This is a genomic window from Pelorhabdus rhamnosifermentans (assembly GCF_018835585.1).
GTDB classification, from domain to species: Bacteria; Bacillota; Negativicutes; order UMGS1260; family UMGS1260; genus Pelorhabdus; species Pelorhabdus rhamnosifermentans.
Genome location: NZ_JAHGVE010000001.1, coordinates 288,358 through 519,043 on the forward strand (window position 1 = coordinate 288,358; position 230,686 = coordinate 519,043).

The 230,686-nt window shown below is 40.4% G+C and carries 194 protein-coding genes, 1 other RNA gene, 3 pseudogenes, 3 riboswitches and 1 other annotated feature (1 of these 202 cut by a window edge); of the genes and pseudogenes, 169 read left to right on the forward strand and 29 right to left on the reverse strand.

The window, feature by feature from the left end; all coding sequences use genetic code 11:
* The 58 genes from Ga0466249_RS01435 to rnr form a co-directional block, all read left to right on the forward strand.
* Positions 1–432: the 3' portion of a YitT family protein gene (locus Ga0466249_RS01435; protein WP_215827653.1), read on the forward strand. Its footprint begins 414 nt before the window's first position; the window shows 432 of its 846 coding nt (coding positions 415–846); its start codon lies off the left edge, out of view; the stop codon is at positions 430–432.
* Positions 433–501: 69 nt separating this feature from the next.
* Positions 502–1,239 (forward strand): site-2 protease family protein, encoded by a 738-nt coding sequence (locus Ga0466249_RS01440; RefSeq protein ID WP_215827654.1) that lies wholly within the window; start codon positions 502–504, stop codon positions 1,237–1,239.
* Positions 1,240–1,341: 102 nt separating this feature from the next.
* A complete protein-coding gene (ftsE, locus tag Ga0466249_RS01445; protein ID WP_215827655.1) occupies positions 1,342–2,028 on the forward strand; it encodes a cell division ATP-binding protein FtsE in 687 nt (228 codons plus the stop codon).
* A complete protein-coding gene (gene ftsX, locus Ga0466249_RS01450) occupies positions 2,018–2,905 on the forward strand; it encodes a permease-like cell division protein FtsX (RefSeq protein ID WP_215827656.1) in 888 nt (295 codons plus the stop codon). Before ftsE ends, ftsX begins: the two co-directional genes overlap by 11 nt.
* A 15-nt stretch (positions 2,906–2,920) precedes the next feature.
* Positions 2,921–4,024: a murein hydrolase activator EnvC family protein gene (locus Ga0466249_RS01455; RefSeq protein ID WP_215827657.1), complete on the forward strand. Its 1,104-nt coding sequence runs from the start codon at positions 2,921–2,923 to the stop codon at positions 4,022–4,024.
* A 105-nt stretch (positions 4,025–4,129) separates the two neighbouring features.
* On the forward strand, positions 4,130–5,281 hold the full coding sequence (locus Ga0466249_RS01460) for a S41 family peptidase (protein WP_215827658.1): 1,152 nt from the start codon (positions 4,130–4,132) through the stop codon (positions 5,279–5,281).
* Positions 5,282–5,306: 25 nt separating this feature from the next.
* Positions 5,307–5,621: a cupin domain-containing protein gene (locus Ga0466249_RS01465; protein ID WP_215827659.1), complete on the forward strand. Its 315-nt coding sequence runs from the start codon at positions 5,307–5,309 to the stop codon at positions 5,619–5,621.
* Positions 5,622–6,011: 390 nt separating this feature from the next.
* Complete coding sequence (gene uvrB / locus Ga0466249_RS01470) at positions 6,012–8,099, forward strand: excinuclease ABC subunit UvrB (protein ID WP_215827660.1); 2,088 nt, start codon at positions 6,012–6,014, stop codon at positions 8,097–8,099.
* A gap of 50 nt (positions 8,100–8,149) precedes the next feature.
* Complete coding sequence (gene uvrA / locus Ga0466249_RS01475; protein WP_215827661.1) at positions 8,150–10,978, forward strand: excinuclease ABC subunit UvrA; 2,829 nt, start codon at positions 8,150–8,152, stop codon at positions 10,976–10,978.
* 307 nt (positions 10,979–11,285) lie between these two features.
* Positions 11,286–13,082: an excinuclease ABC subunit UvrC gene (gene uvrC, locus Ga0466249_RS01480; protein WP_215827662.1), complete on the forward strand. Its 1,797-nt coding sequence runs from the start codon at positions 11,286–11,288 to the stop codon at positions 13,080–13,082.
* 97 nt (positions 13,083–13,179) lie between these two features.
* Entirely contained in the window at positions 13,180–14,610 is a 1,431-nt protein-coding gene (locus Ga0466249_RS01485) for a sigma-54 interaction domain-containing protein (RefSeq protein WP_215827663.1), read from the forward strand.
* Positions 14,611–14,883: 273 nt separating this feature from the next.
* On the forward strand, positions 14,884–16,293 hold the full coding sequence (locus Ga0466249_RS01490; protein WP_215827664.1) for a hypothetical protein: 1,410 nt from the start codon (positions 14,884–14,886) through the stop codon (positions 16,291–16,293).
* A 75-nt stretch (positions 16,294–16,368) separates the two neighbouring features.
* The gene (locus Ga0466249_RS01495; RefSeq protein ID WP_215827665.1) at positions 16,369–17,835 is read left to right on the forward strand and encodes a 4-hydroxyphenylacetate 3-hydroxylase family protein; all 1,467 of its coding nucleotides are present in this window, start codon (positions 16,369–16,371) and stop codon (positions 17,833–17,835) included.
* Positions 17,836–17,882: 47 nt separating this feature from the next.
* Positions 17,883–18,167: a NifU family protein gene (locus Ga0466249_RS01500; RefSeq protein WP_215827666.1), complete on the forward strand. Its 285-nt coding sequence runs from the start codon at positions 17,883–17,885 to the stop codon at positions 18,165–18,167.
* Position 18,168: 1 nt separating this feature from the next.
* Positions 18,169–18,486 carry a hypothetical protein gene (locus Ga0466249_RS01505; RefSeq protein WP_215827667.1) on the forward strand — a complete coding sequence of 106 codons (318 nt, stop codon included), beginning with the start codon at positions 18,169–18,171 and terminating at the stop codon, positions 18,484–18,486.
* Positions 18,458–19,756, forward strand: coding sequence for an acetyl-CoA hydrolase/transferase family protein (locus Ga0466249_RS01510; RefSeq protein ID WP_215827668.1), 1,299 nt, complete (start codon positions 18,458–18,460; stop codon positions 19,754–19,756). The genes Ga0466249_RS01505 and Ga0466249_RS01510 overlap by 29 nt, the downstream gene beginning before the upstream one ends.
* 16 nt (positions 19,757–19,772) lie before the next feature.
* Entirely contained in the window at positions 19,773–20,105 is a 333-nt protein-coding gene (locus Ga0466249_RS01515; RefSeq protein WP_215827669.1) for a CC/Se motif family (seleno)protein, read from the forward strand.
* 279 nt (positions 20,106–20,384) lie between these two features.
* The gene (locus Ga0466249_RS01520) at positions 20,385–22,409 is read left to right on the forward strand and encodes a methyl-accepting chemotaxis protein (RefSeq protein ID WP_215827670.1); all 2,025 of its coding nucleotides are present in this window, start codon (positions 20,385–20,387) and stop codon (positions 22,407–22,409) included.
* Between the two features lie 198 nt (positions 22,410–22,607).
* Complete coding sequence (locus tag Ga0466249_RS01525) at positions 22,608–23,165, forward strand: LemA family protein (protein ID WP_215827671.1); 558 nt, start codon at positions 22,608–22,610, stop codon at positions 23,163–23,165.
* Positions 23,166–23,179: 14 nt separating this feature from the next.
* Complete coding sequence (locus Ga0466249_RS01530; RefSeq protein WP_215827672.1) at positions 23,180–23,941, forward strand: TPM domain-containing protein; 762 nt, start codon at positions 23,180–23,182, stop codon at positions 23,939–23,941.
* Positions 23,942–24,012: 71 nt separating this feature from the next.
* Entirely contained in the window at positions 24,013–24,174 is a 162-nt protein-coding gene (gene rd / locus Ga0466249_RS01535; protein WP_215827673.1) for a rubredoxin, read from the forward strand.
* 94 nt (positions 24,175–24,268) lie between these two features.
* On the forward strand, positions 24,269–25,090 hold the full coding sequence (locus Ga0466249_RS01540) for a Cof-type HAD-IIB family hydrolase (protein WP_215827674.1): 822 nt from the start codon (positions 24,269–24,271) through the stop codon (positions 25,088–25,090).
* Positions 25,091–25,139: 49 nt separating this feature from the next.
* Positions 25,140–25,877: a PHP domain-containing protein gene (locus Ga0466249_RS01545; protein ID WP_215827675.1), complete on the forward strand. Its 738-nt coding sequence runs from the start codon at positions 25,140–25,142 to the stop codon at positions 25,875–25,877.
* 20 nt (positions 25,878–25,897) lie between these two features.
* A complete protein-coding gene (rapZ, locus tag Ga0466249_RS01550) occupies positions 25,898–26,776 on the forward strand; it encodes an RNase adapter RapZ (RefSeq protein ID WP_215827676.1) in 879 nt (292 codons plus the stop codon).
* Positions 26,777–26,779: 3 nt separating this feature from the next.
* Positions 26,780–28,138, forward strand: a complete 1,359-nt coding sequence (gene mgfK, locus Ga0466249_RS01555; RefSeq protein WP_215827677.1) for a gluconeogenesis morphogenetic factor MgfK — start codon at positions 26,780–26,782, stop codon at positions 28,136–28,138.
* Between the two features lie 12 nt (positions 28,139–28,150).
* A complete protein-coding gene (gene whiA, locus Ga0466249_RS01560) occupies positions 28,151–29,101 on the forward strand; it encodes a DNA-binding protein WhiA (protein WP_215827678.1) in 951 nt (316 codons plus the stop codon).
* Positions 29,102–29,866 carry a polysaccharide deacetylase family protein gene (locus Ga0466249_RS01565; protein WP_215827679.1) on the forward strand — a complete coding sequence of 255 codons (765 nt, stop codon included), beginning with the start codon at positions 29,102–29,104 and terminating at the stop codon, positions 29,864–29,866.
* A gap of 208 nt (positions 29,867–30,074) precedes the next feature.
* Positions 30,075–30,551, forward strand: coding sequence for a NanQ anomerase/TabA/YiaL family protein (locus tag Ga0466249_RS01570; protein ID WP_215827680.1), 477 nt, complete (start codon positions 30,075–30,077; stop codon positions 30,549–30,551).
* A 179-nt stretch (positions 30,552–30,730) separates the two neighbouring features.
* Positions 30,731–31,861 (forward strand): copper amine oxidase, encoded by a 1,131-nt coding sequence (locus tag Ga0466249_RS01575; protein WP_215827681.1) that lies wholly within the window; start codon positions 30,731–30,733, stop codon positions 31,859–31,861.
* Between the two features lie 96 nt (positions 31,862–31,957).
* Positions 31,958–32,098: a six-cysteine ranthipeptide SCIFF gene (gene scfA, locus Ga0466249_RS01580; RefSeq protein WP_215827682.1), complete on the forward strand. Its 141-nt coding sequence runs from the start codon at positions 31,958–31,960 to the stop codon at positions 32,096–32,098.
* Between the two features lie 71 nt (positions 32,099–32,169).
* Entirely contained in the window at positions 32,170–33,528 is a 1,359-nt protein-coding gene (gene scfB, locus Ga0466249_RS01585; RefSeq protein ID WP_215827683.1) for a thioether cross-link-forming SCIFF peptide maturase, read from the forward strand.
* Positions 33,529–33,674: 146 nt separating this feature from the next.
* Complete coding sequence (gene rpoN, locus Ga0466249_RS01590) at positions 33,675–35,054, forward strand: RNA polymerase factor sigma-54 (RefSeq protein ID WP_215827684.1); 1,380 nt, start codon at positions 33,675–33,677, stop codon at positions 35,052–35,054.
* Between the two features lie 163 nt (positions 35,055–35,217).
* Complete coding sequence (locus tag Ga0466249_RS01595) at positions 35,218–36,249, forward strand: sugar-binding transcriptional regulator (protein ID WP_312889680.1); 1,032 nt, start codon at positions 35,218–35,220, stop codon at positions 36,247–36,249.
* A 13-nt stretch (positions 36,250–36,262) separates the two neighbouring features.
* Positions 36,263–37,276: a type I glyceraldehyde-3-phosphate dehydrogenase gene (gene gap / locus Ga0466249_RS01600; RefSeq protein WP_215827685.1), complete on the forward strand. Its 1,014-nt coding sequence runs from the start codon at positions 36,263–36,265 to the stop codon at positions 37,274–37,276.
* Positions 37,277–37,357: 81 nt separating this feature from the next.
* A complete protein-coding gene (tpiA, locus tag Ga0466249_RS01605; RefSeq protein WP_215827686.1) occupies positions 37,358–39,286 on the forward strand; it encodes a triose-phosphate isomerase in 1,929 nt (642 codons plus the stop codon).
* 33 nt (positions 39,287–39,319) lie between these two features.
* A complete protein-coding gene (gpmI, locus tag Ga0466249_RS01610; protein WP_215827687.1) occupies positions 39,320–40,861 on the forward strand; it encodes a 2,3-bisphosphoglycerate-independent phosphoglycerate mutase in 1,542 nt (513 codons plus the stop codon).
* A 30-nt stretch (positions 40,862–40,891) separates the two neighbouring features.
* Positions 40,892–42,178, forward strand: coding sequence for a phosphopyruvate hydratase (gene eno, locus Ga0466249_RS01615; RefSeq protein ID WP_215827688.1), 1,287 nt, complete (start codon positions 40,892–40,894; stop codon positions 42,176–42,178).
* Positions 42,179–42,289: 111 nt separating this feature from the next.
* Positions 42,290–42,529: a preprotein translocase subunit SecG gene (secG, locus tag Ga0466249_RS01620; protein ID WP_446686539.1), complete on the forward strand. Its 240-nt coding sequence runs from the start codon at positions 42,290–42,292 to the stop codon at positions 42,527–42,529.
* Between the two features lie 62 nt (positions 42,530–42,591).
* Positions 42,592–44,592: a sodium-translocating pyrophosphatase gene (locus Ga0466249_RS01625; protein ID WP_215827690.1), complete on the forward strand. Its 2,001-nt coding sequence runs from the start codon at positions 42,592–42,594 to the stop codon at positions 44,590–44,592.
* 248 nt (positions 44,593–44,840) lie between these two features.
* Entirely contained in the window at positions 44,841–45,476 is a 636-nt protein-coding gene (locus tag Ga0466249_RS01630; protein ID WP_215827691.1) for a bifunctional 2-keto-4-hydroxyglutarate aldolase/2-keto-3-deoxy-6-phosphogluconate aldolase, read from the forward strand.
* Positions 45,477–45,521: 45 nt separating this feature from the next.
* Complete coding sequence (locus tag Ga0466249_RS01635; RefSeq protein WP_215827692.1) at positions 45,522–46,538, forward strand: LacI family DNA-binding transcriptional regulator; 1,017 nt, start codon at positions 45,522–45,524, stop codon at positions 46,536–46,538.
* Between the two features lie 49 nt (positions 46,539–46,587).
* A complete protein-coding gene (locus Ga0466249_RS01640; RefSeq protein ID WP_215827693.1) occupies positions 46,588–47,538 on the forward strand; it encodes a sugar kinase in 951 nt (316 codons plus the stop codon).
* Between the two features lie 102 nt (positions 47,539–47,640).
* Positions 47,641–48,615 (forward strand): 2-keto-3-deoxygluconate transporter, encoded by a 975-nt coding sequence (kdgT, locus tag Ga0466249_RS01645; protein ID WP_215827694.1) that lies wholly within the window; start codon positions 47,641–47,643, stop codon positions 48,613–48,615.
* Between the two features lie 103 nt (positions 48,616–48,718).
* Positions 48,719–49,546 (forward strand): 5-dehydro-4-deoxy-D-glucuronate isomerase, encoded by an 828-nt coding sequence (gene kduI / locus Ga0466249_RS01650; RefSeq protein WP_215827695.1) that lies wholly within the window; start codon positions 48,719–48,721, stop codon positions 49,544–49,546.
* Between the two features lie 54 nt (positions 49,547–49,600).
* Positions 49,601–50,356, forward strand: a complete 756-nt coding sequence (gene kduD / locus Ga0466249_RS01655) for a 2-dehydro-3-deoxy-D-gluconate 5-dehydrogenase KduD (RefSeq protein WP_215827696.1) — start codon at positions 49,601–49,603, stop codon at positions 50,354–50,356.
* Between the two features lie 309 nt (positions 50,357–50,665).
* Positions 50,666–51,949: an ROK family transcriptional regulator gene (locus tag Ga0466249_RS01660; RefSeq protein ID WP_215827697.1), complete on the forward strand. Its 1,284-nt coding sequence runs from the start codon at positions 50,666–50,668 to the stop codon at positions 51,947–51,949.
* 79 nt (positions 51,950–52,028) lie between these two features.
* Positions 52,029–52,526, forward strand: coding sequence for a TRAP transporter small permease (locus Ga0466249_RS01665; protein ID WP_215827698.1), 498 nt, complete (start codon positions 52,029–52,031; stop codon positions 52,524–52,526).
* Between the two features lies 1 nt (position 52,527).
* The gene (locus tag Ga0466249_RS01670) at positions 52,528–53,817 is read left to right on the forward strand and encodes a TRAP transporter large permease (protein WP_215827986.1); all 1,290 of its coding nucleotides are present in this window, start codon (positions 52,528–52,530) and stop codon (positions 53,815–53,817) included.
* A 113-nt stretch (positions 53,818–53,930) separates the two neighbouring features.
* Complete coding sequence (locus Ga0466249_RS01675; RefSeq protein ID WP_215827699.1) at positions 53,931–54,932, forward strand: TRAP transporter substrate-binding protein; 1,002 nt, start codon at positions 53,931–53,933, stop codon at positions 54,930–54,932.
* 249 nt (positions 54,933–55,181) lie between these two features.
* Entirely contained in the window at positions 55,182–55,688 is a 507-nt protein-coding gene (locus Ga0466249_RS01680; RefSeq protein WP_215827700.1) for a hypothetical protein, read from the forward strand.
* 249 nt (positions 55,689–55,937) lie between these two features.
* Positions 55,938–57,179, forward strand: coding sequence for an ROK family protein (locus tag Ga0466249_RS01685; RefSeq protein ID WP_215827701.1), 1,242 nt, complete (start codon positions 55,938–55,940; stop codon positions 57,177–57,179).
* Positions 57,180–57,425: 246 nt separating this feature from the next.
* Entirely contained in the window at positions 57,426–58,532 is a 1,107-nt protein-coding gene (locus Ga0466249_RS01690; RefSeq protein WP_215827702.1) for an aldose epimerase family protein, read from the forward strand.
* 106 nt (positions 58,533–58,638) lie between these two features.
* Positions 58,639–59,463 (forward strand): 5-deoxy-glucuronate isomerase, encoded by an 825-nt coding sequence (gene iolB / locus Ga0466249_RS01695; RefSeq protein WP_215827703.1) that lies wholly within the window; start codon positions 58,639–58,641, stop codon positions 59,461–59,463.
* A 40-nt stretch (positions 59,464–59,503) separates the two neighbouring features.
* Positions 59,504–61,030 (forward strand): tagaturonate reductase, encoded by a 1,527-nt coding sequence (locus Ga0466249_RS01700; RefSeq protein ID WP_215827704.1) that lies wholly within the window; start codon positions 59,504–59,506, stop codon positions 61,028–61,030.
* An 18-nt stretch (positions 61,031–61,048) separates the two neighbouring features.
* Positions 61,049–62,536 carry a UxaA family hydrolase gene (locus Ga0466249_RS01705; RefSeq protein ID WP_215827705.1) on the forward strand — a complete coding sequence of 496 codons (1,488 nt, stop codon included), beginning with the start codon at positions 61,049–61,051 and terminating at the stop codon, positions 62,534–62,536.
* Between the two features lie 163 nt (positions 62,537–62,699).
* On the forward strand, positions 62,700–63,443 hold the full coding sequence (locus Ga0466249_RS01710; protein ID WP_312889681.1) for an alpha/beta hydrolase: 744 nt from the start codon (positions 62,700–62,702) through the stop codon (positions 63,441–63,443).
* Positions 63,444–63,467: 24 nt separating this feature from the next.
* On the forward strand, positions 63,468–63,866 hold the full coding sequence (locus Ga0466249_RS01715; protein WP_215827706.1) for a PaaI family thioesterase: 399 nt from the start codon (positions 63,468–63,470) through the stop codon (positions 63,864–63,866).
* Positions 63,866–66,211, forward strand: a complete 2,346-nt coding sequence (rnr, locus tag Ga0466249_RS01720; RefSeq protein WP_246588322.1) for a ribonuclease R — start codon at positions 63,866–63,868, stop codon at positions 66,209–66,211. Before Ga0466249_RS01715 ends, rnr begins: the two co-directional genes overlap by 1 nt.
* 159 nt (positions 66,212–66,370) lie before the next feature.
* Here rnr and Ga0466249_RS01725 read toward each other — a convergent pair whose 3' ends face one another.
* Complete coding sequence (locus tag Ga0466249_RS01725) at positions 66,371–67,153, reverse strand: DeoR/GlpR family DNA-binding transcription regulator (protein WP_215827707.1); 783 nt, start codon at positions 67,151–67,153, stop codon at positions 66,371–66,373.
* A gap of 361 nt (positions 67,154–67,514) precedes the next feature.
* Here Ga0466249_RS01725 and mtnK point away from each other — a divergent pair, with 361 nt between their 5' ends.
* The 4 genes from mtnK to Ga0466249_RS01745 all read left to right on the forward strand — a co-directional run bounded on the left by mtnK (position 67,515) and on the right by Ga0466249_RS01745 (position 71,892).
* On the forward strand, positions 67,515–68,720 hold the full coding sequence (gene mtnK, locus Ga0466249_RS01730; RefSeq protein ID WP_215827708.1) for an S-methyl-5-thioribose kinase: 1,206 nt from the start codon (positions 67,515–67,517) through the stop codon (positions 68,718–68,720).
* A 21-nt stretch (positions 68,721–68,741) separates the two neighbouring features.
* Entirely contained in the window at positions 68,742–69,791 is a 1,050-nt protein-coding gene (mtnA, locus tag Ga0466249_RS01735; protein WP_215827709.1) for an S-methyl-5-thioribose-1-phosphate isomerase, read from the forward strand.
* Positions 69,792–69,883: 92 nt separating this feature from the next.
* On the forward strand, positions 69,884–71,224 hold the full coding sequence (locus tag Ga0466249_RS01740) for a PTS galactitol transporter subunit IIC (RefSeq protein ID WP_215827710.1): 1,341 nt from the start codon (positions 69,884–69,886) through the stop codon (positions 71,222–71,224).
* A gap of 14 nt (positions 71,225–71,238) precedes the next feature.
* On the forward strand, positions 71,239–71,892 hold the full coding sequence (locus tag Ga0466249_RS01745; protein ID WP_215827711.1) for a class II aldolase/adducin family protein: 654 nt from the start codon (positions 71,239–71,241) through the stop codon (positions 71,890–71,892).
* A 230-nt stretch (positions 71,893–72,122) separates the two neighbouring features.
* On the opposite strand, the gene Ga0466249_RS01750 is transcribed toward Ga0466249_RS01745, so the two are convergent.
* A complete protein-coding gene (locus Ga0466249_RS01750; RefSeq protein WP_215827712.1) occupies positions 72,123–72,437 on the reverse strand; it encodes a helix-turn-helix domain-containing protein in 315 nt (104 codons plus the stop codon).
* A gap of 127 nt (positions 72,438–72,564) precedes the next feature.
* Between Ga0466249_RS01750 and Ga0466249_RS01755 the strand changes: the two genes are divergently transcribed.
* The 14 genes from Ga0466249_RS01755 (at position 72,565) to Ga0466249_RS01820 (ending at position 85,366) form a co-directional block, all read left to right on the forward strand.
* Positions 72,565–72,780, forward strand: a complete 216-nt coding sequence (locus tag Ga0466249_RS01755; protein WP_215827713.1) for a helix-turn-helix domain-containing protein — start codon at positions 72,565–72,567, stop codon at positions 72,778–72,780.
* A gap of 224 nt (positions 72,781–73,004) precedes the next feature.
* The gene (gene ald, locus Ga0466249_RS01760) at positions 73,005–74,117 is read left to right on the forward strand and encodes an alanine dehydrogenase (protein ID WP_215827714.1); all 1,113 of its coding nucleotides are present in this window, start codon (positions 73,005–73,007) and stop codon (positions 74,115–74,117) included.
* A gap of 124 nt (positions 74,118–74,241) precedes the next feature.
* Positions 74,242–75,567, forward strand: coding sequence for an APC family permease (locus Ga0466249_RS01765; protein WP_215827715.1), 1,326 nt, complete (start codon positions 74,242–74,244; stop codon positions 75,565–75,567).
* Positions 75,568–75,707: 140 nt separating this feature from the next.
* The gene (locus Ga0466249_RS01770; protein ID WP_215827716.1) at positions 75,708–76,748 is read left to right on the forward strand and encodes a hypothetical protein; all 1,041 of its coding nucleotides are present in this window, start codon (positions 75,708–75,710) and stop codon (positions 76,746–76,748) included.
* A 126-nt stretch (positions 76,749–76,874) separates the two neighbouring features.
* Positions 76,875–77,345 (forward strand): SsrA-binding protein SmpB, encoded by a 471-nt coding sequence (gene smpB, locus Ga0466249_RS01775; RefSeq protein WP_215827717.1) that lies wholly within the window; start codon positions 76,875–76,877, stop codon positions 77,343–77,345.
* A 99-nt stretch (positions 77,346–77,444) separates the two neighbouring features.
* Positions 77,445–77,791, forward strand: a transfer-messenger RNA (tmRNA) gene (gene ssrA, locus Ga0466249_RS01780).
* Positions 77,792–78,093: 302 nt separating this feature from the next.
* Positions 78,094–78,561 (forward strand): hypothetical protein, encoded by a 468-nt coding sequence (locus Ga0466249_RS01785; RefSeq protein WP_215827718.1) that lies wholly within the window; start codon positions 78,094–78,096, stop codon positions 78,559–78,561.
* Positions 78,562–78,583: 22 nt separating this feature from the next.
* Positions 78,584–79,195, forward strand: a complete 612-nt coding sequence (locus Ga0466249_RS01790) for a TIR domain-containing protein (protein ID WP_215827719.1) — start codon at positions 78,584–78,586, stop codon at positions 79,193–79,195.
* A gap of 351 nt (positions 79,196–79,546) precedes the next feature.
* Complete coding sequence (locus Ga0466249_RS27680) at positions 79,547–79,933, forward strand: transposase (protein ID WP_215827989.1); 387 nt, start codon at positions 79,547–79,549, stop codon at positions 79,931–79,933.
* Positions 79,934–80,287: 354 nt separating this feature from the next.
* Positions 80,288–81,106 (forward strand): hypothetical protein, encoded by an 819-nt coding sequence (locus Ga0466249_RS01800; protein WP_215827720.1) that lies wholly within the window; start codon positions 80,288–80,290, stop codon positions 81,104–81,106.
* Between the two features lie 245 nt (positions 81,107–81,351).
* Entirely contained in the window at positions 81,352–81,780 is a 429-nt protein-coding gene (locus tag Ga0466249_RS01805; RefSeq protein ID WP_215827721.1) for an RNA polymerase sigma factor, read from the forward strand.
* A gap of 96 nt (positions 81,781–81,876) precedes the next feature.
* A complete protein-coding gene (locus Ga0466249_RS01810) occupies positions 81,877–83,022 on the forward strand; it encodes a LamG domain-containing protein (protein ID WP_215827722.1) in 1,146 nt (381 codons plus the stop codon).
* Between the two features lie 592 nt (positions 83,023–83,614).
* On the forward strand, positions 83,615–84,265 hold the full coding sequence (locus tag Ga0466249_RS01815; protein ID WP_215827723.1) for a hypothetical protein: 651 nt from the start codon (positions 83,615–83,617) through the stop codon (positions 84,263–84,265).
* Positions 84,266–84,274: 9 nt separating this feature from the next.
* On the forward strand, positions 84,275–85,366 hold the full coding sequence (locus Ga0466249_RS01820) for an LptF/LptG family permease (protein WP_215827724.1): 1,092 nt from the start codon (positions 84,275–84,277) through the stop codon (positions 85,364–85,366).
* 326 nt (positions 85,367–85,692) lie between these two features.
* Here the strand turns inward: Ga0466249_RS01820 and Ga0466249_RS26955 are convergent, their stop codons facing one another.
* A complete protein-coding gene (locus Ga0466249_RS26955; RefSeq protein ID WP_281422554.1) occupies positions 85,693–85,815 on the reverse strand; it encodes a hypothetical protein in 123 nt (40 codons plus the stop codon).
* Positions 85,816–86,737: 922 nt separating this feature from the next.
* Here Ga0466249_RS26955 and Ga0466249_RS01825 point away from each other — a divergent pair.
* Positions 86,738–87,742: a glycosyltransferase family 4 protein gene (locus Ga0466249_RS01825; RefSeq protein WP_215827725.1), complete on the forward strand. Its 1,005-nt coding sequence runs from the start codon at positions 86,738–86,740 to the stop codon at positions 87,740–87,742.
* Positions 87,743–87,754: 12 nt separating this feature from the next.
* Here Ga0466249_RS01825 and Ga0466249_RS01830 read toward each other — a convergent pair whose 3' ends face one another.
* The gene (locus Ga0466249_RS01830; protein ID WP_215827726.1) at positions 87,755–88,693 is read right to left on the reverse strand and encodes a glycoside hydrolase family 130 protein; all 939 of its coding nucleotides are present in this window, start codon (positions 88,691–88,693) and stop codon (positions 87,755–87,757) included.
* A 1,330-nt stretch (positions 88,694–90,023) separates the two neighbouring features.
* Between Ga0466249_RS01830 and Ga0466249_RS01835 the strand changes: the two genes are divergently transcribed.
* The 3 genes from Ga0466249_RS01835 to Ga0466249_RS01845 all read left to right on the forward strand — a co-directional run bounded on the left by Ga0466249_RS01835 (position 90,024) and on the right by Ga0466249_RS01845 (position 101,718).
* Positions 90,024–91,019, forward strand: coding sequence for a SagB/ThcOx family dehydrogenase (locus tag Ga0466249_RS01835; RefSeq protein WP_215827727.1), 996 nt, complete (start codon positions 90,024–90,026; stop codon positions 91,017–91,019).
* 47 nt (positions 91,020–91,066) lie between these two features.
* A complete protein-coding gene (locus tag Ga0466249_RS01840; protein WP_215827728.1) occupies positions 91,067–100,162 on the forward strand; it encodes a non-ribosomal peptide synthetase in 9,096 nt (3,031 codons plus the stop codon).
* Positions 100,163–100,428: 266 nt separating this feature from the next.
* Positions 100,429–101,718, forward strand: coding sequence for a U32 family peptidase (locus Ga0466249_RS01845; protein ID WP_215827729.1), 1,290 nt, complete (start codon positions 100,429–100,431; stop codon positions 101,716–101,718).
* A 487-nt stretch (positions 101,719–102,205) separates the two neighbouring features.
* Here the strand turns inward: Ga0466249_RS01845 and Ga0466249_RS01850 are convergent.
* The 6 genes and pseudogenes from Ga0466249_RS01850 to Ga0466249_RS01875 all read right to left on the reverse strand — a co-directional run.
* Positions 102,206–102,544, reverse strand: a pseudogene (locus Ga0466249_RS01850) (transposase); the annotation flags it as partial.
* A 393-nt stretch (positions 102,545–102,937) separates the two neighbouring features.
* On the reverse strand, positions 102,938–103,120 hold the full coding sequence (locus tag Ga0466249_RS27685; protein WP_215827990.1) for a 3-dehydroquinate synthase family protein: 183 nt from the start codon (positions 103,118–103,120) through the stop codon (positions 102,938–102,940).
* Between the two features lie 44 nt (positions 103,121–103,164).
* On the reverse strand, positions 103,165–103,860 hold the full coding sequence (locus tag Ga0466249_RS01860; protein WP_246588323.1) for a 4'-phosphopantetheinyl transferase family protein: 696 nt from the start codon (positions 103,858–103,860) through the stop codon (positions 103,165–103,167).
* A 475-nt stretch (positions 103,861–104,335) separates the two neighbouring features.
* A complete protein-coding gene (locus Ga0466249_RS01865) occupies positions 104,336–105,835 on the reverse strand; it encodes an MDR family MFS transporter (RefSeq protein ID WP_215827731.1) in 1,500 nt (499 codons plus the stop codon).
* 177 nt (positions 105,836–106,012) lie between these two features.
* On the reverse strand, positions 106,013–106,723 hold the full coding sequence (locus Ga0466249_RS01870) for a thioesterase II family protein (protein WP_215827732.1): 711 nt from the start codon (positions 106,721–106,723) through the stop codon (positions 106,013–106,015).
* A 496-nt stretch (positions 106,724–107,219) separates the two neighbouring features.
* Positions 107,220–107,660, reverse strand: coding sequence for a MarR family transcriptional regulator (locus tag Ga0466249_RS01875; protein WP_215827733.1), 441 nt, complete (start codon positions 107,658–107,660; stop codon positions 107,220–107,222).
* Positions 107,661–107,831: 171 nt separating this feature from the next.
* Here Ga0466249_RS01875 and Ga0466249_RS01880 point away from each other — a divergent pair, with 171 nt between their 5' ends.
* The 5 genes from Ga0466249_RS01880 (at position 107,832) to Ga0466249_RS26410 (ending at position 112,080) form a co-directional block, all read left to right on the forward strand.
* Positions 107,832–108,299 carry a hypothetical protein gene (locus Ga0466249_RS01880; protein WP_215827734.1) on the forward strand — a complete coding sequence of 156 codons (468 nt, stop codon included), beginning with the start codon at positions 107,832–107,834 and terminating at the stop codon, positions 108,297–108,299.
* 590 nt (positions 108,300–108,889) lie between these two features.
* Complete coding sequence (locus tag Ga0466249_RS01885) at positions 108,890–109,063, forward strand: hypothetical protein (protein ID WP_215827735.1); 174 nt, start codon at positions 108,890–108,892, stop codon at positions 109,061–109,063.
* Between the two features lie 89 nt (positions 109,064–109,152).
* Positions 109,153–109,470, forward strand: a complete 318-nt coding sequence (locus Ga0466249_RS01890; RefSeq protein ID WP_215827736.1) for an EamA family transporter — start codon at positions 109,153–109,155, stop codon at positions 109,468–109,470.
* 197 nt (positions 109,471–109,667) lie between these two features.
* Positions 109,668–110,669 carry a 3-deoxy-7-phosphoheptulonate synthase gene (gene aroF / locus Ga0466249_RS01895; RefSeq protein WP_312889691.1) on the forward strand — a complete coding sequence of 334 codons (1,002 nt, stop codon included), beginning with the start codon at positions 109,668–109,670 and terminating at the stop codon, positions 110,667–110,669.
* Positions 110,670–110,964: 295 nt separating this feature from the next.
* Complete coding sequence (locus Ga0466249_RS26410; protein ID WP_312889682.1) at positions 110,965–112,080, forward strand: chorismate synthase; 1,116 nt, start codon at positions 110,965–110,967, stop codon at positions 112,078–112,080.
* A gap of 267 nt (positions 112,081–112,347) precedes the next feature.
* Here Ga0466249_RS26410 and Ga0466249_RS01910 read toward each other — a convergent pair whose 3' ends face one another.
* Complete coding sequence (locus Ga0466249_RS01910) at positions 112,348–112,530, reverse strand: hypothetical protein (RefSeq protein WP_215827738.1); 183 nt, start codon at positions 112,528–112,530, stop codon at positions 112,348–112,350.
* Positions 112,531–112,707: 177 nt separating this feature from the next.
* Positions 112,708–113,055 carry a hypothetical protein gene (locus Ga0466249_RS01915; protein ID WP_215827739.1) on the reverse strand — a complete coding sequence of 116 codons (348 nt, stop codon included), beginning with the start codon at positions 113,053–113,055 and terminating at the stop codon, positions 112,708–112,710.
* Positions 113,056–113,241: 186 nt separating this feature from the next.
* Between Ga0466249_RS01915 and Ga0466249_RS01920 the strand changes: the two genes are divergently transcribed.
* The 5 genes from Ga0466249_RS01920 (at position 113,242) to Ga0466249_RS01940 (ending at position 118,892) form a co-directional block, all read left to right on the forward strand.
* Positions 113,242–113,913, forward strand: a complete 672-nt coding sequence (locus tag Ga0466249_RS01920; protein WP_215827740.1) for a FadR/GntR family transcriptional regulator — start codon at positions 113,242–113,244, stop codon at positions 113,911–113,913.
* Positions 113,914–114,000: 87 nt separating this feature from the next.
* Positions 114,001–115,248, forward strand: a complete 1,248-nt coding sequence (locus Ga0466249_RS01925; protein ID WP_215827741.1) for an enolase C-terminal domain-like protein — start codon at positions 114,001–114,003, stop codon at positions 115,246–115,248.
* 352 nt (positions 115,249–115,600) lie between these two features.
* Positions 115,601–116,941 carry an MFS transporter gene (locus Ga0466249_RS01930; protein ID WP_215827742.1) on the forward strand — a complete coding sequence of 447 codons (1,341 nt, stop codon included), beginning with the start codon at positions 115,601–115,603 and terminating at the stop codon, positions 116,939–116,941.
* A gap of 138 nt (positions 116,942–117,079) precedes the next feature.
* The gene (locus Ga0466249_RS01935) at positions 117,080–118,111 is read left to right on the forward strand and encodes an alcohol dehydrogenase catalytic domain-containing protein (RefSeq protein WP_215827743.1); all 1,032 of its coding nucleotides are present in this window, start codon (positions 117,080–117,082) and stop codon (positions 118,109–118,111) included.
* 16 nt (positions 118,112–118,127) lie between these two features.
* A complete protein-coding gene (locus Ga0466249_RS01940; protein ID WP_246588326.1) occupies positions 118,128–118,892 on the forward strand; it encodes an SDR family oxidoreductase in 765 nt (254 codons plus the stop codon).
* A gap of 1,039 nt (positions 118,893–119,931) precedes the next feature.
* Here the strand turns inward: Ga0466249_RS01940 and Ga0466249_RS01945 are convergent.
* The 4 genes from Ga0466249_RS01945 to Ga0466249_RS01960 form a co-directional block, all read right to left on the reverse strand.
* Positions 119,932–120,351, reverse strand: a complete 420-nt coding sequence (locus Ga0466249_RS01945) for a cupin domain-containing protein (protein WP_215827744.1) — start codon at positions 120,349–120,351, stop codon at positions 119,932–119,934.
* 67 nt (positions 120,352–120,418) lie between these two features.
* Positions 120,419–120,862, reverse strand: coding sequence for a MarR family winged helix-turn-helix transcriptional regulator (locus Ga0466249_RS01950; protein WP_246588327.1), 444 nt, complete (start codon positions 120,860–120,862; stop codon positions 120,419–120,421).
* Between the two features lie 330 nt (positions 120,863–121,192).
* A complete protein-coding gene (locus tag Ga0466249_RS01955) occupies positions 121,193–122,524 on the reverse strand; it encodes an MATE family efflux transporter (RefSeq protein ID WP_215827746.1) in 1,332 nt (443 codons plus the stop codon).
* A gap of 80 nt (positions 122,525–122,604) precedes the next feature.
* Positions 122,605–123,471: an AraC family transcriptional regulator gene (locus Ga0466249_RS01960; RefSeq protein WP_215827747.1), complete on the reverse strand. Its 867-nt coding sequence runs from the start codon at positions 123,469–123,471 to the stop codon at positions 122,605–122,607.
* Positions 123,472–123,608: 137 nt separating this feature from the next.
* Here Ga0466249_RS01960 and Ga0466249_RS01965 point away from each other — a divergent pair, with 137 nt between their 5' ends.
* The 3 genes from Ga0466249_RS01965 to Ga0466249_RS01975 all read left to right on the forward strand — a co-directional run bounded on the left by Ga0466249_RS01965 (position 123,609) and on the right by Ga0466249_RS01975 (position 126,352).
* Positions 123,609–124,070: a MarR family winged helix-turn-helix transcriptional regulator gene (locus tag Ga0466249_RS01965; RefSeq protein ID WP_312889683.1), complete on the forward strand. Its 462-nt coding sequence runs from the start codon at positions 123,609–123,611 to the stop codon at positions 124,068–124,070.
* A gap of 124 nt (positions 124,071–124,194) precedes the next feature.
* Positions 124,195–125,433, forward strand: coding sequence for an LL-diaminopimelate aminotransferase (locus Ga0466249_RS01970; protein ID WP_215827748.1), 1,239 nt, complete (start codon positions 124,195–124,197; stop codon positions 125,431–125,433).
* Between the two features lie 43 nt (positions 125,434–125,476).
* On the forward strand, positions 125,477–126,352 hold the full coding sequence (locus tag Ga0466249_RS01975) for a DMT family transporter (RefSeq protein WP_215827749.1): 876 nt from the start codon (positions 125,477–125,479) through the stop codon (positions 126,350–126,352).
* A gap of 236 nt (positions 126,353–126,588) precedes the next feature.
* Here the strand turns inward: Ga0466249_RS01975 and Ga0466249_RS01980 are convergent, their stop codons facing one another.
* Positions 126,589–127,449, reverse strand: a complete 861-nt coding sequence (locus Ga0466249_RS01980) for an AraC family transcriptional regulator (RefSeq protein ID WP_215827750.1) — start codon at positions 127,447–127,449, stop codon at positions 126,589–126,591.
* Positions 127,450–127,788: 339 nt separating this feature from the next.
* Between Ga0466249_RS01980 and Ga0466249_RS01985 the strand changes: the two genes are divergently transcribed.
* From Ga0466249_RS01985 to Ga0466249_RS02040, 12 genes are all read left to right on the forward strand, one after another.
* On the forward strand, positions 127,789–128,604 hold the full coding sequence (locus Ga0466249_RS01985) for a nitroreductase family protein (RefSeq protein WP_215827751.1): 816 nt from the start codon (positions 127,789–127,791) through the stop codon (positions 128,602–128,604).
* 458 nt (positions 128,605–129,062) lie between these two features.
* Positions 129,063–130,997, forward strand: coding sequence for a BglG family transcription antiterminator (locus Ga0466249_RS01990; RefSeq protein ID WP_215827752.1), 1,935 nt, complete (start codon positions 129,063–129,065; stop codon positions 130,995–130,997).
* 35 nt (positions 130,998–131,032) lie between these two features.
* A complete protein-coding gene (locus Ga0466249_RS01995) occupies positions 131,033–132,166 on the forward strand; it encodes an amidohydrolase/deacetylase family metallohydrolase (RefSeq protein ID WP_215827753.1) in 1,134 nt (377 codons plus the stop codon).
* Positions 132,157–132,522, forward strand: a complete 366-nt coding sequence (locus Ga0466249_RS02000; RefSeq protein ID WP_215827754.1) for a hypothetical protein — start codon at positions 132,157–132,159, stop codon at positions 132,520–132,522. The genes Ga0466249_RS01995 and Ga0466249_RS02000 overlap by 10 nt, the downstream gene beginning before the upstream one ends.
* A 13-nt stretch (positions 132,523–132,535) precedes the next feature.
* Positions 132,536–132,898 carry an SFCGS family glycine-rich protein gene (locus Ga0466249_RS02005; protein ID WP_215827755.1) on the forward strand — a complete coding sequence of 121 codons (363 nt, stop codon included), beginning with the start codon at positions 132,536–132,538 and terminating at the stop codon, positions 132,896–132,898.
* Between the two features lie 9 nt (positions 132,899–132,907).
* Positions 132,908–133,249 carry a DUF4312 family protein gene (locus tag Ga0466249_RS02010; protein ID WP_215827756.1) on the forward strand — a complete coding sequence of 114 codons (342 nt, stop codon included), beginning with the start codon at positions 132,908–132,910 and terminating at the stop codon, positions 133,247–133,249.
* A 22-nt stretch (positions 133,250–133,271) separates the two neighbouring features.
* Entirely contained in the window at positions 133,272–134,057 is a 786-nt protein-coding gene (locus tag Ga0466249_RS02015; RefSeq protein ID WP_215827757.1) for a DUF4311 domain-containing protein, read from the forward strand.
* A 1-nt stretch (position 134,058) separates the two neighbouring features.
* The gene (locus Ga0466249_RS02020) at positions 134,059–134,721 is read left to right on the forward strand and encodes a DUF4310 family protein (RefSeq protein WP_215827758.1); all 663 of its coding nucleotides are present in this window, start codon (positions 134,059–134,061) and stop codon (positions 134,719–134,721) included.
* Between the two features lie 82 nt (positions 134,722–134,803).
* A complete protein-coding gene (locus Ga0466249_RS02025) occupies positions 134,804–135,907 on the forward strand; it encodes a DgaE family pyridoxal phosphate-dependent ammonia lyase (protein WP_215827759.1) in 1,104 nt (367 codons plus the stop codon).
* A gap of 13 nt (positions 135,908–135,920) precedes the next feature.
* Positions 135,921–136,637, forward strand: a complete 717-nt coding sequence (locus Ga0466249_RS02030) for a KDGP aldolase (RefSeq protein WP_215827760.1) — start codon at positions 135,921–135,923, stop codon at positions 136,635–136,637.
* A 104-nt stretch (positions 136,638–136,741) separates the two neighbouring features.
* Entirely contained in the window at positions 136,742–137,065 is a 324-nt protein-coding gene (locus tag Ga0466249_RS02035; protein WP_312889692.1) for an HAD hydrolase family protein, read from the forward strand.
* A gap of 32 nt (positions 137,066–137,097) precedes the next feature.
* Positions 137,098–137,358 (forward strand): HPr family phosphocarrier protein, encoded by a 261-nt coding sequence (locus tag Ga0466249_RS02040; RefSeq protein WP_215827761.1) that lies wholly within the window; start codon positions 137,098–137,100, stop codon positions 137,356–137,358.
* A 293-nt stretch (positions 137,359–137,651) separates the two neighbouring features.
* Here the strand turns inward: Ga0466249_RS02040 and Ga0466249_RS02045 are convergent, their stop codons facing one another.
* Both Ga0466249_RS02045 and Ga0466249_RS27690 read right to left on the reverse strand, forming a co-directional pair.
* Positions 137,652–139,034, reverse strand: a complete 1,383-nt coding sequence (locus Ga0466249_RS02045) for a pyruvate kinase alpha/beta domain-containing protein (RefSeq protein ID WP_312889684.1) — start codon at positions 139,032–139,034, stop codon at positions 137,652–137,654.
* A 69-nt stretch (positions 139,035–139,103) separates the two neighbouring features.
* Positions 139,104–139,316, reverse strand: a pseudogene (locus tag Ga0466249_RS27690) (FadR/GntR family transcriptional regulator); the annotation flags it as partial.
* Positions 139,317–139,561: 245 nt separating this feature from the next.
* Between Ga0466249_RS27690 and pckA the strand changes: the two are divergent.
* Positions 139,562–141,154: a phosphoenolpyruvate carboxykinase (ATP) gene (pckA, locus tag Ga0466249_RS02050; RefSeq protein ID WP_312889685.1), complete on the forward strand. Its 1,593-nt coding sequence runs from the start codon at positions 139,562–139,564 to the stop codon at positions 141,152–141,154.
* A 54-nt stretch (positions 141,155–141,208) separates the two neighbouring features.
* On the forward strand, positions 141,209–142,558 hold the full coding sequence (locus Ga0466249_RS02055; RefSeq protein WP_215827764.1) for a pyruvate carboxylase subunit B: 1,350 nt from the start codon (positions 141,209–141,211) through the stop codon (positions 142,556–142,558).
* 118 nt (positions 142,559–142,676) lie between these two features.
* Here Ga0466249_RS02055 and Ga0466249_RS02060 read toward each other — a convergent pair whose 3' ends face one another.
* Together Ga0466249_RS02060 and Ga0466249_RS02065 are read right to left on the reverse strand one after the other, a co-directional pair.
* Positions 142,677–143,882, reverse strand: a complete 1,206-nt coding sequence (locus Ga0466249_RS02060; RefSeq protein ID WP_215827765.1) for a multidrug effflux MFS transporter — start codon at positions 143,880–143,882, stop codon at positions 142,677–142,679.
* A 63-nt stretch (positions 143,883–143,945) separates the two neighbouring features.
* Positions 143,946–144,536, reverse strand: coding sequence for a TetR/AcrR family transcriptional regulator (locus Ga0466249_RS02065; RefSeq protein ID WP_215827766.1), 591 nt, complete (start codon positions 144,534–144,536; stop codon positions 143,946–143,948).
* A gap of 185 nt (positions 144,537–144,721) precedes the next feature.
* Here Ga0466249_RS02065 and Ga0466249_RS02070 point away from each other — a divergent pair, with 185 nt between their 5' ends.
* From Ga0466249_RS02070 to Ga0466249_RS02095, 6 genes and pseudogenes are all read left to right on the forward strand, one after another.
* Complete coding sequence (locus Ga0466249_RS02070; RefSeq protein ID WP_215827767.1) at positions 144,722–144,949, forward strand: hypothetical protein; 228 nt, start codon at positions 144,722–144,724, stop codon at positions 144,947–144,949.
* Positions 144,946–145,617, forward strand: a complete 672-nt coding sequence (locus Ga0466249_RS02075) for a hypothetical protein (RefSeq protein ID WP_215827768.1) — start codon at positions 144,946–144,948, stop codon at positions 145,615–145,617. Before Ga0466249_RS02070 ends, Ga0466249_RS02075 begins: the two co-directional genes overlap by 4 nt.
* A 265-nt stretch (positions 145,618–145,882) precedes the next feature.
* A pseudogene (msrB, locus tag Ga0466249_RS02080) lies at positions 145,883–146,293 on the forward strand (peptide-methionine (R)-S-oxide reductase MsrB); the annotation flags it as partial.
* Positions 146,294–146,438: 145 nt separating this feature from the next.
* On the forward strand, positions 146,439–147,038 hold the full coding sequence (locus Ga0466249_RS02085) for a TetR/AcrR family transcriptional regulator (protein WP_215827769.1): 600 nt from the start codon (positions 146,439–146,441) through the stop codon (positions 147,036–147,038).
* Between the two features lie 123 nt (positions 147,039–147,161).
* A complete protein-coding gene (locus Ga0466249_RS02090) occupies positions 147,162–148,217 on the forward strand; it encodes an HlyD family secretion protein (RefSeq protein ID WP_215827770.1) in 1,056 nt (351 codons plus the stop codon).
* Entirely contained in the window at positions 148,214–149,785 is a 1,572-nt protein-coding gene (locus tag Ga0466249_RS02095; protein WP_215827771.1) for a DHA2 family efflux MFS transporter permease subunit, read from the forward strand. Before Ga0466249_RS02090 ends, Ga0466249_RS02095 begins: the two co-directional genes overlap by 4 nt.
* Positions 149,786–149,995: 210 nt before the next feature.
* On the opposite strand, the gene Ga0466249_RS02100 is transcribed toward Ga0466249_RS02095, so the two are convergent.
* Positions 149,996–150,628 carry a YukJ family protein gene (locus Ga0466249_RS02100; RefSeq protein WP_215827772.1) on the reverse strand — a complete coding sequence of 211 codons (633 nt, stop codon included), beginning with the start codon at positions 150,626–150,628 and terminating at the stop codon, positions 149,996–149,998.
* 581 nt (positions 150,629–151,209) lie between these two features.
* Here Ga0466249_RS02100 and Ga0466249_RS02105 point away from each other — a divergent pair.
* The 3 genes from Ga0466249_RS02105 (at position 151,210) to Ga0466249_RS02115 (ending at position 155,798) form a co-directional block, all read left to right on the forward strand.
* Complete coding sequence (locus Ga0466249_RS02105) at positions 151,210–153,243, forward strand: methyl-accepting chemotaxis protein (RefSeq protein ID WP_246588330.1); 2,034 nt, start codon at positions 151,210–151,212, stop codon at positions 153,241–153,243.
* 106 nt (positions 153,244–153,349) lie between these two features.
* Positions 153,350–154,708, forward strand: a complete 1,359-nt coding sequence (locus Ga0466249_RS02110; RefSeq protein ID WP_215827773.1) for a PTS galactitol transporter subunit IIC — start codon at positions 153,350–153,352, stop codon at positions 154,706–154,708.
* A gap of 382 nt (positions 154,709–155,090) precedes the next feature.
* Positions 155,091–155,798: a Bax inhibitor-1/YccA family protein gene (locus Ga0466249_RS02115; protein WP_215827774.1), complete on the forward strand. Its 708-nt coding sequence runs from the start codon at positions 155,091–155,093 to the stop codon at positions 155,796–155,798.
* An 82-nt stretch (positions 155,799–155,880) separates the two neighbouring features.
* Here Ga0466249_RS02115 and Ga0466249_RS26960 read toward each other — a convergent pair whose 3' ends face one another.
* Complete coding sequence (locus tag Ga0466249_RS26960) at positions 155,881–156,009, reverse strand: hypothetical protein (protein WP_281422556.1); 129 nt, start codon at positions 156,007–156,009, stop codon at positions 155,881–155,883.
* 637 nt (positions 156,010–156,646) lie between these two features.
* Between Ga0466249_RS26960 and Ga0466249_RS02120 the strand changes: the two genes are divergently transcribed.
* The 15 genes from Ga0466249_RS02120 to Ga0466249_RS02200 all read left to right on the forward strand — a co-directional run bounded on the left by Ga0466249_RS02120 (position 156,647) and on the right by Ga0466249_RS02200 (position 172,656).
* Positions 156,647–157,816 (forward strand): iron-containing alcohol dehydrogenase, encoded by a 1,170-nt coding sequence (locus tag Ga0466249_RS02120; protein ID WP_215827775.1) that lies wholly within the window; start codon positions 156,647–156,649, stop codon positions 157,814–157,816.
* Positions 157,817–157,881: 65 nt separating this feature from the next.
* Positions 157,882–158,721, forward strand: coding sequence for a sulfide/dihydroorotate dehydrogenase-like FAD/NAD-binding protein (locus tag Ga0466249_RS02125; protein WP_215827776.1), 840 nt, complete (start codon positions 157,882–157,884; stop codon positions 158,719–158,721).
* On the forward strand, positions 158,706–160,103 hold the full coding sequence (gltA, locus tag Ga0466249_RS02130; RefSeq protein WP_215827777.1) for an NADPH-dependent glutamate synthase: 1,398 nt from the start codon (positions 158,706–158,708) through the stop codon (positions 160,101–160,103). The genes Ga0466249_RS02125 and gltA overlap by 16 nt, the downstream gene beginning before the upstream one ends.
* A 276-nt stretch (positions 160,104–160,379) precedes the next feature.
* Positions 160,380–160,469: riboswitch (cyclic di-GMP riboswitch) on the forward strand.
* 75 nt (positions 160,470–160,544) lie between these two features.
* Positions 160,545–160,922 carry a response regulator transcription factor gene (locus Ga0466249_RS02135; RefSeq protein ID WP_215827778.1) on the forward strand — a complete coding sequence of 126 codons (378 nt, stop codon included), beginning with the start codon at positions 160,545–160,547 and terminating at the stop codon, positions 160,920–160,922.
* Positions 160,909–161,559, forward strand: coding sequence for a chemotaxis protein CheC (locus Ga0466249_RS02140; protein WP_215827779.1), 651 nt, complete (start codon positions 160,909–160,911; stop codon positions 161,557–161,559). The genes Ga0466249_RS02135 and Ga0466249_RS02140 overlap by 14 nt, the downstream gene beginning before the upstream one ends.
* Positions 161,543–162,505 carry a GGDEF domain-containing protein gene (locus tag Ga0466249_RS02145; RefSeq protein ID WP_215827780.1) on the forward strand — a complete coding sequence of 321 codons (963 nt, stop codon included), beginning with the start codon at positions 161,543–161,545 and terminating at the stop codon, positions 162,503–162,505. Before Ga0466249_RS02140 ends, Ga0466249_RS02145 begins: the two co-directional genes overlap by 17 nt.
* 341 nt (positions 162,506–162,846) lie before the next feature.
* Positions 162,847–163,515, forward strand: a complete 669-nt coding sequence (locus tag Ga0466249_RS02150) for a phosphatase PAP2 family protein (RefSeq protein WP_215827781.1) — start codon at positions 162,847–162,849, stop codon at positions 163,513–163,515.
* A gap of 14 nt (positions 163,516–163,529) precedes the next feature.
* On the forward strand, positions 163,530–163,964 hold the full coding sequence (locus Ga0466249_RS02155) for a GtrA family protein (protein ID WP_246588385.1): 435 nt from the start codon (positions 163,530–163,532) through the stop codon (positions 163,962–163,964).
* Positions 163,933–164,697 carry a polyprenol monophosphomannose synthase gene (locus Ga0466249_RS02160; RefSeq protein WP_215827783.1) on the forward strand — a complete coding sequence of 255 codons (765 nt, stop codon included), beginning with the start codon at positions 163,933–163,935 and terminating at the stop codon, positions 164,695–164,697. Before Ga0466249_RS02155 ends, Ga0466249_RS02160 begins: the two co-directional genes overlap by 32 nt.
* Positions 164,698–164,727: 30 nt before the next feature.
* Positions 164,728–166,263: an ArnT family glycosyltransferase gene (locus Ga0466249_RS02165; RefSeq protein WP_215827784.1), complete on the forward strand. Its 1,536-nt coding sequence runs from the start codon at positions 164,728–164,730 to the stop codon at positions 166,261–166,263.
* Positions 166,264–166,287: 24 nt separating this feature from the next.
* The gene (locus tag Ga0466249_RS02170; RefSeq protein ID WP_215827785.1) at positions 166,288–166,923 is read left to right on the forward strand and encodes a phosphatase PAP2 family protein; all 636 of its coding nucleotides are present in this window, start codon (positions 166,288–166,290) and stop codon (positions 166,921–166,923) included.
* Positions 166,924–167,198: 275 nt separating this feature from the next.
* Positions 167,199–168,425 carry an acyltransferase family protein gene (locus Ga0466249_RS02175; protein ID WP_215827786.1) on the forward strand — a complete coding sequence of 409 codons (1,227 nt, stop codon included), beginning with the start codon at positions 167,199–167,201 and terminating at the stop codon, positions 168,423–168,425.
* 265 nt (positions 168,426–168,690) lie between these two features.
* Positions 168,691–169,731 carry a mechanosensitive ion channel family protein gene (locus Ga0466249_RS02185; protein WP_246588332.1) on the forward strand — a complete coding sequence of 347 codons (1,041 nt, stop codon included), beginning with the start codon at positions 168,691–168,693 and terminating at the stop codon, positions 169,729–169,731.
* 864 nt (positions 169,732–170,595) lie between these two features.
* Positions 170,596–170,862: a hypothetical protein gene (locus Ga0466249_RS02195; protein ID WP_215827787.1), complete on the forward strand. Its 267-nt coding sequence runs from the start codon at positions 170,596–170,598 to the stop codon at positions 170,860–170,862.
* Between the two features lie 399 nt (positions 170,863–171,261).
* Positions 171,262–172,656: an MATE family efflux transporter gene (locus Ga0466249_RS02200; RefSeq protein WP_215827788.1), complete on the forward strand. Its 1,395-nt coding sequence runs from the start codon at positions 171,262–171,264 to the stop codon at positions 172,654–172,656.
* Positions 172,657–172,781: 125 nt separating this feature from the next.
* Here Ga0466249_RS02200 and Ga0466249_RS02205 read toward each other — a convergent pair whose 3' ends face one another.
* Complete coding sequence (locus Ga0466249_RS02205; protein WP_215827789.1) at positions 172,782–173,270, reverse strand: spore coat protein; 489 nt, start codon at positions 173,268–173,270, stop codon at positions 172,782–172,784.
* 289 nt (positions 173,271–173,559) lie between these two features.
* Positions 173,560–173,804: a binding site (T-box leader), on the forward strand.
* Between the two features lie 169 nt (positions 173,805–173,973).
* Between Ga0466249_RS02205 and Ga0466249_RS02210 the strand changes: the two genes are divergently transcribed.
* Positions 173,974–175,665 carry a carbon starvation CstA family protein gene (locus Ga0466249_RS02210; protein WP_215827790.1) on the forward strand — a complete coding sequence of 564 codons (1,692 nt, stop codon included), beginning with the start codon at positions 173,974–173,976 and terminating at the stop codon, positions 175,663–175,665.
* 47 nt (positions 175,666–175,712) lie between these two features.
* Here the strand turns inward: Ga0466249_RS02210 and Ga0466249_RS02215 are convergent, their stop codons facing one another.
* Positions 175,713–176,993: a purple acid phosphatase family protein gene (locus tag Ga0466249_RS02215; protein WP_215827791.1), complete on the reverse strand. Its 1,281-nt coding sequence runs from the start codon at positions 176,991–176,993 to the stop codon at positions 175,713–175,715.
* A gap of 533 nt (positions 176,994–177,526) precedes the next feature.
* Positions 177,527–177,702, forward strand: a riboswitch (M-box (ykoK) riboswitch).
* 78 nt (positions 177,703–177,780) lie between these two features.
* Positions 177,781–177,954: riboswitch (M-box (ykoK) riboswitch) on the forward strand.
* Between the two features lie 198 nt (positions 177,955–178,152).
* Here Ga0466249_RS02215 and Ga0466249_RS02220 point away from each other — a divergent pair.
* From Ga0466249_RS02220 to Ga0466249_RS02230, 3 genes are read left to right on the forward strand one after another with little or no spacing between them, the layout of a single operon-like run.
* Positions 178,153–179,466, forward strand: coding sequence for an Nramp family divalent metal transporter (locus Ga0466249_RS02220; protein WP_215827792.1), 1,314 nt, complete (start codon positions 178,153–178,155; stop codon positions 179,464–179,466).
* A 43-nt stretch (positions 179,467–179,509) separates the two neighbouring features.
* Complete coding sequence (locus Ga0466249_RS02225) at positions 179,510–179,734, forward strand: hypothetical protein (RefSeq protein ID WP_215827793.1); 225 nt, start codon at positions 179,510–179,512, stop codon at positions 179,732–179,734.
* 4 nt (positions 179,735–179,738) lie between these two features.
* A complete protein-coding gene (locus Ga0466249_RS02230) occupies positions 179,739–179,936 on the forward strand; it encodes a hypothetical protein (RefSeq protein ID WP_215827794.1) in 198 nt (65 codons plus the stop codon).
* A gap of 163 nt (positions 179,937–180,099) precedes the next feature.
* Here the strand turns inward: Ga0466249_RS02230 and Ga0466249_RS02235 are convergent, their stop codons facing one another.
* Both Ga0466249_RS02235 and Ga0466249_RS02240 read right to left on the reverse strand, forming a co-directional pair.
* On the reverse strand, positions 180,100–181,518 hold the full coding sequence (locus Ga0466249_RS02235) for a sensor histidine kinase (protein WP_215827795.1): 1,419 nt from the start codon (positions 181,516–181,518) through the stop codon (positions 180,100–180,102).
* Positions 181,502–182,194, reverse strand: coding sequence for a response regulator transcription factor (locus Ga0466249_RS02240; protein ID WP_215827796.1), 693 nt, complete (start codon positions 182,192–182,194; stop codon positions 181,502–181,504). Before Ga0466249_RS02240 ends, Ga0466249_RS02235 begins: the two co-directional genes overlap by 17 nt.
* 177 nt (positions 182,195–182,371) lie before the next feature.
* Between Ga0466249_RS02240 and Ga0466249_RS02245 the strand changes: the two genes are divergently transcribed.
* The 20 genes from Ga0466249_RS02245 (at position 182,372) to Ga0466249_RS02340 (ending at position 209,640) form a co-directional block, all read left to right on the forward strand.
* Complete coding sequence (locus Ga0466249_RS02245; protein WP_215827797.1) at positions 182,372–182,746, forward strand: hypothetical protein; 375 nt, start codon at positions 182,372–182,374, stop codon at positions 182,744–182,746.
* A gap of 203 nt (positions 182,747–182,949) precedes the next feature.
* A complete protein-coding gene (locus tag Ga0466249_RS02250; protein ID WP_215827798.1) occupies positions 182,950–183,249 on the forward strand; it encodes a phosphatase PAP2 family protein in 300 nt (99 codons plus the stop codon).
* Positions 183,246–183,545 (forward strand): phosphatase PAP2 family protein, encoded by a 300-nt coding sequence (locus tag Ga0466249_RS26965; protein ID WP_215827998.1) that lies wholly within the window; start codon positions 183,246–183,248, stop codon positions 183,543–183,545. Before Ga0466249_RS02250 ends, Ga0466249_RS26965 begins: the two co-directional genes overlap by 4 nt.
* Before the next feature lie 208 nt (positions 183,546–183,753).
* Positions 183,754–185,295, forward strand: coding sequence for an ArnT family glycosyltransferase (locus Ga0466249_RS02260; protein WP_312889686.1), 1,542 nt, complete (start codon positions 183,754–183,756; stop codon positions 185,293–185,295).
* Between the two features lie 39 nt (positions 185,296–185,334).
* On the forward strand, positions 185,335–186,465 hold the full coding sequence (locus Ga0466249_RS26415; protein WP_246588334.1) for a phosphatase PAP2 family protein: 1,131 nt from the start codon (positions 185,335–185,337) through the stop codon (positions 186,463–186,465).
* Between the two features lie 203 nt (positions 186,466–186,668).
* The gene (locus tag Ga0466249_RS02270) at positions 186,669–187,337 is read left to right on the forward strand and encodes a helix-turn-helix transcriptional regulator (RefSeq protein ID WP_215827799.1); all 669 of its coding nucleotides are present in this window, start codon (positions 186,669–186,671) and stop codon (positions 187,335–187,337) included.
* A 351-nt stretch (positions 187,338–187,688) separates the two neighbouring features.
* Positions 187,689–188,078, forward strand: a complete 390-nt coding sequence (locus Ga0466249_RS02275) for a RidA family protein (protein ID WP_215827800.1) — start codon at positions 187,689–187,691, stop codon at positions 188,076–188,078.
* 11 nt (positions 188,079–188,089) lie between these two features.
* Positions 188,090–189,298 (forward strand): threonine ammonia-lyase, encoded by a 1,209-nt coding sequence (ilvA, locus tag Ga0466249_RS02280; protein WP_215827801.1) that lies wholly within the window; start codon positions 188,090–188,092, stop codon positions 189,296–189,298.
* Positions 189,299–189,320: 22 nt separating this feature from the next.
* Positions 189,321–190,721 (forward strand): amino acid permease, encoded by a 1,401-nt coding sequence (locus tag Ga0466249_RS02285; protein ID WP_215827802.1) that lies wholly within the window; start codon positions 189,321–189,323, stop codon positions 190,719–190,721.
* Between the two features lie 58 nt (positions 190,722–190,779).
* A complete protein-coding gene (gene nifJ / locus Ga0466249_RS02290) occupies positions 190,780–194,283 on the forward strand; it encodes a pyruvate:ferredoxin (flavodoxin) oxidoreductase (protein ID WP_215828001.1) in 3,504 nt (1,167 codons plus the stop codon).
* 356 nt (positions 194,284–194,639) lie between these two features.
* On the forward strand, positions 194,640–196,538 hold the full coding sequence (locus Ga0466249_RS02295; RefSeq protein WP_215827803.1) for a sigma 54-interacting transcriptional regulator: 1,899 nt from the start codon (positions 194,640–194,642) through the stop codon (positions 196,536–196,538).
* Positions 196,539–196,696: 158 nt separating this feature from the next.
* A complete protein-coding gene (locus Ga0466249_RS02300) occupies positions 196,697–198,010 on the forward strand; it encodes a four-carbon acid sugar kinase family protein (protein ID WP_215827804.1) in 1,314 nt (437 codons plus the stop codon).
* Positions 198,011–198,035: 25 nt separating this feature from the next.
* A complete protein-coding gene (pdxA, locus tag Ga0466249_RS02305) occupies positions 198,036–199,034 on the forward strand; it encodes a 4-hydroxythreonine-4-phosphate dehydrogenase PdxA (RefSeq protein ID WP_215827805.1) in 999 nt (332 codons plus the stop codon).
* 63 nt (positions 199,035–199,097) lie between these two features.
* Positions 199,098–199,973: a 4-hydroxy-tetrahydrodipicolinate synthase gene (dapA, locus tag Ga0466249_RS02310; RefSeq protein ID WP_215827806.1), complete on the forward strand. Its 876-nt coding sequence runs from the start codon at positions 199,098–199,100 to the stop codon at positions 199,971–199,973.
* A gap of 135 nt (positions 199,974–200,108) precedes the next feature.
* A complete protein-coding gene (locus tag Ga0466249_RS02315; protein ID WP_215827807.1) occupies positions 200,109–201,092 on the forward strand; it encodes a hydroxyacid dehydrogenase in 984 nt (327 codons plus the stop codon).
* 50 nt (positions 201,093–201,142) lie between these two features.
* Entirely contained in the window at positions 201,143–202,303 is a 1,161-nt protein-coding gene (locus Ga0466249_RS02320) for an iron-containing alcohol dehydrogenase (protein WP_215827808.1), read from the forward strand.
* A 195-nt stretch (positions 202,304–202,498) separates the two neighbouring features.
* Entirely contained in the window at positions 202,499–203,848 is a 1,350-nt protein-coding gene (locus Ga0466249_RS02325; RefSeq protein ID WP_215827809.1) for an MFS transporter, read from the forward strand.
* Between the two features lie 64 nt (positions 203,849–203,912).
* Positions 203,913–205,874: a methyl-accepting chemotaxis protein gene (locus Ga0466249_RS02330; RefSeq protein ID WP_215827810.1), complete on the forward strand. Its 1,962-nt coding sequence runs from the start codon at positions 203,913–203,915 to the stop codon at positions 205,872–205,874.
* Positions 205,875–206,479: 605 nt separating this feature from the next.
* Positions 206,480–208,384 (forward strand): acyl-CoA dehydrogenase family protein, encoded by a 1,905-nt coding sequence (locus Ga0466249_RS28035; protein ID WP_215827811.1) that lies wholly within the window; start codon positions 206,480–206,482, stop codon positions 208,382–208,384.
* A gap of 56 nt (positions 208,385–208,440) precedes the next feature.
* Entirely contained in the window at positions 208,441–209,640 is a 1,200-nt protein-coding gene (locus tag Ga0466249_RS02340; RefSeq protein ID WP_215827812.1) for an FprA family A-type flavoprotein, read from the forward strand.
* A 148-nt stretch (positions 209,641–209,788) separates the two neighbouring features.
* Here Ga0466249_RS02340 and Ga0466249_RS02345 read toward each other — a convergent pair whose 3' ends face one another.
* Together Ga0466249_RS02345 and Ga0466249_RS02350 are read right to left on the reverse strand one after the other, a co-directional pair.
* Positions 209,789–210,448, reverse strand: coding sequence for a 3-oxoacid CoA-transferase subunit B (locus Ga0466249_RS02345; protein WP_215827813.1), 660 nt, complete (start codon positions 210,446–210,448; stop codon positions 209,789–209,791).
* A 32-nt stretch (positions 210,449–210,480) separates the two neighbouring features.
* Positions 210,481–211,197, reverse strand: coding sequence for a CoA transferase subunit A (locus tag Ga0466249_RS02350; protein ID WP_215827814.1), 717 nt, complete (start codon positions 211,195–211,197; stop codon positions 210,481–210,483).
* A 547-nt stretch (positions 211,198–211,744) separates the two neighbouring features.
* Between Ga0466249_RS02350 and Ga0466249_RS27695 the strand changes: the two genes are divergently transcribed.
* The 14 genes from Ga0466249_RS27695 to Ga0466249_RS02420 all read left to right on the forward strand — a co-directional run bounded on the left by Ga0466249_RS27695 (position 211,745) and on the right by Ga0466249_RS02420 (position 230,606).
* Complete coding sequence (locus tag Ga0466249_RS27695) at positions 211,745–211,957, forward strand: helix-turn-helix domain-containing protein (RefSeq protein ID WP_376769286.1); 213 nt, start codon at positions 211,745–211,747, stop codon at positions 211,955–211,957.
* Complete coding sequence (locus Ga0466249_RS26435; protein ID WP_246588335.1) at positions 211,947–213,293, forward strand: sensor histidine kinase; 1,347 nt, start codon at positions 211,947–211,949, stop codon at positions 213,291–213,293. The genes Ga0466249_RS27695 and Ga0466249_RS26435 overlap by 11 nt, the downstream gene beginning before the upstream one ends.
* Before the next feature lie 322 nt (positions 213,294–213,615).
* Complete coding sequence (locus Ga0466249_RS02365; RefSeq protein WP_215827816.1) at positions 213,616–216,675, forward strand: ATP-binding protein; 3,060 nt, start codon at positions 213,616–213,618, stop codon at positions 216,673–216,675.
* A gap of 179 nt (positions 216,676–216,854) precedes the next feature.
* On the forward strand, positions 216,855–218,915 hold the full coding sequence (hutU, locus tag Ga0466249_RS02370) for a urocanate hydratase (protein WP_215827817.1): 2,061 nt from the start codon (positions 216,855–216,857) through the stop codon (positions 218,913–218,915).
* A gap of 4 nt (positions 218,916–218,919) precedes the next feature.
* Positions 218,920–220,185: an imidazolonepropionase gene (gene hutI, locus Ga0466249_RS02375; RefSeq protein ID WP_215827818.1), complete on the forward strand. Its 1,266-nt coding sequence runs from the start codon at positions 218,920–218,922 to the stop codon at positions 220,183–220,185.
* Positions 220,186–220,230: 45 nt separating this feature from the next.
* The gene (locus Ga0466249_RS02380) at positions 220,231–221,562 is read left to right on the forward strand and encodes an amidohydrolase family protein (RefSeq protein ID WP_215827819.1); all 1,332 of its coding nucleotides are present in this window, start codon (positions 220,231–220,233) and stop codon (positions 221,560–221,562) included.
* Positions 221,563–221,581: 19 nt separating this feature from the next.
* Positions 221,582–222,199 (forward strand): HutD/Ves family protein, encoded by a 618-nt coding sequence (locus Ga0466249_RS02385; RefSeq protein WP_215827820.1) that lies wholly within the window; start codon positions 221,582–221,584, stop codon positions 222,197–222,199.
* Between the two features lie 50 nt (positions 222,200–222,249).
* Positions 222,250–223,140 (forward strand): glutamate formimidoyltransferase, encoded by an 891-nt coding sequence (gene ftcD / locus Ga0466249_RS02390; protein ID WP_215827821.1) that lies wholly within the window; start codon positions 222,250–222,252, stop codon positions 223,138–223,140.
* A 38-nt stretch (positions 223,141–223,178) separates the two neighbouring features.
* Positions 223,179–223,802: a cyclodeaminase/cyclohydrolase family protein gene (locus tag Ga0466249_RS02395; protein WP_215827822.1), complete on the forward strand. Its 624-nt coding sequence runs from the start codon at positions 223,179–223,181 to the stop codon at positions 223,800–223,802.
* 76 nt (positions 223,803–223,878) lie between these two features.
* On the forward strand, positions 223,879–225,315 hold the full coding sequence (locus Ga0466249_RS02400) for an amino acid permease (protein WP_215827823.1): 1,437 nt from the start codon (positions 223,879–223,881) through the stop codon (positions 225,313–225,315).
* A 37-nt stretch (positions 225,316–225,352) separates the two neighbouring features.
* Positions 225,353–226,882, forward strand: coding sequence for a histidine ammonia-lyase (gene hutH / locus Ga0466249_RS02405; protein ID WP_215827824.1), 1,530 nt, complete (start codon positions 225,353–225,355; stop codon positions 226,880–226,882).
* Between the two features lie 155 nt (positions 226,883–227,037).
* Positions 227,038–228,420: a purine-cytosine permease family protein gene (locus Ga0466249_RS02410; protein WP_215827825.1), complete on the forward strand. Its 1,383-nt coding sequence runs from the start codon at positions 227,038–227,040 to the stop codon at positions 228,418–228,420.
* Between the two features lie 456 nt (positions 228,421–228,876).
* On the forward strand, positions 228,877–229,644 hold the full coding sequence (locus Ga0466249_RS02415; protein WP_215827826.1) for a DeoR/GlpR family DNA-binding transcription regulator: 768 nt from the start codon (positions 228,877–228,879) through the stop codon (positions 229,642–229,644).
* Positions 229,645–229,844: 200 nt separating this feature from the next.
* Positions 229,845–230,606 (forward strand): phosphatase, encoded by a 762-nt coding sequence (locus Ga0466249_RS02420; protein WP_215827827.1) that lies wholly within the window; start codon positions 229,845–229,847, stop codon positions 230,604–230,606.
* Positions 230,607–230,686: the final 80 nt, after the last annotated feature.

Genomic DNA, 230,686 nt, shown 5'->3' on the forward strand with positions numbered 1-230,686 from the left:
AATAAACTTACAGGCATTAGCGTAGGTCAGGCACTACTTGGTGTAGATTTCTTTGTCATTACCCTGGCGGGTTTTGCTTTCGGCAAAAGTGAGCTATCTCTTTATGCGTTGATTACGCTTGTTGTGGCTACGCAGATTCTAGACCTTGTTCAGGAAGGACGCAGTTCGGCGCGGGCCTTTATTATTATGACATCTTGCCCGGACGCTGTGGGAACCGCCATTATGGATGAATTGGGTCGTGGTGTTACCTATCTTAGTGGACGCGGTGGGTATACGGGTGAAGTCCGTGAAGTTGTTTTTTGTGTCGTCAGTCCCACGGAAGTGTCACGGATGAAGGAACTTGTACATCGTCTGGATGAAGGTGCTTTCGTGATTGTCGCTAATGCTCATGATGTGCTTGGCGAAGGTTTTGGTTCCATCCAAAAGCTTTAGATAATTTTATCACTCAAAAAGGCTCATTCCGCATATAGATGGAATGAGCCTTTTTGGGGAGGGATGACCATGGGGGCGCTGAAGGTGGTTAGTTTTGGCAGTCGCCTTGTTCGTCGCGTTTGTATTGCGGCCATGGGACTGTCTGTTATGCTTAACATAGGCTCTACTATTCTGACTAGCGCCGTGTCGATGACATTGTCGCTTATCATTTATGCTGCTGCTTTTGGTTTCCAGTTTGCTCTGGGGTTTATTGCTCTCTTGTTTATTCACGAAGCCGGGCATCTAGTGGCATCGCGGGCTGTAGGCATATCTGCTAAAGGGCCATGGTTTATTCCCTTTGTGGGCGCAGTTATTCGGCTGTGTGATGTGCCTTTCAATGCCAAAATGGAAGCCAATATTGCTGTGGCGGGCCCGGCGGCAGGAACGCTTTCGGCGCTCATTTGTCTGGCCTGTTATTTGTGGACGGATAGTACACTTATGCTTGTTCTTTGCTACACAGGATGTTTACTCAATTTGCTTAATCTGATTCCCTGTGCGCCTCTTGACGGCGAAAAGATTGTTGGCGCCGTGCATCCGAAACTTTGGTGGAGCGGTTGTATCATACTGGCCCTGTTATTTTTTTTTACATACAATCTTTTTATTTTGATTATTTTTTTCTTTTCTCTCATTCGACTGTGGCAGGACAAGGAGCCTGTCAACTATTATAAATTAGGCATGTATCAAAAAATGACTGTAGCCTGTTGGTATTTTGGTCTTTTAATTGTTCTTGGTGTAACAACTTATTATGTCTGGAATATATTAAAATAAGTCGGAGTAAGTCAGTTGGGAAGGTTTTTTGTATTGCTTGTCGAATAGAAAGCAAAATATGATTGTTTGTCAAGGGATTGGCTTAAAAGGAGTGCGGATGGTTTGATCACCATGTCAAATGTTTCGAAAGTGTATAGTAATGGCGCGGTTGCGTTGCATGATGTTACGATTAATATCGCCACAGGCGATTTTGTCTTTTTTGTGGGACCGAGTGGTGCGGGTAAATCGACTTTTGTTAAATTATTGTTTCGTGAAGAACTGCCTACAACTGGGCAGATTTTTGTCAATGGTCGTGATATTACACAAATGGATCTTGGCGAAGTGCCTTATCTCAGGCGTAGTCTGGGAACGGTATTTCAGGATTTTCGGCTGCTGTTAAATAAAACGGTCTATGAAAATGTGGCTTTCGCTATGCAAGTTATTGAAGCACCTCATCGGGAGATTCAGAAACGGGTGAGTCATGTCCTGGATCTTGTGGGACTGCGTCACAGGGCGCGGCATTATCCGACGGAATTATCTGGCGGCGAACAACAGCGTGTTGCTATTGCCCGGGCGATTGTGAATCAACCGGCTATTGTGATTGCTGACGAGCCAACAGGAAATTTAGATCCTGAAACTTCCTGGGAGATTATGAAGATTTTTGAAAAAATCAATCAACAGGGGACAACGATTATTATGGCGACACATGACCAGTATGTTGTGGATGCTATGAAAAAACGCGTTGTTGCCATGGAAAAGGGCCGCATTGTGCGTGATGAAGAGAAAGGGGCCTACGGCTATGAAGATTAGAACAGGCGAATACTTTGTGACGGAAGCCGTAAAGTCTTTGCGTCATAACGGCCTGATGAGTATTGCTTCTATTACTACAGTCGCTTTGTCCCTGTTAATTCTGGGTACTTTTTTAATGATGGTATTGAATTTAAATCATTTGGCATCAGAGCTAGAATCCAAAGTGGAAATTTCCGTTTATTTAAAGGATAGTTTAGATGATCGTGCTATGCGGGAAGTGGGAACACGCATTACACAGTTAACGGGTGTGACGGAAGTTACCTTTGTCAGCAAGGATGAAGCACTTGTCAAGTTTAAGCAGCGGTTGGGTGAGCAACAAAGTTTGCTTTCAGCCCTTGGGGACAGCAACCCTTTACCAAATGCTTTTGAAGTGAAGGTGGATCAGCCTGCACAGGTTAAGCCTGTTGCGCAGGCTATTAGTCAGCTAAATGGGGTAGAAAATGCCAGGTTTGGCCAGGAAGTAGTGGAGAAGCTGTTTCAATTGACGCAGATGATTCGCATTTTTGGGCTTATTCTCATCATTTTTTTAGCTTTTGCAGCCCTGTTTATTATTTCCAATACCATTCGAATTACTGTTTTTGCGCGACGTCGTGAAATTGGCATTATGAAATATGTGGGTGCCACCGATTGGTTCATTCGCTGGCCTTTTTTGCTTGAAGGCATTATATTGGGATTTGGCGGGGCTTTGATTGCTGTATTATTCTTAGCTCAGTCTTATAATATGCTGACTGACAAGGTTGTTCAATCTATGGCTTTTCTGCCACTTATTCCACGGTATCCCTTTATTACGGAGATTAGCTTGTTTTTGCTTGTGGCGGGAACGGTCATTGGTGCATTGGGCAGTACCATTTCACTGCGCAGGTTTTTAAAGGTGTAAATGAGGGGGAATTGGATGGGAACGATGAAAAAAGGATTTGTCCTATTTATGGCGGGACTTTTGCTGATTTTTATGATCATACCTGCATTTGCTGAACAGGATTTGCAGCAGCAGATGACTGAAAAACAAAGCCAAGCCGCTGTTGCACAGCAGCAAGTCGATTCTGTGACAGGAACTTTACAAAAGACGCAAATGGAGCTGGATGTAGCTCAGAATGAATATCAGCTTGTGGACAATCAATTGAAGGCGACGCAACAGCAAATTGCTGCTAATAAAGTCATTTTAGCCAATGCGGAAAAAATGTTAAGTGCGCGCACGAAGGTTTTGAATATTCGCATGCGTGATGTTTATAAAAATGGTCAAATTAGTTATATTGATGTTTTGTTTGGCGCAAGCGATTTTAGTGATTTTACTACGCGCCTTGATTTATTGCAGCGCGTAGTAAAACAAGATATTGATCTTGTGGCTGAGGTCAAAGCGGAACGCCAGCTTATTATAGATAAAAAAGGTGAGCTTGAACGCGATGAAGCCGCCATTACGCCTTTGCAGAAGGCGGCGCAGCAGAAAAAGCAAATTCTTGAATCAAAAAAGGCGGCACAACAAGCGACGCTAAATGCGGCAGTCAATCAACGCGATATGGCCCAGCGGGCTTATGAGGAACTCTTGGCTACTTCTCAACAGATTGAGCAGATGATTCGCAGCGGTAACCGCGGTATTGGCGGCGGTGGTGGTAGCGGTGTATTTATCTGGCCCGTGGGTGGGCCCATTACTTCACCCTTTGGCTGGCGCGATCATCCTGTGCTTGGTGGTGAGCGGTTCCATAGCGGCATTGATATTGGGGCGGGCTATGGTGAGACTGTTGTTGCAGCAGATACGGGTGTTGTGACTTATGCCGGTTGGATGGATGGCTATGGTAAAACGATCATGATTGATCATGGTGGCGGGATTGTCACTCTATACGGTCATAGCAGCGAGCTGTTAGTCAGTGAGGGACAACGTGTGGCCAAAGGACAGGCTATTATGCTTGTGGGGATGACAGGTTATGCCACAGGTCCTCATTGTCATTTTGAAGTGCGGTTAAATGGTAGTCCTGTGAACCCAATGAATTACTTGCCTTAAGCGGTGACAAGCAAGAGAGCATAGTTTTGTTTATATATGCATATAGTTAACAAGAAAAGTTGGCGTGTTACGCGCCACAGGCTGAGGAATGTTAGGTGGTGTGTTATGAGTCGGCGTAAAATTATTGGTTCAGCCATCTTGTTGGTGCTACTTACTTTTAGTGCCACAACCATGGGATTCTTTTATCTGCTTAAGGTACATACAGGGGATGTTTTGTCAACAGTGCAGTTTTTTCGGGCTGTACAGATTGTAAAATCCAAATATGTCGAAGATGTGCCTGTAGATCAGTTGATGGCGGGTGCCATTAAGGGGATGGTTAGTTCTTTGGGGGATCCCCACTCCGTTTATATGGATGCCAAGATGTTTAAGGATTTCATGATTGAGACAGAGGGATCTTTTGGTGGTATTGGCATTGTTGTTGGCGTGAAGGATAAAATGCTGACTGTTGTATCGCCTATTGAAGGAACGCCGGGCGATCAGGCCGGGATTCAAAGCGGCGATCAGATTGTGAAAATCGATGGTCAGTTGACGAAGGAACTGGCTCTTGATGAGGCTGTGAATAAAATCCGGGGACCTGAAGGTTCTAGTGTGGTACTCTCCATTAAGCGAGGCAATGAGGAAATCAAAGATTATACTTTAGTAAGGTCCAATATTCAAATCAAAACAGTGACAGGCAAGCTGCTTCCAAATCATGTGGGATATATTCGGATTGCCATGTTCAATGAAAATACAGGCAATGACTTTTTGAAGCAGTATCAAGAATTGGAAAACCAAGGGATGCAGGCAGTTGTGCTTGATTTGCGTGATAATCCAGGCGGGCTTCTTGAAGAATGTGTCAAGGTAGCCAATAAATTTGTTCCCAAGGGACCTATCGTATCTGTTGTGACACGCGATGGTACGCGAGAAGTCCATTCATCTACCTTAGAGGCTGTAAAATATCCCGTAGCCGTTCTTGTCAATGGCGGGAGTGCCAGCGCTTCGGAGATTGTAGCCGGAGCTATTCAGGATACACAGGCAGGTACACTGATTGGGACGAAGACCTATGGTAAGGGTTCAGTTCAGACGCTCATGCGTCTTGATGGCAGTACAGCCATCAAACTGACGATTGCTAAGTATTTGACTCCGAATGATCGTTCCATTAATGGGATTGGTATTGATCCCGATATTGTGCTTGAGATGCCGCCGTTAACCCCAGGCTCTCAGGATATTCAATTGCAAAAAGCCCTCGAAGTCGTGCAGGGAAAAATGCAGCAGTAGGGCTAGAGATGAGGAGACTTTTACAATGATGGAAAATCCCGGTTTTAAACAACTTGATGACTTGACTTCCCGCAAAATTATCGTGAGTGGTGAGGACTTGATGCTTGCGGAAGTTCACTTCAAAAAAGGTGGAATTGGCGCACTCCATAAGCACACCGATCATGAACAGGCCGGTTATATTGCCAAAGGCAGCTTTGAATTGACTCTTGGCAGTGAGAAGAAAGTTGTCAGGCAAGGGGACTGTTATTATGCGCCGAAAAATGTTTTGCATGGCGTTGTCGCTCTAGAGGATTCCATTATTATTGACTCTTTTACACCGATTCGGAAAGATTTCTTATAATAGGTTGGATATGTAGTGGTAAAAAATAGCAGGGAATGCTTAATTTCAGGGCATTTTCTGCTATTTTTGTCTGTATAGACCTTGACTTCCGCTTATAGTAATACGATTTCTGTGCCTGCTGGGTGTATAAAATGTTGCCTGGCGGTTCTGCTTAGTTGACAGTAGTTGAGACGGCATAGGATTTTTCTATGCCTGCCTGGTCATAAATGGATTCTGCTGACTTCTTCTATCTATTTGTTTTTGCCAGGCAGGTATGATAGTATTTTGATGATATCTTATTCAGCTTTTCGTGTTTCATTAAGCTGTTTTATTCATTCATTTATGTTATAATGATTATCTATAAAGATAAATTATTTTCATTTATTATAGATTTCTAAGGGGGTCGTGACGATGGGGACTGTTCCGAAGCTGAATACTGTATTTCATGAAGGAGGCATTCCTTTTGAAGTGCATGCTCCCTATGATGCGGCAGGCGATCAGCCAGCTGCGATTGAGCAATTAGTTCAGGGGATTGAGCAAAATATGAAAGGTCAAGTGTTGCTTGGAGCCACAGGAACAGGTAAGACGTTTACAATTGCGAAAGTCATTGAAAAGGTGCAAAAACCGACACTTGTGATTGCCCATAATAAGACACTAGCGGCGCAGCTTGCTAGTGAATTCAAAGAATTTTTCCCCAACAATGCTGTGGAGTATTTTGTGAGCTATTACGACTATTATCAACCTGAGGCTTATATCGCTCAGACAGATACGTACATTGCGAAAGATGCATCAATTAACGATGAAATTGATAAATTGCGACATTCAGCGACAAGTTCTTTATTTGAACGACGTGATGTGATTATTGTGGCGAGTGTGTCTTGTATTTACGGCTTGGGTTCGCCTGATGAGTATCACGGTCTGGTGCTGTCGCTCAGAGAGGGACAAGTGAAGGATCGTGATGAAATTTTACGCAAGCTAGTAGAAATTCAGTATGAACGCAATGATATTAATTTTGTGCGCGGCAAGTTTCGGGTGCGTGGCGATGTTATTGAAGTTTTCCCTGCTGGCTATGGAGAACGAGCCGTACGGATTGAGTTGTTTGGCGATGAAGTAGAACGGATTGTTGAGCTTGATACCCTAACAGGTGAAATACTCGCCAAGCGCAAGCATATTGCGATTTATCCTGCTTCACACTATGTTACCTCGCGTGAGAATCTGACACGGGCCGTCGGCGATATTGAAGCGGAGCTTGCCGATTGTCTGATGAAACTTCGGGCCGAAGGCAAATTGCTTGAAGCGCAGCGCTTGGAGCAGCGCACGCATTATGATTTGGAAATGATGGCTGAAATGGGTTATTGTTCAGGCATTGAAAATTACTCGCGTCATTTAACAGGCCGTGCGCCAGGCGATTCCCCTTATACACTGATTGATTATTTTCCGGAAGATTTTTTGATGGTTGTTGATGAGTCCCATGTGACACTTCCCCAGGTTAAGGCCATGTATGCCGGTGATCGTTCGCGGAAGGATTCGCTTATTGGCAATGGTTTTCGCCTTCCATCAGCTTATGATAATCGACCACTGAAATTTGATGAATTTGAAGAACGTATTCATCAAATTATTTATGTATCAGCCACGCCGTCGGAATATGAAGTGCGTGATTCAGAGCAGATTGTGCAGCAAATTATTCGTCCAACAGGCTTGGTTGATCCTGAAGTGGAGGTACGGCCCATTGAAGGACAGCTCGATGATTTGCTTGGTGAAGTCAAGGTGCGCGCGGCTCGGAATGAGCGAGTTCTTGTTACGACACTGACTAAGAAGATGGCGGAAGACTTGACGGAATTCTTAAAGGAAACAGGGATTAAAGTACGGTATTTGCATTCGGATATTGCGACAATTGAGCGGGGCGAGATTATCCGAGATCTTCGCGCGGGTGTGTTTGATGTTCTTGTGGGCATTAATTTGTTACGTGAAGGGTTGGATTTGCCTGAAGTCTCGCTTGTCGCGATCCTTGACGCGGATAAGGAAGGTTTTTTACGGTCGGAGACGTCGATGATTCAGACGATTGGCCGGGCGGCACGCAATGCTCATGGACGGGTCATTATGTATGCCAATCATCAAACAGGTTCAATGAAACGGGCCATTGATGAAACAACACGGCGGCGGAATATTCAACTAGCTCATAACAAAAAGTATGGTATTACTCCGCAGACAATTGTGAAAAAGGTTCGTGACTTAATTCAAACAACGAAGGTAGCTGAGGCGGAAACACCTTATGAGCCGGATGTGCTGAGCAACCTGAGTAAGCGCGAAATGCAGGATCTTACGGCCAGTTTGGAAAAAGAGATGAAAGCGGCTGCCAAGGCGCTGGAATTTGAGCGAGCAGGCGAATTGCGCGATGAAATTAAGAAACTCAAGAAGATGCTCAATGAGAGCGAGACTAAAGCAAAGACGGCTGGTAAAGCAAAGAGAGCCAGGCAAACGCGCATAAAATCGAATTGATTTTTTTGGACAAAGGCCAGTGGACAATGATGGAAGAGAGGAACAAGTGAGTGAAGGAACAGATTTTTGTTAAGGGTGCCAGACAGCACAATCTAAAAAATATTGATATTGCGATTCCCCGTGATAAGCTTGTGGTGATTACAGGGCTGAGTGGTTCAGGCAAGTCATCGCTTGCTTTTGATACGATTTATGCGGAAGGACAGCGTCGTTATGTGGAGTCACTTTCTGCTTATGCCCGGCAGTTTTTAGGGCAAATGGACAAGCCTGATGTGGATTATATTGAGGGGTTGTCACCAGCCATTTCTATTGATCAAAAAACAACGAGCCGTAATCCCCGTTCGACAGTGGGGACGGTAACAGAGATCTATGATTATTTACGGCTCTTGTTTGCCCGGGCGGGTGTGCCGTATTGTCCGCATTGCGGTAAGCCCATTCGTCAGCAAACGGTGGAGCAAATGGTGGATCAACTTAGGACTCTTGGCGATGGGGTGCGTCTGACTGTTTTGGCGCCTGTGATTCGCGGCAAGAAAGGCGAGCATGTGAAGGTGCTGGCCCAGATTCGCAAAGATGGCTACGTACGGGTTCGCGTCGATGGCCAGACACTCGATGTGGCGGAAGACATTTCGCTGGAAAAGAATAAAAAGCATACGATTGAGGTTGTCGTAGATCGTGTGATTGTGCGCCAAGGCAGTGAATCCCGTTTGGCAGAATCATTAGAAACGGCGCTGAAAGTAGGCAACGGTGTGGTTCTTGTCAATGCGGGCGGCAAGGAAGATCTGACATTTAGCCAGAATTTTGCTTGCGTGGATTGCGGTATCAGTCTACCCGAAATTGCACCGCGCATGTTTTCTTTTAACAGTCCCTATGGTGCCTGTCCGGCTTGCACTGGTCTGGGCTATAATATGGAGCTTGATCCAAGCAGCATTATTCCCGATGGCAGTAAGACGCTGGGTGACGGAGCCATTGCGGCTGTCAGCAAGAATCGAAATTCTTATTTTATGTGTCAGCTTGAGGCGCTTGTCACTCAGCACGGTCATTCTTTTGATGAGCCGTGGGATAGTCTGCCTGAAAAACTGCAACAGCTTATTTTGCAGGGCTCTGATGAAAAATTGACTTTCCAATATGAAAATATGTATGGTGAGACGCGCACCTATCAGGTACCTTTTGAAGGAACTCTCCCGCTGTTAAGCAGACGGTATCGTGAATCGACTTCTGATATGATGCGGGAGGAAATTGAGGAATTTATGAGTGTGAAGCCTTGTCCAAAATGTCATGGTGCAAGGCTGAAACCGGAATCACTGGCTATTCGTATTGGTTCGAAGAATATCTATGAAGTGACGCAGCTCAATATTGCTGACAGTCAACAATTTTTTTCTGCCGTCGAGCTTACTGAGCGACAGCAGCTGATTGCCAGGCAGATTCTGAAAGAAATTGATGCGAGACTGGGATTTTTAAATAATGTTGGTCTTGATTATATTACGCTGGATCGTGCAGCAGGTACTTTGAGCGGCGGCGAGGCGCAGCGTATTCGTCTGGCAACCCAGATTGGTTCCGGTCTCGTGGGGGTTCTCTATATTCTCGATGAACCCAGCATTGGATTACATCAGCGTGATAACAATCGCTTGCTTGACACGCTCAAGCACTTACGTGATTTAGGCAATACGCTGCTTGTTGTTGAGCATGACGAAGATACCATGTATGCAGCGGACCATATTATTGATATTGGCCCTCTTGCTGGGGTGCACGGGGGCAAGGTCGTGGCCCAGGGAACGGTAGAAGATATTAAAAATTGTCCGGAATCCATTACAGGTCAGTATTTAAGCGGAAAGAAGAGCATTCCTGTACCAGCCAAACGGCGTAAGCCCAATGGAAAATGGATTGAAGTGGTGGGGGCCAGGGAAAATAACTTAAAAAACATTACGGCTCGGTTTCCTTTAGGCGTGTTTACGGCTGTAACGGGGGTGTCTGGCTCAGGTAAAAGTACGCTTGTCAATGAAATTCTTTATAAAGGATTGGCGCAAAAGGTGTATGGCAGCCGTGCTAAGCCTGGGGCTCATAAAACGCTTGTTGGTGCCGAAAATATTGATAAAATTATTGAAATCGACCAGTCGCCCATCGGTCGTACACCGCGTTCGAATCCGGCTACCTATACAGGGCTGTTTGACGGTATACGCGAGGTATTCAGCCAGACGCCTGACAGCCGTATCAGAGGTTATAAACCCGGCCGATTTAGTTTTAATGTCAAAGGCGGCCGCTGCGAGGCCTGTCATGGTGACGGCATTATTAAAATTGAGATGCATTTTCTGCCTGATGTTTATGTGCCTTGTGAAGTATGTAAAGGAGCCCGTTATAATAGAGAAACTTTAGAAGTACGCTATAAAGGCAAAAGTATCGCGCAAGTGCTTGATATGATTGTGGATGAAGCGGTAGATTTCTTTCAGAATATCCCGAAACTGCATCGAAAATTGCAAATTCTCAAGGATGTAGGCTTAGGTTATATCAAATTGGGTCAACCTGCGACGACATTATCAGGCGGTGAGGCGCAGCGCGTAAAGCTGTCCACTGAGCTTGCCAAGCGTAGTACAGGCAAGACGATTTATATTTTAGACGAACCGACGACAGGGCTGCATACAGCCGATATTCATCGTTTACTTGAGGTATTGCAGCGCCTTGTTGATGGCGGCGACACAGTCATTGTTATTGAACATAATTTGGATGTCATTAAGACAGCCGATTATATTCTGGACTTGGGTCCAGAAGGCGGCGTACGCGGCGGTACCTTAGTAGCGCAGGGAACACCGGAACAAATCGTTCGTGAAAGGACTTCCTATACGGGGCAATATTTAGCACCCCTCCTTGAACGGGGAACGAGCAAGTAAAATTGAATGAATAAACTGCCCACTTTGTTAAACAGAGTGGGCAGTTTGCAAGGAAACGGGCAATAAAAAAAGGCGACCGTTGGTGCGGTCGCTGTTAAGCACTACGTGCTTGAACAAATAGGCATTTATTGTTAGAGTTTCCTCTTATTATTGGATTATTGGAAAAATTTATATTTAAATGATACTTGGTCCTAATATCAACTATTATAAAACACGGTCCTTGTTTTTACAATAACTTTTTGAACATTTTGGTTATATTGTGTAACTTTACTACAAGCTGAATGAGGAGAATCTGGAGGTGTTGGCTGTGACAGAAGAGGTGGCGGAAAAACTTGTCCTGTTACCGGATCGGCCGGGCTGTTATTTGATGAAGGACAGTCAAGGGAAAATTATTTATGTGGGTAAGGCTATTAATCTAAAAAATCGTGTGCGTTCTTATTTTCAATCCAGCGTCAACCATTCTCCTAAAGTAAATGCCCTTGTGTCTCATATTGCGGATTTGGAAATCATTATTACAAATTCCGAGATTGAGGCACTTATTTTAGAGTGTAATTTAATTAAAAAGCATTGTCCTAAATACAATATTAGTTTGCGTGATGATAAAACCTTTCCCTATATTAAAGTGACAACGACAGAACAATATCCGAGAATTTATGCGACGCGTAAGGTGTTAAAGGATGGTGCACGTTATTTTGGTCCCTATACAAATGCCGGGGCCATGCATGAAACGATTCACTTGTTAAAACGGCTCTTTTCGCTGCGTTCTTGCCGGAAATTGGATGCCAAGCGTCCTTGTCTGCAATATCATATGAAGCGTTGTTTGGCGCCTTGTGCAGGATTCATTACGCCTACAGACTATGGCGCTATGATTGCTGCGGTGTGCTTGTTTTTGGAGGGACGCAGTGATACAGTGGTGAAAATGCTGCAGAAGAATATGGAAGAAGCGGCTGAAAGGCTGGAGTTTGAGCAAGCTGCGCGTTTTCGTGATCAGCTGGCCGCTGTCGAAAAAGTCAGGGAAAAACAGAATATAGTCACAGGGTCTGGTGATCACGATGTCGTGGGGCTAGCCCGTTCAATTGTTGGGACATGTGCGCAGGTCTTTTTTGTGCGTAGTGGCAAATTGATCGGTCGGGATCACTTTTTGATTGCTGGCAGTGAGGAAGAAGCGGACGGTGAAGTTCTTGCCGCTTTTTTAAAGCAGTATTATAGTCGGGCGACATTTATTCCACGGGAGATCTTGCTTCCTTATGAGCTGAGTGAACGAGCGGTGTTTTCCCAGTGGCTTACAGAGACGAAAGGCAGCAAGGTGGAGCTTGAAGTACCTCAACGCGGTACCAAGCGAGATCTTGTGAAGCTTGCTGAAGGCAATGCTTCGCTTGTTTTGGAGCAGCAGGCACAGAAGATATCACTGGCTGAGGAGCAAACAACAGGCGCTGTTCGCGATTTAGGCCGTTATCTGGGACTCACTACTGAGCCGGATCGCATCGAATGTTTTGATATTTCCCATACACAAGGGGCTGAAACAGTGGCTTCCATGGTGGTATTTCAGGGGGGAGTGCCGAAAAAGGATGATTACCGCCGCTACAAGCTTCTGACAGTAGAAGGGAAGCCTGATGATTTTAAGTCCATGCAGGAAGTAGTGGGGCGCCGTTACGGAAAGGACGATTTGCCGCGCCCGGATCTGATTATTATTGATGGCGGAAAGGGGCAGCTAAATAGTGCTTTGCCTGTGATTCGTCAGTGCGGACTTAGCACTGTCCCTGTCGTGGGACTTGCCAAGGAGTTCGAATATATTTACCGTGAGGGCGAGTCGGAGCCAGTCATTCTGCCGCGGCATGGACAGGCTCTCTATCTCGTTCAGCGGATTCGTGATGAGGCCCATCGTTTTGCTATTACTTATCATCGTAAACTCCGGGCCAAACGCAATTTAGTGTCCATTTTAGATCATGTTCAAGGCATTGGACCTAAGCGGCGCCAAGCTTTATGGGACCACTTCGGCACGCTTGCAAAAATAAAAGCGGCTTCTCTTGATGAACTTACGGCAGTTGCGGGTATGAATGAAAAAACAGCACAAGCCGTGTATTTATTTTTTCGTCGTACATGAGAAAAAAAGAAGAACACAAAATAAAAGGAAATTTTCTGATTTAAGTCGAATTTTCCGTTTTAAAGAGATATTATGTCGCAATTTGTGAGGGGTGCTATTGAATAAAAAAATTCGGGATAATGAGTGCAATGTGAGTGGTACGGAACAGCAAGGACAGTTGGAAGAGTTTGAAGCCATTATTAATTCTTCCTATGATGGAATTTTTATTACGGATGGGCAGGGCAAGGTGCTCCATATTAACCATGCCTACGAGCGTATTACCGGAATCAAGGCGGAAGAAATTATTGGTCAGACTATGACTCATTTAGTAGCGCGTAAATTCTATGATCAATCGGTTACAGTTTTAGTTATTGAGCAGAGAAAGCGGATTACAATTAATCAAACCGTCCGGGGTACTCATCAAATTCTTGTGACAGGAAACCCGATTTTTGATAAACAGGGGAATTTGTATCGTGTTGTGACGAATGTGCGGGATATTACGGAACTTGTTAATCTCAGGGATCAATTAAGGGAAAAGGAAGAGCAGACTCTGAAATATAAAGCTGAATTATCGCATTTGCGTGCCTTACAGGTAGAAGAGAAGGAGCTTGTTTTTCGTAGCTCAGCCATGGCTAGAGCCGTAGAATTGGCCACGAAAATTGCTGAAGTGGATTCGACAGTGCTGATTACAGGCGAATCAGGTACAGGCAAGGAGCTCATTGCCAAGCTGATTCATAAACGGGGCAAGGGTCTTGATAAACCTTTTATTAAGGTGAATTGTGCGGCCATTCCTGAGACCTTAATCGAATCGGAACTTTTTGGCTATGAAGGCGGGGCATTTACCGGTGCCAGGCGGGAAGGTAAACCGGGTTTGTTTGAACTGGCTCATGGGGGAACGCTTTTTTTAGATGAAGTAGGGGATTTGCCCCTCGCGGTTCAAGTCAAACTGCTTCGGGTATTGCAGGAAAAAGAAGTGGTTCGAGTGGGAAGCGGTAAAGCCATTAAGGTCGATGTGCGGATTATTTCGGCTACTCATCGCGATATTGGAAAAATGGTAAAAAATGACCAGTTTCGCGAGGATTTATATTATCGTCTCATGGTTATTCCGCTTCAATTAACTTCTTTGCGTGACCGGAAGGAAGATATTCCTGTTCTGATTCCCTTTTTCTTGGACAAGTTTAATGCGCATTTTGGTTTTCATAAAGTCATGGCACCTCAAACGGTCGCTAAACTAGTCAAGTATGCTTGGCCGGGTAATGTGCGCGAATTGGAAAATCTGATTGAACGTCTCATGGTAACGGCACCAGGTGATGAATTGACGGAGGATTTGCTGCCAACAGGTATCTCTGAACGCATTTCATTACCTAAAAGTGGTACGAAGTTAAAAGAAGCAGTAGAACAAACGGAAATTTATTTGTTGTCAGAGGCCTTTAAAAAATGTGGTTCATGGGCAGAAGCCGCAGAAATGCTAGGTATTGATCGAGCGACAGTATTTCGTAAGGTAACGAAGTATGGATTAAAAACAAAAAAAGTCGCAAAATTAAAATAGTCGCAATATTGCGACTGCATGAGTAATGCCAGGTGTAGAAAGCAATTTATCGAATAATCAGAAAAACAAGTCGCATTCTTGCGATAAACGTTTTGTGAATAGGCAGTCGAAAGCTAATGTTTCGGCTGCTTTTCTATATTTATCAGATTGGCATGAAAATTGCAAATAATATAATTGATTGATGAATCGCAAGTGAGATTAAGAATGGATGGAGGGATAAAATCGTTTCTAGGGTAAGTTCAGTAAAAATTTAGGACGAAGGGATTGATCTATTTGAGCTGGTTAGGACCGATTTATAAACGTAATCATGGAGAAAAACAGCCATTTATTCCACTAGGACCTTTTCAACTGCGTTTACCATTTATTCATTACCGTTTCGAATTACCTGATTATATTCAAGGTTTATTGATGTGTGCTGTTTGTCTTGGTATTATTCCAGTCTTACAAGAGTATCTTGGCATGCCTTTTGAAGTGGCCATTACGATTGTTATTATGAACGGTTTCTTGTATCTGTGGCATTCTCATCTTGGCGATCCCGTTGTCCCTGGTTGGATTACGCCAGCCATACCGCTATTGTTGCTGTGGCTTAAGGCTGTTCCGGAAGGTGTACCACGCATGCATTCCTTGATTGCCTTCGAAATGGAACTGGGGATTTTTGCTCTTTTCCTTGGTGTAACCGGTTTGGCCAAAAAATTTGTAGATATTGTGCCAGACGCTTTAAAAGCCGGTATTTTAATTGGAGCAGGTATTGCTGCTGTACGACTAGTATTTGATACGGGTAAAAACTTTGATCAGTATCCCTGGACAATTACAATTGCTGTCGGGATTGGTTTTTACATTTTATTTTCGAATCACTTTAAAGTATTGCGCGTTAAAAGTAAAGTGCTTAAAACAATTTCCGACTTAGGGCTAATGCCATCGATTGCGTTGGCCATTGTCATTGCACCACTTCTCGGAGAATTACCTTGGCCAGATATTAAATGGGGATTTACTATTCCCCAATTCTACACCGTTATTACCGAATGGAGTCCCTTTGCTGAGCGAATCGGTTGGCCGCCTCTACACTATTATATTTCGGCTATGCCGCTGGTAGCCGCTATATATGTTGTATTATTTGGCGAGCTTATTCAGGCGGAAGCTTTAATTGATGAAGCACGTGAATTCCGTCATGGTGATGAAAATGTTCACTATGATGCGAATCGAAATAATATGATTTGTGGTCTGCGTAATATATTTATGTCTTGTTTTGGTCCTGATCTGTCGATGTGCGGCCCACTTTGGGCAGCGATGCAGGTTGTGACTTGTGAACGCTATAAACATGGACGGGAAGCGATGGACAGTTTATTTGGTGGTGTAGCTTCTTTCCGCTTGGGAACTTTTACTGGATATTTTCTGGCACCGATTGTCTCTTTAGTGAAACCGATATTGCCTATTGCACTTTCTTTAACGATGTTGGTGCAAGGCTATGTAGCTGTTCGGGTTGGTATTTTAAAAGCCCGTACGTTTAATGACCTTGGTGTGGCTGGCATTGTGGCAGCTGTATTGATTGCACGAGGTGCCGGATACGCTTTCGCAGTAGGCATTGTTCTCTGTGTATTAATTTATGGCAAAGAATTTTTCCGGGATTGGCATAAATACGATAAGGAAAAAGATCCTGTATTTAATAGCCGAATTTCAGATTAACAATTTCTACGAAGGGTTTAACAGAGAATTTTTAAAAGAGTTCTCTGATTATAAAAATATTAGGAGGGTACTACCATGACTTTGAAAACACCTGAACAGTATGAAGAAAGTTTACGGGCACTGAATCTGAAGGTTTATTTGCAAGGAGAGCTTGTTGAAAATCCAGTCGATCATCCCATTATTCGTCCTTCCATGAATTCTGTAAAAGCCACTTATGAATTAGCGCAAGATCCGAAATATGCTGATTTGATGACAGCCACTTCTCATTTGACAGGCGAAAAGGTGAACCGTTTCTGTCATCTTCATCAGAGTTCCGCTGACTTGGTGAAAAAAGTAAAAATGCAGCGCTTGTTAGGTCAAAAAACCGCAGCCTGTTTCCAGCGTTGTGTCGGTATGGATGCTATTAATGCTGTGGACAGTGTAACATTTGAAATGGATGAAAAATTAGGTACGAAGTATCATGAAAATTTTGAAAAATTTCTGCGCAAGATGCAACAGGAAGACTGGACTGTTGACGGAGCTATGACAGATCCGAAAGGCGATCGTTACCTAGCGCCAAGCAAGCAGGCTGATCCAGATTTGTTTGTTCATATTGTGGAAAGACGGAAAGATGGTATTGTTGTTTGCGGTGCTAAAGCTCATCAAACAGGCGCTATTAATTCTCACTGGATTTTAGTGATGCCGACCATTTCCATGGGAAAAGATGATGCGGATTATGCTGTCAGCTTCTGTGCTCCTGCGGATGAAGAAGGTATCTACTATATTTATGGACGGCAATCGTGTGATACGCGTAAACTCGAGGGTGGCAGCATTGATGTAGGCAATAAGAAATTCGGCGGTCATGAAGCCTTGATGGTCTTCGATCATGTCTTTATTCCCTGGGAAAATGTCTTTATGGCAGGCGAGACAGAATTTAGCGGCCTCCTTGTGGAACGGTTTGCAGGTTATCATCGTCAAAGCTATGGTGGATGTAAAGTCGGAGTGGGTGATGTTCTGATCGGTGCTACGGCTCTTGCTGCCGATTACAATGGTGCAGCGCGGGCATCGCATGTGAAAGATAAAATTATCGAAATGCAGCATTTAAATGAGACTCTTTATGCCTGTGGCATTGCATGTTCGGCTGAGGGACACAAAACAGCGTCAGGAACTTATCTCATTGATTTACTCCTTGCCAATGTATGTAAGCAGAATGTTACGCGTTTTCCTTATGAGATTGCTCGTTTAGCGGAAGATATTGCAGGCGGATTAATGGTAACGATGCCTTCTGAGAAAGATCTGCGTCATCCAGTCATCGGCAAAGTGGTTGAAAAATACTTTAAAGGTGTGGCATCAATTCCGACAGAATGGCGGATGCGCATCTTGCGGCTCATTGAAAACATTACACTCGGCACAGCAGCCGTGGGTTATCGGACGGAATCCATGCATGGTGCAGGATCGCCACAGGCCCAACGGATTATGATAGCACGGCAGGGGAATATTGAAGCCAAGAAAGAATTAGCTAAGGCCATTGCCGGTATTCCAGATCAGGGCGCAGCTAAATAAGACAGCTTTGTGAAAATAAGTAGAATTGAAGATAGGCGGGAAATTCTATGAATAGTATCGAGCAAATTATTGAACAGAAAATTCGGCCAATCCTTCAGAGTCATGAAGGCGACATAGATTATTTAGATACGACGGAAGACGGGTTTGTCAGGGTGAGATTAACCGGAGCATGTTCTACATGCTCCGGTGCTAGGCAAACATTAAAGGAAGTTGTCGAACAGGTTATTCAAGCGGAGCGTCCGGAGATTAAAGGCGTTGTCCCTGTTTTTGAAGTGAGTGAAGACTTGATTCAGCAAGCTTTGCATATTTTGCGCAAGGGGCAGCCGTCGTAGTATGAAGAGAATTGTGGGAATCCAGTTTTGTGGCGGGTGCAACCCGCGTATTAATCGAGAAAAAATTGCTTATGAAGTGCGCGACAAATTGAGAGAACAAGGCTACGAGATTGTATGGAATCGAAAGGATTGCGATTTTGTAGTTTTTATCAGTGGCTGTACAGTGAGTTGCGCTGAACAACAGAGCTGCAGTAAACCATCTGTCCGGGTTGCTGCAGCGACTGTTGATTTTAAGGAAGAACGTGAAGATAAAATTGCAGTGGAAATTTTAATGAAGGTGGCGAGTTATTTTGGACAATTGGAGAAGCCTTTATGCTGAAAAATTGGCGACACCTGAGCAAGCGCTGAAACATGTGAAATCAGGTGATCGCGTGCTGCTGGGGCACGCCGTGGGTGAGCCGCCAACTCTTGTGGACGCTTTAGTTGCGCGTGCGCCGGAATTGGAAAATGTGGAGGTTGTCCATATGGTAGCCATGGGACCGGCGAAATATGCTCAGGTGGGTATGGAAAAAAGTTTTCGCCATAATGGATTTTTTATTGGCGCGACCACTCGCAAAGCTGTACAAGAACATCGGGCTGATTTTACACCTTGCTTTTTTTCGGAAATTCCCCGTCTGTTTCAAACAACGGTACCGATAGATGTACTTCTAATGCAAGTGACTCCACCTGATGAGGAAGGCTTTTGCAGCTATGGCGTATCGTCAGATTATACCAAGCCGGCAGCAGAAGTGGCTAAATTGGTCATTGCTCAGATGAATGATCAAATGCCTTTTACAGGTGGTCCGAAGATTCATTTAAAGGATATTGATATGATCGTGGAGCACAGCGAACCCATTGTGGAGCTGAAACCACCTAAAATAGGCGATGTTGAGCGGGCGATTGGGGAAAATGTCGCCTCACTAGTTGAGGATGGCTCGACACTTCAATTAGGGATTGGTGCCATTCCTGATGCGGTACTGTTATTCTTAAAAGACAAAAAGGACCTAGGGATTCATTCTGAAATGTTTTCTGATGGCGTAGTGGACTTGGCTTTGGCTGGTGTCGTGACAAATAAGAAAAAAAAGCTGCATCAAGGCAAATTCACTATTTCGTTCTTGATGGGAACGAAGAAGCTTTATGATTTTGTGGATCATAATCCAGATGTAGAAGTTTATCCGGTCGATTATGTGAATGATCCTTTTATCATTGGTCAGTATGATAAGATGGTGTGCATTAATTCGGCTCTCCAGGTTAATTTGATGGGGGAAGTCAATGCCGAAATGATAGGCAATTGTCAATTTAGCGGTGTGGGCGGTCAGGTTGATTTTGTTCGCGGTGCCTCGCGGTCGAAAGGCGGCAAATCGATTATTGCTCTTCCGGCGACGGCGGCGCATGGCACGATTTCACGGATTGTCTGTGAACTTGATAGAGGCGCGGCCGTTACAACGAGTCGTAATGATGTGCATTATGTTGTCACAGAATATGGAATCGCTGATTTACGCGGTAAAACGCTTCGTGACAGAGCGGAGGCTCTTATCGCCATTAGTCATCCTGATTTCAGAGAAAAATTGCGTGCTCAGGCAATTGAACTTGGATCATTAAGCCGTTAAGACGACGGGAGGTTCTATGTTTGACATAAAGGATGATGCGGCAAAATATATTCAACAGCATGGTGGTGCCATTATCATTAGCTTTACGCTAGAACCAGCTATTGGCGGGTGTCCTTGCGCGGGGAAAAGTGTTACAGGTTCTTATATACCAAATATTGCAGTGGGTATTCCCGCGATGGAAGATACGGCTGGCTATGAGGTTGTGCAAGTTGATGAGATTCGAATTTTTTATCACCAGCGGCTAACAATTAAGCAAGGATTTAAAGCTATCGAAATTAAATTGAGATCCCTTTTATTGGTGAAATGGCTGGAAATCACAGGTGCAACAGCCCTTAGTGATCATAGTTGATTTTGCAAATAGAAGATTAACCCCCAAAAAGAGTTGCTTTTAAGTAACCTGCTGATTGCAAACAGGTGTAGCAGTTCTTAGTGATCCTGCTCGATCTTGTAAATAAGAGAGATTCAGAAATTTTTAGTAAAGAACTTAAAACGTCAGAAGGGGCAGATTGAAATTCTTCGATTTTCCCCTTCTAATTATATGCAGTATTTCAATTCTAAAAATTGTTTTTTAGTAGTTAAATTCTTGCTGATTGTCTAGATTATACACAAGTGGGGGGAGGGGGCAAATTTGCTAAAAACTATTTCGTATAAAGCGAAAATGTTATTTTATATTATGCCTGTTGTTATAGTGGGGCTGCTTGCTGTTGGAGTTGCAGCTTATTTAGGGGTAAATCGCCTAATTAATGATGAATTAAGTAAAAGTATGCTGGTCACAACGGGTGAAACGGCGAATACTATTACAACTTGGCTTAAGGGGAACATGCTTGAACCGCAAACAATTGCGGCGACTCCGACAGTTCAGACTATCAATACAGATTTTGCGGCCGTTGATGCACTTAATATTGAGCGCCATAAGTATTTGCATAGTGCGTACCCGGAAATATTTCAGGATATTTATGCGGCAAATCGAGCGGGTGATTATCATACGGTATTGCAAAATGGAAATCAATTTTCATTTTTTCTTGGTAATATCAAGTCACGTGATTATTTTCAGTCGATTATGAAGGGGGGGCCAACACAAATAACGGCTCCTCTTATCTCTAAAACAACGGGCAAACCGACAATATTTATCGTTTCACCTATTAAAGATAATAATCAAGTGCCACAAGGTTTAGTAGGAGCGGGAATTTCTCTTCAGTATGTACAAAAAATTACCGAGCGCTTGAAATATGGTCAAACAGGCTATGGAATTATGATTGCTAAGGATGGTACCTACATTCAACATCCGAAGCAAGAATTGATTATGAATAAGAAGATTATCGAGATAGAAGATCCTTCGACACAGGAATTAGGGAAAAGAATGATGGCAGGACAAGCGGGGATTTATCAGTATACATTTGAAGGTGACAAAAAAATTGCATTTTATCAACCTATTCCGATTACCGGTTGGTCCGTCGCTACGGTTGTTTCTGAAAAAGAGTTTTTTGCACCCGCCAATGTCATGATCCACTTTTTGGTCATTGCTCTTGTTATTGTACTGCTGCTTGTTAGTGCAGTTATTTGGTTTGTTGCCAAGAAATTAACAAAGCCATTGGAGGAACTTGTTCATTATGCACGAGAAATTGCGCAAGGTAATTTAGCTGTCAAGGCACTTTCTATTGATTCACAAGATGAAATTGGACAACTTTCTGATGCTTTTAATCATATGACGACTAATCTGCAAAATTTAGTTGGAGAAATAGCTCAGGTAACGGAGCAAGTTGCGGCTTCTTCTGAAGAATTGACTGCTAGTGCGGAACAATCTTCTCATGCAGCTGCCTTAGTGGCATCGTCTATTAATGAGGTTGCCCAGGGGGCAGAGACGCAGAGTAATGTAACGAATTCGGTTTCTACAGAAATCGAACGAATGTCAACAGAGCTTCAGCAAGCGGCGGGAAATGCCAATCATGTCGCATCCATGTCAAATAAAACGGCTGATGCCGCTCAAGATGGCAGTAAGGCAGTGAAAATGGCCATGACTCAGATGGGGAGTATTGACAAGACTGTGACCAATTCGGCACAAGTGGTTATGAAGCTTGGTGAACGTTCGAAAGAGATCGGTAAAATTGTTGATACCATATCGAACATCGCGAGTCAAACGAATCTTTTGGCGCTCAATGCAGCGATTGAAGCAGCAAGGGCTGGAGAACAGGGGCGTGGGTTCTCTGTTGTCGCCGAGGAAGTGCGCAAACTTGCGGAACAGTCGGAGGAAGCGGCAAAGAAAATTGCTGATTTAATTGGCGAAATTCAAGTGGATACGGATAAGGCTGTTGTTGCTATGGAGGAAGGAACAAAGGAAGTCAAAATAGGCTCGGATGTAGTGAACAATGCTGACTTAGCCTTTAATCAGATTGCTAAATTAATTGAGGAAATGTCGGATCAAGTAAAAAAAATATCGGCTAATATGCAAAATGTGGCCGGTGGCAGCCAAAAAATTGTCACGTCAATTCGACAGCTTAATGATATAACCAAGGAAACAGCAGCACAAACGCAGACTGTTTCAGCGGCTACGGAAGAACAATCGGCATCAATGGAAGAGATTGCTGGCTCAAGCAATGCCTTGGCCAAGATGGCTGAAAAACTTCAAAGTGCCGTACGGCAATTTCAATTGTGATACATAACCTTTTCTAACTGAGGCATACTTGATGTAGTAAATCTTAGGCATAAAGAAACGATAGTGATGAACCCATCACTATCGTTTCTTTATTATTGCATTTTCTTTGATTTTTTAGCGAAACGTAGTAAAATAGAGTGTACCTGGATCCTTCAGGTAATTTATGAAAAATGCAAGTTTGAGGAGGATTTTTGATCGATGCAAAACAAATCAGTATGGATTATACTGGGTGTCATTGTCTTGTTGCTTTTAGGGATAATGACCAGTTACAACGGATTGGTGAATCTGAATGAAAACGTGAATGGCAAGTGGAGTCAAATTGATAATCAGTTGCAACGTCGCAGTGATCTGATCCCCAATTTAGTCAATACGGTCAAAGGTTATGCGGGACATGAACAGGCAGCTATTCAGGCTGTTGCTGATGCCCGGGCCAAATTAGGCGGCGCTCAGGGACCGGCTGCAAAGGCACAGGCCGATGGTGAAATGTCGAGCGCTTTGAGTCGATTACTCGTTGTTGCCGAAAATTATCCGAATTTAAAAGCAGATAAAAACTTTCGGCAGTTAATGGATGAATTGAGTGGTACAGAAAATCGTATTGCTGTGGCAAGAAAAGATTATAATGATTCTGTGCAAATTTATAATACAAAAATTCATACCTTGCCAAACAGTCTGTTTTCCGGCATGATGGGTTTTTCACAGAAAGAATATTTTAAAGCCGATGAAGATGCTAAAGCTGTACCGAAAGTTCAATTTTAAGTGAGGCGATAGTCTTGAAAAAATGGCTAATCTGCCTAGTATTTCTGCTAAGTCTCGTTGGCACGGCTGTGGGGTTTGCGGCGCAGATTCCTTCGGCTCCGACATCAAGTATTTATGTACAGGACTACGCTGGTGTCCTCAGTAATGACAGTAAGGCTAAAATTAATGATATGGGTGCCAAACTAGCGGCCCAGACGAAAGCGCAAGTCGTTGTTGTTACAGTAAAGTCCCTGAATGGACAATCTATTGATGAATTCGGTCTGGAAATTTTACGGCAGTGGGGAATTGGTGATAAGACGCTGAATAATGGTGTGCTTATGCTTGTTGCTGTAAATGACAGACAGTCGCGGATTGAAGTTGGTTATGGTTTAGAAGGGCCACTTCCTGATGGTAAAACGGGTCGAATTCAAGATGAATCGATGATCCCCTATTTTAAAAATGGCCAATATGAGCAGGGAATTTTAAATGGTTATGTAGCTTTGCTGGGGGAAGTAGCCAAGGAATACAATGTTCCAGTTCCTCACGCTGAAGTCAAGGCAGCGCGCAGTCAGACGCAAAATGCAGACTCTGTCACAGCTTTGCCTTGGTGGGTAAAGATTCTTCTCTTTGGGGGTCTCATTCTCTTAGTTGTATCTGATTGGATGTTTTTTGGCGGGTTTCTTACGGGACTGATTTTATCGTTGCTTTTTCGGCGCGGAGGCGGCGGGGGTGGCGGTAATGGTGGTGGTTTTGGCGGCGGCAGCGGCGGTGGCGGTGGCTCAAATCGAAACTGGTAATTAGATGAAAGCTATGATAAACTAATAATGGTTTTCGCGCTATAAATACAAAAAAAAGGAGTGTTGAATGAATGGCAAAGTATGTATGTACCGTTTGTGGTTATGAATATGATGAAGCAGCTGGCGATCCTGATAACGGAATTGCTCCAGGAACAACTTTTGACAACCTGCCTGAGGATTGGGTTTGTCCACTCTGTGGTGTTGGCAAAGACCAGTTTGAGAAACAAGACTAACTTTAATAAATAACACCGTTTATTAAGCAACGAGCCTTGCAGTGGAATGCTGTGAGGCTTGTTTTATAAAGAACGTGATATGAGGAGGATTAGCATGAAAAAAAACATTCGCCTAATTGCAATTGATTTAGATGATACATTGCTTGATAATAATATTCAAGTTTCACCACGGGCCATTGCCGCCATTCGGGCTGCTGTAAAGCGTGGCATCACAGTCACCCTTGCTACAGGACGCATGTTTGCTTCTGCTGTTATTTTTGCAAAACAAATTGGCTTGGATGTTCCACTTATTACCTATAATGGCGGTCTTATCCGATCTTCTTTGACTGGTGAAACTTTTCTTCATCGACCTGTACCTGCAGATGTAGCCGGGGAAATTTTAAGACTTTTTTATCATCACCGTTGGTACATCCAGTCTTATGTAGAAGATAAGCTTTATGTGGATGAGCTTGACGATTATGCTTTGACATATGCTCGTATGTCGAAGATAACGCCTGTAGCCATCGGTAAAAAAATGTATACGATGAAAGCGGCACCGACAAAATTACTCGGTATGACAGAGGAGAAAAATGTGAAGCCCCTTATTCATCAACTGATGCAGCTTTTTCCTGGCCAGCTTTATGCTACAAGCTCCAAACCGGGTTATGTGGAGATGATGCATCCGTCTGTGAATAAAGGGCAGGCTTTGGCGCTTTTGGCTAATAAACTAGGCATTTTGCAAGCAGAAGTGATGGCTGTTGGTGATTCCCTAAATGATGTCGATATGCTGGAATTTGCCGGTTTTGGCGTAGCCATGGGGAATGCGGTACCTGAGGTAAAAGCCGTGGCTCAGGCTGTGACACTCCGTAATAATGAGGATGGTGTGGCTGAGGCAATTGAGAAATATGTATTAGGTGGCAATTCTTTGCATTTTTAACTTTCCTGCCCTATAATTGTAATGAAAACAGCTAAGGAAGGTGATCTTTGTGAAGTTTATTGCCGACTTACATGTTCATACCGTAGCTAGCGGGCATGCCTATAGTACGGTGCTGGAAATTGCGCAAGCAACTGCTGCAAAAAACGAGCTTAAAATGATTGCGTTAACGGATCATGGCACAAAGATGCCAGGGGGACCTCATTCCTATCATTTTGCTAATTTGGTGGCGATTCCTGAGCGCGTGAGTGGTATTCGCATTCTTAAAGGTATTGAGGCTAATCTGATCGATTTGAAAGGAACTCTTGATTTAGAGAAACAGTATTTGGAAAGACTGGATGTCGTTGCAGCAGGTCTCCATGCTTTTTGCTGTCCTGTTGGATCGTCGAAGGACAATACGACGATGATTGTCAATGCCATCAAGAGTGGTTCGGTCGATATTATTGTTCATCCAGGAAATCCGGAATTTTTAATTGATGAGGCAGCTGTGGTAGAAGCAGCAACAAAATTTGATGTCGCCCTTGAAATTAATAATTGCTCCCTCACTGCAGCTCGGCTGGGGAGTGAGGCCCATTGCCATCATATTATTCAATTGGCCAAGGTTGCCAAAACAAAATTGATTGTCGGTTCTGATAGTCATTTTGCCGAGACGGTCGGGGATTTTGGAGCGGCGGCGGAAATTTTATCCGACCATGGTATCCCGGAAGAACAGGTGCTGAATACGTCGATTGAACGGTTATTGTCTCATTTGAACAGGCGAAAGAATCGTAATCATCTTGTTACTTTTTAATTTTTAAAGGTGGTGACTGCATGGAAAACATTCGTTTAGTCATTATTACTGGCATGTCTGGTGCTGGTAAAACGCAAGTAAGCCGGACGCTTGAGGATTTAGGTTATTTCTGTGTTGACAATTTGCCGCCCATGTTGATTGCAAAATTCTTTGAATTATGTATGCAACCAGGAAACACAGTCCATAAAGTTGCTTTAGTTGTTGATACGCGGGGTGGTGAGTTTTTTGGCTCACTTGTGGAAACATTAGAAGAGATGGAACTGCATGGTCATCTGTATGAGGTCCTTTATTTAGAAGCCTCTGATGAGACTCTTATTAGACGTTATAAAGAGTCTCGCCGCAGACATCCGCTCGCTCAAAATGGTCGTGTAAGCGAGGGAATATTACAAGAACGTAAGATGCTTGAGAAGATTCGTGGTCGTGCCACTCATATTCTTGATACATCGGACTTTACAACCAATCAGCTTCGGGATAAGGTAACAGCTCTTTTTGCGGGGGATCAGGAATATGAGCGGATGAATATTGCTGTTGTGTCTTTTGGTTTTAAATATGGCATACCTATTGATGCCGACATGGTCTTTGATGTACGCTTTTTACCGAATCCCTTTTATGTGGAATCATTGCGTAAGCACAGTGGTCAAGAGCCTGATGTAGGTGAATACATTTGGAAATGGCCGATTACGCAGCAGTTTATGGAAAAACTTGGCGGACTGATTGATTTTCTTGTTCCAAACTATATTAAAGAGGGAAAAAGTCAGTTGATTATTGCTATTGGCTGCACAGGTGGAATGCATCGTTCCGTCTTTGTAGCTCAGCGTATTTATGAAGCACTTCGTAAGAAGGGGTATAAGGTTAATATAGAACATAGAGACATGAAGCATAATGTAATTGAGGTGTAGTCGATGCATTATTTGAAATGGCTGTATCCAGGCATGAAATTTAAACGATGGCTGCTATTGTTTTCCATAGGTGTTATTGCAGCTAGTCTTGGTTTGGCCATTGTGTTTAATTATAAATATATTGGGGTTGTGGAAGAAACCATTTTTCGCTTGGTCTATTTGACAACAGGGAAATATGAATATACAGCAACGTTTATTGCGGGTATGAGTGTTGTCATGCTGGGATTTTTAGTTATGGCCTTTGCAACACGGCAGATTATTCGTTCGGTTGTTGCTGTCTTGTTTCCTGAAGGGTCGGAAAAGCTTGTTGAATTAATTTTTGAAAAGCGGAAATTAAATCGGGGTCCCTGCGTAACAGTAATCGGTGGTGGTACGGGACTGTCTGTATTGCTAAGGGGTATTAAAAGTGTGACAAGCAATATTACGGCCATTGTCACTGTCGCCGATGATGGTGGATCTTCAGGCCGGATTCGTCAAGATCTGGGGATGATTCCGCCAGGGGATTTGCGCAGCTGCATGGTCGCACTCGCCGATACGGAGCCTTTGATGGAAAAACTGTTTCAGCATCGGTTTGGGGGCATTGGTAATTTGGCGGGACATAGTTTTGGCAACTTGTATATTGCCGCTATGACCGAAATTTTGGGTGATGTTGAACTGGCATTGAAAGAATCCAGCAAAGTCCTTGCTGTTCGAGGTCAAGTACTGCCGTCTTCTATTGAAACAATTCGACTTGTTGCTACCATGGAAGATGGCACTGTTGTGGAAGGGGAATCTCAGATTCCTTTAGCACAAAAGAAGATTGCCAAGGTAGCTATTGAGCCGAAAGACGTGCGTCCTGTTGCGGCGGCATTAGACGCCATTACGGATGCAGACGCAGTGATTTTAGGACCAGGCAGTTTGTATACAAGTATTTTGCCAAATCTTTTAATTCCAGGTATGGCTGATGCGCTGCGTAATAGCGAGGCTGTGATTATTTACGTTTGTAATGTTATGACGCAGCCTGGCGAAACAGATGACTTTACGGCTTATGATCATGTAAAGGCCGTTTTGGATCATGTAGGCCCCTGTATTGATTATGTTGTAGTAAATAGTCAAAAAGTAGCGGAAGAACTGCAAAGTGTCTATGGACAGCAAGGAGCTTCACCTGTTGCAGTTGATATTGCGGCCATTGAGTCGCTAGGTGTGAAGGTCGTTCCTGCTAATATTATTAGTGAAACGAATTTTGTTCGTCATGATCCTGTTAAGTTATCACGGACTATTATGTCCATGGTTTATAAGCTCAAAGCGAATTCAGAGCGTATGAAGCTTCTTGATTATTACTTGATTGGCGAACATCTGAAAGAATTAAAGGATGAAAAATAGTCGGGTGAGAGTATGTCAGTTCCTATATCCTACGCAAATAGTGTAAAAAATGAGCTGGCTCGCGTTGTTAGCAGCAAAAGTTGCTGCCAAACGGCGGAACTGGCTTCTTTGATGCGCATGGGTGGCAATATGGTCATTGGTGGCAATCGGAATTTGGGGATCAACTTTACGACGGAAAACGCCGCTGTGGCGCGTAAGGTTCTCGTTGTTATGAAACAGCGGTTTCAACTGCAAACACAAGTCGTTGTGACGCGCAGTCGCCGACTTAAAAAGAATAATTCTTATCTCGTCAAAGTCATTCCGACATCTGAAGTGACTGAGTTATTAACACAATTGGGTCTTATGCGTGAAGGAGAGATTTATTCGGGTCAGGACAAGGCCTTTTTCCGTAAAGCTTGTTGTCGCAAAGCTTATTTGCGTGGAGCTTTTTTAGGCGGTGGTTCTGTCAACAGGCCTGAAGGAGATTATCATTTAGAGTTGGTTTCGAGTAGTGAAGAATATGGAAAAACACTTGTCGGATTGATGAAGTATTTCAATTTTCCCGCGCGTATGACAGACAGGAAAGCGGATTATATTGTTTATCTGAAAGATGGTGACGCTATTGAGGCTTTTCTGCGTCTTATTGGTGCGAGCGAATCAGTGAAACTATTTAAAAATGTGCGACGTGTCAAAGAAATGCGCAACAGAGTGAATCGTTTGGTCAATTGTGAAACAGCCAATTTGCAAAAAACCGTGGATGCTTCTTTTCGTCAAGTGGAAAATATCAAATTGATTGCCAAAGCCCAAGGGCTGGCGAGTCTTCCAGGTACTTTACGTGAGGCCGCAGAAGTTAGACTTAACTATCCTGAAGCAACGCTGCAGGAACTTGTAGAGAAGTTAGGCGGTACGGTAGGTAAGTCAGGTATGAATCATCGCCTGCGCAAATTGGAACAAATCGCGCAGGCTTTGACAGGGGGAAAATAAATGTTTAATAAGCGAACAGGCTGGATCGTCCTGTTACTTTGTTGTATCGCATTACTGATCTTCTTATGGGGTCGGACCAAAATGCAAGGTGTGCCTATTTTGGCATATCATGAAGTTGTTGCTGATGGCGAAATGTATAGCATTGATCCGAAGCAGTTTGAAGCGCAACTGAACTATTTAAAACAAGAAGGCTATCATAGCGTATCCCTTCATGATGTTTTCGAAGCGAGGGAAGGGCGCGGTACTTTGCCTGACAAGCCCATTGTGTTGACGTTTGATGACGGCTATGAAGATAATTATACTCAGGCACTGCCTCTTATGGAAAAGTATGGTTTTTCCGGTACGGTGTTTATTATTTCCAGCAAGCCAGGTGAGGAAGAGTATCTATCATGGGATGAAATTCGAACCATGCAAGACCGTCATACCGAGATAGGCTCTCATACAGTCAGTCATCTTGCTTTGGATGAAGTGCCTCGCGCGGAAAAACAACAGGAAATTGTTGATTCAAAACGAGTCATTGAAGAAAAAATTGGTCGGCCTGTTGAATTTTTGGCCTATCCTTTCGGGGCTTACGATAAGGACTGTTTTGAGTTTTTAAGAAATGCGGGTTATCGTGGCGCGTGCGCGGGTGTACCTGGTTATAATCTGCCGGATGATAAAAATCCCTATCGCCTAAAACGCGTGAATATTCCTCGTCCACATTTTGGTCTCATGGAATTTAAATTGCGTATCTTAAAGTCCTTGCTATTTAGCCCATTTACCTAAGAATCGGATGCAGCGTCTGTTTACGATCGGCAATTTTAGTGTTTTAGCAATTTCTCATTGTCTTGGTTTTTAGGAAGTAATGTTATTCATAGTAGTTGTACTTGCTGAGTAAAGAGGAGGCTAGCTTCTAGCTGAAAAAATTGTTGAAAGGAGGTGTGATTTTAAGTTTGGTGTCTTAGAGCATTGTAAAAAAAATAGGGGTGATTTTATGATTTTTGGGTCTATTGAGAATTTTGATAAAGAAAAGTCAGTTTATGCTTCTGCAATTACTATGGGACTGGATTATCTTAGCAAGACAGATTTTATTGCGATGCCTATTGGAAGATATGATTTAAGTGAGGGTATATTTGCACTTGTTCAGGAATATCAAACAGAATCCAAAGCCAAGCGTCGGCCAGAATCGCATGTGGACTATCTGGATGTTCAGTATATTGTTCAGGGTGAGGAAATTATTAGTTATGCCTACCTTACTGAGGATTGCCGGGTGGAGGAAAATCAGTTGCCTAAAAATGATATGATTTTTTATAGTAAAAAAATAGCTGATGAAGTTGACCTAAATCTGTCAGCAGGAATGTTTGCTGTATTATTCCCTTGGGATGTTCATCGCCCTTGTGTTACGAAGAAAGTTGATTCGAAAGTAAAGAAAGTGGTATTAAAAATTCCTGTGAGCGCTGTCCTAAGATAAATAAAACGAATCATAGTTCTTATATGAGAAAAAGACTTATAAAACAGTGAAACACGTGTTTTATAAGTCTTTTTCTATGAGTGCTTTATTTGCGTGCTATTTGTAAAAATCATCCTTATGGGTCAGGCGTTTACACTCATACGGCCCTTTGTTATAATAAGTGGATGAGGGGGAGAAACATGAACAAACTTTGTTTATTGTTAAGTAGTTTCTTATTATTGAGCCAAAGCGTGATTGGGGCTGCTCAACAGGAGGTTTTACCTCGCGTTGATTTTGCCGAAACACCGGAATGGTCTTTGACAGGAACTCAGTTTGGTGGAAAACTGCTGCTTTCTGATAGTCCCGAAACAGTCAATGCTGATGGCATTATGTATGAAGATACAGTGAGTGGCGATGTGCGGCTCTTTTTCCATCATGTAAATGGAACAAAAGAGCCGAAAAAGATTCTTGTTTTATTAGAGAATACAGGAAAATCAGAAGCCGATATTTTTGTCTATCATTATGGTTTTGCAGGTCCTGGTGGTGATTATGGTACTGTTGGCAAGACGGCCCAGCAAGATTATCTTGCGAATGGCCGCAGTGCTTATGATGTGACGGTTCCAGCTGGGCAAAAGGACTATCTATGGAATACACAAAAGTCGATGACAGTTCGGCCTGGTGAACTTGTGAATGGCATCTTTGATTTTAAGACCAGTCAGCCTGTTAAGTTGAAGGTAGTCATGGTTCCTAAAGATTATAATGAGCAGACACTGCGCAATCTAAAGGTGCTTGATAATGACGTTACTTCCCTTAGAGGTACTTTTGAAGGGCGTGACAAACTATTGTTGCCTGATGATGTTTATAATCCCTCAACAGATGGTGTTGTTGCCATTACGCTGGCTGACAATGAACTTGATCATTATGCTATTGGCACCGATATGACAACAGGAAAGCCTGTTATGAATTATGGTAACTATGGCATCATGTACCGTATTTTTATTCCTTCCCTTGAGGGTAATCAAAAATTCAAAGGCTATCTTAATCCCAGGGGCGGCGAGTATGGTGGGGCTTTAGGAATCAAATATGATCACAAAATACTTGATCCACTGCTGACACCACCTGACACGGTGATGTTTGGCGCCAATACTACTACAGCTGTGTCGCCTATTGGTTCTTATGATTCGGGTAAATCGCTGTGGTTTACTTTTTCACCACCCGGTGCATCTAATCTTCCGGTAAGATTGTTGTTTATACCAGATCCACTGCCTGACAAGGGACCTGGTATTATTACGAAAAGCCTGCAAGCTCCGTTAAATAAGACCAAGGCATAGGGAAGGGAGTCCTTCCCCATCCTTGTGATTGCGCTTGTTTCAAATGGGGTTCTATGATAAACTTAAAAGAAAACATTGATTCGAGGAGTGATACTCGTGGCGAAACATATTACAACTGTGAATACGGCATCATTGAAAAAAACCTTACATACAGGTGGCTGTGGTGAATGTCAGGCATCCTGTCAATCAGCCTGTAAAACATCTTGCACTGTAGGCAATCAAGTTTGCCAAAAGTAATTTTTTTAGCAAACAGCCCCTGCTTGTTTTAGGCAAAGGGGCTGCATTTTTTTTATGAGAGGAATTGAAGCATGCATAAGGGAATTCATAAGTTTTATTTATTAGGATTATATATTGTACTAGATATTAATAGTGGTCTTGTCCATGTGGTGGATAAATTAGTCTATGATATTTTGGATATTTTTAAAGGTCACAATGATCAAGAGGTTATTGAACAGCTTGGGAGTACTTATTCTGTCGAAGCACTTACGGAAGCTATGGCTGAGTTAAGGGAATTGGAGCAGGCAGAACAGCTCTTTACACCGGAAATTTCGGCTCCCATGGTTTTCCGTGAGAAACCTGTTGTAAAATCTCTGTGCCTTCACGTGGCTCATGACTGTAATTTGCGTTGCGGCTATTGCTTTGCTGGAACAGGTGATTTTGGCCATGATCGTACGTTAATGAGCTTTGAAGTAGGGAAAAAGGCCGTGGACTATATTATCGAGCACAGTGGCAGTCGTCGTCATTGTGAAATAGATTTTTTTGGCGGCGAGCCACTCATGAATTTGCCTGTAGTGAAGCAGATTGTGACTTATGTTCGTCAGAAGGAACAGGAGACAGGTAAAATATTCAAATTAACCTTAACGACAAATGCTGTTCTGCTTGATGACGAAACGATTGACTATTTGAATGATAATAACATTGCCCTTGTTTTAAGTTTAGATGGACGTCAAACGACGCATGACGGTATGCGGCCTTTCCCCAATGGTCAAGGCAGTTTTTCGACGGTGCAGCCTAAAATGGCTAAGTTTATTTTTTCGCGTAATAATGAAAACTATTATGTGCGCGGTACCTATACAGCAAAAAATCTTGATTTTGCTAATGATGTTTTAGCTATGGCTGATATGGGGTTTAAGGAACTTTCTGTAGAGCCTGTTATTGAGAAAGAAGCCGATTATCGTTTGACAGAAGAACATTTGCCCCGAATATTTGCCGAATATGACAAACTGACTGCTGCTTATTTGGAAAGAAAGCAGTCAGGCAATGGTTTTGAGTTTTTCCATTTTAACTTAGATTTGAATCATGGACCGTGTGTTGCCAAAAGATTAAGCGGCTGCGGTGCTGGACATGAATATTTTGCTGTTTCGCCGCAAGGCGAACTTTATCCCTGTCATCAGTTCGTGGGTCGGGAAGAATATAAGCTCGGCGATGTGTTTACGGGGGTAACGAACTCGGAACTTCCAATTAAATTTCGCGAGACGCATGTTTTGAACAAAGAGAAATGTCCTGATTGCTGGGCAAGGTTTTATTGCAGCGGTGGTTGTCATGCCAACGCAGATTTAATGAATCACGATATTAAAAAACCTTATGAACTGGGCTGCTCTTTGCAAAAAAAACGTTTGGAATGTGCCATTATGGTACAAGCTAAGCGTTCACTTGAAAAATTTTGATGTTGGCATAGTTTTTTTCTTCACCGTTTTACTTGATTTTCGCTATAGTAATACGATTTCTATGTCGCTGTATTATTTATGAATAAAGCGCTTGCAGTTTTTATTAATTAAGGGGATTTTTATGTCGGCAACAAGGAGGGATATGCATGCATATGGACTATGGTCTAAAGCTGGAACTCACTCAAAAGTTGATTATGACGCCGGAACTTCGTCAAGCTATTGCTATTTTACAACTTTCTTCTTTTGATTTATGTGAACTTGTTGAGCAAGAATTGCAAGAAAACCCTGTACTGGAAATTGAAGATCCTCCGAGCGAAGATCTTTCTGATACAAGTACTGAACAGACTGCTGAAGATTCTTCACAGGATTCTTATGAGTGGATGGAATATTTCCAAGATGATACGCCTAAAGGCAGTATTCAAGACGCAGCTTCCGGACCTCATGAAAATGTCGGTATTTATACGAAGACGCTTCATGAACATTTGGAACTTCAATTGAATTTGATGGCTTTGAATCAAAGGGAACGGGAGCTTGGAAGTTATCTTATTGGCTGTATTGACGATAATGGTTATTTAATTTGTAAACTTGAGGAGGTTGGGGCGCGACTCAAGCGTCCTTATGATGAGGTTGAAAGGATGCTTTATGTTTTGCAAACTTTTGATCCCGTCGGTGTGGCCAGTCGTGATTTAAAAGAATGCTTGATGCTGCAGCTGGATTATCGGCAGGTTGCCGATAACTTAGTAAATCAGATTATTATGTCTTTCCTGGATGAAGTGGCGGCAGGAAGATGCAAAGTTATTGCAGACAAACTGCATACGACGCCTGCTGAGGTGCAAGCTGCCATTGATATTATTAAAACACTTGATCCTAAACCAGGCCGGGCGTTTGCTGCTGCTGGCGATCCTGGTTATATTGTGCCTGATATTACAGTGGAGGAAGTCAATGGAACCTTCGTCATTCTAGTGAATGATACGTCTGTACCCCGACTAACCATTAGTTCTTATTATAAAAAAGTCATTCGTGATACTGATTTGGAAGCAAAAAAATTTATTGAAGGCCGTTTGAATGCGGCTGCTTGGCTGATTAAAAGTATTGAACAGCGTCGTCGTACCTTGTATCGCGTTATGGAGCAGCTCATTCACTTTCAATATGACTTTTTTAAGCAGGGGCCCAAATATTTGCGTCCTTTAACAATGAAAAAAGTGGCTGACGCCATTGAAATGCATGAATCAACGGTGAGTCGGGCCATTGCTAACAAATATGTGACAACGCCTCATGGACTGTTTGCACTGCGGACCTTTTTTTCGGCCAGCATTCATAGTTCGTCAGGACCGGATGTGGCAGCCAGTCAGGCAAAAGATGAGCTCAAGGCACTCGTCGCAAGTGAAAATCCCCAAAAACCTTTGAGTGATCAGCTTTTGTCGGATCTTTTGAGTAAAAAGGGGATGATTCTTTCTCGTCGTACCGTTACGAAATATCGCGAAGAATTAGGAATTGCTTCTTCAAGTAAACGAAAACGCTATTAATTTTTTTAATTTTAAAATTTTTATTTTTCAAGCAGGATTTTTTATGCAATTGGGGAATAATAATATCAAAGGGACGCGAAACAGTCCTAAGGGACAAAAAGCGTCCATGATATCATTATAGGCAATCTTATTTATTATCCTAGCCAATTTAAGGAGCAGTTATGTGAAAAATATCATTCAGCTTCATCGAAAAATTGCACCTGAATTAATCGCTGTTATGGAAGAAAGGTATCATATTTTGCGGCATATTCAGTATGCTCAGCCCATCGGCAGACGTGCTTTGGCTAGCACGCTTAACATGGGTGAACGTATTGTTCGTGCTCAAGTGGACTTTCTTAAAAATGCCGGACTATTGGAATTTACCTCAATTGGTATGAATGTGACAGACGAAGGAGAGCAGCTTATTGCGGATTTAGCCGATTATGTCCGGATGCTTCATGGTCTTACAGTACTCGAAGAAGAGTTAGTCAGTGAACTGAGATTAGAGAAGGTCATTATTATTCCCGGCGATTCTGAAGGAGATTCGACGGTGCTGCGTGAACTCGGTCGAGCCGCCGCTATGCTTATTGGACAATTTGCCGAAGATGGCAAGGTCCTTGCTGTTTGTGGTGGAACAACCATGTCTATGATTGCCGAATCGGTGAATTGCAGTCGCCCTCATTCCATTGTTGTACCAGCCAGAGGCGGTTTGGGTGAACGCGTAGAACTTCAGGCGAATAGTATTGCCGCTGTCATGGCTGAAAAACTGGGCGGGTCCTATCGTTTGCTGCATATTCCAGATGGCATTAATGAGGAAGCTTTGCAAGTGATTTTACAGAGCGATCCCCAGGCCAAGGAAATTCGTGAACTAATTAAACATACGAGTGTGCTTATTCATAGTATTGGTCAGGCGCAAGCCATGGCCAGGCGTCGTAATATGGAACAAACTGTTGTCCAGGATATTTTAAACAAGGGTGCTGTGGGTGAAGCACTTGGACATTATTGTACGCTAGAAGGCAAGATTGTTTATGCAACAAGCAGTGTAGGGTTACACCTGGGTGACTTGGCAAATATTCATTCCGTTATTGCCGTTGCCGGTGGTGCTAGTAAAGCTGAGGCAATTATTGCTGTGGCGCGGGCTAGCCAAACTGGTATTCTTGTAACAGACGAGACAGCCGCCAAGGCCATGCAGAATATTATAAAAAGAAATAATTAGGAGGAATTGTATTATGGCGACTAGAGTAGCTATCAATGGGTTTGGACGTATTGGACGTCTTGCATTTAGGCAAATGTTTGGGGCAGAAGGATATGAAGTTGTTGCAATCAATGACCTAACAAGTCCTAAAATGCTGGCACACTTATTGAAATATGATTCGGCTCAGGGCAGATATGCTTTAGGTGATAAAGTATTTGCAGGTGAAGATTCCATCACTGTTGATGGAACAGAGATCAAAATCTATGCACAGGCTAAACCAGAAGATTTACCTTGGGGCAAACTGGGTGTAGACGTTGTTCTTGAATGCACAGGTTTCTTCACTTCTAAAGAAAAAGCTTCAGCACATATTAAAGCAGGCGCTAAAAAAGTTGTTATATCCGCACCGGCAGGAAACGATCTTCCTACAATTGTTTATAATGTAAACCACAAAGTGTTAAAAGCTAGCGATACAGTTATTTCCGCTGCTTCATGTACTACAAACTGCTTGGCTCCTATGGCTAACACTCTGAATAAGCTAGCTCCTATTCAGAGTGGCATCATGTCGACAATTCACGCTTATACAGGTGATCAGATGACTCTTGACGGCCCGCAAAGAAAAGGTGATTTGAGAAGATCGCGTGCTGCAGCAGTGAATATCGTTCCTAACTCTACGGGTGCTGCGAAAGCGATTGGTCTAGTTATTCCTGAATTGCAAGGCAAATTAATCGGTTCAGCACAGCGTGTTCCAGTTCCAACAGGTTCTACTACGATTTTAATAGCCGTTGTTAAAGGTTCTGTTACAAAAGAACAAATCAATGCAGCGATGAAAGCAGCAGCTGATGAATCTTTCGGCTATACTGAAGAAGAATTGGTATCTAGTGATATTATTGGCATCAGATACGGTTCTTTATTCGATGCTACGCAAACATTGGTAGCTCCGATGGATAACGGTTTGACTCAGGTACAAGTGGTTTCCTGGTATGACAATGAAAATAGTTACACAAGTCAAATGGTTCGTACAATTAAGTATCTTGCCGAACTCGCATAAGTTTTAAATCTGTCATAACTTAAAAATAGCTGGAGAGGGTCACATTACCGATAGTGTGACCCTTTTTAGGAGGTATAGAAAGTGAATAAGAAAAGCATTAGAGATATTGATTTGGCGGGAAAAAAGGTTTTTGTCCGGGTGGATTATAACGTTCCCATGGATAAAGAACAAAATATTACGGATGATACGCGAATTCGTGCCACTCTTCCGACGCTAAACTATCTGTTAAAACAAGGTGCTGCGATTATTTTAGCAGCGCATCTTGGACGTCCGAAAGGCAGTGTGGTTGCTGAGTTTAGTTTGAAACCCGTTGCTGCGGCACTTGCCAAATTGATTGACAAGAAAGTTCAGTTTGCAGCGGATTGTGTTGGCAGGGAAGCCGAAAAAGCATCCAAGGGTCTTCAATCAGGTGAGATATTGATGCTTGAAAACTTGCGGTTCCACAAAGCCGAAGAAAAAAATGATGCCGATTTTTCCAAACAATTGGCATCACTGGCTGATGTGGCTGTCAATGATGCTTTTGGTGTGTCGCATCGGGCCCATGCTTCTGTTGAGGGAATTTCTCAGTATATTCCGGTTGTTGCCGGTCTATTGATGGAGAAGGAAATTGCTTTTTTAGGTCAGGCCGTGACAAATCCGGCTCATCCTTTTGTAGCTATTATTGGTGGAGCCAAAGTATCGGATAAAATTGGTGTTATTGCCAACTTATTGACGAAGGTGGATACCTTAATTATTGGTGGTGGTATGGCCAATACCTTCTTGGCTGCCCAAGGCTATGGGATAGGAAAATCTCTTATTGAAACAGAAAAAATTGCATTAGCCAAGGAATTAATTGTTAAGGCCAAGGCCAGTCATGTGAATCTTTTATTGCCTACAGATGTTGTCGTAGCGGAGGCTTTTGCTGCTGATGCACCTCATAAAACAGTAGCAGTTGACAAGATTGATGAAAACGGCATGGCTCTCGATATTGGCTGCCAAACACAGCAAGCTTTTGCTCAGGCCCTCAAGGGTGCTAAGACAGTTGTCTGGAATGGCCCCATGGGTGTTTTTGAAATGGATGCTTTCGCTGTCGGTACGGAAGCGGTGGCGAAGGCTGTAGCTGATTCAGGTGCTGTCAGTATTGTTGGTGGCGGGGATTCAATTGCTGCACTGGAAAAGACGGGACTATCCGGACAGATTAGTCATATCTCCACAGGCGGCGGCGCTTCTTTAGAATATCTGGAAGGCAAGGTATTGCCAGGTATTGCCGCAATTGCCGAAGTACGGCATCCTTTGATTGCCGGCAACTGGAAGATGCATCAAACTGTGAACGAAGCCTTGGCTTTGGCACAGGATGTTGTCAAATTGACAGCCGGTGTTTCGCAGGCTGATGTGGTTATTGCCCCCACATTTACTGCTCTCTATGCCGTGCGCAGCGTTTTGTGCAATTCTAAGGTGAAACTTGCAGCACAAACGATGCATTATGAACAAAAAGGTGCTTTTACTGGTGAAATTTCCCCGGAAATGGTGAAAGATGTCGGTTGTGAATATGTCATTATTGGTCACTCTGAACGTCGACAGTATTTCGCTGAAACGGATGAGACAGTCAATAAAAAGCTTATTGCTGCTTTTAATTATCAGCTCACTCCAATTTTATGTGTCGGTGAAAGTTTAGAACAAAAAGAGGCGGGTCAAACAAATAGCTTTGTTGGCGGTCAGGTTGCAGCGGCCCTTGTGGGGCTGACTGCGGAGCAAGTGGCTAGTATGGTTATTGCTTATGAACCTATCTGGGCCATTGGTACAGGCCGCACAGCCTCAGCCGAAGATGCTAATGCCGTTTGTTCTCTCGTCCGTATCACCGTAGCCAAATTATTCGGTGACGAGATAGCCCAAAAAGTTCGCATCTTATATGGCGGCAGCGTTAAGGCCGGCAATATTGCAGAATTAATGGCTAAGAGTGATATTGACGGTGCCTTAGTTGGCGGAGCGGCTTTAGATGCTGAAGGATTCAGCAAAATAGTGCAGTACTAATTATTTTGGTTGTGATTTAAGGGAGCGATTGCTATGAGTAAGTTACAAACGCCCATTGCCTTAGTTATTTTGGATGGCTGGGGTGTTGGAAAATCCGATGATCCCTATAATGCTATCGTTAAGGGATATACGCCGAATATGACGGAATTTGCGAAAAATTATCCCACGACAACGTTGCGCTGTTCAGGCGAAGCCGTTGGATTGCCTGAAGGACAAATGGGCAATTCTGAAGTGGGCCATTTGAATATTGGCTCCGGGCGGGTGATTTATCAAGAATTAACACGCATTACGAAATCCATCAAGGACGGCGACTTTTTCAAAAATCCCGTATTTCTGAAGGTGATGGAACAAACACGCAAAAATAGCGGAGCTCTCCATCTCATGGGACTGTTGTCTGACGGTGGTGTCCATAGTCATTTAAGTCATTTGCTGGCTTTAATTGATCTAGCTAAGCAGCAAGGTTTAACGAAAGTTTATATTCATGCCTTCCTTGACGGACGGGATGTCCCGCCTTCTAGTGCGGCAGAGTTCTTGACGACACTTGAAGAACATTTGGCCAAGGTTGGTATTGGCAGTATTGCAACGATTGCTGGACGTTATTATGCTATGGATCGCGATAAGCGCTGGGAAAGGACGCAAGCAGCCTATGATGCTATTGTCAGCCGGAAAGGTTTTACAGAAAAAACTGCTTCTGAAGCGCTTCAGGCGGCTTATGATCGCGGTGAAACAGATGAATTTGTTAAGCCGACTGTCATTGCGTGTCCGTCATGCGGGGTAAAGGAAAATGATGGCATACTATTCTTTAATTTCCGTCCTGATCGTGCTCGGCAACTGACTGAAGTATTTACTCAGCCCGATTTTGCGGGCTTCGAGCGTACGACAGGATATGTGCCTGTTCATTTTGCCAGTATGACACAGTATGATGGACATTTTGCCATTCCTGTGGCTTATCCGCCGCAAGAAATTAATGAGACTTTAGGTCAGGTCTTTAGTCAGGCTGGACTTTGTCAGCTTCGTATTGCTGAAACAGAAAAGTATGCCCATGTGACTTATTTTTTTAATGGCGGCGAAGAAACACCCTACGCAGGCGAAGAACGGATTCTTGTTCCGTCACCTAAGGTGGCGACTTATGATCTCAAACCAGCCATGAGTGCTGTGAAAGTGACAGATAAGGTTGTCGCTGCCATTGAATCAGGTAAGTATGATCTTGTGATTCTTAATTATGCCAATGGCGATATGGTGGGTCACACAGGCGTGATGGCTGCTGCTGTTGAAGCAGTAGGTGTAGTAGATACTTGTGTGGGACGACTGGTGGATGCTATGAAAAAGTGTGGTGGCGTGACGCTGATTACAGCGGATCACGGGAATGCTGAGTTTATGTATGATCCTGTTAATCAAGTACCCTTTACGGCCCATACGACAAATGTTGTTCCATTTATTATGGTTTCAGAGCAGCATAAAGCGGTCAAACTAAATGAAGGCCGCTTATGTGATATTGCGCCGACTATTTTACAATTAGCGCAAGTGAAGCAACCACCTGTTATGACAGGAAAGAGCCTGCTAGTGAATAAATAAAAATAGCGAAATTCAAGGAGGATTTTCACAATGAACACAATTATTACTGATGTTTTTGCTCGCGAAATTATGGATTCCCGTGGTAACCCTACAGTGGAAGTGGATGTTTATTTAGAAGACGGCACACTTGGCCGCGCCTCTGTTCCATCGGGTGCTTCCACAGGTGCTTATGAAGCCGTTGAATTACGCGATAATGATGATAAACGTTACTTAGGAAAAGGTGTGCAAAAGGCTGTTGATAATGTCAATGATGTTATTGCTCCCGAAATTATTGGCATGGATGCCATTGATCAAGTAGGGATTGATCAGGCCATGATTGAACTCGATGGTACGCCGAATAAAGCGACACTTGGTGCTAATGCTATTTTAGGTGTTTCTCTGGCTGTAGCCAAAGCAGCTGCTGATGCTTTGGACTTGCCGCTTTATCAGTATCTTGGCGGATTTAATGCCAAAGAATTGCCTGTACCGATGATGAATATTTTAAATGGCGGAAAACATGCTGATAATAATGTCGATATTCAGGAATTTATGATCATGCCAGTAGGTGCCCCAACCTTTACGGAAGGATTACGTTGGAATGCGGAAATTTATCATACTCTTAAAAAGGTTCTCAAAGGCAAGGGATTAAACACGGCCATTGGTGATGAAGGTGGATTTGCTCCTGATCTTTCTTCTAATGAAGAAGCTTTGTCTGCCATTGTCACTGCTATTGAACAAGCTGGTTACAAACCAGGCAAGGATATTATGCTTGCCATTGATACGGCTGCATCAGAGATTTTTAAAGATGGAAAATATCATTTAGCTGGTGAAGGCATTGTGAAAACATCGGCTGAAATGGTTGCCTTCTATGAAAGTCTTGTTGAAAAATATCCGATCATTTCCATTGAAGATGGTTTGAGTGAAGATGACTGGGAAGGTTGGAAGCTTCTTACTGATAAATTAGGCAGTAAAGTGCAGATTGTTGGCGACGACTTATTCGTAACCAATACGCAGCGTCTGTCTCAAGGTATTGAAAAAGGGGTTGCCAATTCCGTTTTGATTAAAGTGAACCAAATTGGTACTTTGACAGAAACCTTTGATACCATTGAAATGGCTAAACGAGCTGGTTATTCTTGCGTCATTTCACATCGCAGCGGTGAAACAGAAGATGCGACAATTGCTGACATTGCCGTAGCTGTTAATGCCGGTCAGATTAAAACAGGTGCTCCTACTCGTACGGATCGTGTCGCGAAGTTTAATCAACTTATTCGTATTGAAGAAGAATTGAGTACGCTTTCGAAGTATAAAGGACTCCATGTTTTCTATAATTTAAAGTAGATGTAAAAAATGATCTTATTGTCGCAGGGACCTTGTCAAGCTGAATTGCATGACAGGGTCCCTTGTCAATATGAATAGATTTATGCTAAAATAAATAAGATAAAGTAGGAGGTGTATGTCTTGTTTACAGCACTGATGTTTTTGGAAGGTCTTATTTGTGTGGCGTTGATTGCGGCAGTTGTCATGCAGTCGAGTAAAAGTGCCGGAATGGGCGGTTCTGTCGGCGGTGGTGCCGATGCAATTTTTGGTGGTAAGAAAAAAGGGCTCGATGAACTTTTGTCAAGAGCCACCATGATTCTTGGCGGTGTGTTTGCTGTCGTGACCATGATTTTAGTAAAGCTTTCGCAATAAATCCGACGGTTCGCATGAGGTTGATGGTGGACAGGTGATCCGATTAAAGGAGGATGTTTAGCATGGAACTGATTTATATTGCGCCAGTTGCCGGGCTTGTGGCCTTACTTTTTGCGGGCTATTTAGCCTCCAGTGTGCTGAAAGAGAGCCCTGGAAATGAAAAAATGCAAAGTTTGTCACAGGCGATTTTTGAAGGAGCCATGGCTTTTTTGAATCGCCAATATAAAACATTAATTCCCTTTACTGTGCTTATTTTTATCGTTCTTTTCGTCTTCACAGGTTATCAACTGGCTGTCTCGTTCTTAGTCGGGGCCATTTGCTCAGCCATTGCTGGTTATATTGGTATGAGCTCTACAACAAAAGCGAATGCTCGGACTACTGAAGCGGCACGGACCAGCTTGAACAAAGCGCTGGGCGTGTCGTTTCGTGCAGGTGCGGTTATGGGCATGTCTGTTGTTGGTCTCGGTTTGCTCGGTGTATCTGTTTTGTATATCATTTTTCGCGACCCCGCAATTATTAATAGTTTTGCTTTTGGCGCGAGTGCCATTGCATTTTTTGCCCGTGTTGGCGGCGGTATTTTTACGAAAGCAGCTGATGTGGGAGCCGATCTTGTCGGGAAGGTCGAAGCAGGTATTCCTGAAGATGATCCCCGCAATCCTGCTGTCATTGCCGATAATGTTGGGGACAATGTAGGCGATACGGCTGGCATGGGGGCTGATTTATTCGAGTCTTACGCGGCTACTACGATTGCCACCATGCTTATTGGCAACAGCCTCTTTGGTATCAATGGCGTGCTTTTCCCGCTGCTCCTTGGGGCTATTGGCATTGTTGCGTCTCTTGTCAGTATTTTTTTAGTACGGACAGGGGAAAATGGCGATCCGCAGGCGGCGCTTAACCGCGGTTTGTGGGGAACCAATATTATTACAGCAATATTGGCTTTCTTTTTGGCCACAAATACTTTTGGTGCAAAGGGGCTGGGTATTTTTGCAGCCATTGTCAGTGGCTTAGTTGTGAACATTCTCGTGGGGATGATTACTGAATACTATACCTCTCACGCCAAGGCACCGACAAGAAAGATTGCTGAAGCATCCGAAACGGGGGCAGCAACGAATATTATTGCCGGTTTGGCTACGGGATTACATAGTACGGCTCTCCCCATGATTGTCTTTTGTATTGCCACAGCTGTTGCTTTTAATCAAGCAGGCATTTATGGTATTGCTATCGCGGCCATGGGCATGTTGTGCACGGCAGGTACGGTTGTGGCTGTAGACAGTTTTGGACCTGTTGCTGATAATGCCGGTGGTATTGCTGAAATGGCAGAACTCGATCCGCAGGTGCGTGAAATTACAGATAAATTAGATGCCGTAGGTAATACAACGGCAGCCATTGCCAAGGGGTTTGCCATTGGTTCGGCAGCGCTTACGGCTTTAGCTCTCTTTACTGCCTTTGGTGAAGAAGTGGCTAAGAATCCCCAGCTCAGTTCGTTACTGAGTGGTGGTCACTTAGTTGTCAATCTTACGGAGCCAGGGGTTATTATTGGTATTTTCCTTGGAGCTACCTTGCCCTTTCTTGTTTGTGCTTTCACCATGGAAGCAGTCGGAAAAGCTGCTTTTGAGATGATTGGTGAAGTGCGGCGGCAATTTCGTGAGATTCCTGGGATTATGGAAGGAACAGGACGTCCCGATTATGCTCGTTGTGTTGATATTTCTACAAAGGCGGCCATTCGGGAAATGATTATTCCTGGTCTTCTGGCTGTAGGGACGCCTATTTTAGTTGGGTTTGTTCTTGGGGCCAAATCACTGGCTGGTTTCTTGGCTGGTGTGACGGCATCCGGCGTTTTACTAGCCATCTTCATGGCCAATGCTGGTGGGGCTTGGGATAACGCTAAAAAATATATTGAATCAGGTCATCTGGGTGGCAAGGGAACACCGACGCATGCTGCAGCGGTTATTGGCGATACAGTAGGCGATCCCTTTAAGGATACTTGTGGTCCCGCCATGAATCCCTTGATTAAAGTAGCGGGAACGATTTCGCTGATTATTGCACCGCTCTTGTTTTTTTAAATTATCTATTGAGACCTCCTACTTATTGACTATCAAAATAGCCAGCTTGGGTGATGAACCCAGGCTGGCTTCCTTTTTGTAAAGTAAAAGAAAAATATTATATCAAGCAGGAATATTCTGCGAAATGACGAAATCATTATTTATGAAACCGGTTTACTAAACCGAATTACTAAATCGGTTCGTAAATAGGTTAAGGAATAGCAAAACAATTAAATTGGAAGGAAGTAGATGTTAAAGTGACACCGAAAATGAAAGTAATCAATCAAATTCTCGATGTTGGCGTTGTGGCTGTTGTTCGAGCCGAAAGTTCGGAGCAGGCCCTAAAGATTTCTGATGCCTGCTTGAAAGGTGGCGTCACTGCCATTGAAATGACGTTTACTGTTCCTGGAGCAGTAGAGGTTATTAAAGATTTAGTTAAAACTTATCAAAATGGTGAAATGATTATTGGTGCTGGTACGGTACTTGATGCTGAAACAGCTCGTGCAGCAATTTTAGCTGGAGCGCAATTTATTGTTAGTCCTTCGCTGAATTTTGATACGATTAAATTGTGTAACAGATATCAAATTCCTGTAATGCCTGGTACAGCCACTGTGAAAGATATTGTAGAAGCTATGGAAGCAGGCGTTGATATTGTCAAAGCTTTTCCCGGGGAATCACTCGGTACGAAATTTATTAAAGCAGTCAAAGGACCTTTGCCTCAGGCTAATATTATGCCGACAGGCGGTGTAAGTCTTGAAAATGCTGCTGAATGGATTCAGGCAGGCTGTGTCGCCGTTGGTGTTGGCGGAAGTTTGACAGCAGGTGCTAAAACAGGTGATTATCAGTCCATTACGGATAAGGCGAAAAAATTTGTTGAAGTCGTTCGTACGGCGCGGGGCAAATAATTTTACGAGTGTGCTGAATGTAGGAGATAAGTGAGGATTACCAGTATGGGGCAGGTAAAAGGCCGCGTTACAATAGACGATGTAGCGAAGCAGGCGGGCGTATCAAAAACAACAATTTCACGTTATTTAAATAAAAAATTTGAATGTATGTCAGAAAAATCAAAAAATAGAATTGCTGCAGTGATTGAAGAATTGCAATACAGACCGAATAATTTGGCACGAAGCTTAAAATCGAGTAAAAGTCGGCTTATTGGGCTGATTGTTGCCGATATTAGTAGTCCCTTTTCTTCTATTGTTGCACAAGGTATTAGTGATTCCTGCAAACGGTATGGCTATGACGTCTTGATGGCCCATACAGATAATGATGCCGAAAAAGAGCAAAAATATATTTTATCCATGCTTGATCAGCGTGTAGACGGACTGATTATTAATTCGACTTGTAAGATTACTGAGTTCCTTCAAGATATAGCGACTCGTTACGTCCCGATTGTGTTAGCAGATCGGCCTACTTTTCCTACCTGTTTTGACACAGTAAGATCGGCAGACTATGCCGCTGTAATGGAAGCCGTTCAGTACCTTGTTGATAAAGGCTATCAAAGGGTTGGCTTTTTTAGCGAGCCGATCAATAGCAATGGTACGCGGTTATTGCGTCACAAGGCTTATGAAAAGGCTTGCAGCGAGATCTTGCATATGGAGCCCCAAGAATATGTTATTCATATCCATGAAAAGCATCGCGTTGAAATTTTAGTCGAAGATTTTATAGCAAAAAATTCCGGCGCAAAAAAAGCTATTTTTACTGTTAATGGTGTCGCTCTTGTCAGTGTTTTAAATGCCATCAAAAATCTGCAGCTTACAATTCCGGGCGATGTGGGTATTTGTAGTTTTGATAACTGGGATTGGACAGGGCTTATGGGTCCTGGAATTACAGCTATTTCACAACCTTCTTATCAGGTTGGCGTTGAATGCGTTAAAAGATTGATGTTTCGAATTCACCGCAATAAGACTGCACCACCGAAGATGATTGAATTGCCGACGAAGCTTATTATTCGTGGTTCAACCTAAGAAAAAGGGGTGTATAAATGCACCATCATAGAAACAAGGAGGAAGGATTATGTGTGAAGTTTTGACCATTGGTGAGCCTATGGCGTTATTTGTGGCTGATCAAGAAGGTCCGCTTGAGACAGTGGATCATTTTACGAAATATGTTTCAGGATCGGAAGTGAATTTTTCCGTTGGCATGTCGCGCCTGGGACATCAAGTGGCTTATATTACGAAAATGGGGCAAGATCCGTTTGGAAAATATATTAACCACTTTCTTCAGGGCAATCATATTGATACACGTTATTTTACCTTTGATAATGCCCATACAACAGGATTTCAGTTAAAAGAAAAAGTTCATACAGGCGATCCGGAAGTCGTATCTTTTCGGAAAAATTCTGCGGCAGCCAATATGGAACTTAAAGATTTAGAGGCTATTTCTTGGCAGAGTGTGAAACATTTGCATGTCACAGGAATACCGCCTGCTTTGTCTCAGTCCTGTCGAGATGTTACGTATAAATTAATTGCTATGGCGCGGGAGCATGGTGTAACTATTTCTTTTGATCCCAATTTACGTCCCAAACAATGGGAAAGTCGGGAGAAAATGATCGAAGTCATTAACGATCTGGCTTGCCGCTGTGATTTGGTTTTGCCTGGTATTAATGAAGGCAGGGTGCTTTTAGGCAGTGACGATCCTAATGTGATTGCGGATTATTATTTAAAAGCCGGTGTTCAAACGGTTATCGTTAAGTTGGGAGCCAAGGGCGCTTTTGTTAAGACACAACAAGAATCCTTTGTCAGTGCACCCTTCAAAGTGGAAAAAGTCGTTGATACAGTAGGTGCTGGAGATGGTTTTGCTGTAGGTGTTGTTAGTGCGCTTAGAGAAGGCCTTTCGCTCGCTGATGCAGTCGTGCGAGGAAATGCTATCGGTGCTTTGGCTGTCATGTCACCTGGCGATAATGATGGACTTCCAAATAAAGAACAGTTATCCGTTTATCTGAAAAAGGCCCAGAAAAAGAACTAATATTTCATTTTTACTTGTACGTAATTATTGCAATATTTTAAATAATGAATAGTGACCGATAAATCAGAAACCAAAAAATGACAATAAGAGAGGACTTTTATTATGAAAATCAAACAAGCTATTGACAAGATTCCTGGCGGATTAATGTTAGTACCGCTATTTTTAGGAGCCCTTTGCCATACGTTTTCTCCTGGTGCCGGTAAGTATTTTGGTTCCTTTACGAATGGGCTAATTACAGGTACTGTGCCTATTTTGGCAGTCTGGTTTTTTTGCATGGGTGCTTCCATTGACATTAAAGCGACCGGTGTTGTTTTAAGAAAATCAGGGACCATTGTTGTGACGAAAATTATTGTTGCCTGGATTGTTGCTTTTGTTTGTGTAAGGTTATTGCCCTTTGAAGGTATCCAAACAGGGTTTTTCGCAGGATTATCTACTATTGCTATTGTAACTTCGATGGATATGACAAATGGCGGTCTGTATGCTTCGATTATGCAGCAGTATGGTACAAAAGAAGAGGCCGGGGCTTTTGTACTGACATCGATTGAATCAGGGCCTCTTGTAACCATGATGATTCTAGGTAGCTCTGGTGTAGCTTCATTTGAGCCACAACTATTTGTCGGTGCAGTGATGCCTTTTGTGATTGGCTTTGCTTTAGGTAATTTAGATCATGAATTACGTGATCTTTTTGGTAGAGCGACCCAAACGATGATTCCATTTTTTGCTTTTGCATTAGGCAATACCATTGATTTAGGTGTTATTTTGAAGACGGGTTTACTGGGCATTTTGCTCGGTGTCGGCGTCATTATCATTACCGGGATTCCTTTGATGCTAGCCGATAAATTTATTGGCGGTGGACATGGTGGTGCGGGGCTAGCTGCCTCAAGTACGGCTGGTGCTGCTGTGACCAATCCGATGATTATTGCCGGTATGAGCCCTGCTTTTGCAGCGGTTGCTCCGGCTGCTACAGCTCTCGTTGCCACATCCGTAATTGTAACTTCTATCTTGGTACCGATCTTGACTGCTTGGTGGTGCAACTATATTAAAAGTAAAAATTCTGCCACTGTTTCAGGGCTTTAAAATGTTTATTCTGTTCAATTACGATACTAGGGGCCGCGTTCTACTCACGCGGTCCTAGTTAAATAAAATTCAATCCCTTATAGGGACAGGAGGCAATATTATTATGGAAGTTAGACATCCAGTTCATCCCGAGGACGCAAAACGGTATACAACAGAAGAATTACGTAATCGTTTTTTAATTCAGGGATTATTTCAGCCCAATAAGGTCACGATGGTGTATAGTCATGTAGACCGTATGATTGCAGGTGGTATTATTCCTGTTAAAGAAACGGAACTTAAAGTGGAAGAAGGCATGGGTGTCGATTATTTCCTGGAAAGAAGAGAATTGGGAGTTATCAATATCGGTAATGCTGGTAAGGTTATCGTGGATGGAAAAGAATATGCACTAAACTCTACAGATGGCTTGTATGTTGGTAAAGGGGCGAAAAAAATTGTATTTTGTAGTGTCGACGCCAGCAAACCGGCTAAATTCTATTTGAACAGTGCGCCGGCTCATATGACTTATCCCACAGTCAAGATTGAACGCAAAGACATTACGCCAAGGCATTTGGGTTCTATAGAGTCGTCAAACGACCGGAACATTTATCAATATATTGTGCCAGGCGGTGTAGCAAGCTGTCAGTTAGTCATGGGTATGACGGCACTTGAACCAGGAAACATGTGGAATTCCATGCCTTGCCACACACATGAGCGTCGGGCAGAAATTTACCTATATTTCAACCTTCCGGAAGATTCGATTGTTTTCCATTACATGGGTGAACCTACAGAAACGCGCCATATCGTTATGAAAAATGAAGAAGCCGTTATTTCACCAAGCTGGTCGATTCATTCTGGCGTAGGTACGCACAATTACACATTTATCTGGGGTATGGCAGGCGAAAATCAAACTTTTGATGACATGGATGCTGTTGCCATGACAGATATGAAGTAAGTAGTGATTATTTTAAAATCAAATAATGTGTGTGAATAGGAGCGTGTTGCTATTATGAATAGTTTTGATTTAACAGGAAAAGTAGCTATTGTGACAGGTGCAGGCACTGGTTTGGGACAAGGTATGGCTATTGCTTTAGCTGAAGCAGGTGCCGATATTGTCGGTGTTGCCAGGAGAAATCAACTGGAAACAGAACAATTAGTTGAAAAAACGGGCCGCAAATTTCTTGGAATTACAGCCGATCTGCTGAGCACTGAACCGATTCAGGGAATTGTAGATCAGACTGTGGCCACCTTTGGTCATGTCGATATTCTTGTCAATAATTCCGGCATTATTCGGCGTAATGACGCTATCGATTTTACAGAAAAAGATTGGGACGACGTCATGAATATCAATATTAAGACAGTCTTTTTCTTCTGCCAGGCTGTTGCACGGCAATTTTTGAAACAAAAAACAGGCGGTAAAATTATTAATATTGCTTCCATGCTTTCCTTCCAAGGAGGTATTCGCGTTCCATCTTATACGGCGAGTAAAGGTGGCGTTATGGGTATTACGCGTTTATTAGCGAATGAATGGGCCAAACACAATATTAATATCAATGCTATTGCACCAGGCTACATGGCGACAGATAATACGGCCGCGCTTCGTGCCGATGAAAAACGCAATGCTGAAATTCTGGACAGAATTCCAGCTGCACGCTGGGGACTTCCCAGTGATTTAGGTGGGCCTGTAGTCTTTTTGGCTTCTTCGGCATCAGACTATGTTAATGGCTACACCGTTGCTGTTGATGGTGGCTGGTTAGCCCGATAAGAAGTGGCTTGAATAGTAGTTTGATTATTAGCGTAAAGCAATCACAAAATTGCTTTACGCTAGTTTTGTTTTATGGGGGTAGTTGTCATTGCCTGATTATACAAAGTAAAAAAAATAAAAAATTCTAAAAATAAGCAGGATTTTTTGCAAAAATATATAATTATCTGAATAAGAAAGTTAATTAAATGAATTAAGTTAGTTTTTTAGGATTGTCGATAATGAATAGGAGGTGCTCATAATCACAGATGTTTGCGCATCACCACTATGAGGCAACTTAGCGAAAAAAATCTAATTAAGGGGTAAGCAAAGATGAGTAATCCCGGTAATAGTAAGTATGTGAAAAAATTAAATCGCATGAGAATATTGAATATGATTAAAGATTATGAACCTATTTCCCGGCAGCAATTGTCCGAACAAACGGGATTGACACCTTCGGCCATTACGGGGATTATTCGGGAGCTTATTGAGATGAATTTTGTCAAAGAAGTTGGACTGGGTGAATCTCATGGTGGTCGTAAACCAGTGAAGCTAAAGTTTAATTGTAAGGCAGGCTATGTTATCGGTCTAGAAATTACACAGCATGAAACCGTTTTTGCTATTGCCGATCTGAAAAATCAGCCCAAAGATATTCAGTCTGTAGCGATAAATATGGCGACTCCTCAAGAGGGAATCCCCCTACTTATAGCTGAAATCAAGAAACTGATCGAGCAGCAGGAACATAGTAAAAAATTTTTTATGGCTATTGGTATTGCTTTTCCGGGTTTGTTACATCTTCACAATGGTCTTGTCAAGCGAGCTGTTAATTTAGGGCCGGCGTGGAATGAATACCCGATAAAAGAAGCCCTGGAAAGTGCTTTGGGGCTGCCTGTTGTGATTGAAAACAATGCGAAGGCGGCTGCTCTTGCTGAGAAATGGTTTGGCTGTGGTACGGCTTATAGCAATTTGGCCTATATTAATATGGGTGAAGGAATTAGTACAGGTATTCTCATCAATGATTCGATACTAGCTGGGTCTCATGGTTATGCCGGACAAATTGGACATATGGTTTTAGATTCCAATGGTCCTTTATGCAACTGTGGTCATCGGGGTTGTTTGGAGGCTATCTGTGCTTGTCCGGCATTAATTCGCAAGGTTAAGACAGAAATATCGTTTATTGATAAAGAAGATCCGCTCGTGAAAATTTGGGAAGATAAGCAGGATATTCGTCTTGCTGATATTGTTCTAGCGGCTAAGGTGCCAGGAAGTTATGCTGAGTCTTTGTTTCGTCAAGTAGGGAAAAATATGGGATTAGTTTTGGCTAACTTAATTAATCTTTATAATCCGGAAGCGATTTTTATTGGTGGGAAAATGGCTGTTGCCGGTGATTTATTTATTGATGTTATTCGAGACATTGTCAGTACTCATGCTTTTCCGGAAATCGCGAATTTCACTGTCATTTCGATTTCGGCGCTTGGAGCGAATACGGGGGCCATTGGGGCCTGCGCATTAGTTCTTAAGCAACTATTACAATCGTCAGAATCGGCTATCTTGGATGATCCCGAACGAATTTTACGAAAAAAGGGATTCTTTTGGAGTCGTTCGCAGATTATTTGACAGAAAACTTTGTTGTGGCATTGTGACAGAGCTGAATCAACTGTTAAAGTGAAAATTGAAAAAGGAAAGGGAGATTTTTATGAAGAGTGAGGAAGTGGAAGACTTTCATGGTCCGATTGGCTTTTTGGCCCGCAGCGCTGAGTTTATGATGGTGCTGCTTACGGTAGCAATGGTTTGTTTAGTGTCCTATCAGGTATTCCAAAGATACGTGCTCAAATATACTCCGCCTTGGTCAGAAGAACTCTCAGTTTATTTAATGATTTGGTTTGGGATGATTGGTATTGCTGTGGGTGTTCGACGTGATTCACATATGGCGCTGCATTACTTTGCCGACCTATTTCCTGCAATTTTTCAAAAGCCCTTAGAAATATTTAAGTATGTTCTTATTTTGCTTTATACAGGTGCTTTACTTCGTGAAGGAATTGCCATGGTAGAGCTGACAATGTCACAAACATCTCCTGCCATGCATGCGCCTGTTGGCTATGTTTATGCATCATTACCCTTTAGTTTTTGTTTGATTCTGGTGTTTGCTGCAGAACGACTGATCAAAGCTCTCAGGAAGGGGCGGGGTGAATAATATGGATCTCGGGGTTTGGCTATTGCTAGGTTCTTTTATTACGTTGATGATTCTTCGGATACCCATTGCCTATAGCTTAGGCATCTCTTCGGTGATTACTTGTCTTTATTCGGATATTCCGCTGACACCACTGGCTCAACGGATGGTAGCATCGTTAGATTCTTTCCCATTAATGACGATTCCCTTCTTTATTTTAGCCGGACTTATTATGTCGCAAGGGGGCATTGCCCGACGAATTGTTGATTTTGCTAGCGTCTTGGTCGGCCGTATGCGCGGCGGGCTGGCTATGGTCAACATTGTTGCCAGTATGTTTTTTGGTGGTACAACGGGTTCCTCTGTTGCTGATGTAGCGTCTGTCGGACCTGTGCTGATTCCAATGATGGAAAGCAAGGGTTATGGAAAAGATTTTGCTGTATCTGTTACAGTTTGTGCTTCAACGACAGGCATTATTTTGCCGCCTAGTCATAACGCCATTATTTTTGCCGTAGCTGCTGGTGGAACTGTATCCATTGGTGCGATGTTTTTGGCTGGTTATATTCCTGGTCTGCTTGTTGCCCTGGGACTTATGACAGTCAGTTATTTTCTGGCATTAAAACGGGGCTATGCGAAAGAAAATCCCAAAAGCCTTAAAGAAACGTGGAATGCCTTGAAGGATGGTTTCTTAAGTTTAACTGTGGCTGTGATTATTGTCGGTGGCATTGTTTCCGGAATTTTTACGGCTACTGAATCCGGTGCTATTGCCTGTGTATATGCTTTGATTCTTACGACCTGTTACTATAAGGAACTGCAATGGTCCGAAATTCCTGGAATTTTACAAAAAGTCGCTGTTACTTGCGGCATGGTATTTTTTCTTGTGGCTACATCCTCGGCTTTTGGCTGGATTATGGCTTATCAGCATATTCCGCAAGCCATTGCTGCTGGTATTGCATCGATTACGAAAGACCCCTTTTACGTTATTCTCATTGTAAACCTCTTTATTTTAATTATTGGCTTTTTTATGGATATGGCTGCTTCAATTTTGATTTTGACACCTATTTTTATGCCGATTGCAGTAGGCATTGGTATGGATCCTGTTCATTTCGGCATTATGTTGTTGCTCAATCTTTCGATTGGTTTGGTTCACCCGCCTGTAGGGACAGCTTTATTTGTCGGTTGTGCCATTGCCAAGTGTTCGCTAGAAAGTACTGTAAAAGCGATCTTGATGTTTATTCCGGTTTTAATCGTTGTTCTTCTGCTTGTGACTTACGTTCCGGCTGTCACGATGACACTGCCGAAAATGTTTATGCCTTGATGAAATGTTTGTTAGCATAAGAACAGCGTAACATAGGCACTAGAAGGGAGGGGCATTTGTTTCAGAAACTTGTCTGGGTAGTCAAGTAAGTAGCAATTAAAAGGAGGATTCATATGAAAAGCTTGAAATGGATGGCAGTAGGTTTGTTAGGGGTATTTGCGGCAACAACGTTCCTCGCGGGTTGTGGCGGTTCGGCACAGGCCCCAACGGAAAAAAAGGAGATTATATTAAAGGCTGCTGATGTTCAGCCGGAAGATTATCCAACTGTTATGGGCTTAAAGAAGATGGCTCAATTGCTTGATGAAAGAACGCAAGGCCGTATAAAAATGCAGGTTTATGCGGGTGGACAATTAGGCGGTGAAAAAGAAACGATTGAAATGACACAAATGGGTACAGTTGCCATTAGCCGTGTCAGTTCTTCACCACTTGCTAGCTTCTCACCACAAATGGGCGCTCTTTCCATGCCGTTTCTCTTCCGTGATGCTGCGCATTTCTGGAAGGTTCTTGATGGAGATATTGGCAAAGGCATGTTGAAAGAACTGGAAAAAAGTAATTTAATTGGTTTAGCTTACTATGATTCGGGTGCACGCAGTTTTTACACCAAAAATAAACCAATTAATTCACCGGCAGACGGGCAAGGACAAAAAATTCGTGTACAACAAAGTAAAATTTTCATTGATACAGTCAACGCTTTAGGGGCTTCAGCTACAGCCATGGGTTATGGTGAAGTATATAGTGGACTTCAAACAGGTATTATTGATGGTGCTGAAAACAATCCGCCAAGCTTATGGTCAGCGAAACATTATGAAGTTTGTAAGTATTTTGCTCTTGATGAACATGCCATGGTTCCAGAAACAGTGATTATGAGCAAAAAAGTTTGGGATACACTGTCACCAGAGGATCAAAAAATTGTTATGCAGGCTGCTATTGATTCTGGTGTATACCAAAGACAAGTTTGGGCGGATTATACGACGAAATCGCTCAATGACTTAAAAGACAAAGGTGTTATTATTTCTACTCCTGATAAAGCTGCTTTCCGTAAAGCTGTTGAACCGATGTATGCCAATTATCCTGAATATAAGGATATCATTGCTAAAATTCAAGCAGTTCAGTAAAAAACAAACATACTTAATTTAATTAAAAAATCAAATGATGAATGATGAGTTATCATTTTTTAGGGCGAAGCTGTGCAGAATAGTTTCGCCCTAAACTATGGGAAAAAACAATCTGAATAAAGTAACTCATCAGAACTTAACATCAAATTACTTAAAAAGTTAAAGATTTATCTTAATATATTAAATTTATCGGAATTTAATATCTATTTATACTAGAGTAAGCAGTGTAGTAAAACAAGTGATTGGGGAATGTTACAGAAGACGGCGTTTACAGATGGAAATATAACTCGTAAATATACGGATTTATATCAAAATACGGTGTTTGCTAAATATTTGTATGCAACAGCCAAATATGATATGGATGATAAATGGGTTTTCAGGGGCTTAGTTGTTCACAATGGTGCAGCTACCGTTGCAGCAGGAAATAAAAATGCTTTTTATCTCTCCGCTCAATATGGTAATAAAAGTTTGCTTCATGCAGGGGATAATAATATACAACTCACTTATTACGGCAGTGGCTTGTACGGGTTTAATCGGTTTCTTAATCCCGATTATCCTAACAGTTTAGGTAAACTGCAAACAACAGATGCTGTGTTGGATGTTATGGCATTTAGAAGTATTTGCTTAACGTATAATTATGCGTTTAATCCTACTTTGTCCAGCTATTTGACTTATGAGAAAGTAAACGATAGAAGTCATAATCTTTCCGGCTATGGATTTACTCTCTATAGATTGGGTATGGTAGCTAAGTTCTAAAATCGCCTATAGATCAGTCCAAAATACCGCTGTATATGTGCAGTTCAGTTGTGCTCGCTATACAGTGGTATTTTATCTTTGGTCAGTGTAAATTTGAATTATGAAGCGCTTTCAATTAAAATATATAGTAAGTCCAAATATCATGGTAACTGAGCTATCTTAAGAAGAATCCGATGATTTCCAGTAGCGAATTTTAATGAATTGAATCCGTTTTATAATAAAGACTTTGATCTAAGGGGAATTGAATGAATGCGTCATATCGGTAATAGCAAATATGTTAAAAAACTAAATCGAATGAAAATATTAAATATTATCAAAGAACGCGAACCCGTTTCTCGTCAGCAATTAGCCGAACAGACGGGATTAACACCAGCAGCTATTACAGGGATCATTCGTGAACTTATGGCTACTCATTTTGTCAAAGAACTGGGATTAGGTCAATCTAATGGCGGACGTAAACCGATCAAGCTGCATTTTAATCATCAGGCAGGCTATGTGATCGGTCTGGAACTGACACAGCATGAAACAGTAATAGCTATTGCCGATTTGAAAAATCGTCCTCAGGACATTGCGTCCGTTACACTTGACTTGACTTATCCTGAGTCAGGGGTTCCTTCGCTTATTCATGAAATAAAAAAGGTCATTCATAAAGAAGAAAATAGCACTAAAAAATTTATGGCTGTAGGAATTGCTTTTCCAGGCATTTTGCATAGGCATGGGAATTTGGTTAAGCGGGCAGTTAATTTAGGCCCAAAATGGAGTGGCTTTCCGCTTAAGCAAGAATTGGAAATGGCCTTAAGTGTGCCTGTGTCTATGGAAAATAATGCTAAAGCAGCGGCTTTGGCCGAAAAGTGGTTCGGTGGGGGAGTTGCTTATGATAATCTGGCTTATATCAATATGGGCGAAGGCATTAGTACCGGCATTATTCTCAATAACGCTATTTTGCAGGGGGCGCATGGTTATGCCGGACAAATCGGCCATATGGTGCTTGATTCCAACGGAACCATGTGTAAGTGCGGCAATCGTGGCTGCCTGGAAACTATTTGTGCCTGTCCGGCTTTACTGCGTAAAGCCAGGGCGGAATTGCCGCTGATTGATGACCAGGACCCGCTGGCGAAAATTTGGCAGGAAAAACAAACGATTTCTTTTTCTGACATTGTACATACGGCTGCGATAGAAAATAGCTATAGTGCGAAGCTGTTGGATCAAGTCGGGCGAACCATGGGGCTGGTTCTGGCTAACATGATTAATCTTTATGATCCCGAAGCCATTTTTATTGGCGGAAAAATGGCTTCGGCCGGCCCCTTATTTATTGATGTTATCCGAGAAACGGTTCAAAGCCATGCTTTTCCGGAAATGGCCAGTTCATCAAAAATTTTATTGTCTTCTCTTGGGGCTCATACGGGTGCTATTGGTGCTTGTGCTTTAGTTCTCAAAGAACTTTTACAAACAACCGAATCGGTTATTTTTGAAGATATCAAGCCGATTTAATAAACAATGTGTAAATTATGGCCGAAAATACGACGATTCAGACTGAAAATGGAACGGATCAACTTTAATTTTGTTGTTGCTCGCTGTTTTTGAAAAAAGTCTTATCAGTAAGCAGGAATTGTTTAGATAAGAGCGAATCATTTACAAAAGTAAGTTAATTAAGTTAAAAAACAAACGAAAATTCTGTTACTATTTTCGCTGGTTTAGACGGAAAAGGGGATTCGGGTAGAAGAGGGGGGCATTTTCATGATGATAACCGGCTCAGCTGTACAAGCGAAAGAACAGTATGGGACTATTTTGGATGAAGCATACCAAGGCTTCATTAATGGTAAAAAGGTAGAACTTTTTACTTTGCGCAACAAACAGGGGATGTTGGCTAAAATTACGAATTATGCGGGGAAGCTTGTTCAATTATTGGTTCCAGATAAACATGGAAAACTGGGTGATGTTGTGCTTGGTTATGATTCGCTTAAGCAAGCCATGCATGGGCAAGTATCGATGGGATGTACCATTGGCCGATTTGCGAACCGTATTGCCCGCGGGCAGTTTGTTTTAAATGGTGAGTCTTATCAATTGACTATCAATAATGGTCAGAATCATTTGCATGGCGGCACAAAAGGATCGCGTTTTGTGGTGTTTGATGCCAAACAGCTTGACGAACAAACATTAGAACTTACTTATTATTTTAAAGAGGGTGAAGAAGGTTATCCCGGGAACTGTTCTTTTAAAACGGTCTATACATTGACGAATGAGAATGAACTTAAAATTCACTATGATGCCGTTACAGATAGCCCCACGATTGTAAATTTTACGAATCACACTTTTTGGAATTTGGCTGGTGAAGGAAAGGATACCATTCTGGATCATGAACTTACAATGAATGCCGAACACTTTACTCCTGTCGATGATACATTGATTCCGACGGGTGAGATACGATCTGTAAAAAATACGCCTTTTGATTTTACTCAGCCCCAGAAAATCGGTCGGAGAATCGCTGAAAAGGATGAGCAGCTCCAATACGGACAGGGTTATGATTTAAATTGGGTACTGAATAAAAAATCTATGGAAGAATTAAGTTTGGCCGCACGTGTCTATGAGGCCGAATCCGGTCGTGTTATGGAAATTTACACAACAGAACCGGGGCTACAATTTTATTCAGGAAATGGTTTGACAGGAAAATTACCACTTGATATCGGCAAGAATGGCAAACCTTATGGTTTCCGTAGTGCTTTTGCTTTAGAAACCCAGCATTTTCCCGATTCTCCGAATCAGCCAAACTTTCCATCTACCCTGTTGAATCCCGGACAATGGTTTTCTTCGACAACGATTCATAAGTTTTCTGTACAGAATTAAATCATCTAAAAGTATAAGTCATGTATACTTAATTAATTAAATGAATTAAGTTTAAGGAGTGGATTTTAAAATCTGCTACTCAATAAACAACAAGGAGTGAATCAGCATGGATTACTTTAAACCCTTTGAGGCTAAAACAGGTTATAAACAAATTTTTAAGGCTGGAGAACAAACGGAATTTACGGGACTCTCTGTACTGACCTTGGGAGCGAGGGAAAGTTATCAAGGAACAAACGGCAAGGAAGAATTGGCACTTGTCATTTTATCAGGAACTTGTCAGGTAAAAGTCAATGGTCAAATTTTTGAAAATCTAGGTAGTCGGGCAAATGTTTTTGCGGGTAAGTCCACAACTGTCTATGTTCCCATCGATAGTAACTGGGAAGTCAAAGAAGTTGCGGGGGGGCCGCTTGAGGTAGCTGTGGGCTTAGTTCCGGCAGAGAAAAAATTCGAACCTTTTGTTGTTCGTCCAGAAGAAGTAGTGGAAGCCCATCGGGGCGTACTCAATTGGCAACGTGATGTTCATGATATTTTGACGGATAATGCGAAAGGACGGGTGCACCGGATTCTTGTTGGTGAGACCTTCTCCTGCTCTGGTCAATGGTCCAGTTATCCTTCCCATAAACATGATACGTATAATCCGCCTTTCGAAGCAAAGATGGATGAAGTTTACTTATTTAAGGTTAGCCCTGTAGAAGGGTTTGGTATTCAAGTGATGTACACGGATGATCTTTCTATGCGTGAGGCTCATATTATTAAGGACGGTGATGCAGTCGCTTTGCCGCGGGGCTATCATCCAGTCGCATCCGCACCAGGGTTTAGAGTGTATTACTTATGGATTATGGCTGGCGATTATGGTCGCGTATTGGTTCCTCATGATGATCCAAAATTAAATTGGATTTCTAATATTGCGCCGATGTTAAAGACCCGTTAGGTTCTATATTCAACTAAATTGATCAGACGAGGGGATAGAAATGGTTAAATTGAATCACGCTTTAATCAGCAGCACGTTCGCTTTTCCTAGTGATGTGAAGGTGGCATCGTCTGCAGCCAAATTACCTGAAAAGGCTTTGCAATTTGGTGAGGGGAATTTTCTCCGGGCTTTTGTTGATTGGATGTTTCATCAATTAAATACACAAGGCTTATTTCAAGGTAGTGTTGTTCTTGTTCAGCCGATAAAAGAAGGTCTTACGGAAAAGATTAATGCGCAGGATGGTCTTTATACATTATTCCTTCGCGGTCTAAAAGACGGCAAAGCTTTTGAACAAAAAGAAGTGATTCAGTCTGTGAGTCGTTGTTTGAATCCTTATGATGATTGGAAAGCGGTGCTGAGCTGTGCCGAAAGTTCAACTTTGGAATTCGTTGTGTCTAATACGACAGAGGCAGGCATTGTTTTTCGTGAACAGGATCGCCTGACTGATTGTCCGCCTGTTTCTTATCCAGGAAAACTTACGGCTCTTTTGTATCAACGCTTTACCTTCTTTAAAGGCGATAAAAAGAAGGGGCTTGTCATTATTCCTTGTGAACTCATTGATCGCAATGGAGATAACTTAAAGAAAGCTGTTTTTCAGTTCGCTGATTTATGGAATTTACCGGGTGAATTTAAAACATGGCTGCAAGAATCGAATCAATTTCTCAATACGTTAGTTGATCGTGTGGTTACAGGTTATCCTCGCGATGACATCAAAGAAATTACGAAGCATCTGGGCTATGAAGACGATCTTGTTGATACAGGAGAAATCTTTCATCTGTGGGTCATTGAGGGACCGAAGGAACTTGCTGAGCGACTTCCCTTTACCAAAATTGGTTTAAATGTTATTTGGACGAATGACATGACGCCTTACCGGACCCGCAAGGTGAGAATTCTGAATGGGGCTCATACGGCATCCATCCCAGCTGCTTTTCTCTATGGGTTGGAAACAGTGGGAGAACTGATGGATCACAAAATTCTGGGACGCTATATTCGCCAGCTTATTTATGAAGAAATTATTCCATCCATTGATTTGGATAAAGCCATGCTGAAAGAATTTGCCGATGCGGTTGTAGAACGGTTTCAAAATCCCTATATTCATCACTATTTATTAAGTATTTTATTAAATTCTTCGTCAAAATTCAGGGCGCGTGTCTTGCCTTCTATTCTTGAATATAGCAAATTGAATCATCAATTGCCTGACAAGTTAACTTTTTCTTTTGCTGCTTTGATTGCCGTTTATAAAGACGGTGTGATTGACGGTTCGGCTATGAAGGCCAAACGTCATGCCGGTGAATTTATCATGAAAGATGATTTGGCCGCTTTACAATTCTTTGCGAATACGTGGTCTCATTTTGACGGCACAGCGGCTGCAGCCAAAAAAGTGGCGCAAACAGTATTGGCTAGTGAAACCCTGTGGGGACAGAATTTAACGACTGTGCCTGGGCTGGTGGATAAGGTTGGCGATTATCTCTATCAAATTACAGCGCAGGGCATGCAGGCTACGGTAAACCAGCTTGTTCATGACTAGTCCAGGAGGAGAACTGTTTTGGCACCACTACAAATTCATTCCAAAGATAATGTTGCTGTTCTCTTAGAACCGGTGCAGCAAGGAGAAAAAATTCAGATTGGTTCGTTTCAACTGATTGCTGCCGAAGCGATTGCTCCCGGGCATAAAATTGCCCTGACTTCGATTCCTACGGGCCAGCTGATTACGAAATACGGTTTTTCAATTGGCCATGCTACGGCAGATATTCCGGCAGGTGCCTGGGTTCATGTTCATAATATGAAGACGAATTTAGGTGAGCTGTTAGAATATCACTATGAACCAGTGAAGCAAGTGATTCAGCCTGTAGACGATAGGATGACTTTTCAAGGCTATCGACGTCCAGATGGCAAAGTCGGTGTGAGAAATGAAATTTGGATTGTTCCTACAGTAAGTTGTGTCAATCGCAATATTCAGCTTATTGCCCAACAAAGCGAAAAACTCATTCAAGGCAAAGCCCAGGTCGACGGAGTTTTTGCTATAACTCATCCTTATGGTTGCTCACAGCTTGGTGAAGATCATCAACATACGCAGCGCATCCTTGCTGATTTAGTGAATCATCCCAATGCCGGCGGCGTTCTTGTCGTGGGACTTGGCTGTGAAAATAACCATATGGAAGCATTTAAAAAGGTTCTAGGCGACTACGATTTTGAGCGGGTGAAATTTTTAGTTGCACAAGATGTTGCTGACGAGGTTGAAATAGGTTGTCGTCTTGTGGAAGAACTGGCAAGTTACGCGGATCAAATTCAGCGTGAAGAATGTTCGGTGAACGAACTTGTTATCGGCTTAAAATGCGGTGGGTCTGATGGCTTTTCCGGTATAACGGCCAATCCCTTAGTAGGGTCCCTTTCCGATAAGCTGATTCGTCTAGGCGGCAGTTCGGTGTTGACAGAAGTTCCCGAGATGTTTGGTGCTGAAACAATTCTGATGAATCGAGCCGTTGATAAAGAAACATTTGATAAAATTGTGCAGCTGATTAATGATTTCAAAGCGTATTTCATGGCCTATAATCAACCAATTTATGAGAATCCTTCGCCAGGCAATAAAAAGGGCGGCATTAGTACACTAGAAGATAAATCATTGGGTTGTACGCAAAAGGGCGGCACGAGCTTGGTTAAAGATGTGCTTTCCTATGGCGATCGCGTCAAGGTAAAAGGACTCAACTTGCTCAGTTCGCCTGGCAATGATATGGTTGCTGCCACAGCTCTAGCTGCTGCTGGCTGTCACATGATCCTGTTTACAACGGGGCGTGGAACCCCCCTTGGAACGGTTATTCCAACAGTGAAGATAGCGACAAATAACGGTATTTTTACGCGGAAAAATAACTGGTTTGATTTCGACGCCAGTCCACTCCTGTCTGGCCAATCGATGGCTGAGCTGACGGATGAGTTTTTCAAGCAAATCGTAAAAATTGCCTCAGGTCAACGGACTAAATCAGAAATTCTCGGTTTCCGGGACATTGCTATTTTTAAAAATGGCGTCACATTATAAAGAAGTAAAACTCCCACTGATTAAAGTGGGAGTTTTACTTCTTTTAAAGGTCCTTGAATTGCGCTGTTCTGCCTGTATCAACAACAGGGGAATTATGGTACAATAAAGCTATCATCCTCTGGATAAAATACGGATAAAATATGCGTAAAGTGTGGGGTTATCTTTGCTGAAAATATTGCCTGGCGCTGAACCTTTTCTATTACCTGGCAGTAGAAAAGGCGCGCTGCTCATTCATGGATTTACTGGCTCTCCTTCAGAAATGAGACTGCTTGGTGAGCATTTACATAGAGAAAATTATACGGTTTTGGCACCTCGGCTGGCAGGGCATGGGACAACACCTGAAGATATGGCCTGTACTTCCTGGCGGCATTGGTATGGCTCGGTCCTTGATGCCTATCATTTGCTAGCGGCCCAATGCGATGAAATTGTTGCGATTGGCTTATCTATGGGGGGATTGCTTGCACTGGAACTTGCTGTAAATGAATCGGTTCAGAAAGTCATTAGTCTAAGTGCACCCATTTATATTGCCGAAAAAAGGTTGCAGTGGTTGCCTGTAGCCTCGCTATTTGCCGACTTTGTACCCCGACGTCGTAAGCCAATGTCTGATGTGGCTGCTTGCTATTCTGTCTGTTATCAGCGTACACCGCTCAAAAGCTTAAAAAGCCTGCTCAAATTAATTGGGCATGTTCGGGGCGAACTCGATAAAGTCAGTCAGCCCTTGCTAATTATACAGTCGCGTGTTGAAAAAACCGTTGTGCCGAAGAGTGCCCAATTTATTTATGATCATGTGTTAGGTGAACAAAAAAAGTTAGTCTGGCTGAAAAAATCCGGACATATTGTGACACTGGATATGGAGCGGGAAACGGTTTTTAAAGAAATTGATCAATTTTTGACTGAAACGGATTAAAAGAGGCCAAGGAGGGAAAAACTCATGAGTGACGAGAATGATTGGTGCTTTGCCTGTGGCTCTCAAAATCCCTTGGGACTGCATCTGAAATTTCAAGAGATCAATGATACGTATCAGACCCAGTTTACTGGTAAGAAAGAACACCAAGGTTATGCTGGTATTTTGCATGGCGGTATTATTAGTACGCTTCTTGATGAAGTAACGGCTGGCTATCTTTATGCTAAGGGGCTGCACGCTTTAACAGCAAGGCTGGAAGTTCGCTATCGGCATCCCACACCGATTGATCAGCCGCTCACGGTTAGTGGGCGTATTCATAAGGTGAAAGGCAAGGTGTATGAACTTTTCGGAAAAATTCAATTGGCAGACGGGACAGTAACAGCCGAAGGCAAAACGACTGCCATTGTGCTAAAGGATGATAAATAATGGCAATGAAAGAACAAATACTCGAATTTATGAATCATGCGGCCTATAAACCTTTGCTTGCTGAAGATTTGGTGGAACAGCTTGGTTGTAGCGGTGCAGTGATTGATGATTTCTGGCAGGCTCTAGAAGAATTGGAGCAAGATGCCCAAGTTATTAAGACGCGATTTGATAAATATGGTGTTCCCGCTCGCATGAATTTGATGGTGGGACGGCTTGAAATGACCCGTAAGGGAGCAGGATTCGTTATTAGTGAGATTCCCGGTAACCCTGACGCTCATATTGCTCATCATGCGTTAAATGGAGCCATGAATAATGACCGTGTTGTGGCGCGCATTGAAAGCAGTAAAGCTATCGGACGTGCCCAAGAAGGCGAAATTATTCGCATTGTAAAACGGGCCAATCATGCCATTGTGGGAACTTTTCAGGCCCAAAAACATTATGGCTTTGTCACACCTGATGATAAGCGGATTGGTTACGATATTTTTATTCCTAAAGCGGATTTTAATGGAGCTGAAAGCGATCAAAAAGTAGTTGTCACGATGACCAAATGGCCAGGCAAGGGCCGGAATGCCGAGGGCATGATTAGTGAAATTCTTGGCTTTACAGGAGATACAGGCATTGAAATTCTGTCTGCTATCAAAAATCATAATTTGCCTGTCGATTTTCCGGCTGAAGTGAAGGCTGCCGCAGATGCGGTGCCTGATGCCATTACGGAGCAAGATTTTGCTGGAAGGCGTGATTTGCGTGAGCGTATGATGGTGACGATCGATGGGGAAGATGCCAAGGATCTAGATGATGCTGTAAGTGTGGAAAAGTTAGCTGACGGCTGCTATCAGCTTGGTGTGCATATTGCTGATGTGAGCTACTATGTGACGGAGGACAGTATTTTAGATCGTGAAGCCCTCGAACGGGGGACAAGTGTTTATTTAGTAGACAGAGTGCTTCCCATGTTGCCCAGGCGTTTGTCGAACGGTATTTGCAGTCTCAATGCCGGAGTAGATCGTTTGGCTATGACGTGTGAAATGAAACTGAGTCCTGATGGACAAGTCTTGTCATATGAAATTTTTCCTAGTGTCATTCATGTAACGCGGCGTTTGACTTATACAATTGTCCGCAAAATTTTGGCTGAACAGGACGAAGCATTGAGTCAGGAGTATGCCGATTTAGTGTCGCATTTACACGACATGGAGCGGTTATGTAAAATTTTGCGGGGTCGTCGCATGCGGCGCGGGGCGATTGATTTTGATTTCCCGGAAATCAAGGTAAAACTGGATGAAGCAGGCCATCCAGTGGAAATCGTAAAACGGGTGCGGACGATTGCTGAGTCTGTTGTCGAAGAATTCATGCTTGTTGCCAATGAAACGGTTGCCGAACATATGGAACGGAATAAATTGCCCTTTATTTATCGCGTCCATGAAGAGCCGGAACAGGATAAAATTGCTAAGCTCAATGTTTTGCTGCATAACTTTGGACAAACCATTGCTACGGCTGGCGATGTAAAACCGTTGCAGCTGCAGCAGGTTTTGACGAAAATTGCCGGTCAACCGGAAGAACGCATTATTAGTACGGTTATGCTGCGTTCTTTAAAGCAAGCTCGTTATGAAGCGGAAAATCTCGGTCATTTTGGTTTAGCTGCGAAATATTATACACATTTTACTTCGCCTATTCGTCGCTATCCGGACTTGATTGTACACCGCCTGTTGCGTGAAACCCTGCCAACGAATAAGATTTCCAAGGCGCGGCGGGAACAACTGGATGAATTGTTGCCTGACTGGGCTCATCATTGTTCACTCAAAGAAAGAGCGGCAGCTGATGCCGAGCGCGAAACGGTGGATTTGAAGAAAGTCGAGTATATGGCGCAATTTGTTGGGGAAGAGTTTAAGGGCATTATCAGCGGTGTTACGGCTTTCGGCTTGTTCGTTGAGCTTGAAACAGGTATTGAAGGCTTAGTTCATGTTTCTTCTATGGATGATGACTACTATCAGTATTATGAAGAACGTTATATGTTGCTTGGCGAGCGGACGCGTAAGCAGTATCGCCTAGGTGACGAAGTGGAAATTAAGTTACTTAAGGTGAATCCTCAGGAACGGAGTATCGATTTTGTTTTGACTTCCAGTGGGGAGCATGTGTTGAAAAAAGTCGGGCTGAGTGCTGGCGATGTCCGGAAATTTATACACAATAATAAATCAGCAGGAAAAGGTCATGGTGAAAAGCCGGGTGGTGGTAAAGGCGCGGCACGGCGTAAGTCAACTGGCACAGGAAAATCAAAGGGAAAAGCCAAATCCGCTGGTAAGCACAGTTCGAATAATAGTGCCGCACATAAATTTTCTCGGAAAGATTCTTAAAAAACTAGATCTGAAATCTGGATATACTAAAAAAATCCCCATGTACAGAAATCGATTGTAAGTGATTTCTGTACATGGGGTCGTTATATTGTGCTCTAGAAACTGCTACTTTTCGGTAGTAGGTTTTTTTATGCCGTATTTTGTGTGATTTTGCTCTATTTACGCGATAATGACTTCTACACCTTCATTTTTAATCTTTTGTATTACTTTTTCTTCTTGATCTGAAAATTCTTTCATACCATCTATGATAAGTTTGGATATGTTTTTTAAATCACATGCTTTTATGAGAGATGTTTTATTTAACTTTGAATGATCAAGCAATACAAAAACTTCTTTAGTATTTTCGATTAAAGCCTTCTTAGTTTCAATTTCGAATGCGTTAATATCTGTTAATTTATTCTCATAAGATAAAGCTTTTCCTGAAATAAATATTTTATTTGTATAATATTTTCTAAAATTAGTACCAACATCTGGACCAATTAGAGAGAGCGTTCCATATCTTAAATTTCCACCTGCCAAAATAATGTCTACGTTTTTAACCATACTAAAATATAAACACACTCTAATTGAATTCGTAATGATGGTAATTTTTTTATCTTTTAGATGTTTACACATTTCATAGACTGTTGTTGAGGCATCTAGGGCGATGATATCCCCATCTTTTACAAAAGTAGCGGCAATTTTTCCTATTAGTTTTTTTTCTTCCGTGTTTTGTACAATCCTTTTTTTTAAACTGTCATCTATTAAATCGCTATTTTTTATAGAATCTAACTCTGTCCCTTTAAACACTCTTTTTATAAGACCTTGTTCTTCTAACTTTCTCAAATCTCTTCGTATAGTCATCTCAGAGACGTTCAGTTCATTACTTAACGTCTTTATTTCAACCCTTGCTCCTGACATGATAAAATTTTCAATGAATTTTTGCCTTTTTTCCGCATTCATTTATACTCCTCCATGTTAAAAAATACTGGAACTAAGGAAACTAATCAAATTTCGACCTATTAAGGAAGAATAATGTTTATTTTAACATGAAATGTTAAAATAATAAACATTTCATAAAAGTCATTTCTTAAAAAAAAATGCCAAATGCAAATGAAAATAAAAATATTAACTGCATTTGCCAATTGATGCATAAAAAAATAATAGAATATTAAAAAACTGTTGATATTTTAAGAATATTGATGTAATATCTAATTAAATAATGTTAAAATATCACAAAATGTTATTTATAATGTTATTTAGTAACAAAAATAGAGTTATTAAATAACAAAATAACAATTATTAAAATGTGGAGGTGTTTTTTGTGAACGAGTATCAAGCCATGACGAGTGAAACAATTGGTGATTATGTAAAAAAAGTTGGCGTTTTTCCGAGCGATCATCAGTTGGCTGCAAAAGAAGTTGGTGACGGAAATTTAAATCTTGTTTTTAGAATAAGTGATCTGACAGATCATAAAACAGTGATTGTAAAACAAGCCCTTCCTTATTTGAAAGTAGCTGGTGAAGGCTGGAAACTTACGATTGACCGGAATAGAATTGAAGCGGAGACGATGCAATTACAAAATAAACTATGCTCTGGCTCTGTTCCGCGCGTATATCATCATAGTGATGATTATGCACTGACGATTATGGAAGATTTAGGCGAAATGGAGACATTAAGAAATGGGCTAATGTCTATGAAAAAATATCCTAAATTTCCAGGGCAGATTGGCCGGTTTTTTGCCAGAAACTTATTCTTATCATCAGATATGGGAATGGGTCCGATGGAGAAGAAAAAAATCGTATCCCGCTTTATTAGTCCGGAATTGTGTGATATTACGGAGAAACTTGTTCTAAATGATCCCTATGCCGATTCTGCATCTAATAATGTCAATCCTTATATAAAAACAGCTGTAGAACAAGTTTGGGGCAATCAACAGGTGCGTTTGGAAACAGCAAAATTAAAATCGATATTTATGACGAAAGCGGAAGCCTTGCTTCATGGTGATGTACATACGGGTTCTATCTTTATCGATGAAAACAAATGTGTTATATTTGACGCAGAATTTGCTTTTTATGGTCCTTATGGCTATGATATTGGCTTGTTATTGGCAAATTTTATATTAAATTATGTTTCTTGGGAAGGGCGAGCGGATAAAAATTTGTCAGACATTAAGAGTTATCGGGAATATTTATTAAAATCCATTGAAGAAATTTGGTGCGCATTTTCAGAAAATTTTCATGAACTTTGGCAGCATGAATCGAAAGATATCATAACGCAGATTCCCGGGTATGAAGAAAGTTATGTTCAAGAGTTGCTTCATGAAACGATCGGATTTTCTGCTTGTGAAGTGATGCGGAGAATCATTGGTATGGCTCATGTACCTGACTTGGATGCGATAGAAGATTTACAGGCAAGAGCCAAAGCTCAAAGATTAGGTTTAAAAATTGGACAAGCAATACTTTTGCAAAGAAATAATTTAAATTCCATTCAAGAATTTACCGATTTAATTAAACAATCTGCAAAATAATAGCAAAGGAGAAAAAATATTATGGCTGAGTTATTGGCAATCCAATGGAATGAGGAAAAAGATGAACTGATCTTGCTTGATCAAACCAAATTACCAAATGACATACAATATATTACTTATCATACGGCTGAAGATGTTTATCTTGCCATCAAAAACATGATTGTAAGAGGAGCTCCTGCGATTGGCGTTACTGCAGGCTATGGCTTATATTTTGGTGTGAAAAATGCTCCCAACGATACTTTTGAAAACTTTTATCAGGTTTTAAAAGCAAAATCGAATTATTTAAATTCCAGTCGGCCGACTGCCGTGAATCTTTCCTGGGCACTTACAAGAATGGAAAATCGGGCATTAGAGCTGAAAGAAAGACCTATTAGTGAAATCAAACAAGCTTTGCGTGCCGAGGCGAAAAAAATTCATGCTGAAGATATAGAAATATGTAAGACAATTGGTGAAGAACTCATTACCTTGCTGCAAGATGGAATGGGTATTTTAACTCATTGCAATGCCGGTCAGTTAGCCACTTCAAAGTATGGAACTGCAACAGCTCCCATGTATCTTGCAAAAGAAAAAGGGTGGCATCTGAAAGTTTATTCTGATGAAACAAGACCACGACTTCAAGGTTCTACTTTGACAGCTTTGGAATTACAGATGGCTGGCATTGATGTTACGACAATTACGGATAATATGGCAGCAGTTGTGATGTCACAGGGAAAAGTGAATGCCGTTATTGTAGGATGCGATAGAATAGCTGCCAATGGTGATACAGCCAACAAAATTGGTACTTTTGGTGTTTCAATTCTGGCTAAATACTTTCATATTCCTATGTATATTGCCGCGCCTACACCAAGCATTGATTTAGATACGCCAACAGGAGCGGATATTCCCATTGAAGAAAGAGCTCCCGAGGAAGTTACTTGTCGGTTTGGTGTCTGGACAGCTCCTAAGGATGTAAAGGTATATAATCCTTCTTTTGATGTAACTCCTCACAATAATATTACGGCCATTGTTACAGAAAAGGGAATTGTCTATGCTCCATTCGCAAAAAATTTAAAGCAGTTGTTCGCAAGATAGATTTAAGCATGAATTTTTAATGAACTCCCGCTAAAAAGTGGGAGTTCATTAAAATAGCTGGAATTGACATGTAAAGTTTAGGAGGCTATCACATGGATGCAGTAATTAGATATATATTAGACTTAGGTGCTGCGGTTTTTTTGCCTATCGTCATGATTATTATTGCTTTAATCGTGAAAATGAAACCTCAAAAAGCCATTATTTGTGGTATTACATTAGGAATTGCCTTTACAGGGATGAATGTCGTTTTGGGATTTATGTTTAATTCAATTAGTCCTGCAGCAGCTGCTTTTGTTAGAAGTACAGGAATAAATTTAACAACCATTGATGTCGGTTGGTCACCTGTTGCTGCTATTGCCTGGGCTTGGCCCTATGCCTTGATGGTATTTCCTATTCAAATCGCGATTAATGTTATTATGATTGCCTTGGGGTGGACAAACTGTTTAAATGTAGATATGTGGAATGTATGGGGGAAAATACTTACTGCGTTAATGGTAACCGCGTTAACGGATAGTGTGGCATTAGGACTTGTCGCTGCAGGTGTTGAAGTGGTATTTGAGCTTAAAAATGGTGATTTTATGCAAAAATCCATTCATAAGCTATCCAAGTTACCTGATGTAACTTGTGCGCATGTTATGAATTTGGAAGGTGTTATTTTAGCACCGATCAATAGAATGTTAGATTTCGTCCCTATACTTAACAAGATAAATGTGGATTCAAATAAACTTAAAGAAAAGATCGGGATATTTGGTGAAAATAGTGTCATGGGCTTTATTGTAGGTGGTGCTATAGCTGCTTTTGGCGGATATGACATGAAGGGAATACTGACCACGGCTGTTCAAGTGGCAACGGCTCTAGTATTATTTCCTTTGGTAGCCAATTTGTTTATGGATTCATTAGGACCTATTGCACAAGCAGCAGGCGATTTTATGAAAGAAAAATATAATGGCAGAGAATTTTTTATTGGTGTGGATTGGCCTATTCTTGCTGGAAGATCTGAACTTTGGGTTGCATCCATTTTGTTGATTCCATTTGAGTTATTGTTTGCTGTATTGCTTGCAAAAGTGGGAATAAGCAGTGTTCTTCCGTTGGCTTCAATTATTAATATTGGTTTTGTAGTATCCTCTTTAATTATCACAGGTGGCAATTTGGTAAGAATGCTTATCATGGGTATCATTACAACGCCAATTTATTTAATCGTATCTTCGCAATTTGCACCAATTTTCACTAAATATGCGCAAATTCAAAATACCTTGACGGTTCCAGATGGACAATTATTAACTTATTTTGGTATTGAAGGCCCTGAATTTCGCTGGGCAATTGCTCATGCGGCAAACATTATTCATGGTGATGTGATTGGACTGGGCCTTTTTAGTGCTTTTATCGCGCTTTTTGTATGGTATGGAAAATATATGAGGGAAAGAAACAATTAAAGGGGAAATATGTTATGTTAGAAGACTTGAAAAAAGAACTTACTTCGATTATAAAAAAAGCCGATATAGCCGGTTTATGTCAGCACAAATCAGGAAATATGAGTCTGAAAGACGAAAAAAGCGGTATGATTCTTGTTACTCCATCGGGTATTGCGCGAGAGGACTTAACTTATGAAGATATTTGTGTTGTTGATAAAGATGCAAAGATAATTGAAATGAAAGACAATGTGAAACCGAGTAGCGAACTTTTAATGCATCTTACTGCCTACAAGGCAAGACAAGATATCCAAGCTGTGGTACATACGCATTCACGGTTTGCCACTTCTTTTGCGGTTTTAAATAAGCCAATACCGCCGATTATTTATGAAGCCGTTTATTATGGCGGTGTTGTTCCTGTTGCTTCTTATGGACGACCGGGGACAAAAGAGCTTGCTGAAAGCATTATTGAGCCATTAAAACAAGCAGATGCCTGTCTCTTACAAAGTCACGGTGTGATGACGATTGGAAAAGATATTGAAGCAGCTTATCTTAAAGCAATTTATGTCGAAGAAGTTGCTGAAGTGTATTATCGGACCTTGATGTTAAATGGAGGAAAGGAGCCTCCTGTTTTAACACTGGATGAATTAAAAAAGTGGAAATATCCATTGGATCATATAAAACGCAACTAACGACAAAAAGCTGCATTTTCTGTAAAATCGTAGTTGTTCAAACAACGATCAGAAAAGAAGCAGCTTTTTTGTATCAGTCTACCATATATAAAAACAGGTTATCGGGTGATAACCTGTTTTTATATATGGTAATTGCTGAAACTATAGTGGAAATCGTCAATTGTTCTTAGCACTTTTCACTATGTTTGGGAATTTTTTTATTAGCGACGTTGTCTACATTCTAAAACCTGCTACTTTTCAGTAGTAGGCTTTTTTATGTCGTGTTTATAAAGAAGAAATTCTTTAAATAAAGCTAGTTCTTTCTTCGAATCAGCGGGAAGGTTATCTAGGTCATTATTGTCATGGGCATTGTCTTCTAAAAAGAAGTCTGATAAGGAGATTTCGAGGGCCTTACAAATTTTTTCTAGGGTGGTGATTGTAGGAGATTTTTTATTGGATTCTATGTCACTAAGTGCTGATTGGCTAATTTCAGCTAAATTATATAACTTGTATTGGCTAAGTCCTTTATTGTGTCTGATTCCTATAATTCTATTGCCAACATTCATATTATCCACCTTCTGTATATCGCTATAGCAATTATAGCATAGTTAAAACGAAGAAAATATATCGTTAAAAAGATTGACAATGCATCGCTAAAGAGATAGAATTAAAATTGGCGAGGGGGGTGATGACTTGGAAAACTTAGTCGCTTTTCGCAAGGCAAAGGGATGGTCTCAACAGAAATTATCCGAAAAATCAGGTGTTTCACAAACCTATATCTCAGAACTTGAAGCGGATAAGAAGCACCCGACCGTTTTTATTGTACAAAAATTGGCTTCTGCTTTAGATGTAACTCTTTCGGAACTGTTAAATGAAAAATCTCCATCGCCAAAACTTAGAGTTGGCTAGGGAGGTGATGCGTTATTTTCATTCGGACAAGTCTATTATATAACATAAAAAGTCAGAAAATTCATTTAAATAAAATAATTATGAGAAGGGAGGCTATTTTATTACGAAAACAGCGTTAATTTGGATACGAGCGAGTCCTGTTTAAAACATTGATCAACGAATATAACAATTAAATTTTTTCGGCACAAGTATAAAAATATTAGTTTGGCAGGGGAGGAATTTATATGATTATTGGAATTCCGAAAGAAATCAAAAGCCAGGAATATCGCGTGGCTGTTACGCCACTCGGTGTAAAAGAATTTAAAAAACATCATCATACGGTTCTCGTCGAAGCGGATGCGGGTATTGGGAGTAGCATTACGGATCAGGACTATCGGGCTGCTGGTGCAGAGATCGTGGATAAAACACAACTTTTTGAGCGAGCCGATATGATTTATAAGGTTAAGGAGATGTTCCCGGAAGAATTTAAGTATTTAAGAGCGGGATTGATTGTCTTTACTTACATCCATTCTAATGCGCATCGCGAGCAAACGGATGCGTTTTTAGAGAGTAGAGCGGTGGGGATTGCCTATGAAGATATTCAAGATGGTAAAGGCAATTTTCCCTTATTAAGACCCATGAGTGAAATTGCTGGTAAGGGAGGATTTTTAGCTGCTTGTCAATTCATTCAGAAAATTCATGGTGGCACTGGCATGATGCCGGCCCGGGTTTATGGTGTAACGACGCCGGAAATTATGGTGATCGGTGCTGGTTATGCGGGGATTGGGGCTGCTGAATTGGCGTCGGCTTTTGGCAATAAGGTTACTTTGTTGGATATTTCTTTTGACAAATTAGAACAAGCAAAAGCAATTTTACCACCGAATGTTGAGCTCTTATATTCCAATTCTTCCAATATTGCACAATACTTGACCCAATCGGATGTAGTGATTAACTGTGTATTATGGCCCAAGTGGAAAAAAGATCATTTAGTTACTCGCAATATGATCAGAACAATGAAACGCGGCGCACTTATCGTGGATGTTTCCTGTGACGACGGTGGTGCTATTGAGACGTGTCGCTCCACTTCTCATGATCATCCGGTTTATTTTGAAGAGGGAATTATGCATTATTGTGTGGATAATATTCCTTCCGCATTTTCACGAACTGCCACCTATGCCTTAACAGGTGCCACACTGCCTTATGCACTGGAAATTGCCGATAAAGGGTGCAAACAAGCATTGCTTGATAATCCGGCTTTAAGAAAGGGCCTTTCATTTTATTTGGGAGAGTTGACATTAGCGGAAACCGGGAAAAAACAAAATCGTTCTTATAAGAGTCCAGAAGAGGTTCTCAACTAAATTGCTAATAATCATAACGAATGGATAGTGTTTTTATCCCCTGATCACGTCTAAGATCTTTAACGATTCAATTTTGCAATGAATCTGGATGCGGTTGGGGGATTATTTTATGGGAGGGGTTTGCATGTCAGAACAAGGCTTAAAGCGAAACATTAAAATGTTTGAAGCGATGATTTTTGTTATTGGTTTTGTCATCGGGTCGGGTGTTTTTTTAAAACCTACCGTTGTGTTAAATAATATGGGTTCTTCTGCCGGAGCCTTATCGATCTGGATTATTGGCGGACTGATTACGCTCTGTGCCAGCTTAACCATTTGTGAAATTGCTGCTTACATTCCAAAGTTAGGCGGATTATATACCTATTTGTGTGAATTATACGGTGATGTTTATGGTTATTTGTATGGCTGGACAGAAGCTATTATTGCCAGTCCGGGTGGCAGTGCAGCCATGGCGATTGCAATTGCCACTTTTTCAACCTTTTTCGTGCCCATGAGTCCAGTGCAACAAAAGCTATTTGCCATTTTAATGGTTCTTGTCGTTGTTACTGCGCAAATTATTTCGACGAAATGTGGTGTCTATCTTCAGTCTTTGGCAACTGTAGGCAAGTTAATTCCTATCGGTGCCATTATTGTTTACGGATTGATGAATGGAACAGCACATGATGTTAGTTTTACACCTGTAGCAGCGACTGGTTCAGGAATTGGCGTGGCTTTACTGGGCGTTTTGTGGTCCTATGATGGCTGGATCAATACTTGTACATTAGGGGCGGAAGTGGAGAATTCACCGAAGAATTTGCCCCGGGCTATCATTGGTGGGTTGCTTTTTGTGATCGTTGTTTATATTGCATTTAATTTGGCGATATTTAACGTTGTACCAACCTCAGAGATGCTGGCGAGCAATAAAATTGGTGTCGATGTTAGTGTAAGACTCTTTGGAGCAGGCGGAACGGCTTTTATTACGGCAGGTATGATTGTTTCTATTTTTGGGGCGCTTAATGCTCAAATGACTTGTGGAACTCGTATTGCTTTGGCTATGGGACAAAACAGAGTTCTTCCAGCCGGGAAAATTTTGGGAACCATTCATCCAAAACTTAGAACGCCGATCCATGCTCTCCTTTTTCAGACCTTATTGTGTATCGGGTTTATATTAACTGGATCTTTTGATTCTTTAACAGACTTAACGATTTTTGCTATCTGGATTTTCTTTACGTTAGGGATTTACGGTATCTTCATTCTTAGAAAGAAAATGCCGCGTGATGAAAATTTATACAAGGTACCGCTATATCCGCTCACACCGATTCTCGGTATGTTGGGTGGCGTTTATCTGCTATATAGTACCGTCAAGGATTCATTCCAGGGGGCGATGCTGGGTATTGTTCTTACCTTAATTGGTTTGCCTGTTTACTATTATTGCAAGCATAAAAACAAAAAAGATTTGAATCGAGTTCTATAATACTGCTTTTATGATACACGTCTGAGCGATATTGTTTTGGCTGCTTTTTATAAAAAAGCGGCCATTCCCTTAATTTCAAATAGCTTGTGTGTGCAAAATGCCTTTAAGGATGATAAGAAAGTAAAATAGAGGAGGAACAGATGAGAAAAAAATTCATGATGAACTGCCTGATTAGCTCAATTCTTTTGGCAACCAGCACTGGTTTTGCGGCAGCTGATGCCAGTCAGGATTTACAAATCAGTGGCAGTATCTTGTTCCATTATCGTATTCAACGCGATGAACAATATCCACAGGGGGCGCCGGACATTACCCGAAATGGATTTAAAACGCTCTTTTTATTGAATATGGATCAAAAGTTGAATGAAAATTTCGCTCTCTATGCTCGTGCAACATATGAAGCTTTTAGCAGTCGCTATGGAAATTTCGGTACGGATAATTATGTTGATCGTAATTACCATGGAGCCATTGATGAATACGGGTTGAAATACAACCATGCCGGATATACTTATAAGCTGGGATTGCAGTCGTTAACACTGGGGGGCGGTCTTGTTTATGACAATGGTTATATTGGCAAGCATTCTTTGCCTTATGCGCTCACGATGGATGGTAAGGTTGGAAAGATAGATGTCAATGTGGTGGCTGCGCAGACGAATTATCAAGGAAGTTTGGAAAATGATAAATTTTATGCTGTTCAAGGAAGTTATGCAATGAAGGATAAGGCAAGCGTAGGCGCGATGATTGTACATGCTGATTATGGCAAGGATACGACGAATGCCTATATGGGGGGCAGAAGCAGTGTGAATTATTATAGTGTCTATGGTTCTTACCCTTTATCTGATAAGTTGACTATTTCAGCTGAATATTTACTGTCGAGTATGAAGAAAGATAATCAAGCGCATATTGCGCAACTAAGTTATTCAACAGATTCGAAGAATACTTTTGGGCTTGGTTATTATCGTGTGGAAGATCAAACGAGTATCAATGATTACAATGCTGGTTGTATGACAACGAGTCCGAATACGAACACCAAAGGCTACCTTGTTTCTTTCAAGCATAAATTTGATAAAAATGTTAGTTGGAGTGTGAGTGATTTTCACTATGATAAAATTAATTCTTCTAGTTCCAATGGTGCATCGACGAATAGGAATCGATTCGGGACGACTTTAGCCATAGCTTTTTAAATAGGGAGTTCAATCTTTTATTCGATGGCTCGAGAGAGGGGCCACAGCTTGGTTTCATGGACAGACTATTGACGTAAATGGAAATTTAGTATATGATAAAGGATACGCAAGAGTGAGGTGTGGGCTGTGCAAGTTAAAAGTGGAATTAAAGTTGTTGCTGAAAATCGCAAAGCAAGGCATGATTATTTTATTCATGAAAGCTATGAAGCGGGGATGGTGCTAACAGGGACGGAAGTGAAATCACTTCGTGCTGGCAAGGCGAATCTCAGAGATAGTTTTGCTCGAATTGAAAATGCCGAAATGATGTTGCATAATGTACATATTAGTCCCTATGATCAAGGCAATCGTTTTAATCAAGAACCACTTAGAACGCGCAAGCTCTTAATGCACAAAAAAGAGATTACGAAGTTACTTGGTCAGACACAAGGCAAAGGTTACACTCTTGTTCCACTTAAAATTTATTTTACTCGTGGCAGAGCTAAGGTCCAGATCGGATTGGCAACAGGTAAAAAGGATTATGATAAGCGTCAGGATATGGCCGAACGTGATTCCAAGCGGGAAATAGACCGTGCGCTGCGAGATCGGCAAAAGTCGTAACTAGTGAAGTAATAACTTGGAAATTGCGAATCATTCTTTGTTATGATATAATATAAAGAAGTTACGGTCTTCAATTGCAAACCATCAAGTCCCTATCATGGGGGCGCACTGGTTTCGACAGGGGTAGTTGTGGCATAGATAGCGAGCCGGGATTCCATCAGCCCGTCAACACGGTGGGAAACATTTAAACGCAAACGAAGATTACGCTTTAGCAGCTTAATGCTAACGTTCACTCTAGATTTTCCCGTGATCCGGGGATGGACGTCATATAGCGGGATACCTGAAGCTCAATTCTCGGAGAGCCGACTGGAAAACTTTATCGAGATAGCGACTAAGAAGCTTGTTTGTGGGCGTCAAGGTTGCGAAATTTAAATCACAAGCTGCGCTCGGAGAATTTTATGTAGCGATATCTTTGGACAGGGGTTCGATTCCCCTCGCCTCCACCATGTAAATCCGGATTTTTTTACAATAATAGGAAACGGCTATTTGTCTAGTAATGGACAGATAGCCGTTTTTGGTATTTAGGATTAGTCAAATAAGACTCCAAGGAGTAGCCTATAGATGGTGAAAATTTTTTTATTTGCTATTAGTATATAGTTGGTGCAATTTTTGGGTAGATATTCCTCAAATGTGATATAATTCAAGTAAATATAACGGATTAGTAAAAATGTGACTATATACTTTAAATAATAGAGTAGACTATTGGTGATAGTTAATAGTGCTCTTACTCGGGAAGAGGGGGTTAAGAATGACTGAAGAAATTAGAAGAGAAATATTAAATAAGGAAATTGACCTTATACAAGCTTGCATTACGAGAATGGCAAATAACTCATTTTTGGTAAAAGGATGGTTAATAACATTAATAGCGGTTGTACTCGCATTATTACCAAAGACTTTTAATATCAAAATACTTTGTATTGTTGGATTAGTTGCTTGTGGATGTTTTTGGTATTTAGATGGTTTTTTTTTGAAGATGGAAAAATTATATCGTTGGAAATATGAATGGGTTATTTGCAATAGATTAAAAAACGACTCATTCTGCTATGACTTGAATCCTTATAACACAGAAATGTGGATACATAACAGTAATGGTAATTGTAAAGTAGAACCTTCAGTTGTGAAAATTATGTTTACAAAAACATTATTTCCACTTTATCTTCCTATAATTTCAACAGTCTTATTTCTTTTAATTAATTCATTTGTTAATTTGTTTTAAATTATATAAGGAGGAGATAATTATGTCACATAAAACTTTTATATCTTATAAATACAGCGAAGCAAAAATATTGCGTGATAGAATTATCGAAGCATTAGGTGACAATGCTACTTATTATAAAGGGGAAACCAGCGACTCTCCAGACCTAACAGATACCTCAACTGAAAATATAAAAAAGAATTTAACTGATATGATGTACGATACATCAGTTACAATTGTAATTCTTTCTCCCAATATGAAAAAGAGTGAGTGGATTGATTGGGAAATGGAATACTGTCTTAAAAACATCACACGCAAGAATAGAACATCTCACACAAATGGTGTGGTTGGAGTCATTATGAAAGTTGATGGAGGATACGAGTGGCTTGTAAATCATCTTACAAACTGCCATGATAAATCGGTTATTAATTATAAAGACGATAAGTTGTATCCTATTATCCATAAAAATCATTTTAACTCAAAGCCACCCAAATGGCATTGCGAGGAGTGTCAGACTTATGAATGGTTAAATGGTTCATATATTGAGTATATTGAAGAAGACACGTTTTTGTCCAATCCGCAAAAATACATCAATAACGCTTATGAAAAGAGCGAAAATGATGCAAGTGGATATGACATTACCGAAAAAAGATGATTACTTTACTTCCGTGTATCCATATACGTTGTTTTTCATAGTTTTGGCGTTTAATTTAAAGGGAGCAGAGGGACGGCAGACCGTGTGAAAAACTTCTTTTATTTAGTTACATAAAACACCAAATATGATAAAATATAGATATGAATAAAGTAAGAAGCAGGTAGATGTATGGGCTATATAAAGGGTGAAGAACGTAATCAAACATATCTGTTCCCTGAAAGTTTTGACGACTAAATTCATGAAGATAATCTCGTTCGCATTATCGACGAGTATGTATAGAGATTTCTATGCTGATAGATTTCGCTATGATGCGCTCAGCCAGGTAAAGAGCTTTATTATGCTAGAAAACGAATCAGCAAAGATAGAGGAGTCTATGGGTATGATTACAGAAATTACGAGGCATGTAGTTCTTGCCAGTATAAAGAACGCTGCACTAGATGCCAAAAAGGGCGCAGTATCTGCCGCCATGTCGATCAGGATTTTTTAGATACTATTGATCTACAGACTGAAATAAACAAGGACAAATATCAGCTGAGACAAATGATTATAGAGCATGTCTTTGGCACAAAAAACGAGGCTGGGGTGCGTACTACTTTCTGGCCAGGCAGAAGCTATCGGGCAGAGGGGAGATTTCTTTGTCCTTTTTGGCTTATTAACCTTAAGCGAGCCATAAATATATTGGGACCGAAAGAAATCCTTAAACGACTACGGGAAAAACGAGAATCCGCCATGGCGTAAACAAGGGCTGGTTCTCGTTTTTTTATATTCTAGTATCACTCAGCGTTGGATAATTTCAATTCTGGTTTGGTATAAGTCATTTTACAGTGAAATATGGCGGCCTTTTTCACACGGTCTGCCGTCACCGTGTCTTCGTCCCCTCTGCATTCTGACACAAATGATTGATGAAATTCGTGAGAAAAATAATATTAAAGATTATGACTTTAGTTTAATTGCTTCGAAGCTAGATGGAACAAAATCGTGTTTCTAATTTGTTAGGCATGGCGCAATTGATGAGAAGGTTTTACTCGCGCGAACAGGTAGACTGCTTGCGTTGTAATAGCAAAATTATGATATGGGAGAGTAAGTTTATAAATGACGAAATTTGAGAAAAGTATTGCAATAGGTAATTTAATAGTACAAATTTTATCATTGATAGTGCTGGGGTACATTGGTCACGTGACAAGTACATATACTAAAGATCAAGCCATATATACTGAAGAACAGGCTCGTGTAGCAAAGCTACAAAATCAACCTTCTTTTAAATGGTCGGATTCTACGCAAAAAGATGAGCGTTTTGGCGAAATAAGATTTAAAGAATTATATAATGAAGGTCAAGAAATTAATAGCATTGAAAACATTTATGTTTTACGATTCTATTCTATAAAAGAAAAGGGGGAAAATGTAAAATTAATTCCAATAATTTTTAGAAATGCAAATACCTATGATCCTAATATGCATTTTGACCAGTTTGTTGGTAAAGGATTCGTCACGGCTATATATGCTAGTAGTTTTCCTTATGATAATAATAGTCAGTTATCTTCGATGAGTGGTGAAAAAGAACAATTACTACGAAGAATCTTAATTGAAGCTGGATTGGCATCTAAAACTGCCATTATACAAAGTAATGTATTTTTCGTTATTGATTATCAAGATATCTTCTATGAAAGGCATAAGAAATTATATGGATGGATAAATGGTAATGATAACCGTAATTATGATATTAATAATAATCCTATATTTATAGAAACTTTACTTGATTCATATGATGCATTGTTGAATAAGGATTTATTTATATTTTTTGAAGATGTAAATGAACAATATTTAATAGATGGTCAAAATCTAAAAAAAATAGAAGGAATTCTTAAGCAAAGTGGCATTAATACGGGTAAAAACAGTATATTGTCCATTTAAGAATCAAGCATACGCTCGGTGGAAGGCTTTAGTTATTATGAAAATAGACTTGTTTTCGCTGTTATACCCGATACGGAGAACCGTATCACTGGTAACGGCGAAAAATAACTTTGTAATATAAGTAGATACAATAATAGTCGAAGTTCCTGCAGAATGTTCTAATAATTTGCAGGAACTTTGTATTTGTATGGTAAATTATTAGTTGTGACATTAATAGGACTATTAGACTCTGGAGAACCGTCCCCGTGAGTTCTTGGAATAAATCAGACGATGAAAAAGCTGAAGCATGGCTGGCAGTTGTTGAAGCGTTTGCAACATATGACAAAGACAAAGGGGTGCGATTGCCGGGATACGTTGAAAGTCGTGTTAAATACGCCGTATGGAATAAGATTAAAAAGGAACAGCGATATGCTAATAATGAAAACATTGAAAGCTGTTTTGAATCACGACCAGATTATGAAGATGTAGCCGAAGTAGTAGAGTTAAAGCTATTACGGGAAAGACTTTGTAAGGTGTTGAGCGAACTGACAATTAAACAGCGGCAAGCGATAGTAAAAACAATAGTTTTAGGATACAGCCTGACGGAATATGCCCATGAATTGGGGATTACACCGCAGGCTGTATTTAATTTGCGAAAATGTGGTTTAACCCGTTTAAAAAAGATACTGGCATGAATGTATATAAGTGAAAGCCGATATACAGGATACACACACTTGAAATAAGAGGTCCGTGGATATGTCGGTTTCAAAAAAATATTTGGAGGTAATAAAATGGCAGCAGATGACAAATATACAGTATCATTATTACATTTTGATGGAGGCATTACAGACGAAAGCGGAAAAGTATGGACTGCTAGAGGCGGGGCGGCTGTGAGTACAGCCCAAAGTAAATTTGGGGGTAGCTCATTATATTTAAATGGTACAAACCAATACTTAACTACACCTAGTAGTACAGATTTTGACTTCGGTACTGGAGACTTCACTGTTGATTGGTGGGAGTATAGAACATTATCAACGGATCAAACATTCATTATAACTGGTACAACACAAACATTTGCTTTTGGATTGTGTACATTTAATATCGTACGTTGCTTATTATCGTCTAATAACAGTGCCTGGGATATTGCTGACTATAAATCAATGGGAACGGTTATTTTAAACAATTGGACTCACTATGCCGCAGTACGTAAAGGAAATACTTTTTATACTTTTCAAAATGGAAGTTTAATAAGTACTTGGACATCTACTTTATCAATTGCTAACGTCACAGGAGCAACATTTATAGGAAGTGGGGGAGCATCTTATTATTATCAAGGTTATATAGATGAACTCCGTATATCTAAGGGTATTGCCCGATGGACATCAGACTTTACTCCTCCAACGGCACCTTATTCACCAGGGACAATGGTAAATGTCCCAACCAACCTCGTTGCCACCGCAGGAGATTCCCAAGTATCGCTTTCATGGGCAGAAGTAACCGGTGCAACTGGCTACAACGTCAAACATGCGACTACAGCAGGCGGCCCATATACTACCGTAGGTGCAAATGTATCGACTAGTAATTATGTAGATACAGCCGTAACAAACGGCACCACCTACTATTATGTGGTAACAGCCGTAAATGCCGATGGTGAAAGCGCTAATTCGAATGAAGCGTCTGCAACACCAGCAAAACAAGTGACGCCTCCTTCTTCGGATGGAAATGTACTGTTGCAAGTCACCATGATTGATTCGAGTGATCGAGAATTTCAATTGTCTGCTACAGAAATTGATGGTTTTGTTAACTGGTACAATCATCATTCAAGTACGGATACGGCAAGCTATTCGTTAAACAAAAATATTGGTATTCAAGGGAGTAAAGAGTATTTAGCTTTTGAAAAGATCATCAGCTTCGATGTTATGCCGCTTACGAAATAACTGTTGGTGCCAGGTTGATGGTGCCGTTATAATATAAATCCCGCTCTTAGCGTAATGCTAGGGGCGGGATTTTTTGTTCCAAGAGGTTTTATTATTTTTACTAGGATTTTTTTCCTATTGTTTTAAAATGGGTATCAAATATAATATTGTTAAAATAAATCTGAAGATTTACAACATCTTCACACCTTTTTAATGCCGGGACTTCTACCTCGGCATTGAAACAAAGAAGGCTCATTCTTCGGCAGATTGATATGCTCCCCCACTTAAAGGAGACAGTTCAGATACTGGGGAATGAGCCTTTCCTCCTAACTCTTTAAAATAAAATGAATTTCAAATGTTTCATTGTTATATTAAATATGCGGAATTAATCTATCTGCCTCCGATTTATCTATGGGTGTACGGAGAATATGCCCATAGACACAGAATTCCCTATCTCGGTTTAGGCCGGGGTAGGGATTTATTGTTTAGCTACCAGAAAATATATTATGATAGCTTAAAACTTGTGTAAATATTATTAATGTGGTATTATATGGAATATAGCAACTGACTGTATAGTCAGTTGCTATAGGTTAAGCATGGAAGGTGTGTCTATATGTTAGAAAAATTTGCCTATTTACGGCTGACAACGTGTACTTTGGTTTTATTGATTGTTCTTGGTATTGCTTTAATCGGCGGTATAGTTTTGCCGGCTTCGTGGGGAGAAGAGAATAGTCCAATAGAATGGACGCAAGTAATTATATTAAGTTTTGTGTGTTTAACCACTATCATGGCAAGAATTTACGGGATAGGTACGTTAGTCAGTCGTAAATTGTTTTTGTGGTCAACGCCTATTTGGATGACTGCAATTGGTAGAGAATTAAGCTGGGGGCGGGTTCTTTACGTCGATTCAACAGGACATTTTATTAAATTAACCAATCTTTGGTACGGTTCGTATGTTCATTTTTTCATAGCCTGTGAGCTTATTATTACTATTTTGGGATTATTAAATTATGGATTAATAACAGAAATACGAAATTGGATACATCATGGAACTATACCGCTCTTGGAATTGTTAATCGCATTTAGTGCTGGAATTGTTGCCACAATGGTCGAGCATTATAGTTTTGGGATTTTTGGACCAAACGGGGAGCTGTTTGAAGAGTTAGCGGAATTGGTGTGTTATAGTGGTTTGCTATTACTTATGATAGATTTGGGATTTAATAAAAAAATTCAACCTACTCTGGGTGAAAATGTTAGTTTGTAGGAGAATTTTATGCGGATACTTGATAAGTATATTCTTCGAGAGTTACTTGGCACATTTATTTTCGGCATTGCGGTTTTTTCCAGTTTGTTTATCGGAACAGGCACTCTGTTTCGGCTTGCCAGGTATATGACGAAATATGGTGCATCGATGTTCATGGTGACAAAACTTTTTGTGTATAGTCTTCCGGGCATTGTGGTGCTTACTTTTCCCATGAGCATGCTACTGGCTTCATTGCTTTCATTCGGTCGGTTGTCTGGATCAAGTGAAATTACGGCCATGCGTTCCGGTGGTATCAGTTTCTATCGACTTACGCTACCGGTTTTTTGTGTGGCGTTTGGTGTGAGTATTTTTGCTGTGGCATTTAATGAACTGGTTGTACCTCAGGCCAATTTAGCGTACGATAACCTTGTATATTATGAAATTGAAAAGAATACGGAGCCGAAATTGCAAGAACATATTATTATTAAAGATATTGAGCAAGGAAATGTGCAGCGATTGACTTATGCTAGGCGTTATGATGCCGCAACAAATTCTATGATTGGTCTGATGGTGCAGGAATTTGGAAACGGGGAGCTGGTTCGGGTGGAAAATGCCGAGAGCGCCAATTGGCATGAAAACAAATGGGTAATGCATAACGGAACGATTCATGACTTTTCATCTGAAAGACCAACGGAAATAAATGCTGTGCAGTTTAAGGAACAGGTTTTATCGCTCAATAAAGATCCTAAAGCGATTACCCTTGGGCAAAAAAAGATGAAGGAAATGTCAATTCCAGAACTTAAGCAAGAAATCAGTATACTTCACAATCAGTATGTATCGACTAGCGATTATGAAGTAGAACTTCACCAACGAATTTCGATTCCTATGGCCAGCTTGGTTTTTGCTATGATTGGTGCGCCGTTGGGGGTGCAGCCTCACCGTTCGAGTTCATCCATTGGACTAGGAATCAGCATCATTATTATTTTTATTTATTATGCCATTATGACGCTGATGGCATCACTAGGGCAGGTGGGGACGATTCCCGCCATTCTAGCTGCGTGGTTACCTAATATAATCGGCATACTTGTAGGATTTTATCTGGTTCACAAGGCGTCGCGCTAGAATACTGGAAGGCGATTTATTGGAATTGAAAAAGGAAAAGAGTATGCTGCAGTTGCAGAAAAACGTTTGAGCGCATAATTGAGGACCATTCTGGCTGATTGCTGGAATGAGTCCTTCTTCCTATTTTTTGAAATATATTGTATTTAATACCTTACGCAGTTATACTGAAGGTGAACTAGGGAATAATATATATTTTTTATTGCGCAGCAGGGGCTGCGCTTTTTTATTTAATGCGTACTTGCAACAAAAAAGCCTCCAACTATTTTGATGGAGGCTTTATCAGTAACGTACGCTCTTCTGCTTGTCCACTTTTATTTCAGCCGAATTTAATCGGCTTTTTGCATTTGTTCGATTGTCTTACGAATCATTACTTCCAAAAAGAATTCGGGTAGTTCGTAACCCTCTGGCGGTTTGGATATTACTCTGTATGGCGGTTGCTTTTTTGGCATGTTGATTTGCTCCTTTCGTACTGTTTCGATGACTATTTATTTGCAAAATAAAATGTATAATACTATATTTTGTGAAAACGTCCTGCAAACTATTAACAAAATAGTATTTTATTTGATGGTGGGAAGCCTGTATTAAATATTCTAACGGTTGACAGCATATTGCCATTCTAAAAATGAAATGCTTTGGTTTTGACGGTGTTCCCCTCGCCTCCACCAATTAAATCCGGATTTCTTTACAAAAATAGGAAATGGCTATTTGTCTAGTAATGGACAAATAGCCGTTTTTGGCGTTTGAATGGTGTGTCTAGATTTGTGTTCGCCAATATTTATGAATTGGTGAATTATCATAAATACTTTCGATTAATGACTTGCGGGGGCGGCTCCGGCGAGTCATTTTTTTAGATTAGCCGTTTAACTCGATACGGAGAACCATAACATTAGTAACAGTGCGAATTAATACCCCTTATCCACAAATAAAGTGGATAAGGGGTATTTTGACTTTAATGTTTTGCTCATTTGCTGATATAGCTCTTTAAAGCATCGTTGACGATTTTTGATTGGCTCATTCCTGAATTACGTAACATTTGCAGGTCAGCATATGCATATACATCATTTTCTAAATATAGGCAATTCGACGGTGGCGGTCTTCTAAACTGTCCTGTTTAACCGGAGCTTTGTTCTGTATGATGACTACATGTCTAAATTTCGCGCATATCAGCATTAAGGTGCTATTTCCATCTGAAAATGTTCCAATGACTCGACTTCTCCGACGGACCTACCGATTCAACAATGCATCTTTGGTATTTGGCCGTTAATGAATAGAGGCTTCACTCTTGGCTCTGCCGAAGTTCTTATAATATCAAATATAGATAGTCGGAGAGGTTTCCAAGAAAATTTTTAATGAAGTGGGGGATTTTTTAATATGAAAGTTGCAATAATTTCACCAATTGCGTGGAGGACACCACCGCGGCATTATGGTCCTTGGGAAAGAGTAGTTTCATTATTGGCAGAAGGACTTGTTAAAGAGAATATTGATGTAACACTTTATGCTACTGGCGATTCACTAACGACTGCTAAGCTTCGAAGTGTATGCAAAGCACCTTATGAAGAAGACCGTGAGCTGGATGCTAAGGTTTGGGAATCTTTGCATATTTCCGAAGTCATGGAGCAGGCAAATGAATTTGACATTATACACAATAATTACGATTTCTTACCGCTGACTTATAGTGGACTAATCAAAACTCCCATGGTAACAACAATACATGGCTTTTCTTCGCCGAAAATCCTACCTGTTTATAAAAAATATAATAAAAAAACACACTATGTTTCCATCAGTAATGCTGATAGAAATGGGGAACTTGATTATATAAAGACGGTATACCATGGTATAGATATAGAGAAATTTACCTTAAACAAAGAATGGGGTGATTATTTAGTCTATTTTGGCAGAATACATCCAGACAAAGGCACTAGAGAGGCCATACAAGTTGCTAAAATGGCAAAAATGAAACTCGTTATTGCTGGCATTATTCAGGATCAATCTTATTATGAAAAGTATGTAGAGCCATATCTTAGTGATGAGGTTTGTTACATTGGATCAGTAGGTCCTGAGGAAAGAAATAAAGTGTTAGGTAATGCCTATGCATTATTACATCCAATTCATTTTAACGAGCCATTTGGTCTTAGTATAGTTGAAGCAATGGCGTGTGGGACACCCGTCATTGCCTTTAATAGAGGTTCTATGCCTGAAATTATTCAAGAGGGCATTAATGGGTTTATTGTATCTAGCGTAGAGGAAATGGCTGGGAAGATTAAAGAGGTCATGAATATTTCACGCGAAGTTTGTCGCAAAACTGTCGAATGTAGATTTACACAGGAAAAAATGGTAAAAGAATATATTGAAGTGTATAAAGAAATATTGAAATAGCAGCAGATTATTTTATGGTAGGGCCGGTCGGTTATGATTTAGGCAAAGACTTATAAGGTCGTCTATTTTGGCAGTTCCTACGCACATGACAGAATCGGCGGCACCCCAATAAATTTTAACAGTACCATTTTCTTCAAGAATAGCTCCACAGGTAAAAATCACATTATGAACATATCCTGTTACTTCCCACGGATCTTCCGGTTGTAGAATCCAGCTGTCGCCGACTCCGAGAATGATCGCAGGATTATCTAGTTTGTGTAAGGCGACGCCTAGCCGATAAATTGCTCCATCCATGGTGGGAAAGACACCGTGATAAATAGAAAGCCAACCTTGGTCAGTTTTGATGGGCGTTGCTCCGGGGCCAATTTTCATTTGATCCCAGTGATAGGGTACAGGCATCATGATTAACTCCGATTCTCCCCAATAGATTAAGTCTTTTGAATAACTAATCCATATTGCCCAGGGAGAAATTTCAGAGTGTGGTCGATCAAGGCGTATATATCTACCGTTTATTTTTTCGGGGAAAAGAACAACATTGCGGTAGTCAGCTTCGGTGATTAGCGAGATGCGTTCTATGGATTTAAAATCTATTGTTTTTGCCAACCCGATTCGAACTCCATGTTTTGAATAAGCACTGTAAGTGATGTAGTATTCACCTTCTATGCATGAAATCCGAGGATCTTCCACGCCGAAAGCTTCATACTCTTTGAAAATTTCCTCTGTTGCAGGAGTCATAAAAGGTTTGTCATGTACGGTAAAAGAGTACCCGTCATTGCTTTCTGCTAATCCAATAATCGAGCGTCCTGTATCGAGGTGAGAACGAAACAGCATGTAGTATTTTTCCTGATATTTTGCTACTCCGGCGTTATGCACGGTGTGGACGGCGTAAGGAACATCTTTTTTTGTTAATATTGGATTTCCCCTATAACGTTTTACAATAGGTCCTTCCATGGTTGATGTCCTCCTTGTTTATGTGTCTCTATATTGGGTTTATTATACTATGATGCCTAACTTAAATGGACAATTATTTGAGGAAACTGGGGCTAGCTTGATTTTGTTGTAATCGATGCTAAACTACCTATAATAATCGGATGAAAATCCTCACAAAAAACGTATAATCCTCTCAGAGGGAGAGGATTACATGGTATAGTGGGTCAAGCATATCGGGTCAAACAGTGAAAAAGTTGGATTTGCAAGGTGATTGCTCGCCTCCACCAGTCAAGCGCAAAACGAAATGTAACCCCAGGGAAGGTTTCCTCAACTTAATAATTAGAAATTCTCGATTCGCGCCCTGTTTTGGCTAAAGTCGGTGGTTTTAAAAAGGAAGGTACTCTGTAGTTGTAAGTTTCGTTCTTCTGATGTTGATGCCAAAGTTGGCAGTATTACCCTGAGTTAGGATTAGGGTTTTGATTTTAAAAATTTTTTACATAAAATAGATAAAATGTAAATTAGAGCATAATATATTATATTAGTGATATTGTATAACATTATATGTTATGGTGTAGTTGTTGCTTAAAAATAACCGATTTTCTACGAAAATGACGTATTTGAATAATTGAATAATAACATACCTATAATTTATAATTATAGTATGTTGGTAAATTGATTTTGTAATACATAATGTTGAATTATCATAGTTGATGTTAAAAATAGGGTAATTGATTGGTATTCAAGATTTATCGTTGGCTGATCTATCAGTAACACGCTTCAATCTGACTTCGTCACTCGAATAGTAGAAACTGCCATAAAGGCTTATGGTAAGCCTGAAATCATCAACAGTGAGAGAGGGCCCCCTGATTCGGACTATTTTTCCGACAATAAGGCGGCTGTTTAATAACCATAAAATCGAAGAAGGACTTATTTTAGAAAACTTAACTTCGCGTCTTGACAAGCGCGGACAACTGGAAAATAGATCAGTAGGCTGACTGAAGAACAGAAGCCGACACAACTAATAGGTTGTGTCGGCTTTTTATATGGGTCACTTCATGAAAAGGAGTATAAGATTCCGTAACGGCAGAACTGTTACCATCCGCAAAGTAAATATTTTTTTTAACAGCGATAAGAAATATTTATAAATGGGGTAGAGAGGAATAAGTATAGTTCCCTCCCCATTGGATCATATTTTTGCATTTTCACTGCCGCCTTATACTTTTATAGGTAATTGTACACTTAAGGGATGTTCTAATTTTATGGGATCATTATAGTTTTTATGCTCGACAACTTTCTTTAAAGATTCAATATCAGCCTTGCGATTGTCAAATGAATTTAAACGGAGGAAACTATGAGTAATGAAATAAATTCAAAAACATATTACTGGTCACCTTCTGTCCATTGGAACATAATCAATAATGAACTTAAAATTGAAACACTTGTATATCCGCAAGAGTATATAAGCTTTTTCCCAAAACTTTACTTTTATACACAACGTGGCTGTACATTAGATGATTTAATTAATAAATTCCCGGAAAATATAACAAATAAATTAAAAAATTTTCTAAGAGATTTAATAAGAAAAAAAATTTTGGTTTGCTCTTTGTTAACGCCGCAGGAATTGTATTATCCGCAAAATCGTTTATTTAAAAATAAATATAACAATAATATATTATTTGATCCCGCAGAATACGAAAAATTCAAAAATATACAATTAAATAGAAACCTTGGACAATCAATAAAGACCAAGATACAACTAAATAATAAAGAATTGCCTAAGGTTATACGTAATCGAAGAACGTATAGAATTTTTGATGAAAAAGTTCTGTTGTTCAAAGATTTTGGGAACTTGTTATCAATATTTAAACAAAATAGAGTCGGTAGTAATATAACTTATTTTTATGCAAGTGCGGGTGGTCTATATCCAATGGATATTTATATTTATGTTAAACATAATCGGATTGAAAGATTGAAACAAGGATTTTATTACTATAACCCGGTCAAAAATGCCCTCTATCTAATAAATGATAAAGGAATTATTTCCGAAAATGCACATTATCGTAATAATAAAAAGATATTTAAATCTTCCGCTTTTTCCCTTTTTTTTATTTATAATGCGGAAGTAACTATGCCTAAATATCTGGGAATGGGGTACTTTTTTGCCAGTATAGATACTGGTGTTATGGTAGCAACATTAACTCAAGTTGCTGAAATGTATAATATCGGATTGTGTTCAATAGGAGATATGAATTTTAGCAAAATTGAAGAATATTTTAACTTGAATGAAAATCAGTTGTTTATACATGCTGTTGAATGTGGACTTAAGCCAACTGAAAGTATCAATTAAAATTGCGCTATTGATACATCTTTAAAGAAGTATAGGAGGGGTAGAAAATGGAGTATCAAAGTTTGGTTGAAGCTATTCAAGCGAAGAAAAATTTAAATAATAGGGGAGTGATATTCGTTGAAAGTGGCAATAATGAGACTTTCATTTCATATGAGGAGTTATATTCAAAGGCTCTTATAATTTTAGCGGAATTGCAGAAAAGGGGATTAAAACCTGGTTCGGAATTGGTTTTCCAAATAGCGGATAATGAACAGTTTATTTGTACATTCTGGGGATGTTTGTTAGGTAAGATAATTCCAGTACCAATTGCGGTAGGAAATAATGATGAAAATAGACTTAAACTATTTAAAATTTGGGAAATTCTCAAAAATCCTTATTTAATTATTGATGAAAAAACAATGATCATGCTAGAAAATTTCGCACAAAAGAATTGTTTAAACACCATGATTACTAGAAATAAGGCAATAGTATTTGAGGAATTTGAGCTTACGACAATTGAGGGTGTCATTTATCCGCCTCATTTGTCTGATATCGCGTTTATTCAGTTTTCATCCGGATCGACCGGTAATCCTAAGGGAGTTATTTTAACTCACGAAAATATATTGACAAATGTTAATGATATTATAGAACGCGGAAGAATTAATTCGGAAGATTCATCGTTAAGTTGGATGCCTTTAACCCATGATATGGGATTAATTTGTGTGCATCTAACTAACTTGGTTGCTGGTATAAATCAATATATCATGCCTACAACGCTATTTATCCGAAATCCATATCTATGGATGCAAAAAACTCATGAGCATAGAGTGAGTCTTCTTTATTCACCAAATTTTGGTTTCAGGTACTTTCTGGACTCAATTCATCCAGAATCTGATACCGAATGGGACTTATCCATTGTAAAGTTTATATGGAATGGAGCGGAGCCGATATCTATTGAGTTATGTAATGAGTTTCTTAATAAAATGAGGAAGTATGGGTTAAAAAAAACAACAATAACGCCTTGTTATGGGTTGGCAGAAGCGTCGGTAGGTGCTGCATCTGCTTTTGTGGAAGAGGAGATGGATTCGGTTTATCTGGATCGTAAATATCTTAATATTGAACAAATGGTGAAAGAAAAACGTGACAAACTAGGTGGAATACGTTTTGCATATTTGGGCCATCCACTGAATTCCTGTAGGATAAGAATCTGTAATTGTGAAAATAAAGTGTTGGAAGATAACATAGTCGGCTATATTCAAATACAAGGTAAAAATGTAACATCGGGATACTATAATAACATAGAAGCAACGGAAAAAGTGATTACAAATGATGGATGGTTAAATACAGGAGACGTAGGCTTTGCAAGAAATGGGGGACTATTCGTTATCGGTAGGGCAAAGGACATCATTTTTGTTAATGGCCAAAATTATTATCCTCATGATGTGGAAAGAATTGTCGAAGAGATTGAAGGACTAAAACTAGGTAGGGTAGCAGTATGCGGAGTTTTTAGTGAAGAAACGCAAACCGAGAATATCATATGCTTTGTGTTATATAAAAAGGGATTGGAAGAATTTCCTGTTCTGGCCAATCGATTAAAAAATTATGTTGGCAAACAAATGGGTTTGGAAATAAAGGAAGTTATTCCGTTAAAAAGAATGCCCAAAACAACAAGTGGAAAAGTGCAAAGATATAAATTGAAGGAAAAATATGAAAAAGGGGATTTCTTAGAAATATCACAAGCCATTAAAAAATTAATTGTTGAACAGGAAAAAAATGAGTACGTTGCCCCGCGAAATGAAATCGAGAAAAAAATGGCAAAGGTTTGGGAAGAAGTTCTTGAAATTGATAGAGTAGGAATTGAAGATGGTTTTTCCGCATTGGGCGGAAATTCACTAAGAGCCATAACTCTTTTGTCAAGGATGAGCGAAGAGTTCGGAATAGAAATACCGCTTAAAGAGATATTTAAAGCCCAAACAATTAAGGAACTTGTGCGATACATGAAGGATGCAAAGAAAGTTAGCTATCCCGTATATCCGGAAAAAATCCCTGATTGGAAAAACCTACATATGCCGTTCCCATTAACGGAAATACAAGCTGCGTACTTACTGGGACGCGGTGATTACTTCGAGCTTGGTGGCGTTGCATCACATTGGTATATAGAAATAGAGACGAGCTTAGATTTAGAAAGATTTAATCGGAGTTTGCAGAAAGTGGTTAAACGTCATCCCATGTTACGTGCAATAGTTCTGCCTAACGGTAAGCAAAAAATCCTGGAGAAAGTGCCAGATTACAAAATTAGAATTGAAGATCTGAATAGTGTAGATGCTGATGCACAGCAATTGCGTATTTTAAAAGAACGAGAAAGAATGTCCCATTATGTATTTAAAACGGATCAATGGCCACTATTTGAATTTAAAGCTTTTAAGCTTTCCAATGAAATTAGCTATTTATTTATCGGGTTTGATTTGATCATTGCTGATGCCGCCAGTATGAAGATCATTAATAAGGAATTAATGGATTTCTATATGAATCCAGAACGTGAGCTGCCGGAAATAGAATTTTCTTTTAGAGATTATATACTTGCTTATGAGGAATTCAAACATTCAACAGTCTATGCTGAGGACAAGAAATACTGGTTATCCAAATTGAATGATTTTCCGTCAGCACCTAATTTGCCATTAAAGTGTGACCCTCAAGAAATTACGAAGCCGCATTTTAAACGCCATCAATATCTATTCAGTGAAAAAGAATGGGATAGCATTAAACTTTGTGCACAGGAACTGAACATTACGCCTGCGGCTTTATTGTGTACTGCTTATGCAGAAGTAATGGCTTTTTGGAGCAATCAACCTCGTTTGGTAATTAACTCAACAATATTTCATCGTAATCCGTTTCATAAAGATATTAATAACATAGTAGGAGAATTTACTCCGACAATGTTGTTGGATATAAATTTCGAAGAAAAATCATTTAGAGAAAAAGCAAAAGATGTACATAATACATTGATGGAAGCATTAGAACATCGGCATTATGATGGTATCAGTCTGATAAGAGAGATAGCTAAGCAAAATAATTTAGGTAATACCAAGACAATTATGCCAGTGGTTTTTACAAGTATGCTTTTTGATATCAAAGATCTTGAACGTATCGGCGAAATAAAAATGGCCATTAGTCAAACACCGCAAGTGTTTATCGATAATCAAATAGCGGAGAATAATGGGAATTTATTAGTTACATGGGATTATGTAGAAGAATTATTTGATAAAGACGATATTAATGCGATGTTTAAACAGTACATTGATAGAATATCCAGCTTAATAGTGCAGAGAAAAGAACAAGTTCTTAAGGTAAAAGAACAGGATCAACTGTTAATCAACCAATACAATCAGACTACAGAACAAATTTTCCCGACAACGTTACATCAATTATTTATTGAACAGGCTCAGCGTACCCCAGATAAACCAGCCGTAATGTTGGGAGAAGAAAGTATTACTTACCAGGAGTTACACGAAAGATCAAATCAAGTCGCTCGCTATCTAAAAGAGAAAGGTGTAAGCCGTAACGATTACATCGGAGTTATGGTGTATCGCCGTATAGAAACCATTTTCAACATCCTAGGAATCCTAAAGGCGGGAGCAGCTTATGTTCCTATAGAGCCTGAATATCCGGCTGAACGACAGCAGTACATTTTAAAAAATAGTAGTTGTAGAATGTTATTAATTCCAGAGGATTATGATGACAAAAATATGGGGCAATACTCTGTAGAACCTATAGGGGTGGCTAGTGATCCGGAAGATATAGCCTACGCAATTTATACCTCAGGGAGTACCGGTAGACCTAAGGGGGTTGTAATCACTCATAAGGCGGCAACAAACACAATTATTGATATCAATCAAAAATTTAGTGTAAATGACGATGATAGAATTATTGGCTTGTCATCAATGTGTTTCGATTTGTCGGTGTATGATATATTCGGAGCATTGAGTGCGGGAGCACTTCTAGTTATGGTGCCCGATCAAAAAGATGTAATGAACCTAATCGCAGTGATGAAAAAACAAAAGATCACAATCTGGAACTCGGTTCCGGCAATAATGGATATGTTGGTAGAAAATCTAGACGATAATTCTGAAAAAGATGAGCAGACTTTCTATTGGTCACCATTTCAGGACAAAGTAATAAAATATAAGAAAAATGAAAATTTGAGATTAGTCCTACTGAGCGGTGACTGGATACCGTTAAAACTGCCTGAAAAGACAAGGGATTACTTTATAAACGCTGAAGTAATCAGCCTAGGTGGGGCAACCGAGGCATCAATATGGTCCATTTACTATCCCATCTTGGAAGTACATGGAAATTGGAAAAGTATTCCTTATGGTATTCCACTGGCAAATCAGCAATTTTATGTATTAAATTATGAAATGAATTTCTGCCCGATAGGAGTACCGGGTGAACTATATATTGGAGGAGCAGGTGTTGCAAAGGGGTACTTAAATGATGAAGAAAAAACAAAAATTGCGTTTATAAATCATCCTCAACTAGGTTATCTATATAAGACGGGCGATTATGGAGTAATGCATAAAGCAGGCTATATAGAATTTTTAGGTAGGAAAGATCAGCAAGTAAAGATAAGGGGGTATAGAATTGAACTAGGAGAAATAGAGAATCGGCTCTTAGAACACGAATTGGTAAACAATGTAGTTGTCGTAAGTTTTATAGATGAAAATAAGCAAAAGTATCTGTGCGCGTATATTGTAGCCGATCAGAAACTTTCTATAGCTGGATTGCGGGAATATATTGCAAAAGTCTTGCCAAATTACATGATACCATCATGTTTTGTACAGCTAAAAGAAATACCGCTTACAGCGAACGGCAAAATCGATAAGAAATCATTACCTCAGCCCGAAGGGAATATAGGCGTAGGAGCAGCATATGTCGCTCCACAAGATGAAACAGAAGAAAAAATGGCGGAGCTTTGGAAAGAAATTTTAGGGGTGGAGAAAGTTGGAATTGAAGATGACTTCTTTGAATTGGGAGGTCATTCGCTAAAAGCCATCACCCTTGTAGCTAAAATAAATCAGAAATTCGGTATAGAAGTACCGTTGCAGGAAATATTCAAATCTTCAACAATTAAAAAGCTTGTCAGGTATATGGATGGTGGTGCAAAGAGAGCTAAGTATGAGGCAATAGAACCTATAGCTAAGCAAGATTATTATCCTTTATCATCGGCGCAAAAGAGAATGTGTATATTAAACCAGCTTGATAGTGACAGTATTGCTTATAACTTCCCTGTAGCGTTTAAAGTAGAAGGATATTTAGATAAAAAACGCTTTGAAGAAACATTACGGAAAATTATTAAGCGGCACGAAACATTACGGACTTCATTTGAATTAATTGGTGGAGAACCTGTCCAAAGAATACACGATAATATTGATTTTAAAATAGACTACATTCAGTCGACTGATCAAAATATATCAGACATCATAAAAAAATTTATTCGTCCCTTTGATCTAAGTATAGCACCGTTACTCCGCGTTAGTTTAGTAGAGTTATCCAAAAATCGATGTTTAATTTTATTTGATTTGCACCATATAATAGGAGATGGTGTGTCAGAGGGTATCTTGATAAAAGAATTAGTGAGCTTATATCAAGGGAAAGACCTTCCTAAATTGCGGATACAGTACAAAGATTTTGCATTTTGGCAAAATCAATTACTAAGAACAGAGGCGCTTAAAAAGCAAGAAGAATATTGGCTAAATACATTTTCCGGTGAGATCCCGATACTCAATATGCCTACTGATTACCCAAGACCATCAATCAGAAGTTCTGAGGGGGACAGGCTTCACTTTGAACTTGGCGAAGAATTGACAAGTAAGTTAAACAAACTCGCCAAGGAAACTAGTACGACGTTGTACATGGTCTTATTAGCAGCATATAATGTCTTATTAGCGAAATATACAGGGCAAGAAGATATTATTGTAGGATCACCGATTGCGGGAAGGCCACATGTAGATCTGAATAATATTTTAGGTATGTTTGTAAATTCATTAGCAATTAGAAGTTACCCAAAAGGCAGTATAACTTTTCTAGCATTTCTCAAAAATGTCAGAGAAAATGCTTTGAAGGCTTATGAAAATCAAGATTATCAATTTGAAAAGCTGGTGGATAGGCTAGATATAGTGAGGGATTTAAGCAGAAATCCGTTATTTGATACTATGTTTGTTCTGCAAAACACGGAGATCGTTAAAATGGCGCTGGATGATTTGAAAATTTCCCGCTATCAACTCGATAATAAAATTGCGAAATTTGATCTCACATTAGAAGCGAAAGAAAGAGACGATTGTTTAGAATTTACAATGGAGTACTGTACCAGGCTGTTTAAACAAGAAACATTGGAAAGACTAGCGGCACACTTTGTTAATCTACTGGAGCAAATTGTTAATCAGCCGCAAAGCAAGTTGGCAGAATTTGAGGTGTTATCAAAAGCGGAAAAAAGACAATTACTTATTGCGTTCAACGATACTAAGGTTGACTATACGAAAGACAAGACCATACAAGAACTATTTGAGGAGCAGGTAGAAAAGGTTCCGGAGAATATTGTAGTAGCATTTGAGGAGCAACAGCTTACTTATCGGGAGCTGAATGAAAAAGCCAACCAACTGGCACGAATTCTGCGTGAGAAGGAAGTAAAAGCAGATGATATCATAGGCATTATGGTAGAGCGGTCGCCGGAAATGATTATCGGTATAATGGGGATATTGAAGGCTGGCGGAGCGTATTTGCCTATCGACCCAGAATATCCGTTAGAGAGAATAACTTATATGCTGAATGATAGTGGGGCAGGTATCTTATTAACTCAGAAGAGCTTGACTAGTAAGGTCCCCTTTAAAGGAGAGACAATCATTCTAGACGACCCGGGAGTATACCAGGGAGACCATTCAAATTTAACAAAAGAAAATACCCCACAAAACTTAGCTTATATAATCTATACTTCAGGTTCAACGGGAAAACCCAAGGGAGTTGAGATTGAACACTCCAGTCTGGCTAATCTCATATATTGGTATCGACGAGTATACAACATAACTGATGTGGATAGGACAACTCAGGTAGCGGGGCAATCTTTTGATGCTTCGGTTTTTGAGATATTTCCTTATATTTCCTCAGGTGCAGGGATATATATTCCTAACAATGAAATTCGAGCATCTGCATCAAGCCTAATACCGTGGTTGAGAGATAATCGTATTACTATAAGTTACCAACCAACATCAATGGCTGAGGCTTTATTGGATGCCGATTGGCCTATGGATATATCCTTAAGAGCACTATTGACAGCTGGCGATACATTGCACCGCAGACCTTGCCATGGCTTGCCTTTTGTCTTTGTCAATCATTACGGACCGACCGAAAATACAGTAGCGGCAACGTGGGCAAATGTCTATGATAAACCAAATAATATTCTTCCTCCGATAGGTCGTCCTATAGATAATAATCAAATCTATATAGTGGATAAAAATAATAAATTGCAACCAATTGGTGTTCCAGGCGAACTTTGCATATCTGGTGCTAGTCTAGCAAGAGGCTACTTAAATCAGCCGAAACTCACAATGGAAAAATTTGTAATAAACCCATTTATCTCCGGTGAAAGGATGTATCGGACAGGCGACCTTGCTAAATGGCTGCCTGATGGTAATATAGAATTTTTAGGAAGGATAGACCGTCAAGTAAAAATTAGAGGTTTTAGGATAGAATTAGGCGAGATAGAATCTCAGTTGCTAAAACATCCGCTAGTAAAAGAAACAGTGGTAATTGCTAGGAAAGATATAGAAGGTTACAAGGATCTCTGTGCATATATCGTAGCGGAACAAATATTGTCAGTAACGGAACTAAGAAAATATCTTTCAAATACATTGCCGGACTATATGATACCATCGTTCTTCATCAAGGTGGAAAAAATGCCGCTTACACCGAACGGCAAAATTGATCAAAAAGCGTTACCTGATCCTAAGAAGAATATATGTACAGGGAAAAAATATATAGCTCCCCGCAGTCAGACTGAAGAAAAAGTGATATTGATTTTTGAAAAAGTACTAGGTGTAAAGAGCATAGGAATAGATGATAATTTTTTTGAACTTGGTGGAAATTCCTTGAAGGTAATATCAACTATTTACAAGATAAATAAAGAGTTTAACCTAGATCTTCCTATACTTACATTATTCAACAATCCAACTGTCAGAAATTTAGCTGACTATATTGCGGAAATAAATTCTTTATCAAATAATAATTATGAGAATTTGGTGTTGTTAAAAGAAGGAACAAAGCGAGATAAAAACATATTCTTCATTCATGATGGAAGCGGAGATATCGGTTCTTATATCCAATTATGCAGTGTGTTAAAAACCGATTTCAATTTTTGGGGAATTAAATTTGACAGACAGACTAATTATATTCCGCGGAATATGACAATAGAGAACATAGCCCAGAACTATTTGGGGATAATCCGGAGTATTCAGCCTAATGGTCCATATCATATTGTAGGTTATAGCAATGGAGCAGTTATTACTTATGAAATTTGCAGGCTGTTGGAGAAATTGAATGAAAAGGTTGCACTGTTGATGCTAATTGATTCTAATATGCCTAGTTTGGTATCTCAAAGAAAGGCCTTGAAGACAGAGGGAAAACTATATACTCTGGATTCCGAAAAGCAGTTTATCCATGAATGGATACCTGATATTCGGAATATTAAAGTGGTTGATAAGGCATCAAGTATAGAGGAACTCTGGATGAATGTAGTGACATATTTCGAAAAAGAGACTGGACATGTAGTAAAAGAGATGATACCTGAAGATGTGAGGCGTCTAATAGCTAATTATCATGATATAGATAATGTTGGTGATTTAATATATTCGGTTAACGTTATAAGAACCATTGATCGGGCGGCACACAATTATACACCTGCTAATAAACTCAAAACAAAGATCCACTTAGTCAAGGCAGCTAAAAATAATTTTGTGGATATTAAGTCCTGGGATAGATATTCTACGAAAACGACAGCACTTTATAATGTTGATGGAGATCATTTTACCATTATGGAGCAGCCATATGTTATCGAGCTTGCCAAGATTATTACGCAACTTATCGAGGTAATTGCTTTGAAATGTGTTAACTAGGGCTTGATAGCCAGCCCCCTAATTTCCTAATGAGACATTGGACAAAGAGAACTCTGAGCTTATACTCCAAGTGCATCACCCAAAATTGCATGGCAATCACACACTGCAATTTTTTCAAAGATTCAGGCCTTCTTTTATTATCTCATTCCACATTTAATTTTCAAATGCTGTATCCGGGGAGGTGATACCAACATTAATTTGTCTATGAATAGACTGTGTTGCAGCTAAAATGGAGAGTAATTAACATTAAAACGGGAGGGGCAAAAATGAATAATGTGACGAATGAAAAATTTAAGATGAAGTATACATTGGCAACAAACTTCGATACGAATCTAATAGAAGGAATTAAGAGTATTGATAAAGACAACTCAATAAAATCGGTTTATGGAAAACTTAAAAGCGATATTGTCGGAGGCGGTAGATCGGCAATGCTTCTGCCAGAGCTATCGATGAATGATCTGGAAAATTATATACAATTATGTCATCAAAATAATTTGAAGTTTAACTATCTTTTAAATCCTGTGTGTATGGGGAATAAGGAATTTGTAAAAGACAGCCATAATCAAATAATCAGTTTAATAGATAGTCTTGTAACCAGCGGTATAGACGCAGTAACTATAAACTCTCCATATTTATGTGAAGTAATAAAAAAACAATTTCCAAAATTAAAGGTTTCTATTGGTGCAGGCGGGTATATTACTGAAATGCAGCATGTGAAGTTCTGGGAAGAATTGGGGGCAGATGAACTTACTCTGCAGCATAATGTTAATAGAAATTTTAATATGCTTGAGAATATGCTGAATTACACTAAAAAGTCAGGTATTTCACTTAGACTTATCGCAAACAATGTTTGCCTACATGGGTGTCCATATCGAATAGCCCATGGGACGGGACAATCGCATGCGAGTAAACAAAATGAATCTTCGCAAAAATTTCATTTAGACTATCATATCATAAAATGTACTTTAGATAAAATCAAGAATCCTGCAGAGCTTATTGCAGCTGAATGGATTAGGCCTGAGGATGTAAAGTACTATGAACAACTTTGTGAGAAGACAGGCAACTATAATCTATTCATTAAACTGGTCGACAGGACGAAAACTACTGATTTTCTATTAAGAGTGATAAGTGCTTATTTGTCACAAAGTTATGCGGGAAGTCTTCTGGATCTCCTTTTATGGCCATCTCTTAAAGAATTTGCGCAAGTTAATAAAGCAATGGGGGAAGCTGTAGCCACTTTGGATGCACAGAGCATGGAAAATTTAGGAAGATATTTTGGCGTTTTCAAACTACTTCCTGATGTTTATGTTGACAATAAGAAATTAGATGGTTTTATAGAAAAATTTATCTCAAAATATGATTGTTGTGATAAAGTTTGTGATCAAGCTGTTGTCCCGAACCACCAAAATACTGCCGATAATGATCCATCTAAATGTTCATACTGCAGAAATTGGGCCGAAAAAGCAATTTCATTTGATAGACAACAAATAGAAGATTGGGTAAATAACTCCCGTGAGCTTATTAATGATATGTGTGAAAGTAAGTTTTTCCGTTAAGGTTCAACAAATTTACCGCCCATTGTTGTAGAGTCCCTAATAAAGGCAGTACAGCTCTCCCTAAAAAGGCGCAAAAAAGCTACGTCTAAATAGAAATTCGAAAAAACGAGTCGTTTGTAGTGGAAGTATATTTAGCTAGCAACTCCAGGGGAAGGTGGCTCCCATCCAAGATTTTTCAATTTATGCAGATAAGAGTTAATCTTCTTTTCGGTATTAAATTGGTTTAATAAGTAGACCCTAAATCGCGAAAGGACGACCTGATAAAACATGGTAGATAGCAATACGCATAGAATCTGCAACAGCAACAATGAGGAGTGTGGCGGGAACTGTGTAAATGGAATAATCAGCCGAAATTGTGGGAACCTAAATTATGCTTTTACTCATGCGCAGGATAGGGCAACGCAGAGGTGCGACCCGAGCGGCATATGAGGTTAGGCAAGGCGGCGATGCTCAAGAGAGTGTCGCCTTTTTGATTGCTGCCTTGGAAAACAAAAGCGATGAAAACCGAATTTCTAACCGCATCATCTGTGGGATAGATTGTTTTGGTCTTGGTATATTTGCGTAGCATCCGATGAAACCCTTCCACCGCATTGGTGGTATAAATGAGCCGCCGGACTTCTTTCGGATACTTAAAATAGGTGGAAAGCTCTGTCCAATTTGCCTCCCAGGACTTCACAATTTGAGGATATTTCTTGCCCCATGTCTCGCGAAATTCCTCTAGTCGGTACGCGGCATCATCTAAGGGTGGTGCTCCGTAAACAAGCTTCAGGTCGGCCATAACCGCTTTAATGTCCTTGTATGGGACATATTTTGTTGAATTGCGTATTTATATTTTAGCAAACGGGTGTTATAGACAGGCTTGAAGTAATCAGAAAGCTTGACCTTAACCTAAACATCAAGAATATTCATCCAAACAGGATAAGGCAACTATCAAGGCCTGGTTCAAAGTATGAACCACATTCCTTCCGGCGTTTTGAAGAAAGTAAACGTTACGCCATGCTTGCCCTATACCTCTATGATTTAAGCCAGAGTTTAATTGATTTTGCTGTAGAAATACATGACAGGCAGATAAATATACTCCTTTCCAAAGGTCGAAAGGAGCAGGAAGAAATTCAGAAGCAAAACGGTAAATCTTTGAATGAAAAAGTTTTTAATAAGTTATCGAGTATCTTATATACGACGATTTTCGTTGGCAATCCCGCCTGCTGTAATAGTTGCATCACCCGATTTGCGTCACTATCCGAGATAAAATTGAGTCTTCTCCCGAATAGAACTTGCACAATCCAATGGCAACCGCTTCACCGTGCGATAGTTGATAATTACTTATGGCTTCCACGGATCTGCCTATAGTATGTCCTAAATTTAGTACTTGACGAAGTGCACTTTCCTTTTCGTCCGCAATAACTACTTTATATTGATTTCACTGTTTTTATATGCAATATAATCTTAAGCCTTATTAACTGTTGACATATCCAATCCCATTGGAGGCAATTTCATAAATGTGAATATATATTTATCAATTATCTTGCACCCAACTTCAAACGTATATCCTTTCTCATAATCTCCACCTGCACTTTTAAGCAACTTACCTGAAAAACTACCAATATCTTCGTTCCAGGAAAATTCAGCATCTAAATAATTAAGAAATACATTTTTTATTGGGAAAAACGCTTTAAATGCACTTTCTTTTGCTGAAAAAATCATAAGTAGTCTCTCAATCTTCTGGTTTTGTTGCAAATTTACCCAAGTCGCCTCCCTAAAAGTACATACTTCCTTTACTATATCTTCTGATACATTTTGGTCTATTAATTCTATGTCCACACCTATCCCCGCAGTTCTATCTTTAAGAACTGCTACAGCAAGTGCTATAGTGCCTGAATGACTTATTGCACCTACCACCCCTTTTGGCCACAAAGGTTCATTATTAGCACCTTTAAGTACAGGAAAATTATATATATTAATTTGACGCAACGCACTACGAGCAGCTGCCCTACCAAGATAAAACTCAACCTTGCGTTTTTGTATGGCTTTAAGGCTAATAAGTCCTACTTCCTCAGGATATAGCTTCACTTCATCATAATCATAAAATGTTTTCGAAGAAAATCCAAAACCGTCCCCAAATGGTGATAATATGTCGATCAATTCTACATACATCCTTCCTATTTCATTGGAAATACGCAGCTTCTGTTTAGCTATTACCAATACAGATTAGTAAATGCCACATCAGTCTATAACCGCAACGAATTTTATAGTTAATCAAATACATCTCTCAGCTAATTTATAGGGAAAGGTAGCCGGAGCAGTCGTGCTATCGAACAATCGCCTACGCAAAAGACTCCAATGGAAAATACCTGCTGAATCTTTTGCTGATGCCGGTTCATGTAGCTTGACAAATTGCCGTATACACTACCAAAGCTCAAGTTTGAGAAATTCGAGAGCGAAAATGGTCAATTGAAAAGCTACTTGGTGAGAAAGAGCTTCGAATTTCCATGTTGCGAGACTTAGTAAAAGATTCCCAGACCAGTTAACGAACAAAATTGCGGTAGCCGATGAATAGATTAGTCGGAGATATGGTGTTCATAATAAAATCTATCCATACTTCCGTATAATATCCTCTTCATCCTTCTTTTTGCAGAATTGATTCTTGAGTATCTAGGCACTCCTCTGCCCAAGAATCATTTTTTTTTCTTAATGGAAGTTCTTTTAGAAATATTGCTAAGATTAGAGTTGTTAATACTACAAATGCAGCTACCATAAAAACTTCATGCATTGAAATAAATATAGCAGCTTTAATATTATCAGGCACCAATTTCTCGGCAGATGTAGTAATTTTTCCTATTGATTCTCTTCTAAATGTGGAGTTAAGTATGGAACCAAAAACCGATACACCTATTGTACTGCCCAAATTTCTAAAAAACTGCAATGTGGCTGTTACAGTACCTACTTGTGAATGTGGAAATGCGTTTTGGACTGCTATTACAGCTACAGGAACAATCAGACCTGCCCCCATTCCGATAATAAACATATTTATTATCACGTTCATACTTGTTGTTCTTATATTCATCAAGGTTAAAAGAATAGTTCCAACAAATACTATTCCAAAACCCAGTATATTAATCACTTTATATTTTCCTGTCTTTGAAATAGTCTGCCCACCTATCAAAGTAGTAACAACCATCCCCAGCATTAAAGGTGTCGTTATTGCACCAGATCCGCTTGCCGTTTTTCCCATAACTTCTTGTACAAATAGTGGCATATACATGACTATCCCATAAAATACCGCCATAGATAAAAAACTTGTGATGACTGATATATTAAAAATTGAGCTTTTAAATAAAGAAAGGGGAGTAATCGGTTCTTTTACTTTGCTTTCAACAAATATTAGAACAAGGAGTGATATTCCTGAAAAGGCGAGGAGGGCCAGCATTTCTTTAGACGACCAGTCATATTTTATTTCAGCCCATGAAAAAGCAAGCAGCATTGGTACAAAAGTAACTATTATTAAAGCCGCTCCAGAAAAGTCTATACTGTGTTTTATATCATCATGCTTTATCGATGGAAAAGCGAACCACATGACTAATATAGTCAATATCCCGATAGGTATGTTTATATAAAATGCCCATCTCCAACTGAGATTGTCCGTAATCATTCCTCCAAATGCCGGCCCGATCACACCGGCAATTGCCATAACACTAGTTAATAAACCTTGAAATTTCCCTCTTTCAGCAGGTGAAAATACATCGGCAATAACTGCCGATGCATTAGCAGATATCATGCCTCCTCCAACTCCCTGTAAACTCCTGAAAACAATTAATTGCAGCATGGTCATTGAAGCACCACTTAGTATTGACCCAATCAGGAATAGCATTATGCCAAATATATAAAAAAATTTTCTTCCGTACATATCTGCGAGTTTCCCGAAAACCGGTATGGATACAATTGAAGCTAGCATATAAGCGGTGAATACCCAACTTACGTATTCCATTCCACCTATAGATGCTACAATTTGGGGCATAGCCGTGCTTATAACCGTAGTATCTACAAATATTAAAAATACTCCTACCAAGACCCCTGCTAATACAATCATTTTTCTTTTTTTACCGATTTCCCCATACATGTACCATTACTCCTTCGCTGGACGTTATTTTCCTCAACTTCTTTAACTCTATTCGAATAATACTTAATTGAGGTTTTTTCATAATTTAATTTTATGATGAAAAAAAGGAGAACCCACAACATCTAGAATTATAAAGTGCTTAAATACACTATATAATGTTGGATAACTCTAGATAAATTATAAATTTTTTTCAATTAATATATCATTTATCTTTTGTACCACTTGAATCATATCGTCATTAATAAAAAAATGTCCACCATTAAACTCATAAAAGTCACACTTTTTGTTTGTATAATTTTTCCATCCGCGAATATCATATTCTTGAACTTCAGGATCATTGTTACCACTAAAAACAGATATATCGAAATTCCATTTGTCCATTCCGGAATATTTATAGGTTTCTATAAGTTTATAGTCAGCCCTTAATATGGGCATAAAAATATTGAAAAACTCCGTATTTTGAATTACTTCTTCAGGAATCCCACCTAGCTTTATTATTTCATCTTTAAACCTATCATCAACAAGAGTATGAAGAATTTTAGTTTCCCTAATATGTGGTGGAAATCTTCCTGACATGAATATGTGTAAAGGATCACTAAATTCCATTTGATGTATTTTTCTTATTAATTCATATATAACGAGCGTTCCCATACTATGCCCAAAAATAGCATAATATGAACCATCCAACTCTTTACTCATAATTTTAAATAAATCATCAACAGTATCCTCAATATTGTCAAACAATTGTAATCCAAACCTTTTTCCTCTACCTGACATCTCTAATGGATATAGTTCAATAATTTTATGTAGGTATTTACTCCACTTTGTATAAACCATAGCCGTGCCACCCGCATAGGGAAGGCAAAAAAGTTTTATCTTCTTTTTCATTTATTTTCTTCCCCCTCCATAAAAGAATTCTAACTTGAAAATTTCATCTTCAATTATTTGCATTTTCTAATAAGCACCAAGATTAAAAGCGTGAGATTTGTGGTTTCACTGGCGTGACCCTTTATGGATCAACTTTGTACTGCAAAGTTGATTTTTCTTCCCCTTTTTCTTCAGAAATCGTTTCTTCTCGTATCCGGTAAATTCTTTTAAAAGTCGGTACATCGTCGTAAGTCCCAACAATGATGGCTATTCCATATTGTTTCGCCAATTCATTTAGTAAACTAATTACCGCTAATGACCTATGACTATCGAGAGGTGCAGTTGGTTCACCAGCTAAAATCCACTGGGGGATTATTAGACGGTGCCCGGGCGCTGGATACTCTCTGTACCTGTCCCTCTCGTGATTACCAGCCTTATCAAAATATCACCTCAACAAACATACGCGTTTTGTCAATATTATTTAGCAACTAAAATATAATGCTTATATAATGCCCCATTATTCATGGGGCAAATTTTCTACTATTTTATCAATAAATGTATTGATTACTTTTATATTATCTGGATTTATTCCATCTAAGTATCGAGATACATTGCGATATAATTTTTCGTGGTTTTTGCTATGTTTAGCGTTGGCAATTTTACCTAGGTTAGTTAGCCGATAATATACCTCTTTTTTATTGTTTGGCATTCGAAACTGTTCAATAAGTCCCTTCTTGACAAGCTTACTTGTCACCTGAGTGATAGCCCCACTTGTTATTCCTAATATATTTGCTAGTTCACTTGCATTAACATTCTCATGGTTGTTTATGGCTTCAATCATGTGAATTTCTGATCGGTATAGAATATGCCCAGTTCCATAATCACAAGGTATTTTATTCACTTGATTTATTTTATTTAATAGACAAGCCATCTTCTCAATAATTTCAATATATTTCATCATATTCACCTAAAGACATTTTATAGTATCTAAAAAATATTGTCAATATTTTTTAGATACTATAAAATGTCTTTTTAAATTATTGATAAATCCCAAATAATTTACATTTGAAGTATAGCAGCATCTATTTCATGTAAGAGGGGGACGGCAACGATAATAGAGCATTCCGCGATGGACTTGGCAAAACGACGGGAAGCCGCGCACGTTTTCCTGTACATGTGGAACTTGCGGCGTTCAGCTGTCTGCAATATGCCGCTGCAACGTGTTGCGGCGCAGAAGACCGATAGGCGCTACGCCTCCGAGGGGATTATTTTCATGTCTAAGGAAAAACAAATCCTGCATCTTCGTTCTAAGGGTTACAGTAAAGGCGAATTGCTGAAACGCTGCATGTTTCACGCGATACCGTGGCAAAGGTGTTTAAAGCAGCAGAGCAGATGGATCCTAATGTTGTTTCCAGCATGGAAAAAGAAAGATGTCTCTCGTGCTTCCGCCTTTGAAGAAGAGTTTCCTTTTATGCAATCTTTTCCACCGTATTCGTATGAATTTGCCCAATGGAAGACAGCAACAGTGCAACTAAATTATCATATCAAATGCAAAGCTTTACATTTGATATGTGGTTACACTATTATTATTTCCTGATTTATATATATTCAATTAAAATAATACAAATTATTAAAAAAGTTCAAAAATAATTAACAAAAATGTAATCTATTGACAAAATATAAAAATAGTTATATGGTGAATACATGAAAATATTGTATGGGTTTTTCCATATGACTATTTTATTAGTATGTGTTATTTGAGAAAAACAGAAAGTTATAAGAATAAAAGCCATCTACTTTTTGAACCGATAATACACTCAAGGCGACAGTCAATTACCGACGGATATAAGCATGGTCAGTACGCTGGCGCATATAAAATCGCTCTAAATACTATCAACAAACAGGGGGAACAGGGGGATCTGGTTTAGAAAAGCAATCGAAAATTTTCCGAAAATGACTTTTTTTAAAGTGCCAACATAGCTTTAATTGCCTGTTTAATTTCATATGTGTTTTTGTCATAAATATGTTTTTATATTACAATTGTTTCATTAAAATGAGTCCAAATAATAATACTAGTAAAGACATATAAGTTTGTATGCAAACGGTATATTATATAATTTTACATTTTTGTATATTTTTTTAAGAAATGTTACAAATTTCTTGACACAACGAGGTGTAAAGCATATTATGATGATAGATAAACAAATAGAAATTTTATTAAAAGATTTTAAAGTGCAATTAAACAAATTAGAGTTTGGCAATGTAGATTTTGTAATACAAAACAATACAGTTATTAGGCTAGATATTAAAAGTAGTGTAAAACCAGAAAAATCAATGTTTGTTGACAATGATCAAAATTAAAAAGCACTATAAATCTGATTAGAATAAATCATACTTCATATTGAATATTTATAACTAGACTGACTGAAGAACAGAAGTCGATGTTACTAATGTATATAGCATTAGTAACATCGACTTTTTTAATTAGTCAGTACCATGCAAAGTGGATGGTTTTGCACGCTTTTTTCGAAATTTTCGCTATTTGTATCGGCAACTTTATGTGGATTTGGGGGATTGGCAAAATAGGCAGCAATCGTACCGCGATTTACAATAATCTGTCTCCTATTTTTGCGATCATAACAGGATACTTCTTATTGGGAGAGACCATTGAACTTTGGCAGCTTATTGGTGGTGTTGCCGTTCTTTGGGGAGTATACCTGATGCGAAAAAGCAAAATATCGATAGTTCAGAGTACTGCGATGAAATAATTGTCAGATAGCAGCCTAGTTAATTCCGTTTTGAGTGACGCTTAATCAGTTTCCAAGTTTTTATCATACGATAAAAATAGTTTTAATAAAGTTCTGCAAATTAAGGACTTGTGCCAACAGAGCTGAGAGAAACTAGGCCCGTTAAAGGAAATAGAAAGTCCGTTAGCAATATGTCTAAAAGAATAAAGAAAAAAATTATTTTCGTTGTAATGAAACCAGGAACTGGAGTAGAGGAGATTGAAAAAATGCATAAGAAATTGGGACAGTTGAAAATGAATCTTACTCTTATCCCCGTAGAACAACAAAGTGCTCTTACTTTGGGAGGAGATACATCAAAACTTAATTTGGAAGCTCTTCAGGCTAATATTCAGCTTGAAAAAAATGTGCGTATTCAGCAGCCGTATAAGTTGGCTAGCCGTGGTTTTCATCCGGAGGATACGATTGTTGATGTGTGTGGTTGTAAATTTGGAGGTGGACATATCGCAGTGATTGCAGGCCCCTGTTCTGTTGAAAGTGAAGAACAAATGGTTTACACGGCGGTGCTTGTTAAGCAGTACGGTGCTACCCTTCTTAGAGGAGGAGCCTATAAACCTCGTTCTTCTCCTTATAGTTTTCAGGGATTAGGTGAGGAAGGATTAAAAATATTGGTAAAAGCCCGGGAAAAGACGGGCTTGCCCATTGTCACTGAAGCCATGTGCATAGAAGATTTTGATGTCGTAGAAGAATGTGCCGATCTCATTCAAATCGGGGCCCGGAATATGCAAAACTTTCCACTGCTGAAACGTGCGGGGCAAAGTGCAAAGCCCATTTTACTTAAACGTGGATTAAGTGCAACATTGGAAGAGTTTCTGATGTCGGCGGAATATATTCTAGCTGGTGGTAATTCCAATGTCATTTTGTGTGAACGAGGCATACGTACATTCGATACTTATACTAGAAATACCCTAGATCTTAGTCTGATACCCGCGGTGAAAGAACTGAGTCACTTACCAATTATTGTTGATCCCAGTCATGCCTGTGGTAAATGGTCACTCGTGGAGCCTTTGGCTAAAGCGGCCATTGCTGTTGGCGCTGATGGACTAATTATTGAAGTACATCATAATCCGGAACAGGCCCTCTGTGACGGTGCTCAGTCATTAAAGCCGGAAAGATTTGGTCACTTAATGTCTTCTGTGCAGAAAATTATGGCCGCAGTTTAGCATGATTAGCTTTACTGATGAAAGTGTTTCGTTTAGGTACTATCAATATTCTTTCGCAAATTCGCTTATAACGGTCAATATATTAACCAGAAAAAATGGTGTGCACTAAAACGCTCTATCATTGTAGAATTAGGCCTTTTACAAATGGTCAATCTGGATTTGCCACTAAAGGTAAAGCGCAGTACTAGGATACTCAAAGTAAGAAAGTATAAAAAACGCCTTGGAACAAGCATAGAGGAGCGTCCAGCTTCTATTAATGATCGTAGCGAAATTTGGCCACTGGGAAATTGATACCGTGATCGGTAAGAAAAATAAGACAGAAACTGCTCTGCAAAATACTATTCTCGCAGCAAAAGCAGACAATGACTCCGTGGGAGGCGTCATTGAAACAGCAGCCATTCATTTATCAGCTGGGTGGGGAGATCCTTTTTTTGATTCATTAGAAAGCACTTTGTCTCATCTGCTTTTTTCCATTCCCGCTGTAAAGAGCATAGAATTTGGGGCAGGCTTTGAATTTGCTGCAATGTACGGCAGTACAGCAAATGACGCCATGCATTGCCAAGATGGTAGGATTCAGACAACTACCAATCACAATGGTGGCATTACAGGCGGTATTACAAATGGCATGCCTCTTATTTTCCGCGTAGCTATAAAACCCACACCTTCTATTAGCCAAAAACAGCACACAGTCAACGCGCAGGGTGAAAACATTCTTCTTTCTACCATTGGCCGTCATGATCCATGTATTGTTCCACGAGCGGTCCCTGTCTGTTGTAGAATCTGTAACGGCACTCGCGCTTTGGGAGATGATATAATGAAAATGAATTTGTATGCAAATAACGTTGTATTAATCGGCATGCCTGGCTGTGGTAAATCTTCAATAGGCTCGCTGCTCGCTCAGGCACTCAAAATGAAATTTTATGATGTAGACCGTTATATCGAAAAAAAAGAACAGCAAAGCGTTGCTGAACTTTTTTCACATGGCGAAGATCATTTTCGTCAAATTGAAAGTCAAGCCATTTTCGACATTTACAACAAGTCCTCGATTGTTATCGCAACAGGCGGCGGTGTTGTGACACGACATCAAAATATGGTACTTCTGCAACAACAAGGCATTATTTTTTATATTGAACGTTCTATTGAGATGATTATCGATTCCCTTGGCACAGCTGAACATCGCCCCTTACTTGCCGGCAATGTTCAGCGCATTTACACCTTATATGAACAGCGAAAACATCTTTACGAAAAATATGGTCACTATCGAATTTTAAACAACGAATCTTGCCAAGCGGCTGTAGAAAAGATCCAAGCGAAATTGCTGGAGCACATACTTGTTTTAAAGTGCCCGGACCATCCTGAGCAACCACTATCTGTGCTTTACCCAAAATTTCCATATATTAAAAACATGTAAAGACGCAATAATAAGCGACATACCTGAAGCCATCTCGGTTCTTTCCCCTAAATCTCAGTATACTTCACAAAGATTTCAGACTGTACTTAAATGTATGTCTACCAGCAAAGTATAAGTCGTAAAGGTAACACTTATGACAATGCCTTTAAGGAATTCTTGTACCGCACATTAAAGAGAGCCTGTTCAGGAATGACCCCGAATAAGCTCTTAGGGAAATATTCAAAACCTCAGCCATCTTCGCCACCCGAAACTCGGAGCGATTCGCCTTCATAAATCGAAAACGTTCCATTTCTGGTTTTTCGCGAAGTAGGCCGCCGCCGTTTTTAAGATCGCATTTTCCTCTTTTAAATCCAGTATTTCCCTGCGCAACTTACGCAACGCTTCGTCAGCATTATGCAAATCACCACTGCCGGGAAAGGCAGCTTCACCGTGTTTACCAAATTTGCTCATCCATCCATGTAATGCATTAGGGCTTAAATCTAACTATCGAGTCACTACGACTACCGGTTTTCCGCTTTTTTTTAACGCTTAAAAGCCATTAACTTATATTCTTTATCAAATGTTTTTACTCGTGACCCCTCCCGTGTTATACTACACGTTCTTGGTGTCCATAAAATCGCGGTATGGTCAGTGCGTGGCATACAGAGATGAAAATCTGAAATTGATAATTTTATGAAATATTTCCCTCTGGCGGAAAATCTCATAACGTATAACAAGCAATTCAAATAATAACTTTTTGAAAGGAGGTAGTATAATGGAAAATATGTTATCAATACCAACACATCTTAAGAATATACTTATTCCTAGGGGCGAAAATAACGAATTTGAGATATCTGGTGATACAAGTACTCCCTTCTTTAATCGAATGACCTGACGCTGACTAATTCCCAAACTCACTGCGGCTTCGGCAACGGTTAAATGCCTATCAATGACCTTTGATATAACAGCAAATCTATTCAGTTGTGTTTGTGACATAAGAAAATGCACCTCGTTGTTCATAGTGACATTTTCTCACGATAGTCTACATAGTGACATTATCACAAGTTAAACACAATTTTCTATATTTTCTATTGATTTAGTTATAATCTTAGTTTATAATAAAAGAAAACTTGTATGAAGAGTAACAACTGATAAGTAAAATGAGAATTGAGGGTATAATTCTTGTACATTCTTAAAACAAATATTACGCAACAAGTAATTGAATACTTAAAAAAAAATATTGAGAATGGTACCTGGCCAGTTGGTGGGAAAATTCCGTCAGAAAACAAATTAACGGAAATTTTAGGAGTAAGTCGTTCAAGCATAAGGGTAGCAATTCAGCAGTTTATTGCCTTAGATGTATTACAAAGCATTCATGGAAAAGGTACATTTATAAGGACAAATAACATTATGGGGGTTGGTAAGAACTTAAATGCAATTGATGAAGCGGATTATAATGACATAAGTCAGGTTTTGCAATTTAGAAGAATCATTGAAACTGAGTCTGCTTATATTGCTGCGCAACAGGCATCAAATGAGACTATTAACAATTTGAAATTCTATTTAAAAAATATGAAAAATAGTATAGGTCAGTCAGAAGAATTTGTTAAACAGGATATGCTTTTTCATGAGGAAATTTGTCATGCGACTGGAAATCGTTTGTTGGAAAATTGTTTAAAGGAAGTTTTTCAGAAGACAGCGAAGAATCATAAACAAATGAATGGATTATTTGGCTATAATGATGGGATTTATTTTCATACTTTATTGTTAAAGGCAATTCAAGCCAAAGATGCTAAAAAAGCAAAGAGTTTAATGAAAGAGCATATGCAACAAGCTATAGATCGGTTAAAATAAAGCATAAAAATTTTTAAATGAACTTGTATGACGACTTACAACATATAATACTTGCTGACTTGCTTATCATAAAGACGGAGGAAGAAAATGGGGACTAAAATTACAGATATCAAAGTAATTCTTACAGCACCAGAGGGAATCAATTTAATTGTCGTAAAAGTAGAAACGAATCAAGATGGATTATATGGTTTAGGGTGTGCGACGTTTGCTTATCGGCATTTAGCGGTTAAGTGTTTGATTGAAGAATATCTCAAACCATTGCTTGTTGGTAGATGTGCAGAAAATATTGAAGAATTGTGGCATTTGATGCACCAAAATGCATATTGGCGCAATGGACCAATTGAGAATAATGCAATTTCTGGTGTGGATATGGCCTTATGGGATATTAAAGGGAAAATGGCCAATATGCCACTGTATCAACTCTTGGGTGGTAAATGTCGTGAAGGTGTGCCTATTTATCGGCATGCGGATGGTAAAGATGTAAATGAAATATGTGAAAACATTCAAAAATACAAAGAGCAAGGCATCACGCATATTCGTTGTCAATGTGGTGGTTATGGTGGTGGCGGATATGATAAAGCACCGATTAATGCACCAGTTGGGGCAGCCGATGGGGTTTATCTTAACAGCAATAAGTATATGCGAGATACGGTAAAATTATTTGAAGATATTCGCACGCAAATAGGATTTGATATGGAACTTTGCCATGACGTACATGAACGTCTCAGTCCAATCGAGGCCATTCGTTTTGCCAAAGAAATGGAACCATTTAAGTTATTCTTCTTAGAGGATGCAATTCCATTGGAACAAGGGGACTGGATTAGACAGCTTCGGGTGCAGACTTCTATTCCGTTGGCGCAAGGTGAACTATTTAATAATCCGTATGAATGGCGATACTTAATTTCCGAAAGATTAATCGATTATATTCGTGTTCATATCAGCCAAATTGGGGGCATTACAGCGGCTAGAAAATTGCAAATATTTGCTGAACAATTTGGAGTGAGGACAGCTTGGCATGGACCGGGCGATATGTCGCCGCTTGCCCATGCAGCCAACATCCATCTTGACTTAGCCGCATATAATTTTGGCGTTCAAGAATGGTCAGGCACAGAGCCGCCTAATTTTGTAATTCAAGAATTGAAGGGGCCTAAAGAAGCACTTCTGGAAGTTTTCCCAGGCCTACCTGAATATAGACAAGGTTATGTCTATGCAAATGATAAACCGGGACTTGGCGTAGATATTGACGAAGAAGCAGCGAAAAAGTATCCATGCGAAAATACCGTAACATTGTGGACACAAACAAGGCTGGTTGATGGAAACTTACAAACTCCATGATCAGTAAAAATAGTAAAATGTTTTGAAACACAAAGTTTATAATCTAACTTAACTATTTTGATTAATAATAGATTAATAGACGTCTTTTGTTTGGGAAGATAAAGTAGCTAACGCCAAACAAAAGATGACTATTGATTATGGTACTATTGTCTCATAATACGTTAATTGTTCAGAAAATTTTATATTTACATAATTTGTTGATAATTTATAACTTAATATTTTATATCAAAATTGGTATGTTTAAACTTTACATTGCATTATTTTTCGATATGTTTATTGATAGTGTTGAAAATGATTTTACGATAGGTATTGTAAGGTTTATGTGAGATATATTTATGAGGAGCTGTTAATTATGGAGATAGGGAAAAGACCGACAAAAGCCCGATTAGGAATATTAGCTTTACTTTTTATTGCCGTTGCCATTAATTATATGGATAGAGCAAATTTATCTGTTGCTGGTTCAGCGATTCAAAGTCAATTCAATTTAAGTGCTACCGAGCTTGGAATATTATTTTCAGCATTTACATGGTCCTATACCATCGCTCAAATACCCGTAGGAATATTGTTGGATAAATTTGGGCCGCGTTTATTATATGGAGCCGCTATTACCATTTGGGGATTATTTACATTCATTATGGCATTTAGTTCCCAGGCAGTTTTTATTACGGCTAGCGCTTCCTTTGCTTTTCTGATACTTTGCCGCATATTAATTGGTATTGCGGAAGCACCGGCATATCCAAGCAATACAAAGATTGCTTCTCTTTGGTTCCCTAATAAAGAACGGGCTAGAGCAATCAGCACATACTCATCAGCTCAGTATATCGGCTTAGCAATATTTACACCGGTATTGGCGATTATGGTTGCTAATATAGGTTGGGAGTCGGTATTTTACTTCTCAGGCGGGATTGCTGTTGTTTATGGATTTGTCTGGTATGCATTTTATCGGGATCCAAAGGACAGCAAAAAAGTAAATCAGGCAGAATTGGATTATATAAAAAATAATGGTGGTTATAATCCGGACGTAGATGGAACAAAACAAGCGGAAAATGTTTCTTGGGCTGAAGTTAAGTATGTAGTAAAGCAGAGAAAAGTTTGGGGGATTTTTATTGCACAATTTGCTGCGTCCTCGACATTATATTTCTTTTTAACTTGGTTTATTGTATATTTGCAAAAGGGATTAAATCTTTCAATAGATAAAGCTGGTTTTATAGCTTGTGTGCCATATTTAATGGCTATGGCAGGTGTTTTAATTGGCGGAACGATAAGTGATGATTTGTTAAAAAAAGGAAAATCTACAACGTTTGCTCGTAAATGTCCTATGGTAGTAGGAATGGTTATTTCTGCTGTCTTATGTTTAGCTAACTTTTTTGAGGATTCTCCTACTATAGCAGTTGGTATTTTATCTATTGCCTTTTTTGCGAATGCTGCTTCTAATTTAGGCTGGGTAGCCATGAGCGATATTATGCCGAAAAAAATGATGGGAACGGTTGGGGCCATACTTAATGTCTTTGGAAATTTATCAGGGATTCTTACCCCGATAGTGTTTGGAACATTACTACAGGCGACAAATAATTTTCATTTAGCGATGGATTATATTGCGGCAATTGCATTCTTTGGTGCGATAGGATTCTTGTTTGTTGTTGATAAATTAGAACCTATTGATTTAACAAAAATGCCGAAGGATAGCATTTAAAAAGTAAAGACCTTGTAATAGTCTAATAATATAGTCTAATAATTAAGGAACACTTGATTGCATTATGAAATATAAAGGCGATCAACGTTTGCTATATTGTAAACGGTTGATATATATTAAGAATGGAGAGTGACATCTATGAAAGAAATCGTTGTAGTAAAACCGCATGAAGTTGAAGTGAAAGAAGTTCCAATGCCGAAAATTTCAAATGATTATGAGGTTTTGGTAAAAATGCAATCGGCAGGCGTATGTGGAAGTGATTTTCATATATATCACGGGACAAATCCATGCTCAACTTATCCGAGAATTCCTGGTCATGAAAATGCTGGTATTGTTGCCGCCGTTGGCGACAAGGTAAGCAAGGTTAAAGTTGGTGATCATGTAATTGTCGATCTTATTATGACCTGTGGAGAATGCTATCAGTGCAAAATAGGCCGCAAAAATGTCTGTGAAAATGTCCGTGTAAGAGGATCGGGCGCTGATGGCGGCTGGAGAGAATACTTCACAGCACCGGAAGCGGAAGTTTATAAAATTTCTAAGGATGTGCCATGGAAGGATGCTGCACTAGTTGAACCATTTGCTATTGGTGCGCATTGTACCAATAGAGGCCGGGTGGTAGCCGATGATGTCGTATTTATTCTAGGAACGGGAACAATAGGTTCGATTATTTTGCAGAGTTGTAAAGCTAAAGGTTGTAAGACAATTATTTGTTGCGATATCAATGATGCTTCTTTAGAAAGAGCCCAAAAATATGGTGCGGATTATGTTATTAACTCTAAAACAGAAGATGTTGTGAAGAGAGTTCAGGAAATCACTAAGGAAAAAGGTGTTAGCATTGCTTTTGATTCAGCCTGCTTTCCAGGATCCCTGACATGTGTTATGCAGCCGGGAATCATAAGAAATGCTGGCAGAGTTGTACCGATGGGCTTTGTGACGGAACCGGAAGCTATTACGCAGGCGATGATCAATCAGCGTGAAATAGAAATTATCGGTTCCAGAATGTCTTGCTATCAATTTGAACCGACAATTAAACATATGGAAGATCATGATTTTATACTGGATGGTGTGGCAACGACTTTCATTAAATTTAGTGAAATAGATAAGGTGTTTGACCATATGAGTCATCCAGATCCAGCCGTAAAGAAAATGGTAATACTTTTTGACGAATAATAGAAAGCGAGGGAATATGATGAATCTTTTTGATATTAAAGGAAAAAAAGCAATTGTTACAGGCGGTACCAGAGGTCTGGGCTATGGTATGGCAGAAGGATTGATGGAAGCTGGCTGTGAAGTTGCTATTGTTGGGACATCCGATAAGGTTTATGCAGTAGCCGATGAATTTTGCAGTAAAGGCTTCAAATGCTATGGCGTAAAAGGGGATTTTGAAAAGAGAGATGAAGTATACAGCGTTTTTAATGCCTGTGTAGAAAAACTGGGCGGCAATCTGGATATCCTGGTAACAGCCCACGGTATTCAAAGACGCTACAGTGCGGAACTTTTCCCTTTGGAAGAATGGGACAGTGTGTTGAATGTAAACCTGAATTCGGTGTTTATTTTATGTCAGGAAGCGGCTAAGATCATGCTGAAAAAGGGCTACGGCAAAATCATTACGATTGCCTCCATGGTTTCGTTTTTCGGCGGCCAGACAGTTCCGGCTTATTCCGCAGCCAAAGGCGGCGTTACGCAGATGACGAAGGAAATGAGCAACGACTGGATCAGCCGTGGCATCAATGTTAACGCCATTGCTCCTGGCTATATGGCCACAAAAATGAATGAGGCATTGCTGGATGAAAGCAATCCGCGGTACAAAGAAATTACAGATAGAATCCCGGCACATAGATGGGGAACTGGCGATGATATGAAGGGGACCTGCATTTTCTTGGCATCGCATGCCAGTGATTATCTGGGCGGAGCGATTATCCCGGTTGATGGCGGTTATTTGGTAAAATAGTTTAGTAATGATAAATTGTGTTACTTTTACTCTTGTACCTCGATGCCTAAAAAATCGACTGTTGTAGTTTATGAATTGTATTTGCAATATTTTTTTTAATCCTTAATTTTCCTCATATATTTGGGAGGATTGCATTTCGTATTGGAGATGTCGTAATGTAGGTGGATTTGCAAGGTCACGGCTCGCCTCCACCATGTAAATCCCGATTTTTTTACAATAATAGGAAACGACTATTTGTCTAGTAATGGACAAATAGCCGTTTTTTGTGTTTGAGATTAGGCGGGGAGAAGGGCATTACCCCCCTTACAATGAGAGTAATGGGTTTATTGGGGTATTGTTCATTTGTAGTGTTGGTAGTGGCCAATTTATTTTGTAAGTTTGCACAACCTCCAATCATGATTGAAATGACGAATAAATAGGTTATCAAAAAAAATGATATTTTTTTCTCCATGTCATTCATCTCCTTTTTATAATATTCCATATATGGAAATTAAATCCTGCAAAATAAATGTAATTTTGTAGAATAAAGGGTATTAATTGTCTAATTAGGACCATTCAGCTATTAATAGAAAAATAACCATTATCCGTCTATGTAAATTGCCCTCTGTCTACTTGACAGGGGGCAGTTCACATAAACGGATAGGAGCTTTTTTGCTTTTAGGCTTTGGTTATTTGCTAATGTATTTTTTTAAGGCATCGTTGACAATTTTTGATTGGCTCACTCCTGTATACCATTTTCTAATAAAAAGGATTATGTACTACCTTGTCGAAAAAATTTTCTATATCATCTTCACCTCGGTATACTTTCAATAGAGAAGCGAGTTTGGCAAAAAATTTGATTCAGACATGGCAATAGAAGCTTTTTCGTAGGTCGAACACATATGGTTTTACCTGTTTGTAATGGAGCATTGATCGCTTTAGCGACCTATACCTGGCATACATGCCAAGGGGACGGGGTTATCGACACTGTGATCATAGAGATGTTGTCAGTAACCCCGTCCCTGCGACACACCTACGACACACCTAGCTTAAGCTATTTTCACATCCAGGAAGTCTTAGTTTCAAGGCGTATACCATCCTCAGAGGTAGCCTGCGTTAAACTGTCCTCCTGAGCCTGAATACATATAAAATATAAATCCTTATCACCGGCTGTCCAAGCTCTTTCTGCCGACGGAGCCACTCGAATCAGACTGCCTTCCTGAACAGGAAATTCCTCTCCATCCACAAAAAACTTGCCGTTACCACTAATAAAAATATAAAGTTCCTCATTTTTCTTATGCGCATGAACAAACGGCGCTGCCTGCTCCGCCGGGAGACAATTCAGTGAAACTTCAGAGCCGCTAAGACCAAGCTCATTGCCTATAAAATACTTACCCTTAACGCCTTTAAAATTATGATTTAGTAGATTTTTAAGCGATCCAATATCTGTTAAAGTGTAGTTATTACCCCTGGTTGTCATTATAATTACCCCTTTCGTCCCTTATCATTAAATTTATGTGTATATACACCAATTTATATAAAAATATTTAGGGTGCGAGCGCCTCCAATTTTGCCATTATTTTTGTAAACTTAGCCAAGTCCTCTTCGCCGAGATATTCTTTTATTGATACCTGAGCCTCACCCCATAACCTCCAGGCCTCAGCTGCCGCATTACTTCCCTCTGCCGTTAGTGTTACCTGCCGTGTGCGTGAATCCTGACCAGACCTTATAATGATTAATCCAGCTTCAGTCAAAGGCTTGAGATTCCGATTAAGCGTAGTACGGTCAATTCGCATACTTTTAGCCACTTCACTAATTGTCTTGCCTTCAGCCATCTCAATCTGCCGCAGCAGCCCCATCTGGGCAATCGTAAGGCCGCTAGGTTTCAGGACTTGATTATAAAACTGCGCAACAGCCCGGGAAGCTCGATGAATGTTCATGAAGTTACAAGGACTAGATGGTTTGGGATATGTTTCTTTGATATGTTTCAAGATAGCTACCCTCATATTGTGTGTATATACACGTAAATTGTAATATTTCCTAAGATAAATGTCAAGCCTTATTTTTACATCCATTTTGAGCAAATAATTGGGGTCAGACTGGCTAAGTCAATTTTTAGATGAGTCAGGGGACGATTTCTTGACTCATATTGTTTTTCGGAAATTCGCCGTTCTGCCCGATACGGTGAACCGTATCGGGTAGACGGCGAAAAATGGCTTGAACCCTTGTGTAATCATGGATTGGAGCTTTGCTTTTTATGGAGCAAGGGGACGTTCTAGTGTTTCCGGACAGTCATGCCGGATTTTTTTATCTTTCTTTATTTAGCTTCTGCTATGCAACTCATTTTTAATTTTGCTTACCAAGAGGTATGCAGCTGCAAAGGTCACAGTCTCTGCCAAAGGTGTGGTAAGCCATATCCCTATATCACCTAAAATATAAGGCAGTACCAATAGAAAAAACAATATAAGAACCAGACTGCGCAGACTGGAAACGAACAACGCTGCTTTGGCCTTGCCAATTGATGTAAAGAAGGCTGCGACTATCATGTTATACCCATTTAGAATAAACGCGATGGAAAAAATTCTCAGACCTATCCCACCAATATTTAGAAGTTCCTGATTGTTATGGGAAAATATACTGATGATATCTTCCGCATAGACTAAAGACACTATACATACCACTAAGCCTACTGCAAACACAGCTTTAACACCTATCCCTAACAGCTTGAATATTACATCCATATTTTTGGCTCCAAAATTATAGCTGATAAGCGGATGAATACCTATTGCAATTCCCGTAAGCACCATGCTCTGTATGAACACAACATAGCCAATGATAGTTTGCGCCGCAACGCCATTAACGCCAATTCTCTCCATTAAAACCAGGTTAAATGCGAAAATAGTAATTGAAATGGAAATCTGCGCGATAAATTCCGCTGAACCATTAAATATAATGTTTTTGCAATCAGTAAAATTAGGGCTGAATTTAGTGAATTGATAGACTGATCTGTTCGTTAAAAAATACATCAGTCCAAACAAGCAAGGCACCAATACTGAAAGACCTGATGCTAACGCAGCGCCGCACATGCCCCAGTCCAATTTCATGATGAACACATAATCCAAAATAACATTAAAAATATTGCCAGACACGCCAAACAACAAGGACAACAGAGGCTTGCCTTCTGCCCGGATAAACATGGAAAAAGCCATATTCAGCATCATAAATACGTAAAAATATACAATTACACCGAGAAAGTCTTTTACATATTCCTGTACAATACCGTGTGCATCCAACAAAACCACAATGTCATCCAAGAATGCGGCAATAAACAGCACAATGCTTGTATCTACGGCTAAAATTCCGCTTAATGCAACCGAGAAGTAGTAGCTGGCCTGTTTCTTTTGCTTTGCGCCAAGACTTTGTGCGGCAAGCGTTACACCACCCACTCCGATCAGAAGGGTAACCGCTAACAGGATATACATGAGCGGCAAAGTAAGATTGATAGCTGCCAGACCGCTTTCTCCAACTTTCCAGCCAATAAATACGCCATCTACTACAATAATAAATGAAGTAAGAAACATGGCAATTATACAGGGAACTGAATAACTGAAAAATGTTTTAACAATATTCTTTTCTTCCATAGTCTCGTTCATTGATATACCCCTTTTCTATTTACTCTCTTTGTATTCTACATTGATAAATAAATAGGGGCTTCTGAATTCGAGCTTTTTATTTAGCTTTCCTGTATTGGAATACAAATTTCCGCCCGGATATTTCCTCTGTCATCTATCTCCGAGTGATAGATTTCCAGCATCGGCCTGTTATCAAGTTTATATTGGCAATAAGGCAACCATAATGAAACGATTTCATTGAAGGCCAGGATAAATTTATTTAATTTATCGTAGAAATCATAACAAGCATACAGCCCTGACGGAATCCGGTGGACATTTACACTGGTCGGTTTATCAACTGCTATACACATATCATACATGCAGTGATCTTCATTGGCTATGAGCGGATCGTCATACGAAATACCCACAAAAAGATAATCTTTATCAAGTAGACATTGCTTTTCCATTTCTTTGCAAAAAAGGTCCCAAGCCTCTTTTAGATCTCTTGTATAGTTGCAAATAACCCGCTTATACATTAAATTCATGCCTTCTATTCTTTTTATCCGCATTTTTGCAGAAATTTCTTCAAAGGCATGCTCGTCTTTCTTCATATTGCGAATATGCTCTGCAACAGCTGCAAATGAATCCTTGAACGGTACATCATTCATTTTTCGATAATCAGAGGCACTTACATCAAAGTATTGTTTAAAAGCAGAAGCAAAATTTGACGGACTATAACCGGATTCTATCGCAATGGTTGTAATGGGCCTGCTTTTTGCAGCCCGCAGCTTGAAGGCAGCACTTTCGAGCTTTATTCTTTTAATAAAAGAATATATATTTTGACCAACAGTCAGCTTAAATACTCTATTGAAATAATACTTTGAGAAACAGCATTGTTCTGCTATTTCTTCCACTGTCAAACTCTTATCCAGATTCTGATATATATAGTTTATAGCCTGATTTATGCTCATAAGATAATCGCTAGGCAAAATGCTTTTCCTCCTATCTTGGAATCTTTCGCTAATTAGGAACTATTATATCTCATTAAAAAATATCTGCCTAATTGTATTACAAATAATTGACAAAAATATATTTGTATGATACAAATATTAATAGAGAGAAGGGAGTGAAAAATATAATTAGTGAAGAAGAAAAATATAATCGATGTATAGAAGATATTGGCGAGTTGTTGCAAAAGGCAGTACGAACTTTTCAAGTTTTAGAGAGAAAACAAATTAAGGTACACGGTTTTACCAGTTCGCAGTGTTATATATTACTGGAAATATATAAACACCAGACACTTTCTATTAATGAGATTAGTGAAAAAATGCATCTTGAGATTAGTACTATTACTAGAATTATGAACAATTTAGTTCGGGATGAGCTGATTCTTCGTGAAAGATCTATATACGATAAAAGGGTTGTCGAGGCTGTTCTCACGGAGAAAGGTAAAGCGGTTGCTCTGGGACTTAAGAAAAGTATTGAGAATTATTATAGGGACATCATTTCTAACTTGCCACGGGGGCATGTTCGCGAAGTTATGGATGCGGTAGAATTGCTTGTAGCCGCTTTAGAGAAAGCTAAGTAGTAAAGATTAAAAGTATGTACTGGTGATAACGTATATTTGTATAATACAAATATACTGGAATTAATAGGAGATAAAATGATTGAAGGGTTATAATCAAATCAATAAGAGAAAGGGGTACTAGTATATGGAAAATTTTATTCAGCAATTATTTGCGGAGCGAGTTGGCGGAAGTAAATTTGGGAATGATGCCATACTTTACAAATTTGAGAAAATAAAAAAAGCCAAAAGAGAGGCGCTTAAGAACAATCCCAATTTGGAATTGATTGATCTTGGAGTGGGTGAACCAGATTGGATGGCGGAGAAGGAAGTTGTCGAAGTATTATACAACCAAGCGAAGTTGAGAGAAAATAGAGGATATACCGACAATGGTATCTGGGAATTTAAGGATGCGGCTGTTCATTATATGGAGAAGGTTTATCAAGTTTATGGTCTTAATTCAGTTAATGAAGTGAATCATGGGATTGGATCGAAGTCAATTTTGGCGCTTCTGCCGCTGGCTTTTATTAATCCTGGTGATATTACTATTATGACTGTACCCGGATATCCTGTTATGGGGACGATGACAAAGGCTTTAGGGGGAGAAGTGGTTAATTTACCACTTTTAGCTGAAAATAATTATTTACCTAATTTAGATTCTTTGACCTTAGAACAACGCCGTAAAGCAAAATTGTTGTATATTAACTATCCTAACAATCCAACGGGAGCTACAGCGACTAAAGAGTTCTTTGAAAAAGTCGTAGAGTTTGCCCAAGAAAATAAGATTATTGTCGTATCAGATGCTGCTTATGCGGCGCTTACTTTTGATGGAGAGCGTCCGCTTAGTTTTTTATCTGTTAAAGGTGCTAAAGATGTTGGGATAGAAGTTCACTCGTTATCTAAAGCATTCAATATGACTGGCTGGCGACTTGCGTTCGTGTGTGGTAATGAATGGGTAATTAAAGGCTTCGCAACTGTAAAAGATAATAATGATTCTGGTCAGTTTGCTGCCATTCAAATGGCGGGCGTTTATTGTCTACAGCATTCTGAAATAACGGAAAAAACAGCTTTGAAATATTCCCGCCGTCATACTTTGTTGGTAAATGCACTGAAACATATTGGTTTCTCAGTAAGCAAGCCAAAAGCGTCATTTTATCTGTATGTGGGCATTCCAAAACGCACTAAAAATGGAAGACGTTTTATATCAGCAGAAGATTTTTCGGATTTCTTAATTAGAGAAAAATTAATTTCGACTGTTCCCTGGGATGATGCAGGGGCATATATTAGACTTTCCGTTACCTTTGATGCAAAAGATGAAGTCGAAGAAGAGAAGCTTATTGCTGAAATAGTGCGCCGCTTTGATGAGGTTGGTTTTATTTTCGAATGAGTGGAGTTAAAAAAGGTGGGGGAGCATGAATCGGTCTCGTTTAATGGGATTGTTGGCCATTTTCTGCACTACTGTACTTTGGGGATTATCTTTTGTCAGTATCAAGGTAACGGTGGCTGTGATTCCACCAATGACTTTGGCGTTTCTGCGTTTTTTAATTGCTTCAGTTATTCTTTTATTTCTACTTAAAAGAATGGAGCCTGACACGAGACTGGCCAGGGTGGATATGCCATTAATGGCCCTGTCTGGACTGCTTGGCATCACAGCATTTAATAATTTTCAAAACATAGGTATCAAAATGACTACAGCCTCGTCAGCTTCAATGATTATTGCGGCAATACCCATGTTCACAGTTGTAGGGGAATTTTTAATTTTTAAAACAAGGCTGTCTTTATTGAAGATAATTAGTGTAATATTATCCGTAGGTGGAGTGTATTGTATTGTCGCTTTTTCACAACAAGAATCAACAGATGGCTTTTTAGGCAATATATTTATGGTTGGTGCAGCTGTTGCTTGGGTTGCATACACTTTAATAACAAGACCTTTGAGTATGCGATATTCCCAGTTAGCGGTAGTTACATACCAAATTATTTTTGGTACATTGGCATTGATTCCTTTCACATTTTTTGAATCTTGGGAATGGCAATCTGTTGACTGTTTCATTATTCTTCACTTGATTTATTTAGGCTTTTTTTGTTCAGCCTTAGCAAATTATCTTTATGTATATGCAAAGGGAGTATTAGGGGTTAGCAGTGTCTCCTTCTTTATCAATCTTATACCGGTTATTTCAGTAATCGGTGGATTTACTATTTTGCAGGAGCCAGTAAGTAAATTGCAAATGTTAGGCGGGGCTATTATTTTGTTTTCAGTATATATTGCCAATCGTAATGTAGAAAAAGCAACTGAATTAAGTGAATAATTTTACCTGCTTGTTATCGTATTCCAGGATTAACTGGTGACGGGATTCAAATGGCATGGGATGCAGGAGCGGCTAGAGATCGTATGATCGTATGGATGGAGCCATTGTCCGCGAAGGTGATAAGCTTGGTGTACCTACACCGGTGAATAAAACTCTCGTGGCTGACGTGAAAGGCATCGAATACGTCATGTTTGAAATAGAACAGACTGTAGTGGTCCTTGATTGTCATTTTAGCCTTAACTAGTACTGCAGCTAGCATATTTTTTAGGAGAAATGCCAACTGCTTTGTTAAAAGCTTTTAAGAAATTACTATAATCGTTAAAGCCGCATTTTTCACAAACCTCGCTGATGCTTAAGTCCGTCATTAATAAAGATTTTGCTATGGTAATACGGCGGGCATTAATGTACTTGTTAATAGTGGTACCGGTGGTTGCCTTGAAAATTCTGCATATATAAGAGGTGCTAATATAAAATTGTTCTGCCAAATGTTCAACGGTAAGGGGGTCGGTAATATGTTGATCAATGTAGGAAAGAATTTTTGACACTTGCTGATGGTATTGAAAGTTAGAATCGTCTATTTCTGAAAAATTATTATTGATAAATAAACTATTGATCATAAGCATGAGTTCCATAAAGGCTACCCGTTCGATTATATCGCTCCCAAATTCATTGGTTGTAGTTATTTTACCGACGAAATAAAGAAAGCGCTGCTGCTGTTCTTTCGTTAATGAAATACGATGATTAAATACTTGACTCCGTTCAGTAAAACAATAGTCAAGATTTGTTTTTTCAGTGGAAATTTTTTTCGCAAAGTCAGGATGGATGGAAATAACAATACGTTCATGCACCATATCAGTATTTGGAGTTAGATAATGGCTTTCAAATTGATTGATGACAAATAAGTTGCCTGGATTAATATCATAAAAGCGATTATCAATCAAAAATTGTTTTCCGCCGGAAATAGAATAATATATTTCATAACAATCATGGATATGCATATCCATGGTTTTTTCTTCATTATGTAAATGGGCAATGGAATAGTATTTGCTTTTCAGACATTCTGAAATTGCTAATTTACATGATGTAAATTTTTCCATAGCACTTACATCCTTTCTTTATCTTATTTATATATTTCAGTATACTTAAAAAATTCAATATATGCAATATTTATACGATAAAATGCCATAATTATGAAATAATGGTATGTTATACTTACTGCGTAAATTGATATAAGCTTAATAAAGTCATGTGATTTAAAATAGAAAGAGATGTGCTGCTAGTACCTATTAGTAAGGGTTTTAAAAGTCAACGAGGAAGCGTAGGCTTGCCGTTGACTTTTATCTTTAAGTGAAATAAAATTTACATGATGAACCAGTTTTTGGTGCATTGTTCCATGGCCAGTTAGTGATGAGAAGTAATTTGAGGGGGGAGATTTTGTGGAGTTATTGACAGTCAACCAAGAACTCTGTGTGAAATGTGGGATTTGTGCTGAGGTATGTCCTAACGGAATTATTGGTATGTCGGCGGAAGGACCGCAAATGCTTTATGAACCGGCGTGTATTGCTTGTGGACATTGTACGGCGGTTTGTCCAGTAGCGGCCTTGGATAATGTAAAAGCACCATTGAGCAAGCAAGTAAAGCTTGATCAATATCCGGTGATTAACACAGAGACTGCCTATGCTTTTTTACGATCACGTCGTTCGATACGCAACTATAAGAAAGATAAGATTGCCCAGGAGAAAATCTTGCAACTTCTTGATATTGCCAGATTTGCACCTTCAGGCTGTAATTCACAGGGGTTATCCTATGTTGTAATCGAAAACCCTGAAAAACTCAAAAAAATAACTGAAGCAACGATAGAATGGTTGGAAAAGCAAATTGAGACTAATGTAGAATGGGCAAAACCCTTTGCCGGGTTAGCAGAAGTTTATCGTAAGACAGGCGTTGATGTTGTGTTGCGTGAGGCTCCTTATTTAATAGTAGCTACTGTACCGCAAGAGTTTTCGCTCGGACACGATAATGCACGGTTTTCTCTTGAATATGTAGAATTGTATGCTGCTGCTATGGGGTTGGGAACTTGCTGGGCAGGCTTTGTGGAAATAGCGGCAGGTGCTCAATATAAACCTATTTTGGAAGCTATGGAGATACCGGATGGATTTGCAGTTGCCGGGGTAATGATGTTGGGGTATCCTAAACATACATATCAACGGTTGGTTGATAGAAATCCCATAAAAGTAACATGGCTTGCGTAGACATATAAATATACATTACACGATTCACCAGCTAAATCAGATTTTTTTACAATAATAGGAACGGCTCTTTGTCTAGTAAAGGACAAAGAGCCGTTTCGTAGTTAGGTCATAAAATATATTTATCATAAATTAACCCATCCACGGTAAACCATCCCGCCGGCAGAATTTCGGCGAGTATCGGTAGCGTGGTCCCCAGATCATTGACAGCTTGGCGGACGCTCGCAATTTTGATTGGCTCATTCCTAAATTATGCGGTAAGCGGCTAACATTTTTTGCTAAGATTTCGGCGGAGATCTACTCGATTGATGAAGATCCCGAGAATATTTTTCTTAGAAAATCATATTTTGCACTAATCATGGTGAATAACATTGCTCTTTATTGTAAAAAAGAACAGCATTATAATTAAAAACAAAAACCTTGTGCAGCATAAAGTTTCTACCGGAAAGAAGGATTGAAAAATGCTTACTTATCGTTGTCGTCAGATTTTGAAAAGGATTATTGACGCAAAGCGTCCTTTACGGGTTGCCGAACTGGCAGAAGAATTGCAAGTTAGCGTCAGAGCGATTAAATATGATTTGGACACAATCCGGTTATGGCTGCAAAAAGGAACTAGTCAATGTGTACATTTAAAATCTAAGCCACACAAAGGGGTGTGGTTAGAAGGTGATGAAAGTGAACTTAATAAGTTAACTTGTGTGATAGCCGAAGAAGAAGGACCCAATATGCTTCTCAATCAGGAAGAGCGGATGAAGTATATTATACTTGAAATGCTAGTTGCTGATGGTTATACCACGATTAATTGGCTCATGAGTAAGACAGGAGTCAGTCGCAATACAATTGTGAGTGATCTTAAAAAAGTGGAACAATTTTTAAAATGTTGGAATATTCAGCTAGATGGAAAAGCCCATCGGGGAATGAGCATTAAAGCAGCAGAAGTTGATTTACGTGTAGCACTAGAATATTTAATACAAAGTTTTTTTAGTAGCAGTGATATGGCTTATTTAATGCAAAGTCTTTCTCAGAATAGAGAAATTCCTGTTCGTATTGGACAAGTCATTGAGAAATTTCTTTTGCAATATCAAGATATCCATGTGGTTTATCAAACAGTTAAGTGTATTATCAGGCAAGGTTGGGATGGAAAAACGCCAGTCTCGGAGCGGGTTATTCTTGGTTTGTTTATTCGTGTTTGTGTTGTAATTCAGAGACTTAAAAGTAAACACGAGTTGCTTTTTTTTACAGTAAGTATGCAGAAAATTGAAGAAAATTCCTTATATCTCTTAATTCAAGAAGAATGTACTCTTTTATCTAGTTGCTTAGGAATTGAGATACCGGAGGAGGAAGTCCAATATATCTGGTTGCAACTGCATGATGGTTTAGGTCAGGGGATGCCGGAAATCAGTATTCATGGACAGCCATTGGTTATGACAACGATTACTACGGAAATTATTGCTGGTGTAAGTGCGTTAGCGCAGGTACCTTTCTATGAAGAAATTGAGTTGTTTGATAGTCTTATGGCTCACTTGACTGATCGATTGGCTAAGTATCAGCATCGGGTGCTGGATCCAAATCCGCTGGTGACAGAGGTTATTCACAACTATGGGAAAATGTTTGATTATGTCAAAGTGATTTGTCTAAGAACGTTGAGTGTGTTTAATATCGTTCTTAGTGATGATGATTTGGCTTATATTGTTCTTCATTTTCAGGCGGCATATGAACAAAGATTTAAGCATCATAAATATAAAGCCTTAGTGGTATGCGGCACTGGGCGGGGAAATGCGCGACTTTTAAAAGTCCGCTTGGAAAACGAGATTAAGAGTTTACATGTGATTGGTTGTTATTCGGTATTAGAAGTAGATAAAGCTTTGGATAATTATTCTGTCGACTTGGTTATCAGTGTCTTGCCGTTGGATATAGTCCATCAAACAGTAATTATTAATGCCTTACCTACTGAAAGCGACATCCAGGCAATTTACAATGTGTTGGAAAAGATTGAGCCTCATCATTTGGAAACATTAGATTGTAAAACTAGACAGCAAAGTCGTTTTCTTGAGACATTGTCAATGATTCGTGCAAGTATCAATCCGCATGATTTGTTATTTGCGGAAAACATGTCTCGGGAAATTATCAATCAGGGTATTCAGATTGCATCCTTGTTAGTCATGCAATTTAAACAGCACCTTACGGAACAAGCTATGTTTGGTTTAACAGTTCACATTTTGCTTATGGTAAATCGGTTAGCGTTTGGTTCACCATATGAGGAACCTGATATTGACAGTTCAACCGAAAATGATCATTTAGCTAAATTCAGACAGCAGTTAGTTGATATTTTAAGTGAAAACTATCCGGATATACCTGATGGCGAAATAAGTGCGATTTTACGATATTTTTCATAATGATGACAGTCTAATAATCATTGGGAGTTGATTAGATGATAACTGATTTTATTATTAAGAACGGCACAGTAGTTGATCCGTCCAGCGGAATGTATGGAAGATATGATGTAATGGGTAGCGACGGGAAAATTACGGCAATTTATCCAAATACGATGGATAAATCGGCGCCGAATGAGATTCGAGTCATTGATGCTGAAGGGTGTATTGTTACGCCAGGATTAATTGATATTCATACTCACGTTTTTCCACAGAGAGCAGTGATAGGGATTGAGGCTGATCAAATTGGTGTGAATCAAGGAGTGACTACACTGGTGGACGCCGGTAGTGCTGGGGCGGATACTTTTGCTCCTTTCGTTGCCGAAGTGGTTGAGAAGAGTACGACTAGGGTGCTTTCTTGGCTAAATATTGCCAATGCTGGATTGTGTGGCAGCCATTCAGAATTAGCAGATCTCACGGGAATCAATACGGCCTATACTGCGGAAGTAATTCGGCAAAACCCGCTGATTCGAGGCGTAAAAGTTCGCATGAGTAGTTCGGTTTTAGGCGCTAGCGGTTTAAAACCGCTGGAAATAGCCAAACAAGTGGCCAAGGAGGTACAGCTTCCTGTAATGGTGCATGTGGGGAATGGGCCACCTGCTTTAGGTAATATTCTGGATTTGTTAGAGGAAGGCGATGTAGTGACACATGCTTTCCATGGTAAAAAAGGCGGTATATTTAATGAAGAACTGGAACTGATTCCACAAGCGGAAAAAGCGTTGTCCCGTAAGGTTCTGTTTGATGTAGGGCATGGAACAGATAGCTTTAGTTTTCAAACGCTAAAAGTCGCTAAAGCTGCAGGAGTTAATCCGTATACTATCAGCACTGACCTTTATGGTAAAAATTACCGCGGACCAGTATATAGCCTGGCAACGACGATGTCGAAATTTCTGACACTTGGATATTCGTTACAGGAAGTGGTTGCAGCAGTAACGGTTGCTCCCGCTAAGGTATTAGGGTTGCAGGATAGCTTAGGTGTTTTGGCGGTGGGAAGAAGTGCTGATATTTCTATTTTGAAGATAGTCGAAGGGGAGTTTCGTTTTGTTGATTCAGTGAAAAATTGTCTGGTTGGCCAGCAGTTGCTGCGGCCCAAGTACACAATACGATTAGGAAAGGTTTGGAAATGTATATGACTGGTGAAATTATACAATTGGTAGATCAAGAAATTAAGTTAGCAGACAATGAACTGAATGATTTCAAAACGCTGATAGAGGCAGCAACAAAGGCAGCGCAAGATGTGCAGCTAGTTATTTCAGAGGAACGTTTATTGCGTTTAGGTGTCCATCTTGTAGCTGTGATTCGCCGAGCCAATAGCGGGGAAGTTTTACCACCCGTAGACGAGATTATGTTACAGCAGGTAGCAGCAGATATGCATGATCTTGCCCGAAAAGTATTAGGTGCGACTCTGGTAACTATGCCTTGTCAGGAAGATAGTACAGAAGTATTATTGCTGGCCGTCCATTTTGCGGCAGCAAAAGAAAGTATCTAAAGGAGGGTAATTTATGGAAAAGGTAAAAGTGGTAATTGGAGATCGCTTAGGTAAAGGGCAAAAAGTAGCCAAAGGTGTAGAGCAAGCGGGTGGTATACCTATTTTGATTCCCGGTGTTGCTGCTGATATGAAGCTGGCTGACATTATGCATAAGGAAGCGGCTGATTTCGGTATTTCTTTTTGCGGTAGCGGCGGTGCCGGCGCTATTACGGCAAAAACTAAATATGGCTATGACGTAGCATTTGGCCTGCGTTCTGTGGATGCGGGTGTTACGGCTATACGAGAAGGTAAAAAGGTTGTCGGTTTTGGTTTTATGGATACAGAAGAATTGGGACGGCGGCTGACAGAAGCGTATATTAAGCTGCAGAGCAAATAGGGGCACATGATGTTAAAAAAAATGGAATACGGCTTAACAGTAACGGGTAGTGGTGAAAGCAAAGAGAAAGCATTTCATAATATTTTTTCTCAATTAAAGCCTATGATCGCGAAGGACTTCTCGGATAATATTGTTATTCGTATTGAGCCCAAAGATGTTGAAATAGAGGCAGCCATAGAGGAAACGTATACGGAACGATTTTTCGGCTTGTTATTTCCTCGCCAGAGAAAATATTTTAGCATTACCGCTCATGTTACTATGCATTTGCATTTCATTGAATTAGCAAAAGTTCCTTTTGAACAGAAAACTGAAAAAGTATCATTTGTACAAAGAGTATTGCATAGGAGATAAAATAATTTTTTGGAGGTAGAAGATGGACACATTAGCTATTATTTTTGAGTCAATTATTATTGGCGCATTAATTGGCTTCGCAGTTGGAGCTGGGGCAGCACGGATGTTTCATGCACCGAGTGTTCAGGGAATGGGAGCATTTCGGACATTTGGCGAACTGAATGCCTGTGAAGGCGATCCATTATCTCATTTTTCTTTTGGTTTAGGTTTTCTCTTTAACTCTTGGGCATCTGTTGTTGGTGCTGGAGCTTTCACGCAGGATGTAGAGCACAGGATTATTCCTAACTGGGCGGCAGCAGCGCTACTATGGAAAAATCGCAATGTGGCGGAAACGCTGCATAATCCCAAAAAAATGGCGTTTATTGGCACAGTAATTGGAGCGGTTTTGGTTGCGCTAATGAATTCTACAGCGGTAGCCATTCCTGCTTCACTACAAGCTGTTGCTACTAAAGTTCTGGTGCCTGCCGCTAATTGGCTGATTAATCCAGTGATGCCGATTGTTTTCTGGATTGCCGCCATTGATGCGGGTGAAAGAGCGGGTATGTGGGGGACAGTATTAGGCGGTTTGGCACATCTAATCATGGGAAATGCTGTGCCAGGTGTTGTGCTAGGAATTCTGATTGGCAAAGGTGTTGACGATTTAGGGTGGAATAGCATCACGAAGACACTTTTGACGGCAATAATTATATTATTTATTGGAAGTGCCTTTTTCCGTGGATTTGATGCCAAATTATTAACTGACTTCCATATGGGTGTACCAGCCTGGTTAATCGAAGTTCATAAAATGTTTGGATCGGTGGTGAAATAATATGGAAACTACAGAGACAACGAATCAACAAACAGGTTTTTGGTATTCGGAGTGGGCATTTGCCTTATTTGTTGCTATGATTTCAGCGGGGATTTTTGCCGGAACGCATATGTATTATGTGTATCATGTGGGGGCGTTCAATGATATTGCTATCGTGGCCATGCTGCAAGCGGGGATCGAAGGGGGTAGTTATGGGCCAGCAGCAGCTTTTGGCGCCAGCTTTCTGTTCGCAAGAGTTCTAGAAGGCCCATTAGTCGGTATTTTAGATATTGGAGGAGCCCTGCAGACCGGTGTTGGTATCGGCATTCCAGCTATTTTGCTGGGGATGGGGGTGACAGCGCCATTATCCTCATTTCCATTAGCCTTGCTTACGGGAGCTGTGATTGGACTAATCATTGGTGCGGTTATTGTGTTAATTCGCAAATTTACGTTTAGTGAAAATCAATCCACTTTTGGCGCTGATGTCATGATGGGTGCCGGAAACGCATCAGGCCGCTATTTGGGACCGCTTATTGTCATTTCAGCAACGATGGCTTCTATTCCGGTAGGAATTGGCTCTATTTTAGGGGCGGCTATTTTTTACGCATGGAAAAAACCTATTGCCGGCGGTGCTGTGCTGGGTGCCATGGTGTTGGGGGCTTTATTCCCTATTCTTACAAAATAAGTATGATGGGCTAATCTTAGCTAGGATGAATTTAAATATAGATTAGCCCAAATAAATTAACCCGTTTTGGAGGTATAGACAAATGAATGTTTACCAAAAGTTTGGTTTACGGAAAATTGTGAATGGCAGTGGCAAGATGACTGTGTTGGGAGCCAGTGCTGTACAGGCGGAAATAGCTCAGGCCGTGAGTGAAGCCACCATGGATTATGTACTGATTGAAGAGCTAATGGAAACGGCTGGTCGAAAAATTGCGGAAGCGACTGGTGCAGAAGATGGTTGTCCTACCGCTGGGGCTGCACCGGGAATCGCTATTGCTATCGCGGCGGCGATTACGGGGAAAAATCTGACCCTGATTGAAAGAATGCCGAACAGTGAGGGCCTGAAAAACGAAATTATTCTGCAAAAAGGCCATTCGGTTCATTTTGGTGCACCAATTGCTCAGATGATTACTTTGGGCGGTGGCAAGGTGGTAGAAGTCGGTCAAGCTAATCATGTGGAAAGATGTCATATTGAGCAGGCTATTACTGACAAAACTGCAGCCCTATTTTATATAAAATCGCATCATGCTGTACAAAAAGGGATGCAGTCTATTGAAACTATGGCGGCTATAGCAAAAGAGAGAAATATTCCGTTTATTATTGACGCCGCAGCGGAAGGTGATTTTAAAAAGTATTTTTCCAAGGGTGCGGATCTTGTTGTCTATAGTGGCGGTAAGGCATTGGAGGGGCCAACGAGCGGTTTTATCTGCGGAAAAACAGAGTTGATTCAAGCTTGTCGCAAGCAGTACAAGGGCATTGGTCGGGCGATGAAAGTGGGTAAAGAATCTATCATTGGCCTAATGACAGCACTAGAATTATATGATAAGAAGACAGATGATTCAAAATCCCAGATTGAACGAATGACTTGGTTAATCAATCAGTTTAATGCTGTTTCTGGGATACAGGGTGAAATTGTTCAAGATGAGGCGGGACGGCCTATTTATCGGGCAGAACTTACTATTGATGCTAAAGTAATCGGCAAAGATGCTTTTGCTATTATTAAAGAATTGGAAGCAGGCAATCCGGCCATTTACACTCGTAATTACTATGCCAATCTAGGTAAAATCAGCATTGACCCCCGTCCTTTATTGCCAGGGCAGGAAGAGTTAATCGCGGCTAAGATTAAGAAAATTATCAGCAACAAATGAAGGGGGAAAAATTATGTCAAATCGTCCAACTATTAAATTAAATGTATTAGCGAAAGACCTTAATAATGCGAAAAGTATTACGGAAGCAGCTAATGGTCAGGTATATATTGGCCTTATGGTAAAGAACTTTGCCAGTGTTAATGAGGCTGTGAAAATGGTTAACCAATATCAAGAGGCTAAAATCAATGTATCTGTTGGTTTGGGGGCAGGAGACCCGGCTCAATGGCGTAAAGTGGCTGATGTAGCTGCAAAAACGAAACCAGCTCATGTGAATCAGGTTTTTCCTGCAGCTGGTTATACTATCGGGGTACTGGAAAGCGTGGGCAGTACACACACGCTTGTCAATGCATTGATTGCTCCCAGTGGTATGCCGGGTAAAGTGAGTGTTCTTACTGGTCCAGATAGCCAAGCTTATCAAGAATATGTATCTTGTGATGCGGCAGCAACCCTGCTAAAAGAAATTGGAGTAAAGTCAGTTAAATTTTATCCCATTGGCGGAGATAAACATCTGGATGAAGTAGCAGCTATGGTTAAGGCGGCTGTAAAGCAGGGAATCAACATTTTTGAACCGACAGGTGGAATTGATGCCCATTCCGTATACAAGGTTGTAGAAACCTGTGTGGAAAATGGCGCACAAATTGTCATTCCACATATCTACACCGCATTTGCGGACAAAACGACAGGATTAACGAATGCTAATGATGTTGCCGCATTGTTGCGTTCTTTTTAAGAAAAATGAATGTAAATCAACAGCTTATTCGATTAGTTGCTCTTGATTTAGATGGTACTCTGCTGGATAGTCACAAGAATATTCAAGCGTAAACAATTGAGGCTATTAAAGCGGTTAGAGAAAAAGGCGTCAAGGTAACTTTGGTGACAGGGAGACCGTTAGTGTCTGCTCTGCCGTTTGCTAAATTGCTGAATTTGGATCTTCCTTTAATCACCTATAATGGTGCCTGCATTTCTTCCTATCCAGAGGGCCAGATTATTGAAAAAACGCCTATTTCTATGGATGTAGCTAGAGAAATGTTTGGAGAATTGGAAGATGCCGGATATTACGTAAAGGTCTATATTGAGGATACCTTATATGTTGAAGAAACAACTCGCGCTGCGATAGAGTTTTCTGGAATTTTTGCCATACCTTTTGTGATTGATTAATGTAAAGATGAAACATAGCAAGGAGATGAAGTATGCTTAGCAAAGAATTTACTCTTACGAACAAAGGTGGTCTGCATGCCCGACCAGCTGGAGGTTTGGCGCAGCTTTGTACTGCGTTTCAGTCTAATATTAAGATAGAAATGAAACGGAAAACAGCAGATGCCAAAAGTATATTGAGTTTGATGACTTTAGGTGCGAATACAGGAACAAGCATTACTATTGTTATCGAAGGCAATGATGAGCGGGAAGCGATGAATAAAATAATTGATTTTTTATCCAATCTAGTTGATTAGTGTATTTTTAAAAATAGAGAAAGTAGATCTACAGTATCCATTTGGATGCGCCTCCTTTGTTCAGAGTTATGCGGTCGGCAAACCTGCATTTATTCTATTAAAGGATGTGCCTTTTTTCGAGACGAATAGCTGTAAGCAACTCCCGTTCTGTGAGGGTTGCGCTACGTGAGGTGTGCTTCTACTCGATCTTCCACTAGCTAAATCAGATTTTTTTACAATAATAGGAACGGCTCTTTGTCTAGTAAAGGACAAAGAGCCGTTTCGTAGTACTTTGAGGTCATAAAATATATTTGTCATAAATTAACCCATCCACGGTAAACCATCCCGCGGCTAATATCGAGAGTTACCTGTTCATCTTCCAACAGTAGGTCTGTAGCGTCGGTAGCTCCTACAATTGCCGGTTTGTTTAAGGTTAGGCAGGCGATAGCTGCATGGGATGATAGGCCGCCTTCCTCTACTACCAGGGCTGCGGCTTGATTAATCAGCTTAACGTGCGTGGCTTCCGTAGCCGGGATGACGACAATTTTGTTGGCGACCGATTTCTTTGTATTATATAGTGACTTAATAATAGTAACTCGGCCACTGATTATACCATCGCCTATCCCTTGCCCCCGAAGGATTACGTCCCCTACAACGGACAATGTTACCGTGTTGGCCGCAGTTACTATATCTGTACTGCTAGTGACGCCGACGATTAAATCGCCGTCGCCAATAAACTCTGAGCGCATGGCAGTACGTATTGCCACGTCCATTACGTCGTCCTGACGCAATGGACGTAGTGTCAGAAGAGGCCAAATCCCCCAAGCAAGTTTTAGCCGACGGGCAACACGGGTATCTGGCGTTACTGCCAACACTGGCACCGCAGGACGGAACTTAGATAGTAGCCGCGGCAGGAAGCCGGTTTGGCTCGGGACGATAAAGGCTATAGCTTTTACCGCAACCGCAGCGTGCAGCGCCGTTGAGCAGAGTGCGTTAGCCAAAGGACTGGCCACTATCCTTCCCAGACATTGTTCATGTCGAAGAGTATTTCGTTCCTCTTCAATTTCCCTGGCTTTTATCCTTAACAAATGAATGACATTCGCCAAATGATCTGGATTCGTTCCGTCGGATGAGAGGGCAACGCCATCAAATTGCCAGGAATCGGCCAAGGAAACCAACTCTCTGTACTTTTCGTTGGATCCCTGTAATTCAGCAGTTTTGGCGGCTAAAAAAATTAATTTACCTGTGGCAGCTCCTTGGCGCAATATATTTGTCAAAGCATCCCTAGTTGAGCCACTGGGACAGGGAAAATCTATAATGGATCCGTCGGTGACGCGTAAAATATCCTCCGTGTCCTCAGGCGAGCTAAGTCTAGCGAAAACCGCCGTGCTTACGCCCTGTTCCTCAATCATCCTACGTGCTTCGAGCAAAGCCTCAGTTCCTGAAGCGGGGCGAACAATTATTGCGTCTACATTGGCAATTATTGCAAGCTTTATTTCGTTTACGATATCGGTCCCAGGCAGAATTTCGGCGAGTATCGGCAGCGTAGTTCCCAGATCATTGACAGCTTGGCGGACGGCTCGCAATTTCTTGTTCCATTGCCCGCTATCTGAAGTGCGCAGTATGATGCCGTCAATGCCTGCTGCCAACAACCGTTTAAAAGCTTTAATGTTCCAGGCTTCGTCAACTGTCACCACAAATTTGGCTGCACAGCGGGCGGAGCTGTCTTTGAATAGCGTGGTTGGGTTTCCGATTACATAATAGCCGCTGCCGCCCCTTGCTTCCACTACCCCCGCGTAAGCAAGGGCTGCCAAAGCCTCACGTACAGTGGAGCGGCTAGAGCCAAACCGGTTGCAGAGTTCTTTCTCACTGGGCAGTTTTTCTCCCGGCTTGTACTTGCCCTCATCTAACTCTTTGTGTAGTTGTTCAATAATTGCTAAATAACCTTTAGGTAGGAAGTTATCACCATCGTTGGTCAACCGGTATTCCTCCCTTGTTTGGAAAACGACTCCATGGAATTACTCTAACTATATCATATTTTTAGCTGAAAATGGGATTGTCCACATAATTGTTTAAAAAATTCCAAATATTTTTTGTCCATTAGTTGTATTCAAGGAAATAGAGAAGTATAATTGAGATGGGAAAATATGTATGACAAGTTAGGCGTAATAAGGGTATTCCAGTTAATTGGTCTGACAAATTATAAGTTAAGGAAGTGATGGTTGTGGCACTTGACGTATTGGGAGATGTGTTGCAGGGATATAGCAGGCAACTTTACAGGAACATCCCTGTGCCCAAACTGGTAGAAATGGCTCTGGCCCGTGGTGAGGGTACTTTGACTACCAGTGGAGCTTTACGGGTGGTAACCGGAAAATACACGGGTCGTTCTCCTGATGACAAGTTTATCGTGGAGACGCCTGATCTGGCTGACGAACTTTGGTGGCAGAACAATAAAAAAATAAGTGTAAAGGCGTTCGAAGGACTGTACCAGAAGGTTGTTGATTACCTCAAAAGCAAGGATTTGTTTATTTTCGAGGGCTCTGCAGGGGCGGATTCTGCTTATGCCATACCGGTACGTGTTGTGAACGAGTTTGCTTGGCAAAACATTTTTGTAAGACAGCTCTTTGTTAGGTCGGGGGAGAAATACGGAAGTACCGATCCATTGGGATTTACGATTCTTGCGGCGCCGGGATGTACTGCCGACCCAGCGATCGACGGCACTTATTCCGAAGCTTTTGTTGTCATCAATTTTTCTCAGCGAGTGGTTCTGATCGGTGGCACACATTATGCTGGTGAGATGAAAAAGTCTATTTTCTCTATCATGAATTACCTGCTGCCTAAGCAGAATATTTTGACGATGCACTGTTCGGCCAACAGGGGAGCCGACAACAAAGTAGCTTTGTTTTTCGGCCTGTCTGGTACAGGCAAGACGTCGCTTTCGGCCGACCCGGATCGCCTGCTGATAGGTGACGACGAGCACGGGTGGAGTGACAATGGCATTTTCAACATCGAAGGAGGATGTTACGCTAAGTGCATACATCTTAGCCATGAGAACGAGCCCCAGATATGGGAAGCGATAAAATTTGGCAGTGTCCTAGAAAATGTCAGTATGGATGAAGCAACACGGGAAGTAGACTACGATAGTGCGCAGATTACGGAGAATACCCGGGCTGCCTATCCTATTGATTATATCCCTAATAGCATTTATCCGGGTATAGGTGGACACCCGAGCACGATTGTCTTTTTGACCGCCGATGCATTCGGTGTTCTGCCTCCCATTGCCAGACTTAGCCCAGAACAGGCTATGTATTATTTCATGTCAGGCTATACCAGTAAATTGGCCGGCACAGAACTCGGGATAACCGAACCACAGGCCACTTTTTCCGCTTGTTTCGGTGCACCTTTTCTGCCATTACCGCCGCTGGTCTACGCCAATTTGCTTAGAGAGAAAATTTCGCAGTATCACACCCGGGTATTTCTTATCAACACTGGGTGGCAAGGGGGGACCTACGGAGTAGGTAAGCGAATCAGTATCCAACATACGCGGCGCATGGTTTCAGCCGCAATCAATGGTTACTTGGACTTCGTCGACTACGGGACGCACCCTATCTTTAACCTGGAAGTTCCAACCAAGTGCTCTGGCGTACCGGACGCTATTCTAATGCCTCAAAATACCTGGAATGACCCCAAGGCATACCAATTATCAGCCGAGCATCTTGCAGGCATGTTTCACAAAAATTTTGCCAAGTTTTCCGATATGCCTCTCGAAGTTATCCAATCAGGCCCGTTTCAGCATGTTGCAGCCCAGGTAGGATGAGCTACACTACAAGATAGGATTAAGAGGAATTCCGAATTAGTGGGAGGAATATGGATGCATGAATATAATAAGCTTAAAATCGTTGAAACGGTTTTAAGGGATGGGCAGCAGTCGTTGGCCGCTACCCGCATGCGAACATCAGATATGGTTCCCATGTTGGAACAGCTTGATAATGCGGGATTTTATGCCCTTGAAGCCTGGGGTGGAGCAACTTTTGACAGTTGCCTACGATTTTTGGGGGAAGATCCATGGGAACGCTTGCGCACGCTAAAAAGCTACCTAAAAAAGACCCCGATCCAAATGTTGTTGCGGGGACAAAATATTTTGGGTTACCAGCATTATGCGGACGACGTAGTCACTGAATTTGTTAACAGGGCTGTTGATAACGGCGTAAGGATCATTCGAATTTTTGATGCTTTAAATGATGTACGCAATCTGGAAGTATCCATGCAGGCGGCCAAAAAGGCTGGTGCCCATGTTCAAGGTGCTGTGGTATATACTATCAGTCCGTATCACACGGATGAAACCTTCCTGAAGGTTGCCCAAGAATTGGTGGAGCTAGGCGCGGATTCAATTTGTATCAAGGATATGTCCGGTTTGTTAGCACCTTATGCAGCTTATAATCTTGTAAAAATGTTCAAGACAGAACTTGCCGTTCCAATCAATTTGCATACCCATTATACCAGCGGAATGGCTTCGATGACTTATCTCAAAGCCATTGAGGCCGGGGTGGATATTATCGACTGTGCTCTATCTCCTTTTGCTCTGGGGACTTCCCAGCCAGCTACCGAGGCATTCATTGCAGCTTTAGAAGGAGCTGAGCGGGATACTGGTATTCATAAGGAGAAGTTATACCCTATTACGGATCACTTTCGGAATGTGAAAAAAGAACTGATTGAATCATTTAAGTTAAATACAGCCATTGATATTGATACGAAAGTATTATCATTCCAAATTCCCGGCGGCATGCTATCTAATTTGCTGAATCAAATGAAAGAGCAAGGCATGGCTGATAAGTATCCGGAATTAATTGAAGAGATGCCCAAAATACGGGCCGAGCTCGGCTATCCGCCGCTGGTTACTCCCACCAGCCAGATAGTCGGCTCCATGGCTGCTTTTAATGTAATGCTGGGACGGTATAAAATAGTGCCAGAAGAAATAAAAGATATTGTTCGCGGCAAGTATGGACGTACTCCAGTGGAGATTGATCCGGAGTTTAGAAAAATGATTATCGGTGACGAGTCGATAATTACCTATCGTCCGGCGGATGACATTGAGCCGCAGCTGGGTAAATTTCGTCAGGAACTTGCCCAGGCAGGCTATCCTAACGCTAATATGGAAGACGTATTGTCTTATGCTCTCTTTCCAGAAGTTGCGTTAACTTTCTTTAAGAATAAGAGTTAAAAAGCGTTGTATGGTCTATCTCGTTTTTTTACAATAAATAGAAAACAGCTATTTGTCTAGTAATGGACAAATAGCTGTTTTCATACTCTAAAAATATTTAGCATTGTTTCATTTTAACTTATTCTAGACAATTCATGTTTCGATGTGCCGGAGCGATCATCCAATTGAAGAATAGCAATGCACCTGCTTCGCCAAGCAGCATGATGATTGCCATCGGCAGTGCATTGTTGCTCCCGGCGATACCTACGAGCGGAGCCATGACTCCACCCGAGATCATCGAGAAGAAACCGATGAGTGCTGAAGCACTGCCTGCATTCTTGCCATGTGCTCGCATCGCAAGCGAGAAGCTTGCCGCACCCATAACGGATATTGTTGGAATCGTAAAAATCAGTGCGATGAGCACGATGCTCAACGGAGCCTTGCACCAGAAACAGCCCATGAGAAGAATACTGCCCATAAATGCCTGCACAAGCGACCACCAGAGCATTGTTGCGTCCGATACACGTCCCGCCAGGCGTCCGCTTAACGCGCCGCCAAACATGATCGCCACACCGATCCCGCCGAAAATCCCGCTATAGACCTGCGCAGAGACACCATAAATATTCTGAAACACAAAGGATGACCCCGAAATATAAGCAAAGAACGCTCCAAATGCAAAGCACTGCATGAGGCAATGACCGAGAAAATACCGATCACTTAGCAGTCTGCCAAAACTCTTGAAGCTCGAATTGATGTCGGCAATACGCTTTTCCGTGGGCAGCGTTTCCTTGAAGATAAAAGATGCGGCAGTAAGCACCAAACCGATGCATACGAGGAAAGCAAAGATGCCTCGCCATGAGGCCACGAGCAGAATCTGGCCGCCGACGATCGGCGCAAGGATAGGTGCGAGTCCGTTCACGAGCATGAGCATCGAGAAAAATTTCGTGAGTTCCGGCCCCTCACAGACATCACGTGCAATCGCACGTGCGATAACAATGCCGACTGCACCGGCAAACCCTTGAATAAAACGGAATGCAAGAAATACCCAAATGGACGTCGCAAATACGCAGATGAGCGTTGAAAGTGCGAAAACAAGAAGACCGACAAAGAGCGGTCCGCGGCGACCGTTCATGTCGCTGATTGGGCCAGCGAAAATTTGCCCGATGGCCATACCTGCCATTGTGGCTGTAAGCGTGAGCTGGACCATCGACGCAGCGACGCCGAATTCATTTGGCATGAGCGGCAGCGCGGGCAAATACATATCCGTCGAAAGCGGTGCAAGCGCCGCAAGTAACCCTAAAAAAATTGTGAGCCAGACCCGTCTTTTTTTATTTTTTACTGTCATAAAAATTATCCTCCTAACTCAAAATGTTAGTTATCAATAACTAACACAGAATGATCAAAAATATCACTGCTGTATCCCGCGTGCAAAGCACTTTGCGCCAAAAATGATTTCTTCTTTTTTGCTGATAGCAGTGATTGGACCATATACATCCATCATTTTATTACAGAATAAGCCGAAGTTAAAACTCATGAAATAGATTGCAAGTTTTTCGTTGTCTGCCTTGAGAATCTTGCCCCGCGTATACATCTCGTCGAAATATCTCACGAGAAACTCCTTGAGCAGGCTCGGATCCTTTTTTACATCGACATCGAAGGCAAGCAAATTCTTGCTCTCCTTGAAACGGATAAGGATGGCCTTTTCATTGCGTAAGTTGAAATGATACTGCATCTCCGCCAAGAGCAGCAGATCATGCTCCAATTCCCAGGTAAACTGTTCACGAAGGCCGTTTTCTATAGGATACTCAAAGGAATACTGTTTCATGATCGCTGTAAGGATCGCCTTTTTCGAGCCGAAATGGCGAAATACTGACATCTCGCTCACATCAGCGGAGGCTGCAATATCTTTCATCGTCGTCTCCTTGAATCCTTTATCCGCAATGAGCTCCGTTGCCGCCTGCAGGATCTTCTCCCATGTCGACAGATTTTCTGTATGCATATGGGCCTCCTATTTGTTAGTATTAACTAACATTATAATATTTCAGGAAGATTTGTCAAATAAAAACTGCTGCATATCCTTCCCGAGCTGTATCCTCCAGACTCTCAGCCAGCTGGAATTCTGTCTTTTTAGGCTTACTCACTTTCTTTAGCATTTAGAAAAGTTTCTTAGGAGCCAAGATAACAATGGTGTTGCATATTTTGGGCACAGCAGGACAACTTGTTGAGCTGATTAAACAACTGAGAGTTAAGCGTAATAAAGAAGATAGTCCTACAGTTTCGGCCTATCTAAAAAAGTCGGGAAAGTTACGAATTTATGGCTTTTTATTATTTGTGCTTTGTTTTAAAGGAATATTTTGGGCGGATGTCCAAAATGTAATTATATTAAAATATGCAGGGAGGTTATTAGCATGAAAAAAACATTAATTTTTTGTGTGATATTTATGCTTTTTCCAACAATCGCGCTTTGTTCCACGACCAAAGTTTTAGATCGAGATACAGAATTACATCCGCAAGGTTGGACTGCTGGATCATTAAAATTTAAACAAGGTACGGCCGTAGAATTAAACGAATGTGGGGAAGTAATTTCCGGCGTATTAAAGTCTTACGAGAATCTACGTCCAGCAGGAAGCGGTACCACAGGCTTTGGTAGCTGGGGAACACCTAGCCATGGCGGTTACCTTTCTTTTAAAGGAGATAATTTCATCACTATATTTGATGAACATGGGTATGTAACCTCTGGAACCATCGGCGAAGATAGCGATATATATCTATGCCCCAACAATGAACCAATGGTTAATTTTAAATTTGGCACAGCTGTCTCATTTGATAAAGACGGTAATTTAATAAATGGAACACTCAAAGAAAATACTTATTTACGTCCCGCTGGCTGGAATAAATTGTCGGCAACAAACAGTGACGGCGGTTTTTTGAAATTTCAGGCTGGAACTGAAGTTGTTTTTGGTCCTAATGCCCAGGTCATTAAGGGAACAATCATGGATGGTTTAACGATAAATGGAAGAATATATCCAGCAGGCACGAAACTGCAATTTAGTGAATCCGATAATCCGCAACGAATTTAAGCAGATAACGATTTTTTACCCACTCAAGGGATGGATTTGTAGAGATTAAATAAGGGAAGAGGAAATCTTTATAACAGGGAATAGTTGTTTAAAGGGATAAAATGAACGGAGTAACATATCTTCTTAAAATTCTAAAGGTGGAATTTGTATGATTCCAATTTTGACTTCTGGCAATAATAAAAAATGGAGAAAAATCTATTTTAGAAGAATAGGATGAGATAATGATGCCTAAAGAAGACGAAAGTAAAAACAAACAAATACTAAAAAAAAACTAAGCAAGCTCCAATATGAGGTTACTCAGGAAAACAGCACAGAGCCGCCTTTTCAAAATGAATACTGGGACAATAAGCAACAAGGTATCTATGTCGATATCGTATCAGGGAAGCCTTTATTTAGCTCGTTAGATAAATACGATTCTGGTTGTGGGTGGCCTAGTTTTAGTAAACCATTATATCCAGGAACAGTGCAAGAAAAAATAGATGCCAGCCATTCTATGACTCGTACAGAGGTGCGTAGCACTAGTTCTGATTCCCATTTAGGACACGTTTTTGCTGATGGGCCTCTACCTATAGGTACGCGCTATTGTATCAATTCTGCAGCCTTGCGCTTCATCCCCAAGGAAGATTTATGCAAAGCGGGCTATGGGGAGCTTGTACGGTTATTCGACATGGAATAAAATGAGACTAGATCGACCTGAACAGAATTCGAAAATTAGATTTGACAATATATAGCATCGATGTTAATATTAATTCAAACAATCGTTTGTTTGTAATGGATAAATAATTAACGATGTTTTGATGCAAATGAAGGGGCTTGTTATTATGAGAACCAATACTCAATTAAAACTGATTGAAATAGCAACACCACTGTTTGCTACTAAAGGATTTGCCGCAGTATCTATTCGCGAAGTAACCGATGCAGCACAAATTAATATATCTGCAATTTCCTATCATTTTAACGGCAAAGAGGGTCTCTACGAGGCTGTGCTAGAAGAACAGCTAACCCCTATTCAGCAGGCCCTAAAATTAGCGCAAAATAATATTTCTCTCTCATCCATTGAGCGACTAACATTATATGCTGATCAGATTGCGCGTATCCATGCTCAGCGGCCTTTTTTAGCTCGGTTTATGAACAACGAGATGACTAATCCCACGGATTATGGCGGACCTGTTATTGAAAAGTATATTTCTCGGGTGTATCAGTTTATGCATATTGCCCTGCAGGAGGGTATTGCCAACGGTGATTTCCAACCTGACTTGAATGTTGCTTACGCAGCGGTTTCTCTGGTTGGAATTCTAAACTTTTATTTTATTGCCAAACCTCTTATTCAAAAATTTACTCTTTTAACGAAGGATGCCAATTCGGAATATACGACTCATGCTTTTCGCATTTATCTGCATGGCATTATAAATAAAATATAGAAATAAGAGCCATACGAAACAAGATTTTATCTGACATCAAACAAACGATTGTTTGATGCCGTCAAGGATGATTCATACAACTTCGTAGCATATGAACTCCAATACTTGTGAAAAGGTGATACTATGAAACTTACTGCGAAATTTATTAAAATCTTCATCGTGCTTTTGATCGTCCTCGGCGGAGTCGGTACCTATTATTATTTGCACCGCGGCGAAGTATCAACAGATGATGCTACTATTGATGGTCGAACCGTAGTTTTAAGTCCGAAAGTGCAAGGCTATGTGAAAGCCTTGCATATTCAAGACAATCAGCTGGTTAAGGCTGGCGATGTTCTGATAGAAATCGATCCGACGGATTATATTGTCCGTCGTGATCGAGCCAAGGCTGCGTTAGCGGCTGCCCAGTCGGCAGCTAATGCTTCCCATAACAATCTGGAGACAACCACCGTTTCTGCTCCTTCAAATATTGATGCGGCACAAGCTCAAGTAGCATCTGCTCAGGCAACCTGGGAAAAGGCATTAGCTGACAGACAGCGCATGGACAGTTTGTTCAGCGCCGGTGCCTGTTCTCAGCAGCAGCTTGATCAGGCCGTCGCAACGGAAAAATCCACGCGTTCCACTCTGGACCAAATGCGCGCCGCTCTTCATTCGGCCAATACGGCACCGAGTGTGATCGCAGCGGCCCAAGACACGAGTGAGCAATTGCAGGCCCAAGTCAAGCAGGCCGAAGTCGATCTCGCACAGGCTGAAAATGATTTGGCCAATACTAAAATTATTGCCCCTATGGATGGCCGTATTACTAATCGTAGCGTGGAAATCGGCAACTATGTACAAGTCGGTCAACAGCTGTCCTCGCTGGTCGGAACGGAATTATGGATTGTTGCCAATTTCAAGGAAACCCAGCTGGAACATATGCAGCCCGGTCAACCTGTCGATATCCAGATTGATGCTTTCCCCAATATAAAGCTGCGCGGCAAAGTTGATAGTATGCAAGCTGGAACGGGAGGTCGCTTTTCTCTCTTCCCGGCAGAAAACGCTACTGGCAACTTTGTCAAGACTGTGCAGCGCGTTCCCGTGAAAATCACATTTGATAGCATAACGGATGACGCTCTCCATTTAGGGCTAGGCATGTCGGTGACACCAACTGTCCATACAGAGAGCACAGTGTCGAAATTATGAATAGTGCTGTTTCTACTCCGCCTAAAGTCAATCCCTTTCTGGTATCAATCGTCGTAAGCCTTGCTGCCTTTATGGAAGTACTAGACACAACTATTGCCAATGTCGCACTTTCACACATTGCTGGATCGCTCGGTGCCAGCGCGGAAGAAAGCACTTGGGTGTTGACCTCTTATCTTGTATCTAACGGCATCATTTTGCCACTGTCCGGCTGGTTATCCGCCCTCATGGGACGCAAGAACTTTTTTATCTTTTGCATTCTGGGATTTACGTTAACCTCGTTTTTGTGTGGCATTGCAACTTCGCTGCCAATGCTGATTTTATTTCGATTACTGCAGGGCCTAGCTGGTGGCGGCCTGCAGCCGAGCCAGCAAGCCATCATCAAGGATAGCTTTCCGCCGGAAAAGCTGGGAATGGCGTTCGCAATTACGGGTATAACAACGGTGTTGGCACCGATTCTGGGACCGACTCTGGGCGGCTATATCACCGATAATTTTAGCTGGCGCTGGATCTTTTTTATGAACGTACCCATCGGTCTGTTAGCTGTTTTTCTAGTCAAAATTATGGTCCAAGATCCGCCAAGTGCACAAAAGCAAAAAGTCGGCTCCATTGATTATATTGGCCTCAGCCTAATCGCCTTGGGCCTCGGAGCACTGCAAATTGTGCTTGATAAAGGACAGCAGGAGGATTGGTTTGACAGTTCCTTTATTGTGATCTTTGCTTGTATTGCTGTTGTAGGTCTCACTTTGGCAATCTTTTGGATATTGCAACAGAAAAATCCCGTAGTCGAGCTGAAACTCTTTAAGATCCCCAGCTTTAGTTTGCCCTGCCTGATGATTTTCTTTGTCGGCTTTGCCTTGTACGCAAGTGCCATGTTATTACCCATGCTTGTGCAAACGAACTTTGGCTATGATGCCACTCTGTCCGGTCTTGTGCTTTCGCCAAGTGGAATTGCCACCATTATTATGATGCCTGTGGTTGGCAGGCTGGTAAACATAGTTCAATCAAAATATCTCATCTCTTTCGGCATGCTGCTTACTGCTTTCGGCATGTGGGCAACAGGACTATTGACACCACAGACAGATTACACTACTTTCGTTCTTGTACGTATTCTGCAGACAGTCGGCCTTCCATTTCTGTTTGTTCCTGCCAGCACACTCGCTTTCTCGAAAATCTCACCAGAAAGCAGCAGTAATGCTTCAGCGATTGTTTCTTTGATGCGCAATCTCGGGGGGAGTATTGGCATCTCGCTCGTTACAAACAAACTTATACACAGCCAGCAGATAGAGCAATCCTATCTGGTACAACATTTAACAATGGCTGATCCCGGCTATCACAGTGCGCTTTCGACCTATACACAGATGATTTCAGGTTTGGGTATACCATCGGCGCAAGCATCAACGGCGGCTATGGGGCACATTTATCAAGAACTTCTCCATCAAGCCAGTATTCTCGCCTACAGGGATGCTTATAACTTCGTTGCCATCATATTGGTGGTTTTGGCCGTCGTTGCTCTGTTTATGCCAGACAATGCATCGCAGAAAAAAAGTGCTTCCGCTGCATCACACTAAGACTGGGCACTCTTTAGCATATCGTTTTCTGGTAATTATGTTGAATGTATATTAAGACCATTCGTGAAGTGGTCTTTTTTTTCTGGGATGGCTTGAGTTATTAAGTCTGATTTTCTATACTTGAGGCAAAGGATTTATTATAGGCGGTATTAAAACGGAATATAGCAAAATAAAGGAGGACGATATAACCTGGGTAGACATTAATTAACATTAATTAGAGTTAGCTGAATCAAATGACTGGGATTGGAAGGCTAAGAAGATGGCTATCCATTGATTATTTGTAGGAAAATGAATTAAAAGTCCACCATCTTGGTAGGGACCATTATCTTTTGTAAATTGCCCTGTGTTTCCCTGATTCATATGAATGTCATGCATGCCATTTCCTGGCTTGAAACCAAAATACTGGTCGCGAAGTGCAGTTTCCGGTCCCCATTTTTGTCCGAATGCATATACTGAGGCGTCACTTGTCCGAATGGCTAGGTCAATGTATTTTTCGATAAGTTCAGCTAATTCATTGTCTGGACCTATGATAGGGTGAGCGATCTTCATTTTGCGGTAATCAAAAAGGTTGCTGCGAAGGTAGTCGAGCGCTATGCTGCCTGGCTTGCTTTCAAGAGCTGTATATTCTAAAGGAAGGTTTTCAAGTTGCGATAAAATGTCATGTGTAAAATTTTCATCAATATAGTATAGCAATTCGGGTGGTGATTGCTGAGATCTAACATTAATTGCAATTCGGTAGTCAAAATTATTATCGATAGCATGAACTTCATAATGAGATGTATCAGCTGCATGCATTCCTTGGAGAGGCTGGCACTTTAGGACGCCATATGATTTTATGGGCATACAAAATATCTCCTTTATATTATATTTTACATTTATTTACATTATAATTAAATATAATATACAAGTCAATGATAGAATACTACTATCTGTAGTCGTAAGCAGAGTAATTTGAAAGGTTTAGATATTCTGTGGCTAAAAATCGGCAAAGTTATGATTAATGTCACAATAGAACTTTTTTGCGTTTAAAATTAATTAGGAAGATAACGTATCGCTGAAAACGGTGTAGGATGGTAAAACCCTTGTTTATGCGGGGTGTGACCATCTTTTTTTGTACACGGAAGAGTTGGTAATAGTATCTTGCGGTATTTTTACGTAACATATCGTGTGTCAATTTCCAAGTGAAATATTCACTCTGTGGCGAAATATGACAATGGTCCTGTTTTTGTTTAAAAAGAGAATAAAACAGTATTTTAAACAAAACGTAATATTATATCGATAGGATTCAATAAAAAAATACCGAAAGAGTAAAAGGTTGTTTGGCGGATTAGCCCTGCGACTCATGAGGGACTAGAGGTGCAATTCGAACGGTCTACTAAACTTCTTAATTTATCGAAGATCAACATAAAAGGAGCTGCAGCATATTGAAAATAAAAAATATTAGGACGCGTTTGTTATTAAGCTTATTACCTTTGATTTTTGTGATATTAGCATTACTATCCAGCATGAGCTACTATCTGTCTAATCAGTCATTGACTCAAAGCGTGAATGAAACAGCTAAGGCAGTGGGGATGGATTATAGTGTTCGTGTGAAAAACGATATGGAACTCATGCTATCCCAACTGGATGGACTGGCAAATACACCGGCTTTTCGCGCAGGTGTAGATAAGGCGCAACTTATCAATGATATGGCCGAGATGAAAAAGCGGCTGGGGACCTTTGATCTTATTACCGTCATGACTCCTGATGGTGTGGGCGTCAATGATACGGGAAAAACAGTTTCCAATGGTGATCGGGAGGTTTTCAAAAAGGTAATTGCTACTAAACAGGCTGCTATTTCTGATCCGCTTGTTGCCAAGACAACTGGGAAATTGTCAGTTCTCTTAGCAGTTCCTGTTATCAATAATGGGCAATTAACCGGAGTAGTGACGGGAAGTGTTTCCTTAGAAGGACTTAGCAATATGATGAAAGATATGAAATTTCTTGATAGCGGATACGGTCAGTTAGCTGACAATTCCGGTGTAATTATTGCTCATCCGAAAAGTCAGGATTTGGTTGGTAAACTCAATTTAACACACAAGAAAGTCAATCCGGACATGAAACTGCCTCAGGCGGAACTGGATGATCGGTTGATTAATTTGTTTCAAAAAACCATTCAGTCAGGAAATCAGACTGAGGGGCGCTATACCTTTGTTGATGGTGTCAAACAAATTGCAGTATTTACCCCAATTGATCTGCCTGGAGATCAACGCTGGGTATTGACAGTAGCAGCACCAGAAGAAGAGGGCTCAAAAGCAACTAATCATTTGTTATGGATGATGCTTATCTTATCGATTATATGCATGGCTATTACGGTCATAGCCATTGCTTTTATAGCTAAAAAGTTCGCAAAACCTATTTCCGTGTTGAGAGATGAATGTCTGCTTCTTGCACAGGGAGACTTGCGTGAGCGTGAAGCAACCAGTTCTTCTGAAGATGAAATCGGACAATTGGCTAGAGGATTTCGGGACATGCGGACCACCCTGCGCGGTTTAGTAGGAAAAGTGCATTCACAAGCTGAACAATTGGCGGCTTCAAGTGAAGAACTGACAGCAAGTGCGGATCAGTCCGCACAGGCGGCAAATCAAATTGCTGTGTCGATTACGGATGTTGCAACAGGGGCAAAAGAGCAGCTGAGTGCAGCGCATACGACGTCTTCTGTCGTAGAACAGATGTCAGCTAGTTTAGAACAAGTAGCGGTTACCAGTAGTCAGGTGGCGGATCAATCAACTCAGGCTTCGAATCGAGCTGTTGAAGGCAACACAGCGGTAGAGAAGGCAGTAGGGCAAATGGCGAAAATTGAACAAACGGTCAATGTTTCAGCCAGAGTTGTAGCGGGACTTGGGGAACGCTCCAAGGAAATTGACCAGATTGTTGCGACAATCTCCGGTATTGCGAGTCAAACCAATTTATTAGCGCTAAATGCCGCGATTGAAGCTGCCAGAGCCGGAGAGCATGGTCGTGGATTTGCCGTAGTAGCTGAAGAAGTGCGCAAACTGGCTGAACAATCACAGAAGGCTACTGAGCAGATTTCTACGTTAATCGGTGAAATTCAGGGAGATACCGACAAAGCGGTAGTCGCAATGGATGAGGGTACTCGGGAAGTCCGATTAGGTGCTGAAGTAGTTAATACGGCGGGCCAGGCTTTCGAGAAAATTGTGACGTTGGTAACGCAAGTATCAGATCAAGTGAAGGAAATTTCTACTGCGATTGAGCACATGGCGGAAGATAGTGAGCAAATTGTGGGAGCAGTGAATCGTATCGACAACTTGAGCAAAAAGGCAACAGGTGAGGCGCAGACAGTATCAGCGGCTACACAGGAACAATCTGCATCTGTTGAAGAAATAGCTTCTTCCAGTCAAAGTTTGGCCAAGCTGGCGATGGAACTGCAAGAAGCTGTCAGCAAATTTCGTATTTAGAGTATAAAGAGCCGATAGGCCGTATCTTTTGAAGGATTGACTCATGGGGATAGTTCGTAATTGCTGAAAAAATCGAATGTGAAATAGTAGAGGGATGAGAGAATACATGGATTTGTTTATTATTTTTAAGAGCATTATTAAGGCCGGGCCGACGGTTTTGCTTCCGATAGTTATTTTTCTATTTGCCGTTTGTTTTCGACTATCTATAGGTAAAGCAATACAAAGTGCATTAACTGTTGGCGCTGCCTTTGCAGGGTTGAAGTTAGTTATTGAGTTTTTGGCAAAAAGTTTAGGTCCTGCAACAAAAGCGATGGTTACACATATGGGCGTTCAATTGAATGTGATTGATATGGGTTTTGCCACAGTAGCTGCCATTGGCTGGAGCTCGCCTATTGTGCCCTTGATGGTTTTAGCACTTCTAGGGACGAACATTGCTTTATTGCTGCTCAATAAGACGAATACCTTAACTGTTGATATTTGGAATTATCATCATGCTCTCACTGTTGGTACTTTCGTTTACTTTGAGACGGACAACGTGACTGTTGCTGTGGCAGCAGCTGCTTGTACAGGGATGTTTGTGTATAAAATGGCGGACTGGGCTTCTCCGCTCGTAAGCAAGTATTACAAATTACCCGGTGTCACAATTCCGGCTATTCATGCCTTGATGAACTTGCCAATTGCGGTTCCGATTAATTGGCTGTTCGATCGAATACCGGGATTCAATAAGATCGATTTTAACATGGAAACGCTGCGAAAATATTTTGGCGTTTTTGGACAACCCTTGATGATTGGTTTAATTCTCGGCGTGGGTATTGGTTTTTTATCTGGCTATGATCCCTATCAAGCTTTTGGTCTAGGCATCAATATGGCGGCAGCCATGATGCTGTTGCCCAAAATGACGCATTTATTTGTCGAGGGGTTAAAACCGATTTCAGAACAAGCCAGAAAGGTGACGGACAAGAAATTTAAGGGAAGAAAGATTCTGATTGGACTCGATCCGGCTGTTCTCTTAGGTGACGCTGCTGTTATTACAACGGCATTATTGATGGTGCCGATTTTGCTTGGACTTGCTGTCATTATACCCGGTAACAAGCTTTTACCTTTTGCTGACTTAGCTGCGCTACCCTATAAGGTAGCGATGGTTGTTGCTTTGACAAATGGGAATATATTCCGAAGCCTTATTTTATGTACTATTGCTTTTATTCCTTATTTTTACCTGGGAACATGGACAGCACCTATGGTTACGGCAGCTGCAACAACGGTCGGATTAGGTGACAGTATTCCAGCGGGCATGATGATTAGTTCGCTGACAGGTACGACGATGCCTATTACCTTTATCATTTATAAAGTATTTGTGGGAAATCTCATGATTACTGTGCCGATATTATTAGGCGTATTTTTCGCTATCTGGTTCTTTATGGAGAAAAAAGTGATGCCAAAAGTAGAGTTAAGAGATAGTATTTAGAGATATAGATATTCTTGTAACAGCGTATGGAATTAATATAAATGCTATTGTGGTGCTATTATTCCGGTTGACGGTGGCTATTTGGTAAATAAGCAGAAGCAGGGTGATAGGATTACTTTTGTTCTATTTATTTTATACCTGGGTCACGGTTTCCTTACTCATTTAATAGTTGAGATAGGTTAATTTGCAAGAATTTTGATACGGTAATAGGGAACGGTTATTTGTCTGGTAATGGACAAATAGCCGTTTTTGGCGTTTAAAATTGCTCGTATCGGATAGCTTTAATGGCTCATTTGCTGATGTGGCCTTTTAAAGATTCGTTGACAATCTGCATCATAGGGTATAATATAGTCAAAGTTAAGTTTAAAGGAGCTGGTTTTCTGTGGCGAATCCTGTAATTTCAAAAGTAAGAGCTCTTCATACCTATAGTAGTGAAACTGCTACCTATGCGGGGATAGCGACAAAAAGTCTCGCATTAGTAGGAATTGTTACTATCTCGGCACTAATAACTTGGGTAATGGGTTATGCAACCCCTGTTACGGCGACAGTTACCTCGCTTATGGGATTCATTGCGGCCCTTGCCATAAGCTTTCGTCCAGCGTGGGCTGGATTTTTGTCACCGCTTTACGCTATATTAGAAGGTATGTTTTTAGCCGCCGTATCAGTGATGTTTGCTAAAATGTATCAGGGGATTGTCATTAATGCCGTAATGATAACATTTGGTATTGCAATTAGTTCAGCGCTTATTTACGCAAAAGGGTATGTAAAAGTTAACGCAGGCTTTATGCGGGCCGTTTATATGGCTACGCTCGGTATCTGTATAACGTATTTCATTGAATTTATTTTAAGTTTCTTTGGTATTCATATCCCCCAAATACATCAAGGTGGACCTATTGGGATTATATTTAGCCTAATCGTAATTGGTGTAGCTACTTTAAATTTGTTTATTGATTACGAAAATATCAGTCAAAGTGTACGACAAGGACTACCGGCAGAATATGAATGGTTTTGTGCTTTTGCACTCCTCGTTACGCTGATTTGGTTATACATTGAAGTATTAAACCTCCTGCGTAAATTGAAAGAAGAATAATAAAGTACTGTGCATTGTACGGAACTCAGACTGTAGACAAAAAGACACTTTACGCTTTGCGTAGAGTGTCTTTTGCTTATTGTTAATGGGATTGATAGGCTATTACATAAACAGGATTGCCAAATTTGGAGATAAAGTCATTTTCAAAGTCTTTAATAGCCTTTAATTGCTCAGGAGAAAGAGTAGCAATATCACAATTATCTGATTTCATCAAAACAGCTCCTTTTGCAAAAAAAATTAGTGGAACTAAATTTAGTATGAACTAAACTTGGGCTATTTATTAAAGTAGATATTGGAATTCGTGTGAATGTCACAGCAAATCATGACACATGAAGGCAAAAAAGTGAATAGATATTGGAAACTGGAGATCAGTGCTATATTTTTGTTCTAAAAGCCGTTGCAAAAGTGTTACCTTTTTGTAAAAAATATGTAACCGTTAATAAACAGGTACGTAACATATTTTTCACAGATGAGGTAGTGGGGATGTTGGTCAGTAAACGGGTGATTAACAGACGGCTTACTTTTTAGTAATTAATCTTAAACATCTTCTAATTGGTATAATTTTTGCATTAGAAGTATTTTGCGATAAATTTATATTTTTATAAATCTACGTGGTAAATTACTGTCAAAAAAATCGAAAGGTGGTGATGCAAGTGCTAAAACATACAAGACCAACCTGCTCAGTAAGAACCAGGTTCCATACTGAAAAAGGATACAATGGCCGTTTCTGAGAAAGATACGGAAACCACGATTATTGTCTGCACACTATGTGAAAAAATTCCCAAAGCGAGTTGAAAATGATACAGTCAAATTAAAAATTTAGAAAAAAGTAATAGGAGTGATTATTTATGAGCCGATTCACAATTCCCAGAGATATATATTTTGGTAAGGGCTGTATGACTGAGGTGCTAGAAAGCCTATCAGGAAAAAAAGCTATTGTTGTAACAGGCGGAAGTTCCATGCAAAAATTTGGTTTTTTAGATAAAGTCATTTCCAGTTTACGAAAAACCAACATGGAAGTGATGCTTATTGAAGGCGTTGAACCTGATCCATCAGTGGAAACAGTTTTTAATGGCGCACAAAAAATGCGTGAATTTGAGCCTGACTGGATTATTGCTCTTGGGGGCGGATCACCTATTGATGCTGCCAAAGCGATGTGGATTTTCTATGAACATCCGGAAGCAACTTTTGATGACGTGAAAGATCCATTTACTGTTCCACTGCTTCGCAATAAGGCCCGTTTTGTTGCCATTCCATCTACCAGCGGAACAGCCACAGAAGTAACTGCCTTTGCTGTTATTACTGACTACAGTACAAAAATAAAATATCCTTTGGCAGACTATAATTTGACTCCTGATATTGCCATTGTTGATTCTGAACTTGCTGAGACGATGCCACCAAAACTTGTTGCCCACACAGGAATGGATGCCTTAACTCATGCATTGGAAGCCTATGTGGCTACGGCTCGTTCTCCCTTTACGGATCCCTTGGCATTACAAGCAATTCTCATGGTAAACGATTACATTTTAAAATCTTATCAAGGCGACTCTGAAGCTCGCGAAAAAATGCATATTGCTCAGTGTCTGGCAGGCATGTCATTTAGCAATGCCTTATTAGGCATCACTCACAGTCTGGCTCATAAAATTGGTGCCTGGTTCCATATTCCTCACGGCTGTGCCAATGCTATCTTATTGCCTTTTGTTATTGATTTCAATAAGAAGGTTTCACTGCAAAACTATGCTAAAGTTGCGAAAAATTTGGGACTTGCAGGATCATCCTCTGACGAACTTGTTGATAATTTGGTCAAGTTCGTTCAGAATTTAAATGAGCAGTTAAACATTCCGGCAACTTTGCAGGGCGCAGGTGTAACAACAGAGCTATTTAATAGTAGCGTGGATATCATTGCGGAAAATGCTGTTAATGATCCTTGTACAGGCTCAAATCCCCGCTTAGCAAGTGCGGAGGATTTGAAAAAAATACTAATCTGTGCCTTTAAGGGAGAAAAAGTAGCTTTTTAATGAATGAATTTATATATACGGCTTTCAAGTTGGAGTTTAGGTAGCTTATTTTAAGGAGTGGTTGAATGTTTAAAATCGTTGCAAAAAAAGTTTTATCACCCACAGTCAAGCAGTTTGCCATGGCTGCACCGCAAATTGCAAAAAAATGTCAGCCGGGGCAATTTGTGATTATCCGAATTGATGACGAAGGGGAACGTGTACCTCTCACAATTGCTGATTTCGACCGGGATAAAGGGATAATTACCCTGCTTTTTCAGGAAGTTGGGGCGTCAACCCAGCAGCTAGGGCAGCTTGAAGAAGGCGAAAGTATTCTCGATATTGCTGGTCCGTTAGGTAATCCGACGCGCATAAAAAAAATGGGAACTGTTGTATGTATTGGCGGGGGTATTGGTACAGCTCCTGTATATCCCATTGCCCGTGCCATGAAAGCAGCGGGCAATCGTGTGATTTCTATTATTGGTGCACGTACGGCGGAACTATTAATTTTTGAAGATGAAATGAAAAATGCCAGTGATGAACTCTATATTACAACGGATGATGGTTCCAAAGGAATCAAAGGGTTTGTAACAGATGTACTGAAGCGCTTAATTGATGAAGAAAAATTGGCCGAAGTCATGGCGATTGGTCCTGTCGTGATGATGCGCGGTGTTGCTGAAGTGACACGTCCTTATAAAATTCCGACGGTTGTCAGCCTAAATCCAATTATGGTCGATGGCACAGGTATGTGTGGCGGTTGTCGGGTGGCTGTAGGAAATGAAAGCAAATTTGCTTGTGTTGATGGACCGGAATTTGATGCCCATCAAGTGGACTTTGACACCTTAATTGCTCGTCAAAAAATGTATATTCCACTTGAGAAAAAGAGTTGTGAAAATGGAAGGGGGGGCTGCAAATGTCACCAGTCATGAAAAAACATGCCATGCCTGAACAAGATCCCAAGGTTCGAGCTAAAAATTTTAATGAAGTAACATTAGGATATGGTGAAGACACTGCCCTTGCTGAAGCACAGCGTTGTTTGCATTGCAAAACAGCCCCTTGTCGCCAAGGCTGTCCTGTTGAGGTAAATATTCCCGAATTTATTCAGCACATTAAAGATGGACAAATGGATGAGGCCATTAAAAGCTTAAAAAGCTATAATAGTCTCCCTGCCGTGTGCGGGCGTGTTTGTCCGCAGGAAGAACAGTGTGAAAAGCATTGTGTGCTGGCAAAGAAAGGTGAGTCTGTTGGGATCGGCCGCTTAGAACGGTATGCTGCGGATTATGCAAGAGAACATGGCGAGACAGTAACGGCACCACAGCGGGCAGCAAATGCACAAAAGGTGGCCGTCATTGGCGCTGGCCCGGCAGGTCTAACGGCAGCAGGCGATTTGGCTAAACTAGGCTATGCTGTGACGATATTTGAAGCTTTGCATGCGCCAGGTGGAGTCCTCATGTATGGCATCCCGGAATTTCGGTTGCCCAAAGCCATTGTGCAGCAGGAAATTAGCAATCTAAAAAAATTGGGTGTAGTTATTGAAGTGAATGCCATTATTGGCCGGACCTATACGATTGATGAGTTACTTGATGAGGAAGGTTTTGAGGCTGTCTTTATTGGGACAGGCGCTGGTTTACCGCACTTTTTACAAATTCCGGGTGAAAATCTAAATGGTGTATATTCGGCAAATGAGTTTTTAACGCGTTGTAATTTAATGAAGGCCTATCAATTTCCGAAAGCAGCGACACCCATTAAAGTGGGCCATAAGGTTGCTGTTGTTGGCGGTGGCAATGTGGCGATGGATGCTGCTCGAACGGCACTTCGTCTGGGAGCGGAAGAATCTTATATTGTCTATCGGCGATCCGAAACAGAAATGCCGGCTCGTTTAGAAGAAGTACATCATGCTAAAGAGGAAGGCGTGCAGTTTAGACTGCTAACGAATCCGCTTGAGGTTGTTGGAAAGGACAGCTGGGTTACGGGGCTTAGGTGCATGAAGATGGAGCTTGGCGAGCCTGATGCGAGTGGTAGGCGTCGTCCTGTAGAAATAGCCGGATCGGAATTTACTCTTGATGTAGATGTAGTGATTATGGCGATTGGTCAAGGGCCGAATCCGTTGATACAATCGACAACAAAGGGATTAGATACGAATAAACGCGGCAATATTATCGCTGATGAAGAGACAGGCCAGACTTCACGGCCGGGTATTTTTGCTGGTGGTGATATTGTGACAGGCGCAGCAACTGTTATATTGGCCATGGGAGCAGGCAAGAAGTCTGCTGCGGCCATAGACAAGTATTTGCAGGAAAAACGTCAGTAGTAGATTCACAGCTGATTTTGGAGCTACTATGGTACACGCCAATTCAATAATAGGAACAAGGAACAGCTATTTGTCTAGTAATGGATAAATAGCTGTTTTGGCGTTTGAGTATTTATCATGTGTGGAACATTACTGGTTTAATTCTGCTCAACATCGTAAGAATTGTAGCATGAAAATATCTTGCGGATGAACTTGTGTGCAGTCAAATATGATTGACATACCCGTCTTGTTATAATAAAATTTAGGTAATAAAATTTATTAATCAATTAATAAATTTTGATTAATAGGCAAACTTGCTGAAAGGCAAGGACGCAAAACTATGGGTCTACTAGTGAACGGTTTGCTAATGATCGCCAGGTTGCATTCTTTAATAAAAGAATACACTTGGTGTTTTTTTTATTTCGGAATATCTGTTATCTACAAATATAGGAGGAATATATATTGAAAATCTTAATTGTAGAGGATTCTAAGTTTTCACAAAAGGTTGCTACCCGCCTATTTGCCGAGGCATTTCCTGCTGCGGAGTTGATTTTGGCTGACAATGGTGTGGCTGGTTATGAGAAATTTATGCAGGTACATCCGGACGTTATTGTGACTGACTTATTAATGCCGCAGATGACTGGACAGGAAATGATTAGAAAGATCCGGATAGTAGATCAAAATATTCTTATTTTTCCATTAACGGCGGATGTTCAGCAATCGACCAAAGCAGAATTGGCGGAATTTAATATTACCGCTTTAATCAATAAACCGCTGAATCAGGAGAAATTGGTTTTGGTGGAAAAAATAGTGGGGGAAAAATTGCATGATGCTAAGTGAGATGCAACAAGATGCGCTTACTGAATTTTTTAATATATGTGTTGGTCAGGCTGCTGGTATGTTGTCGGAAATTGTTAATCGGAAAATAAAACTTTCCATACCTGTCATTGATTTATTATCTGCTGATGATATTACTGCTTCCTATTTCGATTCATGTATCGGTGACTCCTCAGGGCATGTTATGTCATCTTCCTTACAGTTTGGTCAAGAGTATAATGGAAAAGCTTTTTTATTGTTTCCCGTCGATCAGGCCAAGTTATTGGTTAATATATGTTTAAATGAAATTAGTGACAATGCTATCATTTATGATCAGCAGGAATTGCTTGATACTGATTTTGACGTTATAAAAGAAATTGGTAATATTATTTTAAATTCCGTGGTTGGTGGGCTTGGCAATCTGCTTGTGACGAAATTAACTTATTCGCTGCCGGAAGTTGAAATGCTTTTTGTTTCTACTGAAAAGCAAGCTGATTTGTTGCAAAACAATATATATGCATTCATGATGAAAACCATGTTTTCTATTGAAAATACCCAGTTTTCCGGGACTATACTGATTATTTTTGGAATGGATTCAGTTACCCGATTAATCGCAAAAATCGATGATATGTTGGAGGAAAGCGATGCATTCACTTCTTAATTGCCTGCTTGATAATTTGGCACACGGAATATTACTTGTCGATAAAGAGTATCGGGTAGTTTTGTGGAATGGGTGGATGGAACGCGTGAGTGGGTTAAACAAAGCGGATGTGATAGGGAAAAAAGTATCAGTAGTTTGTCCCTGCTTTGTAGAACTAAAGTTTAGGCGAATGCTAATGGATACCATTGTTCGCGGTCAAAATTGTTTTTTTGCGGGAATATTGCACCATGATTTTGTGTCTCCCAAGAATGTAGAAATTTCTCAAGAAGCAAAACGGCAAAATATGCAAATCGAAGCATTTTATCATCAAGGAGAAACATTTGCTTTGATTCAAATTAATGATATCACAGTACAATATCGGCGAGTTCACTGCCTACAGAATATGATCAAAAGATTAGAAATGGATGTTAAGGCTGTGAAAAAAGCGGAAGAAAGAGCCAGACAGAGTGCTTTGTACGATCCACTCACTGGGGTGTGCAACCGGAATTCGCTCTTTGAGCGTCTGGAATATGTAATGAATCAGGCGAAACGTGCTGGTTGGCTGGTGGCAGTCCTATTTATTGATCTGGATGGGTTTAAAATAATTAATGATATGCATGGACATATTACAGGTGATAATCTTATTAAAGAGGTTGCTGTTCGCTTAAAGCAAACAGTACGGCAGACCGATATTGTTGCCCGATTTGGTGGAGATGAATTTGTTGTTATTTTGCCTAATATTTACGATCCCGCCGAGGCAAATTATGTTGGTCAAAAAATTCGCCATTCCATTGATGAGAAATTTAATTTAGATGGTAAAATAGTGAGTATAACAGCTAGTATTGGTATTAGTCTTTATCCCTCTGATGCCGATAATGTCGAGAATTTGCTTAAAAAGGCGGATCAAGCTATGTATTCGGTCAAGGCTTTTGGTAAGAACGATTGTCAGTTTGCCTCTACCATGTGAATTTTATCGTTTTATAATAATATTAAAAAGCTATTTGTCTAGTAATGGACAGATAGCTTTTTAATACACCAAATTCCAGATAAATCAGCCAAAATACAAATAATGCGAGTAAGTATAGAAGTTTGTCTCCAGAAGCAACAACTAAGTCAAGCTGCATCAATCTTACTAAAGGCCAAGAATGCTTGAGCAAAGCGTTCTTGGCCTTTTTAAATCACGGGATGGCTGTATATAGGAAATCTAAAAGATAATCTAAAATTAACGTAAGCTGCCTTGTTTGAGTACTGAAGCATTAATACAATGAAGGAGTAAGATGTCTTAAAAACTGATATCTGAGGTGTGCTATGGACAAAACAGACGCTTTGGTGTTTTCACTTATCAATCATACCCGATTGCGTAGCAAGATGCTGGATTGGTTCATGTTCTCGCTCACTCAGCTTGGCGAAGGTTGGAAAGTTCTTTTGTTGATGACCGGAGTTTACTATGGCAGCGGTTCGGGGGGATCCTGGTACGTTCAATCCCTGGTAACAGTCCTAGCGGCGGGAGTAATCTGTCAAATTATAAAAAAATACTTCCCCCGATCAAGGCCGGTATCTGTTTTAAAAAATGTAAATGTACTCGGCAGAAGGCTTACATCAGGGTCTTTTCCATCTGGTCATACTGCAACCGCTTTTTCTCTGGCTGTCGTATTCAGTTCTCAGTGGTTAAGTATGACGCCATTATTCTTGGCTATGGCAAGTCTTATCGGTTTGACGCGAGTGTATGTGGGTGCACATTTCCCGCTGGATGTTTTTTGCGGAGCGATTATTGGACTGAGTATTTCCAGTATGACAATGACTTTTTTGCATGTCGCTCCTAGCTACAACATCCAGCATCCAATGGCTTTAATATTCGGAGCAACATTCCTGGTTGCCTTAGTTTTGCCTCTTTTACGTGGCTATACTTTTGCTAAAATGTCAACTCGACTTAAAGAGAAAATAGTGCGGGTGCAAACAAGATTACAGAGGAGATAATTTTATTGATAAACATGCTGATGAAATTTGCTTTAGTAGGGTTGTCCGGTGTTGGAATCAACATGGTGGTGTATATGTATTTCATTGCTCTGAACGCCAATTATTTGGTCGCAGCCTGTTGCTCTTTTGCTGTTGCAGTGACCAATAATTTTTTCTGGAATGTATTATGGACTTTTAGAGGCCGCGCGGAAAATAGAAGTATCACAAAAAAATACCTGAGTTTTTTTATTATCAGTAGTGTGAACCTAGCGGTTAATCTACTTGTCCTGCAGCTCTTGGTGGAGTACATTCAGATCAGTGAAACCTTGGCACAGCTTGTGTCTATTGCCTTGGTCAGTGGTCTAAATTTCCTGTTAAACTATGGGATTACGTTTAGTGAAAAGCGTTGTAAGCAAGAAAAGGAGGCTTCCGTATCTTATGAAGCTGATTGTTATACCAACTTACAATGAACGCAAGAATTTAGCAGAATTGTTGGCGCTTATTTATCGGCAGGTCGAGGATTTTCATGTCCTTATTGTTGATGATAATTCACCTGATGGTACGGGCGAGTTAGTTCGTGAACTGATTCAGAGTCATTATTCCGATAAGCTGTTTTTGCTGGCACGGTCCGGAAAGCTGGGGTTAGGGACAGCCTATATTGCTGGATTCAAATGGGCGTTAGAGAGGGATTATCAATATATTTTTGAAATGGATGCCGATTTTTCTCACAATCCTAAATACTTGAAACAAATTCTCATAGCAGCCGAGAACTGCGATCTGGTACTTGGCAGCCGCTATGTTCCCGGTGGTGGAGTTACAAACTGGAATGTTATTCGCCGGATGATCAGCTACGGTGGAAGCCTGTATTCCCGTCTGATTTTGGGACTTCCGTTTAAAGATTTAACTGGCGGGTATAAATGCTTTCGCCGGGAAATATTGGCGAACATTGATTTGGATGATGTTCGATCCAACGGTTATTCTTTTCAAATTGAGCTGACTTATCGTGCTTACCTCAAGTCCTTTACTATTCGAGAAGTGCCAATTATTTTTGAGGAGCGAGCGGCGGGAAAATCGAAAATGTCCCGGAAGATTTTCATAGAGGCGATATGGATGGTCTTAAAGTTGCGGGCTGCTAAAAATCACTTGAAGGCTTCGGGGCCCAAGTCCATTTTCTGCCCCAAGAAAATGTTAACACATCCATGATAGGCAAAATCCAGAAGGAGCTAATTCTACATGAATTTTAAATCTCCACCATCCATAGTTACATTGATTATCATAAGCGGTACTTTGTTTCGAATCGCTCTGGATGGAGTGATTGGTCTCGGAGTGGATGAGTCTTATGTGGTATCCATTGCCCGTAATTTCAGCCTGAGTTATTTTGATCATCCGCCACTGCATTTTTGGATAATTTGGCTGACTAATCATATTACAGGTAGTGAAAATGGGTTGGTGTTACGTCTTCCATTCATTGGCATGTTTGCTGCTATTACCTGGATGATGTATCGGCTCGGCAGCAAGCTTTTCGGCGAGTGGGCCGGGGTTTATGCTGCCTTGCTTTTAAACGTCTCCGCCGTTTTTAGCCTCAGTACGGGTAGCTGGATTTTGCCTGATGGGCCATTAATGTTTTTGATGATGGCGGCTACCTTGGTGCTAGCGCGGCTGTTTTTTGAGCCTACTGCAAATTCGTCTTGGGAGTTATGGTTGGCAGCTGGTTTGCTGATCGGATTGGGTATGCTGGCAAAATATCATGCTGTTTTTCTGATTTTCGGCAGTCTGCTTTTTATGCTAACTACAAAAGAATGCCGAGGCATGCTGCTCACTCTGGGGCCTTATCTTGCTGTAGGAGTTGCTGCGATTGTATTTTTGCCAGTAATACTCTGGAATCAGGAACATCACTGGATATCCTTTTTGTTTCAAAGTGGCAGAGGTGTCGCTAAGGGATTTTATCCGTTAAAAATGTTGGGTAACATCGCGGGGCAAGCAGTATGGGTTTTGCCCTGGATCTGGGTACCCTTGGTTTGGGTTTTGTTGAAAGCAATTTTCGCCGGCCCGGGTGATCCAAGAAGGAATCCACTTCAGAATAGACAGTGGTTTCTATGTTGCTTGGCTAGTGGGCCGATTACCTTATTTACAGCAGCAACGTTATGGGGGGCTCAGGGGCTATTTCATTGGCAAGCGCCTGGATATCTTTTGGCAATGCCTTTGCTGGGCCGTGCTGTAGTCGGCTGGGCGGAACGGGATAATGGTATTATCCGGAGATGGCTGACAGCCTCAATAACTATTTTTTTACTGATAATCGTTGTACTCGGCAGTCATACGGCAACCGGCTGGATGCGACAGGTTCAGCCCCACTGGTTCGAATCAGGCGATCCGACCACAGAGGCGCTAGACTGGAAAAGTTTGCCGACCTATCTTACAGAGCAGGGGTTATTTGATTCCAAGGCTCAATTTGTTGTTGCCGCCCATTGGATCGATGCGGGAAAACTGGATTATGCCTTAGGTGGTAGATTTCCGATTCTTTGCTTGAGTAATGAACCCCATCATTTTGCATTTCTGCACAAACCGGCTGATTTTCGAGGTAAGGATGCTCTTATTATTGGCCGAAAAGCCATTATAGAACAAGTAATACCGCTGTATCGGTCTTATTTTGATGACATCCAGTTCGTGGGAATGATACCTGTTACACGCGCCGGAATACCAGAGTTTGATCTCGTAGTGTTTTATGCCAAAAATTTCAGCGGAACATTTTCGATGCCCTATGGACAATAACGTAAATGCGTGGGAGGATAACTCATGAAAACATTGTTGGCAAGCTTGGAGCATAGGGAAACCATTGGTAGGGCAGTTATGTTAGCGTTGCTTGTAGGTGTAGTCACAAGTATGATGGTTCTTATCATTGAGCCGTCCCATAATTATGTGATTTGGTCTGTGGCAAATTTTCTGGGCGGTATGGGCAATGACCTTTTTCTGATTTTTTCCAACCTATTCATTATCGGTTGGGCTTGGCGTAGGCGTCTGACGAGCGTAATTAAACTAACTTTGACGCTAGACCTGTTTGTTTGGATTATAGTGCAGGGGATCAAACTGATTCATTTGGAGCCGTGGTATCTTAGACCTAACGGCGGTACTGGCGGTTTTCCTAGCGGTCATGCGACCCATGCCTTCGGCATGGCATTTTTGCTGACGCTCTATTTTCCGCGACTTGCCTGGCTTTGGTATTCCTGTGCTGCTGCCATATCCTGGTCAAGGGTGGAGACCAATTGGCATACGGGATTTCAAGTTACTGCCGGAATTGTGCTGGGAGTTGCCCTGGTTTGGGGGTTGGTCAGTCGATGGCTTAAACATCCTGACGCTGTGATCATCCAATCTCAGCCTTTGGAAAAACGGAATTCGCCACTTGGCGAGCAACAGTCTTATGCTGTCGAATAACCGATACACGGTATTTTAAGAGTGGACTTTAAGGCAGATACCTTGTCGGTAATAACAATTGGGGACGTTCTCTTTTTGTCACATAGTTGACAAAACAAGAACGTCCCCAATTGTCATTTTGCAAAGGTATCCCAGATTTTCCCAAAACGCTCAATAGGTTGCAGGAGTTCTTTCCTTTACCAAAGAAGTCTAAACAATATTGACATGATGGGCAGTATAGGTATCTTTCTCTCACTATATTTATTTTACAAGTTTCTGTGAGGTGATGGAAGTGTATGGGGAAAGAAATGAAGGAAAGCTGTATAATATCATCTGAGCGGCAGGATTACATTGATTGGCTGCGTATATTGGGGATGGTGGTTGTATTAATTTTTCATAGCGCCAGGTTTTTCGATTTCATTGGCTGGGATTTAAAAAACAAGGAGGTTAGTTCTGGGTTCACAATTTTCATCTTATTTGTTAATTATTGGATAATGCCCTTGTTTTTTATGCTGGCAGGGGCAGGAACGGTATTTGCTCTAAAGACCAGAACCCAAACCGAATTTGTCAGGGAACGGTTTTATCGGCTAATTGTTCCGTATTTCGTTGGGTTAGTTATACTTGTTCCTCCACAGCGATATCTGTCAGCACTGCAAAAAGGTCAATATAATGGCGAAATGCTTAGTTTTTTGCCTTGGTATATCGAAAAGAAACTATCCATTGCACATTTCGGATTTGATCCAATCTGGTTTAGCGAAATTGGGACTCATCTGTGGTTCTTGGCAGTATTATTCATATTTTCAATTCTTGTATTACCGATAATCGGCTATTTTAAAAGCAGGCAAGGTGCCATACTTATCAAATGGCTGGATGCGATTGGGAAAAGGGCAGGCGGCATATATTTCTTTATTCTTCCAATTGCGCTAGTGCGGGTAGGATTGCAGCCAATTTTTCCTAAATATTCATCCTGGTGTGATTTTATATTCTGGTTTCTGATTTTTATTTTTGGCTTCATATTCTTTAGTGATCAGCGGTTTATTAAAAGTGCTGAACGATATAAATATATATCACTCAGCATAGGAATAGCATTTTTAACAGTGCTAGTAATACTTTTTAGTTATTTTCTAGAGTATATATCACAATGTTGGGATCATCCTGACTATTCTTGGGGATCTATTGTCTTTTATAGTATGTGGGCGGCTACAACCTGGATATGGCTGATGTTCTTTATAGGGGCTGGCAAGGCATTTCTTAATTTTAGGAATACCTGGCTAACCTATTTGAATCAGGCAACCATGCCTTTTTATATGCTTCAGCAGACGATTATTATCATAATCGGATTTCAGGTTGTGCAGTGGAACAGCGGGATTGCACTTAAATATTTAACTATTTGCGGGACATCACTATTTGGTGTCATGGGAATATATTTCTTATTGATTAGACGCTTTGCATGGCTTAGATTATTATTTGGGATGAAGAAGGATAATCAGGGGAAACTTCGTGAGTCCGACTTTTCTTATTAGTAAAACTGACTTATTTCTCTAGGACAGTAATTGTGACGATTTTGGCCTAAATAAGATCTAAGAAACTCGCAGTTATCAGTGATATGGATAATCACTAGTAACTGCGGAAAATAAAGTTCTTATCCACAAATAAAGCGGATAAGGACTTTTTTCATTATGTTAAAATTTCCAGGATAATGAGAATATTCAACGGCAGGGAAATAAGGGGGAATTAACGAAACAATGTGTATTATGTAAAGTAAATTCTTTATTCTGGGAGGAAATAATGTTTGAATTTTTCACTGAAATAGGAAAAGGAATCGTAACCGGAATCATAAATGGTGGCTTCAAAATGCATTTGGTGGTTTTCTTCATTAGTTTAACGTTAGGCATTATCCTACTTCGGTTCGTATTTTCTAAGCTGCTCAAAATGATTGCAAGACAAACCGATATCTCTTATTCCTTGTTACAGCAAACCTTTAGGGGAATGCCTACGTTGTTGGGCATGCTCATTGGCCTCTACGCTGTTATGGAAATCCTGATAATTCCGCCACGACCGTTGCTATTTCTCCAAAGTTTGTTCCATTCTCTTGTCATTCTGTCCTTGACTCTCATGGTCGCGCATCTGGGCTCCGGCTATCTTAAGCATAAGCTCGGAAAAACATCCGAAAATTTCGCTTCCACCTCGATTTTAGCCACAATAATCGATCTGGCCGTTTATGCCATCGGCATATTGGTTTTACTTGAATCTTTCGGAGTTTCGATCTCTCCGTTAATTACCGCTTTGGGCGTTGGCGGCTTGGCTACTGCTTTGGCGCTGCAGGATACTTTGGCGAATTTATTTTCCGGCATCAACATTCTAGTGTCCAAACAAATCAAGATGGGTGACTTCGTTAGATTGTCGACAGGTGAAGAGGGCCATGTAGTGGACATGAATTGGCGTAATACTACAATAAAAACTCCTACTGAGAATATGGTGGTCGTACCTAACCAAAAAATTGCTTCATCTATCATGACTAATTATGCACAGCCTTTTGCGGAATGTTCTATTTCTATCCCCATAGGAGTCAGTTATGAAAGTGATTTGGATTATGTGGAGGAAGTTACTGCCGCGGTTGCAAAAGAAATTCTCCAAGAAATCGAGGGAGGCGTCAAAAGTTTTGAACCGTTTATTCGGTACTGCAGTTTCAATGAGTCTAGTATTAACTTTCATGTTATTTTGCGGGTGAAGACCGTAACGGATCAGCAGCTTATTCGCCACGAATTCATCAAAAGAATTTATGCACGTTACCAGCAGGAAGGCATAATAATTCCGTTCCAGAAATGAACGATCAAGTTATATGACATAATAATGTTCTTTGAATTTGATTCTTCCTTTTACACATTTGGGTGAGACGTATGCTTATTAAATACGGTATTGATAACTATCAGCATCATTAACAAAGCTGAAACTGCTCCGCAGATCGAGATGCCTATACCGGCCCCGAATTTCTCCATAATGCTACCCGCGAATAGGTTCCCTAGCGGGGTTGTACCTAAAAAGGCAAAGGAGTAAACACTCATTGCCCTGCCGCGAAATTGATCATTGGAATTAATTTGAATCATTGAATCCGATAATCGCAAATGACACAATGGCTAAATATAAGTTGTGAATTGGTTCAAGTGTCATTAGTAATGCTGATAGTATGAAGCCGCTGCTAAAAAGCAGCCGTAGTTTGGGATTACCCTTGGCCCAAGACGCTACCATGAGTGCCCCAACGAGTGAGCCTGCCCCAGTAGCGGACAAGAGAATACCGTAGCCATGTACCCCTTCTTTAAGAACCTCATCCGCATATAAAGGGGTAATAACACTCTTCTTTTACTAATTAGCGGAATATAGACTTTATTACATAATATGTAGATTCTTAACTAAAGGAATATTTAGCTTGTTCTGTGCAATTTAGAAATCAAGGATGAAAATGCATATTTATATAGATTAGTAGGCCCTCAACCTAATATTCTGTTAAAAGTATGCTATTTTTAACTTTGTAAAATTTGACACCGGAATTGGCACACCTACAATATAATTAACATAAAATATATCAAAATATATAAGGAGGAATTGGTATGCCGCGTAAATTGACTAAAGATAACGATCAATGTTCGGTTTACGATAATTACAGATACAGTGTTCACGGTGGTTATGGTGGTTATGGTCCCGGTTACAATTATGGATATAGTGTACCTTTCAACAGTGGTTATTATGGCGGCTATGGTCATGGTTACGGTGGTGGTTATGGTGGCACTTGTCAATGTTATAATACTGATGGTGGTGCAAGTTGTCACTGTTACGGAAACGGAGGTTATGGTCACGGCTATGGGGGCTATGGTTACGGATATGGTTGGTATCATCCTTGGCATGGATATGGTTGGCATCATCCTTGGTATAGATATTAATGATTTAATTGGTAGTGGATGAGGACTAATCTGGGACTGGCTTATGTTCGAGCGGAGTAATAATTGAGGTCAACGATACACATCACTTTCTAGAAAACCGACCCCCTTACATTGAGGGGGTCGAACTTTGTTTAGCAATTATGGTTCTTAAGAGTGTTGAAAAACTATGGCCTTTGGGTTCATAAATAATCCTCCTTGGTCATTAAGTCTAGGGTTGCTTGAGAAAGTCACGATGGCTTTTTTGCGTAAAACAAAACTAATATTGGAGGTATTATATTTTTTATAGACTTCAGTACCATGCAGTACATAATGTGTGCGAAATAGAAAAGGTAGGGTGAATGACTACGCATTCATGTACATATATTTTATTTCTGATATAGAGTATAATTAATAGGTATTAGTGTTTATGTGGAGGAATTTTATGGATACTACGAAGTTTTTAGGTGAACAAAAAATATCTTCTTTATTATGGCAGTTTTCTTTGCCAGCGGTTGTTGGCATGGTAGTTAGCACATTATACAATGTTATAGACAGTATTTTTGTCGGACGAGGTGTTGGTGAGATCGCATTGACGGCGGTAGCCATTGCGTTTCCCATTATGATCATACTAATGGCAGTCGGGATGCTCGTCGGTATTGGAGCAGCAACGTTGGTTTCTCTCAGTTTGGGCGAGAAAAATAAAGAACAGGCGGAAATGGTGTTAGGCAACGCGCTGACAATGATGATTATTTTTATTTTAGTTACGACCGGATTAGCACTTTGGTATTTGGAACCGATATTGGTCAATTGGTTAGGTGTAACACCTGAGGTATTGCCCTATGCCCGGGATTTTACGGCGATTATATTGGGCGGCAGTATGTTCATGCATATCGGTTTTGGTTTAAACAATGTTATTCGAGCGCAGGGTGATCCCCAGACGGCATTAGCAACACAGTTGATCGCAGCAGTTATTAATATTGTCCTCAATTATCTCTTGATTTTTGTCTTCCCTTTAGGCATTAAAGGATCTGCCATTGCTACTATTCTGGCGCAGGCATCTGCTGCCTTTTGGGTTGTATATTACTTCATGTATGGATCCAGAGTGTTACGCTTTAAAAAGCGATGTCTTGCCTTGCGTATGCATATCGTAAAAGGCATATTCAAAATTGGCGTAGCTCCTTTTTTAATGCAGTTGGGTGCGAGTGTCGTAATGGTTGTGCTTAATCTACGGATTATGGAATTTGGCGGCATAGTTGCTGTAGCTTCTTTTGGTATTATCAATCGAGTTCTTATGTTGATTGTAATGCCGGTAGCCGGGATTAGTCAGGGGGTACAGCCGATCATTGGCTATAATTATGGGGCTAAACAATATCAACGTGTCTTAACTGCATTAAATACGGCGATTGCTGTTGCTGTCTGTATTTGTTTGTGCGGCTTTTTGGGGGTACAGTTATTTGCGGAACAAATTGTTCGGCTTTTTAATGATGGACCGCAATTGGTTGAAGTCGGTACCAAAGGTATGAGAATATTTTTGCTCATGGTACCTGTTATCGGGTTTCAAATTATTGTTGCCAATTACTTTCAAGCAATTGGCAAAGCTTATTATTCCATAATCTTTAATTTACTGCGTCAAGTTATTGTTCTTATACCGCTCGTGTTTATTTTCTCGCACTATTTCGGGTTATTGGGAATCTGGGCCGCGGGTCCAATATCTGATATTGCAGCAGCATTGCTCACTGGTATATGTTTATATGGAAACGTAAAACAACTAAAATGTGTCATACATAAGGAGCCTTTGATTGAATATAATGTACTCATAAAACAAGAAAAATTTTAATCATCATGAATGTGTGATATTCCTAACGGATGGCTGGGGCAGTATACGTCAAATTTATGGCCTAATCATAATAAGGATCGCCTTGAAAATAAAAGGCGGTCCTTATTCGTGTAAAGCAACTTTGATTATTGCACGTTATACATGCCTTGATTATTCATATAATTGAAAATTCCCTCGCCATGTTCTTGCTCCTCTTTCTGAATGTGGTTTAACGCCTGTCGGACATTGGAATCGGTGAATTCAAAAATGGCAGTGTTATAAGCATTCGAAACATATTTTTCGGTCATCAGCATGTCCTGGCAAAGCATAGCATCAGCTTGACTGGTGGCTGATGGAGTCATTGTAGACTGCGCTTGGGTATTATTTTGTTGGTTTGGTTGAGACTGTTGCGTCGGCTGGCTCGGTGCTGCTTGATTCATAGCAGGCGCTTGGCCATTTAAAATGGATTCGATGGTGTTTAAATGTTGTTGTTCCTGCTGAGCGTACGATTGGAATAACTGCTTAAGTTTGGGATCGCTGGTTTGTTGCGCATTCTTTTGATACTTTTGAATACAAACTTTCTCGTGTGACTTTTGATCTTGTAATAGTTGTTTTTCTTTTTGGCTCAATGGCATATAGTTGCCTCCTCTTTAGGTTTCTATTATCTTTCCCAAAAAATAGAACAACATTCCACATCATGAATTAAGGCTAAATTATCCGTCCTAATAGTGAGATACTATCCCCGATTGAGCCTCCGGCAAACACAGAACCGATGCATGCAACACGCATTTTCATGTGCGAGTATTACCATTAAACGTTTATTATGGTGTGAATATTGGCCTTGGTTTACACAGTTACTTAAAAAGTGTAATTTTTATTGACAGGGTTTTTAGTTAGTGTTATATTGTAACCTAATAGAATATTTGAAATGCAATGATCAGAACTAAAAAAGTGAAAACTTTTTCCTGCAGAGAGCCGTCGAGGGTGGAAGACGGTGGAAAAATTTCACGTTTTCTCCTCTGTGAGCAGCATGCTGAAAGCAAAGTAAGCAGTGTCCGGTTTTCTACCGTTAAAAAGAAGCGTATTCGGAAATTTTCCTGATATAGCAGAGGTGGCTGAACAATCAGCAATAGAAGTGGTAACGCGGAGAACTATCCTTCGTCTTCAACACGGCAACACGTGGGGAAGACGAAGGATTTTTTATTTCGAGCTACTTTTTAAGCTTTTGCAAAAGGCTGCCGGATATTCTTAAATACTGCCAGCCTGTAGTCGACATGATCACGACATGGAATTGCAGGTGCAGCATAAAAAAAGGAAAGAGAAAGGAGCTTTCAAATTATGAATGGTTTAACTTTATTGGGGATTGCACTAATTGTTTGTGCAAGCGGTTATTTCATCTATGGCCGCTGGCTGACAAAGATTTGGGGGATTGATCCTCTGGCAAAAACGCCAGCTTATCGTTTTGAAGACGGTGATGATTATGTTCCTTCTTCTAAATTCACTGTATTTGCTCATCAGTTTTCTTCTATCACAGGCGCAGGTCCGGTTACCGGACCGATTATCGCTGCAATGTTCGGGTGGCTGCCAGTTATGCTCTGGTTGATGATTGGTGGAATTTTCTTTGGAGCTGTTCAGGATTTTTCCGCCCTGTACGCTTCTGTTAAAAATGAAGGTAAGTCCATAGGTATGCTGATTGAAAAATATATTGGAAAAACTGGGAAACAAATGTTTTTGCTCTTTTCCTGGCTTTTTACTTTGCTCATCATAGCTGCTTTTGCTGACATTGTGGCTAGCACCTTCAACGGATTTGGTGCCGATGGTTCATTGGCTACCCCAAATGCCGCTGCCGCATCCATTTCGATGTTATATATCGCTGTTGCTATTTTCTTCGGACTTTTTCTAAAAAACCATCCACTGTCAGAAAAACCAAAACTGGCCATTGGTATTCTTTTGATTATCGGCATGCTGTCAGCAGGTATCGCTTATCCACTCTATTTTGATAAGACAACATGGATTTATATTGTTTTTGCTTATATGTTTATGGCTGCTGTTATGCCGATGTGGCTACTGATGGAGCCACGTGACTATTTAAGTTCATTTCTGCTGCTCGGTATGATTGCGAGCGGGGTCATCGGTGTTATTTTTACTAATCCTACTATTGAACTTCCTGCTTTTGTTGGTTTTGAGGTTAATGGTAAACCGATGTTTCCGATCCTTTTTATTACGATTGCGTGTGGTGCCGTTTCTGGTTTTCATAGTTTAGTTTCTTCCGGAACTTCTTCTAAAACAATTTCCAATGAAAAAGACATGTTGTTTGTTGGTTACGGCTCCATGATGATTGAGACTATTTTGGCTGTTGTTTCTTTGATTGTTGTTGGCGCTGCCGCCACCGGCGGTGTGATGCCGAAAGGTACGCCGTTTCAGATATTCTCCGCTTCTGTCGGCAACTTTTTGTCTATGTTCGGTCTGTCTCGTCATGTAGCTACCTGTGTCATCACTATGTGCGTATCTGCACTGGCTTTGACTACGCTGGATTCTGTCGGGCGTATCGGACGGATGTGTTTCCAGGAATTATTTACAGGTGATACAACTGATCCTGCGAAGATGTCCTCTATGCAGCGTGTATTGACGAATAAATACTTTGCTACCATAATTACTCTGTTCTTTGGTTATTTGCTTTGCTTGGGTGGATACATGAATGTTTGGCCGTTATTTGGCGCAGCAAATCAGCTGTGTTCTGCATTGGTTTTGATTGCGTTGGCTGTTTTCTTGAAAGTTACTGGACGCCAAGGGAAGATGCTCTATATTCCAATGTGCTTTATGTTTGTCGTTACGCTGATAGCCCTGTTTATGTCAATATACGGTATCGTCCATAAAATCATCTACACCGGAGGATTTTCCTTTTTGACTGACGGTTTGCAGTTAATCGTAGCCATTGCGTTGATTACGTTATCTTTGCTGATTGCATCTCATAGCGTTAGAAAATTATTTGATGGTTCTGCAAGCACACATATTCAGGTGGAAAAATAATAAGAAATAAAAAAACGGATGCGGAAACGGATCCGTTTTTTTTATTTCTATTCTATATTACTTGGTCCGGATTTTTTGTCAATGCTCCATGCATCAATGAGTCCACCACTCTGTCTAAATGCCTTAATTGTCAATAAGCTTCCCTTTGCTTCTACTGTAAGATAGTTGGGTTCAGCCAGCGGATTGTAAAAAAAGTTGTCCCATTCTTTAGCAATAGAGTCAGCGTAAGTTTTGCTACCACTACGGCCAGTAGCTACATAGATGGTACCAGTTGCCGGATTATTGACTGCTGTGCCACCATAAAGCGGATAAGTGTGAGCATATACATGGTCATGCGCGGTAAATACGATATCGGCATGATATTTATCTATAATGGGGGCGAACCCTGCTTGGAGCATAGAATTTCCCTCGGCTTTATTGTTATATAGCGCCCGATGTACAAAGACCAACTTCCACTTTTGCTTGGTAGCCGCTAAATCATCTTCCAGCCACATTTTTTGTTTTTCCAGCATATCCGGTACAAAGCGCCCTTCTTCGCCAATTTGTGTATCAAGCATGACAAAATGAGCATTGCCGTAATCAAACGAATAAACTTGTCCTTTAAGACCAGCTGGGCCATTCATTGGCAATTTGAACTGGTCGGTAAACAAGGTCGGCATAGCAATCCTGCCTCCGGGAGCATAGGTTTCATGGTTACCAACTAACGGCATACAAGGAATATTCTCTAGCACGCCATGGGCTGCATTAAACCAATCATACCACTGACCATACTCCTGTCCCACGTCAACCAAATCACCCATATTGACAGAAAAAGCAGCGTCTGAGTTAGCTTGATACGCTTGGTGCAATGTGGTATGCCATGTATCATAATTTACGCTTTGAGAATCTCCAAACACTAAAAACTTAAAATAACATGGGTTCGTCGGAGCGGTGGCAAAATGGTATTGTTCACTCCAGCTCCCTTCATTGCCTACCCTATATACATAACGTGTTCCTGGCTTGAGTCCGGTAAGCGTAGCTGTGTGAACATTGAATTCTCCCCAGTTGCTATCGACCCTTTCCACTTGGGCAGTCAGAGTTTGCTGCTCTCCAAATTTTTCTGGCATGAACTCTTGATATTGTACTTGCCCATCCTGCGTATTGACATCTGTCTTCCAAGTAATGGTCTGTGTTGTCTGTGTATCACCTGTCCAGGTCAACGTGATATGGCTTGGTGCACACTCGGCTACCATTCGTCCTGGTAAAATAAGTGCTGAAGAAGCGGCTAGAATTCCCAAAACCAAAACAAAAATAAATAAATTGTGTAGTAGCGTTCTTTTTCTTGCCATGTTTTCCTCCATGGTATTATTTATGGGGAATCAAGATATTTTGTATGGTGGCCTTATGGGCGGTGAATTTCTGGCGTAGTAATATTAGGTAGCTTTTTTAATATTTTACATCAGTTTTAGAACACTGTACACAAGTTAACAACAAAATTATGGAAGTTTTATAGCCCGTCCACTTTCTTAAAATAGTTCTTAAAGATGATGATATAAACGTCTTTATAAGTTGGTGCTATAGCAGCTAGTATTACCAATTAATAATTTATTATAGCGTTTTTATTCATAATCCTGCTCTTCCATAGGCGACGATTTGGTTTGTAAAAATGCGACAGTTGATGTAACAGGGAAACGAATGATTTTTTTTTTAAAAGCGACGTAATCGGTAAAAAAGAAGGCAATATATGCAATTTATAATCACAATTATGTGTAGTAACATTAAATTCAGGAAAATGCATTAAAACAGGCTTAAAAAGATATTGATTAATTTTCCGTAAGCTATTGACATTGTTTTCTTGAGATATTATTATAAAGTTAATCGAATAATTCTTCGTTAGGTGAGGCTCCTGCATTGAACACAGGCCACTGCCCGGAAACGTCGAGAGACGCCAATGGGTATAACAGGTATTACCGGATTAAGGTATTACATAATGTGGCTGAGGGATAAGGTTTAACTCTACGTCATGCAGTGCCAAAGCTCGTACGAGTGGGGAAGGTAGTTTTAATTTTTTTTGATGCTGCGAAAAAGCCTTCCATTTGGAAGGCTTTTGTGTTTTGTTAATCACTAAACATAATATAATTTCTTCGTTAGGTGAGGCTCCTGCATAAACACAGGCCATTGCCCGGAAACGTCGAAAGACGCCAATGGGTAGAACAGGTATTACCGGATTAAGGTTTTACTTAAGGTGGCTGAGTGATGAGTATGTACTCTACGTTATGCAGTGCTAAAGCTCAACGAGTGGGGAAGGCTATATGGTGTTGCATGTAAAAAGCAAGGTCTTCCAAAAGTGGGAGAGCTTTGCTTTTTTTGTGTCAATATAAGGAGGTGAGACGATTTTGGAGACACAAGGAACATCTAATAATGATTGTGGCGATCACCCCATAAGTTTGGCGAAATCGTCCACGAAAAACCTGAATTACACTTTTATATGCAACAAGGAGGAATATCATGAAAGATATAAACAACCAAACTGCTGTTTCCTCCAAGGCCATTCAAGTTAATGGAAAATGGAAGCAGCGTATACTCACATTTTTATTTGTAATGGGCCCAGGCATTATTGTAATGGTTGCTGACAATGACGCCGGTGCCGTTTCAACCTATGTACAGGCAGGTGCTGATTATGGACTGCACTTAATGTGGTTATTACTTTTACTCTTACCAATTACGTATTTTATTCAGGAAATGGTGGTGCGTCTTGGTATCGCTACCGGGCAAGGCCATGCTGCCATGATTTATAAACGTTTTGGAAAATGGTGGGGAGCATTTTCGCTGTTTGATCTTTTGCTCGTCAACTTTTTGACACTGGTCACTGAATTTGCCGCTATTTATCTAGGATTAAAAGGCTTGGGGCTAGAGCCGCTGTATGCCGTCCCGGCAACGGCAATCGCAATTATTGTCTTAGTTATTACGGGAAGCTATTTGCGCTGGGAGCGCACGACCGTTATCCTATGTTTTCTAGATTTAACTTGGCTGCTTTTAGCCAAAATGGTTTCTCCCGATTGGAGCCTAGTTGTTCGTCACACAGTGGTCCCTTCGTTTCCACCCGGACCACTTACCCCAGATTTAATCTTTTTGATTATCGCTATTGTCGGCACGACCATTGCACCGTGGCAATTATTCTTTCAGCAAAGCTGTATTGCCGATAAAAGGTTACGATTTTCGGATCTTAAAAACGCTCGAATCGATACTATTGTTGGAGCTACCTGCACCATTGCGATTGCTGCATGTATGATGTTGGTGGGGAATTTTGCGACACAAAACGGAGTTCATTTCGAAGATCCGGCCCAGATGGCAATCGCTCTTACTCCAATGATGGGGGCCTTTTTCCAGAATGCTATTTTGTTATTGATGATTAATGCAGCTGTTTTAGGTGCCACGACGATTTCACTTTCCAGTGCCTGGGCTTATGGTGAAGTGAAGGGGTGGTCGCATAGTTTGCAAAAATCATTCCGTGAAGCGCCAGGATTTTATATGGTATATGCCAGCTGTGTCTTAGCTGCTGCTGGGATTGTGCTGATTCCTAATGCACCCTTGCAAACGATTATTGTCAGTGTTCAAGTGCTAGCAGGGCTGATGCTGCCATCGGCGATTGTTTTTCTTCAGTTATTGCTTAACGATAAGGAATTATTGGGCGAACGATTCGTCAATAAGCCCTGGAATAACTGGATTAACTGGATTGTCATTATTATTCTGTTCATTCTATCGTTGACCCTGGCAGTTCAAGTAATCTTGCCTAATTTTTTGGAGCTTGTGTTTGGGTAAATGAATCGTTTTCTAAAAATAACAAATGAAAGGAAGTATTAACATGACAACGATGACTAACCAATTAAACATTAACACAAATGAAAAGTGCTACTATGTAGTTCATCCACTAGATGATCAAGGCGAAGAAAAATGTAATCCTGAGGGTTTGGGTCTTATGGCGCTCAGCCCTGTAGTTAAATATTCGCTATTGTCGCTGCGGCTGTATTTAATTTTTATGGGTGGTTTGGTGTTCTACCGGGTGCTGCAAGAAACTGGTGTACTCTAAGTAATTGAATTTAACTTCCGGAATTAGTTTGTTGAATGATTTATTTAGGGTCATCGACATATTAGGCGGTCCAGACCTTAACGTTGAACAGGATATGAACTATGATGATCTTTATGAAGAGCTGAGTATCCATTTGAATAAGGGATATTCATTGATGATCTTAGTTATTGGGTACCGGATATGGCAGCAATACGAAAAATAGTAGATAGTAAATTTACAAGTCAATAATTAAGACAAATAAGAAGAATAGGCACAGTTACGTTTGTGCCTATTCTTCTTATCTTAGGGTAATAGAGTAGTAGGTTCCTGCTTTGTACTATACGGCAAGACAAATTTCTGCAGCATCGCATTAGCTAGCAATTTGCCTATTGAGAGGATGCTAGTGGGATTCGTACAGTGACAGTGGTGCCTTGTCCATATAGGCTGGTCAATTGGATTGTACTGTCATGTTTTTCTGCAATCCAGCGGGCAATGGATAAACCAAGACCCGTTCCTCCGGTGATTTTTGATCGGGATTTATCAACTCGATAGAATCGATCGAAAATTTTTGGCTGATCTTCTTCTGGTATTCCTATCCCTGTGTCTTGAATGATGACTTCCAAGTGATGGACGGTTTGACGGGAGACAATACTAATTGTTCCGCCTGTAGCGGTATATTTGATACTGTTCTCAATGAAAATTCGTAGCATTTGTTTGATTGATGAGGCATCAGCATAGATAGTTGCTTCATCATTTTGATGTAAGACGATGTGGTGGTTTGGTGCAATAAGATGCGTTTCCTGAACAACTTCATCGATAAGGTCCTCCATAGCAAGTAAGGTTTTAGTGATTATTTGTTTACTTTGATCAGTTCTTGCTAAAAAGAGTAGCTTTTCAATAAGTCCATACATATTGGAAGCCTCCGATTTGATGGCTTCAATGCCTTCATTTATTACGGATGGGTCCTGTTTTCCCCAACGATCTAACATATCTGCGTAGCCGCTAATGACTGTGATGGGTGTTCTTAGTTCATGGGACGCATCCGATACAAAGCGCCGTTGTTGTTCAAAACCGGTTTGAATTCGATGAAGCATATGATTGAAAGTTCTTGCTAATTCCTGAAGCTCATCGTTACTATTTGTCAAAGCGATGCGTTTTCCAAGGTCATTGACTTCGATTTCCTTTGCCGTATCCGTTATATCGCGGATGGGGTGCAAAATTCTACGGCTGATAAATGTGCCTGATATGATGGCAATTAAGAGGCCTATCAAATTGGTTACTAGTAGACTTTTCACTAAAGTTTTCAGGAAATGAGTCTGCTCCGACATTGTTTTCATGATATATAGCTGATATAAGTGACCATTTTGCCAAATCATTTGATTATCATAATAAAAATAGACGTGATCAACATTGATTACTTTCAACGTTCTTTTTTTTATCGGGAAAAAGTTGAGAGGGTTTAAGTTTCTTTTATCTTCCTTTGTGAGGGCATGATTACCAGGCATATAGGGGGCGCTGTCAATTAACAGGTTATGTTGATTATCGAATATTCTAAGTATTATTCCAGGTACAAGTATGTTTTCTTTTAGCAGGTGTTGATCTAATGGATTTCCTTCCGACAGATAATGCATTATGCTATTTGTGCTTAGAGTGATATCGTCATCTGCCTGGGTATATAACACGTAGTATAGTCCTGCAACTGTCAGCACGCTGGTAAAGAGTAGAGTACAGGAAAGAATGGTTGCATAAAGGATGGTCAATTTGATTGATATTGGTATTGCCAGCTGTTTAATCCTTAACCACATAGCCTACTCCTCTGATAGTATATATGTATTTTTCATCATAGCGCTCGTCCAGTTTGCTGCGCAAATAGCGAACATATACATCAACGACATTGGTATCTCCCATATACTCATAACCCCAGACTTCTTGAAGAATTTGTTCGCGATTTAGTACCCTGTTTTTATTACGAACGAGATATTCCAAGAGGTCATACTCTTTCTTGGTTAATTCCACTTCTTGCTCGTTAACTAGAACTTTATAACGATCTGGAAATAACACTAAATTTTTTACCTGTAGCTCGCTTTCATCCAGTGGCTGTTGTAATGATTTATGTTTGCGCAATGCCGCACGAATACGAGCGAGAAGCTCTGGAATGGCAAATGGTTTGGTCAGATAGTCGTCCGCACCACTATCTAGTCCCGTCACTTTGTCTTCAATGTCATCTTTGGCTGTTACTATGATAATTGGAATTTCCGATAACTCCCGAATTCGTCTGCAGACTTCTATGCCGTCCATCTCCGGTATCATCACATCTAACAGAACAAGGTCAAAGTCTTCCTGCATGATTCGGTCAAGCGCATTCCGACCATTTGATTCGATGACTGTTTCAAATCCCTCGTGTTCCAGTTCCATTTGAAGAAAACGGGCGATTTTCCATTCGTCTTCTACAATGAAAATTTTCCTGCGTTCTATTGGCATTACCGTATACCTCCTAGTTTTAGCAAGCGTAAGCTGTTCCAAACCTATCAAAGCACTTTTTTTATGCTAAGGGAAGGGTTCATTCTAATTTTTAATCTTATTCTAATCTTCGTCTAATGGTGGTGTAATGTTCGGCCGTTATTATATGATTAAGCCAATAATAAAGGAGTAACAATCATGGGTAAGGATTGTTTGATGCAAGTCAAGAATACATTGATAGTCTATAAAAAGAAAATCTGGAGTATTGTAATCCTCGTTACAATATTTGGAATGATTTCTGCTGGTGCACATGCCATGTTTCAGGTGCGCGGTGTTGTGACCGGGGTTGATAACAACAGTATTACTGTTACCAATTTTTTCAGAACACAAACAGTAGATATGGCAGGTTCATCGGTAAATGTATCCGCTATTAAGCCTGGGTATAGGATTAAAATTCAAAAGAATTTACAGGGAAATATTCTCTACGTTCGGACTTCAGCATTTAAAGAAGATGAAGAAGATGAACAACATAAAGATAAGCATCACAGAGACTACAAAGATAGTAGGATTTAATACCGAATATCGATTATAGCACAGAACCCAATACCCCGCATTCTATTATGGAGCTAAAGCAGAGAAATTAGACTGGTTTGACTTGCCACAGGTTGAATGTAATTGTGGCTTTTGTCTACTTTTGCAGAAAGTAGCGAGAGGGGTATAGATTGAGCTTATCACAGAGTAGCTATTTATTATGATTAAAGAAGGAGGAAGATACGATGCAATATGATTACAGCATCTTAATGTTTATTAATGGACTTTCAGGATATTTTAGTTGGTTGGACATGCTTGTAACTAACTTTTCTAAGTATGGCCCGTTGATTTTTGGCCTTTATCTTATGGGTCTTTGGTTTACAGGCAAATCTCAAGAAGAAATGAGAGAAAATCGTCGACAGGTATTATATGCTTTTACTGCAGCGCTTCTGGCTTTAGGAATAAATCAAGTGATTGGCTTTATGTGGTTTCGGAATCGTCCCTATGTTGAGCATTCAGTGCATCGCTTGCTTCCAGTCACATAGATGCATCATTCCCGAGTGATCATGCGGCTGGCGGATTTTCTATAGCCGGCAGCATACTATTTGAGCGATCCTTTAGTGGTACGGTATTATTTGTACTTGCCTCGCTCTTAGCAGTTTCTCGTGTCTATGCTGGGATACACTATCCTAGTGATATACTGGGTGGGATGGTTGTAGGGCTTGTTAGCAGTATGATTGTGGATAGTAACAAGGAATTTCTTGAGAAACCAATCGACTGGATTTTGGCTGCTTGGAATTCCGTTGAAACCAATATTATTTACAACAAACAAAAAGTCTAAAAATTGATGATGGGCAGAATGTAAACTAGTTATAGCAATTAAACGATATGAGGAAAATTTCTAACCAGCTGGTTAGTTTATATAACGAGTTTATTTTAAGTGGCTAGCACTTTTGAAGTGTTAGCCAGTTTGTTTGGGATGATGTTGGGAGAGGGTTGGTATACTATAATTGAAAGTTGACAGTGACTGAATTATTGGGGGCGCATGTGTGCGATTGAGTAGAAATTTTTGGATTTTACTATTACTTACGATACTTACGATATTTGTGAATCTTGGCAGTATGCCGCTTTTAGATCCGGATGAGCCAGTCTACGCGGAAACTCCCAAAGAAATGTTTTTATTTAACGATTTTATTTCACCACAGATATATGGTCAGTACTGGTATGATAAGCCCCCAATGTACTATTGGCTAGTGGCGGGAGCCTTTAAATTATTTGGCGTAAATGAGTTTGCTGCCCGATTCCCTTCGGCCTTATTGGCAGTCATCTGTGTCGTAGTGGTTTATATGTCAGTATCTAAATTAGTGAGTGAGCGGGCAGGTATTGCAAGCGGATTGGTTTTGGCCACGAGTATTGAATACTTTTACTTAGGGAAAGCGGCAGTGACGGATATTACGCTTACACTGTTTCTGACGGTTTCATTACTTTGCTTTCTTCAAAAAAAATACTATCTCTTTTACATATTTTCCGGTTTAGCTACATTGACAAAAGGACCCATTGGGTTCTTATTTCCTGGGGCTATTATTTTCATATGGATGGCTTTTACTCGACGGTTTAATGATTTAAAACACATGAAAATACCAGTGGGGATTATTTTGTGGGCAATTGTTGCTCTGCCTTGGTATGGGGTTATGTATCAAGTTCATGGCTCCGATTTTACCAATGGCTTTATCGGTGTAAACAATATTACGCGGTTTACAACTGCAGAACATGACAAAACTTCAGGTTGGTATTTTTTTATACCTGTTCTTATTTTCGGCTTTTTTCCGTGGACAGCGCTTATGTTTCAGTCGATCAAAGCGTCATTGAAAATAAAGGGGACAGAGAGGCATGCGTTATTACTTTTTTTGAATGTTTGGGCAGCGTTCATTTTTCTGTTTTTTTCTATTTCTAGTACCAAACTTGTGACGTATATATTACCGGTTTATCCGCCACTGGCGATTCTTGTTGGGTGGTATTTAGATCAATGCATGGAAAAGTATCGATTTTTAGCGGAAGGACTGGTTTGGCCAATTTTCTTAACCCTGCTGTCGGTGTTACTTCTTGGCGGATTAGTGGCAGGAAGTAATTTGATTCCAGACATCACGCTCGGTGCCATCGGGCTAGCTGTGGTGTTGATTCTGATGATTTTAACAGTCTGGTATTTTCTGTACAACAAAGAGGTTAAGCGAGCATTTTGGGTACAGGCAATTGCGATGACGATCACTTCTATTATATTAGTGACTGTTCTTTTACCACCGATAGAAAATAATTTTAGCACACGCAGTATTGCCCAAGCTTTCGTAGCAAATTATGACGGAAAATCTCCCGTTTATGTTATCAAATTCTTACATCCTGGATTTGCATTTTATACAAATAAATATGGAAAAGAGATTAACTCTACTGAGGAAATACGCAATGTAATTTCTCAAAGTGGACAAGTGTATCTTGTGATACGCAAATCTGAATACCAAGGTTTAAGTGGCTCAGAGCAGGATTCTCTAGCTGTCTTGTCCCAGTCAAATGATAAATTACTACTGTTCAAACAGTAGTAGAGAAAATCAATTTTATCGGAAGGATGGAATTCGGCTTTGAAGCTTCAGAATGTAAAACTAAACTACGGGTTCATTTGTTGGGTGTTACTCCAGAGCGTTGTCCTTGCTTATGGCGGGGGTAATTATGCACCTTCTGATATATTTTCACATACGGATATTCAGATTGAGGCAGATCAGGTCATTAATCGGCTAATGGTAGCTGAGGGTAATGCAGTTGTTCTGGGTAATATCAAAGAAGGTATTGTGATTGTCGATGGCAATTTACTCATTGCTCCTACAGCTCAAATCGACGGAAGTATCATTGTTTTAGGGGGCTATATAGAGCAGCAACAGGGATCACAGACCAGCGGGCACTTGTTTAATCTAAAGCCGCAACGTTTTCCAATGATGAATTTAGTTATTGGGAGTTTATCTCTTTTAGCAATGCTAAGTCTAATCATCTTGCCATTTATTATTTGGTTGATGTTTAATATTTTTAAACGCTTTCCTTGTTATGTGCGCTTAAAAAACGGATTTTATCGGATGCAACACCGCTGGCCGCTGTTATATATTATTCTGACATTGGGGCTTAGCTGTAGCATGCTTGTCTTGTTTTCAGAATTGGCCTGGAAAACAATATTCCGTCACACTATGGGAATGTTTGACAATATCCTGATTTGGCTTGTGCGGTATTTTGCTAATCCAACACTGGATTCTATTATGATTTTTATATCTAATTTGGGGTATGGTTCTATCTATGGATTTATTGTTGTAGCGGCATTTACTATTTTAGTCATGTATAGGCGCTGGTTAGAATTTGCAGGATTAGCAATTTGTCTTTCGGGCGGAGCCATTTTAAATTACATATTAAAAAATCTATTTGAACGTGCTAGGCCGGATGCTTTTCGAATCGTTGCGGCCTCTGGTTATAGTTTTCCAAGCGGACATGCGATGGTTTCAATCTATTTTTATGGAATGCTGGCATTTTTAATAGCCAGGAATATAAAATCATGGCAGTGGCGTTACGTTTTGACGGCGATAACCATTTTGTTTATTGTGGTCATGGGGATTAGTCGTATTTATCTTGGGGTTCATTATCCGAGTGACGTTGTTGCCGGATATACTGCGGGGGGGATGTGGCTGATGTTTAACATTTCTCTGCTTATGTGGTGGGAACGTAATAGGTAACAGATTATATTACAAAAAAATTAACGAAATTGTTGATGACATTTCCGTTATCTGCCGGTCAAACTAATCTTTTAGCTTTAAATGCAGTCATACAATAATTTTTTTATGATAAAAAATTATTATCAGAAAAGAAGGAATTTTTCATTACTTGCAGAATGTATAAAATATAAGATTAATTCTGAAAACAAATACAGGAGATATGTATGGAATCTAAAAAAAAGCTTGAAACGTATATTCCGTTAGTAAATTTTATTGCTGATATTATCGGCCCGCATTGCGAAGTACTCTTGCATGATGTTATCGATGTACAAAACTCTGTCATAGCCATTCGAAATGGCTATATAAGTGGCAGACAATTGGGATGTCCTTTAACTGATTTCGGACTGGAATTGTTGGAAAATAAAAATTATTTAAACCAAAATGCTGTTGTTAATTATTTAAGTCGTACTGTAAACGGAGAAAAATTAAGATCTTCTACCTACTTTATTAAAGATGAAAATAATATATTGATTGGTATGCTGTGCGTTAATATTCTTATTTCACCCGATAGTCTCGTTGTAAAGAATTTAACGGATAAATTGATCAGTACTTTATTTAATAATAATTCGACTGTTAATACAGTGGTCAATGAAGAAGAAAAAGTAATGGAATCTTTAAACACTTCTATCGAGAAAGTGGTAGATTCGGCAATAGAAAAAATTCTAGACGAAAATGAAATACCTGTTGAAAGAATGTCGATTGATGAAAAAATTTTCGTTGTTCAAAAACTAAACACCAATGGTATCTTTAAGATAAAAGGAGCCATAACGAAGGTAGCTGGTGCATTGCAAACTTCTGAAAGCACTATATATAGGTATTTATCTACTAAATAATTACTGTGTAGATAAATACCTATGGCAATGACAAGATGAAACAATAATTTGTATGCAGTTGTCAGTAATGTAAAGTTTTATAAAATAGAAGACATCAAATTTTTTTTGGAACATTGTAATAATAAAAAATTATTATGAGAATAAATTTTCCGTAACATAATCGGTAATTTTCGTAAGATAGTTCGATTTTCAATTAACGTAATATTTAATTTTATCAGGGAACACTATAAGTTAAAATGCAATAATTTGATATTTGATGTATGCTGTATTTTAATGGCAGGCCACTGCTTTAAAATAAGTTAACTGAAAGCTACGGTAAAATATTACGAAACTACATTAGGAGGAATGAACATGAAAGAAGTAATTGAAACTACTCAGGCCCCTCAGGCGATTGGTCCTTATTCACAAGCAAGGATGTTTGGAGGGTCCCTTTTTAGTTCTGGTCAGATCCCGATTAATCCTCAAACAGGCGAAGTTGTTGCTGGAGGGATTGAAGCGCAAGCAAAGCAGGTGATGGAAAATCTCAAACAGGTCTTACTTGCTGCAGGAATGAGCTTTGATGATGTTGTAAAAACAACGGTTTTTATTACAAATATGGATAATTTCTCTGCTGTAAATGAAATTTATGGGCGTTACTTTACCAATAAATTGCCTGCCCGCTCCTGTGTTGCTGTGGCAAGTTTGCCTAAAGGAGTTTTGGTCGAAATCGAATTGATTGCATGCAGTCACATTAATAAATAGGAGATGTAAAGATGGAAATTTCATTGGAAGACATAAAAAAAGCCCGGGAAACGCTAAAGGGGGTTGTTTGCCGAACCGAGCTAGCCTATACCAATACGCTGAGTGATCTCACAGGTAATCAGGTTTATCTAAAGATGGAAAATCAACAACGCACAGGTTCGTTTAAATTGAGGGGCGCTTACAACAAAGTTGCCAATTTAACTGAAAATGAGAAGAAACACGGAATCATTGCTTCGTCTGCAGGAAATCACGCACAAGGGACAGCGCTTGCAGGCACTTTGTTTGGCATTCCAACTACTATCGTGATGCCAAAAAACGCTCCCTTATCGAAAGTCAAAGCAACGCAAGGTTACGGTGCAACCGTTGTTCTTCATGGAGGATTTTATGATGAAGCCTATGAGGAGGCACGGCGTATTCAAACAGAAAAACAATTGACTTTTGTTCATCCCTTTAATGATCCCATGGTGATTGCCGGTCAGGGAACCATTGGTTTAGAAATTTTAGAGGATTTGCCTGACGTTGAGGCTGTTGTTGTGCCGATCGGTGGCGGTGGATTGATTGCTGGCGTGGCTGTAGCGATTAAAAATTTAAAACCGGATGTAAAAGTCATCGGCGTTCAGACGAAGAATATGCCTTCCATGGCTGAAGCGATTGCGCAAAAGAAGATTGTTACTTGTAATGGGAGTCCCACGATTGCCGATGGAATTGCCGTGAAAACTCCTGGTGAGTTAACGTTTGATATTATCCAGCGCTATGTTGATGACATTGTAACAGTAGATGAAGAAGAAATTGCGAGTGCAATTTTACTTTTAATGGAGCGTGTCAAAACAATTTCAGAGGGAGCGGGTGCTGCTTCTGTTGCAGCGGTGTTAAATAAGCTGCAAGCCTATAAAAATCGTAAAATAGCAGCAGTTATTAGTGGCGGTAATATTGATGTGAATATGATGGCTCGTATTATTAATAAAGGTTTGGCGAAATCGGGTCGTAAAGTGTTCTTTAATATGGTGATTCCTGATAAACCAGGTTCGTTGTGGAAATTGTTGCAGTTGACGGCTGAGACAGGAGCCAATGTACTGACAGTTACTCACAAACGGGAAACGCGCGGTGTTGAATTAGGATATGTGACTGTGGAATTGGAATTGGAGACTGCCGATCAAACTCAAATCGATGCCATTAAAAACCTTATGGAAGAGCATCAGTATTGCGTAAATATTGTATGATAAGCAGGAGGGAATAAAGATAATGAAAGAAAAAGAACTAAACCGTGGGTTGAAAGCCCGCCACATTGAACTGATTGCTTTAGGTGGAACTATCGGGGTCGGACTCTTTATGGGTTCGGCAAGCACGATTAAGTGGGCGGGTCCTTCAGTGCTTCTGGCCTATGCGTTAGCAGGTATCGTGATGTTCTTTGTTATGCGCATTATGGGAGAAATGCTTTTCCTCGAACCAGTTACCGGTTCTTTTGCAACTTATGCCAATAAGTATATTGGTCCTTGGGCGGGCTATCTAACGGCTTGGTGTTATTGGTTTTTATGGGTTACAGTAGGAATGTCAGAGGTTACAGCTATTGGCATTTACATGCATTATTGGTTCCCTACGCTTCAGGCGTGGATACCGGCATTATTCGGAGTGGCAATCGTGGCGGCGGCTAATTTAGCTTCTGTCAAGTATTATGGGGAATTCGAATTTTGGTTCGCCCTGATTAAGGTAGCTACCATTGTGGTCATGCTTGTTATTGGGTTCGGAATTATTTTCTTTGGATTTGGTAATGGGGGTCAACCGATCGGTCTTGGAAACTTGTTTAATAATGGTGGCTTTTTTGCGGGTGGTTGGAAAGGTTTCTTGTTTGCACTTTGTCTGGTAACTGCTTCTTATCAAGGCGTAGAACTTGTTGGCATTACTGCCGGTGAGGCCCAAGATCCAAAAAATACCTTACGTAAAGCTATAAAAAATATTATCTGGCGTATTTTGATCTTTTACGTCGGTGCTATATTTGTGATTGTCACGATCTATCCTTGGAATCAAGTCGGTCTGCTTGGTAGTCCTTTTGTGTTGACCTTCGCAAAAGTCGGTATTGCTTCAGCTGCTGGTATTATCAATTTTGTAGTCCTTACTGCAGCAATGTCTGGTTGTAATAGTGGCATTTACAGTGCAGGTCGTATGCTTTACACGCTGGCTGAAAATGGTCAGGCTCCTAAATTCTTAGGTAAGGTTTCAGAGCAAGGTGTTCCCAGCACTGCGATTCACATTACAATTGCTTGCCTGCTAGTGGGTGTGTTCCTTAATTATATCTATCCAAATTCAAAATTGTTCGTTTATATTTACAGTGCTAGCATTCTTCCGGGAATGATTCCATGGTTTGTATTGTGCATTAGTCAAATTAAATTTAGAAAAAAATGGGGAAGTGAAATGGACACGCATCCATTCAAATCATCGCTATTTCCAATTAGTAACTATATAACAATTATCTTTTTATGCTTCGTCCTGGTGGGAATGTGGTTCAATGAAGATACTCAAGTATCCTTGATTGTTGGCGCGGTATTTTGTGCGATCATTACAGTATTTTATTATGCTCTCGGTATCGGCAAGAAACAGTTGCCAGAACAATTGGATGAGAAACTAAGTACCGTTGACCCGGAATAATCGTTTCTGTTCTAAATTATGAGGGAACTTAAAATTCTTATTAAGGGGACTATTGATGATGAAAAGAAAAATGAAGACGATGGACGGAAACACAGCAGCAGCTCATATCGCTTATGCTTTTACAGATGTAGCCGCTATTTTCCCGATTACGCCGTCGTCCAATATGGCAGAAAGCACGGATGAATGGGCAGCTCAAGGCAGAAAAAATATCTTTGGGCAAACCGTGCAGGTTGTAGAAATGCAGTCAGAAGGCGGTGCAGCCGGTGCGGTACATGGTTCACTGCAGGCCGGAGCCTTGACAACGACCTATACAGCCTCACAAGGACTGCTATTAATGATTCCCAATATGTATAAAATTGCCGGAGAACTTTTGCCTGGCGTATTCCATGTTAGTGCCAGAGTCGTGGGTGCCAATGCCATTAGTATTTTTGGCGATCATTCAGATGTTATGGCCACAAGGCAAACAGGATTTGCCCTTCTGGCCGAAAGCAGTGTTCAGCAAGTCATGGATTTATCCGCTGTGGCTCATTTGTCCGCAATCAAGGGAAGAGTTCCGTTCCTCAACTTTTTTGATGGCTTCAGGACTTCCCATGAGATACAAAAAATTGAGACACTTGAATATGATGAATTAGCGGAATTAGTCGACCAAGATGCCTTGGACGAATTCCGCAGGAGGGGTTTAAACCCGGATCATCCCGTATTACGGGGAACCGTCCAAAATTCCGATATTCACTTCCAGCAAAGAGAAGTAACCAATCGGTATTACCAAGCTCTTCCCGACATCGTAGAAGGCTATATGAGTGAAATTACCAAGCTTACCGGCCGGGAATATCATCTCTTCAATTATTACGGGGCGAAAGATGCCGATAGAATGATCATTGCCATGGGTTCCATGTGTGAGGCCATTGAAGAAACGGTTGATCACTTAAATGCTCAAGGGGAAAAAGTCGGACTACTCAATGTTCATCTGTACAGACCTTTTTCCATTGAGCACTTCTTTAAATATATTCCTAAAACAGTAAAAAAGATTGCTGTTTTAGATAGAACCAAAGAAATGGGATCCTTAGCAGAGCCCTTGTATTTGGATGTAAAAACAGCCTTCTATTCTAGCGAGTGGCATCCCGTCATTGTGGGCGGCCGCTGCGGTGTCGGTGGGAAAGATATTGTTCCCGGACATATTCAAGCCGTTTATGAGAACCTCAAACAAGAGCAGCCCAAAGATCATTTTACCGTAGGAATCATCGATGATGTAAATAATACCTCGCTGCCCTTTGGCCAAGATATTGATACCACTCCAGCCGAAACGAAAGCCTGCAAATTCTGGGGTCTTGGTTCAGATGGAACAGTTGGAGCCAATAAGAGCGCCATCAAAATTATCGGTGATCACACAGACATGTATGCTCAGGCCTATTTTGCCTATGATTCCAAAAAATCTGGCGGCGTGACGATCTCCCACCTGCGGTTTGGTAAACAGCCCATTCGATCGCCCTATCTTATCAATAAGGCCGATTTTATCGCCTGTCACAACCAGTCTTATGTAGATAAATACAATGTATTAGAAGGCTTAAAGCCGGGCGGTAGTTTTCTGCTCAATTGTACATGGAGTGAGCAGGAACTAGAGGATAACTTGCCTGCAACTATGAAACGTTACATCTTCGAAAATCATATCAACTTTTACACAATAGACGCCGTAGGTATTGCTCAGAAAATAGGTCTTGGCGGCAGGATCAATATGATCATGCAATCCGCTTTCTTTAAAATTGCCCAGATTATTCCCGTGGAAGAAGCCACTAACTATCTAAAAGAAGCCGTCGTCAAATCATACGGCAAAAAAGGTGAAAAAGTTGTTGCCATGAACAACGCCGCCATTGACACAGGCGTAAATTCCAGCGTGAAAATCCTTATTCCTGATTCATGGAAAAATGCCCAACAGCAAGAAGAACCGGCTAAGAAAGTTCCGGAATTCATTAAAAATATTCTCAATCCAGTGAACCGTCAAGAAGGAGATAAGCTGCCTGTAAGCGCCTTCACTTGCGTAGAAGATGGAACCTTCCCCTTAGGTACAGCAGCTTATGAAAAACGCGGCATCGCCATCAACGTGCCCGAATGGCAAAGTGACAAATGCATTCAGTGCAACCAATGTGCCTATGTTTGTCCCCATGCTACCATCCGGCCCGTGCTAGTCAATGAAGAAGAGCTGAAAAATGCACCAGCAGGATTTACTGCTAAAACCGCTGTGGGTGCTAAAGATGTAAACTTCAGAATAGCCGTTTCTCCACTTGATTGTACAGGGTGTGGAAATTGTGCCCAAGTTTGTCCGGCGAAGGAAAAAGCCTTAGTTATGAAACCCCTTGCTACGCAAATTCATCAAGCAGAGCTTTGGGATTATGCGGTGAACTTATCTCACAAAGCGAACCCCATGAACAAAGAAACAGTGAAAGGCAGTCAATTTGAGCAGCCCCTGCTAGAATTCTCAGGTGCTTGTGCCGGTTGCGGCGAAACTCCCTATGCCAAACTAGTGACGCAATTGTTTGGTGATCGAATGATGGTAGCCAATGCGACAGGTTGTTCTTCCGTCTGGGCAGGCAGTGCACCGTCTGTCCCGTATGCAAAAAATTATCAAGGTCATGGTCCAGCTTGGGGAAATTCTTTATTTGAAGACAACGCGGAGTTTGGCTTAGGAATGTTCTTAGGAGTAAAACAAGTCAGAAATAAATTGGCCATGGATATTGAACAAGCTACGCAACGAAACTGCGGAGAAAAATTAAAAGAAGCTTGTGAAGAGTGGTTAGCTCATAAAGATATAGGCCAAGGTACAAGAGAGCGGGCGGACAAACTCATTGAGGCATTAGAAGAAGTGAAAGGCCAGGATCCGCTTTTAAATGAAATCGATAAAAACAGCGACTTTCTGGTAAAAAGATCTCAATGGATATTCGGTGGCGACGGCTGGGCTTACGACATTGGATTTGGCGGATTAGACCATGTATTGGCTTCAGGTGAAAACGTGAATGTGTTGGTATTTGATACGGAAGTATACTCCAATACGGGCGGGCAGTCTTCGAAGGCTACACCAACAGCGGCCATTGCTAAATTTGCAGCAAGTGGAAAACGTACCAAGAAAAAAGATCTGGGAATGATAGCCATGAGCTATGGCTATATCTACGTAGCACAAATTGCCATGGGGGCTGACAAGAATCAAACGCTCAAAGCCATTGCGGAGGCAGAAGCTTATCCGGGACCTTCCTTGATCATTGCTTATGCTCCTTGTATCAATCATGGTCTTAAAACGGGTATGGGTTGCAGCCAACTGGAGGCCAAACGAGCTGTGGATAGTGGATATTGGGGACTTTATCGGTATAATCCTCAAAGCAAAGAGGCTGGAAAAAATCCTTTTACTATGGATTCGAAAGAACCTACGATGGAATTTAAGGAATTTCTGATGGGTGAAGTGCGTTACTCGTCACTAAAGAAGCAATTTCCCACTATGGCTGAGGCTTTATTTGAAAAAACCGAACAGGATGCCAAGGAAAGGCTGGAAAAGTACAAGCTCTTGGCGGATTAGTAATGTTGTAGATCAGATGTTTAGTTATTAACAGTTATATCGCTTTATAAAAAGAACAGGTAACTACTTTCGTTAGTAGTCAATCTGTTCTTTTTTTGAACAAAGATTATCATATATTGTCGAGAAATGTATGGCTTGTACCTCAAGCATCGGGGAACGGAAGGCATCAACGGAAGTTACAGTAAGCGGACTTATGTCGATAGGAGTATAGTATGTTGATGAACTTATTCGTGGTTTTCTTTTGACTTGACAGCAAGTTCACGTTAGTATAGGGATAATAGTAAATTCTGCTCGCATTTTTGCTGAAAAGATAAACTGATGGATGTTACATCTACTAGATTTAGAGGTGATTAATTGTGAATGCCAAGATTTTATTTGTAGCACCATTCGCGGGGTTAGCCAAATTGGCACAAGAAGTTGTAGTCGAGCGATTTTCGGATTCGGCACATTTTATTCATGTAGTCAAAGGCGATTTGCAAGAATGTATGGCTATTGTTAAGCAAGCTGTGGAAGATGGGGCTGAAGTGATCGTGAGTCGTGGTGGGACAGCCACATTAATTGAACAGAATGTGAATATCCCCATTGTGCATATCCAGGTTACGGTGATGGATGTTTTACGCGCCTTAAAGCAAAGTGGTGACTATCCTGAAAAAATTGGCATTGCAGGTTTTGAAAATGTGATTTATGGTTGTGAAGATCTGGCGACATTGCTTGGCATTACTTTCGTAGAAATCGTTTTACAAAATGAAGCGGAGGCACAGGAAAAAATTGCTTTGGCAGCGCAAAATGGCGTGGAACTTATCGTTGGAGATGCAATATCAACGAAACTAGCAGTACGTGCGGGTGTAAAGGGTGCTTTGATTCAATCGGGTAAAGATGCGATTTATAAAGCGATCAATGAGGCGAAATTGATTGCACGGATTCGGCGTGAAGAACAAGAAAAATCGGAATTGTTGCGTACCGTCATTGATGCATCCGCCGAAGGCATTGTTGCTACAGATATGGATGATAACATTACTATTTTTAATCCTATGGCGGAAAAAATTTTTCAAGTATCCCACTTAGAAGCGATCGGTAATCAGCTGAAAACCGTCATTCCACAATTTTCTTGGTCAGAAGAGGAGGATTCCGCCGAAAAAGTGGCTGATGTACGGCGCATTGGTGATAAGACACTGATGATTAAACAGAGTCGTATTAAAGTGAAAAATGAAAATATTGGTATTATTTACGATTTCCAGAATGTTTCACAGTTGCAACAATTAGAGCAAAACGTTCGTAAAAAGCTGCATGCCAAAGGCCTGGTGGCTCATATAAAAATGGACGATATTGTCGGCTTGTCCTCCGCTTGTTTGGCATTTAAACGCAAGGCGACAAAGTATGCATTAACGCAATCTACGATTTTAATTACGGGAGAATCAGGTACAGGAAAAGAAATGTTGGCACAAAGTATTCACAATGTGAGTAGGCGAGCGAGTGGTCCTTTTGTTGCCGTAAATTGTGCAGCTTTGCCGGAAAATTTGCTTGAAAGTGAATTGTTTGGTTATGAAGGAGGTGCCTTTACTGGAGCTAAAAAAGGAGGTCGTCAAGGGTTGTTTGAACTGGCCCATGGGGGTACGCTTTTTTTAGATGAAATTGGTGAAATGCCTTTAGCTTTGCAGCCGAGAATATTGCGTGTATTGCAGGAAAAAGCCATCATGCATTTAGGCGGTGATAGTGTTATTCCGATTGATGTGCGTATTATTGCTGCAACCAACCGCAATTTAAACAATTTAATCGAAGAGAAAAAATTTCGTCAAGATCTTTATTATCGGCTTAATATTTTGCGTATTCATATCCCGTCCTTACATGAAAGGGTAGAAGATATTCCACTGCTTGCCAAGGAAATGATGAAAAAAATGAAGCATATTAATACGAAAATTACGGGGCTCAATTTGGAAGCACGGGAACATTTAAAGCAGTGTAACTGGCCGGGTAATATTCGGCAATTGGCAAATACGATGGAACGAGCTATGCTTTTAAGTAATGGTCCGATGATTACCAAGCGCAATATTATTGAAGCCTATGATGCAGAAGGTGAATCATTAGGAGAAAGACTTAGAGAAAAAAGTAAAGCCCAAGATAGTTTAGCTAAGGTGGAACATGAGACATTGTTGCGTGTATTGCTTGAAGAAGAATATAATTACAGTCGCGCTGCTGCCAGACTTGGTATTCATCGCACCACATTATGGCGGAAATTAAATGCTAAGCAAACATAAACATAAATTCGCTTCGTTGCATATTGCACTAAATACGTTGCATTATGCAACGTATTTTTTTTGTAAGAAGAAAAAAACACGACATTTCTAAGAAAATACCTGTTGGCATGAAAATTGCAATAATATATTTGCGGTGAAGTAGCGGGAAGGTGGTAGAAATGTTCAAACTAGCAGTTATTGCAGATGATTTAACAGGTGCAAATGATACAGCCGTACAATTTGCGAAACATAATATAAGAAGTCGTGTGAGAATTGATTTCGATCAACAGAAACTATTGCAAGAAACTGCGGATGTTATTGTGATAGATACGGATAGTCGAAATAGTTCACAAACAGAAGCTTACGATAAAGTGAAAAACGTTTGTAAAGTCTTGCAAAATAGTGGTGTGAAAAATATCTACAAAAAGGTTGATTCGACGCTTAGAGGAAATCTTGGCGCTGAAATTGATGCGGCAGCAGGAATCTTTCAACCCGAAGTGGTTGTGGTAGCACCTGCCTTTCCTAGTAATAAGCGAGTCACGGTGGGCGGCTATCATTTGCTAGATAATCTGCCAATTCAATTAACTGAAATTGCTCATGCGCCAAAGACTCCTGTTAATGAATCGCGTATAGTAGAGCTATTGCGTAAACAAACGGCTGCTAAAATGGGGGTGATTTCGCTCACTACGGTGATGGCCGGAGTAGACGCAGTACAACAAGCTATTAAGCGTTGTTTAGCACGGGGTGAAACGTGGATTGTTTTTGATGCAGTATTGGATGAGCATTTAAGAGTGATTGTTCAGGCTACGAAGGACTATGATAAAGTTCTGTGGGTAGGGTCGGCAGGAATGGCAGAGCAGTTACCTGATTTTTATCAATGGTCAACTAAAACTAAAAACGGAATCAATTCGAGGCCAGGGGCCGTCCTGGTGGTTGCCGGTAGTGTGAGTAAAGTGACTCAAAGCCAGATTAGTAGAGCACTGAATTTACCCAATGTTAAATTGATTAAAATGGACGTAACCAACCTTATTCGGAAGAAAAAGCTAGAAATAGCACGGTGCATCAAGCAAGCAAAGGTGCTCCTTAAGCAGGAAAAGGATATTTTAATTGCTAGCGCGGTCAATGATCGTGATGTTGCTGATGCAGTCAGGGCAGGAAAAAAGCATGGACTGAGCAGTACTGAAGTCAGTGAGCAAACAGCAGTTGCCTTAGGTAATATTGTCGCTGCTTTATCAGACGAGTCTTTGGCTGGTATGGTGCTTACTGGTGGTGATACAGCCATTCATGTTTGCCGATCCTTAGAGGCTGAAGCCATAGAAGTGTTAGAAGAAGTGACTGTTGGGATTCCCCTCTGCCAATTGATCGGTGGTCGTTGCAATGGTTTGCCAGTGATAACAAAGGCGGGTGCTTTTGGTAATGAAGATTCATTTGTTTTATCCATACAGGCTATGCGAAAAACGGATGTACCAAAACAAGTTAACCTTTTAAGATAACTGCTTAGTATAAGGAGGAATAGAGATGAAACCGATATTAGGAATTACCATGGGCGATGCCGCGGGAATTGGCCCGGAGATTATTGTGAAAGCCTTGGTAGACAAAGAATTATATAAACTTGCAAGACCTGTGGTTTTTGGTGATAAAAAAATTATGGAACGGGCGATCAAAATTGTAGGCGCCGACTTAAAATGCCAAGCTGTTTCAGCGCCGAATTTAGCTGGAAATGATTTTGGGAGAATAGATATTGTTGACTTAGATAATTTACCCGTTGATTTGCCTTTTGCAGCGGTAGATGCCAGAGCTGGTAAAGCTGCTTACGAATATATTGAAAAGGCTGTTGGCTGTGCACTTAAAAATGAAATTCAGGCCATTGTTACGGCCCCGCTAAATAAAGAGGCATTAAATCTTGGTGGACATCATTATCCGGGGCATACGGAAATACTGGGGACATTGTCTGGGCAAAAAGATTATTCCATGATGCTTGTGAGTGGCCCACTAAAAGTGATTCATGTGACAACACATGTACCCTTAAGAAAAGCTTGTGACATGATTAAAAAAGACCGTGTGTTTCGCGTCATTAAATTAGCGGATGAAGCTGTAAAAATGATGGGAATCCCAAATCCCCGTATTGCAGTTGCCGGACTGAATCCGCATTCAGGTGAACACGGTTTGTTTGGCGCTGAAGAAGAGCTGGAAATTGTACCGGCTATTGATGCCGCAAAAGCCCTAGGAATGAATGTTAGTGGACCTGTCCCGCCTGATACAGTATTTCATCAAGCAGCAAACAAAAAAGAATTCGATATTGTCGTGGTTATGTATCATGATCAGGGTCATATTCCCATCAAAGTGTTAGGTTTTGAAACGGGAGTCAATGTAACCGTTGGATTACCGTTCATTAGAACTTCAGTGGATCATGGTACGGCATTTAATATTGCCGGGCAAGGGATTGCAGACAGTCAAAGTATGATAGAATCCTTGTTACTTGGTGCCCAGATGGCAAAGGTAAAAATTGCGCAGTAATATTGCGCGTTTTTATAAATTGAAATTTTGTAATATTTTAACTAGACTGAAAGGATGATTATGATGTTTAAACCACAAGGTATTATTACGCCAATCCTTACTCCATTAACAAAAGAGGAAAAATTTAATGAACAAGAAATGCGCAATCAGATTAATCGGCTCATTAACGCGGGGGTTAGTGGAATTTTTGCACTCGGGACAAATGGCGAATTTTACGCATTTTCGCAAGCAGAGAAAATCGAAATCATTAAAGTTGCTGTCGATGAAGTCAAAGGCCGTGTTCCTGTATATGCGGGCACCGGTTGTATCACAACAAAAGAAACCATTGAATTATCGAAAATCGCTAAGAATTTAGGTGTTGATGTATTATCGATTATATCGCCGTACTTTGCCAGTATTTCACAAGATGATATCTATCGTCATTATAGCAGTGTAGCTGAAGCTGTGGATTTACCGATCCTGCTGTATAACATTCCGGGCAGAACAGGTAATAATATTGCTTACACTACAGTAAAGAAGTTGGCAAACTATCCAAATATTATCGGGATCAAAGATAGCAGCGGTAATTTTGACAATACCTTAAAATATATTGAAAATACCGATTCAAGGTTAAGTGTATTAGCTGGCAATGATTCTTTGATTTTATGGACATTGATGGCAGGCGGTACGGGGGCTATAGCTGGTTGTTCGAATGTATTTCCTGAATTAATGGTAAGTATTTATAAATTATGGTCAGAAGGAAAAATTGAAGAAGCCAATGAAGCACAAAAGAAAATCAGACCATTCCGTAACGTGATGCAACTAGGTAACCCAAACTCGGTTGTCAAGCGTGCAGTGAATTTACTTGGTTACCCAGTGGGGCCGGCTCGTGAACCTTCAAACTGCAATAACCCTGAAATTGATACAGCATTATGCGAAGTTTTTAAATTATATAAATGAGATTTAAATATTGCCTGTTAGTTTTAATATAAGAGTAAAAACATAGAGTTAATGTGTTATCAGCGATAGAAAATATCATTGACTCTATGTGAATAACTCTTGGTTTTCGAGATTCTCTAATAAGGAGTGCTTGGAATGAAAAAAGTTGTTATATCGCATAAGTTACATGATGATGGAATGGCTGTTTTAGAAAAAGCTAATGTAAAAGTTGCAATAACAAATAATGGTGATCCAAAAGCCATGTTACCAGAATTGCTTGATGCGGAAGGTCTTATTATTCGTATTGGTTCGATCGATAAAGAAACAATGCTTGCTGCAAAAAATTTAAAAGTGATCGGACGCCCTGGTGTTGGAGTGGATGATGTGGATGTAGAAGCAGCGACTGAATTGGGTATTCCTGTGGTGATTGCTCCAGGTGCTAATACTCGTTCGGTAGCGGAACATGCTTTTGCTTTTATGTTTGCTGCAGCAAAAGATATGGTGCATAGTGATAAGGAACTTCGAAAAGGAAATTTTAATGTGAGAAGCAGCTATAAAGCATTTGAAATATATGGTAAAACATTGGGCTTGATTGGTTATGGGCATATTGGTAGTATTTTTGCAAAGATGGCAGCTGGTGTCGGAATGAAAGTCGTTGTTTATGATCCATTTGTTAAACCGGAAGTGATTATTGGACAAGGGTATCAATATGAAACAGAGCTTAATTTTGTTTTAAAAATAGCTGATGTAGTTTCTGTACATGTACCTTTAACACCTAAAACTCAACATCTTATCGGTGCTGTTGAGTTAAAATTGATGAAATCCAGTGCTATTTTAATCAATTGTTCACGTGGTGGTATTATTGATGAAATTGCTTTAGCAAATGCATTGGAAAATAATCAAATACATTCTGCAGCTACGGATGTATTTACGAATGAGCCAGTGAATGCTGATGAACCCTTGTTTAAGTATGACAATATTATCGTATCTCCACATATGGCGGGGCAAACGAAAGAAGCTGCTTCAGGCGTAGCAACGATGGCAGCGGAAGGTGTTATCGCGGTAATGAATGGTCAGCAATGGAAAAATGTTTGTAATCCTAAAGCCTATGAACATCCTAGATGGAAAAATCAGAGATGAGAGGGGGCATCGGTATAAATGGATGATTAAAAATGATGGGAGATTTTATTATGAGTAATAACTATTCATTGTTAAATATTGGGGAAATAGTAGCTGGTGAAGGAAGTATTGAACAAATAAAGGATATCGTAGCAGATTATGGAGCTGAAAATGTGGTTATTATTACTGACCAGGGTGTTTGGAATTCTGGTTTAGTGGAAAAACCAAAAGCCGTGCTTCAAGAAGCAGGTATAAATGTTCATGTAATCAATGATACACCGCCTGAACCAACAGTAGACCAAGTAAATGCCATCTTTGCAGCTGCCAAAGAATTTGAATGCCAAATGATTATCGGCATTGGCGGCGGCAGTTCCATGGATACCGCCAAGATTGTTTCTTTACTGCTTACTAATAATGTAAACTTACGTGACCTAGTCAAGGGAAAAGCACAGATTAAACGTCGCGGCGTACCCACACTCATGATTCCGACTACGGCAGGTACTGGGGCGGAAGCAACTCCAAATGCCATTGTTTTGGTGCCGGAAGAAGAATTGAAAGTGGGAATTGTCAGCCCGAAAATGGTATCTGACTGCGTCATTTTGGATCCAGCTTTGACAGTTAATTTGCCAAAAGCTATCACAGCCAATACAGGTATGGATGCTTTATGCCACGCTATAGAATGCTATATCTCTAAAAAGGCCAATCCGCTCAGCGATACATTTGCTTTAAAGGCTGTTACTTTGATTTCCCGCAGTATCCGTACAGCTTATAATGACGGGCACAATTTAGGGGCGCGGGAAGACATGCTTTTGGGGGCGATGTTTGGCGGCATTTCTATTGCAACATCCAGCACCACGGCTGTGCATGCCTTATCTTATCCATTGGGCGGAAAATATCATATTCCACATGGCTTGTCCAACGCCATTCTGCTCCCTGATGTAATGAAGTTCAATTTAGATGTCTGTGAAGAAAAGTTTAAAGATATTGCTGTTGCCATGGGACTGGATGTTGCAGGTTGTACAACGAAAGAAGCCGCTGAAAAAATGATTGATAATTTGTATTCGATGATTGAAGATCTTCATGTAACATGTGACTTGCAAGCCAAAGGTATTAATGAAGCAGCACTGGATGATATGATTGAAGCTGCTGCAAAAGTAACACGTCTCTTGGATAATAATCCAAAAGTAGTAACTAAAGAGGACATGCGGGCGATTTATAAAAAATTATTATAAGGATAGTTAATAATTTCTTGGTTTTATTTTCAATGAAATAAAGGGAAGGGTTCGTGTTTAATCAATATAAACCTTTTCCTTTTGTATTTTTTAAAAAATTCGCAATAATAAATCTATTTTGTTTTAGTACCTGCATAGGAAATACATTCACTTCTGAATGTTGAACACAACTATGAGTATAGGGAGGGGAAAATAATGAGTACAACAAATGTAGAGAAAGATAATAATACGGGTTTGGAAAAACAAAATTCTATTATGGATGAAGTAAAAACTGGTTTTAGGTGGAAAGTTGCACTTCTGATGTGGGGGGCAATAGCTATAAATTATTTTGACCGGACAAATCTTTCAGCAGCAGCACCGATGATTATGAAAGAGTTTAATTTTACAGCTACAGAAATGGGATTTATTATGTCCGCGTTTTTCTTTAGCTATACATTGTTTCAAATTCCATCAGGATGGCTTGCTGATAAATTTGGTCAGCGTCTGGTTTTAGGTGGAGCTGTTGGTTGGTGGTCAGCAGCAACTATGTCAATTGCGTTATGCCAAGGTTTTGTATCGTTTATTGCCGCTCGTATTTTACTTGGCATTGGTGAAGCCGGGGCGTACCCAGCCAATGCTGGCATTGTTTCGAAGTGGTTCCCAGATAAAGAGCGCGCTAGAGCTACTGTTATCTTTGATAGTGGCAACAAGTGTGGTACAGCATTTGCGATGCCAATTATTGTTTGGATGATGCTTAACTTTGGCTGGAAAGTTCCTTTTATAATTTCTGGATTACTTGGTTTTCTTTGGTGCTTATTATGGTTTAAGTATTATACTGATCCTGAGAAAAGTAAGTATGCAAATCAGGCTGAAATAGACTATATCAGGAATGGTCAAACCAATAAAGATGGTGTTGGTAATACTGAACAACCGCTTAAATGGTATGAATTATTACGTTATCGCAATATCAGAGCAATGTGTATCGGTTTTTTCATGTCAAATTATGCCATTTATTTTTATATTACATGGTTTCCTACCTATTTGGTAAAGGCTCGTGGTATGAGTTTGATGAAAATGGGTTTTGTGGCGATGATTCCACCACTTATTGGATTATGCGTGGGTTTCCTAAGTGCCTATTTTGCCGATTATTTATATAGCAAAGGATATTCCAAAACCAGAGTAAGAAAAAATAATCTGGTTTTCGGTATGTTATTAGCATCGTCGATAGTTTTTGTTAATTTTATTCAAACTGATATCGGTGCAGTTGCATTATTAACATTATCTTATTGTGGTATTGCCTGTGCGGGTCCTGCACTATGGACTTTGCCTGGTGATGTAGCTCCGTGCAATATGACATCTACGGTTGGGGCATTGCAAAATTGTGTTTCTAACATTGGTGGTATACTTGGTCCTATTGTTACAGGTTGGATTGTAGCAACTACGGGATCCTTTCAAATGGCTATGATGGTAACAGGCTGTGCTACACTCATTGGAGCATTAAATTATGCCTTCTATTTGGGCGAAGTTAAAAATATTGAAGTAGATGAAATATCTACCTCAAATTAATTTTTGGAAAAATACAATATCAGTAGGTAGACTTACTATCGATTTGATAGAAGGAACAAGCAAAATGAGTGTTAAAAAGAAATTATTGCTGATTATGATATTGATAAGTTTTATCCCACTCATATTGTTGTCGGTTATGTCAGTGCAGTATTTAGGCAAAGTATTGGAACAAGAAACAATTAATCAATGCAGGGAACTCGCTAATGAAGCTAAATTACAAATTGATGGATATCTTGATAGACCTTTTATTGCACTTAAATCAATCGCTGCCGATCCTACGGTAAAGGCTTTTGATTTACCAAAGATAAAAACATTTCTTGTTCAGCTCCAGAAGGTCAATCCTGAAAACTCATTTGCTCTTGATGATGTAAAAGGAAATCAGGTTGTACGTGGTGATGATATTCCAGTCGCTAATATTTGGGAGCGCCCTTTTTATCAGTCGGCACTCAAAGGACAAGATGAAGTAATATCAGGAGTTGTATTTAGTAAAAACTCGAATCGTTTTGTTATTAACCTTGTAACGCCTGTTCGTGATGCAGAATCAGGTGGGGTAATTGGAATTATGCAAGGGTCGATTACCCTTGCAAAAATCAGTGAATTTGTTACAAATTTGTCTAATAACGGTACTGTTGCTTATGTAATTGATAGTGAAGGTAAAATATTGGCTCATCCGGATCAAAATTTGGTCAAAGATCGTGTCGATATGAATGAAGTAAGTTTTGTAAAACAGGGCTTATCCGAAAAAAAGAGCGGATTTGTTATTTTGGAGGATAAAGAGGTAGGAAAAAAGTTAGTTACTTATGTTTATGATGATAGAACTGGTTGGCTAATATGCTTGGAGGTACCTGATACTGTTATAACAGCAAAAACTCATTCTTTATTGTATATGATAGGACTGGTAACTCTAGGGATATTGGTATTAGTGGGAATATTAGCCTTTTTTATTGCCAAAAGTTTTTCGGAACCGATCTTAAAGATGCAAAAGCTAGCGATTCGGGTTGCGCAGGGTGATCTTAATCAGAAAATCGAGATATCTTCTAAAGATGAAATTGGCTTGTTAGCTACGGCGTTTGATACAATGATGACTAATTTGAGAAAACTAGTTGGTCAGGTGCAGGGAAATGCTCAGCAGTTGGCAGCAGCATCAGAAGAACTAACTTCCAGCGCTGAACAGTCCACCTTGGCTGCTAATCAAGTCGCTTCATCAATAACTGAAGTGGCACAAGGAACTGATAAACAATATCATGTAGTTAGTCAGGTAACCACTATAATAGAACAAATGTCAAAAAATATCCAGCAGGCTGCAGAAAATGCTAGTGTGGTATCGAATCAGTCTATTAAAGCCGTTGAAACAGCCAAGGAAGGTGGCCGGTCGGTACAAGGGGCTGTTAAGCAAATGGTGGATATTGAACATACGATAAATGCTTCGGCTATAGTTGTTGAACAATTGGGTGAACGTTCGAAAGAAATAGGACAAATTGTTGATACTATTTCTGGTATTGCAGGTCAAACTAATCTTTTGGCTCTTAATGCTGCTATTGAGGCGGCTAGGGCGGGTGAACAGGGGCGCGGTTTTGCAGTTGTTGCTGAAGAGGTTCGCAAGTTAGCGGAACAATCTCAGGAAGCGGCAAAACAAATTGCCCGTTTGATTGGGGAAATTCAGGGAGAAACAGACAAAGCTGTAGTAGCTATGCAAAAAGGTACGAGGGAGGTTAATGTTGGTACCGGAGTTGTAAATGACGCAGGTGAGAACTTTCAAAAAATTATTGAGATGATAACAAACTTAGCAGCTCAGGTTGGGGATATATCAACAGGTATTCAGTGTTTGGCAAGTGACAGTCAGCAAGTTGTGGTTTCAGTACAGCAGATCGATCAATTAACGAAGAGCGCAACAGGTGAGGTACAGAATGTTTCGGCAGCAACAGAAGAACAGGCTGCTTCTATGGAAGAAATAGCAGCTTCGAGTCAAAAACTAGCTCAAATGGCGCAGTTTTTACAAGACGCAGTTAGTAAGTTTCAGATTTAAAATAGTAGATCTGACGAAAAGATTGTTTTCATAGGGCGAGTAATTTCCGACTACAGTAGGTACAGATGCTATAGCGCTCCCCTAGTGCCATTGCTTTGGTACCGGAAGAAGAATAAAGTTGGGATTGTCAAATCAAAGCAGACATGCGGGAAATTTATAAAAAAGTATTGTAAAATAAGAACCGGCTATTTGTCTGATTATGGACAAATAGCCGGTTCTTCTGCTGTTTATCATTAATTGATTCAATCAGCCCGTTAGTACTTTATCGTCTGCTTTCTTCAAGTGAAACCGCATAATTAAGATATCTTATAGCATAACCGTTGAAAAAGCTACTACATTGTTGAAGGGCTTTTTCAACGGTTATGTCTATTTAAGTATTAAATTGTTTGTCGCTAATGATTATGATATAGTTGAAAATATTTTTAGATAGTTATAATAGATATATTGACGACGCAATAAAAAATATGATAAAATAATACCATACTATACCGGTATAGTATACAATTAACAATTAAGAGATATTCGCCATTGCAGCTTAATGGTGTGGTTCTACAGATTTTACAGGACGACTCATGAAATCGTATAAATTATAAGGAGGTGTGTTTATGTTTTTTAAGACTATGGAACAACATGAAAATTTGAGGGCAAAAATCAGAAAGTTTGCTGAAGAGGAAGTTAAACCTATTGCATTTATGTTGGATCAGGAAAATAAATTTCCTTCTGAGGCAATTAAAAAGCTAGCAGATATGGGTGTGATGGGGCTTCCATATCCAAAAGAGTACGGTGGATCAGGCTTGGATATCATCAGCTATGCAATCGCCGTTGAGGAATTATCAAGAGTGGATGGTGGTACAGGCGTAATACTTTCCGCACATACATCTTTAGGCACCTATCCAATTGCTGCTTATGGGACAAAGGCGCAGAAACAAAAATACTTGGTTCCGTTGGCAAAGGGAGAAAAACTCGGCGCATTCGGGCTAACTGAGGAAAATGCCGGAAGTGACGCTAGTGGTACTGAGACTACTGCTGTCTTAGAAGGCGATTATTACATTTTGAATGGTGGAAAAATTTTTATCACCAATGGCGGTGAGGCTGATATCAACATTGTTTTTGCCGTTACTACACCAGATATAGGTACTCATGGCATCAGTGCATTTATTGTGGAGAAGGGCTGGGAAGGCTTTAGTTTCGGACAACATTACGACAAGATGGGTATTCGTTCTTCTGCCACTGCAGAGCTTATTTTTAACGATGTGAAAGTCCCTAAGGAAAATTTATTAGGTAACGAGGGCGATGGTTTCAAGATTGCTATGGCAACTTTGGATGGTGGTCGTATTGGTATTGCGGCCCAGGCTCTTGGTATCGCGCAAGGTGCTTATGAGCATGCACTGGAGTATTCAAAAGAGAGAATTCAATTTGGTAAACCTATCTGTCAGCAACAGGTCATCGCTTTTAAGTTGGCCGATATGGCGACAAAACTTAGAGCAGCTAGATTACTTATTTATAGTGCAGCAGAGCTAAAAGAAAATCATGAGCATTACAGTATGGAAGCTGCTATGGCAAAACAATACGCTTCAGATGTTTGCCTTGAGATTGTCAACGATGCTCTTCAAATATTTGGCGGAAGCGGTTATTTGAAAGGTATGGAAGTTGAGCGTGCTTACAGAGATGCTAAGATTTGTACAATATATGAAGGGACTAATGAGATTCAACGTATTGTTATTGCTGCTAGTATCATCGGTAAGATGCCGAAAAACGAGCACGTAGGTAAAGTTTCTCAACATGGACCTGCCACAGGTTATCGTAAGAAAGTGATTTTCAATAGTGGAACTCCTGAAGAAAGAGTTGATGCGCTTGTGAAAGCGCTTAAGGCAGATGCCTATGATTTCACAGTTGGAATTCCTTTGGATACTCCCATAAGTAAAGCTGAAAGAGTGGTCAGTGTAGGTCAAGGCATAGGGGAAAAAGAAAATATGCAGCTTATAGAAGATTTGGCAGTTCAAGCCGGTGCAGCTATAGGATCTTCTCGTCCAGTAGCTGAAACCCTTAGATATGTACCAATCAATCGTTATGTTGGTATGTCAGGTCAAAAATTCAAAGGAAATCTTTACATTGCCTGCGGTATTTCAGGTGCAGGTCAACATTTAAAAGGGATAAAGGATGCTTCTACAATTGTAGCTATAAATATCAATGCGAATGCGAAAATTTTTAAGAATGCAGACTACGGTATTGTTGGCGATTTAATGGAAATATTGCCATTGCTTACTGCCGCTTTAGACAACGGGGAACCTAAGAAAGAGGCTCCGCCAATGAAAAAGATAAAGAGAACCGTTCCGAAGAATGTTGTGAGTTGGAAATATTACGTATGTAACGGATGCGGTTATGAATATGATCCTAGCGTGGGTGATCCCGAGGGTGAAGTAATTCCGGGGACTTCCTTTGAAAATCTTCCTGAAGAGTGGACCTGTCCTACTTGTGGTGAAGAAAAAGATATGTTTATAGAAGTCTGATTCCTATAAAAAGTAAACATAATAAGGTGTTTCTAATTTAAAGGAGGATTAAATATATGTATTGTGTTCGAAATATAACTGAGGATCTTTATTGGGTTGGGGGCAACGACCGTCGTCTTGCTTTGTTTGAAAACATTCATCCCATTCAACGAGGTGTTTCCTACAACTCTTATCTACTTTTAGATGAGAAGACAGTACTTTTTGATACGGTAGACTGGTCAATTTGCCGTCAGTTCCTTGAGAATATTAAAGTAGTTCTAGGTGATAGGACTTTAGATTACATGGTAATCAACCATATGGAGCCGGATCATGCAGCATGTATTGAAGAGATTATTCTTCGTTATCCAAATGTAAAAGTTGTATGTACCGAAAAAGCTTCAATGTTTATGTATCAGTTCGGTTTTCATATCGATGGCAAAGTAGTAGAGGTTAAAGAAGGAGATACAATGTCCTTTGGAAAACATCATGTTGTATTTGTGTCTGCTCCAATGATACATTGGCCAGAAGCTATGGTGACATATGATACTACCAACGGCGTACTATTTTCCGCTGATGCCTTCGGTTCTTTCGGCGCTTTGGATGGTAAGCTATTTAATGATGAAGTGAACTTTGACCGGGATTGGATTGACGAGGCCAGAAGGTATTATACAAATATTGTTGGAAAGTATGGTCCTCATGTTCAGGCTCTTTTAAAGAAGGCCGGCACGATTGATATCAAAATGATCTGCCCACTACATGGACCGATATGGCGTAACGATTTCGGGTACTTGTTAGATAAGTATGATAAGTGGAGTCGTTATGAGCCTGAGGAAAAGGGTGTAATGATCGTTTATGCAACAATGTACGGAAATACAGAGGCCGCTGCCAACGATTTGGCAACAAGGTTAGTGGAAAAGGGAATGACAAATGTGGTTATATATGACGTTTCAAAAACTCATGTCTCCTATTTGATTTCTGAGACATTCAAATATAGTCATGTGGTTCTTGCTTCCGTAACCTACAACTTGAAGATTTATCCGCCAATGCTGAATTATATAATGGATATGAAGGCCTTAAATCTTCAAAAACGTACTTTCGCTCTTATAGAAAATGGCTCATGGGCTCCACAATCCGGCAAATTAATGCGTGAGCTTTTGAATGAGATGAAAGAAATGACTATCTTAGACAGTGAGATGACATTGAACTCCAGTATGAAAGAAGAGGATGGGGATTCAATGGACGCTATTGCTGAGAGCATTATCGAGTCAATGAAGTAATTTTAGAAAAAATAATTTTGGACCGACGCATGGACAGAATTCGTGAGCCGGTCCTTTTTGTTATTTATAAGAAAGTAGCCCCCGCCTAAAACTCATCGCATTAAGCGGGGGTTGTTCCATTATTACTGGAGTGTCAGTGACAAATTGATTATAATTGATAGGGCTTTATTTCAGAAGCAACCGTAAAGTCAGCTTCAGTACAACTACGCAATTCATCAACCGTTATGCCTTCTGCTATTTCTGTAAGGACAAGACCTTGCGGAATTACTTCGAAAACGCACTTTTCCGTAATGATTTTTGACACACAACTTTTTCCGGTAATAGGAAGAGTGCATTTCCTAAGAATTTTTGATTTTCCTTTTACGGTATGAATCAAAGTGGCAACAACCTTTTTAGCTCCAATAACCAAATCCATAGCCCCACCCATGCCAGGAATGTATTTCCCGGGAGCAACTGGCGTAGCCCAATTGGCAATACTGCCTTCCTGATCGACTTGCAAGGCCCCCAAAATCGTTGTTCCCACATGGCCGCCGCGAATAATACAGAAAGATGTTGCCAAATCAAAACAAGACGAACCAGGAATCATGGTAATCGGAAGACCCCCAGCATTGCCAACATCCGGATCGTCATCTCCTAATTTTGGTGCACCTCCAAAAACGAGTGCCCCATTTTCTGATTCAAAGAGTACTTCCACACCTTCTGGTAAAAAATTAGCAACAGCTGTAGGAATACCAAATCCTAAATTGACAACTTCTCCATTGCTAAGTTCTTGTGCAGCTCTCCGAGCAATCATTTCTTTTGCATCCATGTCACATACCTCCTTAAACGCCTAACTTTGCACTACCTTAATTGCCCAGTACGAGACCATAAATCCCGATAAGTTTTTACATGGTCTTCAAAAGTCTTACCTTGAACAACAGCTTTGACAAACACAGACGGAGTGCCAACACGTTCTGGAGAAATCTCTCCGACTTCGACAATCTCATTCACTTCTGCAACTGTATAGTCAGCAGCCATGGCAAAGGTTGGATTTGTGTTAATTGCGGCATATCTATATTCAACGTTACCCCATTTATCAGCCCGGAAACCTTTTATAAAGGCAAAATCGGCATGAAGCGGCTTTTCAAAAAGATATTCTATACCGTCAACTATGGTCTTTTCCTTTCCTTCTTCAACTAGTGTCCCAATACCAGTGGGGGTCAATACTCCGCCCAAACCGGCACCAGCCGCCCTGACCTTTTCAATCAGAGTGCCCATCGGAAAATATTCGATTTCGAATTCTCCCTGCTTTAAAGCCTCAATAGCTTCAGGACAGGTGCCCACATGGGCACAAATATATTTTTTTACTTGCCGATTAGAAAACAAGGGGGCTAAGTCAAATTTGCCACCGGGATAACTGGTAACAATAGAGATGAGAGTAAGATCTCTAACTCCTGTATTGACAATCTTGTCAATACACGTCAGAGCTGAGCCCACACCGCAAAATCCGCCAAAAAGAATAGTAGCTCCATCATGAATTTTTTCAATAACTTGATCTAAATCCATTACTTTGTTCATAGTATGAACTCCTCCCAAAGTTGATTCTATCTCAAAAATCTGGCCAGATTTTAAGAGCAAAATGAAAAGCGAGCCAAGCATTTGGCTTGACTTTTCGTTTAATAAACCGGAGGTCTTGTTCAATAATATTGTAACCGCCGCATTGGTCGGCAATTGAGGAAGATAGAGCATTGTGTAGAAAACATCGGTAGTTGATTAATTTGTAATGGCGATGCCTTTTAATTGTTAATACCATACTTTACTGGTATAGTATGGTATTATTTTATCACAGTTTTTATAGTGACGTCAATATATTCATTACAGTTATCTGTAAATATTTTTAATCATTTCATAATTATTATTTATAAATAATTTATTATAAAAGGGATATAGCAAATGCAGCAGTATAGATAGTTAGAGAGATTTCCGGGGAAATCTTTAACACCACAAAATTCTTTAAATTGATTTTTGCGAATTAGCAGGAATTTTGTTGTTTTATGGGAATGTATAAATAAGCAAATAACAAAAAAATGGTAAAATAAAAGCAAGGGGGGTTAAGAGAAGGTGTTTGAATGAATCTTTTAGAATTACTTATGTTAACTCTGACCAAGTAGTAACAAGAGAATGTATTATGGCAAAAATCTGGGGCTATAATTCAGACGTTGATGTTGCAAGTATTGACATATATATTCATTTCTTACGGACAAAAATTAGCATTTCTAATGCCCGTACAGTTCGCGGTATAGTTTATTGTTTACAGGAGAATACAGATGTTTCATAAATTACGTCTTAAGCTTACTTTGGTAAATGCGTCTATCATTTTGATGCTGTTTATTTTGCTTATTGTCGGTGCGTACTATTTTTTGCAATTCGATATGAATAGGCATGCAGATTTTTTGACACGGAAAATAATGTCAGATATACAATCAGGCCGGATTAAAGATATACCTCAACATCCTGGTAAAGAGTCCGAATTCCCAGCAAGGTTACAAGAAGGACTACCGGAAGGACCGCTACCACCAGGACCACCACCCTTATTGGGGCCATTGTTAGGAGCAATACTCGGTCCTCAACCAGGTCTGTCACATGGACAAAATTTCTTTTTTGTTGAATCAGCTTCTTCAGGTGATATAATTTTTAAGTCATCCGTTCAACAGCTTAGTCCAGATCGTCTGGCAGTTCTCACTACAACCACTCTTCAGACTGCTGCTCTTCAAGGAACAGTAACGTTCGATCAAATTCCATATTCTTATCTAAAGTCTTCTTTGAATGCTGAAACGGAAACGTTTATTCTTTTTCGTGATTTGTCGCCAGAAGTAAATATGCAGCGAAATTTGTTGACCGCCTTAATTATTGTTGGTGCTATTTGTTCACTCCTGTCTTTTGTAGTTAGCTTTTTTATGGCTAATTGGGCCATGATTCCTATACAAAAGGCTTGGCAACAGCAAAAAAATTTCTTGTCTGATGCTTCCCATGAATTGCGAACACCTCTGACTATTATACAAACCAATCTCGATATTGTAAGGCGATCTCCTGATGAAACTGTGTCCTGTTTGAGCAAATGGGTGGATAACATTCAGCAAGAATGTGTATATATGGCGAAACTTGTTGATTCTTTGCTTTTTTTAGCCAGGACCGATTCGCAGCAACAGACGCTCGATAAACAACTGTTTATTTTTAATTCAGCGCTTATGCAGGCCGTTGTCTCTTTTGAAACAGTTGCTGCGGAAAAGGAATTATCGCTCGAAGTATCAGAGGATGTTCTCATTCAATGTTATGGAGACGAAGCAAGGATTAGGCAAGTCATTGGTATATTATTGGATAATGCCATTCGGCATACTTCAGTTGGCGGTAAAATATTAGTTTCTCTGGTACAAGTAGATACAAAAGCCTTGGTGACTGTTGCTGACTCTGGCGAGGGAATAGAATCGGAGTATCTGGAGAAAATTTTTGATCGCTTCTATCAAGTAGATAGTTCTCGGAGTAGAGGGGGTGCCGGTTTAGGACTGGCTCTTGCTAAAGAAATCATCGAAAGTCATGGTGGAGTAATCAATGTATCGAGTATTCCCGGTACGGGAACTACTTTCAGAATATGGATTCCTTTACTAGCACATTAAGAGTTCGTAGTATAGTGAAAGCTTAAAGCACTAAAAGAAGAAAAGTTGCTTGCAAGGTTACAACTTAAATAAATCACTGACGGTGAAAATGTGACCTTGTAGTTAGGAAGGCACAATTTAAATATTGACAATGTAAAAAGCTTATGATAATGTCTAGCTAAAAGAACAATTTGAAAGAATTATCTAAACAAAGGCGTTTAGAGACTTAAAGCAAGTCTCTGAGCGCCTTTTTGCTATAATTTGGGGCGAATTGCATATTATATAAGCATGTGAAGTAAATGTGTTCTAGATGCAAGCAACTTTGAAAGAGGGGGCTAAGTTGTTGAACGGATTAGATGCAGTCATGCTAGGCAAGCCAGCTGTTTTTTGGCAGGGGCAAAGAGTGATTTTTCCGTTTTCAAAAATGGAAGCGCTGTTATACTATCTTTTGGTGAAAGGCAGTGCGACTCGTGGTGAAATTGCCGGATTATTATGGAGTGATATGGAAGATGTTATTGCGAAGAAAAATCTGCGCAATACGCTTTATTTACTAAAAAAACAAATTTCGAGTGACTTGTTGTTGTTACCATCGCGCTCCCTTATTGCACTGAATCCATTGGTCGTGAATTCGATTGATGTGCAACAGTTTGAAGAAGAAGTACCCCATTCGCTGGAACTATGGGACGGAGATTTTTTAACTGGATTTTTTTGTAAGGATGCCGATTTGTTTGAGGAATGGGTAAATGAGCGACGAGACGGACTGAAAGAAGAATATATTACCCGATTAACTAAACAAATTATTAAGCTTATTAATGATAAAAAATATAGCGAGGCTAAGCAATATCTTAAGCGGTTAATTAGTGTGGACGAGTACAATGAAAGCGCTTATCGGGTATTGATGAAAATTTGTGGACGAACAGGCAAGGAAAGTGAAATTGTTGCGATTTATCATCAATTGGAACGGAAACTAACCAATGAGTTGGGGATTAAGACGGATGATCGAACGAAAGCCATTTATGAACGTGTTACGAGCCGAAAAATGTCTGAAAACTGGAGCTCTGAACAGTTAAGCGGTGAAGTCTTTTTCGGTCGTGATCAGGAACTAGGTTGGCTTAGGCATTGGGTAGAGACTTTTTTGAAGGGGCAAAAGACTAAGCAATTAGCGATTTTGCATGGAGAACAAGGGGTTGGTAAGAGTGCGATTGTTACGCGTTTATTAGAAAAGGTACCGCTAACAGGTACCTTACTGCTGCGTACGCAGTGTTATCAGGCCGAAGTGAATTATCCTTACAAAGTATGGAGTAGCGTATTTTTACAAGTGATGGCTATTCTAACTAAGGAACAAGTGGCTGTCCCGACACTATGGCGGCAAGTGATATCATACATATTTCCAGCTGTTGCAGACAGTGAGGATTTTACGTTACCAAACCTGATTTCTAATGTACACATGATTCAGCCGACGATGATTGAGGAAATCATGTGTGGATTATTGGGTAAGCTAGCGGAATTGAAGAAGATTATTCTTGTTGTGGAAGATATTCAGTGGATGGACAGCCAAGGTTTATTAGTGTTGAAAAACTTTCTTCGCATGTATCCGTCCCAGACGATTGCTATGGCGACTTGCCGCAGCGAATATCTTGATTCGTTTGATGGACTGATGGGGGAGTGGGAGAAAAACGGATTAATCGAATGGTTGGCAGTAGAGCGTTTTAGTCCAGAATCTGTTGCGGAATTTTCCAAGCTAATGTTTCCAGCAAAGCGGATAAAACCTGAGCTTCTGCATAAATTGTACGATTATACTGAGGGAAATGCCTTATTTTTGGTCGAGTGTTTTAAATTGATTCAAATGGGCCAAGACATTAGGCGGTTATCCTCGCGTTTGCAAAGTGTGTTAAAAGAACGAGTAAGCGGTCTTTCTGAAAACGGAAGAAAAGTCTTGGATATGACTTCGGCCTTTTTTCGTGATGCTACGTATGAAGAATTAGTTGCTGTCTGTGGTCTGAATGAATTCGATCTTGTGGAAGCCATTGAGGAGCTTCAGCAGAAAAAATTAGTCCTAGAAATCAATGTACCCGAACGGCGAGGTCCAATCTATCAGTTTTGCCACGGTTTGATTAGAGAGTATGTTTATTCTCAGATGTCATTATCGCGTCAGAAAATGATTCATTATCGGATTGGGGTGCATCTGGAAAAACTAATTAGTGTTGATTTTAGAGCGCGGGGCTTATATTTTGCTGTGCGCTATCATTATTTGCAAGCTGGCGAAAAATTGAAAGTCTTGGAATACACCATTAAGATAGCTGAAAAATATTCCTGCCCTCATTATGAAATGTATCCGGAGTTGAGTGATTATCCGATGTATTGCAATGAAGGCCTGAGTCAAAGGTTACAGATTACGGAACATTTAGAGCAGATTGAAAGTCTCATTACTTGTCTGAAAGAAGAAGTGGAAGGCGAAGAACGGCTCAGTCGGTTTAAGGCTGCCTATTTGGAAATGTTAGGTCGCTATTATATTTGGAAGGGTGAACACCGTAAAGGAATTAAGGCAATACACCAGTTGTTGCGGCTGGCGACCGTGAAGGACTATTTAGACTATCAGATCAAGGGATATCAGCAAGTTATCTATTGCGGAATTCAGATCCGTAATTCTAAACTTATCGAGCGATTTGCCGATGCCCTTTTTAAGAAAGCCCATGAAGCGAACATGAAAGAACGAATGGCAGCGGCACTTCGGTTTAAAGGACTTGCCGCTGCGTTACAGAATGAAAAATTTGTGGCGGAACAATATTATCGACAATCGATAATGCTGTTTAAACGCTTAAATGTTGGACAGGGAACGTATGCGATTCATATTGCGGCTGCGTACAATTATATTGGCGATTTACGACATATGGATCGTCATCATCTGGAGGCATTAAGTTATTATGAGAAGGCCATTCATTTATACGGACAACGCTATATTGGTGAAGGACTTTCAATTGTTTACATTAATGCGGGGTATACAGCATTTCAATTGGGGGATTATGTCAAAGCATGCCAGTATCTTGCAGGCGCGTTGAATGATGGCAATCAGCAGCAAGGTTACTGGCGGTTGCGAAGTTATTGTACGCTCAATTGTGTTCAGGCTCTTATCGCAGTTAGAGAACAGCGTCTGCAGGAAGGACGACATTATCTGGAAAAAGCCGATGATTTCTTTGTTAAATATCATGATTTATATCAAGCCGGAATTGTTTTGCGAACGAAAGCGGAGATTCGTAGTGCAATGGGCAGGGATGAAAAAGTTCGAACTTTTTTTGAGGATTATTTGACGTTATCTATGCAGGAATATTATCGGCAAGGCAAGGCGATATTTGAAAAACTGGGTAATGGCTATGAGTTGGAATCGCTTGATGTGATTGTTTAAATAATTAGAGAGGCTGTTTTTTTGTAAAAAAAGGAGGTGAATGCTGTTCCATGAGTGGAACAGCATTCACCTCCTTTTTTAGACGATACATGATTACAACGAATTGACGTTTTTTAGACGACTGATGGTTATAATAGGCTTTATTAAGGCATCATAAAATGAAATTGGGGGCAGTTTGGATGTTTATGGATAATCGTAATGTTGCGGAGGCTATGGTTATTAAATTAGATAATGTATTGCCGGAAATGCCGTTATTTGACGGAGATATTCGGCGAGCTCCTGACAGAGGTTTTCGACTAACGCCGGATCAGACGAAGGTAGCATTAAAAAATGCGTTGCGGTATGTGCCGGAAGAACTTCATGCCGTATTGGCGCCGGAGTTTATGGAAGAACTGCGCACGCGGGGACGAATCTACGCTTATCGTTATCGGCCCCAGGAAAAAATTTATGGCAAACCGATTGATGAATATCAGGGAAATTGCACGGAAGGGAAAGCTTTTCAGGTCATGATTGATAATAATCTGGACCCGGCTGTTGCGCTGTATCCTTACGAACTAGTTACGTACGGAGAAACGGGCAGTGTGTTTCAAAACTGGCTGCAGTATCAACTGACTAAAAAATATTTGAAAGTCATGACAGATCAGCAGACGTTAGTTCTTGAGTCTGGTCATCCATTGGGCTTGTTTCCGTCCAAACCGGAAGCCCCACGAGTTGTTATTACCAATGCTTTGATGGTTGGTATGTTTGATGACCAGAATAGCTGGGAAATTGCGGAACAGATGGGAGTAGCCAATTATGGACAAATGACGGCGGGCGGTTGGATGTATATTGGGCCACAGGGCATTGTGCACGGTACGTTTAATACGCTAATTAATGCAGGACGCAAACGGCTGGGCATTGCGCCTGATGGAGATCTGCGAGGACAGCTGTTTGTATCTTCTGGGTTGGGCGGTATGAGTGGTGCTCAGCCGAAAGCCATTGAAATTACCGGTGGTGTCGGAATTATTGCGGAAGTTGATTATTCGCGTATTAAAACTCGTTATGATCAAGGCTGGGTAAGTAAAATTTCTGATAATCTTGCTGAAGTCTTTCAATTAGCTGAGGAATATCGAGCCAAAAAGCAGCCGATTTCCATTGCTTATTACGGAAATGTAGTGGATCTATTAGAATATGCCGTTAAAAATCATAAATTCATTCCGTTATTGTCTGACCAGACCTCGTGTCATGCGGCTTATGATGGCGGCTATTGTCCACAGGGACTGAGTTTTGCCGAGCGGACACAGTTATTAGCTACCAATCGGCAACAGTTTTGTAAGCAAGTAAATCAAAGTCTCAAACATCATTTTCAATTGATAAAAACCCTAGTGAAGCGCGGTACGTATTTTTTTGATTATGGTAATGCCTTTATGAAAGCAGTGTTTGATGCCGGTGTAACGGAAATTTCTAAAAATGGCTGTGATGAGCGGGAGGGTTTTATTTTTCCATCCTACGTCGAGGATATTATGGGACCAGAGCTATTTGATTACGGGTATGGTCCGTTTCGCTGGGTCTGTTTGAGCGGTAAACCTGAAGATCTTCATAAGACGGATATTGCGGCTATGGCCTGTATTGATCCGAACCGTCGCGGTCAGGACAGAGATAATTATCATTGGATTCGTGATGCTGAAAAGAACCAACTTGTTATAGGAACGCAGGCACGTATTTTGTATCAAGATGCTGAAGGAAGATTGAAAATTGCACTTAAATTTAATGAAATGGTTCGTAAAGGAGAAATTGGTCCTGTCATGCTGGGACGAGATCATCATGATGTGAGTGGAACAGATTCTCCCTTTAGAGAAACAGCCAATATTAAAGATGGCAGCAATGTTATGGCAGATATGGCTGTACAGTGTTTTGTGGGCAATGCAGCGCGCGGCATGAGCTTAGTGGCATTACACAATGGTGGCGGTGTGGGGATTGGTAAGTCGATTAATGGCGGTTTCGGGATGGTGCTTGATGGGAGTAACCGAGTTGATGAAACATTACGGTCCGCTATGCTATGGGATGTCATGGGAGGAGTCGCTCGGCGTTCTTGGGCTCGAAATGAACATTCTATTGAAACAATTGTCGAGTTTAATCAGAATTATGCTGGTAAAGCTCATGTGACGTTGCCTTATATTCCTGATGAGAAGTTAATTGATGATGTAGTTATTCGGTCTTTTAGATTGAAGGAGTCAAAAGAAAGTGACAATGAGGTGTGAAAAAATGAGTTTACTGGTTATTAAACATGCTGCTGAATTAGTCACCTGTCATGGGTTGGCTCCGAAGTTTGGATCAGCGATGAATGACATTGGTATTATTCCGGATGGTGCAGTTGTTATTGAAAATGGGATAATTAAAGCTGTGGGTACTACTTCCGATATTTTAGCGCAAGTAGACGATGAACTGTGTCAAGTTATTGATGCATCAGGAAAATGTGTCATGCCGGGCTTTGTTGATTCCCATACTCATTTTATTTTTGGCGGCTATCGACCGGAAGAATTTTTCTGGCGTCTCAAAGGAGCACCTTATTTAGAAATCTTAGAACGAGGCGGCGGTATCTTAAGTACTGTTCAAGCTACGCGAAATACTAGCAAGACGGAACTGAAAAAAATCGGGGCTAAACGTTTGGCTGATATGCTGGCGATGGGAGTTACGACAGTGGAAGGTAAAAGCGGTTATGGATTAAATTGCGGCACGGAACTGCAGCAGTTGGAAGTAATGTCTGAATTAAGTAATGAACAGGCTGTCGAAGTGGTGCCAACTTTTTTGGGTGCCCATGCGATTCCACCGGAGTTTTGTGGGAAGACGGAAGAATATGTATCTTTTATTATTAAAGAAGCTTTACCTGCTGTAGCTAAACAAGGGATTGCTAATTTTTGCGATGTGTTTTGTGAACAAGGAGTTTTTTCAATTGATCAGTCGCGCAGAATTCTGCAGGCAGCGCAAGAGTTGGGTATGAAAGCCAAGCTACATGCTGATGAAATTATTGCGCTGGGCGGAGCGGAGTTAGCTGGTGAATTGCAGGCTATATCAGCAGATCATTTGCTGCAAGCGTCTGATGCGGGTATAGCAGCCCTTGCCGAGCATCATGTAGTGGCTACGGTATTACCGACAACAACATTTTGTTTGCAGGAATCTTATGCGCGCGCAAGAAAGATGATTGATAGCGGAGCGGCTGTTGCTTTAGCGACTGATTATAATCCTGGCAGCTGCTTCAGTTTTTCCATTCCTCTAGTGTCGGCTTTAGCTGCAGTTCAGCTCAAAATGACTCCCGCTGAGATTATAACGGCTTTGACAATTAATGGTGCTGCAGCCGTAGGCAGAGGGGATAAGATAGGAAGTTTAGAATGTGGAAAACAAGCTGACATCGTTATACTCGAGTATCCTTCTCATTTATTTTTGCCTTATCATGCAGGTATCAATATTATTGATAAAGTGATTAAAAAGGGACAAGTGGTGATTGATAACCAGCGAGATAAGACAGTGTAGTTTAGCCTAGTTAGTAAAATATTAGAAGCAAGAGAAGAGGCTGTTATGAAGCTCTATAAACCAACTTTTTTATTACAGCAAGATAATTTTGTAGCGAATCAAGGCGTACTGGTAGAAGAGGGACGCATTGCGGAAATTAGCGAACTAGAGAAACTTTTAACTCGGCATCCTGATGTCCAAGTGGTTGATTGGACGGGCCTTGCGATGGTACCCGGAACCATTAATTCGCATAATCATTCTTTTCAAAGTCTGCTTCGCGGGCTTGTCATAGACCGCCCCTTTTTAGAGTGGCGTGACAAGGCCTTGTATCATTACTCGCCGTTACTTGATGTGCAAGATATTTATATAGGCGCGCTATTTGCCTTTGGTGAAATGCTGCGTTATGGTGTCACCACGGTTTGTGATTTCTTTTATCTTCACAACCAAGGCCTTGAAAGTGACGAAGCGATTATTAAGGCTGCCCAAGATGTGGGCATTCGGTTAGTCTTGGCTCGGACGCTGTATGACTGGGATGGTGCTCCCAAGGGATATCAGGAAAGTATTGATCAAGCAGTGGCAAATACGAAACAACTGGCAATCAAATATCATTCCAATCCCATGGTGAAAATCATTCCGGCACCCCATAGTTTGCATGCCGCATCCATAGAGATGATACAAGCGGGGCATAGATTAGCACGGGAGCTAGGTACAAAATTTCATATCCATGTGGCTGAAGAGCCGTTTGAAGGGGAAGAAACACTGCGCATTCATGGTTTAAGACCCGTCGAACTATTACATAAAATCGGTGTGCTTGATGAAAGTATGGTAGCCATTCATGCCGTATGGCTGAATGACAGCGATACTCAGCTGATGGGCGATCATCAAGTGAAGCTGGCTTATTGCCCGTCTAGTAATATGTTTTTGGCTGACGGGGTGACCCGCATTATTGATCTGATGAAGGCGGGCGTCGTTATTGGACTTGGCACAGATGGCGCATGTAGCAATAATCGCATCAGCATTTTTGAAGAAATGCGCATGACGGCGTTACTTCAGAAAGCATCGCAACATAATGCTATGGCCTTATCGGCCAACCAGGTTTATGCAATGGGAACTGCGAATAGCGAAGCACTTTTGGGTATCCCCGTAGGAAGGATCGAACCGGGATATTATGCGGATTTTGTAGGTATTGATACAAAAGACTTATCGGTTCAGCCGATCTATTCAATGAATGAACAACTTTTACCGAATATGGTTTATTCCATGCAGCCTAATGCCATATCCCGAGTCGTTGTTGGTGGAAACGAACAAGTTCAGGCTGGCCAAATCGAGAGTATATCTGAAGATAAAATTTACAATCAATTACAAACTTTAATTGCCAAACTGAATGCTTGCAAGTAACGGAAGCGAGGGAAGTCCAGTGCCTTATTCAATCGAAGTGGTAAGAAGTACCGAACAATATACAACAAATTGGTCCGGCGGGACGACGACTCAAATTGCCATTTATCCTCGCCAGGCTGACTATGGTCAACGTACGTTTATCTGGCGGCTGAGCTCGGCTAAAGTGGAACTGGAACATTCCACTTTTACTTCTCTCCCTGGAATTTCGCGCATACTTATGGTGCTTGATGGACAAATCAGGCTAGTTCATGTTGGACATCATCATGCTGAGTTAAAGTCTTTTGAACAAGATTCATTTTCGGGTGATTGGTGCACACAGAGCTTCGGAAAGGTGCGCGATTTTAATTTGATGATGGCATCAAATTGTAAAGGCCGATTAACTGCTCTTACTGTCGAAGCAAAAGTAAGTATTCAAAGCTTTGGTGACATTTACAGTGAAAGGCATCAACATGCCTCAGTATTTTATTGTGTTGATAGCAATATCCAGTGTGTTTTTAACGAAAAATATATCTATAAATTGCAAGCGGGAGATGCGCTGATTCTACATAGTGAACAGTCCAGTGATAAGTTAAACTTGAAACTAAGTAATGGTCAAAGTGAACTAGCCCATGTTATTCAAGTTGACCTGCAATATTAAATAAAGAAGGTTGTAGATAAGCGAAATGACAAATGTGAGGGGTTGATAAAATGAGAAAATTAGTAGAATGTGTACCTAACTTTAGTGAAGGTCGCTGCAGCGAAATCATCGATTCCATCGTGAATGAGGTAAAAAAGGTAGAAGGTGTGAAGCTGCTTGATGTGCAATCCGATGGTAGTCACAATCGGACGGTAGTGACGTTTGTCGGCGAACCGACAGCGGTGAAGCAGGCAGCGTTTGCCTCTTGTGCCAAAGCTACGGAATTGATCGATATGGAACAGCATCATGGGGAGCATCCACGAATTGGGGCCACTGATGTGATTCCGTTTATTCCTGTACGGGGAGTAAGTCTGGATGAGTGTGTGGAACTTGCTAATGAATTGGGTCAGGAAATTGGGGCAAAACTGGATATTCCAGTCTACATGTATGAAGCAGCCGCGAAAAGGAGTGACCGGAAAAATTTGCCGGATGTTCGCAAAGGCCAGTATGAAGGCTTGAAGAAAGCGATTAGTGAACCGGAAAGAAAGCCGGATTATGGTCCGGCAAAAATGCATCCTAAGGCGGGAGCCACAGTTGTGGGGGCCAGACAATTTTTGATTGCTTATAATATCAATTTAAGTACTAGCGATGTCCAAATAGCTAAGAAGATTGCTAATAATATCCGGGAAGTTAAAGGTGGTTTTAAATACTGCCGTGCAATGGGGATTAGGATTGAAGACCGCAATATAGTGCAGGTAACCATCAACATGATTAACTATGAAGGTACACCGCTCCACCGTGTATTTGAAACAGTAAAAAATGAGGCCGCCCGTTATGGTGTAAACATTATTGGCAGCGAAATTGTTGGGCTGGTACCACTTCAAGCGCTGATTGATACGGCGGACTATTATTTACGTCTGGAAGGGTTCAATCGTAAGCAGGTAATGGAAGAAAATATTTAATGGACAGCTTAGGATAAAATTAGGAGGAATTTCATATTATGTTAATCGACTACAGTATTACGGGATTTTTGGCTGAGCTGAAATCAGACTCTCCGGCACCGGGAGGCGGTAGCGCGGCGGCATTGGTAGGTGCCATCGGGGCAGCGCTGGGGATTATGGTAGGCAACTTGACGATTAGTAGTGCAAAATATGAAGCGGTACATGAAGAAAGTAGAAAGTTAGCTTTAGACTTGGAAGAATGTTTGGCGGCATTGGAACAGGATATTGATAAAGATACAGCGGCATTTACTCAGGTAATGAAAGTCTATAAATTACCCAAAAGCACGGATGAAGAAAAACGGATGCGTAGTCAAGCCATTCAAGAGGCCCTCAAAGCGGCATCTAATCTGCCCTTTGAGGTTGCTAAGGCTTGTCTTAACGTATTGGAATTATCGGAGAGAATGCTTTCTATTGGTAATGTCAATGCGGCCAGTGATGCAGCAGTAGCCGGAAGAATGGCACAGGCTGCCATGTGGTCGGCTATCTATAATGTACGGATCAATCTGGGTTCAATTAAAGATACTGATTTTGTTTCGGATATGAAAGGCAAGGTTGAGGGGATTGTGGCGCGTTCTGAAGTGTTGATGGCTCAGCTTGTTAAGATTGCGGATGAGAAAATCTAAATTAGCAAGAGGGGTAGATCATGATCACAAGAAAAATAGTCCAATATAATCGCGAAGAAAAATAGGGGGGATTATTGTGACGACACTGACAACTTCGATTAAACCGGCAGTAAATCCGGAAGAATTGGTCCCGGAAAAAAAAGGTCTGAATCGTGGTTTAAAATCGCGGCATATGATGATGATTTCGATTGGTGGTACGATCGGAACCGGGCTGTTTTTAGGTTCAGGGCAAGTGGTTGGCGAAGCCGGACCGATTGGTGCTGTGCTGGCTTATCTATTTGGTGGTCTGGTGATGTATATGGCGTTATTATGTTTAGGTGAGCTGGCTGTTGCCATGCCAGTATCAGGGTCATTTCAAAGTTACGCTTTGAAATTTATTTCTCCAGGTGTCGGGTTTACAGTAGGGTGGTTGTATTGGATTAACTGGGCCGTCTGTATTGCCGCTGATTTTACCGCTGCAGGTATTATTATGGTTCTGTGGTTTCCCAATATATCTATATGGATCTGGTCGGTATTTTTTATCGCATTGATTGCTGCTTTGAATTTAATTTCAGTAAAGGCTTATGGTGAAATGGAATTTTGGTTTGCCAGCATCAAAGTTACAGCCATTATTGCCTTTATTCTTGCAGGTGCTGGATTGATGTTCGGGGTCGTCGGTAATGAAGGTGCTATCGGATTTTCCAATTTCGAAACAGGGGCAGGGCTATTTCCCAATGGCGGTTGGGCACTCTTTTTGACCATGATTACGGTAGTGTATTCCTTTCAGGGGGCAGAACTGGTGGGGGTGACCGCTGGGGAATGTGAAGAACCTGGTAAAAATGTGCCGAAAGTTATCAAAGGGGTCGTTTTCAGAATCGTCTTATTTTATGTGTTTGCCATTATTGTTTTGGGGGCAACCATTCCTTATAAAGAAGCCGGTGTAATGGAAAGTCCCTTTGCTTATGTGTTTGGTCGGATTGGTCTGCCTATTGCCAAAGATATTGTGAGTTTTGTTGTGCTGACCTCAGCATTGTCAGCTGGTAATTCGGCGCTTTATGTTTGTTCACGGCTGCGCTGGTCCATGGCTAAGGATGGAGATGCACCAAAATGGCTGAGTCATTTAAATTCACGAGGTGTTCCCATCAATGGTGTTTTTTTAACGTTGTTATTATCATCATTGTCACTGTTAACCAGTGTATATGCTGCCGATACCGTTTATCTCTGGTTGATGTCCAGTGTGGGGCTGACGGGTTGCCTGATTTGGATCGTTATCTCCTGGTGCCAAATTAATTTCCGCAAGCGATTTTTGAAACTTGGTGGCGATTTGAAGGATTTAGTCTTCCAAACCCCGTTATATCCGGTCTTGCCCATTGTGGCGATTATTTTGAATCTTTCTATTATCGCCAGTTTAGCCTTTGTGGAAGATCAACAGATTGTTCTTGTTACGGGATTACCAGTTGTCGCGGTTATTTATCTTTATTATATTTTTATTCACAGCAAACGTGAAACGAAATCAGAAACGGTTGCCAAATGAATGAGCAGGAATTTTGAAAATACGGAGGGGATTCAGCATGATATTGTTAGATGGATATTCTTTAACCTTAGAAGATGTGATAAAAGTAGCTCGTAATTATGAAGAAGTTAGGCTCAGTAAACAAGGTCGTGAGCAAATCATTACCAGTAGAAGAATTGTTGATAAAATATTGGAAGAAGAAAGACCGGTCTACGGCATTTCGACTGGTTTTGGTGACTTCAGTACGATCTCGATTTCAAAAGATGAACGGGCTCAGTTACAGCGAAATTTAATTTTAAGTCACGCTACGGGTGTGGGTGACCCCTTGTCTGAGGATGTTGTTCGGGCAGCGATGTTGCTAAGAGCGAATTCATTGGCAAAAGGTTATTCGGGCATTCGGTTGGAAACGGTGGAAATGCTGTTAGCTATGATCAATAAACGTATCTGTCCTTTCATTCCAGCGAAGGGATCTGTCGGCGCTAGTGGCGACTTGGCTCCACTTTCTCATATGGTATTGGTAATGTTGGGTGAAGGTCAGGCTTATGTAAAGGGGAAATTGATCGGAGGTGCTGAAGCATTGCAGGCGTGTGGGTTGGCACCTAGTGTATTGAGCGGCAAGGAAGGGCTGGCGTTAATCAACGGAACACAAATTATGACGGCAGTTGGTACGATTGTCTGGCACGATGCCGTTAATCTAATGAAGGCAACGGATATTGCGGCGGCATTAAGTGTAGAAGCTCTAAAAGGTACCCGAGCGGCTTTTGATCCAAGAATCAGCCAGGTTAGAGCACATAGCGGGCAGGTGGCGACTACTGATAATATGTTGCGTTTGACTGCCAATAGTGCTATCATTGCTTCCCATATTCACTGTAGAAAAGTACAGGATGCTTATTCGCTGCGTTGTGTGCCGCAAGTACATGGTGCTTCTAAAGATGCGCTTAGGCGCGTGGAAGAAACGTTGACCATTGAAATTAACTCGGCGACAGATAATCCGTTGATCATGCCGGAAACTGGCGAAGCCATTTCGGGTGGAAATTTCCATGGTCAGCCCATTGCCTTGGTTATGGATTATCTTAAGTTAGCTATTGCTGAATTAGGCAATATTTCCGAACGGCGCACCAATCGTTTATTAGATGTGCATTTAAGTGAGTTGCCTGCATTTTTAACAGCATTTCCTGGCGTTGACTCCGGTCTGATGATTACGCAATACGTTGCAGCGGCATTAGTATCGGAAAACAAGGTTTTAGTACATCCGGCTAGCGCTGATTCCATTCCAACTTCCGCTAATCAGGAAGACCATGTCAGTATGGGGACGATTGCCGCCCGTCAGGCCAGAGAAATTTTGGATAACGTCTGCAATATAGTAGCCATTGAAATGTTGGCAGCTGCACAAGGCGTCGATTTTCTAGCACCTCTTACACCCGGAGACGGTACTATTAAAGCACATCAAACCATTCGCAGCGTCATACCACATTTGGATGAAGACAGGATTCCGGCACCAGATATCAAGAATCTCCATGACCTAATTGCCAGTGGTAGATTGGTTGAAGCGGTAGAGGCTACAGTTGGTTTATTGAAGATTTATTAAAAGGCTCATTTAAGTGTGACTCTGTTGTTGGTTCTTGACCGCTATCTCGGAAAGATTCTGAGCTAACGATTACCAATGCAGCCTTAGCATCAGAAGAGTTGTTTTCGTCCAAGGAGGTTGGGGGAAAGTTACAATTAAGATGGGGAGGAATTGCATTGAAGATTGAAGAGAGAAGTATTGATTGGATTCCCAGTGAAGAAAGACATGGCAAAGCAAGTAGTTTATTTAATATTTGGTTTGGCGGGAACATGCATATTACGACGCTTGTTACAGGTGCTTTATGTGTAACTTTTGGATTGAATTTATTCTGGAGTGTTTTGGCGATTATCTTAGGTAATCTGATTGGGGCTGTATTTATGGCATTGCATTCAGCACAAGGTCCTAAGCTAGGAATACCACAAATGATTCAAAGTCGTGCCCAATTTGGAATTATTGGTGCCATTGTTCCTTTAATTATTGTCATCTTTATGTATTTGGGATTCTTTTCGAGTAGCAGTTTGCTTGGCGCGCAAACGTTAAGCGGTGTGCTTCCGATTAATTTAACTTTATCTATTTTAATCATGAATATAGTGGCCTTTTTGATAACACTTTATGGTCATGACCTGATTCATAAAATACAAAAAATTTTATCTTTGCTCTTTTTCATCGTCTACTTGATTGCGACTTTCATTGCTTGTAGGTTGTCATTACCAGCAGGGGCTTGGAATCCCGCTCATTTTAATCTTGCTATATTTGTACTTTGTGTAGCCCTTGTAGCTACTTGGCAAATTTCTTATGCGCCTTATGTTGCAGACTATTCCAGATATTTGCCTGAAGATACATCAACAAAGTCCACTTTTTGGTATACTTATGCAGGTTCTGCCAGTGCTTCGATTTGGATGATGACGTTAGGTGCTATTTTGATAAGTGCTATTCCAGATTTTCTTGCTCAAACAGGCCCGAATGTGGCGCGCTTATTTGGCAGTCTTGCCGGCTTGTTGTATGTTATTATTATTCTCGGTCAACTTTCCATTAATTCTTTTAACCTCTATGGGGCATTTATGTCTACAACCACGACATTAGAGCCATTTTATAAAATGAGGGTAACTCCCAAAATGCGAGCTTTTTTTATTGCTTTTATCGCTTGTATTGGCTCAGTCATCGATATTGTCGGGCAAGGAAGTTTTGTGAAATTATTTGTCAACTTTATATTATTTGTTAGCTATTTTCTCATTCCCTGGACGGCAATTAATCTTCTTGATTTTTATGTACTGAGATTTGGAAAATATAGCGTAAAAGATATGTTTGATATGAATGGTCAATATGGAAAAGTCAATTGGATCACCATGGTTTCTTATTTAGTGACCGTCATTGTCGAAATACCTTTTGTGAATACTTCATTTTATGTTGGACCAGCAAGTAAATCTTTAGGAGAAGCTGATATTGCTTGGGTTTTGGGGTTAGTCATTCCTTGTCTGCTTTATTATTTTCCCATGAAGCAGCAATTAAAAGCGTTACATAATCAGGCAGGTGTTTCAACTTACACCATTGGTGAGTAGTAGATTTAATCGTCTGAATTGCAGCTTTTATAAAAATAAGAACCCGTCATGGATAGGAATCTGTGACGGGTTTTAAATTTGCGATATAAGATGTATGCATTATTGCGATGGTGTATCCGTGCTTTTCCTATTGTACATACAGTACGATGAAAGCTTATAATAGACGGATAAAGCTTAGGGGTGGCAATTGATGAAAATAGGGATAAGCCGTGGAAGAAAATTGAAATGTGATCTAAAGTAGTGCAGGAAAATTATCTAATATGGGGAAATTTGTAATATACACAATGATTCTAGACTTTTAACTATACTTTGGTATTCGAAAAATTTGCTATATGGATTGCGGATTAGGTGATTTGGAAAGATTAATAAATGATAAGTAGTAGATAGTGTAAGTGATTTACTGTTATCCTGAGTTTAGCGGATAGACCAATCACTGGTTGCGAAAGGCGGATAAAAGTGGCAAACTCTTTAACAATTACGAGAAGAAATAAATTAGCTCAAATCCTGGTTTCGGAGGGCAGCGTAAAGGTAGGAAAGTTGGCTGAACTATTTGGAGTGTCTACTGAAACGATTCGCAAGGATTTACTATATTTAGAAAGTGAGGGGATTGCCAGAAAGAGTCATGGTGGAGCGATTGCTGCTAGTGAATTTTTGGAATTGGAGCGTCCTTTTGTTACAAAAAGCTTAGAAAATATTGAAGTAAAAACAAAAATTGCCCAAGCTGCTATCAATTTAATTCCAGAAAACGGAGTAGTCATATTGGATGCGGGAAGTACTGTTTTTAGTATTGCAAAGCTTCTTTCCTTAAAGAAAGAAATTACAGTTATTACGAATTCTATTGTTGTAACTCAGATATTGTCTAGTACAGATACCATCGTATACTCTATTGGCGGTAGAGTTAGGGGGCGTAGTATGGCTTTTGTGGGTTTATGGGGAATAGAGGCTTTAAATTCGGTTAATGTGGATATTGCATTTATAGGTACAGTCGGATTTTCACATTGCAGTGGTCCTTGTACCGCTTCGTATGACGATGCCCAAATCAAAAAGGCTATGATTCGCAGTGCGAAAATAAAAGTAGTTGTAGGTGATAGCCGCAAGTTTAGGAGTACCGGTTTATTTCAATTTTGCGATTGGAAAGAAATTGATTATTTCATTACGGATTCCGAAGCTCCCAAGGATGAAATTGAGCAAATGGAAAAAATTACAAAAATTATTATCGTATAGTTTTCGTCCAAAATTGTTGTTTCAGCTTTTTAGTCAACCCCCTTATTGTCATAAGCAATAAGGGGGTTAATTATTTTTTTAATCATTAAAAAATACATTGACAACAACTTAAACCAATATTAAACTTTAAATAAATTGGTAATTAAATATTTTTAGTTGCGATACATAAAAAATCGCAACTAAAGGAAAGGGGAGTTATTTTGGAATTATTATTAGCATTGGACTTTATAACGATTTCCGGAGCGAAGAAAGTACTCAAAGAAGTGGATAATACTGATGTAATTGTTCATGCTTATAATACCATTCTAGAAATGGCTAAAGAAGCTTCCAAAAGGGGATTAAAACTATTAGGCATTACGGAACATGTTTCAGGTATTCCCGGAATATGTTCGCATGTTTTTTTTGGAAATTCCAGATTAGTTCCGAGAAAAATGTATGGAGTAGAATTGATGTTAGGTGCAGAGATTAATATTATTGATTATAATGGAAAACTTAGTTTAGAAGATAGATTAATAGATAAATTAGATGTTAGAATTGCAGGACTCCATAAGCATTGTTATACGCCTGGAACTGTAGGGCAGAATATAACTGCTATTATAGGCGCTATCAAAAATCCTAAAATTGATATAATTAGTCTCCCAGATGATAATTCATTTTCGTTGGATTATGAAGCAATTATACAAGCTGCGAAAAAATACAATACATTGTTAGAGTTCAATAATAATTCTTTAAATCCAATGAATGGCCGCAAAAATGTACGTGAAAATAATATTCATATATTGCAATTATGCAAAAAATATGGTGTACCCATTATCCTTGGAAGTGATGCACACGTGGATATAAATATTATAAGATGTGATTTCGTTTGTGAAGTATTATGTAAAATTAATTTCCCGAAAGAACTTATTATTAATAATTCCGTAATGGATTTTAAGAATAAAATGAACCTAAATAGAGTTTAATTTTGTCATTTCAATATACGAACTTGAAAAATCTTATCGTTCTAAGGATTTTCCTTAGAGCTTTTTTATTTTTGAATTTA

Coding starts and splice junctions, on each gene's coding strand:
- Ga0466249_RS01670 (WP_215827986.1), top strand. CDS start 52,528: ATGGATCTCGGGGTTTGGCTATTGCTAGGTTCTTTTATTACGTTGATG.
- Ga0466249_RS01455 (WP_215827657.1), top strand. CDS start 2,921: ATGGGAACGATGAAAAAAGGATTTGTCCTATTTATGGCGGGACTTTTG.
- Ga0466249_RS01505 (WP_215827667.1), top strand. CDS start 18,169: ATGAAGAGAATTGTGGGAATCCAGTTTTGTGGCGGGTGCAACCCGCGT.
- Ga0466249_RS02075 (WP_215827768.1), top strand. CDS start 144,946: ATGAAAAAAACATTAATTTTTTGTGTGATATTTATGCTTTTTCCAACA.
- Ga0466249_RS01975 (WP_215827749.1), top strand. CDS start 125,477: ATGGGATTGTTGGCCATTTTCTGCACTACTGTACTTTGGGGATTATCT.
- Ga0466249_RS01865 (WP_215827731.1), bottom strand. CDS start 105,835: ATGTATGGGGAAATCGGTAAAAAAAGAAAAATGATTGTATTAGCAGGG.
- eno (WP_215827688.1), top strand. CDS start 40,892: ATGAACACAATTATTACTGATGTTTTTGCTCGCGAAATTATGGATTCC.
- Ga0466249_RS01785 (WP_215827718.1), top strand. CDS start 78,094: ATGACTGAAGAAATTAGAAGAGAAATATTAAATAAGGAAATTGACCTT.
- Ga0466249_RS02200 (WP_215827788.1), top strand. CDS start 171,262: ATGGATACTACGAAGTTTTTAGGTGAACAAAAAATATCTTCTTTATTA.
- hutI (WP_215827818.1), top strand. CDS start 218,920: ATGAGTTTACTGGTTATTAAACATGCTGCTGAATTAGTCACCTGTCAT.
- mtnA (WP_215827709.1), top strand. CDS start 68,742: ATGGCTGAGTTATTGGCAATCCAATGGAATGAGGAAAAAGATGAACTG.
- Ga0466249_RS02145 (WP_215827780.1), top strand. CDS start 161,543: ATGCATTCACTTCTTAATTGCCTGCTTGATAATTTGGCACACGGAATA.
- rapZ (WP_215827676.1), top strand. CDS start 25,898: ATGGAAAACATTCGTTTAGTCATTATTACTGGCATGTCTGGTGCTGGT.
- Ga0466249_RS01840 (WP_215827728.1), top strand. CDS start 91,067: ATGGAGTATCAAAGTTTGGTTGAAGCTATTCAAGCGAAGAAAAATTTA.
- Ga0466249_RS02275 (WP_215827800.1), top strand. CDS start 187,689: ATGAAAGAAGTAATTGAAACTACTCAGGCCCCTCAGGCGATTGGTCCT.
- Ga0466249_RS01830 (WP_215827726.1), bottom strand. CDS start 88,693: ATGGAAGGACCTATTGTAAAACGTTATAGGGGAAATCCAATATTAACA.
- Ga0466249_RS02070 (WP_215827767.1), top strand. CDS start 144,722: ATGGTGTTGCATATTTTGGGCACAGCAGGACAACTTGTTGAGCTGATT.
- Ga0466249_RS01970 (WP_215827748.1), top strand. CDS start 124,195: ATGGAAAATTTTATTCAGCAATTATTTGCGGAGCGAGTTGGCGGAAGT.
- Ga0466249_RS02025 (WP_215827759.1), top strand. CDS start 134,804: ATGAATGTTTACCAAAAGTTTGGTTTACGGAAAATTGTGAATGGCAGT.
- Ga0466249_RS02015 (WP_215827757.1), top strand. CDS start 133,272: ATGGACACATTAGCTATTATTTTTGAGTCAATTATTATTGGCGCATTA.
- Ga0466249_RS02185 (WP_246588332.1), top strand. CDS start 168,691: ATGTTTGAATTTTTCACTGAAATAGGAAAAGGAATCGTAACCGGAATC.
- Ga0466249_RS02095 (WP_215827771.1), top strand. CDS start 148,214: ATGAATAGTGCTGTTTCTACTCCGCCTAAAGTCAATCCCTTTCTGGTA.
- Ga0466249_RS01660 (WP_215827697.1), top strand. CDS start 50,666: ATGAGTAATCCCGGTAATAGTAAGTATGTGAAAAAATTAAATCGCATG.
- Ga0466249_RS01875 (WP_215827733.1), bottom strand. CDS start 107,660: ATGAAATATATTGAAATTATTGAGAAGATGGCTTGTCTATTAAATAAA.
- Ga0466249_RS02090 (WP_215827770.1), top strand. CDS start 147,162: ATGAAACTTACTGCGAAATTTATTAAAATCTTCATCGTGCTTTTGATC.
- Ga0466249_RS02165 (WP_215827784.1), top strand. CDS start 164,728: ATGAATTTTAAATCTCCACCATCCATAGTTACATTGATTATCATAAGC.
- Ga0466249_RS01940 (WP_246588326.1), top strand. CDS start 118,128: ATGATGAATCTTTTTGATATTAAAGGAAAAAAAGCAATTGTTACAGGC.
- Ga0466249_RS01625 (WP_215827690.1), top strand. CDS start 42,592: ATGGAACTGATTTATATTGCGCCAGTTGCCGGGCTTGTGGCCTTACTT.
- Ga0466249_RS01740 (WP_215827710.1), top strand. CDS start 69,884: ATGGATGCAGTAATTAGATATATATTAGACTTAGGTGCTGCGGTTTTT.
- Ga0466249_RS01500 (WP_215827666.1), top strand. CDS start 17,883: ATGAATAGTATCGAGCAAATTATTGAACAGAAAATTCGGCCAATCCTT.
- ald (WP_215827714.1), top strand. CDS start 73,005: ATGATTATTGGAATTCCGAAAGAAATCAAAAGCCAGGAATATCGCGTG.
- Ga0466249_RS02160 (WP_215827783.1), top strand. CDS start 163,933: ATGAAGCTGATTGTTATACCAACTTACAATGAACGCAAGAATTTAGCA.
- Ga0466249_RS01880 (WP_215827734.1), top strand. CDS start 107,832: ATGGACTTGGCAAAACGACGGGAAGCCGCGCACGTTTTCCTGTACATG.
- whiA (WP_215827678.1), top strand. CDS start 28,151: ATGTCAGTTCCTATATCCTACGCAAATAGTGTAAAAAATGAGCTGGCT.
- Ga0466249_RS02040 (WP_215827761.1), top strand. CDS start 137,098: ATGCTTAGCAAAGAATTTACTCTTACGAACAAAGGTGGTCTGCATGCC.
- mgfK (WP_215827677.1), top strand. CDS start 26,780: ATGCATTATTTGAAATGGCTGTATCCAGGCATGAAATTTAAACGATGG.
- Ga0466249_RS01885 (WP_215827735.1), top strand. CDS start 108,890: ATGATGATAGATAAACAAATAGAAATTTTATTAAAAGATTTTAAAGTG.
- Ga0466249_RS28035 (WP_215827811.1), top strand. CDS start 206,480: ATGTTTTTTAAGACTATGGAACAACATGAAAATTTGAGGGCAAAAATC.
- Ga0466249_RS01935 (WP_215827743.1), top strand. CDS start 117,080: ATGAAAGAAATCGTTGTAGTAAAACCGCATGAAGTTGAAGTGAAAGAA.
- Ga0466249_RS02285 (WP_215827802.1), top strand. CDS start 189,321: ATGAAAGAAAAAGAACTAAACCGTGGGTTGAAAGCCCGCCACATTGAA.
- Ga0466249_RS01980 (WP_215827750.1), bottom strand. CDS start 127,449: ATGGAAAAATTTACATCATGTAAATTAGCAATTTCAGAATGTCTGAAA.
- Ga0466249_RS01745 (WP_215827711.1), top strand. CDS start 71,239: ATGTTAGAAGACTTGAAAAAAGAACTTACTTCGATTATAAAAAAAGCC.
- Ga0466249_RS02125 (WP_215827776.1), top strand. CDS start 157,882: ATGTTTAAAATCGTTGCAAAAAAAGTTTTATCACCCACAGTCAAGCAG.
- Ga0466249_RS02270 (WP_215827799.1), top strand. CDS start 186,669: ATGGAATCTAAAAAAAAGCTTGAAACGTATATTCCGTTAGTAAATTTT.
- Ga0466249_RS02195 (WP_215827787.1), top strand. CDS start 170,596: ATGGTCCCGGTTACAATTATGGATATAGTGTACCTTTCAACAGTGGTT.
- rnr (WP_246588322.1), top strand. CDS start 63,866: ATGGCAATGAAAGAACAAATACTCGAATTTATGAATCATGCGGCCTAT.
- Ga0466249_RS01915 (WP_215827739.1), bottom strand. CDS start 113,055: ATGTCACAAACACAACTGAATAGATTTGCTGTTATATCAAAGGTCATT.
- Ga0466249_RS01440 (WP_215827654.1), top strand. CDS start 502: ATGGGGGCGCTGAAGGTGGTTAGTTTTGGCAGTCGCCTTGTTCGTCGC.
- Ga0466249_RS02110 (WP_215827773.1), top strand. CDS start 153,350: ATGGATTTGTTTATTATTTTTAAGAGCATTATTAAGGCCGGGCCGACG.
- kduI (WP_215827695.1), top strand. CDS start 48,719: ATGGAAGTTAGACATCCAGTTCATCCCGAGGACGCAAAACGGTATACA.
- Ga0466249_RS02065 (WP_215827766.1), bottom strand. CDS start 144,536: ATGCATACAGAAAATCTGTCGACATGGGAGAAGATCCTGCAGGCGGCA.
- Ga0466249_RS02140 (WP_215827779.1), top strand. CDS start 160,909: ATGATGCTAAGTGAGATGCAACAAGATGCGCTTACTGAATTTTTTAAT.
- Ga0466249_RS02395 (WP_215827822.1), top strand. CDS start 223,179: ATGTTAATCGACTACAGTATTACGGGATTTTTGGCTGAGCTGAAATCA.
- Ga0466249_RS01525 (WP_215827671.1), top strand. CDS start 22,608: ATGCAAAACAAATCAGTATGGATTATACTGGGTGTCATTGTCTTGTTG.
- Ga0466249_RS01665 (WP_215827698.1), top strand. CDS start 52,029: ATGAAGAGTGAGGAAGTGGAAGACTTTCATGGTCCGATTGGCTTTTTG.
- Ga0466249_RS01725 (WP_215827707.1), bottom strand. CDS start 67,153: ATGAATGCGGAAAAAAGGCAAAAATTCATTGAAAATTTTATCATGTCA.
- Ga0466249_RS01765 (WP_215827715.1), top strand. CDS start 74,242: ATGTCAGAACAAGGCTTAAAGCGAAACATTAAAATGTTTGAAGCGATG.
- Ga0466249_RS02315 (WP_215827807.1), top strand. CDS start 200,109: ATGAAAAAAGTTGTTATATCGCATAAGTTACATGATGATGGAATGGCT.
- Ga0466249_RS02010 (WP_215827756.1), top strand. CDS start 132,908: ATGTTAAAAAAAATGGAATACGGCTTAACAGTAACGGGTAGTGGTGAA.
- Ga0466249_RS02215 (WP_215827791.1), bottom strand. CDS start 176,993: ATGGCAAGAAAAAGAACGCTACTACACAATTTATTTATTTTTGTTTTG.
- gap (WP_215827685.1), top strand. CDS start 36,263: ATGGCGACTAGAGTAGCTATCAATGGGTTTGGACGTATTGGACGTCTT.
- Ga0466249_RS01890 (WP_215827736.1), top strand. CDS start 109,153: ATGTATATAGCATTAGTAACATCGACTTTTTTAATTAGTCAGTACCAT.
- Ga0466249_RS01715 (WP_215827706.1), top strand. CDS start 63,468: ATGAGTGACGAGAATGATTGGTGCTTTGCCTGTGGCTCTCAAAATCCC.
- ftcD (WP_215827821.1), top strand. CDS start 222,250: ATGAGAAAATTAGTAGAATGTGTACCTAACTTTAGTGAAGGTCGCTGC.
- Ga0466249_RS02060 (WP_215827765.1), bottom strand. CDS start 143,882: ATGACAGTAAAAAATAAAAAAAGACGGGTCTGGCTCACAATTTTTTTA.
- Ga0466249_RS02330 (WP_215827810.1), top strand. CDS start 203,913: ATGAGTGTTAAAAAGAAATTATTGCTGATTATGATATTGATAAGTTTT.
- ftsX (WP_215827656.1), top strand. CDS start 2,018: ATGAAGATTAGAACAGGCGAATACTTTGTGACGGAAGCCGTAAAGTCT.
- Ga0466249_RS01810 (WP_215827722.1), top strand. CDS start 81,877: ATGGCAGCAGATGACAAATATACAGTATCATTATTACATTTTGATGGA.
- Ga0466249_RS01750 (WP_215827712.1), bottom strand. CDS start 72,437: ATGAATGTTGGCAATAGAATTATAGGAATCAGACACAATAAAGGACTT.
- Ga0466249_RS02340 (WP_215827812.1), top strand. CDS start 208,441: ATGTATTGTGTTCGAAATATAACTGAGGATCTTTATTGGGTTGGGGGC.
- Ga0466249_RS02170 (WP_215827785.1), top strand. CDS start 166,288: ATGAAAACATTGTTGGCAAGCTTGGAGCATAGGGAAACCATTGGTAGG.
- Ga0466249_RS01540 (WP_215827674.1), top strand. CDS start 24,269: ATGAAAAAAAACATTCGCCTAATTGCAATTGATTTAGATGATACATTG.
- ilvA (WP_215827801.1), top strand. CDS start 188,090: ATGGAAATTTCATTGGAAGACATAAAAAAAGCCCGGGAAACGCTAAAG.
- uvrB (WP_215827660.1), top strand. CDS start 6,012: ATGGGGACTGTTCCGAAGCTGAATACTGTATTTCATGAAGGAGGCATT.
- Ga0466249_RS02350 (WP_215827814.1), bottom strand. CDS start 211,197: ATGAACAAAGTAATGGATTTAGATCAAGTTATTGAAAAAATTCATGAT.
- Ga0466249_RS02210 (WP_215827790.1), top strand. CDS start 173,974: ATGAATGGTTTAACTTTATTGGGGATTGCACTAATTGTTTGTGCAAGC.
- Ga0466249_RS01945 (WP_215827744.1), bottom strand. CDS start 120,351: ATGACAACCAGGGGTAATAACTACACTTTAACAGATATTGGATCGCTT.
- Ga0466249_RS01995 (WP_215827753.1), top strand. CDS start 131,033: ATGATAACTGATTTTATTATTAAGAACGGCACAGTAGTTGATCCGTCC.
- Ga0466249_RS02225 (WP_215827793.1), top strand. CDS start 179,510: ATGACAACGATGACTAACCAATTAAACATTAACACAAATGAAAAGTGC.
- Ga0466249_RS01635 (WP_215827692.1), top strand. CDS start 45,522: ATGGGGCAGGTAAAAGGCCGCGTTACAATAGACGATGTAGCGAAGCAG.
- gpmI (WP_215827687.1), top strand. CDS start 39,320: ATGAGTAAGTTACAAACGCCCATTGCCTTAGTTATTTTGGATGGCTGG.
- kduD (WP_215827696.1), top strand. CDS start 49,601: ATGAATAGTTTTGATTTAACAGGAAAAGTAGCTATTGTGACAGGTGCA.
- Ga0466249_RS02300 (WP_215827804.1), top strand. CDS start 196,697: ATGTTCAAACTAGCAGTTATTGCAGATGATTTAACAGGTGCAAATGAT.
- pdxA (WP_215827805.1), top strand. CDS start 198,036: ATGAAACCGATATTAGGAATTACCATGGGCGATGCCGCGGGAATTGGC.
- Ga0466249_RS01820 (WP_215827724.1), top strand. CDS start 84,275: ATGCGGATACTTGATAAGTATATTCTTCGAGAGTTACTTGGCACATTT.
- Ga0466249_RS02030 (WP_215827760.1), top strand. CDS start 135,921: ATGTCAAATCGTCCAACTATTAAATTAAATGTATTAGCGAAAGACCTT.
- Ga0466249_RS01930 (WP_215827742.1), top strand. CDS start 115,601: ATGGAGATAGGGAAAAGACCGACAAAAGCCCGATTAGGAATATTAGCT.
- Ga0466249_RS02235 (WP_215827795.1), bottom strand. CDS start 181,518: ATGTGGTTAAGGATTAAACAGCTGGCAATACCAATATCAATCAAATTG.
- Ga0466249_RS01565 (WP_215827679.1), top strand. CDS start 29,102: ATGTTTAATAAGCGAACAGGCTGGATCGTCCTGTTACTTTGTTGTATC.
- Ga0466249_RS01690 (WP_215827702.1), top strand. CDS start 57,426: ATGATGATAACCGGCTCAGCTGTACAAGCGAAAGAACAGTATGGGACT.
- Ga0466249_RS26960 (WP_281422556.1), bottom strand. CDS start 156,009: ATGAAATCAGATAATTGTGATATTGCTACTCTTTCTCCTGAGCAATTA.
- Ga0466249_RS02380 (WP_215827819.1), top strand. CDS start 220,231: ATGAAGCTCTATAAACCAACTTTTTTATTACAGCAAGATAATTTTGTA.
- Ga0466249_RS01870 (WP_215827732.1), bottom strand. CDS start 106,723: ATGAAAAAGAAGATAAAACTTTTTTGCCTTCCCTATGCGGGTGGCACG.
- Ga0466249_RS02085 (WP_215827769.1), top strand. CDS start 146,439: ATGAGAACCAATACTCAATTAAAACTGATTGAAATAGCAACACCACTG.
- Ga0466249_RS02155 (WP_246588385.1), top strand. CDS start 163,530: ATGCTGATGAAATTTGCTTTAGTAGGGTTGTCCGGTGTTGGAATCAAC.
- Ga0466249_RS01770 (WP_215827716.1), top strand. CDS start 75,708: ATGAGAAAAAAATTCATGATGAACTGCCTGATTAGCTCAATTCTTTTG.
- Ga0466249_RS02020 (WP_215827758.1), top strand. CDS start 134,059: ATGGAAACTACAGAGACAACGAATCAACAAACAGGTTTTTGGTATTCG.
- Ga0466249_RS01575 (WP_215827681.1), top strand. CDS start 30,731: ATGAACAAACTTTGTTTATTGTTAAGTAGTTTCTTATTATTGAGCCAA.
- Ga0466249_RS01685 (WP_215827701.1), top strand. CDS start 55,938: ATGCGTCATATCGGTAATAGCAAATATGTTAAAAAACTAAATCGAATG.
- Ga0466249_RS01495 (WP_215827665.1), top strand. CDS start 16,369: ATGACTTTGAAAACACCTGAACAGTATGAAGAAAGTTTACGGGCACTG.
- rpoN (WP_215827684.1), top strand. CDS start 33,675: ATGCATATGGACTATGGTCTAAAGCTGGAACTCACTCAAAAGTTGATT.
- Ga0466249_RS01515 (WP_215827669.1), top strand. CDS start 19,773: ATGTTTGACATAAAGGATGATGCGGCAAAATATATTCAACAGCATGGT.
- Ga0466249_RS01570 (WP_215827680.1), top strand. CDS start 30,075: ATGATTTTTGGGTCTATTGAGAATTTTGATAAAGAAAAGTCAGTTTAT.
- Ga0466249_RS02205 (WP_215827789.1), bottom strand. CDS start 173,270: ATGCCATTGAGCCAAAAAGAAAAACAACTATTACAAGATCAAAAGTCA.
- hutH (WP_215827824.1), top strand. CDS start 225,353: ATGATATTGTTAGATGGATATTCTTTAACCTTAGAAGATGTGATAAAA.
- Ga0466249_RS01815 (WP_215827723.1), top strand. CDS start 83,615: ATGTTAGAAAAATTTGCCTATTTACGGCTGACAACGTGTACTTTGGTT.
- kdgT (WP_215827694.1), top strand. CDS start 47,641: ATGAAAATCAAACAAGCTATTGACAAGATTCCTGGCGGATTAATGTTA.
- Ga0466249_RS02005 (WP_215827755.1), top strand. CDS start 132,536: ATGGAAAAGGTAAAAGTGGTAATTGGAGATCGCTTAGGTAAAGGGCAA.
- Ga0466249_RS01700 (WP_215827704.1), top strand. CDS start 59,504: ATGGTTAAATTGAATCACGCTTTAATCAGCAGCACGTTCGCTTTTCCT.
- Ga0466249_RS01790 (WP_215827719.1), top strand. CDS start 78,584: ATGTCACATAAAACTTTTATATCTTATAAATACAGCGAAGCAAAAATA.
- Ga0466249_RS02150 (WP_215827781.1), top strand. CDS start 162,847: ATGGACAAAACAGACGCTTTGGTGTTTTCACTTATCAATCATACCCGA.
- Ga0466249_RS02120 (WP_215827775.1), top strand. CDS start 156,647: ATGAGCCGATTCACAATTCCCAGAGATATATATTTTGGTAAGGGCTGT.
- rd (WP_215827673.1), top strand. CDS start 24,013: ATGGCAAAGTATGTATGTACCGTTTGTGGTTATGAATATGATGAAGCA.
- Ga0466249_RS01800 (WP_215827720.1), top strand. CDS start 80,288: ATGACGAAATTTGAGAAAAGTATTGCAATAGGTAATTTAATAGTACAA.
- Ga0466249_RS02245 (WP_215827797.1), top strand. CDS start 182,372: ATGGGTAAGGATTGTTTGATGCAAGTCAAGAATACATTGATAGTCTAT.
- Ga0466249_RS02000 (WP_215827754.1), top strand. CDS start 132,157: ATGTATATGACTGGTGAAATTATACAATTGGTAGATCAAGAAATTAAG.
- Ga0466249_RS02320 (WP_215827808.1), top strand. CDS start 201,143: ATGAGTAATAACTATTCATTGTTAAATATTGGGGAAATAGTAGCTGGT.
- Ga0466249_RS01675 (WP_215827699.1), top strand. CDS start 53,931: ATGAAAAGCTTGAAATGGATGGCAGTAGGTTTGTTAGGGGTATTTGCG.
- Ga0466249_RS02220 (WP_215827792.1), top strand. CDS start 178,153: ATGAAAGATATAAACAACCAAACTGCTGTTTCCTCCAAGGCCATTCAA.
- Ga0466249_RS01825 (WP_215827725.1), top strand. CDS start 86,738: ATGAAAGTTGCAATAATTTCACCAATTGCGTGGAGGACACCACCGCGG.
- Ga0466249_RS01910 (WP_215827738.1), bottom strand. CDS start 112,530: ATGAGCAAATTTGGTAAACACGGTGAAGCTGCCTTTCCCGGCAGTGGT.
- Ga0466249_RS02250 (WP_215827798.1), top strand. CDS start 182,950: ATGCAATATGATTACAGCATCTTAATGTTTATTAATGGACTTTCAGGA.
- Ga0466249_RS02345 (WP_215827813.1), bottom strand. CDS start 210,448: ATGGATGCAAAAGAAATGATTGCTCGGAGAGCTGCACAAGAACTTAGC.
- Ga0466249_RS02325 (WP_215827809.1), top strand. CDS start 202,499: ATGAGTACAACAAATGTAGAGAAAGATAATAATACGGGTTTGGAAAAA.
- Ga0466249_RS01835 (WP_215827727.1), top strand. CDS start 90,024: ATGAGTAATGAAATAAATTCAAAAACATATTACTGGTCACCTTCTGTC.
- dapA (WP_215827806.1), top strand. CDS start 199,098: ATGTTTAAACCACAAGGTATTATTACGCCAATCCTTACTCCATTAACA.
- Ga0466249_RS01925 (WP_215827741.1), top strand. CDS start 114,001: ATGGGGACTAAAATTACAGATATCAAAGTAATTCTTACAGCACCAGAG.
- nifJ (WP_215828001.1), top strand. CDS start 190,780: ATGAAAAGAAAAATGAAGACGATGGACGGAAACACAGCAGCAGCTCAT.
- hutU (WP_215827817.1), top strand. CDS start 216,855: ATGTTTATGGATAATCGTAATGTTGCGGAGGCTATGGTTATTAAATTA.
- Ga0466249_RS01955 (WP_215827746.1), bottom strand. CDS start 122,524: ATGAACGAGACTATGGAAGAAAAGAATATTGTTAAAACATTTTTCAGT.
- Ga0466249_RS01990 (WP_215827752.1), top strand. CDS start 129,063: ATGCTTACTTATCGTTGTCGTCAGATTTTGAAAAGGATTATTGACGCA.
- Ga0466249_RS01465 (WP_215827659.1), top strand. CDS start 5,307: ATGATGGAAAATCCCGGTTTTAAACAACTTGATGACTTGACTTCCCGC.
- Ga0466249_RS02175 (WP_215827786.1), top strand. CDS start 167,199: ATGGGGAAAGAAATGAAGGAAAGCTGTATAATATCATCTGAGCGGCAG.
- Ga0466249_RS26435 (WP_246588335.1), top strand. CDS start 211,947: ATGTTTCATAAATTACGTCTTAAGCTTACTTTGGTAAATGCGTCTATC.
- Ga0466249_RS01460 (WP_215827658.1), top strand. CDS start 4,130: ATGAGTCGGCGTAAAATTATTGGTTCAGCCATCTTGTTGGTGCTACTT.
- Ga0466249_RS01630 (WP_215827691.1), top strand. CDS start 44,841: ATGAAAGTAATCAATCAAATTCTCGATGTTGGCGTTGTGGCTGTTGTT.
- Ga0466249_RS02240 (WP_215827796.1), bottom strand. CDS start 182,194: ATGCCAATAGAACGCAGGAAAATTTTCATTGTAGAAGACGAATGGAAA.
- scfB (WP_215827683.1), top strand. CDS start 32,170: ATGCATAAGGGAATTCATAAGTTTTATTTATTAGGATTATATATTGTA.
- Ga0466249_RS01640 (WP_215827693.1), top strand. CDS start 46,588: ATGTGTGAAGTTTTGACCATTGGTGAGCCTATGGCGTTATTTGTGGCT.
- Ga0466249_RS26955 (WP_281422554.1), bottom strand. CDS start 85,815: ATGCCAAAAAAGCAACCGCCATACAGAGTAATATCCAAACCGCCAGAG.
- Ga0466249_RS02055 (WP_215827764.1), top strand. CDS start 141,209: ATGCATGAATATAATAAGCTTAAAATCGTTGAAACGGTTTTAAGGGAT.
- iolB (WP_215827703.1), top strand. CDS start 58,639: ATGGATTACTTTAAACCCTTTGAGGCTAAAACAGGTTATAAACAAATT.
- gltA (WP_215827777.1), top strand. CDS start 158,706: ATGTCACCAGTCATGAAAAAACATGCCATGCCTGAACAAGATCCCAAG.
- Ga0466249_RS02100 (WP_215827772.1), bottom strand. CDS start 150,628: ATGCCCATAAAATCATATGGCGTCCTAAAGTGCCAGCCTCTCCAAGGA.
- Ga0466249_RS01680 (WP_215827700.1), top strand. CDS start 55,182: ATGTTACAGAAGACGGCGTTTACAGATGGAAATATAACTCGTAAATAT.
- Ga0466249_RS01845 (WP_215827729.1), top strand. CDS start 100,429: ATGAATAATGTGACGAATGAAAAATTTAAGATGAAGTATACATTGGCA.